The 229,375-nt window shown below is 67.3% G+C and carries 239 protein-coding genes, 3 tRNA genes and 1 pseudogene (2 of these 243 only partly in view); 127 read left to right on the top strand and 116 right to left on the bottom strand.

All coding sequences use genetic code 11. The features are described from left to right. Positions 1–696, top strand: the 3' portion of a protein-coding gene (gene fmdA / locus F5X71_RS29395; protein WP_167464921.1) for a formamidase. 558 nt of this gene lie to the left of the window's left edge; only the last 696 of its 1,254 coding nucleotides appear in the window; its start codon lies off the left edge, out of view; it ends in the stop codon at positions 694–696. A 220-nt stretch (positions 697–916) separates the two neighbouring features. Beyond that, a complete protein-coding gene (cqsA, locus tag F5X71_RS29400) occupies positions 917–2,137 on the top strand; it encodes an alpha-hydroxyketone-type quorum-sensing autoinducer synthase (RefSeq protein WP_167464922.1) in 1,221 nt (406 codons plus the stop codon). A gap of 7 nt (positions 2,138–2,144) precedes the next feature. Here the strand turns inward: cqsA and F5X71_RS37860 are convergent, their stop codons facing one another. The 7 genes and pseudogenes from F5X71_RS37860 to F5X71_RS29435 form a co-directional block, all read right to left on the bottom strand. Continuing rightward, positions 2,145–2,336: a hypothetical protein gene (locus tag F5X71_RS37860; protein WP_428981411.1), complete on the bottom strand. Its 192-nt coding sequence runs from the start codon at positions 2,334–2,336 to the stop codon at positions 2,145–2,147. Continuing rightward, positions 2,257–2,484 (bottom strand): annotated as a pseudogene (locus tag F5X71_RS29410) (GTP-binding protein); the annotation flags it as partial. The pseudogene F5X71_RS29410 and the gene F5X71_RS37860, both read right to left, overlap by 80 nt. Beyond that, entirely contained in the window at positions 2,485–3,408 is a 924-nt protein-coding gene (locus tag F5X71_RS29415) for a hydroxymethylglutaryl-CoA lyase (RefSeq protein ID WP_167464924.1), read from the bottom strand. Then, a complete protein-coding gene (locus tag F5X71_RS29420) occupies positions 3,405–3,563 on the bottom strand; it encodes a hypothetical protein (RefSeq protein ID WP_167464925.1) in 159 nt (52 codons plus the stop codon). The genes F5X71_RS29415 and F5X71_RS29420 overlap by 4 nt, the downstream gene beginning before the upstream one ends. Further along, positions 3,560–4,780, bottom strand: coding sequence for a CaiB/BaiF CoA transferase family protein (locus tag F5X71_RS29425; protein ID WP_167464926.1), 1,221 nt, complete (start codon positions 4,778–4,780; stop codon positions 3,560–3,562). Before F5X71_RS29425 ends, F5X71_RS29420 begins: the two co-directional genes overlap by 4 nt. 81 nt (positions 4,781–4,861) lie before the next feature. Next, the gene (locus F5X71_RS29430; RefSeq protein WP_167464927.1) at positions 4,862–5,791 is read right to left on the bottom strand and encodes a TauD/TfdA dioxygenase family protein; all 930 of its coding nucleotides are present in this window, start codon (positions 5,789–5,791) and stop codon (positions 4,862–4,864) included. Between the two features lie 142 nt (positions 5,792–5,933). Continuing rightward, positions 5,934–6,704, bottom strand: coding sequence for a deoxyribonuclease IV (locus F5X71_RS29435; RefSeq protein WP_167464928.1), 771 nt, complete (start codon positions 6,702–6,704; stop codon positions 5,934–5,936). Between the two features lie 131 nt (positions 6,705–6,835). Here F5X71_RS29435 and F5X71_RS29440 point away from each other — a divergent pair, with 131 nt between their 5' ends. From F5X71_RS29440 to F5X71_RS29450, 3 genes are read left to right on the top strand one after another with little or no spacing between them, the layout of a single operon-like run. Further along, positions 6,836–8,227, top strand: a complete 1,392-nt coding sequence (locus F5X71_RS29440) for a serine/threonine-protein kinase (protein WP_167464929.1) — start codon at positions 6,836–6,838, stop codon at positions 8,225–8,227. Next, entirely contained in the window at positions 8,211–9,992 is a 1,782-nt protein-coding gene (locus F5X71_RS29445) for a serine/threonine-protein kinase (protein ID WP_167464930.1), read from the top strand. Before F5X71_RS29440 ends, F5X71_RS29445 begins: the two co-directional genes overlap by 17 nt. 3 nt (positions 9,993–9,995) lie before the next feature. Beyond that, positions 9,996–11,618: a serine/threonine-protein kinase gene (locus tag F5X71_RS29450; protein WP_167464931.1), complete on the top strand. Its 1,623-nt coding sequence runs from the start codon at positions 9,996–9,998 to the stop codon at positions 11,616–11,618. Here the strand turns inward: F5X71_RS29450 and F5X71_RS29455 are convergent. Continuing rightward, positions 11,584–12,462, bottom strand: coding sequence for a GNAT family N-acetyltransferase (locus tag F5X71_RS29455; protein ID WP_167464932.1), 879 nt, complete (start codon positions 12,460–12,462; stop codon positions 11,584–11,586). The genes F5X71_RS29450 and F5X71_RS29455 overlap by 35 nt on opposite strands. A 118-nt stretch (positions 12,463–12,580) precedes the next feature. After that, a complete protein-coding gene (locus F5X71_RS29460; RefSeq protein WP_238815539.1) occupies positions 12,581–12,817 on the bottom strand; it encodes a hypothetical protein in 237 nt (78 codons plus the stop codon). Positions 12,818–13,190: 373 nt separating this feature from the next. On the opposite strand from F5X71_RS29460, the gene F5X71_RS29465 reads away from it, so the two are divergent. After that, complete coding sequence (locus F5X71_RS29465) at positions 13,191–13,721, top strand: hypothetical protein (RefSeq protein ID WP_167464933.1); 531 nt, start codon at positions 13,191–13,193, stop codon at positions 13,719–13,721. Positions 13,722–13,777: 56 nt separating this feature from the next. Here the strand turns inward: F5X71_RS29465 and F5X71_RS29470 are convergent, their stop codons facing one another. Both F5X71_RS29470 and F5X71_RS29475 read right to left on the bottom strand, forming a co-directional pair. Further along, positions 13,778–14,902 (bottom strand): acyl-CoA dehydrogenase family protein, encoded by a 1,125-nt coding sequence (locus F5X71_RS29470; RefSeq protein WP_167464934.1) that lies wholly within the window; start codon positions 14,900–14,902, stop codon positions 13,778–13,780. A gap of 9 nt (positions 14,903–14,911) precedes the next feature. Next, positions 14,912–16,084 (bottom strand): acyl-CoA dehydrogenase family protein, encoded by a 1,173-nt coding sequence (locus F5X71_RS29475; protein ID WP_167464935.1) that lies wholly within the window; start codon positions 16,082–16,084, stop codon positions 14,912–14,914. A gap of 241 nt (positions 16,085–16,325) precedes the next feature. Between F5X71_RS29475 and F5X71_RS29480 the strand changes: the two genes are divergently transcribed. Beyond that, positions 16,326–17,213 (top strand): hypothetical protein, encoded by an 888-nt coding sequence (locus F5X71_RS29480; RefSeq protein ID WP_167464936.1) that lies wholly within the window; start codon positions 16,326–16,328, stop codon positions 17,211–17,213. Positions 17,214–17,225: 12 nt separating this feature from the next. Here F5X71_RS29480 and F5X71_RS29485 read toward each other — a convergent pair whose 3' ends face one another. After that, positions 17,226–18,368 carry an epoxide hydrolase family protein gene (locus F5X71_RS29485; protein WP_167464937.1) on the bottom strand — a complete coding sequence of 381 codons (1,143 nt, stop codon included), beginning with the start codon at positions 18,366–18,368 and terminating at the stop codon, positions 17,226–17,228. A 90-nt stretch (positions 18,369–18,458) separates the two neighbouring features. Between F5X71_RS29485 and F5X71_RS29490 the strand changes: the two genes are divergently transcribed. Next, the gene (locus tag F5X71_RS29490) at positions 18,459–19,427 is read left to right on the top strand and encodes a helix-turn-helix transcriptional regulator (protein WP_167464938.1); all 969 of its coding nucleotides are present in this window, start codon (positions 18,459–18,461) and stop codon (positions 19,425–19,427) included. Positions 19,428–19,465: 38 nt separating this feature from the next. On the opposite strand, the gene F5X71_RS29495 is transcribed toward F5X71_RS29490, so the two are convergent. Then, positions 19,466–20,365 (bottom strand): SMP-30/gluconolactonase/LRE family protein, encoded by a 900-nt coding sequence (locus F5X71_RS29495; protein WP_238815540.1) that lies wholly within the window; start codon positions 20,363–20,365, stop codon positions 19,466–19,468. 144 nt (positions 20,366–20,509) lie between these two features. Here F5X71_RS29495 and F5X71_RS29500 point away from each other — a divergent pair, with 144 nt between their 5' ends. From F5X71_RS29500 to F5X71_RS29515, 4 genes are read left to right on the top strand one after another with little or no spacing between them, the layout of a single operon-like run. Beyond that, the gene (locus tag F5X71_RS29500) at positions 20,510–21,235 is read left to right on the top strand and encodes an alpha/beta hydrolase (RefSeq protein WP_167464939.1); all 726 of its coding nucleotides are present in this window, start codon (positions 20,510–20,512) and stop codon (positions 21,233–21,235) included. Positions 21,236–21,273: 38 nt separating this feature from the next. Continuing rightward, positions 21,274–21,711: a hypothetical protein gene (locus F5X71_RS29505; RefSeq protein ID WP_167464940.1), complete on the top strand. Its 438-nt coding sequence runs from the start codon at positions 21,274–21,276 to the stop codon at positions 21,709–21,711. Beyond that, positions 21,704–23,029: a WXG100 family type VII secretion target gene (locus F5X71_RS29510; RefSeq protein ID WP_167464941.1), complete on the top strand. Its 1,326-nt coding sequence runs from the start codon at positions 21,704–21,706 to the stop codon at positions 23,027–23,029. The genes F5X71_RS29505 and F5X71_RS29510 overlap by 8 nt, the downstream gene beginning before the upstream one ends. Beyond that, positions 23,026–23,805 carry an ESX secretion-associated protein EspG gene (locus F5X71_RS29515; protein WP_167464942.1) on the top strand — a complete coding sequence of 260 codons (780 nt, stop codon included), beginning with the start codon at positions 23,026–23,028 and terminating at the stop codon, positions 23,803–23,805. The genes F5X71_RS29510 and F5X71_RS29515 overlap by 4 nt, the downstream gene beginning before the upstream one ends. 119 nt (positions 23,806–23,924) lie before the next feature. Here the strand turns inward: F5X71_RS29515 and F5X71_RS29520 are convergent, their stop codons facing one another. From F5X71_RS29520 to F5X71_RS29535, 4 genes are all read right to left on the bottom strand, one after another. After that, positions 23,925–24,560 carry a phosphoribosyltransferase gene (locus F5X71_RS29520; protein ID WP_167464943.1) on the bottom strand — a complete coding sequence of 212 codons (636 nt, stop codon included), beginning with the start codon at positions 24,558–24,560 and terminating at the stop codon, positions 23,925–23,927. A 58-nt stretch (positions 24,561–24,618) separates the two neighbouring features. Further along, complete coding sequence (locus F5X71_RS29525; protein WP_174817159.1) at positions 24,619–25,467, bottom strand: carbon-nitrogen hydrolase family protein; 849 nt, start codon at positions 25,465–25,467, stop codon at positions 24,619–24,621. A gap of 133 nt (positions 25,468–25,600) precedes the next feature. Then, positions 25,601–26,857: a tyrosine-type recombinase/integrase gene (locus F5X71_RS29530; RefSeq protein WP_167464944.1), complete on the bottom strand. Its 1,257-nt coding sequence runs from the start codon at positions 26,855–26,857 to the stop codon at positions 25,601–25,603. Between the two features lie 22 nt (positions 26,858–26,879). Continuing rightward, a complete protein-coding gene (locus tag F5X71_RS29535) occupies positions 26,880–27,101 on the bottom strand; it encodes a helix-turn-helix transcriptional regulator (RefSeq protein WP_238815541.1) in 222 nt (73 codons plus the stop codon). Positions 27,102–27,312: 211 nt separating this feature from the next. Between F5X71_RS29535 and F5X71_RS29540 the strand changes: the two genes are divergently transcribed. Then, positions 27,313–27,744: a DUF2637 domain-containing protein gene (locus F5X71_RS29540; RefSeq protein WP_167464945.1), complete on the top strand. Its 432-nt coding sequence runs from the start codon at positions 27,313–27,315 to the stop codon at positions 27,742–27,744. Between the two features lie 214 nt (positions 27,745–27,958). Here the strand turns inward: F5X71_RS29540 and F5X71_RS29545 are convergent, their stop codons facing one another. The 17 genes from F5X71_RS29545 to F5X71_RS29620 all read right to left on the bottom strand — a co-directional run bounded on the left by F5X71_RS29545 (position 27,959) and on the right by F5X71_RS29620 (position 38,884). Then, on the bottom strand, positions 27,959–29,221 hold the full coding sequence (locus F5X71_RS29545) for an RNA ligase family protein (RefSeq protein ID WP_167464946.1): 1,263 nt from the start codon (positions 29,219–29,221) through the stop codon (positions 27,959–27,961). Between the two features lie 3 nt (positions 29,222–29,224). After that, a complete protein-coding gene (locus F5X71_RS29550) occupies positions 29,225–30,139 on the bottom strand; it encodes an AAA family ATPase (RefSeq protein WP_167464947.1) in 915 nt (304 codons plus the stop codon). Between the two features lie 22 nt (positions 30,140–30,161). Then, entirely contained in the window at positions 30,162–30,893 is a 732-nt protein-coding gene (locus F5X71_RS37545; protein WP_167464948.1) for a cutinase family protein, read from the bottom strand. Between the two features lie 148 nt (positions 30,894–31,041). Next, positions 31,042–31,377: a hypothetical protein gene (locus F5X71_RS29560; protein ID WP_167464949.1), complete on the bottom strand. Its 336-nt coding sequence runs from the start codon at positions 31,375–31,377 to the stop codon at positions 31,042–31,044. 195 nt (positions 31,378–31,572) lie between these two features. After that, on the bottom strand, positions 31,573–33,384 hold the full coding sequence (locus tag F5X71_RS29565) for a DNA polymerase (protein WP_167464950.1): 1,812 nt from the start codon (positions 33,382–33,384) through the stop codon (positions 31,573–31,575). Next, positions 33,381–33,617, bottom strand: a complete 237-nt coding sequence (locus tag F5X71_RS29570; protein WP_167464951.1) for an Lrp/AsnC family transcriptional regulator — start codon at positions 33,615–33,617, stop codon at positions 33,381–33,383. Before F5X71_RS29570 ends, F5X71_RS29565 begins: the two co-directional genes overlap by 4 nt. A 71-nt stretch (positions 33,618–33,688) precedes the next feature. Further along, a complete protein-coding gene (locus F5X71_RS29575) occupies positions 33,689–34,147 on the bottom strand; it encodes a hypothetical protein (protein ID WP_238815542.1) in 459 nt (152 codons plus the stop codon). Further along, positions 34,144–34,305 carry a hypothetical protein gene (locus F5X71_RS29580; protein ID WP_167464952.1) on the bottom strand — a complete coding sequence of 54 codons (162 nt, stop codon included), beginning with the start codon at positions 34,303–34,305 and terminating at the stop codon, positions 34,144–34,146. Before F5X71_RS29580 ends, F5X71_RS29575 begins: the two co-directional genes overlap by 4 nt. Then, positions 34,302–34,790 carry a hypothetical protein gene (locus F5X71_RS29585; RefSeq protein WP_167464953.1) on the bottom strand — a complete coding sequence of 163 codons (489 nt, stop codon included), beginning with the start codon at positions 34,788–34,790 and terminating at the stop codon, positions 34,302–34,304. The genes F5X71_RS29580 and F5X71_RS29585 overlap by 4 nt, the downstream gene beginning before the upstream one ends. Positions 34,791–34,866: 76 nt before the next feature. Then, positions 34,867–35,634, bottom strand: a complete 768-nt coding sequence (locus F5X71_RS29590) for a metallophosphoesterase (RefSeq protein WP_167464954.1) — start codon at positions 35,632–35,634, stop codon at positions 34,867–34,869. After that, the gene (locus F5X71_RS29595; RefSeq protein ID WP_167460077.1) at positions 35,631–36,071 is read right to left on the bottom strand and encodes a hypothetical protein; all 441 of its coding nucleotides are present in this window, start codon (positions 36,069–36,071) and stop codon (positions 35,631–35,633) included. The genes F5X71_RS29590 and F5X71_RS29595 overlap by 4 nt, the downstream gene beginning before the upstream one ends. A gap of 130 nt (positions 36,072–36,201) precedes the next feature. Then, complete coding sequence (locus tag F5X71_RS29600; RefSeq protein WP_167464955.1) at positions 36,202–36,435, bottom strand: glutaredoxin family protein; 234 nt, start codon at positions 36,433–36,435, stop codon at positions 36,202–36,204. Positions 36,436–36,442: 7 nt separating this feature from the next. After that, positions 36,443–37,021, bottom strand: coding sequence for a toprim domain-containing protein (locus tag F5X71_RS29605; RefSeq protein ID WP_428981412.1), 579 nt, complete (start codon positions 37,019–37,021; stop codon positions 36,443–36,445). Next, a complete protein-coding gene (locus tag F5X71_RS37865) occupies positions 36,933–37,328 on the bottom strand; it encodes a CHC2 zinc finger domain-containing protein (protein ID WP_428981413.1) in 396 nt (131 codons plus the stop codon). The genes F5X71_RS29605 and F5X71_RS37865 overlap by 89 nt, the downstream gene beginning before the upstream one ends. 2 nt (positions 37,329–37,330) lie before the next feature. Then, on the bottom strand, positions 37,331–37,702 hold the full coding sequence (locus F5X71_RS29610) for a DUF6197 family protein (RefSeq protein WP_167464957.1): 372 nt from the start codon (positions 37,700–37,702) through the stop codon (positions 37,331–37,333). Continuing rightward, positions 37,678–38,142: an endonuclease domain-containing protein gene (locus F5X71_RS29615; RefSeq protein WP_203218230.1), complete on the bottom strand. Its 465-nt coding sequence runs from the start codon at positions 38,140–38,142 to the stop codon at positions 37,678–37,680. Before F5X71_RS29615 ends, F5X71_RS29610 begins: the two co-directional genes overlap by 25 nt. Further along, positions 38,132–38,884: an AAA family ATPase gene (locus tag F5X71_RS29620; protein WP_238815544.1), complete on the bottom strand. Its 753-nt coding sequence runs from the start codon at positions 38,882–38,884 to the stop codon at positions 38,132–38,134. The genes F5X71_RS29615 and F5X71_RS29620 overlap by 11 nt, the downstream gene beginning before the upstream one ends. A gap of 111 nt (positions 38,885–38,995) precedes the next feature. Between F5X71_RS29620 and F5X71_RS29625 the strand changes: the two genes are divergently transcribed. Further along, positions 38,996–39,775 (top strand): hypothetical protein, encoded by a 780-nt coding sequence (locus tag F5X71_RS29625; protein ID WP_167464958.1) that lies wholly within the window; start codon positions 38,996–38,998, stop codon positions 39,773–39,775. On the opposite strand, the gene F5X71_RS29630 is transcribed toward F5X71_RS29625, so the two are convergent. The 11 genes from F5X71_RS29630 to F5X71_RS29685 all read right to left on the bottom strand — a co-directional run bounded on the left by F5X71_RS29630 (position 39,772) and on the right by F5X71_RS29685 (position 47,434). Beyond that, on the bottom strand, positions 39,772–40,617 hold the full coding sequence (locus tag F5X71_RS29630) for a RecB family exonuclease (RefSeq protein ID WP_167464959.1): 846 nt from the start codon (positions 40,615–40,617) through the stop codon (positions 39,772–39,774). The genes F5X71_RS29625 and F5X71_RS29630 overlap by 4 nt on opposite strands. 310 nt (positions 40,618–40,927) lie before the next feature. Then, on the bottom strand, positions 40,928–41,467 hold the full coding sequence (locus F5X71_RS29640) for a helix-turn-helix domain-containing protein (RefSeq protein WP_203218231.1): 540 nt from the start codon (positions 41,465–41,467) through the stop codon (positions 40,928–40,930). Positions 41,468–42,292: 825 nt separating this feature from the next. Continuing rightward, positions 42,293–42,568: a hypothetical protein gene (locus tag F5X71_RS29645; protein WP_167464961.1), complete on the bottom strand. Its 276-nt coding sequence runs from the start codon at positions 42,566–42,568 to the stop codon at positions 42,293–42,295. A gap of 69 nt (positions 42,569–42,637) precedes the next feature. Next, positions 42,638–42,937, bottom strand: coding sequence for a hypothetical protein (locus tag F5X71_RS29650; protein ID WP_167464962.1), 300 nt, complete (start codon positions 42,935–42,937; stop codon positions 42,638–42,640). Between the two features lie 11 nt (positions 42,938–42,948). Next, on the bottom strand, positions 42,949–44,034 hold the full coding sequence (locus tag F5X71_RS29655) for a DUF932 domain-containing protein (protein ID WP_167464963.1): 1,086 nt from the start codon (positions 44,032–44,034) through the stop codon (positions 42,949–42,951). A gap of 97 nt (positions 44,035–44,131) precedes the next feature. Then, entirely contained in the window at positions 44,132–44,374 is a 243-nt protein-coding gene (locus F5X71_RS29660; RefSeq protein ID WP_167464964.1) for a hypothetical protein, read from the bottom strand. Then, the gene (locus F5X71_RS29665; protein WP_167464965.1) at positions 44,371–44,670 is read right to left on the bottom strand and encodes a hypothetical protein; all 300 of its coding nucleotides are present in this window, start codon (positions 44,668–44,670) and stop codon (positions 44,371–44,373) included. Before F5X71_RS29665 ends, F5X71_RS29660 begins: the two co-directional genes overlap by 4 nt. Before the next feature lie 338 nt (positions 44,671–45,008). Further along, positions 45,009–45,359 carry a hypothetical protein gene (locus F5X71_RS29670; protein WP_167464966.1) on the bottom strand — a complete coding sequence of 117 codons (351 nt, stop codon included), beginning with the start codon at positions 45,357–45,359 and terminating at the stop codon, positions 45,009–45,011. A gap of 1,166 nt (positions 45,360–46,525) precedes the next feature. Further along, positions 46,526–46,921 (bottom strand): hypothetical protein, encoded by a 396-nt coding sequence (locus tag F5X71_RS29675; protein ID WP_167464967.1) that lies wholly within the window; start codon positions 46,919–46,921, stop codon positions 46,526–46,528. A gap of 26 nt (positions 46,922–46,947) precedes the next feature. Beyond that, on the bottom strand, positions 46,948–47,187 hold the full coding sequence (locus tag F5X71_RS29680) for a hypothetical protein (protein ID WP_167464968.1): 240 nt from the start codon (positions 47,185–47,187) through the stop codon (positions 46,948–46,950). Between the two features lie 43 nt (positions 47,188–47,230). Then, complete coding sequence (locus F5X71_RS29685; RefSeq protein WP_167464969.1) at positions 47,231–47,434, bottom strand: hypothetical protein; 204 nt, start codon at positions 47,432–47,434, stop codon at positions 47,231–47,233. Between the two features lie 784 nt (positions 47,435–48,218). Here F5X71_RS29685 and F5X71_RS29690 point away from each other — a divergent pair. The 22 genes from F5X71_RS29690 (at position 48,219) to F5X71_RS29795 (ending at position 61,914) form a co-directional block, all read left to right on the top strand. Further along, positions 48,219–48,461: an HNH endonuclease gene (locus F5X71_RS29690; RefSeq protein ID WP_203218387.1), complete on the top strand. Its 243-nt coding sequence runs from the start codon at positions 48,219–48,221 to the stop codon at positions 48,459–48,461. A gap of 76 nt (positions 48,462–48,537) precedes the next feature. Then, positions 48,538–48,918, top strand: a complete 381-nt coding sequence (locus F5X71_RS29695; protein ID WP_238815545.1) for a hypothetical protein — start codon at positions 48,538–48,540, stop codon at positions 48,916–48,918. 85 nt (positions 48,919–49,003) lie between these two features. Beyond that, a tRNA-Asn gene (locus F5X71_RS29700) sits at positions 49,004–49,076 on the top strand. Between the two features lie 107 nt (positions 49,077–49,183). Continuing rightward, a tRNA-Cys gene (locus F5X71_RS29705) sits at positions 49,184–49,258 on the top strand. Positions 49,259–49,326: 68 nt separating this feature from the next. Continuing rightward, positions 49,327–49,398, top strand: a tRNA-Pro gene (locus F5X71_RS29710). A 52-nt stretch (positions 49,399–49,450) separates the two neighbouring features. Continuing rightward, entirely contained in the window at positions 49,451–50,218 is a 768-nt protein-coding gene (locus F5X71_RS29715) for a peptidoglycan recognition protein family protein (RefSeq protein ID WP_167464972.1), read from the top strand. Then, positions 50,215–50,622: a phage upper tail fiber protein gene (locus tag F5X71_RS29720; RefSeq protein ID WP_167464973.1), complete on the top strand. Its 408-nt coding sequence runs from the start codon at positions 50,215–50,217 to the stop codon at positions 50,620–50,622. The genes F5X71_RS29715 and F5X71_RS29720 overlap by 4 nt, the downstream gene beginning before the upstream one ends. Positions 50,623–50,631: 9 nt before the next feature. Next, the gene (locus F5X71_RS29725) at positions 50,632–51,066 is read left to right on the top strand and encodes a hypothetical protein (RefSeq protein WP_167464974.1); all 435 of its coding nucleotides are present in this window, start codon (positions 50,632–50,634) and stop codon (positions 51,064–51,066) included. Positions 51,067–51,069: 3 nt separating this feature from the next. After that, positions 51,070–51,714 (top strand): hypothetical protein, encoded by a 645-nt coding sequence (locus F5X71_RS29730; RefSeq protein WP_167464975.1) that lies wholly within the window; start codon positions 51,070–51,072, stop codon positions 51,712–51,714. A 69-nt stretch (positions 51,715–51,783) separates the two neighbouring features. Further along, positions 51,784–52,971, top strand: coding sequence for an SGNH/GDSL hydrolase family protein (locus F5X71_RS29735; RefSeq protein ID WP_167464976.1), 1,188 nt, complete (start codon positions 51,784–51,786; stop codon positions 52,969–52,971). A 7-nt stretch (positions 52,972–52,978) separates the two neighbouring features. Continuing rightward, a complete protein-coding gene (locus F5X71_RS29740) occupies positions 52,979–54,655 on the top strand; it encodes a hypothetical protein (RefSeq protein ID WP_167464977.1) in 1,677 nt (558 codons plus the stop codon). A gap of 131 nt (positions 54,656–54,786) precedes the next feature. Then, positions 54,787–56,052 carry a phage portal protein gene (locus tag F5X71_RS29745; protein ID WP_238815546.1) on the top strand — a complete coding sequence of 422 codons (1,266 nt, stop codon included), beginning with the start codon at positions 54,787–54,789 and terminating at the stop codon, positions 56,050–56,052. Then, positions 56,049–56,948, top strand: coding sequence for a hypothetical protein (locus F5X71_RS29750; protein ID WP_167464978.1), 900 nt, complete (start codon positions 56,049–56,051; stop codon positions 56,946–56,948). Before F5X71_RS29745 ends, F5X71_RS29750 begins: the two co-directional genes overlap by 4 nt. 56 nt (positions 56,949–57,004) lie before the next feature. Then, the gene (locus F5X71_RS29755; protein ID WP_167464979.1) at positions 57,005–57,508 is read left to right on the top strand and encodes a hypothetical protein; all 504 of its coding nucleotides are present in this window, start codon (positions 57,005–57,007) and stop codon (positions 57,506–57,508) included. Between the two features lie 15 nt (positions 57,509–57,523). Next, positions 57,524–58,525: a phage major capsid protein gene (locus F5X71_RS29760; protein ID WP_167464980.1), complete on the top strand. Its 1,002-nt coding sequence runs from the start codon at positions 57,524–57,526 to the stop codon at positions 58,523–58,525. A 191-nt stretch (positions 58,526–58,716) separates the two neighbouring features. Then, complete coding sequence (locus F5X71_RS29765; protein ID WP_238815547.1) at positions 58,717–59,079, top strand: Gp19/Gp15/Gp42 family protein; 363 nt, start codon at positions 58,717–58,719, stop codon at positions 59,077–59,079. Next, positions 59,076–59,435 carry a hypothetical protein gene (locus F5X71_RS29770; RefSeq protein WP_167464982.1) on the top strand — a complete coding sequence of 120 codons (360 nt, stop codon included), beginning with the start codon at positions 59,076–59,078 and terminating at the stop codon, positions 59,433–59,435. Before F5X71_RS29765 ends, F5X71_RS29770 begins: the two co-directional genes overlap by 4 nt. Then, complete coding sequence (locus F5X71_RS29775; protein WP_203218232.1) at positions 59,435–59,764, top strand: DUF5403 family protein; 330 nt, start codon at positions 59,435–59,437, stop codon at positions 59,762–59,764. Before F5X71_RS29770 ends, F5X71_RS29775 begins: the two co-directional genes overlap by 1 nt. Then, positions 59,761–60,180 (top strand): hypothetical protein, encoded by a 420-nt coding sequence (locus F5X71_RS29780; RefSeq protein WP_167464983.1) that lies wholly within the window; start codon positions 59,761–59,763, stop codon positions 60,178–60,180. Before F5X71_RS29775 ends, F5X71_RS29780 begins: the two co-directional genes overlap by 4 nt. A gap of 13 nt (positions 60,181–60,193) precedes the next feature. Further along, complete coding sequence (locus F5X71_RS29785; protein ID WP_167464984.1) at positions 60,194–61,081, top strand: phage tail protein; 888 nt, start codon at positions 60,194–60,196, stop codon at positions 61,079–61,081. A 153-nt stretch (positions 61,082–61,234) separates the two neighbouring features. Continuing rightward, positions 61,235–61,534, top strand: coding sequence for a phage tail assembly protein (locus F5X71_RS29790; RefSeq protein WP_238815548.1), 300 nt, complete (start codon positions 61,235–61,237; stop codon positions 61,532–61,534). Then, positions 61,486–61,914 carry a D site-binding protein gene (locus tag F5X71_RS29795; protein ID WP_167464986.1) on the top strand — a complete coding sequence of 143 codons (429 nt, stop codon included), beginning with the start codon at positions 61,486–61,488 and terminating at the stop codon, positions 61,912–61,914. The genes F5X71_RS29790 and F5X71_RS29795 overlap by 49 nt, the downstream gene beginning before the upstream one ends. Positions 61,915–61,931: 17 nt before the next feature. Here the strand turns inward: F5X71_RS29795 and F5X71_RS29800 are convergent, their stop codons facing one another. Next, entirely contained in the window at positions 61,932–63,149 is a 1,218-nt protein-coding gene (locus F5X71_RS29800) for an IS110 family transposase (RefSeq protein WP_167464221.1), read from the bottom strand. A gap of 221 nt (positions 63,150–63,370) precedes the next feature. Between F5X71_RS29800 and F5X71_RS29805 the strand changes: the two genes are divergently transcribed. From F5X71_RS29805 to F5X71_RS29840, 8 genes are read left to right on the top strand one after another with little or no spacing between them, the layout of a single operon-like run. Continuing rightward, the gene (locus F5X71_RS29805; protein WP_167464987.1) at positions 63,371–66,658 is read left to right on the top strand and encodes a hypothetical protein; all 3,288 of its coding nucleotides are present in this window, start codon (positions 63,371–63,373) and stop codon (positions 66,656–66,658) included. Positions 66,659–66,688: 30 nt separating this feature from the next. Then, positions 66,689–67,573, top strand: a complete 885-nt coding sequence (locus F5X71_RS29810; RefSeq protein ID WP_238815549.1) for a phage tail protein — start codon at positions 66,689–66,691, stop codon at positions 67,571–67,573. Beyond that, complete coding sequence (locus F5X71_RS29815; protein WP_167464988.1) at positions 67,558–69,213, top strand: phage tail protein; 1,656 nt, start codon at positions 67,558–67,560, stop codon at positions 69,211–69,213. Before F5X71_RS29810 ends, F5X71_RS29815 begins: the two co-directional genes overlap by 16 nt. Beyond that, positions 69,210–69,611: a phage gene 29 protein family protein gene (locus tag F5X71_RS29820; RefSeq protein ID WP_167464989.1), complete on the top strand. Its 402-nt coding sequence runs from the start codon at positions 69,210–69,212 to the stop codon at positions 69,609–69,611. The genes F5X71_RS29815 and F5X71_RS29820 overlap by 4 nt, the downstream gene beginning before the upstream one ends. A 7-nt stretch (positions 69,612–69,618) precedes the next feature. Beyond that, the gene (locus F5X71_RS29825; RefSeq protein ID WP_167464990.1) at positions 69,619–69,822 is read left to right on the top strand and encodes a hypothetical protein; all 204 of its coding nucleotides are present in this window, start codon (positions 69,619–69,621) and stop codon (positions 69,820–69,822) included. Continuing rightward, entirely contained in the window at positions 69,819–70,187 is a 369-nt protein-coding gene (locus tag F5X71_RS29830) for a hypothetical protein (protein WP_167464991.1), read from the top strand. Before F5X71_RS29825 ends, F5X71_RS29830 begins: the two co-directional genes overlap by 4 nt. 10 nt (positions 70,188–70,197) lie before the next feature. Further along, positions 70,198–70,932 (top strand): hypothetical protein, encoded by a 735-nt coding sequence (locus F5X71_RS29835; protein WP_167464992.1) that lies wholly within the window; start codon positions 70,198–70,200, stop codon positions 70,930–70,932. Next, entirely contained in the window at positions 70,929–71,795 is an 867-nt protein-coding gene (locus F5X71_RS29840; protein ID WP_167464993.1) for a hypothetical protein, read from the top strand. Before F5X71_RS29835 ends, F5X71_RS29840 begins: the two co-directional genes overlap by 4 nt. Before the next feature lie 119 nt (positions 71,796–71,914). Here F5X71_RS29840 and F5X71_RS29845 read toward each other — a convergent pair whose 3' ends face one another. From F5X71_RS29845 to F5X71_RS29875, 7 genes are all read right to left on the bottom strand, one after another. Then, positions 71,915–73,345: a hypothetical protein gene (locus F5X71_RS29845; RefSeq protein WP_167464994.1), complete on the bottom strand. Its 1,431-nt coding sequence runs from the start codon at positions 73,343–73,345 to the stop codon at positions 71,915–71,917. Between the two features lie 45 nt (positions 73,346–73,390). Continuing rightward, positions 73,391–73,906: a hypothetical protein gene (locus tag F5X71_RS29850; protein WP_167464995.1), complete on the bottom strand. Its 516-nt coding sequence runs from the start codon at positions 73,904–73,906 to the stop codon at positions 73,391–73,393. 146 nt (positions 73,907–74,052) lie between these two features. Further along, positions 74,053–74,496 (bottom strand): hypothetical protein, encoded by a 444-nt coding sequence (locus tag F5X71_RS29855; protein WP_167464996.1) that lies wholly within the window; start codon positions 74,494–74,496, stop codon positions 74,053–74,055. A 353-nt stretch (positions 74,497–74,849) separates the two neighbouring features. Next, positions 74,850–75,728, bottom strand: a complete 879-nt coding sequence (locus F5X71_RS29860; protein WP_167464997.1) for an SAM-dependent methyltransferase — start codon at positions 75,726–75,728, stop codon at positions 74,850–74,852. Positions 75,729–75,939: 211 nt separating this feature from the next. After that, positions 75,940–76,176 (bottom strand): hypothetical protein, encoded by a 237-nt coding sequence (locus F5X71_RS29865; protein ID WP_167464998.1) that lies wholly within the window; start codon positions 76,174–76,176, stop codon positions 75,940–75,942. 3 nt (positions 76,177–76,179) lie between these two features. Continuing rightward, entirely contained in the window at positions 76,180–76,332 is a 153-nt protein-coding gene (locus tag F5X71_RS29870; RefSeq protein WP_167464999.1) for a hypothetical protein, read from the bottom strand. 94 nt (positions 76,333–76,426) lie between these two features. Beyond that, positions 76,427–76,912, bottom strand: coding sequence for a DNA-directed RNA polymerase subunit beta (locus F5X71_RS29875; RefSeq protein ID WP_167465000.1), 486 nt, complete (start codon positions 76,910–76,912; stop codon positions 76,427–76,429). Positions 76,913–77,158: 246 nt separating this feature from the next. On the opposite strand from F5X71_RS29875, the gene F5X71_RS29880 reads away from it, so the two are divergent. The 4 genes from F5X71_RS29880 to F5X71_RS29895 all read left to right on the top strand — a co-directional run bounded on the left by F5X71_RS29880 (position 77,159) and on the right by F5X71_RS29895 (position 84,260). Further along, complete coding sequence (locus tag F5X71_RS29880; protein ID WP_167465001.1) at positions 77,159–78,040, top strand: helix-turn-helix domain-containing protein; 882 nt, start codon at positions 77,159–77,161, stop codon at positions 78,038–78,040. After that, positions 78,037–78,243: a DUF397 domain-containing protein gene (locus tag F5X71_RS29885; protein WP_167465002.1), complete on the top strand. Its 207-nt coding sequence runs from the start codon at positions 78,037–78,039 to the stop codon at positions 78,241–78,243. Before F5X71_RS29880 ends, F5X71_RS29885 begins: the two co-directional genes overlap by 4 nt. 552 nt (positions 78,244–78,795) lie before the next feature. After that, positions 78,796–80,577: a DEAD/DEAH box helicase gene (locus F5X71_RS29890; RefSeq protein WP_167465003.1), complete on the top strand. Its 1,782-nt coding sequence runs from the start codon at positions 78,796–78,798 to the stop codon at positions 80,575–80,577. A 311-nt stretch (positions 80,578–80,888) separates the two neighbouring features. Next, positions 80,889–84,260, top strand: coding sequence for an AAA domain-containing protein (locus tag F5X71_RS29895; RefSeq protein WP_238815550.1), 3,372 nt, complete (start codon positions 80,889–80,891; stop codon positions 84,258–84,260). Between the two features lie 13 nt (positions 84,261–84,273). Here F5X71_RS29895 and F5X71_RS29900 read toward each other — a convergent pair whose 3' ends face one another. Together F5X71_RS29900 and F5X71_RS29905 are read right to left on the bottom strand one after the other, a co-directional pair. After that, positions 84,274–85,452: an amino acid deaminase/aldolase gene (locus F5X71_RS29900; protein ID WP_167465005.1), complete on the bottom strand. Its 1,179-nt coding sequence runs from the start codon at positions 85,450–85,452 to the stop codon at positions 84,274–84,276. A 47-nt stretch (positions 85,453–85,499) separates the two neighbouring features. After that, positions 85,500–85,979, bottom strand: a complete 480-nt coding sequence (locus F5X71_RS29905; RefSeq protein WP_167465006.1) for a TetR family transcriptional regulator — start codon at positions 85,977–85,979, stop codon at positions 85,500–85,502. A gap of 415 nt (positions 85,980–86,394) precedes the next feature. Here F5X71_RS29905 and F5X71_RS29910 point away from each other — a divergent pair, with 415 nt between their 5' ends. Next, positions 86,395–87,141 (top strand): tyrosine-protein phosphatase, encoded by a 747-nt coding sequence (locus F5X71_RS29910; RefSeq protein ID WP_167465007.1) that lies wholly within the window; start codon positions 86,395–86,397, stop codon positions 87,139–87,141. Between the two features lie 7 nt (positions 87,142–87,148). Here the strand turns inward: F5X71_RS29910 and F5X71_RS29915 are convergent, their stop codons facing one another. Both F5X71_RS29915 and F5X71_RS29920 read right to left on the bottom strand, forming a co-directional pair. Beyond that, positions 87,149–88,420 (bottom strand): class I adenylate-forming enzyme family protein, encoded by a 1,272-nt coding sequence (locus tag F5X71_RS29915; RefSeq protein ID WP_167465008.1) that lies wholly within the window; start codon positions 88,418–88,420, stop codon positions 87,149–87,151. A 106-nt stretch (positions 88,421–88,526) separates the two neighbouring features. Beyond that, positions 88,527–89,321 carry an enoyl-CoA hydratase/isomerase family protein gene (locus F5X71_RS29920; protein WP_167465009.1) on the bottom strand — a complete coding sequence of 265 codons (795 nt, stop codon included), beginning with the start codon at positions 89,319–89,321 and terminating at the stop codon, positions 88,527–88,529. A gap of 38 nt (positions 89,322–89,359) precedes the next feature. Between F5X71_RS29920 and F5X71_RS29925 the strand changes: the two genes are divergently transcribed. The 16 genes from F5X71_RS29925 (at position 89,360) to F5X71_RS30000 (ending at position 104,991) form a co-directional block, all read left to right on the top strand. Beyond that, complete coding sequence (locus tag F5X71_RS29925; RefSeq protein WP_167465010.1) at positions 89,360–90,382, top strand: glutathione S-transferase family protein; 1,023 nt, start codon at positions 89,360–89,362, stop codon at positions 90,380–90,382. Positions 90,383–90,527: 145 nt separating this feature from the next. Beyond that, positions 90,528–91,259, top strand: a complete 732-nt coding sequence (locus tag F5X71_RS29930) for a hypothetical protein (RefSeq protein WP_167465011.1) — start codon at positions 90,528–90,530, stop codon at positions 91,257–91,259. Continuing rightward, positions 91,256–92,251 (top strand): ATP-binding cassette domain-containing protein, encoded by a 996-nt coding sequence (locus F5X71_RS29935; RefSeq protein WP_167465012.1) that lies wholly within the window; start codon positions 91,256–91,258, stop codon positions 92,249–92,251. The genes F5X71_RS29930 and F5X71_RS29935 overlap by 4 nt, the downstream gene beginning before the upstream one ends. Beyond that, positions 92,248–93,030 (top strand): ABC transporter permease, encoded by a 783-nt coding sequence (locus tag F5X71_RS29940; protein WP_167465013.1) that lies wholly within the window; start codon positions 92,248–92,250, stop codon positions 93,028–93,030. Before F5X71_RS29935 ends, F5X71_RS29940 begins: the two co-directional genes overlap by 4 nt. 60 nt (positions 93,031–93,090) lie before the next feature. Then, positions 93,091–96,768 carry an ABC transporter ATP-binding protein gene (locus tag F5X71_RS29945; RefSeq protein ID WP_167465014.1) on the top strand — a complete coding sequence of 1,226 codons (3,678 nt, stop codon included), beginning with the start codon at positions 93,091–93,093 and terminating at the stop codon, positions 96,766–96,768. 195 nt (positions 96,769–96,963) lie between these two features. Then, positions 96,964–100,656, top strand: a complete 3,693-nt coding sequence (locus tag F5X71_RS29950) for a multifunctional oxoglutarate decarboxylase/oxoglutarate dehydrogenase thiamine pyrophosphate-binding subunit/dihydrolipoyllysine-residue succinyltransferase subunit (protein ID WP_428981414.1) — start codon at positions 96,964–96,966, stop codon at positions 100,654–100,656. Positions 100,657–100,830: 174 nt separating this feature from the next. Beyond that, positions 100,831–101,163 carry a type VII secretion target gene (locus tag F5X71_RS29955; RefSeq protein WP_167465016.1) on the top strand — a complete coding sequence of 111 codons (333 nt, stop codon included), beginning with the start codon at positions 100,831–100,833 and terminating at the stop codon, positions 101,161–101,163. Beyond that, positions 101,160–101,459, top strand: a complete 300-nt coding sequence (locus tag F5X71_RS29960) for a WXG100 family type VII secretion target (protein ID WP_167465017.1) — start codon at positions 101,160–101,162, stop codon at positions 101,457–101,459. Before F5X71_RS29955 ends, F5X71_RS29960 begins: the two co-directional genes overlap by 4 nt. Positions 101,460–101,462: 3 nt before the next feature. Continuing rightward, positions 101,463–102,350, top strand: coding sequence for a hypothetical protein (locus F5X71_RS37270; protein WP_238815551.1), 888 nt, complete (start codon positions 101,463–101,465; stop codon positions 102,348–102,350). 101 nt (positions 102,351–102,451) lie between these two features. Next, positions 102,452–102,829 carry a hypothetical protein gene (locus tag F5X71_RS37275; RefSeq protein ID WP_238815552.1) on the top strand — a complete coding sequence of 126 codons (378 nt, stop codon included), beginning with the start codon at positions 102,452–102,454 and terminating at the stop codon, positions 102,827–102,829. Then, the gene (locus tag F5X71_RS29975; RefSeq protein ID WP_167465019.1) at positions 102,805–103,206 is read left to right on the top strand and encodes an SCO4402 family protein; all 402 of its coding nucleotides are present in this window, start codon (positions 102,805–102,807) and stop codon (positions 103,204–103,206) included. The genes F5X71_RS37275 and F5X71_RS29975 overlap by 25 nt, the downstream gene beginning before the upstream one ends. Positions 103,207–103,212: 6 nt before the next feature. Beyond that, complete coding sequence (locus F5X71_RS29980) at positions 103,213–103,659, top strand: contact-dependent growth inhibition system immunity protein (protein WP_238815553.1); 447 nt, start codon at positions 103,213–103,215, stop codon at positions 103,657–103,659. A 158-nt stretch (positions 103,660–103,817) separates the two neighbouring features. Further along, positions 103,818–104,108, top strand: a complete 291-nt coding sequence (locus F5X71_RS29985) for a hypothetical protein (RefSeq protein WP_167465020.1) — start codon at positions 103,818–103,820, stop codon at positions 104,106–104,108. Positions 104,109–104,245: 137 nt separating this feature from the next. After that, positions 104,246–104,449: a hypothetical protein gene (locus F5X71_RS29990; protein WP_167465021.1), complete on the top strand. Its 204-nt coding sequence runs from the start codon at positions 104,246–104,248 to the stop codon at positions 104,447–104,449. A 22-nt stretch (positions 104,450–104,471) separates the two neighbouring features. Beyond that, the gene (locus tag F5X71_RS29995; protein WP_167465022.1) at positions 104,472–104,801 is read left to right on the top strand and encodes a hypothetical protein; all 330 of its coding nucleotides are present in this window, start codon (positions 104,472–104,474) and stop codon (positions 104,799–104,801) included. 40 nt (positions 104,802–104,841) lie between these two features. After that, the gene (locus F5X71_RS30000) at positions 104,842–104,991 is read left to right on the top strand and encodes a hypothetical protein (protein ID WP_167465023.1); all 150 of its coding nucleotides are present in this window, start codon (positions 104,842–104,844) and stop codon (positions 104,989–104,991) included. 162 nt (positions 104,992–105,153) lie between these two features. On the opposite strand, the gene F5X71_RS30005 is transcribed toward F5X71_RS30000, so the two are convergent. Continuing rightward, positions 105,154–105,795, bottom strand: coding sequence for a TetR/AcrR family transcriptional regulator (locus F5X71_RS30005; protein WP_167465024.1), 642 nt, complete (start codon positions 105,793–105,795; stop codon positions 105,154–105,156). Positions 105,796–105,863: 68 nt separating this feature from the next. On the opposite strand from F5X71_RS30005, the gene F5X71_RS30010 reads away from it, so the two are divergent. The 5 genes from F5X71_RS30010 to F5X71_RS30030 all read left to right on the top strand — a co-directional run bounded on the left by F5X71_RS30010 (position 105,864) and on the right by F5X71_RS30030 (position 112,844). Further along, complete coding sequence (locus F5X71_RS30010; RefSeq protein ID WP_167465025.1) at positions 105,864–107,390, top strand: flavin-containing monooxygenase; 1,527 nt, start codon at positions 105,864–105,866, stop codon at positions 107,388–107,390. Between the two features lie 79 nt (positions 107,391–107,469). After that, positions 107,470–108,300, top strand: coding sequence for an SDR family NAD(P)-dependent oxidoreductase (locus F5X71_RS30015; RefSeq protein WP_167465026.1), 831 nt, complete (start codon positions 107,470–107,472; stop codon positions 108,298–108,300). Positions 108,301–108,314: 14 nt separating this feature from the next. Beyond that, a complete protein-coding gene (locus F5X71_RS30020; protein ID WP_167465027.1) occupies positions 108,315–109,229 on the top strand; it encodes an alpha/beta hydrolase in 915 nt (304 codons plus the stop codon). Between the two features lie 118 nt (positions 109,230–109,347). Then, complete coding sequence (locus F5X71_RS30025; RefSeq protein WP_167465028.1) at positions 109,348–111,141, top strand: AMP-dependent synthetase/ligase; 1,794 nt, start codon at positions 109,348–109,350, stop codon at positions 111,139–111,141. Between the two features lie 113 nt (positions 111,142–111,254). After that, entirely contained in the window at positions 111,255–112,844 is a 1,590-nt protein-coding gene (locus tag F5X71_RS30030) for a molybdopterin-dependent oxidoreductase (protein WP_174817160.1), read from the top strand. A 6-nt stretch (positions 112,845–112,850) separates the two neighbouring features. On the opposite strand, the gene F5X71_RS30035 is transcribed toward F5X71_RS30030, so the two are convergent. The 6 genes from F5X71_RS30035 to F5X71_RS30060 form a co-directional block, all read right to left on the bottom strand. Continuing rightward, entirely contained in the window at positions 112,851–114,329 is a 1,479-nt protein-coding gene (locus tag F5X71_RS30035) for a DHA2 family efflux MFS transporter permease subunit (protein WP_167465029.1), read from the bottom strand. A gap of 81 nt (positions 114,330–114,410) precedes the next feature. Further along, positions 114,411–115,100 carry a PadR family transcriptional regulator gene (locus F5X71_RS30040; protein ID WP_167465030.1) on the bottom strand — a complete coding sequence of 230 codons (690 nt, stop codon included), beginning with the start codon at positions 115,098–115,100 and terminating at the stop codon, positions 114,411–114,413. 222 nt (positions 115,101–115,322) lie between these two features. Next, positions 115,323–116,039 carry an ABC transporter permease gene (locus tag F5X71_RS30045; protein ID WP_167465031.1) on the bottom strand — a complete coding sequence of 239 codons (717 nt, stop codon included), beginning with the start codon at positions 116,037–116,039 and terminating at the stop codon, positions 115,323–115,325. After that, positions 116,036–116,704, bottom strand: a complete 669-nt coding sequence (locus F5X71_RS30050) for an ABC transporter permease (protein WP_167465032.1) — start codon at positions 116,702–116,704, stop codon at positions 116,036–116,038. The genes F5X71_RS30045 and F5X71_RS30050 overlap by 4 nt, the downstream gene beginning before the upstream one ends. A 16-nt stretch (positions 116,705–116,720) precedes the next feature. Next, positions 116,721–117,872, bottom strand: a complete 1,152-nt coding sequence (locus tag F5X71_RS30055; RefSeq protein WP_167465033.1) for an ABC transporter ATP-binding protein — start codon at positions 117,870–117,872, stop codon at positions 116,721–116,723. 13 nt (positions 117,873–117,885) lie between these two features. Then, entirely contained in the window at positions 117,886–118,770 is an 885-nt protein-coding gene (locus tag F5X71_RS30060) for an ABC transporter substrate-binding protein (RefSeq protein WP_174817278.1), read from the bottom strand. 244 nt (positions 118,771–119,014) lie between these two features. Here F5X71_RS30060 and F5X71_RS30065 point away from each other — a divergent pair, with 244 nt between their 5' ends. After that, complete coding sequence (locus F5X71_RS30065) at positions 119,015–119,902, top strand: glycine betaine ABC transporter substrate-binding protein (protein ID WP_167465034.1); 888 nt, start codon at positions 119,015–119,017, stop codon at positions 119,900–119,902. A 41-nt stretch (positions 119,903–119,943) separates the two neighbouring features. After that, positions 119,944–120,165: a hypothetical protein gene (locus tag F5X71_RS30070; RefSeq protein ID WP_167465035.1), complete on the top strand. Its 222-nt coding sequence runs from the start codon at positions 119,944–119,946 to the stop codon at positions 120,163–120,165. An 81-nt stretch (positions 120,166–120,246) separates the two neighbouring features. Here F5X71_RS30070 and F5X71_RS30075 read toward each other — a convergent pair whose 3' ends face one another. The 4 genes from F5X71_RS30075 to F5X71_RS30090 all read right to left on the bottom strand — a co-directional run bounded on the left by F5X71_RS30075 (position 120,247) and on the right by F5X71_RS30090 (position 125,088). Next, positions 120,247–121,467 (bottom strand): NAD(P)-dependent malic enzyme, encoded by a 1,221-nt coding sequence (locus F5X71_RS30075; RefSeq protein WP_428981415.1) that lies wholly within the window; start codon positions 121,465–121,467, stop codon positions 120,247–120,249. A 712-nt stretch (positions 121,468–122,179) separates the two neighbouring features. Continuing rightward, complete coding sequence (locus tag F5X71_RS30080) at positions 122,180–123,919, bottom strand: FAD-dependent oxidoreductase (RefSeq protein WP_167465036.1); 1,740 nt, start codon at positions 123,917–123,919, stop codon at positions 122,180–122,182. Positions 123,920–123,970: 51 nt separating this feature from the next. Next, positions 123,971–124,237, bottom strand: coding sequence for a hypothetical protein (locus tag F5X71_RS30085; protein ID WP_167465037.1), 267 nt, complete (start codon positions 124,235–124,237; stop codon positions 123,971–123,973). Continuing rightward, positions 124,234–125,088 carry a PHP domain-containing protein gene (locus F5X71_RS30090; protein ID WP_167465038.1) on the bottom strand — a complete coding sequence of 285 codons (855 nt, stop codon included), beginning with the start codon at positions 125,086–125,088 and terminating at the stop codon, positions 124,234–124,236. The genes F5X71_RS30085 and F5X71_RS30090 overlap by 4 nt, the downstream gene beginning before the upstream one ends. A 62-nt stretch (positions 125,089–125,150) precedes the next feature. Between F5X71_RS30090 and F5X71_RS30095 the strand changes: the two genes are divergently transcribed. Continuing rightward, positions 125,151–126,227, top strand: coding sequence for a magnesium and cobalt transport protein CorA (locus F5X71_RS30095; protein WP_167465039.1), 1,077 nt, complete (start codon positions 125,151–125,153; stop codon positions 126,225–126,227). Here the strand turns inward: F5X71_RS30095 and F5X71_RS30100 are convergent. The 3 genes from F5X71_RS30100 to F5X71_RS30110 are packed head-to-tail and all read right to left on the bottom strand — an operon-like array spanning position 126,222 to position 128,284. After that, positions 126,222–126,803 (bottom strand): suppressor of fused domain protein, encoded by a 582-nt coding sequence (locus F5X71_RS30100; protein ID WP_174817161.1) that lies wholly within the window; start codon positions 126,801–126,803, stop codon positions 126,222–126,224. The genes F5X71_RS30095 and F5X71_RS30100 overlap by 6 nt on opposite strands. A gap of 3 nt (positions 126,804–126,806) precedes the next feature. Continuing rightward, positions 126,807–127,298, bottom strand: coding sequence for a general stress protein (locus F5X71_RS30105; RefSeq protein WP_167465040.1), 492 nt, complete (start codon positions 127,296–127,298; stop codon positions 126,807–126,809). A gap of 56 nt (positions 127,299–127,354) precedes the next feature. Then, positions 127,355–128,284: an HpcH/HpaI aldolase/citrate lyase family protein gene (locus F5X71_RS30110; protein WP_428981507.1), complete on the bottom strand. Its 930-nt coding sequence runs from the start codon at positions 128,282–128,284 to the stop codon at positions 127,355–127,357. A gap of 63 nt (positions 128,285–128,347) precedes the next feature. On the opposite strand from F5X71_RS30110, the gene F5X71_RS30115 reads away from it, so the two are divergent. From F5X71_RS30115 to F5X71_RS30155, 9 genes are all read left to right on the top strand, one after another. Next, positions 128,348–129,634, top strand: a complete 1,287-nt coding sequence (locus F5X71_RS30115) for a magnesium transporter MgtE N-terminal domain-containing protein (RefSeq protein WP_167465042.1) — start codon at positions 128,348–128,350, stop codon at positions 129,632–129,634. 33 nt (positions 129,635–129,667) lie between these two features. After that, positions 129,668–130,231, top strand: a complete 564-nt coding sequence (locus tag F5X71_RS30120; protein WP_167465043.1) for a DUF1003 domain-containing protein — start codon at positions 129,668–129,670, stop codon at positions 130,229–130,231. Between the two features lie 413 nt (positions 130,232–130,644). Next, positions 130,645–131,871, top strand: coding sequence for a lytic murein transglycosylase (locus F5X71_RS30125; protein ID WP_238815554.1), 1,227 nt, complete (start codon positions 130,645–130,647; stop codon positions 131,869–131,871). A 113-nt stretch (positions 131,872–131,984) separates the two neighbouring features. After that, complete coding sequence (locus F5X71_RS30130) at positions 131,985–132,842, top strand: lytic transglycosylase domain-containing protein (RefSeq protein WP_167465045.1); 858 nt, start codon at positions 131,985–131,987, stop codon at positions 132,840–132,842. A 19-nt stretch (positions 132,843–132,861) separates the two neighbouring features. Continuing rightward, positions 132,862–133,995, top strand: a complete 1,134-nt coding sequence (locus F5X71_RS30135) for an Mrp/NBP35 family ATP-binding protein (protein WP_167465046.1) — start codon at positions 132,862–132,864, stop codon at positions 133,993–133,995. A 77-nt stretch (positions 133,996–134,072) separates the two neighbouring features. Beyond that, positions 134,073–134,399: a DivIVA domain-containing protein gene (locus F5X71_RS30140; protein WP_167465047.1), complete on the top strand. Its 327-nt coding sequence runs from the start codon at positions 134,073–134,075 to the stop codon at positions 134,397–134,399. Next, on the top strand, positions 134,396–135,007 hold the full coding sequence (locus F5X71_RS30145; protein ID WP_167465048.1) for a DNA-3-methyladenine glycosylase I: 612 nt from the start codon (positions 134,396–134,398) through the stop codon (positions 135,005–135,007). The genes F5X71_RS30140 and F5X71_RS30145 overlap by 4 nt, the downstream gene beginning before the upstream one ends. A 141-nt stretch (positions 135,008–135,148) precedes the next feature. Then, the gene (locus F5X71_RS30150; RefSeq protein ID WP_011211259.1) at positions 135,149–135,316 is read left to right on the top strand and encodes a DUF3117 domain-containing protein; all 168 of its coding nucleotides are present in this window, start codon (positions 135,149–135,151) and stop codon (positions 135,314–135,316) included. After that, complete coding sequence (locus F5X71_RS30155; protein WP_167465049.1) at positions 135,303–136,154, top strand: putative RNA methyltransferase; 852 nt, start codon at positions 135,303–135,305, stop codon at positions 136,152–136,154. Before F5X71_RS30150 ends, F5X71_RS30155 begins: the two co-directional genes overlap by 14 nt. 148 nt (positions 136,155–136,302) lie before the next feature. On the opposite strand, the gene glgA is transcribed toward F5X71_RS30155, so the two are convergent. Then, complete coding sequence (gene glgA, locus F5X71_RS30160) at positions 136,303–137,460, bottom strand: glycogen synthase (protein WP_167466856.1); 1,158 nt, start codon at positions 137,458–137,460, stop codon at positions 136,303–136,305. Positions 137,461–137,598: 138 nt separating this feature from the next. Between glgA and glgC the strand changes: the two genes are divergently transcribed. After that, positions 137,599–138,813 (top strand): glucose-1-phosphate adenylyltransferase, encoded by a 1,215-nt coding sequence (glgC, locus tag F5X71_RS30165; RefSeq protein WP_167465050.1) that lies wholly within the window; start codon positions 137,599–137,601, stop codon positions 138,811–138,813. 18 nt (positions 138,814–138,831) lie between these two features. Here glgC and F5X71_RS30170 read toward each other — a convergent pair whose 3' ends face one another. The 3 genes from F5X71_RS30170 to F5X71_RS30180 all read right to left on the bottom strand — a co-directional run bounded on the left by F5X71_RS30170 (position 138,832) and on the right by F5X71_RS30180 (position 140,472). Next, entirely contained in the window at positions 138,832–139,050 is a 219-nt protein-coding gene (locus F5X71_RS30170; RefSeq protein ID WP_238815556.1) for a hypothetical protein, read from the bottom strand. A 438-nt stretch (positions 139,051–139,488) separates the two neighbouring features. Beyond that, positions 139,489–139,722, bottom strand: coding sequence for a hypothetical protein (locus F5X71_RS30175; protein ID WP_167465051.1), 234 nt, complete (start codon positions 139,720–139,722; stop codon positions 139,489–139,491). 117 nt (positions 139,723–139,839) lie between these two features. Beyond that, complete coding sequence (locus F5X71_RS30180; protein WP_428981416.1) at positions 139,840–140,472, bottom strand: O-methyltransferase; 633 nt, start codon at positions 140,470–140,472, stop codon at positions 139,840–139,842. 299 nt (positions 140,473–140,771) lie between these two features. Here F5X71_RS30180 and sigE point away from each other — a divergent pair, with 299 nt between their 5' ends. The 8 genes from sigE to F5X71_RS30220 all read left to right on the top strand — a co-directional run bounded on the left by sigE (position 140,772) and on the right by F5X71_RS30220 (position 147,239). Continuing rightward, complete coding sequence (gene sigE, locus F5X71_RS30185; RefSeq protein WP_174817162.1) at positions 140,772–141,428, top strand: RNA polymerase sigma factor SigE; 657 nt, start codon at positions 140,772–140,774, stop codon at positions 141,426–141,428. 62 nt (positions 141,429–141,490) lie between these two features. Next, positions 141,491–141,892 carry a zf-HC2 domain-containing protein gene (locus F5X71_RS30190; RefSeq protein ID WP_167465052.1) on the top strand — a complete coding sequence of 134 codons (402 nt, stop codon included), beginning with the start codon at positions 141,491–141,493 and terminating at the stop codon, positions 141,890–141,892. Positions 141,893–142,024: 132 nt separating this feature from the next. Further along, the gene (locus tag F5X71_RS30195) at positions 142,025–143,527 is read left to right on the top strand and encodes a S1C family serine protease (protein WP_167466860.1); all 1,503 of its coding nucleotides are present in this window, start codon (positions 142,025–142,027) and stop codon (positions 143,525–143,527) included. 78 nt (positions 143,528–143,605) lie between these two features. Further along, positions 143,606–144,022, top strand: a complete 417-nt coding sequence (gene tatB, locus F5X71_RS30200; RefSeq protein WP_014987955.1) for a Sec-independent protein translocase protein TatB — start codon at positions 143,606–143,608, stop codon at positions 144,020–144,022. A gap of 156 nt (positions 144,023–144,178) precedes the next feature. Then, positions 144,179–145,036, top strand: a complete 858-nt coding sequence (locus tag F5X71_RS30205) for a hypothetical protein (RefSeq protein WP_167465053.1) — start codon at positions 144,179–144,181, stop codon at positions 145,034–145,036. Positions 145,037–145,238: 202 nt separating this feature from the next. Beyond that, a complete protein-coding gene (locus F5X71_RS30210; protein WP_167465054.1) occupies positions 145,239–145,760 on the top strand; it encodes a hypothetical protein in 522 nt (173 codons plus the stop codon). 22 nt (positions 145,761–145,782) lie between these two features. Continuing rightward, positions 145,783–145,998, top strand: a complete 216-nt coding sequence (locus F5X71_RS30215; protein WP_167465055.1) for a hypothetical protein — start codon at positions 145,783–145,785, stop codon at positions 145,996–145,998. Positions 145,999–146,162: 164 nt separating this feature from the next. Further along, a complete protein-coding gene (locus tag F5X71_RS30220; protein WP_167465056.1) occupies positions 146,163–147,239 on the top strand; it encodes an XdhC family protein in 1,077 nt (358 codons plus the stop codon). A gap of 83 nt (positions 147,240–147,322) precedes the next feature. Here F5X71_RS30220 and F5X71_RS30225 read toward each other — a convergent pair whose 3' ends face one another. From F5X71_RS30225 to dapE, 9 genes are all read right to left on the bottom strand, one after another. Then, complete coding sequence (locus F5X71_RS30225; protein ID WP_167465057.1) at positions 147,323–149,566, bottom strand: xanthine dehydrogenase family protein molybdopterin-binding subunit; 2,244 nt, start codon at positions 149,564–149,566, stop codon at positions 147,323–147,325. After that, complete coding sequence (locus F5X71_RS30230; protein ID WP_167465058.1) at positions 149,563–150,561, bottom strand: FAD binding domain-containing protein; 999 nt, start codon at positions 150,559–150,561, stop codon at positions 149,563–149,565. Before F5X71_RS30230 ends, F5X71_RS30225 begins: the two co-directional genes overlap by 4 nt. Continuing rightward, positions 150,558–151,091 (bottom strand): (2Fe-2S)-binding protein, encoded by a 534-nt coding sequence (locus tag F5X71_RS30235; RefSeq protein WP_428981417.1) that lies wholly within the window; start codon positions 151,089–151,091, stop codon positions 150,558–150,560. The genes F5X71_RS30230 and F5X71_RS30235 overlap by 4 nt, the downstream gene beginning before the upstream one ends. Before the next feature lie 236 nt (positions 151,092–151,327). After that, positions 151,328–152,281 carry a glucosyl-3-phosphoglycerate synthase gene (locus F5X71_RS30240; RefSeq protein WP_167465059.1) on the bottom strand — a complete coding sequence of 318 codons (954 nt, stop codon included), beginning with the start codon at positions 152,279–152,281 and terminating at the stop codon, positions 151,328–151,330. Next, on the bottom strand, positions 152,278–153,162 hold the full coding sequence (gene folP, locus F5X71_RS30245) for a dihydropteroate synthase (RefSeq protein ID WP_167465060.1): 885 nt from the start codon (positions 153,160–153,162) through the stop codon (positions 152,278–152,280). Before folP ends, F5X71_RS30240 begins: the two co-directional genes overlap by 4 nt. Positions 153,163–153,224: 62 nt before the next feature. Next, positions 153,225–154,994 carry a long-chain-acyl-CoA synthetase gene (locus F5X71_RS30250; protein ID WP_174817163.1) on the bottom strand — a complete coding sequence of 590 codons (1,770 nt, stop codon included), beginning with the start codon at positions 154,992–154,994 and terminating at the stop codon, positions 153,225–153,227. Positions 154,995–155,024: 30 nt separating this feature from the next. Further along, positions 155,025–155,573, bottom strand: a complete 549-nt coding sequence (locus tag F5X71_RS30255; RefSeq protein WP_167465061.1) for a TIGR00730 family Rossman fold protein — start codon at positions 155,571–155,573, stop codon at positions 155,025–155,027. After that, a complete protein-coding gene (locus tag F5X71_RS30260) occupies positions 155,567–156,376 on the bottom strand; it encodes a TIGR00730 family Rossman fold protein (protein ID WP_167465062.1) in 810 nt (269 codons plus the stop codon). Before F5X71_RS30260 ends, F5X71_RS30255 begins: the two co-directional genes overlap by 7 nt. 90 nt (positions 156,377–156,466) lie before the next feature. After that, positions 156,467–157,579, bottom strand: coding sequence for a succinyl-diaminopimelate desuccinylase (dapE, locus tag F5X71_RS30265; protein WP_167465063.1), 1,113 nt, complete (start codon positions 157,577–157,579; stop codon positions 156,467–156,469). A gap of 125 nt (positions 157,580–157,704) precedes the next feature. Between dapE and dapD the strand changes: the two genes are divergently transcribed. Beyond that, on the top strand, positions 157,705–158,652 hold the full coding sequence (gene dapD, locus F5X71_RS30270; protein ID WP_167465064.1) for a 2,3,4,5-tetrahydropyridine-2,6-dicarboxylate N-succinyltransferase: 948 nt from the start codon (positions 157,705–157,707) through the stop codon (positions 158,650–158,652). A 39-nt stretch (positions 158,653–158,691) separates the two neighbouring features. Here the strand turns inward: dapD and F5X71_RS30275 are convergent, their stop codons facing one another. Beyond that, positions 158,692–160,119, bottom strand: coding sequence for an acyl-CoA synthetase (locus F5X71_RS30275; protein WP_174817164.1), 1,428 nt, complete (start codon positions 160,117–160,119; stop codon positions 158,692–158,694). Positions 160,120–160,326: 207 nt separating this feature from the next. On the opposite strand from F5X71_RS30275, the gene F5X71_RS30280 reads away from it, so the two are divergent. Further along, the gene (locus F5X71_RS30280) at positions 160,327–161,034 is read left to right on the top strand and encodes a hypothetical protein (protein WP_167465065.1); all 708 of its coding nucleotides are present in this window, start codon (positions 160,327–160,329) and stop codon (positions 161,032–161,034) included. A 24-nt stretch (positions 161,035–161,058) separates the two neighbouring features. Here F5X71_RS30280 and F5X71_RS30285 read toward each other — a convergent pair whose 3' ends face one another. After that, entirely contained in the window at positions 161,059–161,691 is a 633-nt protein-coding gene (locus F5X71_RS30285) for a TetR/AcrR family transcriptional regulator (protein WP_167465066.1), read from the bottom strand. Positions 161,692–161,862: 171 nt separating this feature from the next. Here F5X71_RS30285 and F5X71_RS30290 point away from each other — a divergent pair, with 171 nt between their 5' ends. Then, positions 161,863–162,735: an oxygenase MpaB family protein gene (locus F5X71_RS30290; protein WP_167465067.1), complete on the top strand. Its 873-nt coding sequence runs from the start codon at positions 161,863–161,865 to the stop codon at positions 162,733–162,735. Positions 162,736–162,754: 19 nt separating this feature from the next. On the opposite strand, the gene F5X71_RS30295 is transcribed toward F5X71_RS30290, so the two are convergent. The 5 genes from F5X71_RS30295 to F5X71_RS30315 form a co-directional block, all read right to left on the bottom strand. Next, on the bottom strand, positions 162,755–163,711 hold the full coding sequence (locus F5X71_RS30295) for a proline dehydrogenase family protein (protein ID WP_167465068.1): 957 nt from the start codon (positions 163,709–163,711) through the stop codon (positions 162,755–162,757). Then, positions 163,708–165,351, bottom strand: coding sequence for an L-glutamate gamma-semialdehyde dehydrogenase (gene pruA, locus F5X71_RS30300; protein WP_167465069.1), 1,644 nt, complete (start codon positions 165,349–165,351; stop codon positions 163,708–163,710). The genes F5X71_RS30295 and pruA overlap by 4 nt, the downstream gene beginning before the upstream one ends. Before the next feature lie 121 nt (positions 165,352–165,472). Next, positions 165,473–166,579 carry a succinyldiaminopimelate transaminase gene (dapC, locus tag F5X71_RS30305; protein ID WP_167465070.1) on the bottom strand — a complete coding sequence of 369 codons (1,107 nt, stop codon included), beginning with the start codon at positions 166,577–166,579 and terminating at the stop codon, positions 165,473–165,475. 7 nt (positions 166,580–166,586) lie between these two features. Beyond that, complete coding sequence (gene fdxA / locus F5X71_RS30310; protein ID WP_014987978.1) at positions 166,587–166,910, bottom strand: ferredoxin; 324 nt, start codon at positions 166,908–166,910, stop codon at positions 166,587–166,589. Positions 166,911–167,171: 261 nt separating this feature from the next. Further along, the gene (locus tag F5X71_RS30315) at positions 167,172–169,766 is read right to left on the bottom strand and encodes a bifunctional FO biosynthesis protein CofGH (protein ID WP_167465071.1); all 2,595 of its coding nucleotides are present in this window, start codon (positions 169,764–169,766) and stop codon (positions 167,172–167,174) included. A 287-nt stretch (positions 169,767–170,053) separates the two neighbouring features. On the opposite strand from F5X71_RS30315, the gene F5X71_RS30320 reads away from it, so the two are divergent. Both F5X71_RS30320 and F5X71_RS30325 read left to right on the top strand, forming a co-directional pair. Then, a complete protein-coding gene (locus F5X71_RS30320) occupies positions 170,054–170,551 on the top strand; it encodes a PH domain-containing protein (RefSeq protein ID WP_167466864.1) in 498 nt (165 codons plus the stop codon). Beyond that, entirely contained in the window at positions 170,548–172,116 is a 1,569-nt protein-coding gene (locus F5X71_RS30325; protein WP_167465072.1) for a PH domain-containing protein, read from the top strand. The genes F5X71_RS30320 and F5X71_RS30325 overlap by 4 nt, the downstream gene beginning before the upstream one ends. 28 nt (positions 172,117–172,144) lie before the next feature. Here the strand turns inward: F5X71_RS30325 and F5X71_RS30330 are convergent, their stop codons facing one another. The 6 genes from F5X71_RS30330 to typA all read right to left on the bottom strand — a co-directional run bounded on the left by F5X71_RS30330 (position 172,145) and on the right by typA (position 179,598). Continuing rightward, positions 172,145–172,546 carry a hypothetical protein gene (locus F5X71_RS30330; RefSeq protein ID WP_238815557.1) on the bottom strand — a complete coding sequence of 134 codons (402 nt, stop codon included), beginning with the start codon at positions 172,544–172,546 and terminating at the stop codon, positions 172,145–172,147. Positions 172,547–172,572: 26 nt separating this feature from the next. After that, on the bottom strand, positions 172,573–172,731 hold the full coding sequence (locus F5X71_RS30335) for a hypothetical protein (RefSeq protein WP_167465074.1): 159 nt from the start codon (positions 172,729–172,731) through the stop codon (positions 172,573–172,575). Positions 172,732–172,776: 45 nt separating this feature from the next. Next, positions 172,777–174,246 (bottom strand): amino acid permease, encoded by a 1,470-nt coding sequence (locus tag F5X71_RS30340; RefSeq protein WP_167465075.1) that lies wholly within the window; start codon positions 174,244–174,246, stop codon positions 172,777–172,779. Between the two features lie 185 nt (positions 174,247–174,431). Then, on the bottom strand, positions 174,432–175,310 hold the full coding sequence (mshB, locus tag F5X71_RS30345) for an N-acetyl-1-D-myo-inositol-2-amino-2-deoxy-alpha-D-glucopyranoside deacetylase (RefSeq protein ID WP_167465076.1): 879 nt from the start codon (positions 175,308–175,310) through the stop codon (positions 174,432–174,434). Continuing rightward, on the bottom strand, positions 175,307–177,073 hold the full coding sequence (locus F5X71_RS30350) for an ABC transporter family substrate-binding protein (protein WP_238815558.1): 1,767 nt from the start codon (positions 177,071–177,073) through the stop codon (positions 175,307–175,309). Before F5X71_RS30350 ends, mshB begins: the two co-directional genes overlap by 4 nt. A 626-nt stretch (positions 177,074–177,699) precedes the next feature. After that, a complete protein-coding gene (gene typA / locus F5X71_RS30355) occupies positions 177,700–179,598 on the bottom strand; it encodes a translational GTPase TypA (protein WP_167465077.1) in 1,899 nt (632 codons plus the stop codon). 228 nt (positions 179,599–179,826) lie between these two features. Here typA and F5X71_RS30360 point away from each other — a divergent pair, with 228 nt between their 5' ends. Then, positions 179,827–180,003, top strand: a complete 177-nt coding sequence (locus tag F5X71_RS30360) for a hypothetical protein (protein WP_167465078.1) — start codon at positions 179,827–179,829, stop codon at positions 180,001–180,003. 95 nt (positions 180,004–180,098) lie between these two features. Next, on the top strand, positions 180,099–180,395 hold the full coding sequence (locus F5X71_RS30365; protein ID WP_167465079.1) for a 4a-hydroxytetrahydrobiopterin dehydratase: 297 nt from the start codon (positions 180,099–180,101) through the stop codon (positions 180,393–180,395). Between the two features lie 12 nt (positions 180,396–180,407). On the opposite strand, the gene F5X71_RS30370 is transcribed toward F5X71_RS30365, so the two are convergent. Continuing rightward, positions 180,408–181,709: a mannosyltransferase gene (locus F5X71_RS30370; protein WP_428981508.1), complete on the bottom strand. Its 1,302-nt coding sequence runs from the start codon at positions 181,707–181,709 to the stop codon at positions 180,408–180,410. 236 nt (positions 181,710–181,945) lie between these two features. On the opposite strand from F5X71_RS30370, the gene F5X71_RS30375 reads away from it, so the two are divergent. Then, positions 181,946–182,728: an Rv1157c family protein gene (locus F5X71_RS30375; protein ID WP_167465080.1), complete on the top strand. Its 783-nt coding sequence runs from the start codon at positions 181,946–181,948 to the stop codon at positions 182,726–182,728. A gap of 185 nt (positions 182,729–182,913) precedes the next feature. Continuing rightward, the gene (locus tag F5X71_RS30380; RefSeq protein ID WP_167465081.1) at positions 182,914–183,273 is read left to right on the top strand and encodes a hypothetical protein; all 360 of its coding nucleotides are present in this window, start codon (positions 182,914–182,916) and stop codon (positions 183,271–183,273) included. 63 nt (positions 183,274–183,336) lie between these two features. On the opposite strand, the gene F5X71_RS30385 is transcribed toward F5X71_RS30380, so the two are convergent. The 3 genes from F5X71_RS30385 to F5X71_RS30395 form a co-directional block, all read right to left on the bottom strand. Continuing rightward, positions 183,337–184,050 (bottom strand): DUF1906 domain-containing protein, encoded by a 714-nt coding sequence (locus F5X71_RS30385; protein WP_167465082.1) that lies wholly within the window; start codon positions 184,048–184,050, stop codon positions 183,337–183,339. A gap of 389 nt (positions 184,051–184,439) precedes the next feature. Then, complete coding sequence (locus F5X71_RS30390; protein ID WP_167465083.1) at positions 184,440–185,567, bottom strand: hypothetical protein; 1,128 nt, start codon at positions 185,565–185,567, stop codon at positions 184,440–184,442. A gap of 278 nt (positions 185,568–185,845) precedes the next feature. Continuing rightward, positions 185,846–186,463 carry a CHAP domain-containing protein gene (locus F5X71_RS30395; protein ID WP_167465084.1) on the bottom strand — a complete coding sequence of 206 codons (618 nt, stop codon included), beginning with the start codon at positions 186,461–186,463 and terminating at the stop codon, positions 185,846–185,848. A gap of 176 nt (positions 186,464–186,639) precedes the next feature. Here F5X71_RS30395 and F5X71_RS30400 point away from each other — a divergent pair, with 176 nt between their 5' ends. The 4 genes from F5X71_RS30400 to F5X71_RS30415 are packed head-to-tail and all read left to right on the top strand — an operon-like array spanning position 186,640 to position 190,298. After that, positions 186,640–187,326, top strand: coding sequence for an ABC transporter permease (locus tag F5X71_RS30400; protein WP_238815560.1), 687 nt, complete (start codon positions 186,640–186,642; stop codon positions 187,324–187,326). Continuing rightward, positions 187,319–188,548 carry an ABC transporter ATP-binding protein gene (locus F5X71_RS30405; RefSeq protein ID WP_167465085.1) on the top strand — a complete coding sequence of 410 codons (1,230 nt, stop codon included), beginning with the start codon at positions 187,319–187,321 and terminating at the stop codon, positions 188,546–188,548. Before F5X71_RS30400 ends, F5X71_RS30405 begins: the two co-directional genes overlap by 8 nt. After that, positions 188,545–189,327: an ABC transporter permease gene (locus F5X71_RS30410; protein ID WP_167465086.1), complete on the top strand. Its 783-nt coding sequence runs from the start codon at positions 188,545–188,547 to the stop codon at positions 189,325–189,327. The genes F5X71_RS30405 and F5X71_RS30410 overlap by 4 nt, the downstream gene beginning before the upstream one ends. After that, the gene (locus F5X71_RS30415; RefSeq protein WP_167465087.1) at positions 189,324–190,298 is read left to right on the top strand and encodes a glycine betaine ABC transporter substrate-binding protein; all 975 of its coding nucleotides are present in this window, start codon (positions 189,324–189,326) and stop codon (positions 190,296–190,298) included. The genes F5X71_RS30410 and F5X71_RS30415 overlap by 4 nt, the downstream gene beginning before the upstream one ends. Before the next feature lie 97 nt (positions 190,299–190,395). On the opposite strand, the gene F5X71_RS30420 is transcribed toward F5X71_RS30415, so the two are convergent. Next, positions 190,396–191,043, bottom strand: coding sequence for a TIGR03086 family metal-binding protein (locus F5X71_RS30420; RefSeq protein WP_167465088.1), 648 nt, complete (start codon positions 191,041–191,043; stop codon positions 190,396–190,398). Between the two features lie 96 nt (positions 191,044–191,139). Here F5X71_RS30420 and F5X71_RS30425 point away from each other — a divergent pair, with 96 nt between their 5' ends. Further along, a complete protein-coding gene (locus F5X71_RS30425) occupies positions 191,140–192,102 on the top strand; it encodes a helix-turn-helix transcriptional regulator (RefSeq protein WP_174817165.1) in 963 nt (320 codons plus the stop codon). Between the two features lie 53 nt (positions 192,103–192,155). On the opposite strand, the gene F5X71_RS30430 is transcribed toward F5X71_RS30425, so the two are convergent. Continuing rightward, entirely contained in the window at positions 192,156–193,613 is a 1,458-nt protein-coding gene (locus F5X71_RS30430) for an MFS transporter (RefSeq protein WP_203218234.1), read from the bottom strand. Between the two features lie 74 nt (positions 193,614–193,687). Here F5X71_RS30430 and F5X71_RS30435 point away from each other — a divergent pair, with 74 nt between their 5' ends. The 3 genes from F5X71_RS30435 (at position 193,688) to F5X71_RS30445 (ending at position 196,757) form a co-directional block, all read left to right on the top strand. Further along, a complete protein-coding gene (locus F5X71_RS30435; protein WP_167465090.1) occupies positions 193,688–194,170 on the top strand; it encodes a MarR family winged helix-turn-helix transcriptional regulator in 483 nt (160 codons plus the stop codon). A gap of 333 nt (positions 194,171–194,503) precedes the next feature. After that, positions 194,504–194,782 (top strand): hypothetical protein, encoded by a 279-nt coding sequence (locus F5X71_RS30440; protein WP_167465091.1) that lies wholly within the window; start codon positions 194,504–194,506, stop codon positions 194,780–194,782. A 106-nt stretch (positions 194,783–194,888) separates the two neighbouring features. Continuing rightward, positions 194,889–196,757, top strand: coding sequence for a lipase family protein (locus F5X71_RS30445; protein ID WP_167465092.1), 1,869 nt, complete (start codon positions 194,889–194,891; stop codon positions 196,755–196,757). Positions 196,758–196,767: 10 nt separating this feature from the next. Here the strand turns inward: F5X71_RS30445 and F5X71_RS30450 are convergent, their stop codons facing one another. The 3 genes from F5X71_RS30450 to F5X71_RS30460 all read right to left on the bottom strand — a co-directional run bounded on the left by F5X71_RS30450 (position 196,768) and on the right by F5X71_RS30460 (position 199,536). Then, entirely contained in the window at positions 196,768–197,352 is a 585-nt protein-coding gene (locus tag F5X71_RS30450; RefSeq protein ID WP_167465093.1) for an NADPH-dependent FMN reductase, read from the bottom strand. Positions 197,353–197,428: 76 nt separating this feature from the next. Continuing rightward, on the bottom strand, positions 197,429–198,349 hold the full coding sequence (locus F5X71_RS30455) for an endonuclease/exonuclease/phosphatase family protein (protein ID WP_238815561.1): 921 nt from the start codon (positions 198,347–198,349) through the stop codon (positions 197,429–197,431). Positions 198,350–198,417: 68 nt separating this feature from the next. Next, the gene (locus tag F5X71_RS30460; RefSeq protein WP_167465094.1) at positions 198,418–199,536 is read right to left on the bottom strand and encodes a serine hydrolase domain-containing protein; all 1,119 of its coding nucleotides are present in this window, start codon (positions 199,534–199,536) and stop codon (positions 198,418–198,420) included. A gap of 303 nt (positions 199,537–199,839) precedes the next feature. Between F5X71_RS30460 and F5X71_RS37280 the strand changes: the two genes are divergently transcribed. The 3 genes from F5X71_RS37280 to F5X71_RS30475 all read left to right on the top strand — a co-directional run bounded on the left by F5X71_RS37280 (position 199,840) and on the right by F5X71_RS30475 (position 201,890). Next, a complete protein-coding gene (locus F5X71_RS37280; RefSeq protein ID WP_238815562.1) occupies positions 199,840–200,304 on the top strand; it encodes a GyrI-like domain-containing protein in 465 nt (154 codons plus the stop codon). 267 nt (positions 200,305–200,571) lie between these two features. Next, the gene (locus F5X71_RS30470; RefSeq protein ID WP_167465095.1) at positions 200,572–200,889 is read left to right on the top strand and encodes a hypothetical protein; all 318 of its coding nucleotides are present in this window, start codon (positions 200,572–200,574) and stop codon (positions 200,887–200,889) included. Positions 200,890–201,308: 419 nt separating this feature from the next. Next, complete coding sequence (locus F5X71_RS30475) at positions 201,309–201,890, top strand: hypothetical protein (protein WP_167465096.1); 582 nt, start codon at positions 201,309–201,311, stop codon at positions 201,888–201,890. Between the two features lie 29 nt (positions 201,891–201,919). Here the strand turns inward: F5X71_RS30475 and ychF are convergent, their stop codons facing one another. Beyond that, a complete protein-coding gene (ychF, locus tag F5X71_RS30480; protein ID WP_167465097.1) occupies positions 201,920–202,999 on the bottom strand; it encodes a redox-regulated ATPase YchF in 1,080 nt (359 codons plus the stop codon). 103 nt (positions 203,000–203,102) lie between these two features. Then, positions 203,103–204,026, bottom strand: a complete 924-nt coding sequence (locus tag F5X71_RS30485) for a quinone oxidoreductase family protein (protein ID WP_167465098.1) — start codon at positions 204,024–204,026, stop codon at positions 203,103–203,105. Positions 204,027–204,188: 162 nt separating this feature from the next. On the opposite strand from F5X71_RS30485, the gene F5X71_RS30490 reads away from it, so the two are divergent. Both F5X71_RS30490 and F5X71_RS30495 read left to right on the top strand, forming a co-directional pair. Further along, positions 204,189–205,022: an AraC family transcriptional regulator gene (locus F5X71_RS30490; protein WP_167466870.1), complete on the top strand. Its 834-nt coding sequence runs from the start codon at positions 204,189–204,191 to the stop codon at positions 205,020–205,022. A 156-nt stretch (positions 205,023–205,178) separates the two neighbouring features. Next, positions 205,179–205,601, top strand: a complete 423-nt coding sequence (locus F5X71_RS30495) for a VOC family protein (RefSeq protein WP_167465099.1) — start codon at positions 205,179–205,181, stop codon at positions 205,599–205,601. Positions 205,602–205,652: 51 nt separating this feature from the next. Here F5X71_RS30495 and F5X71_RS30500 read toward each other — a convergent pair whose 3' ends face one another. From F5X71_RS30500 to F5X71_RS30510, 3 genes are all read right to left on the bottom strand, one after another. Then, positions 205,653–206,504 (bottom strand): carbohydrate ABC transporter permease, encoded by an 852-nt coding sequence (locus F5X71_RS30500; protein ID WP_167465100.1) that lies wholly within the window; start codon positions 206,502–206,504, stop codon positions 205,653–205,655. Further along, on the bottom strand, positions 206,501–207,376 hold the full coding sequence (locus F5X71_RS30505; RefSeq protein WP_428981509.1) for a carbohydrate ABC transporter permease: 876 nt from the start codon (positions 207,374–207,376) through the stop codon (positions 206,501–206,503). Before F5X71_RS30505 ends, F5X71_RS30500 begins: the two co-directional genes overlap by 4 nt. Positions 207,377–207,438: 62 nt before the next feature. Next, the gene (locus tag F5X71_RS30510; RefSeq protein ID WP_167465102.1) at positions 207,439–208,758 is read right to left on the bottom strand and encodes an ABC transporter substrate-binding protein; all 1,320 of its coding nucleotides are present in this window, start codon (positions 208,756–208,758) and stop codon (positions 207,439–207,441) included. Positions 208,759–209,032: 274 nt separating this feature from the next. Between F5X71_RS30510 and F5X71_RS30515 the strand changes: the two genes are divergently transcribed. From F5X71_RS30515 to F5X71_RS30530, 4 genes are all read left to right on the top strand, one after another. Continuing rightward, a complete protein-coding gene (locus F5X71_RS30515) occupies positions 209,033–211,321 on the top strand; it encodes a carbon starvation CstA family protein (protein ID WP_167465103.1) in 2,289 nt (762 codons plus the stop codon). Between the two features lie 56 nt (positions 211,322–211,377). After that, on the top strand, positions 211,378–211,581 hold the full coding sequence (locus F5X71_RS37285; RefSeq protein ID WP_238816057.1) for a YbdD/YjiX family protein: 204 nt from the start codon (positions 211,378–211,380) through the stop codon (positions 211,579–211,581). A gap of 84 nt (positions 211,582–211,665) precedes the next feature. Further along, positions 211,666–213,285 (top strand): DNA-3-methyladenine glycosylase 2 family protein, encoded by a 1,620-nt coding sequence (locus F5X71_RS30525; RefSeq protein WP_167465105.1) that lies wholly within the window; start codon positions 211,666–211,668, stop codon positions 213,283–213,285. Then, positions 213,282–213,824, top strand: coding sequence for a methylated-DNA--[protein]-cysteine S-methyltransferase (locus F5X71_RS30530; protein ID WP_167465106.1), 543 nt, complete (start codon positions 213,282–213,284; stop codon positions 213,822–213,824). The genes F5X71_RS30525 and F5X71_RS30530 overlap by 4 nt, the downstream gene beginning before the upstream one ends. Before the next feature lie 12 nt (positions 213,825–213,836). Here F5X71_RS30530 and F5X71_RS30535 read toward each other — a convergent pair whose 3' ends face one another. Next, positions 213,837–216,953, bottom strand: a complete 3,117-nt coding sequence (locus F5X71_RS30535) for an AAA family ATPase (protein WP_167465107.1) — start codon at positions 216,951–216,953, stop codon at positions 213,837–213,839. Between the two features lie 25 nt (positions 216,954–216,978). Next, positions 216,979–218,157 carry an exonuclease SbcCD subunit D gene (locus F5X71_RS30540; protein ID WP_167465108.1) on the bottom strand — a complete coding sequence of 393 codons (1,179 nt, stop codon included), beginning with the start codon at positions 218,155–218,157 and terminating at the stop codon, positions 216,979–216,981. 236 nt (positions 218,158–218,393) lie between these two features. Here F5X71_RS30540 and F5X71_RS30545 point away from each other — a divergent pair, with 236 nt between their 5' ends. From F5X71_RS30545 to F5X71_RS30560, 4 genes are all read left to right on the top strand, one after another. Continuing rightward, positions 218,394–219,551, top strand: coding sequence for a DNA recombination protein RmuC (locus F5X71_RS30545; RefSeq protein WP_167465109.1), 1,158 nt, complete (start codon positions 218,394–218,396; stop codon positions 219,549–219,551). 58 nt (positions 219,552–219,609) lie between these two features. Then, positions 219,610–220,476, top strand: coding sequence for a DUF6542 domain-containing protein (locus tag F5X71_RS30550; RefSeq protein WP_194250744.1), 867 nt, complete (start codon positions 219,610–219,612; stop codon positions 220,474–220,476). A gap of 120 nt (positions 220,477–220,596) precedes the next feature. Further along, the gene (locus tag F5X71_RS30555) at positions 220,597–221,505 is read left to right on the top strand and encodes a helix-turn-helix domain-containing protein (RefSeq protein ID WP_167465110.1); all 909 of its coding nucleotides are present in this window, start codon (positions 220,597–220,599) and stop codon (positions 221,503–221,505) included. Beyond that, positions 221,502–221,702: a hypothetical protein gene (locus F5X71_RS30560; protein WP_167465111.1), complete on the top strand. Its 201-nt coding sequence runs from the start codon at positions 221,502–221,504 to the stop codon at positions 221,700–221,702. Before F5X71_RS30555 ends, F5X71_RS30560 begins: the two co-directional genes overlap by 4 nt. A gap of 9 nt (positions 221,703–221,711) precedes the next feature. Here F5X71_RS30560 and F5X71_RS30565 read toward each other — a convergent pair whose 3' ends face one another. Then, positions 221,712–222,725 (bottom strand): 4-hydroxy-3-methylbut-2-enyl diphosphate reductase, encoded by a 1,014-nt coding sequence (locus F5X71_RS30565; protein WP_167465112.1) that lies wholly within the window; start codon positions 222,723–222,725, stop codon positions 221,712–221,714. Positions 222,726–223,027: 302 nt separating this feature from the next. Here F5X71_RS30565 and F5X71_RS30570 point away from each other — a divergent pair, with 302 nt between their 5' ends. Genes F5X71_RS30570 through F5X71_RS30585 form a run of 4 tightly spaced genes read left to right on the top strand, consistent with a single transcriptional unit; the run spans position 223,028 to position 225,661 of the window. Beyond that, on the top strand, positions 223,028–223,687 hold the full coding sequence (locus tag F5X71_RS30570) for a lipid droplet-associated protein (RefSeq protein ID WP_167465113.1): 660 nt from the start codon (positions 223,028–223,030) through the stop codon (positions 223,685–223,687). Further along, a complete protein-coding gene (gene xseA, locus F5X71_RS30575; RefSeq protein WP_238815563.1) occupies positions 223,684–225,081 on the top strand; it encodes an exodeoxyribonuclease VII large subunit in 1,398 nt (465 codons plus the stop codon). Before F5X71_RS30570 ends, xseA begins: the two co-directional genes overlap by 4 nt. Before the next feature lie 2 nt (positions 225,082–225,083). Continuing rightward, a complete protein-coding gene (locus F5X71_RS30580; protein ID WP_167465114.1) occupies positions 225,084–225,320 on the top strand; it encodes an exodeoxyribonuclease VII small subunit in 237 nt (78 codons plus the stop codon). Next, positions 225,317–225,661, top strand: a complete 345-nt coding sequence (locus F5X71_RS30585; protein ID WP_167465115.1) for a VOC family protein — start codon at positions 225,317–225,319, stop codon at positions 225,659–225,661. The genes F5X71_RS30580 and F5X71_RS30585 overlap by 4 nt, the downstream gene beginning before the upstream one ends. Before the next feature lie 9 nt (positions 225,662–225,670). Here the strand turns inward: F5X71_RS30585 and F5X71_RS30590 are convergent, their stop codons facing one another. Beyond that, positions 225,671–226,243, bottom strand: coding sequence for a DUF4245 domain-containing protein (locus F5X71_RS30590; RefSeq protein ID WP_167465116.1), 573 nt, complete (start codon positions 226,241–226,243; stop codon positions 225,671–225,673). A gap of 130 nt (positions 226,244–226,373) precedes the next feature. Between F5X71_RS30590 and glpX the strand changes: the two genes are divergently transcribed. After that, entirely contained in the window at positions 226,374–227,417 is a 1,044-nt protein-coding gene (gene glpX, locus F5X71_RS30595; protein WP_167465117.1) for a class II fructose-bisphosphatase, read from the top strand. Positions 227,418–227,599: 182 nt separating this feature from the next. Further along, entirely contained in the window at positions 227,600–229,003 is a 1,404-nt protein-coding gene (locus F5X71_RS30600) for a class II fumarate hydratase (RefSeq protein WP_167465118.1), read from the top strand. A gap of 338 nt (positions 229,004–229,341) precedes the next feature. On the opposite strand, the gene F5X71_RS30605 is transcribed toward F5X71_RS30600, so the two are convergent. Then, positions 229,342–229,375 carry the 3' end of an acyl-ACP desaturase gene (locus tag F5X71_RS30605; RefSeq protein WP_167465119.1) on the bottom strand. 821 nt of this gene lie beyond the right edge of the window, so the window shows 34 of its 855 coding nt (coding positions 822–855); its start codon lies off the right edge, out of view — the gene reads right to left on this strand; it ends in the stop codon at positions 229,342–229,344.

The raw sequence follows: 229,375 nt of genomic DNA on the forward strand, positions 1-229,375 counted from the left end.
GACCCGCAGCGGGTGCCGCCGCTGGCATTGCCACCCGAACCACGCGACGCCGTCCTCGGCAGCCTGACCGGCGCCGAGTTCGACCGCGCCGCCGCCGAGGCCGCGCGCACCGCGCCGCCCCGGGAGAACGGCGGCAACCAGGACATCAAGAACTTCACCCGCGGCAGCAGGGTGTTCTATCCGGTGTTCGTGGAGGGAGCCAACCTCTCGGTCGGCGACCTGCACTTCTCCCAGGGCGACGGCGAGATCACCTTCTGCGGCGCCATCGAGATGGGCGGCTTCATCGATCTGCGGGTCGATCTCATCAAGAACGGCATGCAGCTCTACGGCGTCGCCGAGAACGCCATCTTCGTTCCGGGCAATTCGGGCCCCACCTATTCGGAGTACCTCGCCTTCTCCGGCACCTCGGTCACCCTCGGCGGCGAGCAGCGCTACCTGGACGCGCAGCTGTCCTTCGAACGAGCCTGCCTGCACGCCATCGACTACCTCACCAAATTCGGTTACACCCCGGAACAGGCATATCTGCTGCTCGGCGCGGCCCCGATCGAGGGTCGATTCTCCGGTGTCGTCGACATTCCCAATTCCTGTGCCACGGTATATATCCCGACCGCGATCTTCGATTTCCCGGTACTGCCGACGGCGGCGGGACCGCACCGGATCGACCCGGGCGCGGGAGCGCCGCACGCCGTGCGCTGAGCAGGCCGGAAGCGTTGAGCCGGTTGCGTTTCACATCGGTACGCAACCGGTTTCGCGCTCGACCCCCACCCTTTTTGCCGAAGCATTGCCGAAAGGCACGCGCATATTCGGCGATAGTGGTCATCCGTCAAGTTATCGATTACGGTCCTGCATCGATACCGTAGTGGTTCAATCAATCTGCGTGTGCTCTGAAGTAGCTAGTGCTAGCGAAAGGAGTTTCATGGATCTGACCATCGCCGAACGGATCCAGCTGCGCGTCGAAAGATTTCATTCGGACAGAATCGGCCAGTGGGGCGGGCGGCACCTGCTGCACAGCCGCACCCCCAGGTACGGCGACATCGTGCTCCGCAGCAACGACTATCTGGCGCTCACCGGTGACCCCCGCATCGCGCACGCGGTACGGACCGCGTTGCGCTCGGCGCCGACCGGTGGCTCAACCCCGAGCGTCTACCTGCACGGCGCACACCCGCAGGTGGTGCTCGAACGCGCGCTCGCCGAGCATCTGCGTGCCCCCGCGGGCGTGCTCTGCCAATCCGGCTGGGCGGCAGGCGTCGGCCTGCTGCAATCGATCTCCGATGCCGAAACACCGGTGTACATCGACCAATTCGCGAACATGTCGCTCTGGCGCGGCGCCCGCGCCGCGGGGTCGCCGACCTATTCGTTCCGGCACAACTTTCCCGGCCACCTCCGTGAGCTGATCCGCGCGCACGGGCCGGGCATCATCGCGGTGGACGCCATCTACGGCAACAACGGCAGCCGCTGCCCGCTCACCCAGTTCTGCGAGATCGCCGACGAAACCGACAGCGTGCTGGTGGTCGACGAATCACACGCGGCAGGCACCGACGGCCCCGCCGGCGCGGGCATGGTCGCCGCGCTCGGCCTCACCGAGCGGGTGCCGTACCGAATCATCAGCCTGTCCAAGGCCTTCGCGGGGCGGGCCGGTTTCGTCGCCGCGAACAGCACCGACTTCGTCGACTATTTCAAGATGGAGTCGCATCCATCGATGTTCTCCTCGACCCTGCTCCCGCACGAGATCGCCGGGCTGGCAGCGACACTCGAGGTGATCCGGCTGGACAACTGGCGCAGGCAGCGGCTACGCGAGCTCGCCACCACCATCCGCCGGTCGCTGACCACCCTCGAATTCGACCTGGAAGGCTCGGCGAGCCACATCGTCGCGCTGCAGGCCGGGCCGGACCTGCGCGGCGCGGCAATCCGCGACTTCCTGGAGGCCCGTGGCATTTTCGCCGCGCTGCTGTGCCCGCCCGCGACCTCCCGCGACCGCGCACTGGTGCGGCTCGGCCTGCACGCGGGGCTCACCGATTCCCAGGTGGAGCGAATCATGGCGGCCTGCACCGAGCTTCGCGCCCACTTCGGCCCGACCCCGCCCATGGCGTCCCGGCCGATCCCGACCGCGGCGGCGGGATCGACCGGTCGCCCATGAGCGCGACCTATCCGACGGTCAGCACGGTGCCCGCGCCGACGGTGCGGCCACCCTCACGGATCGCGAAGCCGAGGCCGGGCTCCAGCGGAACCGGGCGGCCAATGCGGACGGTCAACTCGACCGTGCAGCGCCCGTAGGCCCGACACCCGGACGACCGGCACCCGCGCGCCCGGATACCCCTGGGCCGTGAGCAGCTCACGGACCTCCAGCTCGATCAGGTCGAGCAGTTCGGGGTCACCCGCGTCGGCCTTGTTGAGGGCGACGACCACGTGTTCGACGCCGACCTGGCGGGCCAGCAGCACGTGCTCGGCGGTCTGCGGCAGCACGCCGCATTTTCCGGCCGCGACCTACCCGGCCTGCGGGATGACCCAGGCGAACGCCTCGGCCTTGGAACGCGCTCCTTCCGCGGTCCGCGAGCGATTCGGCTCGCCGAGTTCGGCCAAGACGCCCTCGGCCAGCTCGACCAGCCCCGCGAGCGTGGCAGGGGTGAACCAGTCGGGACGGGTGGCGAAAAGGATGTCCTCGGTGGAGGTATTGCCGCTCGCGCCGGGCGCGAACGGGCAGCCGCCGAGCCCGCCGAGCGAGCCGTCGACCATCGTCGCGCCCGCGCCCACCGCGGCCAACGTGTTCGCGACGCCCATCCCCCAGGTGTCGTGGCCGTGGAAGACGATGCGGCGCCGCGGTGTTCGCGTGCGCACCGCGGTGATCAACGCGGCCACCTCGGCCGGGCCTGCCTGCCCGAGCGTATCGGCGATCACGATGTCGGCCGCGCCCGCCGTGCGCGGATCGGCGGCGATCGCGAGCACCCGCTCCGGATCGACCGGTCCGTCGAACGGGCAGGTGAAGCTGGTCGCCAGGCACAGCTGGATCGAGCCGCCGACCGACTCGGCCAGGCGCACCGCGTCGGGCATGGCCGCGACACTGTCCTCGGTGGTGCGGCCGATATTGGCCTTGTTGTGCGCGTCCGACACCGAGAAGCAGTACTGGAAGTTGCGCACCCCCGCCGCGGCCGCCTGCTCCACGTGCCGAGGCGTGGCCACCCACACCCAACAGCGTTGCAGCTCTTGCGGAGTCAGCGCGGCCACCAGCTCCATGGTGTTGGCCATCGGCGGCACCAGATCGGGTCGCGCCATGGAACCGATCTCCAGTTCCGGCACGCCGAGCGCGAGCAGCCGCCGCACCACCTCCACCTTGCGCCGCACCGGCAGCACTTTGCCGGTGAGCTGTAAGCCGTCGCGCAGCGTCACGTCGCGCAGTACCGCGGCGCTCATCGCTCGTCGCGTTCCTGCCGCGGCGCGCACATCACGCCGCCCCAAGGCTTTTCGTGCACACCCGCGGGATTCGGGTGCACCGTCGGCCGGGTGAATCCCGGCGAACGCAGATCACCGGGACCACGACCCGGCGGACGCCTGCGACCCTTCCTCATGAGGCCTCCAACGCGTCGATCTCGGCCTCGCTCATGCCGAGCAGCCCGGACAGCACCTCGCGGGTGTGCTCGCCCAGGTCGGGACCGACATTGCGGATGGGCAGGGACTGTTCGCCGATCACCGGAACGATACCGGTGAACCCGACCGTCTTCGGTTCCGGCGCACCGACATCCACCGAGAACGGTTGAATCATGTTGCGAGCCTTGTACTGTTCGTCGGCGACGATATCCGCCGCGGTGTAGATCGGGCCGCACGGAATGCCCGCGGCCTCCAGCAATTTCAGTGCGTCGGCGCGGGTGTGCCTGGCGGTCCATTCGGCGATCGCGGTGTCCAGACGTTCGTGGTTGCGCCAGCGCCCGGCGTTGTCCTGCAGTTCCGGGTCGGCGGCCAGGTCGGGCCTGCCGATCACCTGCATGTAGCGCTGGAAGATGGCGTCGCCGTTGCCGCCGATGATGATGCTGACGCCGTCGCCGCACGGGTAGGCGTTGCTCGGCGCGATGCCCTCCACCAGGCCGCCGACCCGCTCCCGCTGGATGCCGTAGGCCAGGTAGTCCGGCACCAGCGACTCCATCATCGACAGGATCGTCTCGTTCAGCGCGACGTCGATGATCCGCTCCCGCAACGGAATCGGGTCCGCGTCCGCGGGCACCCGCTCGCGCTGGAACAGCGCCATCACCGTGCCGAACGCGGCGTACACCCCGGCGATCGAATCACCGATGGACACCCCGGTGCGCACCGGCGGCCGGTCCGGTTCACCCATCAGCTCGCGTAATCCGCCGACCGCCTCGGCCACGGCGGCGAATCCAGGACGGGACGCGTGCGGGCCGGTCTGCCCGTAGCCGGAGATCCGGGTGATCACCAGATTCGCATTGATGCGATCGAGCACCTCCGGCCCGAGTCCCCACTTCTCCAGCATGCCGGGCCGGAAGTTCTCCAGCAGCACATCGGACTCGCGGAGCAGATCCAGCACCACGCCGCGACCGGCCTCGGTGCGCAGATCCAGCGTGATCGACTTCTTGTTCCGGTTCACCGTGCGGTACAGCATCGAGGTGTCGCCGCCGTAGAGCCGCCAGTTGCGCAGCTCGTCCCCGGCCTTGGGCCGCTCCACCTTGATCACCTCGGCGCCGAAGTCACCGAGGATCCGCCCGGCGGTCGGCGCGGCAATGTAATTGCCCAGCTCCAGGACGCGAACCCCATCCAACGGCCGAATACTCATCGCACCAGTATGAAGGTCCCCTACGACACCGCTCAGCCCGCCGTACTCGCGTCCGTTCCCCGGTAGGGGTCCGTCGCGGGCTCAGGAGGCGAGGCGGGTCGGCCGGTCGATGACCGAGTAGTGCTCGGCGTTGCCCGCGATGATCTTGCTCGGCGTGCCGTCGACCGCCACCGGAATGTCACCGGCGAGGGTGATGCGGGTGAGTTTGCGCGGCTGGTCGTCGTAGTCGTCGATCGCGTAGTGCTGGGTGGCGCGGTTGTCCCAGATCGCGACATCGCCGGGAGCCCAGTTCCAGCGGGTGGTGTGCTCGAGGCGGGTGACCCGATCCTGGAACAGCCGCAACAGCGCCTGCGATTCGCCGGTGGACAGCCCCACGAAATGCTTCACGAAATGCCCGAGCAGCAGGGCCCGTTCACCGGTCTCCGGGTGCACCCGGACCACCGGATGCTCGGTCTCGTAGTAGCTGGACTCGAATTCGGCGCGGTAAGCCTGCGTATTCGGCCGCGGCGGTTCGGCGCTGCGGGCCGCGTAGTCGTAGACGTTCGTGTGCACCGCGCGCAGGCTCTCCGCGAGCCGCCGCAGCGGTTCCGGCAGCGACTCGTAGGCCGCCACCGTGGAGGCCCACGTCGTCGATCCGCCGTAGCTCGGCAGGTGCACCGCCCGCAGGATCGAGGCCTTCGGGATGCGGTCGACGAACGTCACATCGGTGTGCCAGCTGTTGGCCCGCCCGTGCTCGGAATCGATCGCCAGACTCTTGACGCCGTGCGAGGTGACCGTGGGGTGCGGCGTGGTCGGGCTGCCGAGCAGTCGCGCGAACTCGTACTGCCCGTCCTCGTCCAGGTGCCGCTGTTCACGAAAGAAGATCACCTTGTGCTCGACCAGCGCGCGCCGGATCACCGCGACGGTCGGCGCGTCCACCTCACCGCCGAGCCGAACATTGTCGACCCGCGCACCGATATGCGCGCCGAGCCGTGTCACCACGGCGGTGGAATGAGCAGCCGCGATCACCATCGAAATCACCTACATCCTCGAGACCGAACCAACGCTCCCGAGCACACCACCCACCCCCGGCCCCAACCACCCTTTCCGTCGCCCTGATCCCAACCGACCCCCCGAAACGCCCCTCCCCCAACCACTCTCCCCGCGGCGGGCGCTACCCCACGTGCTCGCGGAGGTACGCCAGATCCTCGGCGACACCGTCGGCCGGGGTCTCCAGGATTATCGGGGCATCGGCGGTTTTGCAGACCTCGGCGAGCAGTTGCGGGTCGATGGTGCCGTCGGCGAAGTTGGCGTGGCGGTCGGCGCCGGAGTTGAACTCGTCGCGGGAGGAATTCAGGTGCACCAGGTCGATGCGGCCGGTGATCGCCCTGATGCGCTCGACGATGCCGACGAGGTCTTCACCGCCCGCCCAGGCGTGACAGGTGTCGAGGCAGAAGCCCGCGCCGTAATCGCCCACCGCGTCCCACAATCGGGCGATCGAGTCGAAATGCCGTGCCATGGCGTGATTACCGCCCGCGGTGTTCTCGATCAGGATCGGCACGGCGAAGCCGCCCTTGTCCTGCTGCCGCTCGAACAGCTTGCGCCAGTTGTCGATACCGGTGTCCAGCTCGGCGTCGGAGCGCACGTGCCCGCCGTGCACGACCAGACCGATGGCGCCGAGTTCGGCGGCGGCCTTGGCCTGCTGGGCGACGGCGTTGCGCGACGGCATCCGCAGCCGGTTGTTCAGGCTGGCCACATTGATCTGATAGGACGAGTGCACCACCACGTCGATCGGGCTCGCCACGATCTCTTCGGTGCGTGGGTGTGGCGTCGGCTTGTCCCAGCTCTGCGGATCGACGACGAACAACTGGATGACATCGGCGCCGAGCTTCTCGCCGAAGCCGATCGGGTCGCTGCCGAGCCGGACGTGTGCTCCAATGCGCATAGGGGCCAGCTTAACGACCACTACCGACAGCATTCCGTGGATGCGCGGGCCCGCTCTGTTGCATCGTTGAGGTCCTGCGAGATACATCCGTAGTATCCGCGCGCTCGACCCGATCAGGGGGGTGAACACCCGTGTTGCAGACTGGCGACGTCTTCGCCGGCTATGTCATCGGACGCGTCCTCGGCCAGGGCGGTATGGGGACCGTGTACCTGGCGCGGCATCCGCGGCTACCTCGGCTGACCGCGCTCAAGCTCTTGCGGCGTGAGCTGTACACCGAGCTGGAGATCCGGCGGCGGTTCGAGCGCGAGGCCGACCTCGCGGCCGGGCTCGACCATGCGAACATCGTCACGGTCTTCGATCGCGGCGTCGAGGATCGGCAGCTGTGGATCTCGATGCAGTACGTGCCGGGCGCGGACGCCTCGTGCGCGGACGTGAACGTGCTCGCGCCGGAACGCGCCGTGCAGATCATCACCGACACCGCCGACGCCCTGGATTTCGCGCACGCCCATCAGGTACTGCACCGCGACGTGAAACCGGCCAACATCCTGCTGGCCAAGGCGCCGATCGGCAGGCCGGAGCGGGTGCTGCTGACCGACTTCGGGATCGCGGGCATCCGGGGCAGCGACACCACGCTCGGCTCCTCGGGTTCGATCACCGCGACACTGGCGTTCGGTGCGCCGGAACAGCTGATCGGCAGGCCGCTCGACGACCGCGCCGATCAGTATTCGCTCGCGTGCACGCTGTTCTGGATGCTGACCGGCTCGCCGCCCTATCCCGGCGCCAACCCGGCCGCGGTGGTGAACAGTCACCTCTACGCACCGGTGCCGGTGTTGAGCCGGACGTTCCCCGGTCTGCCGCGCGCCCTGGACCAGGTGCTCGGCCGCGCCCTCGCCAAGCACCCCGCCGACCGCTTCCCGAGCTGCGCGGAGTTCGCCGCCGCGGCCAGGCATGCCCTCACCGACGCCGCCTCCCGCCCACACCTGATCCACCCGCGCCGCGCGCACCCGGTGGCTCCGACCCGGACCATGCCACCGCATCCCCAGCCCGGTCCGGCACCGCAGGGTGGCGAGCCGACGCACCCGGCGGCCGACGCGCAGGCACCGCACCGGAACGATCCCGGCGACCCGGCGCGATCCGCGACTCCGGATACGCCGCGCGCCGCGCAACCACATCCGGCACGTCCCGCGAGACCCTTTCCACCGCAGGCGTTTCCACCGCCGCGACGGCCGGTCCGGCGCGGCATGATCGAGCTGCCCGACCTGCCGCGCCGACCCGGATCGGCGAGTCGGGACCAGGCTCCGCCACCGGACCCACAACCCCCGCCGATAGCTGCTCGCTATCGAATGTCGCTGCCGCCGACCGGCTTTCGCCGCGCGGCCGACGGTCCTGCGGCAACTGCTATGGTTTCGATGTTTTCCGTGGTCCGGCCCGTGCCTGATCGCGCGTACTTATGCTGTACGCCTGTTCGCCGGTGGGTCCCGGCGCGCGGCGGGAAGTGGAGCAGACATGCTGGCCAGCGGTGACGTCTTCGCCGGCTATGTCATCGATCGGCAACTGGGTCGCGGTGGCATGGGTTCGGTCTACCTGGCGAAGCACCCTCGGCTACCGCGAATGACCGCGTTGAAGCTGCTGAACCGGGAGATGTTCTTCGACAAGGAGGTGCGGGCGCGGTTCGAACGGGAGGCGGACCTGGTCGCCCAGCTCGATCACCCGAACATCGTCACGGTGTACGACCGCGGCATCGAGGACGAGCAGCTGTGGATCTCGATGCAGTTCATCGACGGCATCGACGCCGCCTCGGTGCAGCCGCAGGCGCTGCCGCCCCAGCGCGCCGTGCAGATCATCAAGGAAACCGCCGACGCGCTGGACTACGCGCACGGCATCGGCGTGCTGCACCGTGACGTGAAGCCGGCGAACATCCTGCTGGCCCGCTCCGGCGGTGGCCGCGGCGAGCGCGTCTACCTCACCGACTTCGGTATCGCCCGGTTCCGCGACGACACCGGCCATCTCACCCAGACCGGCACCTTCACCGCGACGCTGGCCTACGCCTCACCCGAACAGCTCACCGGAGCGTCGCTGGATCACCGCTCCGATCAGTATTCGCTGGCGTGCTCGCTGTTCTGGTTGTTCACCGGTTCCGGTCCGTTCGCGGCGACCAATCCGGCGGCCGTCATCCAGGGTCACCTGCAGGGCACCGCACCCGCCCTGAGCACCCATCGGCAGGGTCTGCCGTTCGCCCTGGACAGCGTGCTGGCCAAGGCGATGGCGAAGCGCCCGGAGGACCGGTTCGCCACCTGCGCTGATTTCGCGGCCGCCGCCAAGCAGGCGCTCAACGCACCGAGTATGCCGTCCATGCCGCTGGCCGGCGGGCCACGCCCGTATACCGGTCCGCCGATCCCGACCACCGGCCCGCGCCCGACCACGGGACCGCGGCCGACCACCGGAGCGCCGATCCAGAGTCCGCCATACCAGCACGCCCGGGTCCCACCGACGAGCGGACCGAATAACCTTGCGGGCCAGGGTTTCCCGACACCACCGCCGACCGCGGTGGCGGCGCAGCCGCACAGCACCGGGCCCGCCGCGCAACCGAGCGCGCCGTACCAGGGACCGCAGTCGGCTTACCACTTCACCCCGCCGTCCGGGCCGCCGCTCGGCATCGCCGGGCACGGGCCCGCAGGCCCGCCGCGCAAGAAGTCCAACGCCGGGTTGATCATCGGGATCAGCGTGGGTGCGGTGGTGCTGCTCCTGGTGGTGCTCGCCATCATCGGCGCGGTCACCGACGACGGCACGTCCGCGGACCCCACACCGACCAGCACACCGAAATCCGCCACCGTCGTCGATGCCAAGGCGGAGTCGATCAGCGCCGAATTCCCGCGCATGGTGCCCGCGTCCAAGACCGAGGAGGTCGGCTACAACGGTGCGAAATGCTGGGAGACCGACACCAGTTACGTCCCCTCGCCCGGCGCGGGCGACCCGGACTTCGGCGCGTGGGCCTGGCAGTGGCGCTGCTACGGCGGCGGCGGCAATTCCGATCCGCTCTATCGCATCTACGTCTACAAGTCCGCGGCCGACGCGCAGGCGGTGATCTCCAAGCTGCCGTCCAACACCAAGTCGACCGACTCCAACGGCGGGCAGTCCTACACCAACTACAAGTTCGAATCCAGCGGTCCCAAGATCGTCACCGCCTTCACCGGCGACCCCGATCGCACCCAGTACCTGATGTTCACCGACGGATCCGGTTCCCTCGACGAGGTCTTGCGCTGGTGGCGCTCGGCGCCGCTGAACTGAGCCATGCTACGTCCCGGAGAAGTATTCGCCGGGTACACCATCGAACGCCTGCTCGGCCGGGGCGGCATGGGATCGGTGTACCTGGCGCGGCACCCCCGCCTACCGCGATCGACGGCGATGAAGCTGTTGCACCCGGAGGTGTTCCACGACAAGGAGATCCGGACCCGCTTCGAGCGGGAGGCGGATCTGGTCGCCCGGCTCGATCATCCGAACATCGTGACCGTCTTCGATCGCGGGGTCGAGGACGAGCAGCTGTGGATCTCGATGCGCTACATCGACGGCACCGACGCCGCCGCGGTGGACGCGGCGACCATGGCGCCGCAGCGCGCGGTGTGGATCGTCGCCGAGACCGCCAAGGCGCTCGACTTCGCGCACAGTCGCGGCGTGCTGCATCGAGATGTGAAGCCCGCCAACATCTTGCTGGAGCACACCGGCGACGCGCAGGACCGCGTGTTCCTCACCGATTTCGGCATCGCGCGGTTGCGTGACGACACCGGGCGGCTCACGCAAACCGGAACCTTCACCGCCACACTGGCTTACGCGGCGCCCGAACAGCTCGCCGGCGCGCCGCTCGATCACCGCGCTGACCAGTATTCGCTGGCCTGCACGCTGTTTCGACTGCTGACCGGCACGGTGCCGTTCGACGCCACCAATCCGGTCGCGGTGATCCAGGGGCATCTGCACGCGCCGCCACCGCCGGTCAGCCGGTTCCGTCCCGACCTGCCACAGGCACTGGACGCGGTGCTCGCTCGCGCACTGGCCAAGCGCGCCGCGGACCGCTTCGGCTCGTGCGCCGAGTTCGCCGCCGCCGCTCGCCGTGCGCTCACCCCACCCGTACCGAACCTGCCTCCGCCACAAGCATTCTCGCCGCCACCGCAGCCACCCGTACCCGCCCCGCCGCGGCAGCCGCTCGGCGAGCACGGCGCCGTCCCTGCGGCACCGCGACGCTCGCGCGCGCTCGGGGCGGGCATCGGCGCACTGCTCGCGCTCGGCCTGCTGGCCACGATCACCGTGGTCGCCCTCCGCGACGACGGCTCCGCCACCACCGCCACCCCCACCTCGACGCACCCGGTAGAGCCCACCGCGCCGACGAAGCCGCCTGCCGTGCCCCCGCCGGGCACCACCACCGCGCCGAGCACGCCCGACCGCGCGCAGATCGGCGCGTACGCCGCCACACTCAGCGACGCGTTCCCCGGCATGCTGCCCAAGACCAGCGCCGATCAACTCGTGCACGCCGGGTCCGGCTACAACAAGGCGGGCTGCTTCGCATCCGACCCCAGCGCCGAGCCCGCGGACGACGAGGATCCCTCGCTGGGCGCCTGGCTGGTGCAGTGGCGTTGCTTCGGCGGCCCGAACAAGGCGATCTTCTCCTTCTTCCTGTACGCCTCGCCCGCCGATGTCCGTGCCGCGCTCGACGGGCTACCCGAGCACGAGCGCGCCACGGCGGTCAACCACGGCCGCGAATACACCAATTACACGCTGCGCCACAGCGGCGGTCAGCGGCAGCGCATGGTCACCGAGTTCGGCGCGGACCCGCGATGGGATTCGATGCTGATGTACTGCACCGGTTTCATCGCCACCGACGCCGAATTCATGGACTGGTGGACCCGTGCGCCGTTGAGCTGAGCTCACCGGACCGATCGAAGCTGTGGTGCACGAACTCATGGGTCGGATGGAAGCCGATCGCCTGATAGATCTTGCCCGCGGTGCGGTTTGCGACATCGGCGAACAGGCAGACATCGAGTCCGTCGGCGTGCAGGTCGTGCGCGAGGCCTGCGGTGACCGCACTCGCGTAGCCGCGGCCGCGGTGCGCGGGCGGGGTGTACACCAGGCCGATGCGCGACCAGTTGTAGACCGGGAGCTGGTGGGCGGCAAAGCTTACCGGTTGCCCGTCGCGCTCCCAGAACCAGAGCTGACCGGCCGTGACGCGGCGCCGGATGGTCTCGGACTCGGCGGGCTGCCAGGGGATCCCGGCGTCGGCGTACATCGCCTCGGACCATTCCATGCACAGCTCGGCATCGGATTCCGTGGCCCGGCGCAAAGCTCCCGGCACGTCGGGCACCCGCAGCGCCCCGAGCCGATAGAGCCGGGTGCGGTAGGTCTGATGGAAGCCGATGTCGAAACGCGCGCACCAGCGTTCGGCGAAATCGGTCGCGTCGGCGACAAGTCCCTCCACGCCCGCGGCTTCCGGCTCGAGCTCGGCCAGCGCGTCGGCCACCTCGCCCGCGCTCCGCTCGGGCAGCTCGCCCAGGTATACGTCGCGATCCTGGACCCGCATGGCCACCCCGGCCACGGTGTCGTCGTCGGCGTGTAAGGAAAGGAATCTCGGCTTGGCCGAGCCGGCCGCGATACCGGCGATGTGGCTCGCGACGCTCGACGTGACCACGGTGTGCCGCAAGGGATCACGGAGCAGGAACGATTCGGTGCGCGCGCGGAACTCGGCCGCGTCCGTGGTGATCTCGATCCGCATAGATCACCACGGTAGGCGCCTAACGCGTTGGGCGCCCGCCTTTTTCGGTGACCAGCAGGTTACCGCCGAGCGTCCGGCCTGCCGGTCGCCCGGCCTGTGCGGCGCCGCGGCTCGGGTTTCAGTCGTTTTCGGCCGCGACCGGCCGCGCGGGCGCGGATTCGGGGTCGCCGCCATCGGCACGGAGTTTGAGCAGGACCAGCCCTGCGGTGCACGCGAGAATCAATCCGGCGACGGTGATTTCGACGTGTAGGCCGGCGATGCCGAGAACCGCCCCGACAAGTCCGCCGACGAAGATGAACCAGGCGACCACCCGCGAAACGATCGTGGACAGCGAGCGCGCTGGCTTGTCCGACACGAGATGCCGCGGAGTTGCCGACACCGCATTCTCGGCGGTTGCGGACGACTCCCGCTGCGACGTTGTCGAGTAAGCTCCCATCATCTACTCCTCGATGACGCCGATCAGAGAACCAATGCCGCGTTCATCACACAACGCTTCTCTCATCTGGGTACAGGCGTCTCACGCGTAACTTTGCTCACACGCTACGACCACAACGGGCCACAACACAGCGACACGTGCCCTCGACACGCCGAAGTGACCATTTCGATATCTGAATGAGGACCGTTTGAACGCGCCGCCCCGGCGCGTCGTCAGCGACCGCTTCGCCTGGCCGGGCCGTGCCCGCTCGAGTAAGGTGAGGCCCACTCGAACCGCATCAGGAGTGTCACCGATGGAGCGCAGCAGGACCAAGATCGCAGGTCCGGCGATTGCCGTAGGAGCGGTTTCTCTCGGACTCGTGCTCATCGGCGCCTGCGGAGTCGGCAAGCAGGACACCTACGTCGCGCCGCCCCCGCTGCGCTCGGACCCCGACGCCGTCGCACCCGCGGCGCGCCACGAGGGCCCGAGCGTGACCGCGCCGAAGATCTCGATCCCACCCTCACCGACCTGGCAGATCGCGCCGTACCAGGCCCCGCACGCGACGCCGTTCACCGGTTTCGCCACCACGACCAGCGGCGAACCGACCCCGGAGGATCCGAGCCACCCCGCACGGGAGGGCGCGTCGAGCACCAGCTCGTCCGAGGAACCGTCAGCCACCGAAACCCCGACCACCCGCCCGACCCGGCCTGCCACCACGACCACCCCGTGGCCGAGCACGACGACCGAGGAGCCGGAGCCGACGACCATCCGGCCGCGCCCGACCCGCAACCCGGCCGCCGACCAGTCACCCGACGAATCCACCGGCCTGACCGACGACGAGTGAGCCGGTGACCAGGCGGGCCGTGCGGTGATGCGTGGATCACGCACCACCGCACGGTTTTACAGCTCTGGCTGGGAGTACTCGCCGACCTTGTCGCTCAGCAGCCGCAGGTGCTCGAGCGCGCCGCCGAGCGTGCGTTCGATCGCGGTCAGCCGCGCCACGTAGTGGCCGACCGGGTATTCCGCGGTGACGCCGATGCCGCCGTGCATCTGGATGGCTTCCTGACCGATGTGCCGCGCCGAGCGGCTGACCTGCAGCCGCGCCCGCGAGGCGACGTGCGGATCGCTCTGTCCGTCGGCCAGCGCCGCGGTGGCGTAAAGGCTGATGCTGCGGGCCAGCTCCAGCGAGACGTACATGTTGGCGGCCCGCTGGGTGAGCGTCTGGAACTTCGACAGCGTGACCCCGAACTGCTTGCGCTGCTTCAGATAATCGGTCGTGAGCCGCAGCGCCTCCTCCATCGCGCCCACCGATTCCGCGCACAGGCTCGCCTGCGCCGCGACGGTGACGGCCGAGATCGCGGCACCCGCGTCACCCCCGCCGAGCAGTTCGGCGGGCGCCTGCGCGAACTCGATCTGCGCGCCGCGTTGGCCGTCGACCGTGCGGTAGGGCTTGCGGGTCACCCCGGCCGCGCCGGCCGCGACCAGGAACAGGGCGGTCTCGCCGCTCGGCAGCAGCGCGCTGACCACCAGCTCGTCCGCGCTGTCCCCGTGCGCGACGGGGTTCTTGACGCCGGTCAGGGTGTACGAATCACCCTGTGCCGCAGCCGAGGTGGTGAGTTCGGCGGATGGCCAGCGCACACCGGGCTCGGCGTGGGCGAAGGCGAGCAGCTTGTTGCCCGCGGCGACCTCGGGCAGCAGCCGTCGGCGCTGTTCGGTGCTGCCCGCGAGGGTGATCAGACCGCCTGGCACCAGCACGGCGTCCAGGATCGGCTCCGGTGCGAGCCTGCGGCCCACCTCCTCCAGCACGACCATGGTCTCCACCGGACCGGCGCCGACGCCGCCGTCCTCCTCGGCGAAACTCAGTCCGAGCACGCCGAGTTCGGCCAGCTGGCGCCAGACCTCGCGGCTCCAGCCGAGTTCGGTATCGGTGACCTTGAGCCTGGTCTCCGGGTCGTAGCTGCGGGCGAGCAGTTCGCGCACGGTGTCGCGCAGCATGCCCTGTTCATCGGTGAGATCGAAATCCATGTCGGCGCCTCACAATCCGAGGATCGTGGAGGCGATGATGGTGCGCTGCACCTCGCTGGAGCCTCCGTAGATGGTGGTCTTGCGGTAGTTCAGGTAGCCGGGGCCGCTGCGTTGCGCCCAAGCGGGCGAGGCGATCTCGTCCGCGTCGACCGGCAGCGCGTCCGGGCCCGCGATGTCGAGCAGCAGTTCGGTAGCCGCCTGCTGCAGCTCCGAGCCGCGCAGCTTCAACACCGACGACGCCGGATTCGGCTTGCCCTCCGACGAATTCGAGACCACGCGCAGCTGAGTGAGCTCCAGCGCGAGCAGCTCGTTCTCCAGCTCGGCGACCCTGGCCGCGAACAGCGGATCCTCCAGCAAGGTCCCACTGCCCGTCTTGGTCTGCGCCGCATACTCTTTCGCCACACCGATCTTCACCTTGGTGCGGCCGACACCGGTGATGCCGGTGCGCTCGTTGCCGAGCAGGAACTTGGCGTAGGTCCAGCCCATGTTCTCCTCGCCGACCAGCTGATCGGCCGGGACACGGACGTTTTCGAAGAACACCTCGTTCACCTCGTAGCCGCCGTCGATCAGCTTGATCGGACGGATGGTGACACCGGGTGATTTCACATCGAAGAGCAGGAACGAGATGCCCGCCTGCTTCTTCGGGGCGTTCGGATCGGTCCGGACCAGGCAGAAGATCCAGTCGGCGTACTGCGCGAGCGTGGTCCAGATCTTCTGGCCGTTGACGATGTAGGAATCGCCGTCCCGCACCGCGGTGGTGCGCAGCGAGGCCAGGTCGGAACCGGCGTCGGGTTCGGAGAAGCCTTGGCACCACCAGATGTCGAGTGCCGCGGTGGCGGGCAGGAACCGCTGCTTGAGTTCCTCGGAGCCGAAGTGCGCGATCACCGGGCCGACCATCTGAGCATTGAAGGTCAGCGGGTCCGGCACCGAGGCGAGCTGCATCTCGTCCTGCCAGAGGTGGCGCTGCATCGGGGTCCAGTCCTTGCCACCCCATTCGACCGGCCAGTTCGGCACCGCGAGACCGTGGTCGTTGAGGATCTTGTGCGAGCGCACGATGTCGCCGCGGGACAGCTCGCGTCCGTACTTGAACCGTTCGCGGATATCGGCGGGAATCTCGGTGCGGTAGAAGTTTCGCAGTTCGTCGCGGAAGGCGACCTCATCTGGGGACAGGCTTATTTTCATACGCAGCTCCGTCTGTGTCTCGTACGTCCGAGTCCAAACTACCCCTCGGTAATACTCGACTGTCAGGTGGATCACAGGCCTCGGACACGCTCGGCCACCTCCGGCTTTGCCGCCAACCCGTTACGCCCGCCGCTACCACGGCCGAGAAACAGTGGCACTACCTGGGCGGTATTTCCGACGAACTGGTACGTTGCTGCACGTGGGTTGGGGAACCCTGAGCCTTGGGGATCGAGGAGAACGAGTGAACGGCAGGACCATCGCACGCGCCGCAGCGGCTGTGACCACGCTCGGCATCGGCGCCGCGCTCACCGTCGGCGGCCCGGCCGCCGCCGAACCCGAACCGACGCCACTCGATGCCGGACTCACCCACCTCACCGAGACCGCGGGCCCCGATCCGACCGTGCAGGCCGGCGTCGGCGCGATCACCCAGTACACCAAGCTCGTGGACGTGGCCGCGCTGCGCCACATCACCAGCGCGTTCACTCCCTTCGCCTATGCCGCACCGACTTTCGGCTGCGGCAGCCTCGGCCCGATCACCACGATCATCGCGGCGGGCAGCACCGACAGCGGCGACGGCCAGGACCTCAACGTCGCGCCGGGCGCCCTGCGCTTCAGCGCCACCCCAGCGCACTCGGGCATTCCGCTGGCCTCCGGCCTCGTCGTGGCCTGGGTGAACATCAACAACGGCGCCAGCGGCATCGATCCGCTCGACGACCTGACCGAGTACGGCCTGCCGTCGCTGTCCAAGACCGTGCACAGCGGTCCCGGCACGGTCATCGCCTCGATGTGGGGCATCATCGACTACCCCGGCGCGCACTGCGTGATGACGCCGACCGTCGGCACCTTCGTGGTGCCGGACCAGCCCGCGAGCCAACCGGCCCGCCCGGCCGACACGGACACCCCCGGCGTGGTCGCGCCGGGCCCGAACGGCACCGTGTTCGGTCCCGCGCCCGAGCCCGAGCCGACCACGGTGCAGCGGCCCGCCCCCGCGCCGCTGCCCGCGGCTCCGGCGCCCGAACCCGCGCCCGCGCCCGCGCCGGCCCCCGCGCCCGCCGCGCCGACCACGCACGCGACGCCGCCCGGCACCGCGGTGCACGGTGAGTTCAGCAAGCCCGAACCGGCCAACTGACCCACCGCGCCCTCAGCGCACCTTCGCGAAGAAGACGCGGATGTCGGCCACGTGCATGTCCGGAAGTTCCATCGCGACAAAGTGATTGCCGGTGTTGCCCGTCGGCCAGTGCACGATGTCGTTGTCCCGCTCGGCAAGTCGCCGCATCAGTGCCGACCCGCCGCCGTAGACGCCGGTCGGCACCGCCCGCTGCCCCTTCGGCCACGCGAATCCGTGCTCGCCGAGGCCGTTGTACATCGGCCAGGACGAGGTGGCCGCGGTGTTGGTGAACCAGTAGAGGCTGACGTTGGTCAGCAGGTGATCGCGCTCGATGACGTCCTCCACCCGGTCGGCCAGCGGGGTGAACTCGGTGAACTTGTGCATCAGCCAGGCCAGCAATCCGACCGGTGAATCGGTCCACGCGTGCGCGAAGGTCTGCGGCGCGGCATGCAGCAGCACGTGGTGATTCACCCCGGTCATCCACTGCTGCATCAGATCCCACTCGGCCCGCTCGTCGGGTGTCATGGTCGGCACGTCCGCCGCGCTCGGCATGCCGATGCCACCGTCGAGGTGCACGCCGATCACCCGCTCCGGTGCCGCGATGGCAAGTTCAGGGGCGACATACGCGCCGAGGTCGCCACCCTGCGCCCCGAATCGCGCATAGCCGAGCCGATCCATCAGCACCAGCCACATCCGCGCCACCCGCCGCGGCGTCATGCCGATGCGCGCGGGCGGGGAAGAGAAGGCGAAGCCGGGCACCGACGGCACGACGACGTGGAACGCCTGCGCCGGATCGAGGCCGTGCCCGCGCGGATCGGCGAGCATACCGATGGTCTTGCTGAATTCGACGAACGAATTGGGCCAGCCGTGGGTCAGGATCAGCGGCACCGCGTGTGGCTCCGGCGAGCGCACATGAACAAAATGCACATCGAGACCGTCGATCTCGGTGACGAACTGCGGGAACTCGTTCAACGCCGCTTCCTGTGCGCGCCAGTCGAATTCGGTACGCCAGTATTCGGCGAGCGCCCGTAGGTAGTCGACGGGCACGCCGCGCGCCCAGTCCGTGCCCGGCAGCTGCGCCGACCAGCGGGCGCGGCCGAGCCGATCGTGCAGGTCGTCGAGGTCGGCCTGCGGGATCTCGATGCGAAACGGGCGGACGGCGATGTCGTCGGTCATGGGGCGCTCCTTGTTGTCGTGTGAACCGAGGACAACCGTAGAAGTCATATAGGACCGATCATGTCCTAGTTATCTGGAATCCTGAAGGCTATGAACGACACTCCGGCCCGACTGCTTCGCCTGCTGTCGCTGCTGCAAACCCCGCGCGAATGGCCGGGCAGCGAACTCGCCGAACGGCTCGGCGTCACCGATCGCACGGTGCGCCGCGATATCGACCGGCTGCGCGAACTCGGCTACCCGGTCGCGGCGACGATGGGCGCGACAGGGGGTTATCGCCTGGTCGCGGGCGCGGCCCTGCCGCCGTTGCTCATCGAGGACGACGAGGCGGTGGCCATCGCGGTGGGGCTGCGGGCCGCGGCCGGTTACGCGGTCGCGGGCATCGAGGAGGCCTCGGTGCGCGCGCTGACCAAGCTGGAGCAGGTGCTGCCCGCGAAGCTGCGCCGTCGCGTGCGGGTGCTCGGCACCGCGCTCGCCGCACCGGCGGACGCGGGCCCTGCGGTCGATCCGGAGGTGCTGACCGCGTTGGCTGCGGCCGTGACCAACCGGGAGCGAGTGCGTTTCACCTATCGCGACGGCGCGGACCGGGAAACCCGCAGGCACGCCGAACCGGTCGGACTGGCACCGTCGCGGCACCGCTGGTACCTCGTCGGATACGACCTCGATCGCGACGATTGGCGCGTCTACCGGGTCGACCGCATCGCGAACCCGCTGGCCACCGCCGTCCGCTACTCCCCGAGGGAGCTACCCGCCGCCGATCCCGCGGCGTACCTGGCGGGCCGCCGCACCGACTGGGGCACACCGACTTTCCGCCTGTCGGTCACGGTGCACGCGCCCGCGCGACAGGTCACGGGCAGGCTCGGCGACGAACCCGGTGAGGTGGTGGCCCTGGACGAGCACCGTTGCCGACTCGACGCGCTGCGCGACGATTCCCCGCAGTGGCTGGCGCACCGCTTGATCACGCTCGGCGTCGACTTCGAGGTGCACGGCCCACCGGAGCTGGCCGAACAGCTGCGCGCCGCCGCGGGGCGCATCAACCGAGCGGTCGGCACACGTTCCTGACCGATGACGAATCCCGCTCTTACACAACGACTTCTGACTCAGTCGGGCAGGTGGATGCGCAGCACCGCGCCGCGCTCGGTGCCCGCGATCAGCTCGCCGGGCGTGCCGGGGATGGCGGTCACCGAGGTCAGGGGCTCACCGCTGAGCACAGCGCAGATGGCGCCGGTGCTCGGCACGACCCGGACCAGTTGGCCGCCGAGGGTGGTCACCAGCAGGCTGCCGTCCCGGTCGATCAGCAGATCGTCCACAAAATCCGGGATGGCGGGCAGCGGCGAGGACAGATCGGCGACGACCGACGAGTCGGCCGGGGCGTCGATCGGCACCCGCTGAATGCGGCCGAGCGGCCCGCCGTTCGAGGTCACGTACAGCGTGCGGTCGTGCACGACGACGCCGTTGGCACTCGTCTTCGGGGCCTGTTCGGTCCATGCGGTGTCGATGCTGCCGTCCGGCCGGATGCGGATCACGCCCGACATCGACGCGCCGACATACAGGTAGCCCTGCGCGTCGAAGGCCGCGCCGTTCGGCATCGTGGTCAGACCCGAGACGAACACCTCCGGCTTCGGCGCCGCGGCCGTGGGATCGAAGCGCACCAGACCGCCGGGCCGGACCACGCTGGTCGGGCTGTCGCCGTAGACGACGTAGAGCAGGCCGTCGGGCCCGCTGCGCACGGCACCGGGGAACTCCACCGGTACGGTCGCGGTCAGCGCGCCGGTGTGGTCGTAGCGCTGCACCACGTTGCGGTACGGCCGCGAGACCCACAGGTTGCCCGCCGCGTCGTACCCGACGTTCTCCGACCAGTCGAGCATCGGCAGCCCGGCGGGCACCGCGGTCACGGCCGCGGCGGACGCGCACGCGGCGATCGGGTTCGCCGCGGCATCGGTGTCGGCGGCGGCGACGGGCATGCCACAGGCCATCGCGACCAGCACGGCGGGCCACAACAGCGCACCTGAACGACGTAGTTTTCGCAACGAGCACCTCGGTTCTGTCCGCACCGACACAGCAATCGGCAGGCAGTCTAGCCCGCTCTCGGCCGATACCCCATGAACTCCGCTGGGCAGCACGATCTTTGGCAAGATCGACATATGCCCTTTTTCGACGGCGATCGTGGCCGGATGCACTATCGGCGGTGGCCGGTCGGCGCGAGTGTCGCCACCGCGTTACTGCTCCCAGGAATGGGCCAGCACAGCGGTCACTACCACCGCTTCGCCCGCTCCCTCACCGCCGCCCGCATCGACCTGTGGGCGCTCGACACCGCCGGGCACGGGCTCAGCGAAGGCGATCCGCACGCGCCGGGCACCCTGACCGAGTTGGTCGCCGACGCGGTGCGACTGTTCGAGCTCGCACGCGCGGCCACCCCGGCCGGGCCGATGCTGCTGATGGGACATTCGCTCGGCGCGGTGACCGCGCTCGGCATGCTCGGCGCCGCGGTGCCGGATGCCGGTGACGCGACACCGAACTGGACCGTGGTCGAGCGCGCGCTGCCGCTGCGCCCCGCCGTGCCGCTGGACGCGCTGAGCGGCCTTGTGCTGTCCGGAACGCCGAAGCGGGCGCTCGGGGGCGGACGTCCCGGCGCGGTGGGAACCCCACTGCCGCGCACACTTCCGATTCTCGCGGTGCACGGCGAGGAGGATCGGCGGGCGCCGATTGATGCCGTAAGGGTATGGACTGCACGCCATGAGTCGGTAGATTTACGGGCGTACGCCGACGCTGGGCACGATCTCCTGCACGAACCGGTGCACGCGCGGGTCGCCGCCGACATCGCGGACTGGATGCGGGGAGTTGTCGCGGGGTTGGTGCGACGCCCGTGAACCGAGCACGCTCATGAGATGAGGAAGGGGGACGCGAGGTGCCATCGAACGAGAACGCCAACGGCGTCGGGAGCCCGGACCGATCGGGATACACCGCGCCGGGCGTCACTGCCGCCGCACTGCATCGCGCGGTCGACGAGGGGGAACTGTGGATCGACGGCGTGCTCGTGGCCGACGGTGTGCATGAACGCTGCGCCCGCCGCTACGAGCAACTCGCCAATCAGATCGAAGAGCAGATGCGGGTGCTCAGCGCGGCGTCGTCGCTGCCCGGGTTCGGCGGCTTCGCCTCCGGCGACGCGCTGCGCGGCGGCTTCGAGAACAAGGCGCACGGGGCGCTCACCCGGATGTGGGAATACGCCGAGGCCGCCAGGGAACTCGCGCTGACCTTCCGCGCGGCCGCGACCAAGTACCAGGGCGCCGACCACGCGCTCGCGGTGGCCGTCGACCGGATCGACGCGGGAGCGGCCCATGCGTAAATTGCCGCTCACCCCCGACCGTCCCGCCGTGCGGCGCACCGATCCCCCGTACGCACCGACCGTCGAGATGTTCGACGCGCTGAGCCATCGCGAGATCCACGACAAGGTGGCGCTGCTCGAACCCGCCGTGCTCACCGGCGGCCAGCAGTCCTGGGGCGAGGCGGCGGCCGGGCTCGCCGACGCGGTCGCGCAGGCGCACACCGAGATTCGCGCGGCCATCGCCGACGGCTGGCGCGGCAGCGGCGCGCAGCGCGCGGCCGACGCGGTGCGCGCGTTCGAGCAGACCGGCCAGGATCTGGCGGACGTGCTCGCGGTGGTGTCGCAGCGACTCGGCCAGGCAGGCGATGCCGCGGAGGCATTACGCAAGGCCGTCGTCGCCCCCGCGGGCACCGCACCCGATCTCGGCGCGGCGCTGCTGGATCCGACCCAGGCCACGACCAACGCCGCCGATCAGAAGGCGGCCGAGCACAGCCGCCAGGACATCGTGCGCGCGATGAACGACATCTACGTCGGCGCGCTGATCCCCACCGGCAATGACGTGCCCGCCTTCCTGGACCAGCAGTCCAGCACGGCGGACCTGCCGGGCAGCTGGCCGTCCAGCAAGCTGACCGGAGCCGAACCCGACGCGCAACCGCCTGCGGCGCAACAGCTTCCGGCGGAGGAATCGGGCACCCCGGCGCGCCTAGGCATCGCGACGCCCGCGGCCGTGACGGCCGCGGCGCCCGATACCGGCGTGACCGCGGGCGCGGCGCCCGAATCGACGACCGCCACGGCGGGCGCCACCACCGCACCGGCCACCACCGGCGCACCGGCGACGACACCGGCCGGGGTCACCACCTCGCCCGCCGCGGCGGCGTCCCCGGTCGCGACGGCGCCGACCGCGGCCCACGTGCCGAGCCCGCCCGCCGCCGCGCCCGGCTCGCCCACCACGGTCGCGGCGTCGGCGCAGCCGGTATCGGTGCCCGCGGTACCGGGCAGCACCGGCTCGGCCGCCGCCGACGACCAGCGCAAGCGCGACGACCGCCGCAAGGACAGCGGCAGCGATACCGTCACCGGTCTCGGCGCGGGCGCGATGGGCGGGCTGATGGGTGGCGCGCTCGCCATGGGCGATACGCCGCGGCAAGGGACCAGCGTGGCCGCGAACGCGGCGACCACCGCCCGTGCCGTGCGCTTCGACGACGAAGACGACTACGAGGACGACTTCCACTTCGACGACCTGCCCACCTATCTCGAACCCGCCGACGAGGGCGGTGAACTGATCGGCTCGATCGATCCGACCACGCCGCCGGTACTCGGGGAGTGGACCGAACTGGAGTGAACTGGACGCTGACCCCGGACCAGTTCGCGCTGGCCTGGGAGCGCACCGACGGTGATCGGATGCCCTACCCACTGGCCGTTCGACTGTCCGCGCGCGACACCGACGAGCGCGCGGCGCAACTACCCGAGCTGAACCGCTGGTGCGATCGCACGCTCGACGCCGACCTGGAGGCCGCGCTGCGCGTGCTCGGCGCGCCGGAGCTGCGGATCGAGGTCTTCGGCGAACGTGGCGGTGCGGCAACGGCCGCCGACCCGGACCCGCCCGCGGCCCGGCCGGTGCGGGTACTGGGCGCGGCGGCGGGCAATGTCGCGGTGGTCGCCGTGCAGCGGGCCGGGCCGCACCCCGATTACGGCGGCGAGATCCGGCTGTTCGCCGGCGCGGTGAAAAGCCTTCCGGCCCGGATCGTTTCGGTGCTGCCGGAAAACACCCCCGGCACTGTGCCCCGACTGACCGCGCCACTGGCCAGGGTCGGCGAAGACAGCCGGGACCTGGTCACCGTGCCGGTCGCCGGGCCGTCGGTGCCCACCCGCATCCGGCGCCTGCTGCGCCAACCCCGCGACGGCATCGGCCAGATCGTGGTCTCCGCCCGCGGCGAAGACGGCGAACTGCGCCCCTTCGGCGTGCTCTGCTGGATCGATGTCCGCGACGACGGCCGCTACTCCGTACGCACCGGCACCGACGTCGACGTGGTACCGGTAACCGCCCCCACCTTGACCGCCCAGCTCCGTCCCATGGTCGAAGCCGCCGCCCGCATCACCCAAACCCAACCCTGGTAATCCCTGCCCACGGTTCACCACCCCGCGCACGGTTCATCAACTCGCGTACAGGTTGTCAGCCCACGCCCGGGTCATCGCCTCGCGCACGTCCTGGTTGACGGGGCACGGGTGACGAGGGGTTATGGGTTGGGGTGGGTGAGTAACTCGGTGACTTCAGCGTCGGCGAGTTGGTGGAAGTCCTTGTAGGCGGTGCCAACGCCGCCGAGGGTTTCCGGGACCAGGGGGCAGATCACCTGGTCGGCTTCGGCGGCGACCCGGCGCAGGGCCTCGGACGAGGAGACCGGCACGGCGACCACGAGCTGGGCGGGGTGATGCGAGCGGGCGACCCGGCAGGCGACCACCACGGTCGCGCCGGTCGCCATGCCGTCGTCCACGATGACGACGGTGCGACCGGTCAGCGGTATCGGGTTCGCGTCACCACGCCACAGGGCGCGCCTGCGGTTCAACTCCGCGCGTTCGAACGCCTCGATCTCGGCGAACTCCTGCGGCGATATCTCTAGGTGGGCCAGCACATCCCCGTTGAGCACCCGCACACCGTCCTCGCCGATCGCACCCATCGCCAACTCCGGCTGCCACGGCACCCCCAGCTTGCGGACCAGCAGGATATCGAGATCACCGCCGATGACATCGCGCACCGCGGCCGCCACCGGGACACCGCCGCGCGGCAGACCGAGCAGCAGCGGGTCGGCCGCGCGCAGCCGCTCCAACCGAGTACCGAGCGCACGACCGGCCGATGTCCGATCCGCGTAGATCATCCATAAAAACGCTACGCCCACCTATTGCCCGACCACCACCCCCGCGGGAGCGCCTCCGTCAGTTGGGTTCGGCGATCGCGAATCGGCGCAGTGCGAGACTCGGGTTGGTTTTGCGCACCTCGGCCAGGTGGGTGCGGTCGATGGTGGCGGTGAGTACGCCGGTCTCCTCGCCGAGTTCGGCGAGCACCGCGCCGGTGGGGTCGACGATCATCGAGGCGCCCGCGCCGCGCGGGGCGGCCTGGTCGGCGGCGGCGACATAGACCGTGTTCTCGATGGCGCGGGCGCGCAGCAGTGTCGTCCATTGATCGACCTTGGCGGGACCGGGAATCCACTGTGCGGGCAGCAGCAGTACCTGCGCGCCCGCCGCGGCTACCCGGCGGATGCCTTCCGGGAAACGAAGATCGAAACAGGTCTGCATGCCGAATGTCACATCCGCCACAGTGAAAGTGGCGGGCGGGGCGATCGCGCCCGCCTCGACCACCTCCGATTCGAGGAAGCCGAAGGCGTCGTAGAGATGTACCTTGCGGTACTGCGTGACGAGCGTTCCGTCGGGTCCGAGGACAACGAGCGTGTTGTAGATCCGGCCGCCCTCCGGCGCCACCTGCTCCACCATTCCGGCGACCAGATGCACCCCGAATTCGGCGGCGATGGCACCTAGTCCGGCGACGAACGGGCCGGTCAGGGGTTCGGCGACGGCGATGACCCGCTCGTCGAGCCGGGTGACGGCAAACATCGAGTATTCCGGCGCGAGCACCACGCGCGCGCCACGGTCGCGGGCGGCGCGCACATGCGCGCGCAGCGCCGTGAGATTGGCCGACGGGTCGGTGCCGGGGGCGAACTGGACGACCGCAACGTCCAGCAGGTTCGGCCGTGTCGCTTGATTCGTATCGGCGCTGTCCAGTTGCATACGTCTCACCGTATTGGGCCGGTGGCCGAGCAGACCAGTGCGAGGCAGTAAACTCCTGGATTAGATCCAGTGTGCCCTCGACCAGCGATGACCTGGTGGATTCCCCCGCGCTCTACGATCCTTCTACGATTCCTCAGACAACCCGCAGGTTGAGGCGTTGTTTACGCAGCTCGCGCCGTCCGCGCTGCAACTCGTCACCGAGGTTGAACCGGCCGCGCGGCTGGTTGAGCAGGTGGGCGTACACGCCGTAGGTCACATCAGCTTTGGAGTGCCGCACGCGTTTGCACAGCTCTACGACGTCCATTCCGCCCGCGATCATCGTGGACACATACCAGTGCCGCAGGCTGTGGAAGTGGAACCCGTCGCGGCCGGTCGGCAAGCCTGCCCGCTTGGCCGCCTCGGTGATCCGGCGGTGGAACGTGGAGTAGGTCATGGGCTTGCCGTTCTCCAGCAGCATCAGGCCCTGCGTGCGCCCTTTCAGGGCCTCGATGAGGCTCTGAGCCACGTATGGGTCGACGGGGAACCTCCGCTTCGAGCCCCGGCTCTTCGGCAGCTCGTAGGGCTTCTCAGGGTCCTTTCGGTCCCGCTTCTGCATCCACTGTTGGGTCAGCTTGTAATCCGGCTCCGGTTTGTCCCAGCGACCGGTTTCGATGAGCGCCCCGCACGCTTCCTTGGCCCTCAGGCCCAGCCCCGCGCCCAGCCAGAAGGCCACGCGCAGGTCCTCGCTCAGTTCGTCGTAGAAGGCCCAGATCTGTTCCGTGTCGGGTACCCACGTGCTGGACTCGTCGTCTTCGTCGTCCAGGTCTTCGATGTCTGCTTCGTCGTCCTTCAACAGCACGGGTCGCGCCCGCTTCGTGCAGGGCTGCCGGACGCGTAGCTCGGCTTCGATAGCCGCATCCATGATCCGTGTGAGCTGTTTGAAGATGTCCAAGCGAGTGGTGTGCCTCATGCCCTCGGCCTTCAGCTGAAGCATGAGCCGCTGCACGTGGTGTTCGAGGATTGCTGAGACATGTTGGTCGGCGATGTCGAACCGGGCAATGATGTTGTTGATCGACCTGTAGGTGTTTCGGCTGGATATCGCGACGTCTTGGAGGCTGAGCCATTCTGGCATCCACTCCCGCAACGTGATTCGTGCCTTGTCACGGGTGACATGGAGTCCTGTGGTGCGGATCGTCGCTACTTGGTTCTGTGCCCATTCGTCAGCGTCGGCTCGGAGGGTGAAGCTCTTCGTGTGGGGCCGGAATTGCAGACCGTCCTGATACGCGCCGCGCCACTGCTGACCTTTGCCGTAGCTCTTGGACCTTAGGAATTTTCCACGGTCATCCTTCTTCTTGAGATGCCATGTGTCATAGGGACGTAGCGCTCTCAGTGGTGGGATCGGCTTGGTCACGTGCGATAACTCCTGCTTGTGGTCAGCCTCCGAACTGGTCCTCCTCCCAAGCGATTACATCCACGAGCCGGTAGCGGCAGCGCCCACCGCCAGGCTTGGCGAATCGTGGACCGCGACCTTCCCAAGCCCAATTGGCAAGCGTCTGTACGGAGATCTTCAGTCGTGCGGAAACTTCGGCTCGAGTGAGCCATTCACTGTTCTCGGACAGTTCGGAACCTTCCGTAAGGATTTCAGGGTTGTCCATACCCGAGCGGGTTGCCGTCGGGTAGCTGAGTTGAGAAGCCGTCTCGCGGCGAAACTTTCGTGCGTTGACGCTGAGGGTGGGGAGTCCATACGGTCGAGTCCGACAGACAAAGAGAGCCCCCCACCGGACTGGTACTCCGATGAGGGGCGGCACACCAAGTGAAAGTTGGTGCAACACGATGCTATCTCGTGCGTTCTCACGCGCCTCTGCGGTGACTCCGGTTCAGGCGGCGACGGCCGGGACCGTCGCGGTCGGCGGATTCTCGTTCCTGGTCTCCTACACCGAGTTGTCTTGGCTTGCAGCGCATTACCAGACCCCTCATCCGTGGTCGTTCCCATTGATCGTTGACGGTCTGGTGATCGTGTCCACGATTGCGGCGACTGTGATGCGTCGGCACTCTTGGTATGCGTGGGCGCTGCTCGGTGTCGGCGCGCTCTTGTCGGTAGTGGGCAATGGTTTGGCCGCGTACCTGTCGACCGGTTCGTGGGTCGCGGTTGGTATCTCGGCTGTGCCGCCGTTCGTGCTGCTCGCTGTCACCCATCTGACGATGGTGCTGCGCGATCAGGCCGACGCACACGCCGCCGCGGTCGAGCAGCCCACACAGGAGTTCGACATCTCTGAACTGGAGCTTGTCCCGGCTTAGCTGCGCCCGGCCGGTACCCCCTGGACTCACCCCCGAGAGCTGGGCGCTCCGGAGGTTACCGGTCGTGCAGTGCTAACTTTGCCGCCGTCGCTGTGCCGTTCCTACGTCGCGGCGATCGATGTCGGCGGTTTCCGCCTCCGGCAATCGTTCGAGACTGATAGTCGTCTCGGATACGTGGTTGCGAGGGTCCGGCACGACGGACCCTCGCATTCCGCTACGCAGCCTCCTGCATCGACTCGAGATCCGCGATCCCTTCATCGAGCATCCGTGACTCGTACTCGAAGAACTCGCTTGCCTTGGCCTTCAGCAAGGTTGGCCGTAGTCCGTCGACGCGGACCACCACGCCTTCGTCGACCGTCGTTCCGGGGTCGAGCGGGACCGCTCGACGGTGGCCTTCGTCGTGTAGTCGGCGGTTCATCCACCAGTCGATGTCGAGGTCTTCGGCGAAGCCTGCCCAGAGCAAGGGGACCGTGTTCAGACCGAGCCCGGCGCAGAACTCTTCGACCTGCGGCCATGAGAGGTCGACGGTGACGCCGTCCGGGTTCACGGTGGTGACGCGGTAGATGTAGAGCTGGGCTGTGCCTGGCGGCACCTGGTAGGTGTAGCCCTGTTGGATGGGCTGCCCGGTCGGTGTCCAGCCGACGAGTTCGCCGTAAACCACGTAACCGGCCGGGATCAGGCCATCGAGGCGTGCGCCTTCAACGGTCCAGATGTCGGTGTCGTAGAAGTGATTCTGGTCCGGGTCGTTGGCGTCTTTGATGACGCGACGCGAGCCATAGACGTTGTCGTACTGGGTCTGTTGGACCTGGATGCCGAGACGGCCGGCGAGCCGTTCGCGCCAGCTGAGCTTGCGCGCAACGAGGGTGTTACCGACCCTGATCGAGGTCCCGTGGAGCTTCTGCGTGCACCACACGTAGGCGTCTTCAGCGATGAGGTGATTGTGGCGCCAGTAGTTCGCGGTGTCGATGTGCTTGGGGAAGTGCCGCTCGGTGACTCGGCGCGGCTTAGGCGCAGCGTTTCCTTGTGTGCTGGTGGTCCGCGGTGGCCGGATCTCGTACTTGGAGCAAATCTCGATGGTGTTTAGGTGGTCGAAGGTGTCGCCTTCGCGGAGCTGACTGGTGTCGATTCCGGTGAACGCCAACGACTTCAACGGCATGAACAACGCATTCGACCGGTGCCCTGCGAATTTGATGGCTTTGACCCGCCGATTGTCCTCCAGGTAGCCGGTCTGGGTGGGGTCCTCGTTGAGATCGGCGTTGCGATAGAGGTTGTTTGCGGTGGCGTACTCATGGCTCAGTGCCGCCTCGGCCGGTATGAAGACACCGAGATCACCCGGTGCCCAGCCTTTCTGGGCGATGGCCTGATGCCCGAACATCGGCAGGCCGACGATTCGGTCACGGCCGGGCAGGGGAACGACCGTCTTCACCGACGTGATGACGGCCGCGTAGTTCGCGTTCTTGGGGGTGTCGAAACGCAAGAGTTAGAAGTTCCCTTCGGCTACGTGGAAGCATTTGAGGCCGAGCCGTCGCCACATGGCGACGACGCTGTTTCGGTCGTCGAAAACGCCGAGCACGTTGTAGTGGTGTCGGATGTATTCGTTGAAGATTTCGAGCTTGACGACGTGGTCGGGCCGGTTGTCGTCGTCGGCCCGCATGTACATCTGGTCCGCATAGATCCAATGGCGGTGCAGCCACGCTTGGGTCAGGTCCATGCACATGGCTTTGCGGCCCGACACAACGATCATCACGGGTGCCCCTGACGGTGTTTCGTCCCTGGACAGCGTCTCGTAGACGTGGCGTACAACGTGATCGACGTCGTCTTCGCCGACCCGGCTGAAGTCGTAGGGGTTCCGCGCGCGCATGTGCGCTAGCGTGCCGTCGAGGTCGAAAATCCACGCTTCAGGCTTGCTGATGTCAGGTACGTAGGGTTCGACTGCGGGCACGGTCCGGGCGGTGACCTCGGCCCATCGATCGAGCGGAAACCGGTTGGCGATGTCGAGGATTCGCCAGTGCGGAACATAGCGTTGCCCGGCGCGTTGCCGCGCGCGATTTCTTTCGATGCAGGTCTGTGCGTCGGTGTGGAAGTCCACGCACTGGAATGCAGCTCCGTGCTCGTGCGCGAGGTCCGCCCAGTTGCAGGCGACTCGTAGACGGAGGTTTGTGTCGTCGACGATGACCGAGGTCCCCTGGTCGAGAAGACTTGCCGCCATGGATTTTTGAGCTGCGGTGACGTCACACTCCTGCGCGTCTGTCAGGATGCCTTCGCCGTTGAACAACATCGCGCGGAGATCGTCACGATTGACCCGCGCCCGGCCCGATTGCGCTGCAACCCAATTGAGCGCATATGTGGTCTTACCGCAGCCCGGATATCCACGGGTGATGACGAGTTCGGTCACGCGTCAACCCCCGGCAGGTCGATCAAACTCGCCACGCGAACTCCTCGTTGAGAGCTTCGGCCAAACGCTGCGCGTGGCCTTCGTAGACGTAGGCGTCGGTGTGGCGTCCGTCGAACAGGTACGCCCGCGCTTGGCGGGCGACGCCGAACCATGTGCGGTGGTTCTGGATCGACCACCACTGCTGAAATTGGTTTCGGGTCGCAACGTCGATCAGGCTCTGACCCCATCGAATGAAGCCGTCCAGGCTCGACATGTTCCAGTACGCGGACAGGTCGGCGATCGAGCGAAGTGCGGAACCTTCGGGCAAGGCGGTGATGGGGTCGCCTTCAGCGGCGACGTGCCACGTCGGAATCCCGGTGATCCGACGTTGCCCAGTGATGCCGTAGCCGCCGGGATCCGGGCCGACCAGGTCGAGATCGGCCGGGCGGGCTGGGTCGGCGATGAGCGCTGCGCCGAGCACTTCCAGCTCGGGGTGCAGCCCGCGGCCGATCTCGTCGGCGACGTCTCCGGCGATGCCAGCGCCTTGGCTATAGCCCGCGAGGACAACGAGATTCGGCGTTGCCCGGATCGAGTTCAGCAGGGCTTCCCGGCCTGCGCGAACGGAATCGGCGTAGGTGACCCGCTGCCCGTAGTCGGCCGGATAGTTGACCCAGCGTGCCCGGAACTTCTCCGGGTCGAGGTGGGATGCGAACGTGTTGGTGACACCGTCCCCGTTCGGGTTCCAGGTGCCGCCCATGATCAGGATATCGATCATTCGCACCCGCCCGAGTAACTGGAGGCCGAGGACGAATCACACGAATAGTTCGACGAATCCGACTGATAGGCCGCAGTTGTGGTGTCGTAACTGGTTGAACTCGCAGTGCTGGTCGTGTAGGTGGTGCGCTTCTTCTTGTTTCGGTAGGTCATCGGCTGTCCTTGATGTTCTGGAGGGCTAGCTCGGTGTCTGCGAGTTGGCCGGTGAGGGTGTCTTTTTCGATGTCGAGCCGTTCGGATTCGTCGAGGGCTTCACGGAACCGGCGGATCAGCGCCGGGAGTCCGGAGTGAACGACGGCGATGAATTCGGCGTCTGCTTGGCGGGAGAAGGACACGATGGGCGATCTGCGGTCTTGCCCTTCGACGGACCAGACCTCCCACACGCCGAGACCTTCGTCTTCAGAGGCCGCCCAGGCCGCTTGGTCGGCATCGGTGGTCTTGGACCAAGCCTGGTAGAGCCGATCCAGGAACTCGTCATCGTCCACTGTCCTGCCAATCGCAATCGAGAGCGGCCGACTTCGCGCTGATGTTGGCGGCGACGACGCACACGACTGTCCTGCCGTCCGGGAGCCGAACGGTGCGTACGTCGGTACCGACCGTTTCTGCCCGTGATGGGTCGCAGGCTGACAGCAGTAGAGCGCCGCAAGCCAGGAGGCTCACAGCCACAATCATTTTCATGTTCAAGCTGCTTTCATGTATCCGTGTCCCCAGCTGTCCCCGTAGACCTCTGGGTCGGTGTCGATGTCGACTCCGCGCAGGTCCATCCGCATGTGCCGGCCGATCTCGCGGGCGCCCCATTCGGCGTGCTCGATCGGTACTGAGGCCACCGCTTCGTCGTGGATGGGCAGGCGTATGTACGGGGTCCAACCGGCCTCGTCGAGTGCGAGCAGCCCCCTGCACGTGACATCGCGCGATGTGCTTTGGATGACGTAGTTCAGCGCGGCGTACCAGCGGCCGGAGTCGACCGGCAGGCGTCGACCAACCGGCGTGGTGACGAATCCGTTTGCTTCGGCTTCCGCGGCGAGCCGCTTAGCGAGCAACGTCACCTTCGGGTAGGTGCGTTCGAACTTCGAGATGACCCTCCTCGCATCAGGGAAGGTGATGCCCGCCTTTTTGGCGAGCGTGCCGGCGCCGCCGCCGTAGACCTGTAGGAAGTTCGCCATCTTTCCGACCGAACGTGCGACGCCAGCGGCGTCAGCAGTGAGTTGATGCAGATCTGCGCCCTCAGCGAAAACGCGCCGCATCGTCGGATCTCCACTCAATGCGGCCAGCACGCGAAGCTCTTGCGCCTTGTAGTCGACGCTGACTACGGCGTGGCCAGGGTCTGCCAGAAAGCATCGCCGGACAACCCAGTCGTTGGCCGGAAGGGTTTGGGCTGGAATGCCCGTGATGCTCATCCGGGCTGTTCGGGCACGCAGCGGATTGATGCTCGGATGCACCCGGTCGTTCGGGTCGGCTCCGTCGAGAAAGCCTTGTACCCAGGTCGTTCGCCACTTCCGGGCTCGTTTGGCTTCGGTGACCGCGGCGACTAGGTGTGCGACGCTGCCGACTGCGGGATCGTTCTCGGCCAGTTGCTCTAGTAGCTCTTTGTCGACCTTGCGTTTCCCGGTCTCGGTGCGGCCTGTGATCCGAACTCCCAAGTCTTCCAACGCATCTGCGACCTGTTCGGTGCTGTTGACTGATTGGATACCGAAGAACGCCTCAGCGTGGAAGGACGCCTCGTGTTCATCCGCCGTCAAGCGCGCAGCGAGTTTTTCGGAGTACTCGACGTCGAGGAGAAACCCGGTCCGTTCCATCTCGGCACACACGCGGGCAAGGTTGTGCTCGTAGGCAATCAGATGTGTGGATTCGCCCGGTACGGCTGGTGCCAGCCTCGCGCGTAGCCGGTATGCCAGGACCGGGTCCATTCCGGCGTAGAACATGAAGTCCGGATCGTCGAGCAATTCCGGGACTTTCCAGACCAGGTCTTTGGTCGTGCGATACCGCCGGGCGAGGTTCGGCATGAGCCCTTTGACCTCGGCGGCGACGATGGGATCTATGTATGCGCGGGTCAGATCCTCGAGACGGTGACCGGTTCCGCCTTCCTCCACACCGCGCGGGTCGACAAGGTGGGCAAGAATCTTGGTGTCAGTGGTCCTGGGCCATAGCTCCGACATCGGTACCTCCAAATGCTTTTCGAGCACTTGAAGGTCGAACGATGCGTTGTGCATGATCAGCTGCCGCAGGCACGCGATAGCCAATCGTGCTGCGTGCCTGAACTTCTGGCCTCTTTCAATCGGGATAACCCATGCCTCGACGCCGTTGCCGAATTGGACCGTTCGAAGCTGGTAGTCCCCGGCGTAGATGTCGAGTCCGGTTGTCTCGGTGTCGAACCCGAGCGGGGTGTGTTTGTTCGCATCAATCCACAGTGCGAACTCGATGAGGTCGGCGTCGGTCTCGGCTACCCGAATCGTCACCGGTTCGCCGTCGACCTTGTACTGAAATGCCCTCACGCCACCTCGGGGTAGTAGATCCGCCGGACGATGCGGCTGATGTTGGGTTCACCGACGCCGTACATCTCGGCTAGCTCGGCGTGGCTGACCCTGGCGTTGGCAGCGAGACGCCGAATCCAGCGAACGTCGTTGTGCGTGAGCTTCTTCCGGTTGTCGGCCTTCTTCTTCAGCTCGGCGTTCTCTGCCTCCAACTCCTGGATTCGGTGGTGCAGTGCTGCTTCGTCTACGGACATGGTTGATCGCTTTCGGTGCGGCTACGAGAGAGGGCGGCCCATGGCCGGACCGCCCTCGGTACTAGTTCAGATCAGCGAAGCCACTGCTTTTCGCACTGGTCGGGCGTGCCGGCCGGAGCAGGGCACATGAACGCAGACCATGGCTTGCCGTCCTTCTTGGACACACCGGACTTGAAGACCATCTCGCCGTGCGGGCACTGACGCCCTTCCCCTCCCGGTGCCTGCTGATACGCAGGCTTGGCCGCAGTGGAGGCATTCCGCGGAGTCGCCGGTGCGGACTTTGCTGGGCCGAGCCCGGCGAAATGCGTGGCCGCGTCTTGGGCCAGCTTCATCAGCTGCCCCGATCCACGAACCATCTGTTCAGCTTCAGCGATGCTCGATGCGTGATGCACGATCCAGGGAGCGTCGAAGCCCGTGCCTCCCTTGAGCGTGACGGTGATCTTGTCCGGGGCGGAGGCAACGTCGGTGGCCACGGGCGCGTCGGCCGTGGTCTCGCCCTTCGGGGCATCGGCAAATGGGTTGGTGGTCAAGCTGAATCCCTCTTTCCGCAGTACATTTCGATGTCGTCGTCAGACCAGTTGTCCAGCAACGCTGGCTTCTGGTCGAAATAGATGTCCGGATGCACCCAGCCCCGGTACATCTCGATGGACCCGTTGCCGTTCAGCTCGGGGTCCAGGATGTCTTTCACTCGTAGCCTTTCGATGCGACCTGCGCGGCTGCGTTGGAAACCACGCGTCGCGCCCCCGGCCCGTTCTGGAACTCGGCGCGCTTCACTCGCGCTTGCCGGTTCATCTCGTCGGTGACCGCGATGACTCCACGTTTCACCGCGTTATAGTCGACGCCTTTTTGCCTGTCCCCGAACCGCTTTCGAATCGCCTCGGCATACTGGGGGTGCTTGGCGCGTACCACCGACATTGCCGCGGTGAGGTCATCGAGTAGCTCGGCCCACAGCGACTCACCTTCGAGTGCCTTCCGAACGTCCTCGGTGGAGTACTGCACGTTTCTCGCGAAGCGCACGTTCTTCTCCGCTTCGGCTGAGGCGATCTTGTGCCCGTGCTTCACCAGCAGCCGATACGACAGGTAATCGTCGGAAGCCGCGATTTTGGCTTGGACTGATTCGCTGGTCAGAATCCACAGCCATAGCTCTTGTCCGAGGTCGCCGACGTCGATCACGCCGGGCCATTCCCTGACTACCGCGCTGGAGGCGCGAGCTATCAGCTTTTGTACCTTTCGGGTATCCAATGCTCCCCTACACCTGCCACACGCGGCCGTCGACTGTGAACTTGTTTCCCTCGATCGGAATGTGTTCGGGCCGAACATGATTGCCGTCGACAGTGAGAATCCCGAACCCGAGCTGCCAGTTCGGCGCTGCACCTTTGAGGTACCCGGCCTGCTTGGTGTCCATCAGGTGCCCGACTTCGAAACCGACGTAGGTCTGATCGACCCTTCCGTCGAAGCCTGTCGAGGCCGGCTGGATGCCCTGGCGGTGTGTGTGCCCCATGACGACGCTGCGGCCGAACTTTCTGGCCGCGTTGGCTGCGGTCTTGCCTGCGTCCTGGCTCAGTCGGATACCGCCCAGATGCCCGTGAGTCGAGATCCAGCCTGGCGCGATGTGATGGAAGGCCGGTAGCAGCTGCACACCAAACCCGTTGAAATCCAACAGCTCTGGCAAATCAAAAGCCCCGGACTCTGCGAGCGCCGGGGCGTATTTGCTCAGATATTCTCTTGGTCTCAGATCATGGTTTCCCTCGTGGACACCGATTGGCCCGGAGTAGACCTGCCGTAATGGTCCGAGGAAGCGACGTTTGGCCTGTTCGCAGTCTTCGAGGACGCTGCCCTCGAACTCGCCGGCCGTGCCCTTGTTCCATCTGCTCGGCTGCGGGAAATCCATCAGATCACCGATGTGCACAACCGAATCCGGCTGCGTCTCCCCGATGTATCGGATCACCGCCTTGACCGCTTTTCGGTGGTCGTAGGGGATCTGAGTATCGGAGATGATGACGATGCGCCGCGTCAAGCAATCACCTCGGTGAACGGCGCGTAGTCGTCGTCGTTGCCATCTGTCTCGAACCGCTCGCTAACCGGGCCGCTGGCTGCGTAGGAGGTCCGGAAGGTGGTTCCATCCACCTTCACGATTCCGTCGCCTTCGATGTCGGCGACTTCCACGCGCTCGGGCACATCTTCCAAGCGGCCCCACACCCGTGGGAGACGGCGGGCCGAAGCCGGATTGTCGCTTCCGATTCGTCCCAATTCACGAGTGATGAACCACAGGGCTTTGTTCAAGTCCTCGGTGACATCGCCCTTGTTGTTGCCGTCCATGCGCGATGAACGCCCGATGTACTGAACAGCTTGTGCCGCATTGGGAGTCAGGTTCTCGGTGATGTCGATCATCTGGGCTCCGTTGCTGAAGCCTTGGTAGTACGACGGGTCGATCTTGTCGTTCAAGTTGGTCAAACGCCCTCCCCTGCTTCACTTTCCGAGTACAGAGGCCCGCATTGATCGCAGTACGGATCTCCACAGCCCCAGTCAGCTTCATACAGATAGCCGTAGTCGTCGTCCTCGTAGTAGTCGTCTTCGTAGTCGACTACGGCGTTATCCGGTCCGCCCATTCGCGGATCTTCTCCTCTCGTGCGCCCGTCCATACGTCGGCGCGCTTCATCACCACGACAACTGGAGCCTCTTGGGCTCCGAGCTGAAACTTCAGATAGTCGAATGCTTTTGGACTTTCGGTGATGTCGACTTGGGTGAAGTCGACTCCGCGTTTGGTCAGAGTTCGTTTGGTGTACGCGCACGGCTGGCAGTTCGGGCGGGTGTACACGGTGACCTCAATCGGTCGCAATCCCCAGTCTCTCTTTGAATGCCTCCGCGCCTTCGCTGGCGATGAGCGAGTTCACGTCTTCGCCGTTCGGGAGGTAGATGATCTTGGCGTTCGGAAGGTGTTTCGCGGTCGCGGCGGCGAACATGCGGCCAGCCTTGTCGCCATCAGCCGGGAAGATCACGGACTCATAGCCCAGGAACGGTTCCCGGAACCAGGGCCGCCATGCGGTCGAGCCAGGAACCCCTACAGCGGGTAGTCCGATTCGGTGGGCGGCGATGGCGTCGAGTTCCCCTTCGGTCAGTAGGACGAACCGAGAAGGGATCAGCAGATCGGCAGTGTTGTACAACCTCGGCCGGTCGCCGGGCAAAGTCAGATACTTGCCATGCCCGCTGTGGTCACAATCGGTTGAGCCGCAACGGAATCGGAGCGATACGACACCGAGCCTGCTGTCTGCACCGGTCCGCAGGTACGGGATTGCGAGGAATCCGCGGTAGTCCTCATGCCCAGGGAGCGGATCGTCGACGTACCCGAGCAGAAACGGGTCCAGGCCCTCTCGATCCAGATCTGTCAGGCCCCGGCCGGCCAAATATTCTTCTACTGGGCTGTTGCGGAACGCTCTCGCGTACTGGGTCGTCGCCTCCTGGAGATAGCTCCGCTGCGAGGCGCTGAGCCGCTGCAAATGTCATGTCCTCCTGGCTTCGGATGATGTCGATTGCATCACCGGAGACCCCGCACGCGAAGCAATGAAATCGGTTGTGCTCAAACGAAATGCTTGCGCTGGGCCGGGTTTCACCGTGAAACGGGCACAGGGTCTTGTTGTAGGTGTTCCAGTCCTCGGGCGGTTCCCAGCCCGGGAAGTAGCGCTGAATCGCGGCGGCAATCGACGCGCCCATCGCTATGCGGCCGTCTGAGCGTGCTCGATTGCCCGTGTGAACGCCGCGTAGATCGAGGTCGGCTCGGCAACGCTGTCGTTGGTCAGGTAGACGTCGATGTGGCTGGAGCCTTCGAACGGCTCAGTGAGCAAACCCGTTTCGGCCATCGCCTGCCGAACTGCGTCGGACTCGGGGGTGTCAACGAACGCCTGCTGTTCGTGCCTGATCTCGTCGTAGGAGGTGACAGCCATTCCGCGCTTCCCGGTTCGGGCGGCGTAGATTGCCCCGACCGAGCAGTAGCAGCCGGTATAGGGGTCATACAGTGCGCTCTGACCGAGCCCGTGTGTTTGTAGCAGGTCAAGCGCGATCTTCAGATTCTCAACGACGGTTCGCATCGGACTCCTTGATGTCCGGGCACCACTCGGTGCCCGATGATTCTGCGTGCGGGCGGGTCGATGAGGTAAGCAACTACCCGCTGAGCGGCCTGGACGTCATCTCTCAAGTGCCCCAGCACATCTCGATTACATTTCTTGCAGAGCAATCCCCGCACGACTCCGCTTATGTGGTCGTGATCGACCGCGAGGTTCTTTCTGGCACCGGTAGCTCGTCGGCAGATGTAGCAGGAACCGCCCTGATGGGCGAGAATCTGCCGGTACTCCTCGGCGGTGATGCCGTAGGTGGCTCCGATGTGCCGGCCGTGGTTGTCTTGGCGTTTCTGTTTACGGCGGTCCCGGTGATGTGTCGCGCACCGCGGCCCCGGATGAGGCGCAGGCCGGCGGGTGACGACCCCCTGCTCTGTGCAGTCCCGGCACACCTTGCGAGGTCTAGGTGGCACGCAGATCGCGGATGGTCATGGTGTCGCCGATCCACTCCAGTTCGACGAAGTCCATGCCGGACGGATCGGCCCTGCCGTTGCGGTTCTTCACCGTCGAGACGCCGAGCACGTCAGGCCCGAACTCGTGCACCGGCTTGTGAAGTGTCAGCACGACTTCGGGAACACGAGTGATCTGTCCCTTCACTCCGCTGAGCGGGATGGGTTTACCTGCGTCGTTGTACGGGCCGGTGACATGGTGCAGGCACACGACGCACGCACCGGTCTGACGTGCCATCCCATGTAGGTAGTCGGCGAGAGATTCCAGTCCGGCGAAGGGGTCATCGGCGCTGCCTGCCGTTGAGACGTTGGTGATGTTGTCGATGACGACGAGGGCTGGGAAATCTCCGTACACCTCGTCGTAGGCGAGCATCGCGCGCTCGATATCGTCAAGGTCCGGGGACGCTTCGTAGACGAACCTGATCGGAGCCTCCGCCAACTGCTCGTCGACGACGTAGAGATCCCCGGAGAGCACCCTCCGGGCCGCATCTTCATGTCGCCAGCCGGTCAGGATCGACACCGCCCTTGCCAGCTGGGTAAAAGCATCGGAGTCGGCGCTGAAGTACAAGCACGGAACCCGTGAACGTAGTGCGAGCGTGAGGGTGAACAAGCTCTTGCCGGTGCCGGGCGCCGCGGCCACCAACACCATCTGGCCAGCGAGCAGGTCAGTCCCCTTCGCCGCCAGGGCGCGGAATACCGTCGGCAACGGCCGACCTGCCGAGCCTCGAATCGCCTGGGATTGAAGTAACGTATATACGGTCGGCCTCCAAATTCGTGTTTCCGGCCCGGCCACAGGCCGAGCAGTTATGATCTTCCCGTGACTGGCTCTTTCATCGGTGGTGGCCGCCGACCGGAGGGCACGCTCGCAATCGAAGCGGCGGGCGCGCTACTGGTCACGGCCGATTTTGGCCCAGATCCTGAGCTATTCTTTGTAAACAGGGCTCAGTACATGGCACGGTACTTCCTGATCAAGCTCGCTACTTACGGATTCACTGCCGGCGCAGACCCTAAGAAGCCCCTTCCAATTCATGACCCCTTGGCGATAAATACATTTCGCGAGCGAATCGCCATGATGATCCAACAGGATCTTGAGCTAGATGTCTTTACAAAGCGTGTCATCGCACAGTCCGAAAATATTGATATCGACATTCGACCGGGCTTGCGGCTAACGAGCAGCGTAACCGTGAACCCGTGGCAAGATGTCATCACTGTCGGGCACACAATGGGTGCAAGCTTAGCCTACGCTGGATGGCAGGCATTAAAGCACGCCAATCAGATATTGGACTTCTTCCTTCGCCTTTATACCATCGGAATAGAGCGCGAGGCCAGAATTTCCAATTTAAGACTAAAGGCAGTTCAAGCCGATGTCGAAATCGTTGTGCAGATCATAGATAGCCTGGAAAGGCGCGAGGGTGACTCCCCCCTTGTAAGTATTGCCGCTGCCGAACTCTTGTCCACCGCTTTGTCTCTCGATAACCGAATCCTGCAAGCGGTCTCCGCTCGTGAGATAACTCTCGAAGAATCAGACCAACGTCGCCGTCAGGTGCGCGCGATCGTGGGAAGTGAGAGTGACCAGGTCGGACGGGACGACGCCTAGGCAGCGAACTCGCACGACGAAGCGACCGCGCAGAAACGGCACTTTGCGGGCTCAGGAGCCGGAGAGAACCGCTCAGCCGCGATGTCGTCGGCAAGCTGATGGAACTCCTCCGTGACTCGCTCGACGGTCCACTCCGTCAGGTCATAGTCGAACGTCGGCTTGCCGGTCCTCGCCATCCAATAGTCCCCGACCCAGGGTTGCTCCATGCCGTACTTGACCGCGAGAGCAACGCTGTAGGTCCCGAGCTGGAAGTCATCGCCGGGCGTGTTGCCACTCTTGTTGTCTCGCACCCGCACACGACCGGTCGTCTCGTCCACAATCACCGCGTCGATGAATCCGCGGACAGTGACGCCGGCCAGATCGACGACGAACCCAAGTTCTATGCCGGGTTCGCCGTTCGGATCTATCCAGATGACTTCGTTCGGGTGTTTCTCGTACCACGCCGGATAGCGCTCGACCTGGTCGAGCCCAAGACCGAATCGGCGCTGGATGTCCTGCGGTCCCGCATACGGCCCCGACCGGAACCAGTACGTGAGGTTCGGTGTCTCCGCGGTCATCTCGTTCGTTGCACGGGCGTAAGACTCGCGGAACACGTCTTGCATCGCGTCGACGGTCATCTTTCGACCCGATCGCTCGTATGCCTCTGCGGCCTCGTGGAACGCCGTACCTTGAGGCAGCCAGGCGGCCGGCCGTTGCCAGGCGCCCTCGATCCTTTCCAAGTAGTAGCCATATGGGCATCGGTTGTAAGTCTTGTGCTGGGAAACAGAGAGGGGCCGCCCTGGTCCGGGCGGCCCCTCGTCTGCGGCAAGTTCACGGTCCCCCGACCGATCCGGTCCTACCACCTATAACTCCTTATTCGTTTATGCGCCTGGCCCCTCCATGTTGAGTCGGTAGCAAGACCGGAATCCCTCGCCGAACATCAGGGCAGGGTCCTCAACGCGTGTCTCGGTTCGCAACACGCCTTTGTGCTTGCGTATGAATTCACTTACCGGCAACCAGAGTTCGTCATCCTCAGGCAGCATCAAGCTGCGACGAACCCACAACAACAGACAGTCCGTCGTTCCCTCAAAAACAGCCCTCACCCACGGTAAATGATCTACTACCACCGAAGCTCCGGGGTGTAGTAGTTCCACCAATCCAGCTGCCCTTCCCCTACGGGTCTCTCGGCGGAAAGACCCAGATCAACTTTCCCCTGGATGTCAGCCGAGTGTGCGAGTTGAGCCTGATCAACAGGTTCCCGTCGCTCTCCTGCCGTTCGCGGTACACGAACCCGCCGTACTTCGAGACTCCGTAGATAGGTGGCTGATGCGGATCGAACTCCAGTACGTAGTTGTACTTTCGTAGCATTTCGTACCAGCTTCGCAGCCCCTTCAGCTTGCGCTCCGACATCCCCACCCCACCAGAGGCGATGTACTCGCCGTGGTCGCGCAGCCTCTGGTATGGCATCGCGGCCTGTTGGTCGGACGGAACCTTCCACGGGAAGTGCTCTGCTACCTCACGACGAGGAGTTTTCAGCGGTTCGATCCCGTGACGTTTGGCAAACTGCTGAACGTTCTGGCGGCTCGTGTCAAAGCGAGTCGCGATCTCTGCCCAACTCTCCCCGGCTTCGACCAGCGCCCTGACGACGTCGGCTGACAATCCATCTGCTGTATTCATTTGTATTTCCTGTTTGGACGTATCTTCCGCTGCCACACCCCACAGGTTGACATCTGGATCGCACGCATGTCAATCGCCGTTACATCCTCTCACCACCTCGCCCCACAACCCCCCTCGAACAGATATTCGAACCACGTCCTTTCAACCTACAGCACTCAAGCTGCTCAAATTCCTACGGCCGCACCATCAGCTACCGTCGGCCCATGACCGTACGATGCCTCGGCATCCGCCCCTATGCCCTACAAGCCTGCTACCCAAACCACTGTCACGTCAACAACTTTGGCAGAGTACTTTTACCTGTCCATGGGTATCTGACGCCGGGCCTCTTTGGAGCTGGACCCACCAAGCCTCCACAGGTCCCGAACGATGGGCTCGTGCTCAAACCTTCACTACCCGAAACACTCTGTAGCCCTTTGGATTCGGATCAAGCCTTCACCACCGCATTGATGATGCACTCAACACCACCAACCCACTGAACGCCACGCGCAGGAATCAGGGCCTGATCCAGGTTCGAGTAACACTCATACAGCTGACCGTACGGCCGAGTTCTACGTAATATATTGCAAGACAACGGTTTATGCCGCTACCTGCGGGAGATTCGGAGGTTGGCAGCCGGAACCGCGGCGATTCATGACCGGCTTTCTGATACGACCGTCTTCGGGATCACGCCCGATCAGGGGTACTCGTGCCGCAGCCTCTACGGCAGGTAGCGAGCCGGTGCAGCGCTGCACCTTGTCGCTGCCGGCGTCAGCCCATGGCTGCTTCGGCGCCTCGGCATGAAGACCAGGCGAAACACCTGCAAGGTGGGAGCTTCAGCTACCGGACCGACACCAAGGCGATCGGTCCGGCCGCCTCTATCGATCACCCCAGCCGCCACGCATCGGGCAGCCGTCCGCCCCCGCTCAGATGCTCGTCTAGCAGTTCCATCGCTTCGGCCGCCTCACGGTGATACTCGGCGATCTCGTCATAGAACTTGGCAGTCTCGGACGCCGAGCGGTTCTCATCGGCGTAGTACTCGGTTGCCGTGTCACTGACGACTGCCACTGCCGCACGAAATCTCTCGAGCAGCGCGTTCGGATCGCACCCGTCCGCCGCCTCGGGGCGGGGATCGGAGACTTCTCTTGCCATCGGATTCATAGCTGTTTCCTTTCATCACTGGACAGCAAGAAGGGCCACGGACCGGCAGTCCGTGACCCAACTTCCGGCTCAGTACGCGTTCACCAGCCCGACGACCCCTGTGCTTTCCCTCAGCGTCTCACCTCGCTCCGCCAGTACTTCGTCCTGCGTTATCGAGCGTTCGACGAGGGCAGCACGAAAGGCGCTCTCTTGTAGGTCAATCGCATCTTGGTACGGCTCGGTCATGTTCAAACCGTCGATGATGAGATGGCGCGCACGGTCGAACGCGGCGAGGATGCGGGAGACATCCTCTGACGCTGTGATTTCATTCAGCTTCTTCGGGCGAGGGATAGCTCCCGGCTGATTCCGACAGCCGGGAGCTATCCGCATGGGCCAAACCTTCAGGCGGACATCAATACTCGGTTCAGCATGCCAAGCGCCTCCGCGTCCGCCTCGCCGGTCTTGCCGGTGATCGCGTTGGACATGTTGCGTTCAGCGCGCGAGGTCTCCCCGCGCACGGTGGAGCCATGGTGGTTGTAGGTGTTGACCGACTGGAGGACTCCGAACGCTGTGCCGCGCCAGGGCGCGGCCCTCATGTCGGTGTTGTACATGGTGGTTAGCGCGTCGCGTCTGTTCTCTGCCATCGTGCGTCCGCGGCCCTTCTCCTCCGGGACCGGTGCCCACAGCGTCAGGAACTCCGAGAACTGGCGATCAGTAACCGTTGTCGCACACAGGTCTGCTACGGTGGCCGCGAAGTCGTCGGCGGACTCTACGACGATTCCCAAGGCTTGACGTGCGTCCCCGATCTTGTCGAGCGAGTTCTTCGTGCGCTTGAACTTGAAACGCTTTCCAGACGCGCGAGCTTCGCCCATGGCCCCGCAGTGTGTGTTGTCACAGACTACGATCGTTTGCACGGCCGAGAACTGAGTAGCGACTGTTCCATCGTGCGAAGAACTTGCGAGCACCGACGAACGGAACTCCACACCTTCCTTGGTCTTCACGTTCTCGGGACGTTCGAGCTGCACCCATGCCTGAGCGCCGCCTTTAAGCAGTCCGGCGGAACCGATTCCGAGCGAATCAGTGGTAACCGCAAGTCCGTCGGGGGTGATCAGGCTCGCCAGGTTGTCTAGCAACCATTCCTGGAACTGGTGAATACGATAGCCCTGCTTGAAGACTCCGAGAAGCGCGCCAGTATCGGACCTGTAGATGACCTTCCGAGAATCGTTTGTAATCGTGCGAAACATTGCACCGTTGTCGTCGATGTTGGTGAAGTTTTCGACCGTGCCGTGGATGTCGTAGCGGATCGGTGCCGATTGCGCCTCCCAGTTGAACAGCCGGGAGACGACATCGGCCACCGGAACGAATCCTTTGTAGTGGTTTGGCTGGTCACCTTGAACAGACTTGCGGTAATGCCAAGCTGTTCCACGTTTCTCAGTCATGCCGATCAACGTATAAGTGTTCAACCACTCGATTGTTTCCTTTGACATTGAATGCACCTTTCTGTTTTGAACGAGCGAACGGTCACCGAACCCGATATTCGGTGACCGCTCTCCAGCTCAAACACAGCGCAATTTAGCCAGACCTTTATCTATCGTCTATCAACACTCCCGTTTCTTCATATAGCACTTCGGCAGCAGAGTCGATGTTTCCTACATCCTCGAATTCGAAGGAGTCCCGCTCACAGTATTGAAACCCATCGTCGTCGAGAGACGCGACGTCGTTAGCAATGTCGTCGGCGTAATCAGAATCGAGATGGAAATCATCGGGAACGGACACCCTTACTTCATGGTCGCTGGTTTCCTGCCAGCGCAGGATTATCGTCTTCATGACTGGCCCCACTCGGCTATCTCGTTGGCGCATTCGGCTTCAAAGTACCCCATGCCTCGCAGAATAATTCCTTCAATACCCCGGCCCCTCAGCCGTGCGAGATGTGCCAGATCTCCCACGAAATCGCTTGCTACTTCGTCGAATACGTCGGCATCGCTCAGAGTGTTCCGGCCGTCGATCTGCCCCGTTCCACGCCCAAATCTATCGAGGGCCGCCGATACCGCCTGCGCGTAGACTTCGAGACCGATATCCGCCCACCTCGCGCGCTTTTGATTCACGCCTGTTTCGGTGTACATGTCTAATCTCAAACCTTTGCGAACAGAAGATCTGCGGTAGGGTCGAATTCGTCCGCCTCCTTGACTTCGAATACATACTCGAGACCGTTGATGTATGTATCCGTGTCGGGGAGCCCTACGACCAAGTTTTGAACTACTCCGTATGGCAAAACATCCGCTTCGAAGCCTTTGGGAACATTCACCGTGGCGCTGTGATCGCTCTGTTGTCGCCACACTAGGTGTATTGTTTTCATTTCATACCTTTCTGCTGTTTGGACTTCAAGAACGCCCCGACGGTTTGCGGCCGGGGCGAACTTCAGGCTCAAACGTTGCAGGTGCCTTGGTTTCAGCTCAAGCCTTTACAGCCGTGTCGTCTCGGCCCACCAAATTTCAGAGGTCAGCCGAGCTGCGAGCTTTCCAGCGGTTTTGGAGAACTCGGGATCTTTCCCGCACTTCTCCTTGTACAAGAGCGCTTCGCGTATGGCTCGGGCCATGTGAATGGACATTCGTGTCATGGTGCTTGGTTTGATGAAGACCGCAGCCTCCTGAACGTCGTTCCAGTCCAGACTGATTCCGACTCCCTCGGGATACGGCCCGTAATGCGTCGGGTCTACACCTCGTTCTGAAAGTATGTGCCGGTAGAGGTTCACAGAATTTCCGATCACCTGTGATTCGTGCTCGGATTCGCATGTAAACATGACGGTCTGCACGGGTTTCTTCCTTTCTCTTTGTCAGCCCCCGCGCCGGTATGAACCGGCCTTTCCGGGCGTGAGCCCGGCATATGAGCCCTAGCGTCCGTGCGTGCCGCATAGCGGCTGCACTAGACCGTTTGGCTACGGGGTGACTTGCGACAGCGGCACGACTAAATCAGTGCTTATTGTTGCTGTTGCAAAGTCCTTATTACGCCCGACCGTCGATACCCGAGGACAGGTCGACTCAGGTATTCGTTTCGGGCGCTGGCCCCACACTATGAAATTCTCAATGAACATTCAGCCACGGGCACCGAGCGCATGTTTTCGGGTTGCGAGCCAGTATTTTCGCTGTCACCGAATGGCGATCTAGCCCTAAAGGTGTGTAAGGGCTCCAGGCTCGCGCAGATAGCGTGCGCTTCGGCCGCGAATGCAGCCTTAGACGTTTGCTGCCCGGCCTTCCGGCCTGACATGAAGAACTTTACGTGTGGACCGTCCATATGTCAACACATGAGTCGGATTGAATTTCCGGCTCGCATTTCCATCCTGCCGCCCGGAAATGGGCGAGGGTATACCGATTGGTGCCGAGACCGGTTCGCGGCACTCAGAATTGACGCTAGGGCGTCGCAATGCCTATTCACCCGCCCCGCGGCCGTGATACGTTGCTGGGCAACAGGTTTCTTTCGTCCAGATACAGCAAAGCACCCCCCGACCGTTCGGCCGAGGGGTGCGGAGGTGCTACGGGCTATGTGGTTGTGGGACTTGCTATCTCAGGTGCAATGCGTTGGTACGGAGTCGCGCGTGGTCCCACGCTCGGACCACCGACGCGCGGGGCAACCGTTGCACCATGTCAGCGATGCTCGCGCGGTTCTCCGGGCCGGGGAATCGTCCGCAGGCTTGCGCGACCATGAACAGCTCGAATTGCCGCGCCAGGTAGCTCTCTGCGGGCGTTTTCACCATAGGCGTTGCTGCCAGCACTCGGCCGATACGCACGGCGCGTACAGCGCACGGCCGTGTTCGTCGGTGCATTGGCACGGGCGGTGCTCGCACGCCAGGCAGTCATATAGGTAGCCGGGCGCGTGGGGGTAGTCCACGTGCAACAGGGGGAGGGTATCCAGCATCGGGAGTCCTTCTATGCTTGCCGAGCGGACCGGGGCTGATTCCGACAGCCCCGGCCCGCCTGGGGCCTAGTTGAGGTTCAGTTCAGGCAGGCCGAGCGCTGCGCGCGCGTCCGGATTGCCGATGTCACCCAGGTAGTGAAATCCGTAGTAGCCAGCCGGTACGTGCATCGGCTCGCCGTTCGGGCCGACCACGAACGCGTCGTAGCCACAGATCTGATTGCCGTCGACGCGGCAGTCGAAGAGCGGACTATCCTCCGGGACGGCGGGTACCGTTTCGGACCCCGGTAGTTCCATCATCAGATCCGGCACAACGTCGCCATTGGGCAACGCAATGACGTGGTCGGAAACGGTTGCTAGAGAGACACATTCAGACTCTACGCTGGAGGCGAACGCCAGGATGGCGACCAGCACGACTGTCGCTATGCAGGTGACCAGAATGATCAGACGGACTGATTTGTACATGGATTGATTCCCTTCGGTGGAGCGAGCTAGCCCAGCAGGGCACGGCCCGTGCGGGCGAGGTGGGCAACGAACTCGTCGAAACTGATATCCAGCGCGAGCCGCCCGTATCGGGCGTTGAACTGGTCGGCCTGCGCGTAATGGCCCGCCGCCTCGGCCTGCGCCATCGCATGGCGCAACGCGTCCAGCTGGTAGCCCGGCGGTTTGGCCAGCGAGACACCGCCCCCACGGGCAGCAGTGACATCTGAGTGGCTATCTGAGTTGTTCATTCGAGTCTCCAGAGTGTGACTGGGCCGACGGCCCGGTGAATGGCTACTTGCCTACGACCTCAAGGCCGCGCTGATGCCCTTCGCAATAGGCGTGAAACTCGTTCTCGAACACGTCGATTCGTGCGCCGCGCATACGGCCTACCGCGTGCTCGTAACCGAGCCAGCGGGCAGCGTGCTCGCGCTCAGTGCGGCAGTCCCGCACCGGTAAGGGCATCGGGAAGGGGTTCGGGTTGTCTGTGTTGCTCACACCGATACGTTGACATCTCGACCAACCAGATGTCAACACGAACGACAGTGGGCAGGGTCACACGACTTCGCCTCGCCCTTCGCACGTCGACCAGGTATGGTCGCGCGTCGCGATCGCGCGCGTTCCCTCACGCGGTCCGGCCGCGCCCTACCCCCAGGGGGTAGGCCCCCACGCCCTCGGCCGGCACCGGCTCGTGACTGCGGCCGCCCGGTTCCGTACGGGTATAGAGGTTCGCTATCGGCTAGCTATGCCAAGAAAGCTCAGGTGGGAAAGAAAGGTGGTGTGAACTTCGCCACTAGACACCGTACGAACGCCGGTTTTCGGAAAATTGGTCACCTACTTACTAGTGAGGGTAGGAGAGAGGGACGAAGTCCCGAACGACGACCCCGAACGACCGGCCGATCGGCCATCCGGACCGGTTGAATCCGGTTCGACCCGGTCCGGTTGACCGCCCTTTCGAGGGGCGGTCCCGAAACCGATCGGACCGGCCCTGACCGGCCGTTCCCGGTCCGCGTCGGCCGATTCGGAAGCTTGCCGCTTCCTCATACCGCCAAGGGAATGCCGAGCCTTTCGCTCGGCCCGTTCGGTCAGCGGCCGGAGATAGGCCGCTGCCGGTAGAGAGGGACATCAAGTTGTTTGGTTTGACCGTTGAGCAGTGGCTGGATATTGCGAAGGTGGCTCTCACCATCGTGGCGGTGGTTCTGCCGCTGTTGGTGTGAGTTGGTCTACCTCTTCGCGTTGGAGTGAACTGCCGGCCGATTGGCCTGCGCGCCGGGCCGCGGTGATGCGTCGAGACCGCCGGCGATGCCAGATCGCGCGGGTGGGCTGCCTGGGGATCGCATCTCAGGTGGACCACATCGCGCCGGGCAGTAATCACTGCCTGGAGAATCTGCGAGCCGTGTGCACGTCTTGCCACGGTCGAAAATCTGCCGTTGAGGGCGCGGCGGCGAGCGCTGCGCGTCGGCGTGAGTTGAGTGCCCGGAGGTTTCGTCCATCAGTTCGTCACCCTGGGTCGTTAAGTCGTTGACGGGACAGGAGCCCGTCAGACCCAGGAGGTCATGGTGGGCGTTCGTGGCCCTGTTCCGAAAAGATCCGATCAGCGAGTGCGGCGCAACAAGCCCGACGGTCCGGTCGACACGATTCCCGCAGCGGGTGTGGTGGCGATTCCGGATCTGGATCTGACCGGCCCGCACGGGCTGGTGATGGATCTGTACGAGTCGCTGCGGCACTCGGCACAGGCCGAGTACTACGAGCCCTCGGATTGGGAAATGGCCCGTCTCACCATGCATTTCCTGGACGGGCTGCTGAAGTCTCCGCGCGTGAACGGGCAGGTGCTCAGCGTGGTTCAGACGATGCTCAATGACTTGCTGGTCACCGAGGGCGCCAGGCGCAGGGTGCGGCTGGAGGTCGAACGCGGTGGCCAGGCCGCCGAGGTCGTCGATATCGCCGAGATGTTCCGTCAGCGAATGCAGGCGGGGAGTTAGGACCGGTTGGCCGTCTGGCCCGGTTCAGAGCGCGGCTCCGCGTTCCGGCTCCGGAGGAGGGTGTCCTCCGGAGCTGTTGTGTCTTTGATGTCTAGCTCAACTGGCAGAGCTGCGGATTGTTACTCCGCGAGATCCTGGTTCGAATCCAGGGATATCAGCAATGGGGAAACCGGCCGCGCCGCAAGGAAGCCAAGTACCCGACCCCGCGATAGCCACGCGGCATACAAGATGAGGCGCTGGGAACGTTAGGTGCTCCCGGCAACAGAGGTCGATAGCTCAATTCGGCAAGAGCAGCGGTCTACAAAGCCGCGGGTTCCAGGTTCGAGTCCTGGTCGATCTGCTCAGAGGTACCCGCTTCGAGGGGGACGAATTTCGGAGTGTCGTCGGCTCGGACAGATACGGGCATCTCCGGGTGTAGCTCAGCAGTAGAGCGCCCGTCTTGGGTGCGGGAGGTCGCAGGTTCAAATCCTGTCGCCCAGACAACTTTTCGGCCGCTCGGCCATTCATCGAATCATTTGGGGTTGGTTTCTCTATGTCTTGGACCGGTGATCCGGTGTGGCTCGCGGATCTCCTTCGACAGGAGGGCTTGCGGGTCATCGAACATGAGGGCTGGCGCGGCCGAGGTCACGACGACTTCCGCGACATTCGCGGGGTTCTGTGCCATCACACCGCCGGGGGTGGCAGCCAGGATTGGCGCATCGTCCAGTTCGGCCGGCCGGACCTGGAAGGCCCACTGGCACAGTTGGTTCTGGAGCGCGACGGCACGTTCCGAGTGATCGCGGCTGGCGTCTGCTGGCATGCAGGGCGGGGTAGCTGGGACGGCTGGCCGACCAACAACGCGAACTACCACACGATCGGCATCGAGGCCGTGAGCCGCGGTGACGGTAGCGATTGGACCCCCGAGCAGCTGGACGCCTACAAGCGCGGTTGCGCGGCGATTCTTCGCCGAATCGGCAGGGGCGCAAGCGATTGCGTCGCTCATCGTGAGTACAGCTCCGAAGGAAAGATCGACCCGGCCGGCATCGACATGAGCGCTTTTCGCCGTGATGTCCAGGCATTCATTGATAGGGAGGATGCGCCGTTGAGCGCAGCAGAGGTCAAGCACATCGAAGACTTCGTCGCCGGATTCGTCGGCCCGATCGGCAGTGATGTCAAGGACATTCGCGAGCAGCTGGCCGGTGAGGGTTCCCGCGACGCGGGCCAGTACACCGGATGGAAGCAGCTCGGCGGCAAGACCGTGGTCGATGCCCTCGCCGAGGCTCTGCGGCGACTTGACGCGCTGGAGAAGCGCGCCGCGTGACGATCATCGCTGACCGCATTATCGACATCGGGCATTCCCGAGCGGTTCGGCAGATCGGGTTCAGCGCCGACCACATCCGGCAAGGACGTTCCGGCTCGGGGATCGTGATCCGATACAACCATCTGGTCGAGATTCTGCCGGACGGCAGTTTCACCTCACCGGATCTCGACCCCGGACCGGCGCTGGTCACGATCGGAAACGACTCGTACCCGATCCGAGTGCCGGATACCGGCGGCACGGTGGGCCTTTGGGGGTTGATCGACGCGAATCTGCCTGCCCCTCCCCCGATCTTGAGCGAGTTCGTCCGCAACGGCGGCGGCGTGGATCGAGTCGTCTGGATGACCGAAGCCCAGTTCACGGCGCTGCCGGTCCGCGATCCGAACACCACTTATCTCACGTTCTAGGAGTTCTCTTTGGCTGGCGAAGCCACCAAGATCTACGGTCGCCTGACTCGGTCGCTGTTCGCGGGCGAGATCAACCTCATCTCCCATCCGGTCAAGGTCGCTCTCTGCGCTGCGGCGTATACCCCTGATCAGGACGCACATCAGTACTTCTCTCACGTCACCTCGGAAGTGACCGGACCGGGCTATACCGCTGGCGGACAAACGGTTTCGAATCTGACGTGGACCTATGACCCGGCTACGAATGTCATCGCGATTGATTTCGATGACCCCTCGTGGTCTAACTCCACTTTGACGGCGCGGTGGGTTGTCGCCTACATCGACAACGGCACACCGAACAAGCCATTGCTGAGCTACAGCGACCTGGGTAGCAACATCTCGTCGACGAATTCGACCTTCACTGCCAAGCTCAACGCCGCCGGCCTGCTGACTTTCACGGTGGCATAGCCGGTGCCGATCCGTCGTCGCGGCGTCGAGCCGTATCGGATCGTGCGAGGCCGAGACAACCAGCACGCTTCCCGCGTATGGCTCGGGGATCGGCTGCTGTGGGATGGAACCCGTTCGGTAGTCGTCGAACTCGACTCCGCGCGCGTTTCTGGCGCGGCGCTGCCGATCGTGGCAGCGGCCGGGCCGAGCGTGCAGCTCGAGGCGGCCACCGGCTCAGCCGTCGCTCACGCGATGGTGCCAAGCGTGGCGCCGGTCGTGCTCATCAGTACCGCGAACGTCATGGCAGCCGGTCGCCCGTTGGAAGGCGCGGCCGGCGCGGTCTGCACGGTTGCTTCTGGTCGAGCCAGCGCCGGAGGATTTCCGGTCCTCGCACATGTCTCGGTCGATGTGGCGGCGAATCTCGGGGTGGGCCGCGGTGTCGCTCTGGCGGCTGCGGTGGTGCCCGAGGCCGGCGTATTGGCGGAGGTTGGCGTCGCTGCTGGCGGCGTGCAGGCGTACCCGCTGACCGGTGCTGTGTCCGTCGTGGCCGAGACGCCGAGCGGGCGCGGCAGCGCACAAGGTCTTCCGATCGTCGCGACGGTCAGCCCGAGCGTCCCGTACCCGTCCGAAACGTTGTTTCCATCTGAAACCCTTTATCCCGGAGCGTAATTGCCATACGTGAAGCAGACGTGGGAGCCCAATCCCCCGTCGCAAACGACGCCGCTGTCCGCGGCTCGCATGAACTACATCGAAGACGGCATCGCGGGTGCGTACGCCTCGGAGAAGACGCGGATCATCAGCTATTGCAACGGCGGCATGGACCAAACGGTTGCGCCCAACATCACCGTCAGCACGCAGGCCGGGTTCCGGACCTCGATCAAACTGCCGGTCTCCACGCGTCGTTGGCGAGTCAAACTCCGCAACTTCGGCATGACGGGCGCGAGCAAGACCGCGCTGACCGGTAAAGGCGTTCGGTTCGGTGAAGCCGCTCGCGTCACCACCGGAAATGGGACGACCTCCCGCACTGGGGGTTTCGTCGCAAATTCAGCGACCACGATTGTCTCCGGTGACTTCCCGATACCGGGCGACGGGTCGTGGTACTACACCCCGTGGGTGACCACGCCGTTGGAGGCCGGTAGGGAGTACCTACTCGCCATCGGCTACACGGTCAGTTCGTCTACTTCGGTTCAGACCACGATCGGGGAGTGCTTTTACTGGACGTCGGCGGCGTCAGCGTTGGACCCGACCGTCACCAGCGGTTCCAGTATCCCCGCCGGAATCCCGATCGACTTCGTCGTGGAGTTCGAATGCGTCAGCGCGCGTAGCGCGTGGCTGTTCATCGGCGATTCGATCGCCGAAGGCGTGATGGGCAGCCCTGGGACGAGTGCGTCTTCCATTGTTCCCCAGCCGATCTGGCGGTCCTACCCGCAGCTGTGGGCGACGCGTAATGACGCGCTGGTGTTGAACATGTCGATGGCGGGCATCATGACGCCACAGTTCAACTCGTATCCTGAGTTCTTTTCTCGGCTCGACTTGGCCGGCGCTCAGCTCGATGGCGCTGTGATCGCGACGGGCTCAAATGATTTCAACCAAGGCCGCACGTTGGCACAGTTCCAGGGTGATGTTTCCGCGTTGATGGCAAAGGTCCGGACCACGATCGGCGACAAGCCCATCTACCTGTGCACCACCATCCCCCGTAGTAGCACCGGCTACGCCGAGCGCTCCGCGGCCAATCGGTGGATGGCGACGCTGCCTTACGGCGCGGCCGGCGTGGTGGACATGGACGGCACCCTGCGGACGTGGAACGGGTCGTCCTACGTGCTCGAAGACGACTATACCTGCGACACCATCCACCCGTCTTTCCTGGGCTCTGAACGGATGGCCGCCGCTTTGGCCTCTGTGGTCGCTCCCATCCGAGATAGATAGGAGGCGGGTGGAGTACCCGACAGAACTACTTCCCGCTCCACCCCACATTTACGGCCCGACCTGGCGCAGATACCCGGCAGGGCAATGGTTCCTGCCGGAGAAGACGTTGGGCTGGCGGATTCTCGCCTGGCTGTTCGAATACGTGCTGACTCCGGGCGGACCGAACGCCGGAACACCGTTCATGCCCACCGACGAACAAATCCGTTTCGTCGTGTGGTGGTACGCCGTCGATCACAACGGCCGATTCGTGTACCGGTCCGGCGTCCTACGACGTCTCAAGGGGTGGGGCAAAGACCCCGTATCCGCTGCACTCGCGCTTGTCGAACTCTGTGGGCCAGTGGCCTTTTCGCACTTCGACGCCAACGGCGAACCGATCGGCAAGAAACGTCACGCGGCCTGGATTCAATGCGCGGCAGTCAGTTTGGACCAGACCCGCAACACCTTCAGCCTGTTTCCGGCCATGGCGTCGAAGCGGCTGAAGGAAGAATTCAAGCTAGATATCAACAAGACGGTTATCTACTCCGCCGACGGCGGAATCATCGAAGGTGTCACGAGTTCGCCTCTGGCACTTGAAGGTAAGCGTCCGACCTTCGTCATCTTGAACGAAGTTCAGTGGTGGGTCGAAGCGAACTCCGGCCACCGGATGGCCGAGGTCATTGCAGGCAACGTCGACAAGGCCGCCTACGGCGGGTGTCGAGCGTTGAGCATCTGCAATGCCCACGTTCCCGGCGAAGACTCGGTGGGCGAACGTGACCATGACGCCTACATGGACGTGCTGGCGGGCAAGGCCATCGATACCGGCCTGCTCTACGACGCCGTGGAAGCCCCAGCCGACACTCCCCTGTCCGAGATTCCCTCACCGGTCGAAGATCCGGAGGGATACGCGGCAGGCGTAGCCAAGCTGCGCGACGGCCTGGAGATAGCCCGCGGTGACGCGGTCTGGCTGGACCTCGACGTCATCATCGCGTCGATGCTGGACCGACGACGACCGGTCAGCGAGAGCCGACGCAAATTCCTGAATCAAGTTAACGCCAGCGAAGACAGCTGGATCGCCCCACACGAGTGGGACCGGCTCCACGGTGCCGTGCAGCTCCAGGCGAACGACCGCGTCACGCTGGGGTTCGACGGCTCCAAGAGCAACGATCACACCGCCCTGGTGGCGTGCCGCGTCGACGACGGCGCGATATTCCTGCTCAAGACCTGGAATCCGGGAGATCACCCCAACGAGGAGATCCCCCGAGACGACGTCGACGCCGCGGTCCGCTCAGCGTTCGAAACCTACGACGTCGTGGCGATGCGTGCCGACGTCCGCGAGTTCGAAGCCTACGTCGACATGTGGTCTCGCGACTACCGCCGCAAGATCAAGGTCAACGCCAGCCCAGGCCACCCGATCGCTTACGACATGCGCGGCAAGCAAAAGCATTTCGCACTCGACTGCGAGCGATTCCTTGACGCAGTGCTGGAAGCCGAGCTGATTCACGACGGCAATCGAGTTCTGCGGCAACAGATTTTGAACGCACGTCGGCATCCGACGACGTATGACTCCATCAGCATCCGCAAAGCCAGTAAGGACAGCTCCCGCAAGATCGACGCAGCGGTGTGCGCCGTACTCGCGTTCGGTGCACGACAGGACTTTTTGATGAGCAAGAAGAACCGAGGCCGAGGGGCGGTGATCCTGGCCTGACCACGATAGACGAGCACGTCAATCAACTCACCAACGTTCTCGCCGCCTCGACGCCTTCTCTCAAAGAGTCGTTGGCCTACGCCGAATCCCGATATCGACTCGAAACCCTCGGGATGGCGACACCGCCGGAGATGGCGAAGCTGCGGATGGACATCGGTTGGCCCGCACTGTATTTGCGCGCGGTTGAACAACGGCTGGACCTCGAGGACTTCCGCCTCAGCGGCAAGTCCCAAGGTCTCGACGATATCCGGCAATGGTGGCAGAACAACGACCTGGATGAAGAATCCTCGCTCGGTCACATGGACGCGCTGATCTTCGGACGCAGCTACATCACGGTTGCCGCCCCTGGCGAGGACGACGACGCGGATTCACCGATCATCCGGTTGGAGTCGCCATTGAGCATGTACGCCGAGGTCGACCCGCGAACACGCAAAGTCACCCGAGCGTTGCGGATCTACCAGGCGCGCGAAGAGTTCGGGGTGCCCGAGCGGGCAACGCTGTTGCTGCCGGATGAAACGCTGCTGCTGATCCGCGCGCACGGCGCAGCCTCGCAGTGGGCGGTAGAGAAGCGAATCGGTCACAACCTGGGGGAGGTCCCAGTAATTCCGATCGTGCACGGCGCGAAGCTGTCCAACCGGTACGGCGCTAGCTTGCTGACCCCGGAGATCCGCGCGACTACTGACGCCGCGGCACGGCTTATGATGAATCTTCAGGCGGCCGAGGAACTGATGGCGGTTCCGCTGCGGCTGGTGTTCGGCGTCGAGAAATCCGAGATCGCCCCGAACGGTTCGAAGGCCGAGCTGGAGGAGATGTACTACGGCAGGTTAGCCGCGTTCGCCAACGAGGCCGGAAGTGCCTTCCAGTTCAGCGCTGCGGATCTGCGGAACTTCACCGAGGTAATGGGCGAGCTGTCACGCCAATTCGCGTCCTACACAGGGCTTCCCCCGCAGTACCTCGCGTTCAACAGCGACAACCCAGCGAGCGCGGAAGCGATCCAAGCATCTGAGATCCGATTGGTGAAGGCCGTCGAGCGGATTGCCCGCCAGTTCGGTGGCGCGTGGGAGGCGGCGATGCGCTTGGCCATGCGGGTGATGAAAAAGGATGTGCCTGAGGACTTCCGGCGGCTAGAGGCCGTCTGGCGCGATCCGAGCACGCCCACCCTGGCCTCGAAAGCAGATGCCTACACCAAACTCGCGACCGCGAAGGCAGCGGACGGCCGGCCGATCGTGCCGGTCGAGATGGTTCGAATCGAACTCGGCTACACCGATGAGCAGCGCGCCCAGATGAACAAGTGGGACGAGAAGTCCTCATCGAGCCAGCTGGCGAAGATGCTGGCGGCCCCGCCGGTGCCGGCTGGCCGGCCGGGCGAGACAGCGCCGAGGTCGGCCGCCGCGTGAACTTCGACGAATACGCCGAAGCACAGCGTCAGATCGACATACAGACTGCGGCCACGGTCTATCTGGCAGCGAGTCAGTACCAAGGCACCGATATGTCGGTGCTCGACTGGGAGCTACTGCTCCGGCTGCTGTACCCGACCATCGAACGAGCACGGCGGCGCTCTGCCGAGCTGGCCCGCCAGTTCTACGACTCTGAGCGGCAACGCCATCTGCCCACGGCCCCACCTCATGACATCCCGTTGGCTGGATATCGCCTCGATTGGTTTCGCCGCGATATGGAACCCGAGCGCCGGGCGCTGTCCCAGGAGGACGCCCCACGCGAAGCGGTCGACGCGGTAGTACTACGAGCACTGAAGGTGACTGAAGGCGCAGGGCGCCAGACGCTCATCCACGCAGCCGAGACCGACCGGCCACAACTCGAACAAGAGCCCGAAGCTGAAAGCGGCTCACCAGTTCCCGCGCCGGAGGTCGAACTCCGGCCTGGTGAGCGCAGCCGCGGACGAGTTATCGGGTGGGCTCGGGTGACCACAGGACCGGAGCCTTGCGGGTTCTGCCAAATGATGGTCAGCAGAGGCCCGCTGTACGGCTCGGCGCCCAAGGCCGGGTTCCACGGCCGCGACAGGACGGCGATTCAGTTGTTCGACGACGGCGATGACAAGCGTATGCGGCTGGCAATGCGGAAGTGGCACACCGGCTGTCGATGCAAGGTCGTGCCCGTCTTCGATGCCCAGACCTGGCCCGGCCGGGACGAGTACCTGGCGGCCAAGAAGCTGTGGCGAACCTCGACCAAGGGCAAGAGCGGGCAAGACGCCGTGAACGCCTTCCGACGTGCGGTCGAAGACGGCTACCGACGTCTCGAAAGAGATCGGCCGGCTGAGCTGACCGCCGCCGCGTAATTCTTTTTGACTTCCACACTCCGGGCGAGTGTGTCTATTTATGCCCAGGAGGCATTGTGTCCACCGAAAACCCTGCACAGGATCAGTCTGTCCAAAATCAGGGCGCAACTCCTCAGAACGTCGCTCAGGCGGATATTCCGGACTGGGTTCGGAAAGAGCTGGCCGATGTTCGTAGTGAGGCTGCACGGTATCGCGTCGAAAAGAACGAGGCGCTGACTGCCGCGATGACCGCGGCCCAGGCCGCAGTAGCCGAACAACTCAATTCCGCCAACGCGGAAAAGCAGGCATTCGCCGAGCAGGCGAACACCGCGAACACAGAGCTTCTGCGGCTCCGCACCGCCCTGGAGGCGGGTGTGCCGGCCGAGAAGGTCGTGCAGTTCGCATCGCTGCTCCAGGGCTCGACTGCCGAGGAATTGCAGGCCCACGCCGACACCGTGAAGACGTTGCTCGGTACTCCGGTTTCCCCTTCCGCCACCGACCCGACCCAGGCACTGGGCGGCGCGTCGGTCGCAGATCCCGCCACCGCGTTCGGTGATCTGCTGCGGAACAACATTCGATAAGGATTTCCGCCACTTATGGCACAGATCAACGAACTTGCTCCGAATACTGCCACGAACCACCAGGGCCGGTTGGCGTATGTTCCGGATAATCTTCTGCCGAAGACTATTACCGGCCCCATTTTTCAGAAGGCACAGGAAAGCTCGCTCGCTCTGCGGCTCGGTACCCCTATTCCGGTGACGTTCGGCGAGACCGTTATTCCGGTCACCACCAAGCGGCCCGAAGTCGGCCAGGTCGGCACAGGCACCACCAACGCCCAACGAGAGGGCGGTGTGAAGCCGCTCTCGGGTACCGCCTGGTCGAGCAAGAGCTTCCAGCCGATCAAGATCGCGACCATCGTCACCTTCTCCGAAGAGTTCGCCAAGACCAACCCGCAGGGCTTCTACGACCAGATCCGCACCGATCTGGCGTTCGCGATCGGCCGCGGTATCGACCTGGCCGTGTTCTGGGGCAAGCAGCCGTTGACCGGTGGTGCTCTGCTGGGGATCGACGCGTCCAACGTGATCGGCAACACCACGAACGCGGTGAACTTCCCTGACACCACAACCACTTCGGTTTTCGATGACCTGCTCGCGGGCTACGACCTGGTCAGCGCGAACCCTGATTTCGAGTTCAACGGCTGGGCGGTCGATCCGCGGTTCAAGAGCACTCTGATTCGCGAAGCCGCGGCCCGCGACATCACCGGCAAGACCTTGAATGTTTCCGATGTCAACCTTGCCGCTGGCGTCGGTGACATCCTGGGCTACTCGGCGCACTACGGGCGCGCGGTATCCGGTCAGTTGGGCGCGGCCCCGGATACCGGTATCCGGGTGATCGGCGGTGATTTCTCCCAGCTGCGAATCGGTTTCGCTGACTCGATCCGCTACAAGTTCACCGACACCGCCACTTTGAGCGATGGCACCAACACGGTGTCGCTGTGGCAGACCAACCAGGCCGCCTTGCTCGTCGAGGTGACCTTCGGCTGGGTCCTCGGTGATCAGAAGGCATTCGTCAAGTTCAACAACGTCAAGACGCCGTAATCAGCTGGGAGAGGCGAGATTTTCGCCTCTCCCTCCGGACCGAAAGCGAGACATGAAGCTCATTCACCCTTTCGGCACCGTGGTCGACGTCGATGACGAGTACGGCGCGGTGCTGCTCAAATCTGGCTACAAGGCGGTAGACGATGGCGCGAGCCGTTCCGGCGGACGTAGCAAAACGCCTCGGAAGACCGTTGACCGAGGACGAGACGACCCAAGCGGCGACGCTGCTAGCTGATGCCGAACTACTGATACGGGCACGGATCAAGAACCTCGACGACCTGATCGGCGCGGCCAAACTCGACGCCGATCTCGTGGTGATGGTCGAAGCCAACGCCGTGATGCGGGTCATCCGCAATCCCGAGGGCCTGACCGGCGAGGTCGACGGTTCGTACTCGTATCAATTGAACTGGAAAGAAGCCACCGGCCGGCTCGAGATCATGGACTACGAATGGTCACTGCTCGGGGTGACCGAGCGTGTCTTCCTCATACATCCACGGTTGCCGTGGCCGCCGATCGGAGCACGGCCAGAGCCTGAGTTCTGGTGGGACGCATGAGCCTGCTGGACAAGGCAAATGAGTCGGTGGTGGTGTACCCGGAAGAGGTCGTGACCGACGCGGACGGCAACGTACGGACCCGGCCGGCCAAACTCGGATTTCCGGCGAAGGCAACGATTCGCGCCGTCGCGCAGTCCGGGACCAGCGCGCGACGCACCGAGCAGGACAACGAGGGATACGAGTCCGAGCAGTTGTATCGGATTCGCTTCGTGCGGGGGTTCAACCACGGTGCGCCGCTGGGCGCACAGTCCCAGATCGAATGGAACGGCACACGCTGGGCACTGTTCGGCGACGCGGTTCGGTTCAACGGATCAAGGCGCACAGCGCATTTCGACTATTTGATCAGGAGGTTCTGATGGGCATCGCCATGTCCGACGAGCAACTGAACAAGCTCGTCGCGAACCTCCCCGGCGTCGTTAAAGCTGTTGCTGATCAAGCGAAGTCGGTCGCCGAGATCGCCAGGGCAAAGCTCGCGGCGCATCGCCATGACGGTCACGCCGAGGTGACCGTCACTCACGGCGATGTCGACAGTTTCGTCAACCTGATCGACCGCAAGGGTAAGCAAAATGCCGCTGCGGCAATCGAATTCGGTCATGTGTCGAAGAACGGTAAGCACACCCCCGGCCTGTACATCATCACCGGCGCGGCCGGTCTGCCGCGGAGACTTCCAAAGAAGGCACGATGACGCGCCGGATGCCTCGTGTCCAGGCCGTTGCTCTGCCGATCCTGCGAGCTGCGCTGCCGGACACGGTCAAGGTGGGCAGTTGGGTCGAAGACCTCGACCACAGGGCTTTTCCTATGGTCAACGTTCGATCTCTGGGCGGTTTCCGCAACCTCCAACGCCCCGAAGACCTGTCGCTGCCGGTGATCGAGATGACCGCTTACACCGTCGACGGCTTGGTCGAAACCGAAAACCTCTATCAGGACGCGCTTTCCGCCCTCTACGACGCGGCGAAGCGGCAAGTACTCACCGAGCACGGCTATCTGAATTCCGTGTTCGAAACCATGGGCGCAACCCAGTTCAGCAGTTTGTACATGGACAGCTGGCGTGTCCAGGGGTTGATCCGGCTCGGCCTTCGGCCGCCGCGCACATCTGCTTAGGAGTTCTATTTCTATGGCGTTGAACGACAATGCCGTCATCACACCCGGCGCGGGCTACATCTACGTCGCCGCACCCGGCACCCTTCCGCCCACCCCAGCCGCGCTCAAGACACTGGACCCACTGACCTTCGGCGCACAGGCTCAGACGCTCACGATGACCGGCGGCGCGACCAGCGGCAAGTTCACGGCGAAGGCTGCGCCCACCGATACCGCGGTCGATATCCCCTGGGATGCCAGCGGCCCGAAGATCGCCGAGTTGCTGGGCACTCTGCCCAGTATCGGCGCGGGCAATGTGATCTACGTTTCCGGTGGCCCGATCAACACGACCCCCGTCGTGTTCGTCCTGGCCGGCCGTCTCCAGGGCAAGGCGCTCACACTCACTCTGTCCTCTACCGGCCTGGTCGGTGGCACCAACCCGGCGGTGGCTGCGGCGGTGACGACCGCCCCCAACGGCTGGAACATCATCGGCCACACCAGCTTGGAGAACCTGCCCGAGATGGCCTACGAGGGCGGCGACACCGAGACCAAGGGCACCTGGCAGAAGAAGGCGCTGCGCGAAGTCGAGAAGGAAGCGATCTCCGACCACATGGTGATGCAGCTCCAGCAGTTCGACACCTCGGGCCTGAAGCTGTACTACGGCAAGAACAACTCCACCGTGGCCGGTGTGTTCGGCGTCAAGGGCGGCAGTGCCCCCGTCAACGAAAAGGCCATTCTCACAGTCATTGTCGACGGTGACGTACGGCTCGGACACTACGTGCCACGAGCGAACGTGAGACGAGACGAAGCCATCAAGCTCTCCGGTGAGGACTTCGCGACCCTTCCGGTGCGTGCGACCTTCCTTCAACTCGGCAACCAGGATCTCTACTCCTGGATCAACGAGGACTTGTTTCCCGCCGAATAAGGCTCGGGGGGTGCGGTTTTCCTGGCGGGCCTCCGCACCCTTCGCCTGCTCTGCCCGCCACCTCTTCTTTCGATTCACGCTGAAAGGCTCGCCATGGGTAATGTTTTCACGCTCGATTCGCTCCGCGAGGAGATCGAAAAAGAGTTCGCGCCGGTGTCCATCCCGCTCTCGGACGGCTCGGCGGTAGTTCTGCGGAACTTGCTGCGCCTGGACAAGAAAGTGCGCGACAAGGCCATGGTCCACATGAAGGCAATGAAGGTCGATCCCGACGACGAGGACGCCGACCTGGAGCCGGTCATGGACCACATGCGCGAAGTGATCAAGCTCGCCGCCGAATCCGGCGGTGTGAAGCTGATCCGAGAGATCGGCGACGACGAGCTGCTGTTGCAGCGGGTGTTTCAGCGGTGGATGGAGTCCACCCAGCCGGGGGAAGCGCAGAACTCGCCGGCCTGATCGACAGGTACGGCGAGGAACTTCTAGCCGACTTCCAGCACCACTACCACCTCGATCTCGCCGATGTATTGCGTCCGGGCTCGGGGCTCACTCCCCGGCGGGCTCTGGTTCTGATCGCTCATCTGCCCCACGATGCCGCCTTCGTCGCGGCGTGGCGCGGCGGCCCGCACTACCGCGGATGGGACGAAGACCGCTATCTGGCGGTCGCTCAGGTCAACGCGGTCCGCGAACTGTCCTACCTCTATCTCTCCGCTCACGCGAAGCGCCGTCCTGCGCCGCCTGAGCCCATTCCGACGCCGGATTCCGAGACCCGGCGCCATTCGAAACCCAATGAGTTCGCCGAGCTGATGCGCCGCGCCAAGGCTGCCAGCTCCGGTTAGGAGTTTCAATGACCGTGTCAAGCCGCAGCAGTGATCGGGGTCGGCGCCTCGGCGGTGAAGGTGCGGTTGTCGCGGATCAAGGCCCATACGAGGTCGACCAAGCGTCGAGCCAGTGCGATCAAGGCTTGGGTGTGGATTTTGCCTTCGGATCGTTTGCGCTGATAGAAGATGCGCGATGGGCCGTCGGGACGTCTGATGCTGGAAAGAGCGGCCAGGTAGAACACCCGGCGCAGGCCGCGGTGGTAGCGGATGGGTCGGTGCAGGTTGCCGCGTACGCGGCCGGAATCGCGGGGCACCGGCGCCAACCCGGCGTAAGCGGCGAGCCGGGCCGAGGTGCCGAACGCGGTGATCATGTCGCCGCCGGTATCGGCGATGAGCTGGGCGCCCAGGATCGGACCGAACCCGTCGATGCTGGTGATCGACTCGGCGGCGGGGTGGTCGGCGAATCGGCCGGTGAGCTGCTTGTCGAGGTCTTTGATCTCGCGGTCCAGGTCCAGCAGTTGACGGGCCAGCCGCGTGATCAGCGGCGCGGTGACGGCCTCGGCGGGCACCGCGAGGGTCTGCGTGCGGGCCGCACCCAGCGCCGTATCCGCCATCCCCGCAATGCCTTTGGTCCATGCGCCGTGGGCATGGAGGTACTCGGCCACTCCTGTGGCGCCGGCGGTGCGTATCGCTTCGGGGGTACAGAAACCGGTGAGCAGGATCAGCGGCGAGCGAGCGGTGTAGTCGAAGGCGGCTTCCAGTGCAGGAAAGATCGATGTCAGCAACTCACGCAGCCGGTTGACCCCGCGCACCCAGTCGGCCATCAGGTCCTCGCGCCGCGCGGTCAGGACTTGCAGATCGGTCACGACGACATCCGGATTGGTGATCGGGGTGAGATCGCTACGCAGACGCGCTGTTTCAGCGATCGTGCGCGCATCACGCGCATCGGTCTTGGCCTCGCCGGGAAACGCATCGGCCATCCGGTTGACCACCCGACCGGGCACATACAGCACCGGCTGACCGGTCCCGGTCAACAACATCAGCAACAGCCCGGCCACCCCGGAGGTCATGTCCACGGCCCACACCACATCGGCGGAGACCTTCGCGACCCGGGCGATCAACTGCTCGATCTTGATCTGGGTGTTGGGAACCTTCTGCGAGAACACCACCTTGCCCGCAGGGTCGACCACACACGCGTGATGGGCGGCCTTGCCGACATCGATTCCCACCCAAACTTTTTCACGCACCGCCACGCGGTTCGTCCTCTCCCACGCCTACAACCCCGAAGACGACCCGCCAGCAGCTCCATAAACAGCGACAACCCGCAGATTTCAATCAGCAGCCAGGGCGTCCAGAACGGCGAGGCGGCTACTCCTTCGGAACCACCAAACGGCAAGAACCCATCAGCCACACCCCGTCGTCCCGGGCATCCAGAACCTCGTGTCCTGAACACCTACAACCTTATGGAGTACCCATGGCCGGGCCGGGAGGCACAGAAGTCGACCGGATCGCGGTCCGCGTCGTACCCAACACCGAGGGCTTCCGCAAGAGTCTGGACCGGTTCATCGAACGGATGGAGCGGGCCCTTCGTATCCGTGTCCGCGTCGTACCTGATACCCGCGACTTCGAGGACGCGGTACGCCGCACTCGGCAACGGCCGGCCAGGGTTCCGGTCGAGCCGGACTTCGATCGCGAGTTCATGACGCGAATGCGGCGTGAGCTGGCCCAAGCCGCTCGCGCTGCCGGTGCTCGCATACCCCTGACCCCCGATGGCGATGTGCTGCGCCGCGAGCTGCATCGGCTTATCAGTGATGCCGAAGGTTCCACGCGGGTTCGCTTCGGAGCCGACATGGACCCCGAGGCGATGGCTCGGCTGCGCCGCGACATCGAAGACCAGATCGAAAGCGTCCGGCGATACGGACGGGAGTGGGACGACGCTGCACGCCGGGTCGACCGGCACCGTGACACCGTCGAGCGCGCGGGCCGCGGCATCGACAATTCGATCTCGAACAGCTTCAACACCACGATCACCAAGATTCGGCGCGGATTCTTCACCCTGGGCCGAATCCTGTTGCTGGTAGCGGCGATTGCTTCGCCCGGTCTGGGCTTGATCGTCGGATTGCTCGCCTCGATTCCGGCACTCGTGTCGGCCGCTGGCATCGCGTTCGCCGCGGTCGCGCTCGGCATGGACGGCATCAAGCGCTCCGCCGAGCAGCTACGCCCGGAAGTCGATGCGCTGAAAGCGTCGTTGTCGCGCGAGTGGGAGAACCGGCTAACCCCAATCTTCCAGCAGTTGAAGGACTCTCGGATCTTCGCCACCCTTGATGAAGGCTTGCGGAAGACCGTCAACGGCCTTTCCGACATCGTGCAGGGCTTCACCGATGTCGTGACCTCCGCGCGCGGAATATCGCAGCTGCAAACGGTTTTGGGTAAGACGGGTGAGTTCTTCAGTCAGCTGAAGGGCTTCACCGTCGATATGACGTCGGCGTTTCTGACGATGACCGAGTCAGGCGCGAACAATTTCGGGAAACTTTCGGCGTCGCTCAATAGATTTGGTCAGGATTTCAATGCGCTGATTCAGCGGCTGACCACTGACGGCACGTTCGATCGAATGTTCACCGGACTGTCGCAGACATTCGACGGCCTGGTCGTTCTGTTCGATAAATTGTTCGATGCCGGCGCGCGGGCCATGGGATCACTTGGAGAGCCGATCGGCCGATTTCTGGCCTCCTTCGGTGACTTTTTCCTGCGGACCGAGCCGCTGTTTTCGTCTTTCGCGGCGAATCTGTTGAATATCGGCTCTCAGATATTTGCCTCCTTGGGGCCGATACTTGAGAAGCTGGCTCCGTCCTTGACCAAGCTGATGGATTTGATCGGAAATGGCCTGGTCGAAGCGATCCGGATTTTCGGTCAGTTTCTCGACCCGATCGCCGTCAGTTTGAATTCCGCGTTGCTGCCCGCTTTCAAGGCGCTCGAACCGAGCTTGCCGAAACTCACGCAGTCGTTTAGCGATATAGCCGTATCGCTGGGAAATGGTTTCGCTCAAGCGATAGATGCTATAGCGCCGTCCTTACCCGTATTGGTCTCCGAGCTCGCGCAATTGGCCGTTATTTTCGCCGACGGGCTGGCGCAGGCGCTTCCGCAGCTCACACCGCTTTTTGTTCAGCTGGTGAAGGTTTTTGCTGATTTTCTGGTCAAGCTCGAACCGCTGATACCTAAATTGGTCGAGTTCGCCGAAGTATGGGTGAGCGAGATGGTCGAGTTGCTTCCGCAGCTGACGCCTCTTTTTGAGCGTTTGATTACCGAAGTCCTGCCCAAATTGCTGGATATCGTGATTGCGATCCTTCCGTACGCGATTCAGTTCCTCGACTGGTTCATCCGAGCGCTTCCACATATCGAGGCGTTCGCGAGCCGGATTCTCGACGTCGCGGTACCCGCTATCCAATTTTTGCTCGGTGTCGTATCTACCGTTTTCGATCTGATCAAGGCGATTGTAGGGACCGCGCTCGATGCGATCGTGACCACGATCCGCACGTGGAAGGCGATAGTCACCGGCGATTGGGAATCGGCATGGAATCAGATGACCGGTTTCCTTGAGCGGACGCTTTCACGATGGCTGACGTTCTTGATGGATGCCGCAGACACTTTCACGAATTGGTTCCGCGACCTTCCACAGAAGGCGAAGGATTCCCTAGGAGACCTGGGAAGCTATCTGATCGACTCCGGTAAGGCATTGCTGCGCGGATTCGTGACGGGTATAACCCTCGTGATTCCCGAGATGCTGGCGACCGTCCGCAATGCGCTCGGCGCGCTACGAGATCTGTTCCCGTTCAGTCCGGCAAAGGAAGGCCCTTTCTCCGGTCAGGGCTGGGTGCTCTATTCCGGTGAATCTGTCGGTGAGGCATTCGCCGAAGGCATGACATCGCAACAGCAGAAGATCGTCGACGCTGCGAAGCGGATGATGCAGGCCGCGAGGGAAATCTTCGGCGATACCGGCCAGCTCGGGTTGATCATCATGGTCGGTGCGGTTGATGACGCAGGCAAGAAGATCTCCGAGACTGCCAAGCAGACCCGGCAGAACACCAACAATGCTCTCACCGCGTCGTCTCCGAAACTGGACGACAAGTCCAAGCGTGAGATCAAGGATCTCGAATTGGAAGCCGACCGGCTCCGAATTCGCATCAAGGAACTTCGCCAGCAAGCCGATCAGGAGCCGGACAAGCAGCGCGCGAAGCAATTGAAGGACGAGGCCAAAGCGCTTCAGCTTCAAGTCGATCAGCTTCGGCTGAAGGCCAAGGAATTGAAGAACAGTCCCGCTGACTTCGGCCTGAACGTTCCGGCAGTCGAGAAGAAGACCGAAGAAGCGATGTCGGCCGTCGACGCGGCATCGGCGCAGATGAAGCCCAAGGGCAAGCAACTCGCGCTCGACCTCAACGCGGGAGTCGAAGACGGTCTCACCGTGCTTCAGAAGACCTTGCGTGCTGCCGCCAACCAAATCGGTGAGGCATTCGGTTTCGAAGATATCGGCGGCAAGTGGGACAAGGCTGCCGAGAAGGCGAAGTTTAACGACATTCCCAAGAACTTCATGGAAGCCACCGGGAAGCAATTCATGTCCGACCTCGGAATCTCCGGGTCTGGTTTCCTGCCGCAACTATTAGAGCGGGGAGCAAAGATCGTGTACAACGTCTCCTCCGTTCAGGAGGTGAACGCGATGGAACGCAATCGGCAGACCCGAGAGAAGGCCCAGTATCTCGGGAGATAAACGATCGAAACAGTAGTCGAGCTGGAGGGCGTGAACGGGCAACTGTTCACCCTCGCCGGCCCCGACGCCGGGGATAAAGGCGTTTACCTCGGAACATCATTGGACGGCATTTACGACCCACCCGTGAAGACGGTGTGGGAAGAACCCGCGAACCTCCCCGGTGCCCGGTATTTGGCGCACAAGATCATGCGCCGAGACATTGTCTTCGGCGTCGAAATCTTCAACGATCCCGAACCAGGCCGAACCTGGCTGGATCGCGATTCGGAATGGCGCAAAGCCTGGTCGTTCGAACGGGATTGCAAATTGTGGGTCACCACCGACTCGGGCCGGCGGTACCTCCTGGTCCGGCTCGGGGAGTCCCCGTTGGTCGATATGTCGACCGATCCGACGCTGAATTCTCTGAACCTCACGCTGATGACGGTCATCGCGGGTGACCCGTTCTGGTACGGCGAAGAGGTCGTTCACGAATGGACCCTCGACCGGGATCTGAAGAACGTCCCGCTGGTCAAGGACGGCGATATCAACCCGGCTGCGGTGACTCATGAATTCGACATCGCGGAGCTGAATCCCACCGATCAACCGCTGTGGCCGATGTGGGTTGTGTCGGCCCCGAGCCGTGTTGTCCTGCCTGACTTCTCGTGGCTCGACGACGATTTCGCGCAGCGCCGCGTCGTGATGCCGTCCCTGGTAGAGGGCGAAGACATCGTCGTCGACGTCGACCCTCGTTCTCCGCAGATCGTGTCGTGGTCGGGCTCTCAGGTGTGGGCGCGGATGGCCGGGGTGCGGTTCCGCCATCCCATCTCGCCCTACACCCGCGCAGCGAAACTGCCGGTCACCGTCGCCCAGGCCCCGGCCGGCGCGAAGGTCCAGCTGCGCCTCAAACGGCCCTGGAGCCGTCCGTGGGGGCTGTGGTGAGATCCACCGTCGTCGACCTCGACGAGGTCTACCGCAAGATCCAGGAACGCAAAGCCCAGTGGGTGAAGGATCGGCTTCGCAAGGCGCTGATCCGCATCTGGGACGGCGATATGCGCCTGTTCGGAGAAGTTGTCGGCGAGCTGGCGCACGGCTTCACCTTCGTCGAGAACAGCACCGGCACCGCATACCTTCGGCTGTCACTGTCGCATTACATCGCGAAATGGATCATCAACCACCGCGGCCGGGACAAAAAGAACGTCATAGTGACGTTCGATAAGCAGGGCGCGAGATGGTCCGGCGCCATGGATAACTACAAAGTTGTCAAAGAAAAGAACGGCCGGGCATATCTGGAAATTTCATTCCTGCATGACCTGGAGCATTTGCGCCACCTGATCGTATTCAGTAACCCTTGGCTCCCGCCCGAACTGCAATTTCCGAAGATTTGGGCAATTTTTGGCCCCTCCCGCTGGAGCCTTTCCGTCACCCTACTGTTCGCAATTATGCGGAAAGAGCAATCATGGTGGCAGCTGCCCGACGATCCGCTCGATCCGTCCAAATGGGGAAGCTTCGATCAGTCGAACTGGTCGATGGTCGTCAAACCGTTCTCCATCCTCAACGACCGATCTGTATTCGCACTAGTGTTCTCGCGGTTCAAACCGTTCTATGACGTCGCGAAGCGAATTCTGGAAGACGGGCAGCTTCACATCGAGGCGCGTCGTTACCTGCCCGGAGACCCACCTCCATGGCCCGGTGCACGACTGAAGCCTGGATGTCTCGTCTTTTCCATTGAGGACAAGTCGGCCTGGACGAACGGCACAAGCTTCGACGGCAATCTCATCACTGGCCTGGCCCGCATGGTGACCAACATCGGGTCAAATGGCCTCACCGAAAGCCGGGACCTGATCGCGAACCCTAACTTCCCGGATGAATACTACGATCCAGCATTCCGTGGGACTATGGCCCAAGCACCATGGGTCGTATTCGAAGAATCGCCGTATACCGGCATCGAGTCCTCAGAGTTCATATATTACGAGGCGACCGATACCAAGGTGGTCATCGGCGGCCATTCCGCACCAGGCGTGAATGAGGCGCTGGGAGCCACAATTATTGCGGTAGCCGGGTTCCTGGGCTCCCTAATCCTGCAAGCCGAGATCGGCCCGGCGGTCGAGATGATATTGCGGCCCCTATATACCGATGTGGTCGGCGCGTTTCAATCGTGGCAAGACGTTCCCCGTGCCCAAGAGTTGGGGTGGACCCATTATTACGAGCGGTGGGGCTCGGGGAATGGCGACCGCGCATATACCTTGGCCGCCCTGCTGGCGCTCCGAGCCGGGCTCTGGTCGTCCAGGCGTCGGACGGCCCATACCGTTCGGATCGCCGATTCGGTGCCGTATCGGCTTGGCGACCAAGGCCAGGGTGACTTCTGGCTAGGAGATCGCGTCGGGACGACGGTTCTCGGCATGCCGGAGAACCTGGTGTTCGTCGAACGGGTCACCAAGATCTCCTACGAGTACACCTCAGACGGCCCATCCGGCTGGCAAATCGACATCGGGCACCGCGAACCCGAGGACCCGATGATGGCCGCTTTCGAACAGATGCGTGAAATCTTGTCCGCCCTACAGCAATTGGGGGTTGTGTGACCGTCGGTATCCCGACACAGGAGAACTCTGACCCGGACAATCCGGAAGAACATCTGCTCTGGGGGCTGATCCATCTCCCCAACGTCGGCGGAGCACCGATGGTGACCCACCCCGATATCCTCCGCGCTTGGTCGAAACACCTGTACGACTTGGGTTTTCGGCATCATCCCGAACTACAGACGCGCAAGTTCCAGCGGCCGGCCGCCGGGCCGCAGTCGCACTGGAACCCAGCGTCCGCGTGGGTGCCACTCGACACCCCCGAGCCGCAGAAGCGGACGCTTCCCAGCATCGAGTCACTGACTGCCGCGGAGAACGCGGCGATGATCGCCCAATACCGGGCGGCCGGAATGATTCCCGATCCGACTCCGGAGCGGGACAAGGCATTTGAATTGAATTGAGGTTGGAATGACTGAAACTGCTACTCGCGTCCCCGAACCCGCACTGATCCGCGGCTTCCTGGTGGCGCTGTCGGCGATCGTCGCCGTCGTTGTCGGCAAGAACGTCGACGTGGCCTGGATCGACCTGGCGACCCAGGCGTACACGCTGGTGTCGCCTCTGATCGCGGGCTTGTGGATTCGGCCGGCGGTCGCTCCTTTCAAGAAGGCGTGACACCGGGGGAAATCCTCGAAACGGTCGCAACCGTCATCGGCTCCGGCACAGCCGGAGCCGGTGTCACGGCCTGGTTCAACCGCAGACACACAAGGGCCGTTGCGGACAGAGCAGAAGCCGAAGGCGCAATGGTGGACGCGGAAGCGGCGCGGATCATCGCCGACACGGCCGTGGTTCTCGTCGCGCCTCTGCGGACTCAGGTAGAAGCGCTCACCTCGCGCGTGGCGGTCCTCGAATCGGAGAACCAAGCCACCAAATCGCTGCTGAAGATCGCGCTCGACCACATCGAGGAACTGCACGAATGGATCAGGGACAACGTCCCCGGCCGACGCCCGCCGCGTCGCCCTTCCTCGCTCCCCCGATAGGAACTGTCACGTGACAACACCTGGCGCTACTCCGCCGGATGGTGCCTACGTCGTCGGTGCGAAGTACTCCCGAGACATCACCACAGAATCCGCCATGCAGATGATCACCGGCGGCGCGCGGATCAAATACAACGCCGCCGCAGGCGAGTTCGGCGGAATCAAAGACAACCTGGCGCAACTCTCCGACGCCGTCCGTGACGGCCAAGCCGACATGGGCAACCGCCTGGGCCTACTCGAATCGGTCTCCGGGTATCAATCGCTGTTCATGGGGAACACCTGGGATGTCCTGGGCGGCAAGTGGGTAACGCTTCCCTTCGACGAACAGCTCGGCCCGAACAAGGGGGCCGAGAAGTTCTTGAACGGAATCCGCTTCACGTCGAAAGGATTGTGGCGCAGCGACGCTCACGTGACGTTCGCGCCCGCGCCGGCCGAGTGGGGCGGTGGCGCGACTCCGGCCGCGGTACTCGTCGAGGTTAAGTCGGTCGGCGACAACAAGACGTTCACCGCACACGAGTACGACATCGTGATTACTCAACTCGGCGCGGAGACAGCCGCTTTCAGCCATACGTTCGTCATCCCGACCGACAACGCCTACTACGTCACGGTCTCGGTCTACCACCCCAAGAACTCGGCCACCCTCTACGGCGGGACGCTGCGCTCCGCGTTGAGCGTCAACCGCTGGGACCTCGGCACCGACAACGCCGTCGTGAAGCCGACCGTGCCCAACGGAGGCACCCTCGGATGACAACCCCGAATCTCCCCGCCCCCGACAGCGCCTACGTCGTCGGCGAGAAGTTCGCCCGCGAACACACGGCCGCGACCGTCAAGGACACGATCGCCAACCCCGCCCGTGCTGGGCTCGATAAGGCGGTCGACGGATGGGGACAGTTCCGGCGCAAGCAGGCCGTCACGTGGGCCGATCACTTCGACGGCCAGACCTCCCTACGCAACCGTGCCGATCTGATCAAGGCAGCATCCGGTCACTGCTCGGCGTTCATGGGTTACAACTGGGACGTGCCACCGTCGAAATGGGTTGTGGCGCCATTCGATACCGCGCTCGGCCCGACGAAACGCGCCGTGGTCGACCCGGCCACCAACGGAATCGTCCTGAAAGCCGGTGGGCTGTGGCGGGTGGATGTCCACGCCACCATGTCTGGCTACACGATGAACCAGACGATCATTCCCATCATCTCGCCGCCGTACTTCACCGTCGTCACTACCTATAACCCGATTCTGCCGCAGTACAACATCGAGATCGTCAACGCGGACGGCACCCTGTACACGGCCCGGCGGTTCCACGCGGTGGCCAACATGTCGTTCGAGCAATCCGGGCTCGGCGGCGTGAACTATCCCCAGTCGTCCGCGTTCTCGCACACGTTCGTACTCGACAACATGCCGACCGAAGACGACCCTGCGGCACCGAACCACTGGAAGACGGTCCGGCTGGGGATCGCCTACACCCCGGTCAACAACGGCACCTTCAACTCCGCCTACTGCTCGATCCGCGGCGGCACCCGACTGTCGTCGATGATCGCTTCCCGCTGGGCACGCAACGTGGAGAACATCAACTACCGCCCGGAGGTTCCGGCCGGCGGAACCCTCGGATAGACGATTGCCCCTGGCAGCCCTTCGCGCTGTCAGGGGTTCGCCATCTGCGGACTCCGCCAACTCCGACGTCAGTAACAGAAAGACCCGCAGACCCTCGGGCGGGCTGACACCCGAAGCCCTCACCGGTCGCGAGAAATCCCGCGCGACTGTCCATGTCCGTCTCGACCAAGCCCCTGCACCTGCGGAGCCGTGCCGGGCCGCTCCCGCACCGCCGCGTGAGGGTCTGTCGCCTGACCCAGCCACAGGGCGCGCTCCGCGTCCGTGAGTCGTCCCTGTTCCTGGAGTCGTTCGCAGGCTGCCTGCCTAGCCGCGTCTTGCGCCCGTGCAGCCTCCCGCTGGGCGGCCCGTTCCTGATCGCGTTGGCGCTCCGCTGCTGCCTCACGGTCGGCGTGGTCGCGGGTCTGGTCGCCTCGCTCCACGATCGCACCGAGGGTATTGATCCCTTGAACGATCTCGTGGCGGTTGTCCTCTCGGATCTGCTCTAGGCGTGGCTCAATCGCTTGTACTTCTTCCTGGGTATGGCCAGAGACCAGAAAATCGTTCCGTGCCTGTACTAGCTCGGCTTCTCGGATCGCTTCGAGGTTGCGGCTCAGGTCGGTGTGGGCTTCACGCACGTTTTCGACTGCGACGGCTTCTCCCTTGTCCCATGCCGAATTGATCTCACGCGCCTGTTCTTCTATACCCTGGGCAAGTTCGGCGTTCATGACTTTTATCTGCTCGCGAGTTTCGGCCGTCTTCGCCAACTCCCGATCGCGGTCTTGTTCGTGCTGTCGCGTCTCGCGTTCCTCGCGTGCAATCCGCTCGGCGTTCTCTCGCACTCCACGAGCTATGGACTGGTCGTCCGAAATTGTCCTCGTGAAGAATCCGGGAACGGGGGCCTCTCTGGAGATTGATCTTGCGGCTTGCTCGGCCGCAATTGCCATGCGTTCTCTTTCGGCCCGAGCCTGTTCGATCTTCCGGATGTTCTCTAGACGTTGTCGAGCGCGTTCTTTTCGCTCCCGAGCCTTGGCTATCTCTGCGATCTGCTCGCGGCGATTCTCTAACGCCTTGGCCTTACCCTCACGTGCCTTTTCCCTAACGCCGGATAGTTCGAGCTGTTGTGCGTTTTTCTCGCGATCAAGCCCTTTCGCGAACACGTCACGCGCCTGCGCCCGTGATATCTCGACGTGAATCACTCTGGCACCGAATTCATTGCGTAACTCGTTTAGACGCCTCTCGTAAGCCGCTGACATTTTCTCACCGGCGACAGTCCGAATGGTAAGCGTCTCAATCTCACGTGTCGCGAGAAGTTCGCGGTCTTTCTTCAACTCACGAATATCGTTCTTACTGCCAGTCTGGCCTGACTTGTCATCGATGGCATGGACCTTGCCCAGAGCGTCAGTCCTGGCCTTGTCGTAGTATCTCTGGCCGTGCAGCGTCGAATATGGGTCCGGATGGCTGACATACCCTTTTTCTCGGTCATGAAAGACCGCTTCGGTGCCGTTCTCGAAGATTCTTCCACGTTCGGGCGGATTGAAGTTCTCTCGAATCTTGTCGTATTCATCAGGCATGCCAGCTTCACCCCCGAATCTGAACTTTCGAACTAGAACGACCGATTATGAGCCGTCACGCGACGACGCGTACTCCTCCGCGAATTCGCGCATCATCCCGGCCATGCCGGAGAACATTCCGCCGTCGGCCGGATCATAGTCTTCGATCATGAGTTCCATCAACCCGTACGCAGTGTCGCCGCCGGTATGGAATCCGTATTTCAATATCGGATTCACATGATCGTAAAATGAATTCTCACGGCCGAACCATTCGTAGTCTTCCCAGTGTGCACCGGCGTACCTATGGAAGCATTCGCCCATGAAACAGATAAACGCATCCGTCATATCAGCTGCCTCTGGAGCCATTGCCGTAGTCATGTCGGGAAACAATTCACTCACAACCGCGTCGAGCTTCTCCAATTCCGGATCGCCTTCGGACCACGGAACGTCCGGAATATCGCGTAATCCCGCATAATCCATGAATTTCTGCACCTGGCGCCTGTGCCGGTCCGGGTCGACCCATTTACCCCACGCGGTTTGTGCAACGCCGAGGTCCATACTCAGCTGGTCGTCGGTACCCACGCTTACCCCTTCTCGTCATGGCCGGAACAGGTCATTGTCCCGCACTTCCGGGTCAAGATACAACCAACGGCCGACACATGCGCTGGGCGTGGCATGCTTGGCGAACTGGACGGCAAAGCTCACCGCTCAGGGTCTGATCGCTCAACCTAGGTCGATGTAGCAGTTGAGGGTTTGTTCAGATGCTCGGTCTTCGCCTTCCAAGCTGTGATGCCCTGGCGGAGTTCGTTGACCCTGATCGGTCCGATGTCCGCGATCTCCAGTAACTGGGCGTCAGTCTTTTCTGAGAGATCCGCCATGGTGTGAATTCCTTTGCGGCACAGAATGTGTTTGGTGAATGTGGCCATCCAGTCGAACTCGTGGGCTGGTTCTGCACCGTCCATGGACACCATCATGTCGCGTTGATGGAGGGTGTTGTACACCAGTCGTTGGATGCTGGGCTGGAGATCCCACTGGGCCAAGCCGCCGGAGGACGTGATGCGAACTTCGGTCAGTTCCCATTCGCCGGAGAATGTTTCGGTGATCGTTGTTTCGTACTCGACGCCGGGGCGTCCGTCGAGTGTGAAGGTGGCGCTCTTGGTCTGGATGCTCATACCGGTTGCCTCCATGTGGGTTGTCGCGTGTGGTTGCGGTTCGCGGGTGGTTTCTATTCGGTTACAGGTTGTCTCTGGTGATGCGGTCGTTGATCACCCGCGAGCCGGCCACCGCGCACGGCGTCCCGTCTCGGTTGGGATGCTCGGGAACCACCGCGTCCACGAGGTCGACGCTGGCTCCGCAGCCTGGGCAGGCTACGAGCACCAGGGACAATGAAATTGCTCGGATGACTGCTGCGCGGCAGGCAGACAGGTTCACGACGCGTTCGGTGCCAGTACTCGACACGGTTCCTTCCCTTGAGAGTCGCTGAAGCCGATCGGGATTCGCTCCGCAGCTGTCTGACACGTAGGTGTCAATCGGAGGACGCGGTTTTACGCGCTAGTCCCGCCCAGCCCGGCAGGCTCTTGCGGCGGGCAACTGTTCGCGGCCAGTGTTCTTCGCGTTCGATGGCAGGTCGCCATTTGCTGACAGCGACGACGCCCGGCTCTTCGAGTTCGAACCCGCCGAACAGTTCGGTGAACTCAGTGCGATCCCGGCTGCGGAAGGTGATCCCGTTGGCCTCGAAAAGAGCGCCGAGCCCGCGGTCCTGTGTGTCCCCGCTGGTACTGGCGTGGTCGCTGAGACTGGCCAGCATCAGGTAGGAACCCTGTGCCAGGTTTGCACGCAGTGCCGACATCAGGGCGTCCACCTCGCCAGGGACGTACTCCAGCACTGACACCAGCGAGACCGCGACCGGTTCCGAGAAGTCCAGCGACTCCTTGCAGCTTGCGAGAAGGGGCACCGGGTCGGTGAAGTCACCGTGCACGTAGGTCACCCGCCGCTGAGAAGCGAGCAGCGCGCGGGCATAGGTGGCGACCTGGGGGTCGAAGTCGGCATACACGACATGCACGGCGCTATTGAACAGCGCGGCGTGTTCGTGGAGGTACGGGGTTGCGGGCAGGCCGACCCCGAGGTCGATGAACTGTTTGATCTCACGCTCAATGATCAGGTACTTGGTCGCGTCGAACTGGAACGTGCGCGAAGCCAAAGCGGCGTCGGCGAGCCCTGGGCACTGACCGAGTTCTTCGGCAGCCCTAGTGTCGATGGGATAGTGATCTTTTCCCCGATGCCAAAAGTTGTGTATCCGTGCCGGATTCGGCTTGTCGAGCCGAAACGCTACGTTGGTTTGACCGTCGCGCAGCACACCATTCTCGTCGTAGTATATGGGCCGTCCGCTCATGAGCTGCTGCATGTGCGTACCACTTGGTTGGCGTTGTTCAGGTCGCGGGTGATCCGTTCACGCAATGACGCGGACAACTCCGGGCACTGTGCCAACGTGGGCTGGTGAGGCAGTGTCTTGATCGCGCCGCCACGACGGACGCTGAGCAGATGCACGACCCCCGTGACTGGGCGGACGAACCACCGAGCCGACTCGTTCTCAACAGTTGATTGTCGTATTCCTGTCATGGCGAATTCCTTTGCTGCATAGCGGTTCTGAGGGATTCGACGGTGGGGTCGTATAGCTGCTCACACGGCAGGCGGACCAGACCAGTTGCAGCGCCAGGGATTACAGCGATCTCGTCCAGGTAGTGGTGCATCTGTTCATCGGCAATCAGGGCCTCGGCGGCGTCCGCGCTTGCGGCGTAGTGAAGGACCACGCCGCCCAAGGCGATCTGTAGATGCACGGTCCTGGCGCTCATCGCTCACCGCTGCCCCTGATCCGTGGCCTCGATGGTCACGGTTGGTTGTTCAGCGAACGCCGCGCGGACTTCGAGCAGGCCAACGCGCTCGGCGGCGGCCGGCTCAGATTCCGTGTCGAAGTTTCGGAGCGCTTCGTAGAACACCTCGTACACCACAGCCGAAGGCAAAGGCCACGGGGTCAGCCCGGATAGCTTCGAAACCCGCTGCGGTAGAGCAGGTCTCGTATCAGATTGACCCGCCTCTGTTAGCTCAGACATGGCTGATCTTCCGGATTGGCTTGCGTAGGGGGCTGGTGCACGCTTCGATGGCATCGACTACGACGCGCCCCGAAGGGCGAAACGGCCCGGACGGTAGTTCGATCCATTCGCGAAATACCGAGCAACTGTCGCTAGGAGACGGCAATGCGATCGTCCCGCCGTCGCGGACCACCGACACCTCCCGACTGAACAGCGAGGCGAACAACGACGCGTCGAACGGAAGGTCCGGGACGATCAGGAACGACCAGTGATTCGACCGCGGATGCGACAAAATCGGACCGATCTGCGATCCCTGGCGATCCATTCGAATCCGCACAGCCGCGCCGAGCGGTGAGGGCATCATCAGCGCCCAGATCCGTCCGGCGCGCATCGAAATCCGCTGCAACTGCGGTGGGTCGACGACCGCTGGCAGGTCGCACACGCGCCGATAGAACTCGCACCGTGTGTGCAATGTGTTCCCGATGTCAGTGTGATCCATGGGTCCTCCCGTCGGGTGGCCCGGCCTCGGGGTCCGTAGCACCACGGGACCCCGAGGGCGAGAGAACCGGATTCCAGGGGAGTTCTCTCCGATCCGGGCCAGAATCAGCACACCATCAGTGATGTTGACGCACAATCACCTTTATGAATCTTCAGGAAAATTCTCCAGAACCCCCAGAGGGCCGTGCACCTGGGGTTTTATGTTCCTTCACTGTGAATGACAGCAACATTCATAGTGGAGTATCTAATGGCTGAAACAGGCTCCACGCTCCCTAAACGCCAGCTGGGCCGGCACCTCCGGGACTGGCGGCAACGCAACAACATGACGATCGCCCAGGCAGCCGAACTGATGGAGTGGAGCGAGTCGACACTTCAGAGACTGGAGACAGGCAACGCCGAGAAGATCCGATGGCGTGACGTCAAAGAGCTGTGTGGCCTCTACAACGTCCCCGGTGAACTGGCCCAAGCGTTCATCGGGCTAGCCCAGCAGGCGAACGTCAAATCGTGGTGGCACGAGTACGGCGACCTCATTCCGGAGAACTTCGACGTGTACGTGGACCTCGAATCGTCGGCAAGTCAGCTGACCGTCTACCAGCCTGACCTGATTCCTGGACTGCTACAAACGGCCGACTATGCCCGCCATCTCGCCCGCGACGCATACCCAGAGGACACCCCGTCCGAGTTGGCTGGTCGGGTACAGATCAAGATCCACCGACAATCCCTGATCACTCGCAGCCGCAAACCAGCCAAGCTGAACGTCGTGATCCACGAAGCCGCGTTACGGCGCGTTGTCGGTGGACCGCAGGTCATGGCCGCCCAACTGCGCCATCTCGCAGACCTCAGCACCGAAGCGAACATCACCATTCGACTGCTGCCGTTCACCGCAGGCGTGCCGATGGGCGATCCAATCGGACCTTTCGTCATTCTGTCGTTCGGGTTAGACCCGAAGGGTAAGCCCGTGGCACCGACGATCGTCTACCTGGAGAACTATCTTGGAGACCTATACCTGGAGAAACCAGTTGCGGTGGATCGCTACCATCGGGCGTATGAAGTGCTCGAAGACAGAGCGCTGACCGAGGTGGAGAGCCGAGATCGGTTTCGGCAGGTAGCAAGGGAGTACGCACCGTGAACGTTGACCTGTCCGGCGCTCAGTGGTTCAAGAGCAGTCGGTCCACCGGCGGAAAGGAATGCGTCGAAGTCGCGTTCCTTGAGGAAGGGCACGTTGGCGTCCGTGACTCCAAGGACCCGACCGGCCCGGCGCTTGTCTTCACTCCGGGCGAATGGGACGCGTTCGTGGCTGGCGCACGAGACGGCGAGTTTCAACGTCCGTAGACGCCCGCAGACCCGAGAACGCAGGCCCGATCCGATTCCACGGATCGGGCCTGTTGCATTGAGGCGTCGTTTCGACCCATACCGAGCCCGACCGATTGGAACGGCCCCCGAAGCGAGCCGGGCTGATGCCCAGAGTGACCGTTTGCGTGTGATGTCCGACACTCAATCCTGATAACGAATCGATAGCTGCGACTGAAAGATCACCGGCGTGTCGCAACATCGACACGCCGGTGACCGCGCCCAGGATGTCCCCGGTGGTTCTAAGGATCTGTACACATTCTCGCGGTTGTAACTGCCGCAGCGGGGGTGCGCCGGAGCAACCAGTGGTTGGGGTGTCCCTTAGCCGGGCCTGTTCGAGCCCAAGTACTGCCCTCTAGTCCGGGAGTCCTGGGAGTGCTCCGACCTCTACGAAATCCCTACGAAATCCAGCGGGAACCCTCCAGATCGCACCGGAGCTTCCCAGAGTTGCTAAATCGCTCCAGCCAGGTGTGATCAGTATGACCAGGACGGCGAGGGAAACATCTGGAAGCCAACCCAGTAAACTCCTGGTCAATGAGTACCAATCAGGTCGACAGCGTTCCTGGCGACAACGACAGGGACAACGACGGCCCGACTTTCGCCCATCTCGGCATCGATGACCGCATCCTCGCGGCCATCGCCGATGTGGGCTACGAGTCGCCGTCGCCGATTCAGGCTGCGACGATTCCGCCACTGCTGTCCGGCGCCGATGTGGTCGGCCTCGCACAGACCGGCACCGGCAAGACCGCGGCGTTCGCGATCCCGATCCTGATGGGTCTCGAAACTTCCGGCAAACTCCCGCAGTCGCTGGTCCTCGCGCCGACCAGGGAGCTCGCGATCCAGGTGGCCGAGGCGTTCGGCCGCTACGCCACCCATATCCCCGGGCTGCACGTGCTGCCGATCTACGGCGGCCAGGCCTACGGTGTCCAGCTGTCGGGCCTGCGCCGCGGCGCGCACGTGGTGGTCGGCACGCCGGGCCGGGTGATCGATCACCTGGAGAAGGGCACGCTCGACCTGTCGCAGCTGAAGTACCTCGTCCTCGACGAGGCCGACGAGATGCTGAAAATGGGCTTCCAGGAGGACGTCGAACGCATCCTCAAGGACACCCCGGCGGGCAAGCAGGTCGCCCTGTTCTCGGCGACCATGCCCGCGGCGATCCGCAAGATCTCCAAGCAGTACCTCAACGATCCGGTCGAGATCACCGTCAAGTCGAAGACCTCGACCGCCACCAACATCACCCAGCGCTGGGTGCAGGTCTCGCATCAGCGCAAGCTGGACGCGCTCACCCGGATCCTCGAGGTCGAGTCGTTCGAGGCGATGATCATCTTCGTGCGCACCAAGCAGGCCACCGAGGAGCTCGCCGAAAAGCTGCGCGCCAGGGGCTTTTCCGCGGCCGCGATCAACGGCGACATCGCGCAGAACCAGCGCGAGCGCACCATCGGTCACCTGAAGTCGGGCACGCTGGACATCCTCGTCGCCACCGACGTCGCCGCACGCGGCCTGGACGTGGACCGCATCTCGCACGTGGTCAACTACGACATCCCGCACGACACCGAGTCCTACGTGCACCGCATCGGCCGCACCGGCCGGGCCGGGCGCAGCGGTGAGGCACTGCTGTTCGTCGCCCCGCGCGAGCGGCACCTGCTCAAGGCGATCGAGCGCGCCACCCGGCATCCGCTGGAAGAGATGCAGCTACCCAGCGTGGACGACGTGAACGCCCAGCGCGTCGCCAAGTTCGGCGACGACATCACCGAGAGCCTGACCTCGGCCAACCTCGCGTTGTTCCGCAGGCTCATCGAGGATTACGAACGCGAGCACGACATTCCGCTGGTCGACATCGCGGCCGCGCTGGCCGTGCTCTCCCGCGACGGCGACAACTTCCTGATGCAGCCCGAGCCGCCGGAGCCGGTGCGCGAGCGCAGGGAACGGCCGCGCCGGTTCGAAGGCGAAGACGACCGTTCCGGTTTCGGCGGGCATCAGCGCCACACCGGCGCCGAGCTCGCGACCTATCGGATCAGCGTCGGCAAGCGGCACCGCGTGGTGCCCGGCGCGATCGTCGGCGCCATCGCGAACGAGGGCGGCCTGCGCCGCAGCGACTTCGGGCACATCAGCATCCGGCCCGACCACAGCCTGGTCGAGCTACCCGCGAACCTACCGCCGGAAACGCTGGAAGCATTGCGGCGCACCAGGATCAGCGGTGTGCTCATTCAACTCACGCCCGATCAGGGCCCGCCGGGACAGCGCTCGTTCGCCCGTGGCCCGCGCCGCGAGGGCGGCAACGGCAAGCGCACGGAACGGCGTAAGCCACGCTCCTGAACCGGGGAGGGTAAGCCGAGGTCAGACCGGCTAGCTACAGTGTTGCCGTCGGGTGCGTAATGAAGCAACTGAGCCCTGTGTCGAACTCCGGCCGGATGCATCCGTGGTTCAGCTCGTCGCCCGGCAACGACAACGCGGCCATGCGACGAGCCGAACCGCGGAGACGCCGGGTGTGACTTCGACACAGGACCCAGCGGCAGCGGGTGTCCCGCGCAAACTCGAGGCGTGATGAGCGACAATGGCGCGAGCCGCTCATCGATGTCGACCGGGTGGGGGTGTCCCGCAGAGACACAGGAGGGCCGCGTTTGTTCGTGTTCGGTGATCGTGTCGTCTGCTCCGCCGTCGATCTCGTGCGCGCGGCGCACTGTGAATTCGCGCTGCTGCGTGCCCTCGACACCGAACTCGGTACGGTCGCGGCCGATTCCGTGGCGACCGGCGCGACGCCCGCCGCGGCGCGGCAACGACCCGACCCGGCCAGGGACCGCAGGCTCAGCGACTTTCGCGCCCGCTTCGGCAGCGCGATGGTGCAGATCCCGGTGCCGCGACCCGAATCCGACGATCCCGAAGCCACCATCGCCGCCCTGCGCGCCGCCGCCGCCGAAACCACCGCGGCACTGCGTGCGGGCGCGCCGGTGATCTCCGGCGCCACCTTCTTCGACGGCGGCTTCGACTGCTCCTGCGATTTCCTGGTCCGCGCCGACCATCGGGTGCGCTACACCGTGCACGGCAGCGCGTCCGAGCGGCCCGAACGTGTCGGCGCCGCACTCGAACTCGCCGCCTGCGCCGACGCCGTCGACCACAGCGGCTCGCTGACCGGCCCGCTGGTGCGGCTGCACCTCGGCGCAGACAACACCGCGTACGCGGTGCACGACCTGGTCCCGGTGTATCGGGCGCGCCGCAGGCGCGTGGCGCACATCATGGAGGAGAAGCTCAGCGAACTGCTACCCGTGCAGTGGGGCGATCCGCGCTATCTCGCGTGCGGTCGCTGCCCGGTCTGCACCTCGGCCTCGGTGGCCGCGCGCGATCTGTTGCTGGTCGCAGGCATGGCGACCACCACGCGGGCCCGGCTGCGCGAGGCGGGCGTGCACACCATCGATCGGCTGGCCGGTACCGAGGGCACCGTGCGCGGAGTGCCGCCGCGCACCTTCGCCGCGCTGCGCAAGCAGGCCGAAATCCAGCTGCGCCGGGAGGATTCCGGCCTGCCGACGCACAGCCTGCTCGACCCGATCGCGCTCGGCGCGCTACCGCCGCCCTCCCCCGGCGACCTGTCGCTCACCGTCGAGGGTGGGGTGCGCAGCGCGCTGTCGGTGGAGGTCGGCGGGCCGGGCACGGTGCACCTGAGTTTCCGCGGACCGTTCGGCACCGAGGGGGTACCGGGCAGCGAAGCCGCCGGGCAGCGCCAGGCATTGGCGGAGGTGCTCGACTACCTCACGCAGCGCAGGCGGATGTATCCGGACATGCACGTCTATCACTACACCTCGGCGGTGCGCACCGCGCTGTTGCGGTGCAGCGGCAGTTCCGGTGTCGGGGAAGAGATCGTGGACGAACTGCTCTGCGACGGCGTGCTGGTCGATCTGTACCCGATCGTGCGCAACGCGTTGATCGTCGGGGAACGCTCCTATCGCCTGAGCAAGCTGGCGCAACTGCTGCCAGGGGCCGCGCATTCGCCCGCCGCGCAACGGGATTGCCTGACGGTGCTGCGGTTGCGGGACTGGCTGCTCGACCGCGCGGCCGAGCAGCGGATAGATCCGCAGGCGGTGACGCTGGAGCGGGCGGTGCCCTGGTGCCAGGTGCCGGGCCCGCAGGAGACCGAGCCCATGCCGCCGTCGCGCCCCTCCTCGTTCGAGGCGGCGCTCGCCGAATACGCGGCGGCGCAGGACCAACCGGGGCACGTGGCCGCGATGATGGCGGCGGCGCTCGGCTACCACCGCCGCGAACGCCAGCCGCTGTGGTGGGCGCACGTCGACCGGTTGAGCCATCCCGTCGACGAATGGGCCGACGCCCCGGGGGTGCTGATCGCCGAATGGGGCACCGTCGACACCAAGTGGCATCGCAGCCCGGACCGGCCGACCATGCGCCGCTATCTGACGCTGACCGGGCGGATCGGCTCGAGCTGGCTCGGCGGCGGTCCGGGACCCGCCACCGTGCTGACGCCGGGGACCACCGTCTACACCTTCTACGACCGGCCCGCGGCGGCAGGCATGGTCACCGCGGTCGGCCGCCGGGCCACCGCCGTCGCCACCGTGCTCGGCTGCTCGGTGGACGCCGAATTCGACGACACCGTGCGGCTGGAGGAACTGCTACCGGACAGCTGCGAACCCTACGACGAGCTACCGACCGCGATCGCGCCCGGCCTACCGGCCTGGGACGAACACGCCGAGATCGCAGTGGAATTCGCGGCACAGCAGTTGCTCGTCGCGCTGCCGGAGATCCCGGAGGGCGCCGTGTTCGATCTGCTCGCCCGCCGCGCGCCCCGGCTGCGCTCGGGCGCCGCGCTGCCCGAGGTGCACGGCGACCACGCCGCCGCGATCACCACCGCGGTACGCGCGCTCGACCATTCCTACGTGGCGGTGCAGGGCCCGTCCGGCACCGGTAAGACCGCCACCGCGGCCCGGGTGCTGGAACGCCTTGTCACCAAGGACAAGTGGCGCATCGGCATAGTCGGCCAGGCGCATTCGACGGTGGAGAACCTGCTCGACGCGGTGGTGCGGATCGGCGTGCTCCCGGAGCTGGTCGCCAAGAAGGACGCCGAATCGGTGGGCCCGGAGTGGGCCGTCATCGCGGCGAGCCGCTACCCGCGGTTCCTGGACAACGCCATCAGCGGCTGTGTGCTCGGCGGCACCACAACGGATTTCGCCAACGAGGACATGGTGCCGCGCGAAAGCCTCGACCTGCTGGTGATCGCCGACGCGGGCCGGTTCCCGCTGGCCGACGCGGTCGCGGCCGGGGTCAGCGCGCGAAACCTGTTGCTGCTCGGCGATCCGGTACCGCCCGTCCCGCACAGCGCGCACCCGGAGCCGGTCGGCGAATCGGTGCTCGGCTGGCTCGCCGAAGGGCGGCACACGCTGCCCGCGGCCCGCGGCTACTTCCTCGATCGCACCTGGCGGATGCATCCGAGCGTCTGCGACCCGATCTCCCGGCTCTACTACGACGGGCGACTGCGGTCCAACGAAACCATCACCCGGGCAAGGGAACTCGATGCCGAACCGGCCGGGGTGAGCACCGTCCTGGTGCCGCACCACGGCAACGCGACGGAGTCGGCGGAGGAGGCGCGCGAGGTGGTGCGGCGGGTGCGCGCGCTGCTCACCATGAACTGGAGCACCGGCACGACGACCCGGCGACTGCACCCGCACGACATCTTCGTCGTCACGCCCTACGCCGCCCAGGTGGGACGCATCCGAACACTGCTCGCGCGGGCCAAGATCGAGGACGTGCTCGTCGGCACGCCGGATCGTTTCCGCGGCCGGGAGGCCGCGGTGGTCCTGCTGTCGATGACCACGTCCAGCCCCGCCGACGCGCCCTACGGTATGCCGTTCCTGTTGTCGCGTGCCCTGATTCACGCCGCGCTGTGCCGCGCGATGTGGAAGGCGATCATCATCCGCTCACCACTGCTCACCGAGTACCTGCCCGCGAGCCCCGACGAGCTGCCCGATCTGGCCGGGTTCCTGCGCCTTTCGCGGTGAACACCGCGCCGCGTCAGCCGAAGCAGGTGCCCTCGCCGCGATAGGTGGGCACGGTGGTGCGAGTGCCGTCGGCGTCGACGAGGTGGATCCGCTCGAAACGTTCGCAGAGCTCGCCGGCTTTGGCGTGCCGGAACCAGACCCGGTCGCCGATCCGCAGTTGCGCGGCGCCCGCCAGCGGCGTCTGCACCTCGCCGGTGCCTTCGCTGCCGAGCAGCCGCAATCCGTTGGGCCACACCGGCTTCGGCGCACGAGATGGCCCGGTCGGGCCGGAGGCGATATACCCGCCCGCGAACACCGTCGCGATCGATGGCGTCGGACGGCGCAGCACCGACGTGGCGAAGAACAGCGCGGGGTGCGGGGCGAACGAGCGGTAGTGATCGAACAGCGTCGGCACGTACAGACCCGAACCCGCCGTCACCTCGGTGACCTCCGCGTCGGCGATGCTGACCTCGATGGAGCCGGTGCCGCCGCTGTTCACGATCTCGAGCTTGCCGGTCACCGATCGCACCGCGTCGAGCACGCGCGCGCGGCGCTTGGTGATCTCCGCCGCCGACGCCCGTTTCATCAGGCGCACAGCGACATTGGTGTCGGGCAGGCCCGCGATCTGCGCCTCGTAGGTCATCACGCCGACCACGTCGAAGCCGCGCCGCATCGCCTCGACCGCCAGCGCGGCGGCCTGCTCCGGGGTACGGATCGGCGAGCGCCGCACACCCAGGTGCAGCGGGCCGACGCGCAGCGAGGCGTCGACATCGACACAGACACGCGGGCGCACCCGGTCGGTGCCCAGCGCTGCACGGATGAGTTCGAGCTGCTCGACGTCGTCGACCATCAGGGTGATCGAGTCGCGGAGGATGTCGTCGGCGGCGAGTTCGGCCAGCGCGGCCCGGTCCACGGTCGGGTAGCCGAGCAGTACGTCACGGGCGCCGTGCCCGACCAACCAGATGGCCTCGGGCAGCGAGTAGGACATGATGCCGGCGAATCCGCCCGCGGCGGTGAGATCCTCGCCGAGCACCTCGGCGAGCACGGCCCGGCAGCGCACGGATTTACTGGCGACCCGAATGGGGACACCACGCGCCCGTTGCACCAGCCCGGCGGCATTCGCGCGCAGGGTGGCCAGATCGAGGGCGGCCAGCGGAGGATCGAGTTCGGCGGTGGCCGCGTGCAGACGCGCGAAGGGTGTCGGGGCGCTCACAAACCCACTCAACCACCAAACTGGTCAAACGTCCAGTATGCGCAGCGTCAGACTTCGGCGGCCCGCGTGGCCAGGCTGCTCACCAGATCGTCGAGCACCACCAGCATTGTTTCGTCATTGCAGTCGGCAAGCCAGCGCAACACGGTACCCTGCAGCACCGAAACCGCGTAGGTGGCGATGGCCTCCACCGGCTCGAGCCACTGCGCGCCCGAACGGTCGGCACACAGCCGCAGAAAAGCGGCGACCTCGCTGTCCATTTCCCGGTACACCGCCGTCGCGGCGGGGTCGGCGAGGCAATCGGTCTGCGCATCCCAGCGCTCCCGCAGCGTCTGCACCGTCGCTTCGTAGGCGCGGACCTGCTTGCACGGCGTGGCCTTGACCAGCGGCCAGTAGGCGCTGACACCGGCATGCAACAGCACGCGCAACGCGCGCACACCACCATGGTCCAGTGAGGCGGCCGCCTTTTCGACGGCCTCGCAGATGGTCGGCCGAAGCCGTACCTCCGCTATGTCTCCACGTACGCTCAACGACGACTCCCTCGGCGAAAAGAACTCGCGCACCCTCGTCGGCGCGACTCGCTGAACTTGGCGGGCACTCCGCTGGAAATACCAGGCTGCCCGGTCCAACGTTCATCAATGGTAGAGGGTTTTCGGGGTTTAAGAACAGGTTCAGTGGGGAATTCCGGACTGAAAGAATGTTTTGTTACCCAAACGGAACCATAGGGGTACCCCCCTGCCCTGCGCCGAAAACCTTCTCTCGGGGTCACTCTCGGCCCTGCCCGACCGGAAGTAGACCGTTGTCTACTGTACGTGCGGGTACACGAGACTCCCCGCCGCTGTGGCCGATCACACAGCCGAACGGCCCGAATCGGACATCCGTCCGTGCGAAACCCGATCCGGGAACGACACCCATCCGACGCCGACGGGCCGATAGCCTGGATCGGTGACTCTCTCGCCGCCTGCCGATCAGTACTTCATCTCCGGCACCTTCAACTTCCGCGACCTCGGCGGACTGCGCACCGTCGACGGCGCCAAGGTGCGCCCCGGCGTGCTGCTGCGCTCGGCCCAGCTCAGCGGCCTCGACGAGGCGGGCCTGACCGCCCTGCGTGAACTGCGCGTCAGCGACGTGCACGACCTGCGCGGCGAGCGCGAGATCGACCACATCGGCCACGACCGGGTGCCCGCGGAGGTCCGGGTGACGGTCACGCCGTTCGACTCGCGAATGGCCGAGGCGCCACCGCACCACGCCACCCCCGATTCGGCCTTCCGGCACATGCTCGAGGTCTACCGAATGTTCCCGGCCCTGCCCGAGGCGCACGCCGCGATCACCGCCATCGCCGAGTCGATCGTGCGCGGTGACGGCGCGGTGCTCGTGCACTGCGCCGCGGGCAAGGACCGGACCGGCTGGGCGGTGGCCACGCTGCTGCGCGCGGTCGGGGTGAGCGAGACCGACGTGCAGGCCGACTACCGGCAGAGCAACGGCGCCATCCCCGCGCTGCGCGCCATGATGACCACGAAACTGCTTGCCGGGGAAGAACTCTCGGTGGATCTGCTGGGCGTGCGCGACGAATACCTGACGATCGCGACCGACTCGATGCACGAACTGCACGGTGATGTGGACACCTATCTGACAACCGCGGGGATCACGCCGGAACTGCGCGCCCGGCTGCGTGAGCGAATGCTGGAGTGAGGCCGGTTCATTCGGCGCGGGCCGCGCCGCGGCGCACCAGCCCATCGGCGTCGATGGAGACCTGGTCGCCGGTGTGGAACCAGGTTCCGGTGAAACGGGCCGCGGTGGTCGTCGGATCGTTCCAGTAGCGCGGCGTGACATTCGGGCCGCGGCAGAGCAATTCGCCGTGACCGGCCGCCGCGCGCGGGCCGTACAGCGCCAATTCCGTACCGCCGAACGGGAATCCGAGCACCGCGCGGGCGTCGGCCGCGTCCGGGGCCAGCGACTCGTCCATGGCCAGGCCGATACCGCTGGTCTCGGTGGCACCCCAGACCGACCACTGCCGCGCGGCCGGGAACAGCGCGCGTAGTTCGGCGGCCAGATCCGCTGGAGTGGCAGGCGTCGCCGCCCGCTCGGCGCGATGGTCCGCCTTGCTGATCCTGGCGATGCCGCCGGTGTCCAGGCCGTCGGCCCGCCGCACGGCCAGCTCGGGCAACAGCCCGGCGAAGATCCGCGGTGTCGCCGACACCATGTCGATCCGTTCGGCCACAATGGCTTCCGCGAGCCCGCGGCAGTCCTTGGCGAGCACGACGGTGCCGCCGACCGCGAAGGTCGGCAGGAGCTGATCGACGCATCCGCTGGCGTGCGCCAGCGGCAGCAGCACCAGGTTGCGCAGGCCGTCGGTGGGCAGATCCAGGGCCGAAACCACCGAACGGATTGCCGAGAGCAGGTTTTCGTTGGTCAGCTCCACGCCCTTCGGGGCGGCAGCGGGGCACAGCGGGTTGCCGCTGGTGTAGCTGAGCAGGGCCAGATCCCCCAGTGCCGCACCGTCATCGATGAACGCGGCCCCGTCCGGCAGGTCCGCGCCGCGCGCGATATCGCGGCCGAGCACGAAATCGGCACTGCTGTCGGCGATCACCCGCTCGGCCACCGCATCGGGCAGGCCGTCGTGCACCAGCACCGGCACCGCGCCACTGAGCAACGCGCCGAGGAACGCCTGCACCCAGCGCACGCCAGCGGGCATGTGCACCGCGACCCGGTCGCCGTAGCCGATGCCGTGTTCCTGCAACCCGCCCGCGATCCGCGAGGCGGAGTGCCACAGCTCCCGATAGGTCAGCCGCGGGCCGCCGATCTCGACCACGGCCTCCCGGGTGGAGAACGCATGTACCTGTAGGTCGAGCAGTTCGGTGAGCGCGGGCGTCAGGTTGCCGTAGCGCAGCACGCCGTCGGCGCCGCGCGCCAACGGCGTATCACGCGCATGGGGACGAGACAGGGGGTATTCGACGAGCAACTGCGACATCCGTCCTCCGCACGCCTCGAGTCAGCAGGCACTGCGACTATATGATGCGCGTCACAATTTCGCGGTGATAGGCGATGAACGTGTCCTGCTTGTCACCCCCTCCCCGTCATTGCCCGGTATAGGTCGCCTTGCCCGGCCCGACCTCGAGGAAGCTGCGCACCGCGCCCTTCAGATCGGCGGTGTCGAACAGCGCGCCGGACACCTCGGGGGTCACCGAATCCGCGTGCGCCACACCGCCGGAACGCCACGCCTCGATGATCTTCTTGGTCGCGGCGTGCGCGACGGTCGGGCCCTGCGCGAGCCGGTGCGTCAATTCCCTTGCCGCCGTGTCGACGTCGTCGTGCACCGCGTTCACCACGCCCCACTCGGCCATGGTCGCCGCGTCGTACAGGTCGCCGGTCATCACGAACTCACGCGCGCGACCCGAGCCCGCCCGCTCGGCCAGCCGCTGCGGGCCGCCCATCGACGGGGTCAGTCCGACAACGGTTTCCACCAGCCCGAACTTCGCCTTCGGCGCGGCCAGGATGATGTCGCAGGCCAGCGCGATCTCGAAGGCGGCGGTCAGGGTCAGCCCGTGCGCGGCGAACACCACCGGGCACGGCAGCGCCTCGAGCGGGTGGATTATCCCCGCGAACAGGGTGCGCCACAGCTCTGCCCCCTGCTGGGGGGACAACCCATCGAAGACGTGTACATCGACGCCACCCGAGACCACCTTGCCCTCGGCGCGCAGCAGGACCGCGCGCGGCGGGTCGGCGGCGAGGTCGGCGATGTCCGAGGTCAGGGCGTCGAGCATGGCCTGATCGAAGAGGTTCAGCGGTGGATGGGCCAGCGTCAGGGTCGCCACCTGCGCGCCGCCATCGGTGCTCTGCCGTTCCAGGCGCGTGGCCTTGGTGTCTGTCATGCCCTGAGCCTAGGACCACTTTCTGCCAGACTGTTCGGGTGACCAAGTCGGTGGAAAACGGTTCCTACGTCGAGCCTGGCGAGTTCAAGCGGGATACGAACTACATCACCACCCGGATCACGGCCGACGGCCGCGACGGCTATCCGGTCGAACCCGGCCGCTACCGGCTGGTGGCGGCGCGAGCCTGCCCATGGGCCAACCGGACATTGATCGTGCGCAGGCTGCTCGGCCTCGAGGACGTGCTCTCGCTCGGCCTGTGCGGGCCGACCCACGACAAACTCAGCTGGACCTTCGACCTCGATCCCGGCGGGGTGGACCCGGTGCTCGGCATCCCCAGGCTGCGCGACGCCTACCTGGCCAGATTCCCCGACTACCCGCGCGGCATCACCGTGCCCGCGGTGGTCGACGTGCCGACCGGGCAGGTGGTCACCAACGACTACGCGCAGATCACCCTGGATTTCTCCACCGAGTGGACCGCCTTCCATCGCGACGGCGCGCCGCAGCTGTATCCGGAGGCGCTGCGCGCGGAGATCGACGAGGTCAACCTCGCCGTCTTCCGTGACGTGAACAACGGCGTGTACCGCTGCGGGTTCGCCGGCACGCAGGACGCGTACGAGGCCGCCTATGATCGGCTTTTCGCCCGCCTGGACTGGCTCTCCGAACGCCTTGCGACGCAACGCTATCTGGTCGGTGACACGATCACCGAGGCCGATGTGCGGCTGTTCACCACGCTGGTCCGGTTCGATCCGGTCTATCACGGCCATTTCAAGTGCAACCGGTCCAAGCTCACCGAGCTGCCGGTGCTGTGGGCGTACGCGCGTGACCTCTACCAGACCCCCGGATTCGGCGACACCGTCGATTTCGCGCAGATCAAGCAGCACTACTACGTGGTGCACCGCGACATCAATCCGACCGGCGTCGTGCCGAAGGGACCGGAGCTGACGAACTGGCTGACCCCGCACGGCCGGGAAGGCTTGGGCGGGCGCCCCTTCGGCGACGGCACCCCGCCGCCACCGCCCGCGCGGGCCGAGCAGGTGCCCGCGGCGCATCGCCCGAACTGATCCGGCGAATCGGATCGGCTGGAACCGATCCGGCTGGGTACATCGTTGTCATGACGAGCTGTGGACGGTGACCGCGGCGTCCGGCGAGCCGACGCGCCGGTGCCCTACAGTTCAACCAGCAGACCGGAAGAGGAGGGTGCCGCCGATGTTCAAAGGCGCGTTCGAGAAGACGGTGGTTCAGCTGCTCGATACGGGGTCTCGCCTACAGGCCCCCGCGGTCGCGAAATATGTCGATCGAATCCGGCGTGCCCATCCCGACGAAACCCCGGCGCAGGTGATCACGCGCCTGGAGAACCAGTACCTGCTCGCGGTGACCGGCAGCGGCGGCGCCGTCGGCGCGACGGCCGCGGTACCCGGCGTCGGCACCGTCGCGGCGGTCGCCGCGGTCAGCGCCGAGACCACGTTCTTCATGGAGGTCTCGGCGCTGTTCACGTTGGCGGTGGCGGCGGTGCACGGCATCTCCCCCGACGACAAGGAACAGCGCAGAGCCCTGGTGCTCGCCGTGGTGCTCGGCGAGGGCGGCATGGAGATCGTGCAGAAGACCGTCGGCACCTCGGCCAAGAACTGGGGCACGGTGTTCGCGAACCGGATCCCCGGTCTCTCCTCCATGAACGATTCGCTGCTCAAGCGTTTCATCATCCGCTTCATCACCCGGCGCGCCGCGCTGATGGCGGGCAAGGTGGTGCCAGCGGGCATCGGCGCGGTGATCGGCGGCGTCGGCAACCGGGCGATGGGCAAGTCCACGATCGAGAACGCGCGCAAGGCTTTCGGGCCCGCGCCGGTGGTCTGGCCCGCCGACCGGCATCTGATCATCGACGCCGACCCGCTCACCGCGATCGATCCGGTCCAGCCGCAACCGCCGACGACGCCGCGGTGAGCGCCGTGCGCCCACTCGCCTTCGCCGTGCGCGGGCTGACCAAGCGGTACGGGCTGGTCTCGGCCGTCGAGAACGTGAGCTTCGCCGTGCCGTCGGGCAGCACCGCCGCGCTGGTCGGACCGCGCGGGGCGGGCAAGTCGACGATCGTCGGCATCTTGCTCGGGCTGCTGGAACCGACCTCGGGCACCGCCTCGATCGGCGGGCCCGGCACGGATCGATCCCGTGCCGGCGCGACGAGCTCCGCGCATGTGGTCGGTGGTGTCCTGGCACCGCGCGGCATCCATCCCGGCCGCAGTGCCCGCGATCACCTCTGGGTGTACGCGGCGGCGGTCGGCGTGCCGGACGCGCGGGTGCGGGAGGTGCTCGACGCCGTCGGGCTCGCCGCGGCGGCCGACACCAGGTGCGCGGCGCTCTCGGCGGGACAGCAGACCCGGCTTGCCCTGGCCACCGCCCTGCTCGCCGACCCGCCGCTGCTGGTCCTCGACGAGCCGATGGCGGGCCTCGACGCCGCGGAACGTGGCTGGCTGCAAGAGTTTCTGCGCAGGCACGCACAACGCGGCGGCAGCGCCGTACTGACCAGCGAGAGCCTGGCCGCCGTGCTGCCGGGCACGGACGAGGTGATCGTGCTGAACGCGGGCGCGGTGGTGTACGCGGGCAGCCCGGCCAAGCTGCGGCGCGGGCACCCGGACCGGCTCGTCGTCGCCGCGTCCACGCCCATCGCGCTGGCGACCACGCTGGCCGCGCGCGGCTTCACCGACGCCGTCATCCGGCCCGACGGCAGGCTCGCGGTCGCCGAGGCCACCGAGGCCGAGATCCGCGATGCCGCCGCGGCGGCCCAGGTGCGGCTGGACAGCGTCATACCCGACCTGATCCACCCCGACCGGGTGCTCGCCGCGCTGACCAAACCGCCGACTCCGGCGCCCGCGCACTACCCGGGCCTGTCCGGAACCGCGGCCCCGACGCCGCCGATGAGCTACGGGATTCCACGATGAGCATCACCCTGCCGCCCGACCTCGTCCCGTCCCTGTACACCGAGGTGCGCAAGGTCGTCACGCTGCGGCCGAGCCGGCTCCTCGCGAGCCTGCCGCTGACCATCACGCTGATCGCGAGTGTGGCCGCGGCGCTGCTGGCGGGCAAACCGGACCCCAGGGGCGAACCCGTCACGGGCGCCGCGACCAACGGCCTCTACCTCGGCCTCGCCGCGGTCGCCGTCGCGGCCGTGGTGTTCGGGGCGCTCGGCAGCGGCGCGGAATTCCGGTACCGCTCGATGCCGGTCACCGCGCTGTTCAGCGCCGATCGGGACCGGCTCGCCCTCGCGAAACTGGTCGTCACCGGGGTGTTCGCGGCGGTGGCCGCGCTCGCGGTGGAACTGGTCGCGCTCGCGGCGCTGTTCGGCCTCGGGCGCGGCAAATTCCAGGTCGGCCTCGAACTGTTCGCCGTGCTCGGCGGCGGTCTGCTCGCCGCGATCTGCTGGTCGCTGCTCGGTGCCGGGCTCGGCCTGCTGCTGCGGTCCCCCAGCACGGCGCTGCTCGCGGTGTTCGGCTGGCTGATCGTCGTCGAACCGCTGATCTGGGTGGTCGCGCACAGCCTCGGCATCGACGGATTCGTCACGCTGCTGCCGGGCTCGGCCACCATCAGCACCATCGCCATCGGCTCCTTCACCGACAACGCCTTCCTCGCCCCCGGGCCGGTCGGGGTGGTGGTCCTGTTGCTGTGGACCGCGGGCATCGCCGGCGCGGGCTGGTGGCTGCTGCGTACCCGCGATCTCTGACCGTGCGGGCCGCCGCGGGAACAAATGACGTGTCGGTAGGCGTCGTTACCGTGGATGGTTATGGGCGGGGTTGTCGAAGCGAGAGAACGCACCGGGTCGGCTGAGCGCACGTCCGGCGGTCCCGGCTGGATTCGCAGGCTGTGGACCGAGAGCCGCACCCATCCCGGCACCCTTGCCGGCCTCACCGTCACGATCCTGGCCGGTGCCGCCGTGGAGATCACCGCCCCGCTGCTGACCAAGCGCGCGGTCGATGCCGCGGGGCACGGCGCCACGTCGGTCATCGGGGTCGTCGCCGGGCTGCTGCTCCTGCTCGCCGCCGCGCGCTTCGCTGCCGGATTCGGGCGCAGGCTGCTCGCCGGGAAACTGTCGCTGGACGTGCAACATTCGTTGCGCGTCGACCTGCTCGCGTCCCTGCAACGCCTGGACGGCACCGGACAGGACGCGATTCGAACCGGGCAGGTGGTGTCGCGCTCGATCACCGACTTGCAGCTGGTGCAGGGCCTGCTCGCGATGGCGCCGCTGTCCGGCATGGCGGTGCTGCAATTCGGGCTGGCCGCGGTGGTCATGGTGTGGCTCTCGCCGCCGCTCGCCGCGGTGGCGCTGCTGGTGGTGCCCGCGATCGCCGTGGTCGTGGCCCGGGTGCGGCCGCGGCTCTACGCGGCGACGTGGTCGGCGCAGCAGCGGGCCGCCGAGGTCGCCCAGCACGTCGAGGAGACCGTCACCGGTGTGCGGGTGGTGAAGGGCTTCGGACAGGAGGCCCGCATGGTCGACGTGCTCGAACGGCACAGTCGCACTTTGTATTCCGAGCGCATGCGGGCGGCCAGGGTCGATTCCCGCTTCGCCCCGACCGTGGCGGCGATCCCGCAGCTCGGCATGGTCGGGGTGATCGTGCTGGGCGGCTATCTGGCGCTGCACGGCTCGATCGGGATCGGCACCTTCGTCGCGTTCGCCGCCTACGTCGCCACGCTGACCGGGACGGCCAGGATCATGTCCGGCGCACTGGTGCTCGCGCAGCTGACCCGCGCGGCGGCCGAACGCGTCTACCAGGTGATCGACACCGCGCCGGTGGTCACCGACCCGCCCACGCCCGCGCCACTGCCCGACGGCCCCCTCGGCATCGAGATCGATTCGCTCACTTTCGGTTTCGACCCCGAACGCCCGGTGCTGCGCGAACTCGACCTGACGGTGCGGCCCGGGGAGACCGTGGCGATCATCGGACCCGCGGGCTCGGGCAAGACCACGCTGTCGCTGCTGCTGCCACGCTTCTACGCCCCGGACGCGGGCCGCATCCGGCTCTTCGGCGAATCCGCGACGGACGCTTCGACTCCCGCCGATCCGGTCGATATCGCCGAGGTCAGCGCGTCCGAACTGCGCGGCGCGATCGGGGTCGTGTTCGACGACCCGTTCCTGTTCTCCGACACCATCGCCGCGAACATCGCGCTCGGCCGCCCGGACGCCACCGACACCGAGATCAGGGCGGCCGCGCAAGCCGCGGCGGCCGACGAGTTCATCACCGAACTCCCCGACGGCTACGACACCGTCGTCGGCGAACGCGGCCTCACCCTGTCCGGCGGGCAACGCCAGCGCATCGCGCTGGCCAGGGCGCTGCTGGCGCGCCCGCGCGTGCTGGTGCTCGACGACGCGACCTCCGCGGTGGACGCGATCACCGAGGCCGCGATCTTCGATACTTTGCCCGATCAGCGGGGACGGACCACCCTGATCCTGGCGCATCGGGAATCCACACTGACCCATGCCGATCGGGTCATCCGCCTGCCCGGTCCCGCCGGGCACCACCCGGTCACGCACGAGGCGGGCCCGCGGGCGGGCACCGGCTCGGCGACGACCTTCGCCGCGGCCGCCGCCGACCTCAGCGAGACCCCGGAATTGCGGCGCACCATCGAGCTCCTGCCGCCCGCCACCGAACAGCCCGAACTCGACGAACAGCAACAGCGGCAACCGGATCCGCGGTTCCGGCTCGGCCGGCTGCTGCGACCGGTCCGCTGGTTGATCCTGACCACCCTCGCGCTGCTCGCCCTCGACGCCCTGATCGGCGTCGGCTTCCCACCGATCGTGCGGCACGCCATCGACGCGGGCGTCGGCAAAACCGACACGAGCGCGCTCGGCCTGGCCGCGGTGCTCGGCGTGCTGCTCGTCGCGGCGGGCTGGCTGGTCGGCGCGGCCTCGACCCTGATCACCGCGCGCACCGGCGAGCGGATGCTCTACGGGCTGCGCATCCGCAGCTACGCGCACCTTCAGCGGCTCGGGCTCGACTTCTACGAACGCGAACTGTCCGGCCGGATCATGACGCGGATGACGACCGACCTCGACTCGCTGTCGACGTTCCTGCAGACCGGATTGGCGACCAGCCTGGTCGGTGCGCTGACCTTCGCCGGGATCGCGGTCGCGCTGCTGGTGATCGACGTCTCGCTGGGCGCGGTGGTACTGCTCGTCACGCTGCCGCCGCTGGTGCTCGCGACCGTGCTGTTCCGCCGGTTCGCCTCGACGGCCTACACCGTGTCGCGGGAGAACGTGTCGACCGTCAACGCCGACTTCCAGGAGAACGTCGCGGGACTGCGTGCCGTGCAGGCCAATCGGCACGAGCCGGCCGCGGCGCGCCGCTACGCCGAGTACTCCGATCGCTACCGGCGCAGTCGCATGCGGGCCCAGCGCTTGATCGCGCTGTACTTCCCGTACGTCACGGCGTGGTCGGATGTCGCGCTGGCCGTGGTGATCTTCGTCGGGGCGCGCGAGGTGGCCGCGGGCACCACGACGCCGGGCACGCTGATCGCCTTCGTGCTGTACCTGGAATTGCTCTTCGCGCCGGTGCTGGCGCTCTCGCAGGTGTTCGACGGCTATCAGCAGGCCCGGGTCGGCCTGCGCCGGATCGGTGAGCTGCTGCGCACGCCGTCGTCGCTGGTCGCCGATCGCCCGGACGCGGTGCCGATCGAGCGGCTGCGCGGGGAGGTCGCCGTCACCGATGTCGGATTCCACTACCCGGGCAGCGAGATCCGCGCGCTCGACGGGGTGTCGCTCGAGATCCCGGCCGGTTCGACGCTCGCGCTCGTCGGCCCCACCGGCGCGGGCAAGTCGACCATCGTCAAACTGCTCGCCCGCCTCTACGACATTCCCGCGGACGGCACCGGCGCGGTCACCGTCGACGCGGTGGACATCCGCGACTACCGGCTCGCCGACTTCCGCGCTCGGCTCGGCATCGTGCCGCAGGAGGCGCACCTGTTCAGTGGCGACATCGCGAGCAACATCGCGTTCGGCAGGCCCGACGCGACCGAGGCCGAGATCGCCGAGGCCGCGGCGGCGGTCGGCGCCGCGGACATGATCGCCGCGCTGCCGCTCGGCATGCGCCAGCCGGTCGGCGAACGCGGGCGCGGTCTGTCCGCGGGCCAGCGGCAATTGATCGCGCTGGCCCGAGCCGAACTGGTGCGACCGGACCTGCTGCTGCTCGACGAGGCGACCGCGACGCTGGACCCCGACACCGAGGCGGCGGTGCTGGCCGCCAGCCGATCGCTGGCCCGCGGCCGGACCACCGTGCTCGTCGCGCACCGGCTCGGCACCGCCGCGCGCGCCGATCGGATCGCTGTAGTCGAGCACGGGCGGATCGCCGAAATCGGCACCCACGCCGAGCTCCTGAGCGCGGGTGGACCATATTCTCGACTGTGGTCGGCGGCACGTCCGAGCGAGGGAATATTCTCGGTGCAGGACAAGTCGTCCTCTATGAGGTGAGGTTTGTCGGGTGGTCAGTCGCTCCGTCGGTTTGCTGCTGGGCCTATCCTCAGATAGGGCGCATCGGCGCGCATCCGCTGATCCCCGTGCCGGGCACGTCACAAACGTCGCAGCGCGAAGAACGAAATGAGGCGAACACCTGCTGTGAGCAGCTCAACTTCCCAGTTCGGACAGAACCAGTGGCTAGTCGATGAGATGTATCAAAAGTTCAAGCAAGATCCATCTTCGGTCGATGAGAGTTGGCACGAGTTCCTCGCCGATTACACGCCCGAAGCTACTGGTGATTCCGGTAACAGCCAGGCCGCTCCGGCCGCACCCGCGCAGGCGCCGACCCCGGCTCCGGCTCCCGCGTCGGTGAACTCGGCCCCCAAGGCGCCCGCGCCCGCGCCCGCACCGGCCAAGCCGGCCGCTGCGGCACCGGCGAAGGCGACCGCTCGCGCGCCGCAGACCACCCCGGCACCGACCTCCAACGCGGCCCCCACCTCCGGCGGCCCGAAGACCGACACCGCGGCCGACGAGGCCAAGGTGCTGCGCGGCGCCGCGGCGGCCGTGGCCAAGAACATGGCCGCCTCGCTCAGCATCCCCACCGCGACCAGCGTGCGCGCCATCCCGGCGAAGCTGATGATCGACAACCGGTTGGTCATCAACAACCACCTGGCCCGCACCCGCGGCGGCAAGATCTCGTTCACGCACCTGCTTGGCTACGCGATCGTCCAGGCGGTCAAGTCGTTCCCGAACATGAACCGGCACTTCGCCGAGATCGACGGCAAGCCGAACGCGGTCACCCCCGCGCACACCAACCTCGGCCTCGCCATCGACCTGCCCGGCAAGGACGGCAGCCGTTCGCTGGTCGTTGCGGCAATCAAGGGCACCGAGGCGATGAGCTTCGGCCAGTTCCACACCGCCTACGAGGACATCGTGCGCCGCGCCCGCGACGCCAAGCTCACCGCCGACGACTTCAGCGGTGTCACCATCTCGCTGACCAACCCCGGCACCATCGGCACCGTGCACTCGGTGCCCCGCCTCATGCCGGGCCAGGGTGCCATCATCGGCGCGGGCGCGATGGAGTACCCGGCCGAATTCCAGGGCATGAGCGACGAGCGGATCGCCGATATCGGCGTCGGCAAGCTGATGACGCTCACCTCCACCTACGACCACCGCATCATCCAGGGTGCGGAGTCCGGTGACTTCCTGCGCACCATCCACCAGCTGCTGATCTCCGACGAGTTCTACGACGAGATCTTCCACGGCCTCGGCGTGCCGTACGAGCCGGTCCGCTGGCGCAAGGACATCCGCGAACGCGGCGTGGACAAGAGCACCCGCGTGCTCGAGATGATCGCCGCCTACCGCAACCGCGGCCACCTGATGGCCGACACCGACCCGCTGCGCCTGGTCAAGGACAAGTTCCGCAGCCACCCCGACCTCGACGTCACCCAGCACGGGCTGACCCTCTGGGACCTGGACCGCACCTTCAACGTCGGCGGCTTCCACGGCCAGGAGCAGATGAAGCTGCGCGAGGTCCTCTCGGTGCTGCGCGACGCCTACTGCAGGCACGTCGGCGTGGAGTACACCCACATCCTGGAAACCGAGCAGCTGCAGTGGATCCAGGAGCGGGTCGAGCAGAAGCACGTCAAACCGACTGTCGCGCAACAGAAGTACATCCTGAACCGGCTGAACGCGGCCGAGGCGTTCGAGACCTTCCTGCAGACCAAGTACGTCGGGCAGAAGCGGTTCTCGCTCGAGGGCGCCGAGGCCGTCATCCCGATGATGGACGCCACCATCGACCAGTGCGCCGAGCACGGCCTCGACGAGGTCGTCATCGGCATGCCGCACCGCGGCCGCCTGAACGTGCTCGCCAACATCGTCGGCAAGCCGTACTCGAAGATCTTCACCGAGTTCGAGGGCAACATGAACCCGGCGGGCGCGCACGGCTCCGGCGACGTGAAGTATCACCTCGGCGCGCACGGCACCTACCTGCAGATGTTCGGCGACAACGAGATCGAGGTCTCGCTCACCGCCAACCCGTCGCACCTGGAAGCGGTCGACCCGGTGCTCGAGGGCCTGGTCCGCGCCAAGCAGGACCTGCTGGACAAGGGTGACGGTGCGGAGGGCTACTCCGTGATGCCGCTGATGCTGCACGGTGACGCCGCGTTCGCGGGTCAGGGTGTGGTCGCGGAGACGCTGAACCTGTCCGGGCTGCGCGGCTACCGCGTCGGCGGCACCATCCACATCGTGGTGAACAACCAGATCGGCTTCACCACCGCGCCGGAGAACAGCCGCTCCACCGAATACTCCACCGACATCGCGAAGTTCATCGGCGCGCCGATCTTCCACGTGAACGGTGACGACCCGGAGGCCTGTGACTGGGTCGCCCGCCTCGCGGTCGACTTCCGGCAGAAGTTCCGCAAGGACGTCGTCATCGACATGGTCTGCTACCGCCGTCGCGGCCACAACGAGGGCGACGATCCGTCGATGACCCAGCCGTCGATGTACGACGTCATCGACACCAAGCGCTCGGTGCGCAAGGCCTACACCGAGAGCCTGATCGGCCGTGGCGACATCTCGCTGAAAGAGGCCGAGGACGCGCTGCGCGACTACCAGGGTCAGCTGGAGCGGGTGTTCAACGAGGTCCGCGAGCTGGAGAAGTACACCCCGGAGCCGAGTGAGTCGGTCGAGGACGACCAGAAGGTCCCGACCACCGTGCAGACGGCCGTGGACAAGACGGTGCTGCAGCGCATCGGCGACGCGTTCCTGAACGTGCCCGACGGCTTCAACGTGCACCCGCGCGTCAAGCCGGTGCTGGAGAAGCGTCGCGAGATGGCCTACGAGGGCAAGGTCGACTGGGCCTTCGCCGAGCTGATGGCGTTCGGCACGCTCATCGACGAGGGTCGCGCGGTGCGCCTCACCGGTCAGGACTCCCGGCGCGGCACCTTCACCCAGCGGCACGCGGTGATCATCGACCGCAAGACCGGCGGCGAGTACACCCCGCTGCACAACATCGGCAGCAAGGACCCGGGCTGGTTCGCGGTGCACGACTCGGCGCTGAGCGAATACGCCGCGGTCGGCTTCGAATACGGCTACTCGCTGGGCAACCCGAACGCACTCGTGCTGTGGGAGGCGCAGTTCGGTGACTTCGTCAACGGCGCGCAGTCGATCATCGACGAGTTCATCTCCTCCGGTGAGGCCAAGTGGGGCCAGCTCTCCGACGTCGTGCTGCTGCTGCCGCACGGCCACGAGGGTCAGGGCCCGGACCACACCTCCGGTCGCATCGAGCGGTTCCTGCAGCTGTGCGCCGAAGGGTCGATGACGGTCGCCGTGCCGTCCACCCCGGCGAACTACTTCCACCTGCTGCGCCGCCACGCGTTGGACGGCATCCGCCGCCCGATGATCGTCTTCACCCCGAAGTCGATGCTGCGCAACAAGGCGGTCGTGTCGGATCTGAAGGACTTCACCGAGAGCAAGTTCCGCTCGGTGTTCGACGAGCCCGCCTACGAGCAGGGCGTCGGCGACCGCAGCAAGGTGAAGCGGATCCTGATGACCAGCGGCAAGCTGTACTACGAGCTGGCCGCCGAGAAGGCGAAGCAGAAGCGCGAAGACGTCGCGATCGTGCGGATCGAGCAGCTCTACCCGCTGCCCACCTACCGCCTGAACGAGTCGCTGGAGCGCTACACCAACGCCACCGACATCGTGTGGGTCCAGGAGGAACCGGCCAACCAGGGCGCCTGGCCCTTCTTCGGCCTCAACCTCCCGGAGGTCCTGCCCGAACGCCTCGGCAAGCTCCGCCGCATCTCCCGCCGTGCCATGTCGGCCCCCTCCTCGGGTTCCAGCAAGGTCCACGCCGTCGAGCAAGCGGAAATCATCGCCGAAGCCTTCGAACCCACTGCCTGACCCTCTCCCCTCCGACGCCGGGCCGAATCCCCTTCGGCCCGGCGTCGCTGTCTCTACCTCGTCGACACTGCCCACGACCACCCGTAGACTCGCCGCAGTGAGCGAGCGAAGCGAGAGAAGCGTGTCACAGCGCCCCTCGCGCATGTCTGTGGTGAGCGCCAGCGAAGCACAGACATGAGCGACGGGGGTGCGCCAGGACAGCACGTATATGTGCTACCCGACCGTGTCCGTGAGGTCGGCACCTACGTCTACGAGTTGGCCGAGGCGTTGCGGTCCGCGTTGAATGCCGCGGCCAAGGACGTCGACGCGCTGACCGCGGGCAGCTGGACAGGCGATTCGGCCACCGAGTTCGCCAACGGCTGGACCGCTGTGCGCGACGGCGGCATCCAGATCATGTCCGCGCTGACCGGCATGGCCGAGAAGCTCGGCGTCACCGCAGACACCTATCAGCACCGCGACGACAGCAACGCGGCCGCGCTGCACACCTCCAGCCTGGATCTGCCATGAGCTCCGAGTTCTCGGTGGACCTCGAGCACCTGGACCAGATCGTGTCGCGACTGTCCGGGCTGGCCGGATTCGTCGCCGACCATCTCGACGAAATCGACGATCGCGTCGCCGGTTTGCACGGTACCGGCTGGGAAAGTGTTGCGGCCCAGGCCTACGCCGACGCCCACCGCCAATGGGCCACGGGTGCACGCGAGTTCGTCGAAGGGGTCCGCGAGATGAGCGATGCGGCCAAGCAGGCCCACGCACGCTACACCCGCGCCATCGAACTCAACAGCAAGATGCTGGGCGGGGCCTGAGCCATGCGCATCGACTGGCAGGTCTACTACGACGCCGCCAAGCGATGCCACGATCTCGCCGCCGATCTACGCCGCGCCGACAGGCCGGTGCACGACGCGGTCAAAGGCGAATGCGCCGGTATGGCCGGTGACGCGCCCGGTTGCAAGGAATGGGGCGAGAAGTACGACGCCACCGCCCGCGACACGATGCAGGCGTGCACGAACCTCGCCGACGCACTCACCAACTTCGGCTACGTGCTCTACGCCGCCGGTTACAACTACGGCATCAGCAACAAGAGCAATCCGGCGCCGGAACGGCCCGACGTGCGCGAGATGACCGAACACCGGGTGAGCATCCCGACTTCGGTGCGCGACAACGGAATCGGCATCGAGCACCACGGCGGCGTTCAAGAACTCTTCGATGCGCTGATCGCGAAGATCCTGACCACCTTCGGAAAGCTTCCCAACGGTGACATCGAGAAACTGAAGAAGGCCTCGACCACTTGGACGACATTCGCCAACCACGAGACCGTCACCGGCGCGGCAGCCCGCATCACCACCATCATCGGCCTGTTCGACAGGATCGAGGACAAGACCAACCTGCCGCCGCTGCTCGCCCACCTCGAAACCTTGCGCGGCGGAGCCGATCAGGTCGCGGCCGCAGCCCAGAATCTCGCGACCCCGTCGCCGACTATCACGCCGGAACCGTCGAGGTGCGCGGCAACATCGAATCATCGATCACCCAGGCCGAGTGGGCCATCGGCCTCACCGTGGTCGCCGCGGCGGCCGCAGCCTGGTTCACCTTCGGCGGTAGCGCCGCAGCGGGCGCAGGCGGTGTCGGCGTCATCGTCACCAACACCGTCAACACCATCCGCACCGTCTACCAGGGCAGCAACCTCCTCAAAGCCGTAGGCCTGGCAACAGCCGCCGCCGGCGCCGTAGGCCTGATCAAATCCTTCGACAAAGTCCCCGACCTCGGCACCACCCTCACCTCCCTCGCCACCATCATCGCCATGCGGGTGTTGATCGAGGATGATGGAGAGTCGACCTCGGACACGACGCCACCGGCAACGGCGGCTGCTTTCCCACCGCAGCAAGCGGTCGACAAGATCCCGACCGAGTGGGGCGAAGGTCAGCCGAATAGGAAGAAGGACGGCGAACGCTGGCACGATCCGGAAAATCCGAACGGCGCCGGCGTTCGGATCGATAAGGGAGATCCGAACAGCCCGAATCAGTCTCAGCGAGTAGACCATGTAGTCGTTCGGTCGGACGGTAAGGTTCTGGGGCCTGATGGTCAACCGATACCGCCCGGCTCCTCGATCAAAGAACACCCAGAAGCGCACATACCTCTCGAAGAGTGGCTCAAATGGAAGAGTTGGGATCACCCGTGACAAGAGTCCGCTACCCAGAAGCCCGGAGAGCTGTAATCAACGCGGTAGCAGCACTGTCGGATCTCGAGTACCAGAAGAGGGTTTGGCTGGAAAGGGTATATCCGCATGAGAATTTCTATGACGATCTCGACACGAACGTCCATATTCTCTACGACGACTATCGAATATTGCCGGATGCGGAATCAGCACTGGGCGACGTCCTGGTACCCGGGGACGAAATAGAACGTCTTCGCACCCTCGGCCGAGTGCTGGATCCCGTGATCGAAGAACTCGGCGATTGCCCGGACTCGCGGTACGTAGCCCATAAGCAGTGGCCGGTAGTCACTCGTGCCGCAAGCGCTGCTCTGTCAGCGATGGTGCTTTCCGGCGGGCTGTGAGCAAGCATGACCGTTGGGGACCAGCCAATCAGCGATAGCGACAACTTTTCGCTTGAGCAACTCGAAGGTGTCGCCTGGCCGCAACCACCCGAGAACGCCACGCGTGTGATGCGGTTGGTGTACGAGCTTCGCCGGAGACCGATCCGCAAATTGACCCCGGAGGACCTGAGAGTCCTACTGAGGCAGCGTGAAGGCATCGCCGCACTGCTGCCCCGCACACTACGCCTCCTCGGGGAAAACCCACTGGCCGAGGGCGACTACTTCCCCGGCGACTTACTCGTAGCCGCGCTCGGCCTGGCCACGTCATTTTGGCGCAATAACCCCGAATATGTCCCTCAGCTGTGCCAGATAATCAGAAAGGTCGAAGCAATGGGCAATCTCGATGACCTCGGCGCCCCGCACGACGGGATCTGGGAAGTAATCGAAAGTTTTCGCACCAATACAGCGCGATAGTACGTTGAACCTCTGCAGTGGCCAGCTGCCGCCAGACCGCAGAGGCCGCGCAGTCCCCCGATGACGCTGGCCGGTACGCGCGAACGAGATGTTGGAGACTTCGATGGGAACTAGGTGACGACGATCAGCTTTCGCTCAAGGAAGGGGATGCCTTCAGTGTGCGCAAGGCGATCTACCGGATGATCCTCACGCGCGCCAAGCGCAGTCTGGAAGATCCAGGCGACCTGCACGAACTCGAACTCAGCGAGTACTGCGAGGGGATCTCGCTGTTTTCGATGCCGCCCGCTCAGCGAGCGCGCGTCGGGCGCGCTCTACTGGCCGGGGTGGTCGTGCTTCGAGCAGACATCGCTGCAGGGTGCACGACGGAAGAGCCGACCCGCATCGGGATCGAGGAAAGACTCAGCGAACTGGTCGAATTCATGAAATTGCACCTCGAAGCGGCCGGATAGGCAGCGTCGAGACGCTACCGGGGCGGTGGGTGGTTCAGCCCCGTGTGCGGATTCGGCGGTTTCGGGAGTAGTCGCCTTGGTGGAATTCGGTGATGTCGCCGGAGGTGGCTTGGAAGCGGGCACAGGAGAGGGCTGCCGTGGGTGACGAGTCACTCTTCCGCTTGCCTGAAGACCAGCGTTCGCGCATCGGCGGTGCGCTGCTGCACGGTGCGCAGAAACTACGCGCCGACATCGCAGCGGGCAACGCGACCGAGGAGCCCGTTCGCGAGGGTATCGAGAGCGTCCTCGACGACCTCGTCGAGTTCATGACGACGCGCCTCGACGCCCCGGCCCCGGGTTAAGCGTAGGGGCAAGGTACTGCACGTGGAGCGGGTCGTCGAATACACCGGCAGGTTGTTCATCAACTTTCGCGAATTCGAATTCGAGGACGGGCACAGCCACTGCTACCGGTGGATAGACGCGAAGCAGTACGCATTGACGACATCGGGGTCCGACGACCGGACCATTTTGGCTGATCTGATAGCAAGCGCCGCGTATCGCGACGACTATGTCGGCAGTGGGTGGATACGGATGGGATCCGCCATGGGCCGTATTGGCTGGATCGGATCTCGAGCGAATCTATTCCGCCGTCGACGTAACCACCGCCAGCGACGTGCTGGAGCGGTGGTTGCGCGGCTGCGGGGTCGTCCCTGAACAGTTGCGTGAAGTGGTTCAGCGGCGCATTGTCGAGCCCTTGTGTTCCGCCACGAGCCGGTACCTACTGCGCGATCTCGGCTCGTCCGCTGTCAACGACTACGGCGACCTGCACCGCGAGTTCCACGAGATCGTGCTCATCGACAAGAAGGAGCGGTCGGTGCTACTCACCGTCCTCTCCGACGACTGACGGCGACCGAGTTCCACCAAAAAGTTTGTCCCGCCGGGGGACACGACGTTGTGGCACCTGGGCGGGTGTTCCATGGGACGTTTGTGTTCGGATGCCCAGGGCGGCAATGAGGTTGGGTTGCGCCGTAGGGGTTGAGGTTTCGGGGGTGGGGAGGGCGCAAGGTTAGGGGGTGGGTTGGCTGGGGCGTAGGGCGGCGGTCAGTTCGGGGCTGAGGGCCAGGGCGGGGAGGGATTCGACTATCAGCTCGATGAGTTGTTCGCGAGAGACGGGCTTGTCGCTGATCCAGGTGAGGATTGTTTCCTCGACGAAGGCGATCCAGCCGCGGACGGCGAGGGCGAGGCGGGGGCGGTCGGGGTCGTCGAGCGGGATGGGCGTCTCGGCGAGCACGATTTCGGCTATCGCGGAACGGGATTCGTTGACCAGGGTGAGCGTGCCCGGTTTGTAACTGAACGGACCGCGCAGGACGGCGTGGTAGGCGGCCTGGTTTTCTTCGACGTAGGCGACGTAGCGTTCGACGGCGTCGCGCAGCATGTCGAACAGGCCGAGGCTGCGGTCGGGCGCGATGGCGGTCAGGAATTCACTGTTGACGTGCAGGGCGATGGCCTCGTGGAACTCGTTTTTCGAGGCGAAGTAGTGGAACAGCAGGCCGCGGGAGATCCCGGCCTGCTTGGCGATGTCGTCGACGGAGATGTCTTCGAGCGCCCGTTCGGCGAGCATTTCGGCGCCCAGGGTGATCAGTTGCACTCGGCGCTCGTCCGGGCTGAGCCGGACGCGCTTGGTCTCTGCTGAACTACTGGAACTCACATCGTCATCCTACTGAACGTGATTCAATACTGTTGACTGCCGCTCAATAAGCATCTACCCTTCGGTATATGAGTCGCAAGGTTACAGACAAAGCTGTCGGCGACCGGTCCGCCCGCCGCGTCAAGACAATCATCATCGGTGGTGGGTTCTCAGGGCTCGGGCTGGCGATCCGGTTGAGCCAGCAGGGCAGAGACGACTACCTGGTGCTGGAGCGTGGCCACGATGTCGGCGGCACCTGGCGGGACAACACCTACCCCGGTGCGGCCTGCGACGTCCCCTCGCACCTGTACTCGTATTCCTTCGCGTTGAACCCGGACTGGTCGCGCTCGTTCTCCCGGCAGGGCGAGATCCAGAAGTACATCCGCGGCGTCGCGGAGAAGTACAACGTGCTGGGCAACCACGTCTTCGACTGCGACGTGACCAGCGTGCGCTGGAACAACGAGGACGCCCAGTGGGAGATCGAGTCGTCCAAGGGCAGCTTCGTCGCCGACACCGTGGTCTCCGCGATCGGCGCGCTGTGCGAGCCCGCGCTGCCGGATATCAAGGGCATCAACGACTTCCAGGGCGAGATCTGCCACTCAGCGCGGTGGAACCATGAGCTCGACCTCACCGGCAAGCGGGTCGCGATCATCGGCACCGGCGCCTCGTCGATCCAGATCGTGCCCGAGATCGCGCCCAAGGTGGCGCATTTGGATGTCTACCAGCGCACCGCCCCGTGGCTGCTGCCCCGGATGGACCGCCCGTACACCAAGGCCGAGCGACTCGCCTTCAAATACGTCCCCGGCGTCCAGCGCCTGTCCCGGGCCGCGATCTACGCCGCCCGCGAGACCCAGGTCGTCGGCCTGGCCAAGTTCCCCGCGCTGATGCAGGCGTTCGAACTGGTCGCGAAGGCCAAGCTGCGGCACGAGGTGCGCGATCCGCAACTGCGCGCCAAGGTGACTCCGGACTTCCGGATCGGCTGCAAGCGCATGCTGATCTCGAACAACTACTACCCCGCGCTCAGCAGGGACAACGTGGACGTCGTCACCGACGGCATCGCCGAGATCCGCCCGCACTCGATCGTCACCAAGGACGGCACCGAGCGTGCGATCGACGTGCTCATCGTGGCGACCGGCTTCCACGTCACCGACTCACCGGCGTTCAACACCATCGTCGGCCGCGACGGCCGCACGCTCAGCGAGGTGTACGACGAGGCGGGCCAGCAGGGCTACAAGGGCTGCGCCACCGCGAACTTCCCGAACATGTTCACCCTGCTCGGCCCGAATGTCGGCCTCGGCCACACCTCTATGGTGTTCATGATCGAGTCGCAGCTCAACTACATCGCCGACGCGCTGGCCACGATCGACCGGCTGCGGTTGCGCACGGTCGAGGTGCGCCGCGACGCGCAGCAGAAATACAATCTCGACCTGCAGCGCAAGCTCAGCAAGAGTGTCTGGCTCACCGGCGGCTGCGCCAGCTGGTATCTGGACAAGCACGGCAACAACACCACGCTGTGGCCGGACTTCACCTTCGAATTCCGTAGGCTGACGCGCAATTTCGACCTGTCCGCGTATGAAACGACCTCGGCACGAGCCGAACTGAAAGTGGGAGCGTAGCAGTGAGTGAGCGAAGCGAACGAACCATGTGCCAGCGCGCTTTGCGCACTGCGGAGCCGAGCGCTAGCGAGGTGCAGCAGTGAGTGATGATGTTTACTTCAAGGGCAAAGTCTGTGTGATCACCGGCGCCGGGTCCGGCATCGGCCGCGCACTCGCCGAGAATCTGGCCAAGCGCGGCGCCAAGCTCGCGCTCTCCGATATCGACACCGACGGTCTCGCCGAGACCGTGGCGCGCTGCGAAAAGCTGGGCGCCGAGGTGAAATCCGATCGGATCAACGTCGCCGAGCGCGAGGCCGTGCTGCTCTACGCCGACGCGGTGAAGGCGCATTTCGGTGTGGTGCACCAGATTTACAACAACGCGGGCATCGCCTACCACGGTGACGTCGTCAAGACCGAGTTCAAGGACTTCGATCGGGTCATGGACGTCGATTTCTGGGGCGTCGTGAACGGCACCAAAGCGTTCCTGCCGTTCCTGATCGAGTCCGGCGCGGGCCATGTGGTGAACGTGTCCAGCCTGTTCGGTCTGATCGCGGTACCCGGCCAAAGTGCCTACAACTCGGCGAAATTCGCGGTGCGCGGCTTCACCGAGGCGCTGCGCCAGGAGATGCTGGTCGGCAGGCACCCGGTCAAGGTCACCTGCGTGCATCCCGGCGGAATCAAGACCGCGGTCGCCCGCAACGCCGGCTACGCCGAAGGTATCGACGGCAAGCAGGCGGCCTCGCTGTTCGATTCGAAGCTGGCCATACACAGCCCGGAGATGGCCGCGCAGACCATCACCGAGGGGGTGCGCAAAGGCCACGGCCGGGTGCTGATCGGATTCGAAGCAAAGCTGATCGACCTGTTCGTGCGGGTCACCGCGTCCGGCTATCAGCGCCTCGCCACCGTCGTGAACCGCCAGATCCTACCCTGATTCGAGAATTACCCATGCGGGATGTCAATCTTCCGCTGCCTGTCGCACGGACGCTGCTGTGGCCTGTTTTTCGTGTCTCGATGAATGTCCGGACACCGTGGCCACTGCAGCGTCTGCTGCTGGACACCGGCGCGAGAGCCCAGTTCGTGCCCGCGGGCACCACCGTGCACCGGCTGCGGCTCGGCGGCAGGCCCGCCGAAAAGCTCACGGCCACCGCCGATCCCACGGGCGCGGTGCTCTATCTACACGGGGGCGGCTACACCGTCGGCTCGCCGACCACGCATCGTTCCCTCGCCGCCCGGCTCGCTCACGAAACCGGTTGTGCCGTCTATGTTCTCGACTACCGGCTGGCACCGGAGCACCCCTTCCCGGCCGCGCTCGACGATGCCGAGGCGGCCTTCCTCGAACTTGTGCGGAGCGCGGGCTACCGCCCGGACCAGATCGCGCTCTCGGGTGATTCCGCGGGCGGCGGCCTCTCGATGGCGACCGCGCAACGGTTGATCGCGCGGCACGGGCACACCCCGGCCGCGCTCGGGTTGATCGCACCGTGGACCGACCCCAACCAGGTTTCGCCGCGCAACGCGGACCTGGTGATCAATCGCGACTGGTCGCGCGCCTGCGCGGCCGCCTACCTCGGCGATGGCGATTCGAGTGATCCCGGTTACGCCCCGCTCACCGGCGTATTGACCGGACTGCCGCCGACCTATGTCCAGGTCGATGTCAGCGAGCTGCTGCACGCGCAATGCCTGGAACTGGTGGCCGCGTTGCGCGACGCCGGTGTGTCGGTCCGCTACAGCGAGACCCGAGAGCTGTGGCACGTCGCCCAATTGCAAGCGGCGCTGGTCGCACCGGCGGCCGCGGTGCTCAGCGAGCTGGCCGAATTCCTGCGCGAAGCGATTCAACCTGCCGCACTGCGGGATTTAGGATAACCGGGAAGCGGATCCGAGCCGGACAGTCGCGCCCGGGTCCGTTTCTGGTGGTCGACCTCACGGCCCTGACCCAGGTGTCGTAGATTACTCACGAGTAAACCCACGTGGAAGGGCACTGATGCGAGAGTTCGAAGTCCCGGCTTCCTACACTATCCCGGAAGACGCGAACAATTCCGACAACGTCTTCCGTCATGCCGAGCAGTCGCCCGACGCGGTGCTGTTCAACAAGCCGGACGGCAACGGCGGCTGGCAGGATGTGCGGGCCGCGGAGTTCGCGAAGGCGGTCACCGGTGTCGCGAAGGGCCTGATCGCCTCGGGTATCGAACTCGGCGATCGCGTCGCCATCATGGCGCCCACCCGCTACGAGTGGGCACTGCTCGACTTCGCCATCTGGTCTGTCGGCGGCTGCACCGTCGCGATCTACGACAGCTCCGCGGCCGAGCAGGCCAAGTGGATCCTGCAGGACTCGGCCACCAAGTTGCTGATCGTAGACAGCGACAAGCATCGGGCCACCATCGAGGAGATCGAGGCGGGCGCGCTGCCCGAGCTGAAGGAGACCCTGCAGATCGACAAGGGCGCGGTCGAGGAACTCACCAGCCGCGGTACCGACCTCGACGACCAAGCCGTGCACGACCGGCGCAAGCAGGTCAACGCGAACTCCCCCGCCACCCTGATCTACACCTCCGGCACCACCGGGCGACCCAAGGGCGTCATGCTCTCGCACGCCAACCTGTACGCCGAGTCGCGCTCCGACCGGATCGCGCTGGCCAAGTTCATCCAGCCGGGCAAGAAGACCCTGATGTTCCTGCCGCTGGCGCACGTCTTCGCGCGCGCGGTGGCGCTGGTGGCCTTCGACGCGAAGGTGATCGTCGCGCACACCTCCGACTGGTCGACCCTGGTCGAGCAGTTCGCCACCTACCGCCCGCACTTCATCCTCTCGGTGCCGCGGGTGTTCGAGAAGGTGTTCAACGGCGCCAAGCAGAAGGCGCACGACGGCGGCAAGGGCAAGATCTTCGACGCGGCCGCCGAGACCGCCGTCGCCTACAGCGAGGCGCTCGACAACGGCGGCGCCGGGCTGGTCCTCAAGCTCAAGCACGCGCTGTTCGACAAGCTGGTCTACAGCAAGCTGCGGGTCGCGCTCGGCGGCCAGTGCGACGCGGCCGTCTCCGGCGGCGGCCCGCTCGGCGCGCGCCTCGGCCACTTCTTCCGCGGCGTCGGCGTCACCATCTTCGAGGGCTACGGACTCACCGAGACCACCGCGGCCGTCACCGTGAACACCCCGGAGCAGATCCGGGTCGGCACGGTGGGCAGGCCGATCGAGGGCCACAGTGCCAAGATCGCCGATGACGGCGAGCTGCTGCTGCGCGGCTCGGTCGTGTTCGACGGGTACTGGGGCAACGCCGAGGCCACCGAGGACGCCTTCGTGGACGGCTGGTTCAAGACCGGCGACCTCGGAGCCATCGACGCCGACGGCTTCGTCACGATCACCGGCCGCAAGAAGGAACTCATCGTCACCGCGGGCGGCAAGAACGTCTCGCCCGCGCTGCTCGAGGACTCGCTGCGGGCGCACCCGCTGATCAGCCAGGTGATGGTGGTCGGGGACGGGCAGCCGTTCATCGGCGCACTGATCACCCTCGACCCCGAGGCGCTGCCGGGCTGGCAGAAGAACCACAACGTGCCCGCGGACAACCCGATCGAGCAGCTGATCGAGAACCAGGAACTGGTCGCCGAGATCGAGGCCGCGGTGGCCGAGACCAACAAGAAGGTCTCCCACGCCGAGCAGATCAAGAAGATCCGCATCCTGCCGGTGGACTGGACCCAGGAGACCGGCGAGCTGACCCCGAAGATGTCGCTGAAGCGGGCCGTCGTGATGAAGCAGCACGCCGACGACGTCGCCAAGATCTACAGCTAGCGGCTTTGCCGAAGAGCGGGCTCGGCGTGCCGAGCCCGCTCTTCTGCGTCCGCAGCCGGGGCGTCAGTGAATGGTCATATTCTGCGGCCGTGCCCGGCAGTAGGCTCGAATTCATGGCCGATCTGCGACTGCGAGCGCTGGCTGGGATCGTTTCGGCGGGCGCGGCGCTGGGTGTCGCTGAGCTGTTCGCGTCCTTCTTCGAGGCGCAGAGCGCGCCGCTGGCCGCGCTCGGCGCGACCGTGGTCGATCACACTCCCGACGGCGTGCGCGAGTGGGCGATAAACACCTTCGGCACCGATGACAAGACGGTGCTCTACCTCTGCATGGGCGTGGTCGCGGCGCTGGTGGCCTGCCTCGCCGGCGCGCTCGAACGGACCACGCGCCCAGTGGGGTCGGCGCTGCTGGCCGTGATCGGCCTGCTGACCGCGAGCGCCGCGGTGGCGCGCACCGGTGCCGCGGGCGCGGTACCGACGATCGCCGGAGTCGCGGTGGGCTGCTACGCGCTACGCCTGCTGACCGAGCGCATCGAGACCGCCGCATCGACCGCGCGAGCGATCGAAACACCCACTGCCGCAAACAGACCCATCACCGCGCCGCCGAGCGCGCCCGCCGGGCCGACGCACGCGGAGGTGGCGGCGGGGCGGCGGCGCGTATTGCGGGGGATGGTGCTCGTCGGCGGGGTGGCCATGGTCACCGGCGTCGGCGGCAGGCTGCTCGGCACGGGCCGCCGCGACGTGTCCGGCGAGCGGGCCGCGGTCGAACTGCCGCAGCCCAGCGCGCCGCAGGCGCCGCTCGCGCCGGGCGCGGATCTGCGGGTTCCCGGGCTCACGCCGTACCTCACCTCGAACAGCGACTTCTACCGCATCGACACCGCGTTGATCGTGCCGCAGGTGTCCAAGGACAACTGGTCGCTGCGCATCCACGGCATGGTGGATCGCGAAATCCGGCTCACCTGGGCCGATTTGGCGAATCGGCCAGCGGTGGAACGGCTGGTGACGCTGGCGTGCGTGTCGAACCCGGTCGGGGGCGACCTGATCGGCAACGCGCGCTGGCTCGGCTACCGGCTCGACGAACTGCTGGCCGAGGCGGGCCCGCATCCCGACGCGGACATGGTGCTCTCGCACAGCACCGACGGCTGGACCGCGGGCACCCCGCTGTCGGTGCTCACCGATGGCCGCGACGCGCTGCTCGCGGTCGGCATGAACGGCGAGCCGCTGCCCGTCGCGCACGGCTATCCCGCGCGCCTGGTGGTGCCCGGCCTCTACGGTTACGTCTCGGCCACCAAGTGGGTGACCGAACTCGAGGTCACCCGTTTCGACCGGGCCACCGCCTACTGGACCCGCCGCGGCTGGTCGGCCCTCGGCCCGATCAAGACGGGGACCCGGATCGACACTCCGCGTCCGCGCGGCCGAATCAGCCAGGGCCGCATCACCGTTGCCGGCGTCGCCTGGGCCCAGCACCGCGGCGTCCGCGGCGTCGAGGTCCAAATAGACAGCGGCCCTTGGCAACCCGCGCGCCTGGCCGACGAGCAATCCGTCGACACCTGGCGCCAGTGGGTCTACGAGTGGGACGCGACGCCGGGCACCCACACCGTGCGCGCCCGCGCCACCGACGCCACCGGCGAAACCCAGACCGCCGAGCGCCGCGACGTCGTCCCCGACGGCGCCACCGGCCACCCCGCCGTCACCGTTCAGGTGAGCTGATCCGCGTCAGGCGAGCGAATCGGCCTTGCGCGGTTCGGCTTTCGGCTCGGGGTCGGCGCTACGGCCGTGCCGGACGAACAGGGCCGAGGCCACCACGCCGATCAGCAGGATCCCTGCGGGAAGCAGGATGGCCTGGCTCAGCGCGGTGCTGAAACCATCCTTGACGAACTCCGGGATATCCCCTTGGCCCGCACCGCCTTCGCCGACTTGCCCGCCGGCGAGGCCGTGCGCGGACATGCGGGCGGCGATCAGCGCGCTGATCGCGGCACTGCCGAGCACCGAACCGATCTGGCGGGTGGTGTTGTAGACGCCCGCACCCGCACCGGCCAGCTGGACCGGCAGGTTGTGCGTTGCGGTCGCGGCCAGCGGCGCCCAGATGCAGGCGTTGCCGACACCGGCGAACACCGCCGACACCATGATCCAGACGATCGAGGAATCCGGCGTCATCAGCGCGGCGAACCAGAACACCGACGCCGAGTAGAGCGCGAAGCCGAAAGCAGGCACGATCCGCGGATGCAACCGGTCGGCGAACTTGCCGACGAACGGCGCGCAGACGCCGGTGACGATCGCCATCGGCGCGAACACCAGCGCCGACTCGGTCGGCGACATCTCGCGCACCGCCTGCAGGTAGAAGTATCCCGGCACGACGAACGCGGTGACCGTCGCGCCCATGGCCGCGATGGCGATGTTGGCCAGCGAGAAGTTGCGATCACGGAACAGGCTCAGCGGCAACAGCGGTTCACCGCGACTGCGCGACTGGTTCACCAGGAACACCGCGAGCACCACCAGGCCCGCGGCGATCAGCAGCCAGACGCGCGGCGACCAGTCGTAGGTGTTGCCCTCCTGGATGCCGAAGACCAGCAGGAACAATCCGATGCCGCTGAGCAGCACGCCGAGCAGGTCGAACTTGTGCTCATGCGTCGGCAGCGCGGGCACCAGCCACACCGCCAGCGCGAAGGCGAGCACGCCGACCGGGATGTTGACGAAGAAGATCCACTCCCAGCCGAGCCCGTCGACGAGCACACCGCCGAGAATCGGCCCGACCAGCGTCGCGAGTCCGGCCACCCCGCCCCACAGCCCCATGGCGGCGCCGCGCTGGTCCGGCGGGAACGTTCGGGTGATCACCGCCATGGTCTGCGGCGTCATCAGCGCGGCGCCGAGGCCCTGCACCGCCCGCGCGGCGATCAGCATCTCGATGCTGCCGGACAGGCCGCACCAGGCCGAGGCGACGGTGAAGATCGCCAGGCCGAGCAGGTAGATGTTCTTGGGGCCGAAGCGATCACCGAGGCGGCCGGTGACCAGCAGCGGCACCGCGTAGGCGAGCAGGTAGGCGCTGGTCACCCAGATCACCTTCGAGATGTCGGCGTGCAGCTCGGTCATGATGTCCGGGTTGGCGACCGCGACGATCGTCATGTCCAGCAGGATCATGAAGAAGCCGACGACGAGCGCGATCAGCGCCAGCCACGGATTACGTTGAGTGGTCATGGGATTCGAGGTTCCTGTCGTGCGATGGCGCCCAGTGGGCGGGAATCGGAGCTTCGGTGCGGCGCTCGCGCCGGGCCGGGATCAAGGCGGGGGTGCAGTGCCGATCGCGCCGCGCCGGGCCACAGGCGCAGCGGCCTCGGTACCGGACGACCAGACGTGATGGTGGTCGGTCTCGCGCGTACCGGTGTGCGCGTCGAAGGTCTCCCACGGCATCGCGCCGCCGGCCAACTCGTCGAGAAAGCCGTTCACCCAGGCGATCTCGGCATCGAGCATGGCGTGTAGGTACGGCAGGGTGACGACGTAGCGGCGCGGCACCCGGCGTTCGTCGGCCCAGGTGATCATGGTCGCGACATCGGCGCGATCGGCTTCCAGATGGCCGACCCGCTCGCGCAGCAATGCGATCACCTCCGCCAGGGGCAGGTTGTGCAGCTCGGCGAGGGCGACCGGGAACATCGGATACTCCGGCGCCGGATAGCGCACGATCTCGGCGATCCTGGCGCGCAACGCCGTTCGGCCGCCCTCGGTGATCCGGTAGGTGGTGCGCTCGGGCCGGTTGCCGTCCCGATCGACGCCGTCGGCCTGTACCATCTGCTGCTCGGCCAGCCGGGCCACGGTGTGATACAGCGAGCCCGGCCGCACCTTGACCAGCACGTCTTCCCGCCGCGCGATCAGCAGCTGAAACATCTCGTACGGATGCATGGGCCGCTCCTCGAGCAGCGCCAGCACGGCGATCCCCAGCGGGGTCACCGCTGGACGCGCCTGCTGTCCCATGTCGTCGCCTTCCCGTCGAACGCTCGCGCGGCGTGCGCGCCCGAGCCTGGGAACTGTCGGCAGACCCGTCCGCCGATATGTCCCATTCCGTATATTCCACGTGGAATATACGGCGTGGAACAACCGGACCGCAAGGGGCCCGGTGCGGCGAAACGGATGACCACGGCCACACCCGGCCGAGCCGCGGGCCTGGATCAGCGGCTCAGCGCGACGTGTGCCGGATCAGTTCGTGGCGGGAACGCTCAGATCGGGAGCGATGGGCAGGGAACCGGTCCGGCGCAACCGCCCGGTCCCCGGCGTACTCACCCAGACGACGAAGGCGAGCAGCCCGTCAAGGGCCATGGCCAGCACCGCGACGAGCAGCGCGCCCACCAGCACGCGGTCGTACCGGTACAGGCTGATGCCGTCGAAGATGTAGCGGCCGAGCCCGCCGAGGTTGACGTAGGCCGCGATGGTCGCGGTGGCGACCACCTGCAGCGTCGCGCCGCGCAGGCCGGTGAGCAGGATGGGCAGCGCGTTGGGCACCTCGACCCGGAACAGGATCTGCCGCTCGGTCATGCCCATCGCCCGCGACGCGTCCACCACGTCGGCGGGCACGTTGGCGATGCCAGCGTAGGCGCCGGCCAGCAGCGGCGGAATGCCGACGGTGATCAGCGCGAGCAGCGGCGGAATCAGGCCGAGGCCGAGCAGTAGCACCAGAAACGTGAGCAGGCCGAGGGTCGGCAGTGCGCGCATGGCATTGGCGAACCCGACGAGCAGCGCGGAGCCGCGCCGGGTGTGCCCGATCACCAGACCGAGCGGCAGCGCCACCACAGCGGACAGCGCCACGGTCAGGAAGCTGTACCAAAGATGTTGCGCGATACGGGTTCCGATGCCCGCGGGCCCGCTCCAGTTGGCACCGTCGGTGAAGTAGTGCCACGCGTCGAGGAAGAGGTTCACGAGGCTGTTCCTTTCGCCCGCGCGGTCCGGACATCGGCGCGGACCCACGGCGTCGACCAGCGGCCGAGCGCGTAGACCAGGCGGTCGAAGATCAAGGCCAGCGCCAGGATCACCAGGATGCCCGCGACGATCTCGTCGGGATAGTCACGCTGGTAGCCCTGGGTGAACAGCTTGCCGACGCCGCCGACGCCGATCAGCGCGCCCACCGACACCATCGCGATGTTGGTCACCACGACGACCCGCAGGCTGGAGACGAAAACCGGGATGGCCAACGGCATCTCGACGGTCAGCGTGCGCCGCAGCGCGCTGAAGCCGACCGCGTCGGCGGCGTCGACCACCTCGGCGGGCACCGAATCCAGCGCCGCGGGCACGGCGATCACGAGCAGCGCGGTCGAGTACATGGTCAGCGCGATGATCACGTTGAGCGGATCGATCGCGGAGATCCCGACCAACGGCGGGATGATCACGAACAGCGCCAGCGACGGAATCGTGTACGCCAGGCTGGCCACGGTCACCGTCACCCGGCGCAGCCAGGCCACCCGGCGGACCAACGCGCCCAACGGGATCGCGATCACCAGGCCGAGCAACAGCGGCACCAGAGCCAAGTACAGGTGGGTCTTGCTGAACCCCATGATCTCGGCGAAGTTGTCGATCAGGTACCGCACGCGGGCCTCCCCCGGCTCACCGCGCGTCTTCCTGCTCGAAGAAGTGCCGGTTGCGTTCGGCGTCCTCGGTGGCACGCTGGCCCGCCAACTGTCGCAGCACCTCGGTGGCGAGCACGCCGCCGCGTACCGCGCCCGAATCATCCACCGCCACACCGATGCCGGAGGGCGAGGAGATCGCGGCGTCGAGTGCCTGGCGCAGATCGCCGCTCGGGGTGAACAGCGAACCACCCGCGGAAGTGCTGTCCACCAGCGCGTGCCCGGCGCGAACCGACTCCACACCGGTGACATCGATCCAGCCGACGGGCTTGCGGTCGGCGTCGACGATCAGCACCCACTCCCCGCGATCCAACCGCAGCGTGGGTATCTGCACGGCCGTCGCGGTCCGAAGCTCCTGCAGCGGCACGTCTTTCGCGGTGCGGAAGGACAGGCCACGGTAGCCGCGGTCGCGGCCGACGAAGTCGGCGACGAAATCGGTGGCGGGCTGGGCGAGTACGTGATCGGGCGGGTCGTACTGCTGCAGCACGCCGCCTCTGCCGAAGACCGCGACCCGGTCACCGAGGGTGATGGCCTCATCGATGTCGTGCGTGACGAACACGATGGTCTTGCGCAATTCGGCTTGCAGCCTTTGCATTTCGACCTGCAACTCGGCCCGCACCACCGGGTCGACGGCACTGAACGGCTCGTCCATCAACAGCACCGGCGGGTCGGCGGCCAGTGCCCGCGCCACCCCGACCCGCTGCTGTTGCCCACCGGAGAGCTGGGCCGGGTACCGCCCGGCCAGCGACCGATCGAGACCGACCCGGTCCAGGACGTCCATGGCGGCGGCGCGCGCCGCCTTGCGCGAATCACCGCGCAGCACCGGCACGGTCGCGACGTTGTCCACGACCGTGCGGTGCGGCAGCAGTCCGCCACTCTGGATGACGTAGCCGATACCGAGCCGCAGCTCGACCGGGTCCACCCGGGAAATGTCCTGTCCGGCAATGGTGATCGTGCCCGAGCTGGGCGTGATCATGCGATTGATCATCCGCATCGAGGTGGTCTTGCCGCAGCCGGACGGGCCGACGAAGACGGTGAACGAACCGGACTCGATGCGCAGATCGAGGTCGGTGACGGCGTGCGTGCCGTCCGGATAGGTCTTGCTGATACCGCGGAACTCGATATCGGACAACGCTGTTACCTCTTTATCCGGTCGGCGTGTTCAGCCCCTGGGCGGCGACCCAGGCCACGGCCGCGGCCTTCGGTTCGGTCTTGGCCGCGCCGGAGACGGCCTCGTTCAGCTCGATCAGCTCCGCGGTAGTCAGCTTCGCCGAGACGGCGTTCAGCGCGGCGAGCGCCTTGTCTGTCTTCTTCGCCGCGTTGAACAGCGGCACCACGTTCTGCGCCGGGAAGTTGTGCTTCGGGTCCGCCAGCACCACCAGGTCGTTCTGCGTGATGGCGGGCGAGGTGGTGAAGATGTCGGCCGCGGTCACCTGGCCCTCGAGCAGGGCGCGCACGGTCGCGGGGCCACCGCCGTCGGCGATCGGCACGAAATTGTTCGCGGCGATGTCGAGGTTGTAGTTCTTCTTCAAGCCGGGCAGGCCGCCGGCACGCTCCTGGAATTCGGCGGGCGCACCGAATTTCACCTCGGCCGAGTGCGCGGCCAGATCCGCGATGGTGCGCAGGTTCCAGCGCTCGGCGGTGGCCTTGGTGACGACCACCGCGTCGGAATCCTCGCCGGGCGCCGGGGTGCCGATCGCGAGTTCGCTGCCGAGCGCCGCGGTGAGCGCGCTGTTCACCTCGGCGGCGGCGGTCGCGGTCGCGTTCTTGTCCAGGTACTGCAGCAGGTTGCCGTTGTACTCCGGGATCACCGAGATCGCGCACTGGCGCACCGCGGGGACGTAGGCCTCCCTGCTGCCGATGTTCAGCTTGGTGTCGACCTGGAAACCGTTGACCCGCAGCACCTCCGCGTAGATCTCCGCGACGGTCTCGGACTCAGGGAAGTTCGCCGACCCGACGATGAGACCGTCGCCGTCGCAGTCACCCTTGCTCGCCAGTGGGTCGGAGTTGCCACAGGCGGACAGGATCATGGCGACGGCCAACGCGGCGGCGGCGAAGAGGAACCGGGCGGCGCGCAGCGCCAGCCGCAGCGCCGACCGCCCGTGCCGCGCGGCATCGGGGGTGATCGAGGTGTTCACGGGAGTCCTTCCGGCCTAACGAGCAATGCGAGGTCCCGGCGCAGCACAGCCACCGGTACATTCTGGGAGTCCATACTGCCCGCTCCAGGGTGTTCCTGTTAGCTCTGTCGATCTCTCGGAGAGTTGGTGTCGCCGGATGATGGTGGCCGCGTCGCTGCGGATGCTGGCTCGAATAGTGCTGGTCGCGACCGCCGTTACGGCCGTGTCCTGCGGCAACGGTGAGCAGGCCGCACCGATCGCGGTCGGCGCGGGCGACTCGGCCGAGTCGGTGGTGCTCGCCGAAATCTATGCGGGCGCGCTGGCCCGCACCGGCGCGCGCACCGCCGTCACCACCGGACTGGGCGGGCGCGCCGACACGCTGGCCGCGCTCGACGCGGGCCGGATCACGCTGCTGGCCGAGCACAGCGGCGCGCTGCTGACCCACCTCGACGCGCATGCCGCCGACCGCACTCCCAAAGACGTTGCTGCCGCACTGAGCAAGTCGCTGCCCGAGGGGCTGGTGATCTCCGACGTCGCCGACGGCACGGACCTGCGCGCGCGGGTGCTGCTCACCACCGAGACGGCCACACACGACGGTCTGAAGTCCGTGCGCGATCTCGGCCCGAGCTGCGCCGCGCGCACCGCGGGCGTGGCTCCCGCGCCCGGCCTGATCACCGCGCCACCGGCGGCGAACACGGTGACCGACTGCGCGTTCGCCGCGACTATCCCGTACGCCGACCTGGCCGCACTGCGAAAGGCCCTGCTGGACGGGCAGATCCAGGCGGGTGTGCTGATCGGCCCGCCCGCCGCCGACGCCACCGACGGGCTGACCGTCCTGTCCGACGACGACTACGCCGTGCGCGCGGAGAACGTGCTGCCGCTGTTCCGCAAGGGCACCCTCGACCAGATCCAGATCAAGAAGCTGAATTACGTTGCGGGCGAGCTCACCACCGCCGACCTCGCCGAGCTGATCCGCCGCGTCCGCGACGAACGGCGCGATCCCGGCGAGGTGGCGCGCGCCTGGCTCGACGACCACGCGCTGTAAATTTCCTCCGCCGCCGCCCTGACCCGGTTAACGTCTGGTCGGTGAGTATCAGGTTCATCGGCGGCTATGTGGCGATCGTGGCGTTGTTGCTGTACGTCTGGACCACCCTGCCCGAGAAGAATCCGCTGTTCGCGGTGTCCCTGCTGGGTGCGCTCGCCGCGATGGTCGCGCTGAACCTCTGGATCAGGGTGTCGGCGCGGCGCGCGGAGAACGCGCGCAAGGCGGCGCGCGCCGACCGGAAACCGGTGCCCTCCGGCGACTAGCGCGGGCAACCCTTCGGACACATACGAAAGGGCGCCCCGTTCGCCGTTGAACGGGACGCACTTTATCTGTGACAGCTATTGCTAGGCAACACCTTCGGCCCGCGCGGCGGCCGCGACGGCCTCGGCGACGGCCGGTGCGACCCGCGGGTCGAGCGGGCTCGGCACGATCTTGTCCGGACCGAGCTCGTCGGCGACGACGCTGAGGATCGCCTCGGCGGCGGCGATCTTCATGCCCTCGGTGATCCGGCGGGCGCCCGCGTCCAGCGCGCCCTTGAAGACGCCGGGGAAGGCGAGCACGTTGTTGATCTGGTTCGGGAAGTCGCTGCGTCCGGTGGCGACGATCGCGGCGTACTTGCGCGCGACCTCGGGGTGGATCTCCGGGTCCGGGTTGGACATGGCGAACACGATCGAATCCGGTGCCATCGAGGCGATGAGCTCCTCGGCGATCAGACCGGCGGACAGGCCGAGGAACACGTCGGCGCCGTTGAGCGCTTCCGCGGCACCGCCGTTGAGGCCGCGCGGGTTGGTGCGGGTGGCCAGTTCGGCCTTCACCGCGTTGAGGTCGGTGCGCTCGCGGCTGACGATGCCCTTCGAGTCGAGCACGGTCACGTCCCGCACGCCGGCGGCGAGCAGGATGTTCGTGCACGCGACACCGGCCGCGCCCGCGCCGGACACGACGACCTTCAGATCGGCGATGCCGCGGCCCTGCACCTTGGCCGCGCCGTTGAGGGCGGCGAGCACCACGATGGCGGTGCCGTGCTGGTCGTCGTGCATGACCGGGCAGTCCAGCGCCTCGATGACGCGCTTCTCGATCTCGAAGCAGCGCGGGGCCGAAATGTCTTCCAGGTTCACCGCGCCGAAGCTCGGGCGCAGCTTCACCAGCAGGTCGACGATCTCGTCGACGTCCTTGGTATCCACCACGATCGGGATCGAGTTCAGGCCGGCGAACTTCTTGAACAGCGCCGCCTTGCCCTCCATCACCGGCAGCGAGGCGCGCGGGCCGATGTCACCGAGGCCGAGCACCGCGGTGCCGTCGCTGACCACGACGACGAGCCGGTCGGTCCAGGTGTAGCGCTTGGACAGTTCGTCGTCCTGCGCGATGGCCCGGCTCACCTGGGCGACACCCGGGGTGTAGGCGATGGAGAGGTCGCGCTGGGTTTCCAACGGCGAGCTGAGTTCCACCGAGAGCTTGCCGCCAAGGTGTCCCGCGAAAATCTCGTCGTGCGTAATAGCGGAAAGGCTCGCTGCGTCGTCTGCGCGGGGGGCCGTGGTGGCATTCGGTGCGTCAGTCACAGGTGACACGATTTCACTCCTGCTCGGATCGGACAAACCGGTGGACGGTTACCGCCGGGTATTTAGGTATTAGGGTCTTTGGTCGCTCCGCAGGCTCTGCACCTGTGGATTCATTTCGCTCATCGAGTGCGCTGAACGGTACGTTTCGCGGCGATCGGCGAGTCACGAAAACTCGTTGCCGATTTCGCTGACGTGGCGCGGCACTGATCCGCGGAGCGAGAGGCCGGACGGGTGGGCCCGGACAGAACATGCGGCGTGATCCTCGGGTCACGACGGTGCGTCGCGAGGCGGAGATCTCCGTAATCCCAGTACCCGGCGGTGGCTTGGGTAAGGAATCCGACACATTCTGCCAGCATGATCCGCGACTTGCCAAACCGGTCTGGTCTGCGTCGTGTCGCGCGCCTGTCTCCAGGCTAGCGGGCCGGAATTACCGAGCCGTAAGCGAAAACTCGCACCTCGTCGCGACCGCGCGGTGAGTTGTCCGAACGTCGTCGCGTCCGGCGGTGTGAGCGCGGCACGCGTCGCCGGGTCCCGGCGCGCCGCAGTGCCGCAGTGCCCCTGTGCCGGAGTGCCGCCGCGCCGCAGTGCCGCAGTGCCGCAGTGCCGCAGTGCCGCAGTGCCGCAGTACCGCAGTACCGCAGTACCGCAGTACCGCAGTACCGCAGTACCGCAGTACCGCAGTGCCGCAGTACCGCCGGTCGGCCGCGACGCGGTGGCGCGTTCAGTGCGACGGTGTCGTCAACCGCGCGGCGACCGGGGCGGGCGCGGGTTCGGGCACGATCTCCGGTGCGTCCGGAATCGCCGCGGATCGCGCGCTGAGCACACCCGGCACGCGCGGATAGGCCGGGACCACCTGCTCCTCGTGGGCGCCGAGCACGATGGCCTCCGGCCTGCGCCGGGCGAGCGGGTCGCGCGCGAGCGGCACCGGCACCGGCGCGCGCGCGGCGAGCCCGTGCGCGTCGGGGCGCACCCACACCGCGTCGAGGCCGCCCGACATCAACCGCACCCGCCAGTCCGCTTCGGCCCCAGGATGATCCGTGCGCCGGTGCATGCCGCGGGTCTCGGTGCGGGCCAGCGCGCTGTACTTGGTCCAGCGCGCGACCGCGAGCAAGGCCGCCGCCTGCCTGGCCCGCAGCCGGTCCAGTCCGCTACCGCCGAGCTCGAATTCGGCGCCCGGCCACATCGCGTCGAGTTCGCCGATGCTGTCGCGCAGGCTGCCCGCGCTGCGCCAATAGCTGCGTCGCAGCGGCAGCGTGTGCTCCTGGACGAGACCGACCACCGCGCGCGGGTCGATCCGCGCCACGGCGTTGAGCCCGGCGCCGGGCACCTCGCGTGCCGTGGCCGCGAGCTCGGCCGTACGCGCGTACGCGGCCGCGCCCGCGCCGGCCCACACCCCCGAGGCAATGGCCCAGGCGCCGCCCTGCCCACCGAACCCGCTGACCGCGCCGGTGATCGGCTCCCGCGTGGTGACATCGCCCGCACCGAACAGCCCCTCGACGGTGGTCGCGCAGTCGCGACCGGTGATCCGCAGGCCGCCGGTGCCGCGCACGGTGCCCTCCAGCACGGCGCGCAGCGCCACCCGACCGGCGTGATCGACCAGGCCGAGTTTCGCGAGCCCGCCGCGCAGCAGCGCCGGGATGTCGTCCAGGGACGCGAACACCCGCCTGCCGTCGGCGATCGCGGCGAAGGCCGCCGCGCGGCCCGCCAGGACCGTGCCCGACTCGTCGGTGAAGGTGGCGAAATGCAATGCCAGACCGCCCGGATTCGCCCAGCCGCTGGGCACGGGCGCGTTCGGCGCCGGGACCAGGCTGTACGCGCTGGAGAACTCCATGCCGGACAGTTCGGCGCCCGCCTCGGCCGCGAACAGCAGACCGTCGCCGGTGTCGACATCGGTGCCCGCGCCACCGGACAGGAACGCACAGCCACCGGTCGCTACCACCACCGCGCCCGCGCGGACGGACCAGGGCAGGCAGTTGTCGAGCCTGCGCACCCCGGCCGCACCCGCGACCCGGCCGTCCCGATCGACGAGCAGTTGCAGGGCGGGATGATGATCGAGCACCCGCACGCCCGCGGCGAGCACGCTGCGGCGCATCCGGCGCAGATAGCTCGCGCCGTCCAGGTAGACCCGCAACGAGGAGCCGGGATCCGAACCGGGGAAGCGATACCCCCACCCGGCCAACTGCTCGACCCGATGATGGGTCTCGTCCAAGACGCGGTGCATCCACTCCGGGTCGCCGAGCCCGCCGCCGTGCAGGTATCCCCGATCGACGGCCTCGTCCCTGGCCGGTCCGGGTGGAATGTTCCACAGCGAGGTGGTGCCGTGCGCGGTCGGTCCGCTGGTGCCGCATCGGGCCTTGTCGGCGAGCACGACGCGCGCGCCGTTCGCGGCGGCGGAGACGGCGGCCCAGGTTCCGGCGGGGCCTCCGCCCAGAACCAGTACGTCCGTCTCGAGTTGCGTCACAAAGAGAAATATTCGGCCACAATTCACGAAGCCGCAACCATTACCGCTATTTCAACTCCACCATTGTGTCCAAAGCAGCAATCCAGCCGCAACGAAAACAACCGCAGATCCACAAAATGCGACAAAACCCCGACTCTTATCCGAATAAATCTGCGCCGCAATGGCAATCACCGACGCCGCCACGTGCCAGGCGACCGATTCGGGACCGGGTCCGGGAAAATCGCGCCGCGCCGCGATGACCGCGGTGCCGACGACGACGAGCATCAGGGCGAAGGTGCCCGCGGCGAAGATGCCGCTGAGTCCGCGCAGCACCTTCACGAGGCGACCACCGGCACACCGGTCGCCTTGCCCACGATCACCTCGAATTGCTCGGGATCGGTGGTGAACTCGCCGAGCCGGATGGTCTTGTTGGCGCCGTGATAGTCCGACGAGCCCGTGGTGAGCAGGCCTAGTTCGGCGGCCAGGTCGCCGAGGATCGCACGGTCGGCGGCGGAATGATCGATGTGGTCGACCTCGAGCCCGCCGAGTCCGAGCGGGGCGAGTTCCCGGATGGCGTCGAGCGCGAGCATCCGGCCGCGCTTGCGCGCCCGCGCGTGCGCGAGCACGCTCACCCCGCCCGCGGCGGCGATCATCTCGACCGCCCTGGCCAGCGGCGTGTCGGCCTTCTCGACGTAATAGGGGCCGTGCGGCGCGAGCAGTTCCTCGAACGCCGCGTCGACGCTCGCCACCACACCCGCGGCGACCAGTGCCCTGGCCAGATGCGGCCGCCCCGCCGAGGGGCCCGCCGCCGCCAGCACCGCGTCGGGATCAATCGGCAAGCCGTCGGCAACCATGCGATCGGCCATCGCGCGCACCCGCTCGGCCCGCTCGCCACGCAACCGTTCCCGCTCCTCGGCGAAGCTGCGATCGGCCGGATCGAACAGGTAGGCCAGCAGGTGCACCGGCACCGGCCAGCCGTCCTCGCCCAACCCCAGGCACGACATCTCCATGCCCCGAACCAGCGTGAGCCCCTTCGGTAACGCCTCGACCGCCTCCGCCCAGCCCGCGGTGGTGTCGTGGTCGGTGATCGCGATGACGTCGAGACCGGCGGTGGCCGCGTTCCGGACCAGTTCGGCCGGAGAGTCGGTACCGTCGGACGCGGTCGAATGGGTATGCAGGTCGATGCGCACGCCTCCAGTCTTACAGTGCCGCCGACCGGTCCCGCAGCGGCAGGCGACGTAGCATCGCCGAGGTGCCGTCCATTCCGCCGCTACCGTCGTTCCGCGGCCCCAACCGGGAACCGCGCAAACTCCCGCGCATCCCGATTCCGACGGCGCGGGCCATCGTCGACTGCGGTGTCTATGTCGAAGGCCGTCGACTGCCCGGCAGATTCACCCATCGCGACGCGCTGGCCGAGGTGCGCACCCGGGGCGCCGGCTTCGTCTGGGTCGGCCTGCGCGATCCGGACGAGGCCCAGATGGCCGATATCGCCGAGGTTTTCGGCCTGCACGCGCTGGCCGCCGAGGACGCGGTCGCCGCCCACCAGCGCCCGAAGCTCGAGCGCTACGACGACACCCTGATCCTCGTGATGCGCACCGTCGCCTACGTCGAGCACGAATTGCACAGTGTCAGTGAGATCGTCGAGACCGGCGAGATCATGATCTTCGTCGCGCCCGAGTTCGTGGTGACGGTGCGGCACGGCGAACACGCCGAACTCGCCTCGCTGCGCAGGGAACTCGAGGCCGACCCGGCCAGGCTGATGCTCGGCACCGGCACGGTGCTGCACGCGATCGCCGACCACGTGGTGGACTCCTACATCGACGTCACGCAATCGATCGAACTCGACATCGACGCGATGGAGGAGGCGGTCTTCTCGCCGGGCAACCGGGTCTCGATCGAATCGATCTACCAGCTCAAGCGCGAGGTGGTCGAGCTACGCCGGGCGGTGAACCCGCTGGCGGTCCCCCTGCAACTGCTCGGCCACAAGCCGGAGATCCCGCTGCCCAAGGAGATTCGGCGCTACATGCGCGACGTGGCCGATCACCACGCGGGCGTGGCCGAGCGGGTCACCGATTTCGACGAGGCGCTCAGCGCGTTGATCAGTGCCGCGCTGGCGAAGATCGGCGTGCAGCAGAACACCGACATGCGCAAGATCTCGGCCTGGGTCGCGATCGCCGCGGTGCCGACGATGATCGCGGGCATCTACGGCATGAACTTCACCCATATCCCGGGATTGGAAGCGAGCTGGGGTTTCTGGCTCGTCATCGTGGTCACCCTCGGCATCTGCGGCGGGCTGTACTTCACCTTCCACCGCAACAACTGGCTATAGGCTCGCCGCCCCGCGGGCGGGGTCGCGGACGTCGATGCCCGCCTCGGCCCATGCCTCACGCAGCGCCTGTGCGCCGCGCACGCGCACCCAGGCCGCCTCGGTGGCGGTCACGGGTGTCACCGCGAAGTAGCGAACCGGCTCCGCGGGCTCGGGCAAGGCCACCTCGGGAATTCCGCTGTCGCCGAGTAGGACCGCGGTGAACGGCGCGTTGTGCCACATCGGCTCACCCAGGTCCATCAGCGCATCGGCTTGCAGCACAACCCCTTCCACCGCGGGCGCGGCGACGAGCACGCCGAGCGTCTTGGCCAGGCCCGACGCCGCGCCGGTGCCCGCGCGCAGCGTCAGCACCAACTCCGCGCGCGGACCGCGCACCGGATCGGCAAGCAGCGCAGCGGGATCGGTCATCGGATGGCGGGATCCGCCCACCGTGGCGTAGTGCACCACATCGCCGTCGACGATCCGCAGGATCTCGATCGGCTCCAACCCGAGAAAGGTCACCGACGCCGAGTCGACACCGGTCGCCGCCACCCCGAAATGGTCCAGCACTCCGGTGCGGACCGTCTCCAACACACCCATGCGTCAGATGGCCAGCCGCGCAAGCATGTCCCGCGCCTGTTCGGCCGACTTCGGGTCGCACAGCACGTCGTAGCGCCCGGCCACCAGTTGCATGGTGGAGGCGAAGTCGCGCTGCCCCTTGGTCGCCGCGTACGGGATCGAGGTGGAGATGACACCGAAGATGATGCCGCCGACCAGGCCGACCAGCAGCGGACCGAGCGCGCCGTTGGTGGTGAACAGGCTCAGCAGCAGACCGAGGAACAGGCCGAGCCAGGCGCCGCTGACCACACCGCCGCCGATCACCTTGCCCCAGGTCAACCGGTAGAGCACGCGCTCGACCTGCATCAGATCGACGCCCACGATGGTCACGTCCTGCACCGGGAACTGGCTGTCGGCGAGAAAATCGACCGCCTTCTGCGCCTCGGCATAGGTGGGATAGGAGCCGACCGGCCAGCCGGACGGCGGCGTCGGCAAGCCCTGCCGTGCGCGATTCGAGTTCCCTAAGGGATTCGTCATGTCTCTATTCTGCTATTCCGCCCGGTTCCGGGGTGCACCGAAACGCGTGGCCCACCTCATTCGGCCGAGCGCCGCATTCCGGCGGCCCGGCCTTTTTCGGCGATTACCCGGGCCATTTTCGCACTCGCCTCATCGATCATCTCGTCACCGAGCATGACCGCGCCGCGGGCGCCGCCCTCGACCGAGGTGTGAAAAGCGTAGGCGTCCAGGATCTGCTCGGCGCGGTCGTAATCGGCCTGGCGCGGGCTGAAGACCTCGTTGGCCGCCTCGATCTGCCCTGGATGCAGCACCCACTTGCCGTCGAAGCCGAGCGCCGCGGTGCGCGCGGCGGCCCTTCGGAACCCGTCCACGTCCCGGATCTGCAGATAGGGGCCGTCGATGGCCTGCAATCCGTGCGCGCGGGCGGTGATCAGGATGCTCATCAGGATGTGGTGGTACGCGTCGCCGGTGTCGTAGCCCTCCGGCTGTTCACCGACCACCAGGGTGCGCATATTGAGGCTCGCCATGAAGTCGGCCGGGCCGAAAACCAGCGCCTGCACCCGCGGGCTCGCGGTGGCGATCTCGTCGATATTGCGCAGCCCGAGCGCGTTCTCCAGCTGCGGCTCGATACCGATCCGGCCCTGCTCGAGCCCGCATACCTGCTCCAGCTGGGTGAGCAGCAGATCCAGCGCGCGGACCTGGCCCGCGTCGGTCACCTTGGGCAGCAGGATCGCGTCCAGATGCGCGCCCGCCCCCTCGACCACGGTGATCACGTCCGCGTAGGTCCACGCCGTGGTCCAGTCGTTGACCCGGACCACGCGCAGTTGCGACCCCCAGTCGGTGTCGTTGAGCGCCGCCACGATGTTCGCGCGCGCCTCGGCCTTGGCGGCGGGCGCGACGGCGTCCTCCAGATCGAGGAACACCTCGTCGACGGGCAGCCCCTTGGCCTTGTCGATCATCTTCTTGTTGCTGCCGGGACAGGCGAGTACCGAACGGCGCGGCTTCAAGATCACTCCCATCGATCGTGGCGCGGGTACGAGACCCGGCCGCGAACCTCTAGCCTGGCAAGCATGGCAGCTACCAGGGTGTACGTCGCCAGGCTGGCTGGCCTGGTGGTGTTGGGGCCGGACGGCGAGTCTATCGGCCGGGTCCGTGACGTCGTCGTGGCCATCCGCTACGACCGCCAGCAACCCAGGGTGCACGGTCTGGTCGTCGAATTGCCGACGCGGCGCCGCATTTTCGTGCCGATGCTGCGGGTCACCGCGATCGAGCCGGGGGTGGTCACGCTCAATACCGGCACGGTGAGCCTGCGCCGGTTCCATCAGCGCCCCGGTGAGCTGCTCGCGCTCGCGCAGATCGTGGATTCGTCGGTGCGGGTGGAAGATCCCGACCTGCCCGACCTGCACGGGGTGGACGTCTTCGTGGTCGATCTCGGCATCGAACTGACCCGCACCAGGGACTGGCGGGTGAACCGGGTCGCGGTGCGCGGGCATCGCAGGCTCGGCCGCCGCCGCACCGTGCACGTGGTGGATTGGACCCATGTCGCCGGGCTCACCCCGTACGAGATCGGCAGGCCCGGCCAGGACGTCACCCAGCTGCTGGAGCAGTTCGAGGGCATGCGACCCGCCGACGTCGCCCACCTGCTGCGCGAGCTGCCGGACAAGCGCAGGCTCGAGGTGGCCATCGCGCTGGACGACGAACGCCTCGCCGACGTCGTGCAGGAGCTCCCCGACGACGAGCAGGTCGAGCTGCTCGGTCGGCTGGAGGTGCGCCGCGCCGCCGACGTACTCGAGGCGATGGACCCCGACGACGCGGCCGACCTGCTCGGCGAGTTGCCCGTCGGCGAGGCCGAATCGCTGCTGGCGCTGATGGACCCGCAGGAGTCGGAACCGGTCCGCAGGCTGCTCGAGCATTCGCCGTACAGCGCGGGCGGTCTGATGACACCCAAGCCGGTGATCCTCACACCGTCCACCACGGTCGCCGAGGCGCTGGCCCGGGTGCGCAACCCGGACCTGACGCCCGCGCTGGCCTCGATGGTGTTCGTGGTCCGGCCGCCCACCGCCACACCGACCGGGCGCTACCTCGGTTCGGTCCATATCCAGCAGCTGTTGCGGGAACCACCGGCGCATCTGGTCGGCGGCATCCTCGACGCCGACCTGGCCCCGCTGCGTCCTGAGGTGCCGCTGGCCGCGGTGACCCGCTACTTCGCGACCTACAACCTGGTCTGCGGGCCGGTGGTGGACGACGAGAACCATCTGCTCGGCGCCGTCAGCGTGGACGACGTGCTGGACCATCTGCTACCCGACGACTGGCGCGACCAGGAAGAGCTGCACGAGGGGGTATCGGGACATGAGTGATACGGCGCGATCGACCGCCGGCGAGGTGCGGTCATGACCGAAAAGCTCGGCGGCGCCCGGCAGCGGCTGGAGACGCCGGTCGAAGGCCGGTTCCGGATCGACTGGGATGCCGAGGCGCTCGCGCGCAGCAGCGAACGCGTCGCCCGCTTCCTCGGTACCGGCCGCTACCTGGCCATACAGACGATCGTCGTGGTTGTTTGGATCGCGTTAAATGTTTCGGTCGTGGCGTTGCGCTGGGATCCGTATCCCTTCATTCTGTTGAATCTGGCGTTCTCGACCCAGGCGGCCTACGCCGCGCCGCTGATCCTGCTGGCGCAGAACCGGCAGGACAACCGGGACCGGGTCTCGCTGGAGGAAGACCGGATGCGGGCCGCGCAGACCAAGGCGGACACCGAATTTCTGGCCAGGGAACTCGCCGCGCTGCGGATCGCGGTCGGTGAAGTGGCGACGCGCGACTATCTGCGCCGGGAATTGGAGGAGCTGAAGGAGGTACTCGACCGGATCGAGGGCGCGGGCGCCGAGAAGACCCGGCGCAAGAAAAACTCCGCCCGAAAGCAGGCTCAGATCCAGGTTTCGCCACCTGTAGCTGATGATTGACCGGGATTACGTAACAACTACCTGCTGGAAATGCGAACAACTACCTGACTGGTGGGTAACCTGGACAGCGTTGTCCTGAGCGGCGGCAGGCCAGGGACCGGGTGAGGACGCGAATCCGACCCCGACGAGCACCCCACCGAAGCCGCTTCCACGACGTAGAGGATTGGTGTGGCCGAATGCGAATTTCTACCCCGATAACCGTCTCGGCCCTGGTCGTAGCTGGTCTTGTGGCCAGCGGCTCGGCTTCCAACCTCTCCGCCTCGAGCACAACGCCCAAAGCCCCCGAGGCGTTGTTGGCCGCGTCCACAAACCCAGCAAATTCCGGTAACTCGAGCAACACCGGCTCGACCGGTCTGTCTCGGACAGTTGGCCTACTTCCGGTAACTCAGGACGTTCCCCGCAAACTTCGAGCTATGACTCCGGGCGCCAACGGCACCGCCCCGTTCGCCGGGACCATCCCACTCCAGGAGATCTCGCTCCCACTGGTCGGCGGGGCACTCGGCATTCCGGAGATCGTGCTCGCCGCCTACCGCAACGCCGAGCTCGCGATGGAGTCCTCCACACCTGGTTGCGGGCTTTCCTGGAGCCTGCTCGCCGGGATCGGCCGGATCGAATCGGGACACGCGGGCGGCGGTCGCACCGACGCGGCGGGCACCACGGTCACCCCGATCTACGGCCCCGCGCTGGACGGCACGCTGCCCGGCAACGAGATCATCAAGTCGGCCAGCGGCGGTTACGTGCGCGCGGTCGGGCCCATGCAGTTCCTTCCCGGCACCTGGGCCCAGTACGCGGCCGACGGCAACGGCGACGGCGTCTCCGATCCCAACAACGTCTTCGACGCCGCGCTCGGCGCGGCCAAGTACCTCTGCTCCGGCGGGCTCGACCTGCGCGACCCGGCCCAGGAACTGCGCTCGGTGCTGCGCTACAACAACTCGACCGCGTACGCGGCGAACGTGCTGAGCTGGGCCGCGGCCTACCGCACCGGCGGCTCGCCGACCCAGGTGACCATCGCCCCCGACATCATCCCGCCGGGCAGTGCCCCGATCCAGGTGGCGGACATGCAGGCGGTCGACACCACGAAGGTGACCTACACGTCGCCGCCCGCGACACCGGAGACCGGCACCACCACGCAGGCCGCCCCGGCACCGACCGAGGTGATGATCACCATCCCCGGCCTGCCCCCGATCCCCTGCGGCATCTTCTGTCCGCCGCCGAAGCCGCTGAATCCCTGTGAGCAGGTGACGGTTCCGGCGCCGATGCCGCGACCGGGCGACCCGGCCCCGACCGTCGCGGTGCCCGGCGCGGCCGAGCAGAGCTTCGGCGTGGGTGTCGCGGCGCCCAAGGACCCGGCGCATCCGGACCAGGCCGTGGATCCGGCACACCCGGACCAGGCCGTCGCGCCGGTCTGCACGACGCCGCAGGCGGGGCCCGAGGTCCAGGCGCAGGCGCCGCAGCAGCAGGCGCCCGAGCAGGCCCAGCAGCCGGGGCCGGACTCGGCGCCCACGGTCGCGGCCGAGTCCGCACCGACCGTCACGGGCGAACCGCCTGTCGCGCCCGCCCCCGCGGCCGCGCCGCCCCCGCCGCCCGCCATCACGCTGCCGTTCGGTGTCGTGATCCCGTTGCCTGCCCCCCAGGGCTGAAAAGACACCTCGATTCAGGTCACGAAGGAGTAACAAACAGGTCTCGAATGCGGTAGCCTTCTCTTCGTCAGATCACGAAGGGCTCACGAGAGCCATTGGAGGGTCACCGCACAGTGGGGCGTCACCGAAAACCACCGACTGTCACCATCCGACGCAGCTCGGTTCTCGCGCTAACCGGTTTGGTTCCCGCTGGCCTCACGGCCGTCGGCGCCGCGTCCGAGATGGGCGATGGGACTCATGCCGCCGCGGCGGTCCAGCAGCTCCCCGGCGAGGAGTCCGCGCTGGGGGCGCGGACCCAGAACGACGATGAGCCGATCGAATTCGTCATGCACGCCATGGCGCAGCAGCGGGTCGCGCCGCCACCGATCGTGAAAACCGTTGCGCTGCCGGAGGGTAGGCAGAAGGCGGAGCTGCCCGCAGGCCCGATGGGCGTGCCCGGCATCGCCGTCGCGGCCTACCAGAACGCCGAGCGCGTGCTCGGCGCCGAGAACCCCACGTGCAACATGCCGTGGACCATGCTTGCCGGTATCGGCCGGGTCGAATCCACCCACGACTACGGCGGCAAGGCCGACAGCGACGGCAACTCCCTCGCCCCGGTCTACGGCCCCGTGCTCGACGGATCGCTCTACGGCAACAACGTCATTCACGATTCCGACGGCGGCGAGCTGGACGGCCTGGCCGGCTACGACCGCGCGATCGGGCCGATGCAGTTCCTGCCGCAGACGTGGAAGCACTACGCGGCCGACGGCAACGGTGACGGCATCGCCGATCCGCAGAACCTGTTCGACGCGGCGCTGACCGCCGGAAAGTATCTGTGCGACGGCGGGTTGAACATGCGCGATCTGTCCCAGCAGTCCAAGGCGATCCTGCGCTACAACAACTCGATGGCCTACGTCGCGAACGTGATGGCCTGGGAGACCTCCTACGCCAGCGGCGTCGCACCCCGGCCCGGAGATCTGCCCAAAATTTGACACGCCTAAAATTCCTGCCATGTCTGTAGTTACGGAATCGGATGTGCGGGGCGCCCTCGCGAAGGTCGACGATCCGGAGATCCGCAAGCCGATCACCGAACTAGGCATGGTGAAAAGCATCGAGATCGGCAGCGACAGCAATGTCCATGTCGAGATCTACCTGACGACGGCGGGCTGCCCGCTGCGCACCGAGATCACGCAGCGGGTCACCAAGGCCGTCGCCGACGTCGCCGGGGTCGGCGCGGTCACCGTCGAGCTCGACGTGATGAACGACGAGCAGCGCACCAACCTGCGCAAGCAGTTGCGCGGCGACTCGGCCGACCCGGTCATCCCCTTCGCCCAGCCCGGCTCGCTGACCAGGGTGTACGCGGTCGCTTCCGGTAAGGGCGGGGTCGGAAAGTCCAGCGTCACAGTCAATCTCGCGGCCGCCATGGCCGCGCGCGGTCTCTCGGTCGGCGTGCTCGACGCCGACATCTACGGGCACTCGATCCCGCGCATGCTCGGCACCGACGCGCGCCCGACCCAGGTCGAGAAGATGATCATGCCGCCGCAGGCGCACGGCGTGAAGATGATCTCGATCGCGCAATTCACCAAGGGCAATACGCCCGTGGTATGGCGCGGCCCGATGCTGCACCGCGCGCTGCAGCAGTTCCTCGCCGACGTGTTCTGGGGCGATCTGGACGTACTGCTGCTCGATCTGCCGCCCGGCACCGGCGATATCGCCATCTCGATCGCCCAGCTGATTCCCGGCGCGGAGATCCTCGTGGTCACCACCCCGCAGATCGCGGCCGCCGAGGTGGCCGAGCGCGCGGGCGCCATCGCGTTGCAGACCAGGCAGCGGATCGCGGGCGTGGTGGAGAACATGTCCTGGCTCGATCTGCCCGACGGCAGCCGGATGGAGCTCTACGGCGCGGGCGGCGGACAGGTGGTCGCCGACCGGCTGACCCGCGCGGTCGGCGCCGAGGTGCCGCTGCTCGGCCAGGTCCCGATCGAGCAGGCCGTGCGGGAGGCGGGCGACGAGGGCAACCCGATCGTGCTGCGCGATCCGGAGACCCCCGCGGCCAAGGCGCTGCTCGCGGTCGCCGACAAACTCGCCGTGCGTCGCCGCGGGCTCGCGGGCATGTCGCTCAGCATCGACACCACTCGGCGTTAACGGGTAGTCGAGAGCGAGGTCCGTTTTCCGCCGGGCGGTCTGCGCCGGGTGTCGGCCCCTGCCAATAAGCTTGGCGCATGCTCACGTTACTGCTGTACGTGTTGATCGTCGGTCTGGTGGCCGCGGTGCTGTTCCTGCTCGCCAGCGCGGTGTTCGGCCGCGCCGAGGAACTGGGCCCGCTGCCGGAGGGCGCCACCGCAACCGTGCTGCCCGCCGAGGGCATCAGCGGGGCCGACGTCCGGTCCCTGCGCTTCCAGCAGGTGGTGCGCGGCTACAAGGCGGGCGAGGTGGACTGGGCGCTGGCCCGGCTCGCCGCCCGCATCGACGAACTGCAACACCAACTGGCCGAGGCGCAGGCCAACACCGGCCGGTGGCAGACCCCGGTCGCGCCCGAACCGAAATGACCCGCCCCGCCGATCTGGCCCCGGCCGAGGACGACGGCCGCGTCCGGTGCGCCTGGCCGCTGCAGACCCGGCTCTACCGCGACTATCACGATTTCGAGTGGGGCAAGCCGCTGCACGGTGACGACGCGATGTTCGAGCGGATGTGCCTGGAGGCCTTCCAATCGGGGCTGTCCTGGATCACGATCCTGCGCAAGCGGCCCGCCTTCCGGGCGGCGTTCGCCGATTTCTCCATCGCCCGCGTCGCCGAGTTCGACGACGCGGATGTGGCCCGGCTGCTCGCCGACCCCGGCATCGTCCGCAACCGATCGAAGATCGACGCGGCGATCAGCAACGCCCGGGTTGCCAGGGAACTCGATAACGGACTGGACAAGCTGCTGTGGTCGTTCGCGCCACCGCCGCGACCGCGCCCGGCGACGGCGGCCGACGTACCCGCCAGCACACCCGAATCCATAGCTCTGGCAAAAGAATTGAAGCGGAGAGGGTTCCGTTTCGTCGGCCCGACCACGGCCTACGCACTCATGCAGGCGACCGGGATGGTAGACGATCACCTGGCCGATTGCTGGGTCGATAGCGAGGTGTCCGGCACAGGCCGACCGGTCACTTTTTGAACTCAGGTATCCGTCCACATCCGCGATAGGGAAGAATGGGACGGGTGTAGCTCGCCAAATGCCGGCGAGCTCGCTGGTTGGTGACAACTGGAGTTCCAAGAAAGTGCGCAGCATATCGCGCAGATCTGGAGGGAGCAGAGGATGGCGGCCATGAAGCCCCGTACCGGGGACGGTCCCCTCGAGGCAACCAAGGAAGGGCGTGGAATCGTCATGCGGGTTCCACTCGAGGGTGGCGGGCGTCTGGTCGTCGAACTCACGCCGGACGAGGCCGCGGCACTCGGCGACGAACTGAAGAGTGTCACCAGCTAACCAGCAGGCACTCGATGAGGTGGCCGATCTGCTGGCCTGCCCGGAATGCGCGCTCGGCCTCGAGCCGCACGACCGGGCGCTGCGCTGCGGACACGGGCACAGTTTCGACATTGCCAAGCAGGGCTATGTCAGTCTGCTGACGGGCGCCTCGACCAAAATGACCGGCGACACCGCGACCATGCTGGACGCGCGTGCCGCCTTTCAGGGCGGGGGACATTTCGCTCCGATTGCTGCCGCGACCGCAGCGGCGATCGGGCCGCACGACCCTGCGTCCGGCACGGTGCTGGAGGTGGGCGCGGGCACCGGCTACTACCTGGCCGGAGCGCTCGACGCCATGCCTGCGGCCCGAGGTATCGCGCTGGACGTGGCCAAGCCCGCCGCGCGCCGCTGTGCGCGCGCCCACCCGCGGGCCGCGTCGGTGCTGGCCGATGCCTGGCGTGGACTACCGGTCCGCGACGGCACCCTGCGCGCGGTGCTGTCGGTCTTCGCGCCGCGCAACCCCGCCGAGGTCGCGCGGGTGCTCGCCGACCACGGTGTGTTCGTCGTCGTCACGCCCACCGAGCGGCACCTCGGCGAGTTGATCGGACCGCTCGACATGATCCGCGTGGACCCGGACAAGGATCGCAAGCTCGATGCCGCGATGTCGGGTCATTTCACCGTCGCCGATCGGGTGCCGATCGAGTACCCGATGAAGCTCGGCCACTCCGATATCGCGAATGTGGTCGGCATGGGCCCGTCCGCCCATCACGCGGCCGCGGAGCACGCCCGCATCGCCGCCCTCCCCGCCGCCATGGAGGTCACCGCCTCGGTCGTAGTCTCCGCGTACCACCGCGCATAAGCGCCGACCGGTTCAGCACCCCGACTCCCCCACACACCTGCCAGGTCCGGATACGCCCGGCACAGCCCGCGGATGGGCACACGAGGGCCGTTGGCACTGCCTTCGGTGGTGAGGGGCTTCGCCGAGCCAGTGGCCTGCCGTATCGGGTTCAGAGTTTGCGGACCTGGTCGTAGACCTGGACGGTGCGGGCCGCGATATGGGACCAGTCGAATTCGGCGATCGCGCGGGCGCGACCCGCGGCGCCGAATTCCGCGGCCAGCACCGGGTCGCCCGCGACCTCGTTGATCGCGGTCGCCAAGGCCTGCTCGTAGGCCTCGGGCGCGGCCGGGTCGTAGTGCACCAGGCGTCCGGTCGTCCCGTCGGCGACCACCTCGGGGATGCCGCCGACATCGGAGGCGACCACCGCGGTCGCGCAGGCCATAGCCTCCAGGTTGACGATGCCGAGCGGCTCGTACACCGACGGGCAGACGAATACCGTGGCGGCGGCGAGGATCTGCCGGATCTGTTCGGTGGGCAGCATCTCGCGCACCCAGAACACGTTGCCGCGCCGCCGCTGCAACTCCTCGACCGCCGCGGCCGTCTCCTGCTCGAGTTCCTTGGTGTCCGGCGCGCCCGCGCACAAGACCAGCTGGATGTCCGGATCGAAATCGCGGGCCGCGGCGAGCAGGTGCCCGACGCCCTTCTGCCGGGTGATCCGCCCGACGAACGCGACGATCGGCCGATCGGGTCGCACCCCGAGTACGGCGAGCACCGGCCGCGCGCCCGCCGCCACCGGGCCGGGATACCAGATGCCCGCGTCGATCCCGTTGTGCACCACGTGCACCCGATCGGGGTCGACGGACGGGTAGGCGTCGAGCACGTCGTGGCGCATGCCCGCGCTCACCGCGATGATCGCGTCCGCGTGCTCGACCGCGTTGCGTTCCGACCACGACGAGAGCCGGTAGCCGCCGCCGAGTTGTTCGGCCTTCCACGGCCTGCGCGGTTCGAGCGAGTGCGCGGTCAGCACGTGCGGGATGCCGTAGAGGGTGGCGGCCAGATGCCCGGCCAAGCCGCTGTACCAGGTGTGTGAGTGCACGACGTCCACCTGCCCGGCGGCGTCGGCCATCCGCAACTGCGCGGACATCATCTGCAACGCGGCGTTGGCGGCGTAGAGCTGCGGATCGGGCTGGTGCACCACGGCGTCGGTGCGCGCGACACCCATGCAGTGCACGGTGACATCGCACAGTTGGCGCAACTGCGCGGTCAACTGCGTCACATGTACCCCGGCGCCGCCATACACCTCCGGCGGGTACTCACGAGTCAGCATTGCGACCCGAAGCCGGTCCGGTGCGCCGGATTCCACGCTCGCCCGCCCGGTGTCCGTGCCGAAACTCACCCGCTTCAAAGTAGACGTTCAACTCCGCAGGGGCCACTCACCCGCCGGTAACCCGGTAGTTTGGCAGGTGTGAGGAGCCAGCCGCACGTACTCGGGATCGTGCTCGCCGGTGGCGAGGGCAAGCGACTCTTTCCACTCACCGCGGACCGCGCGAAACCTGCGGTGCCCTTCGGTGGCGCGTATCGACTGATCGACTTCGTGCTCAGCAACCTGGTCAACGCCGGTTTCCTGCGACTATGCGTGCTGACCCAGTACAAGTCGCATTCGCTGGACCGCCATATCTCCCAGACCTGGCGGTTGTCCGGGTTCGGCGGGGAGTACATCACCCCGGTGCCCGCCCAGCAGCGGCTCGGGCCGCGCTGGTACACCGGCAGCGCCGACGCGATCATGCAGTCGCTCAACCTGATCTTCGACGAGGACCCGGACTACATCGTGGTTTTCGGCGCCGACCACGTGTATCGGATGGACCCGGAACAGATGGTGGCCCACCACATCGAGTCCGGCGCCGGCGTCACCGTCGCGGGCATCCGGGTGCCGCGCAGCGAGGCGAGCGCGTTCGGCTGCATCGACTCCGACGAGTCCGGCCGGATCACCCAGTTCCTGGAGAAGCCCGCGCATCCGCCCGGCACGCCCGATGATCCCAATGTCACTTTCGCGTCGATGGGCAACTACGTCTTCACCACCAAGGTGCTGGTGGATTCGATCAAGGCCGATGCCGACAACTCCGATTCCGATCACGACATGGGCGGCGACATCATTCCCTCGCTGGTCGCCGCGGGTCAGGCCGGGGTCTACGACTTCGCCGACAACGAGGTGCCCGGCGCGACCGAGCGCGACCGCGGCTACTGGCGCGACGTCGGCACCATCGACGCGTTCTACGACGCGCACATGGACCTGGTTTCGGTGCACCCGGTGTTCAACCTCTACAACCGGCACTGGCCGATTCGCGGCGCCGCCGAGAACCTGCCGCCCGCCAAGTTCGCCCAGGGTGGGCTGGCCCAGGAGTGCATCGTCGGCGCGGGCAGCATCCTCTCGGCGGCCACCGTCCGCAATTCGGTGCTCAGCTCCAACGTGGTGGTCGACGACGGCGCCACGGTCGAGGGCAGCGTGCTGATGCCGGGCGTGCGCATCGGCCGTGGCGCGGTGGTCCGCCGAGCCATCCTGGACAAGAACGTCGTCGTCGGCGAGGGCGAGATCATCGGCGTGGATCTCGACCGCGATCGCGACCGCTTCGCGGTCAGCAACGGCGGCGTGGTGACCGTGGGCAAAGGCGTCTGGGTCTGATCCCGCGCGGCCCGGCGTTCACCGCGGGACGGGGGTGGCCGGGCAGAACGGCGCGCAGGGCCCAGGGGTTCGGGGGACAGTGCTCTCGGCCGGGTCGCCGAAGTCGGCGGTGCTGACGAGATAGACCATCAGGATCGCACCGAGCAGGACCAGGGCGAAGGCGATCGTCGCACCGCCCCAGTGGATCGGACGGCGGCCGTTCTCGTCGTTGTTGTAGTTCAGGATGTAGTAGATCACTCGGGTGACACCTCTTCCGCAGGCCCGGAACAGGCAGTACCGGCGCGGGTACCGGTTCGTGCTGTGAGCAGCATGCGCCTCGGATCGCCGCGGCGCGGCCGTTTCGCGCACCTGGGCGCGACGACGCGGCCGGTGACCGGCCCACCCCTCCCGGGTCGGTCACCGACGGTGCCGAACGCCGACGGGCGCGTGCGTGCCCGACCTCCCTGCTCGAACACGAACACCCGAAGGCGAACCGGACATCGTACATCGGCAAGAAGCTTTCAGGACTGGTGATCCACGCCACAAATGGTCAGGCAATCCCCAGTGCGACAAGCGAATTCAAGACCGGACGGCGAGCGCCAGCGACGGGGCCTAGCTTGTGCCTCGTCTAGGGGTCGGCGCGTTTCGCGACTTCTCAGGCCGGCGAGAGGCGTGCCGAGGTTCGTGAACGCGGTGCTACTGCCCGGGTGGCGCGGCCGGAGCCGTGCAGAAGGGCGCACAGGGCCCGGGCGGTGGCGTCACCTTCGTCGGCCCGGTGTCGAAATCGGCGTTGCTGACCACCACCATCACCAGGATCGCGGCAACGATCACGAAGCCGAAAATCAGCAGCGTCGGCCGCAGCCAACTGGACCGACGCTCGGTCACCACATGGCCGACATGGCCACCTTCGAAATATTCGTACCCACGCATTGTCTACCTCCGCCGCCGGGCTGCGCTGGGTATACCCCGCGCGGGGCGGCGGAATCAGCGACCGCGAATCACGCGGTCACACAGCAACTGTCACGCTGTGCGTGCGATAGGGCGGCGCTAACCACGTGAGGCGCAGAGCAATCCGTCACCGACCGGAATCAGCACGCTGGTGAGTTCCGGGTCCTCGGCGATCGCGCGGGTCGCCGCGCGCACCGCCTGGGTGGCCGGATCACGTTGCGCCGCATCGGGTACCCGGCCGCCGAGCAGCGCGTTGTGCAGCAGGATGGCGCCGCCGGCCCGCAGCAGCCGCACCGCCTGACCTACGTACTGCGGATGCTCGAGCGGTGCCGCGTCGATGAACACCAGATCGTAGGCGCCGTCGGCGAGGCGGGGCAGCACGTCGAGCGCACGGCCGTTGATCAGCCGGGTGCGCGCCGGCGGGATATCCGCGGCACGGAAGGCCTCCTTGGCCGCGCGCTGATGCTCCGGCTCGGAATCGATCGTGGTCAGCGTGCCGTCCTCGCGCATGCCGTCGAGCAGCCACAGGCCGCTGATGCCCGCGCCGGTGCCGACCTCGACCACCGCTTTGGCCCCGAGCAACTGGGCGTACATGCTGAGCAGTGCGCCGACCGAGGGCGGCACCGGTACCGCACCGAGCTCGGTGGCCCGTTCACGCGCGCTGACGAGGATCTCGTCTTCCACGACGGATTCCTCCACGTAGGCGAGATTTCGCTCCAAATTCGATGCCACGCCTATGAGGTTAGTGCTGGCCGCCGGTTATCGGCGTTCCGAACAACACGCCCCGCCGAGCAATCTGCGAGTCTGTTTTTTCTCAGGTAGCCCTCAGCATCTCCATACACAGGCCATATCAGGACAGGAAAGAGTAGGGGCAACGCAAGACCACCGACCGTATCGACGCGGGACGCGGGAACAACGACAGACAGCTTGTCGGTTGTATCCGTACGTAACGGCTCCGGGTCCGAAAGAGATTTCGGAGCGGAGCGAAGTTTCCGAGTTTACGGTCCCTAGTAGGAGGTAGCCCCATCCACATGGTCGATGCGGCGCGTGAGCACGCCACCCTGCCCGAGCAGATCCTGCCGATCGAGTCCGAGGCCGCCGAGGCCGCCGACCTGACCGGTACCGCTGCCTTCGACGCCACCGGTGACCGGTCGGCGATGCCGTCCTGGGACGAACTGGTCCGCGAGCACGCCGACCGCGTGTACCGCCTGGCTTACCGTCTCTCCGGCGACGCGCAGGACGCCGAGGATCTCACCCAGGAAACATTCATCCGGGTATTCCGTTCGCTGTCCAATTACCAGCCGGGCACGTTCGAGGGCTGGCTGCATCGCATCACCACGAACCTGTTCCTGGACATGGTCCGCAGGCGCAATCGCATCCGGATGGAAGCGCTGCCCGAGGATTACGATCGGGTGCCGTCCGAGGGCCCCGACCCGGAACAGGCCTACCACGACGCCCGACTCGATCCGGATCTGCAATCCGCCCTGGATTCGCTGGCCCCGGAATTCCGCGCCGCGGTGGTGCTCTGTGACATCGAGGGCCTGTCCTACGAGGAGATCGGCGCTACGCTCGGGGTGAAACTCGGCACCGTGCGCAGCCGGATTCACCGTGGGCGGCAGGCACTGCGCGACCACCTTGCGCATAATGGAAGTGAGCAGCGGCTCGCCGCTGAAGCGAATATCGGGTGAGCCGGACAACGCCGGCATCGCCCTACGGATCGGATGATGTCGGTTGGAAGGGTGAACACCGAATGAGTGGCGACTCCAGCACGCCCGGTCGTCGTCCGCCTCGTTTCCGTCCCACCGAGCATCTGGCCAGCGAAGCGATCGCGGCCTATGTGGACGGCGAGCTGCGGATGAACGCCTATCTGCGTGCCGCCCAACATCTTTCCCAGTGCCCGGAATGCGCGGCCGAGGTGGACGCGCAGCAGCAGGCACGGATCGCCCTGCGCCAGTCCGGCCCGATCCAGTTGCCTACCGGCCTGCACGACAGCCTGAACCGTATTCCGCTGGCGGAATTGCCGGGCAGCGCGACGAATCAGCCGAATCAATCGCCCGGCGGTTCGCACGCGACGCCCCGCAACGAGGCAGTTTTCGGATTTCTCACCGATTCGTTCACCGCGACCCGGTGGACCACGTGGTGGCGCAAGTAGAGTTCCCCCCGTGACTGAGCGGAGCGAGGGAACCATTGGCACAGCACGCCTCGGCACGACGCAGCCGAGCGTCAGCGAGGCGGGGTCGTGACTGAATCGACGAATAGCGGATCGCCTGAAGCTGCGGATCACATCCAGGACAGGCCTTCGGATTCGGCGCCCAGGGGAACGCTGCGGCCGCCGGACGCGCCCGTGCTCGGCCCGCGCCCGGTGTATCGCCCGCATGTCGACACCCATACCGCCCGCGCGTTCCGCAGGCCGTCCGGGCAGTCGGGTTCGTTCGCCGAACCACTGCCCCGCGGTACGGCTCCGATCGCGGACGCGGATCTGCAGAACCGCCCGCCGGACGCGGTGCTGGCCGAGGCGTTCGGCCGCCCGGCCGGTTCCAGCGAACTGCTGCAACGTGACCCCGACGCGACCGAGGACACCCCGACCGTCGCGGGCCCGGTCGATCCGTGGCGCGATCCGGCGGCGGCCGCGCGGCTCGGCGCCCCCGCCGTGCCCACCCCCGTGACCGCGGCGCTGCCCGAGGCACCGCGGTTGAGCGCCCGCGAGGTGCTCTTCGGTTCCCGGGTCGCGCCCAAGTCGCTCGCGCTGCTCGCCGTCGTAGCCCTCGCGATCGGCGTGCTCGGCGGCCTGGTCGGCAGGCTGACCGCCGAACAGGCCTCGGTGCTCACCTCGCGCGGCGTCGAACTGAAGCAGACCGGCGGCATCGAGCAGCCGCACAGCCAGATCGCCAAAGTGGCCAACGCCGTGCTGCCCGCGGTGGTGTCCATCCGGGTCACCGTCGGCGACAACGGCGCGACCGGTTCCGGCGTGGTGATCGACGGCGCGGGTTTCATCACCACCAACAACCACGTGGTGTCGATGGCCGCCCAGGACAAGACCAACCGGGCGACCATCCAGGTCACCTTCTCCGACGGCACCAAGGTGCCTGCCAACATCGTGGGCCGCGACCCGAAGTCCGACCTCGCGGTGCTCAAGGTGGACGTCAAGAACCTCACCGTGGCCAAACTCGGCAAGTCCGACGACGTCCAAGTCGGTGACGAGGTGCTGGCCATCGGTTCGCCGCTCGGGTTGAGCAAGACGGTGACCTCCGGCATCGTCAGTGCGCTGCACCGTCCGGTGGCGCTCGAGGGCGAGGGCAGCGACACCAAGGCGGTGATCGACGCGGTGCAGACCGATGCCTCGATCAACCCCGGCAACTCCGGCGGCGCGCTGGTGGACATGGAAGGCCGGTTGATCGGCATCAACACCGCGATCCGCAGCGAGTCCGGCGGCTCGGTCGGTCTCGGCTTCGCCATTCCGATCGATCAGGTGACCACGGTCGCACAGACCCTGATCCGCGACGGCGTCGTGCATCACCCGCAGCTCGGTGTCAGCGCGCAGACCAAGAACGTCGCCAACGAGGTGATGTCGGGAGCGCGCGTCGCCGATGTCGTGCCGGGCAGCCCCGCGGCCCGAGCAGGCATCGTCGAGGGCGATGTCATCGTCAAGGTCGGCGACCGCGACGTGACCTCGCGCGACGAGCTGGTGCTCGCGGTACAGCTGAACAAGATCGGCGACACGGTCACCGTGCAGCTGATCCGCGACGGCAGGCGGGTGGACGTGCAGGCCACGCTGGAGTCCGACTGAGCCGGCTGCGACCGTGCTGTTACCCACACGTCCCCACTCGATGCGAGGACACCGTGGTCAGCCGGTAGCCTGGGACAGGTGTTCAGCAACATCGGCTGGAGCGAGATGATGATCTTGCTCGTCGCCGCCCTCGTGATCCTCGGACCGGAGCGACTGCCCGGCGCGGTTCGCTGGACCACGCGCAGCCTGCGTCAGGTGCGCGACTACGCCAGCGGCGCCACCGCGCAGCTGAAGGACGAGCTCGGTCCGGAGTTCGAGGATCTGCGCAAGCCGCTGGCCGACCTGAACGAACTGCGCGGTATGACTCCGCGCTCGATGGTGACCAAACACCTTCTGAACGGCGACGATTCGATCCTGAAGAATCTGGAGAGCGCACTGCCGGACAAGAAGGACATCTACGGCACCGGCGGCGCGATGCCGGACTATCCGATGCCGAAGCTGGAAAAACCGTTGGAGCGCAACGAACGTCCGCCGATCGACACCGACGCCACTTAGGTTCTGCCTCGAAGCCCCATCCGGCGTATCCGGCCGGGCTTCCAGGCAGAACCTCACCGCGACAAGATCATCGCGTCGGCCCGAACGAGTTACGAGTAGGGCTCAGTGTCAAGAAAGCTGGACACCTTGGCGTGTCCACCTGTCTAGACTTCGCACATGTCGGCCGATGACGTGGCGCGGGTTTTCGCGATCGAAGACAAGGTCGAGCGACTGAAGGCGGCCACCGATGGAGTGGCGGCGGCCCAGCAGACGATCAACGAACTCACCAGGATTCGCCGAGCCGTGATCCGGGAACTCCACGCCGAGGGCTGGACGTTCGCGAGAATCGGTGCGGCAGCCGGGCTTTCCCGTGCGCGAATCCATCAGGTCAGCACCCAGGGGCCCGCACCGGAGGGATTGTTCTTCGGGCACGGCACGCTGACCGTGCTGGTGCCGGAGGTACGGGCGGGCCGGGTGATCGGCGCGCCCGATCCGGCGGCGCCGCACCGATTGGTCGAGCTGCTGCGCGAACTCGGCTTCAGCGCTTCGATAGAACACTTCCTGCCGGGCAGACCGGTCGACCTGGCCAGGGACGGGCTGATCGTGCTCGGCGGCCCCGAGCTCTCGCCGAGCCTGCGCCAGCTCATCGCCGCGGACCCGCGGTTGCGGCGCGCGGTGGCCCGAGCAGGTGACGCGCGACGCGGCATCGAGGATCGCGCGGCCCGGCGGGTCTACCGGCCCGGCGGACCCGATCCGCACGACATCGCCTACCTGGCCCGGCTGCCGCGGCCGGACGGGCGCGGCACGGTGCTGATGATCGACGGCATGCACCCGCCCGGCTCACTCGGTGCCATTCGTTTGCTCGCCACCCGGTTGGCCACGCTGCACGAACGCGCCGCGACCCACCTGTTCTCGGTGCTCGTCGCGTGCCGGTTCGATCGGGCGACCGGCGAGCCGCTGGAGGCCGAACTGCTCACGCCGGTCTACCGGCACGACCCTGAAACCCGTTTGCCCGCACCGGGTCTGCGCCGCTGACCAGCGACGTTTCCCGGCCTGGCGCCGCCGCGGTCTCATGCACGCGAACCGTCGAATGTGGCGCAGGTCACGCCGCTCTTCCATTCGGGAATTCTCGATGCGATGCTTGAATAGCTAGAAGATAACTAAGCATTGATAGGTGACAGTTCGCATGAGTGTTCCAGGTTCGTTTGCAGCCAGTTCCGCACCCACGATCCGCACGGTGCGGCGCACACCGCCGGAACCGACGGACGGATCCATCGTCGACGCGACGGAGCCAACCATCACCACCCATCGGGTCACCTACAGCGATCGGCTGAAACTGTTCGTCGGCGCGGGCGAAACGATCGAAAGCTACCTGCGCCCGCTCCGCAGGCTCGACGGTCACCACCGCTACTCGGTGCAGCTGACCCGACTGCCAGTAGCTATGCGCTCCACCGAGATCAGCCCGGCGATCAGCTCCGCGCCCGGCACCAACTACCTGCTCTGCACCGGCTCCGCGGACGCGGTGGTCATCGAGCTCTGCCACACGGTCGACGCCGTCACCCGGCGGTTCACCGTCGGACGCGCGGGCAACCGCGACGGCGAGCCCGGCATCTGCGTCCAGGTGCCCGACGCTGTGCCCGCACCATGGATCTACCAGGACGAAGTGTGGACCGCCGAGGCGGCGGCCGACATCTTCGCCGGTTATTTCCGCACCGGTACGGTCCCCACCGGACTGGTGCTCCGCGAATCGACCGACTGACGCGTCAATCGAGGAGGCAGTGATGAATCCGCTCATCATCGTCGGCGGCACCGTTCTGGCGTTCGGCCTGCTCGTTCTTGTCGTGACCGTCCTGCGCCGACCCACCGCCCCGTACGGCCAGCTGACCGTGGCCGCCCTGCAGGCGCGACTCGCCGAGGAGAACTCGCCGAGCGCGCGCGAATCCGAAGAACGTCTCATCGAGCTACCGATCCGCGAGGCGCTCGAAAAATCCTCCTGACTACCGCTTTTCCGTCGGCTTCCGCGCGCACGGACCGCAGCGTGGCGGGCGCCAGCGAACCGCGGGGCACACCCGCGTGCACGGCCACTCAGCTTCCGGATAGCTACCCTGAGTAGTACGGCGGCAATATTTGTCGACGTTGAGCTCGAGGGAGGAGTGTGCCCATGCGAGCAATGCTCGAGCAACTCATCGCCTCGCTGGCGCAGGGCCCGGTGGCGCTGGCCAGGGTGGTCGACACCACCGGCCCCGGCCCGCGCGAGCTGGGCGCCGCGATGCTCGTCACCGCGTCCGGCGCGGTCATCGGCTCCCTGTCCGGCGGCTGTGTGGAGGCCGCCGTTGTCGAGTCCGCGCGCCAGGTGCTCGATTCCGGCCAGCCGGTGCTCGACCGGTTCGGCTACGCCGACGGTGACGGGATCGCGGTCGGCTTGACCTGCGGCGGCGAGATCGAGGTGTGCGTCGAGCCGGTCGGGCGCGCGTTGCTCCCGATACTCACCCGGCTGCAACAGGACATCGCGGCGGGCACGCCGGTCGCGCTGGCCACCAGGATGGACACGGCGGGCGAGTGGCGGCTGGTGTACTCCGCCGCGGGCGAACCGTGGTACGGCGTCGACCATGATGCCCGCGCGCTGCTCGACGCGGGCCGCAGCGGTTTGGTCGGGGCGGACGAGTGCGAGCTGGAGAGTTCACCGCGCCCGCGCGTGTTCGTCCAGGTCTTCGCCGCGCCCGCCCGCATGATCCTGGCCGGTGCCAACGACTTCGTCCGGGCGCTCAGCCGCACCGGCAGGCAGCTCGGCTATCGCGTCACGGTCGTGGACGCGCGCGAAACCTTCGCCACCGCGGCCCGATTCCCGGCCGCGCACGAGGTGGTCGTGGACTGGCCGCACCGGTACCTGCGCACCGAGCACGAGGCCGGGCGGATCGACGGCCGCACCGTGGTCTGTGTGCTCACCCACGACACCAAGTTCGACGTGCCGACCATCGTGGCCGCGCTCGACCTCGACGAGATCGGCTTCGTCGGCGCCCTCGGCTCCCGGCGCACCCACGCCGAGCGCACCGAGCGACTGCGCGCCGCCGGTGTCACCGAGAGCCGCCTGGCCCGGTTGAAGAGCCCGCTGGGCCTCGACCTCAACGCGCGTACGCCGGACGAGACCGCGATCTCCATCGCCGCCCAGATCCTCGCCGAGCGCGGCGGCGCGTCGGGCCGCCCGCTACACCGCCTCGACGGCCCCATCCACCACTGAACGCGGCGCACCCCGGATCGATCGGTGGCCGCCGCGCCGGTCCCGACGAATCCAGCGGTGCCCGTATCGGATCCGCGCGTCGTTCAGAGCAGGTGTTCGATGCGCAGCGGAATATCGCGTAGGCGTTTGCCGGTGGCGTGGTGGACGGCGTTGACGATGGCCGCGGCGGCGCCGATCATGCCGAGTTCGCCGATGCCCTTGACGCCCAAGGGGTTCACCACCGCGTCGGCGACCTCGACGAACGAGATGTCGACGGCGGGGGCGTCGGCGTTCACCGGGAGCAGGTATTCCAGCAGCGAGGCGTTGGCCCACCGACCGTCCCGGATGTCGGGCACGCTGCCCTCCATCAACGCTTGGGACAGGCCCCAGTTCATGCCGCCGAGCACCTGGCTGCGGGCCAGCTTCACATTGAGCACCCGCCCCGGCGCGAACGCGCCGACCATGCGCCGGACCCGGATCAGCCCGAGCTCCGGATCGACCGCGACCTCGGCGAACTGCGCGCCGAAGCTCATCTTTCCGTAGGGCGCCGGGGTGGTCGCCGGCCGCCAGCTGCCCGTCGTCTCGATATCCGAAAGGTGGTTACGGGCAAGGACATCGGCGTACGAGTCGGACACCGACGGATCCTCGGCCAATCGCAGCACACCCCCGACGCCCTCGATCTCGTCGGGTGTGCGACCCCGTAACGGGGAATCGATGTCGGCGACCGCGAGGTCGACGAGCTGGCGGAGCAGGTCGGTGCAGGCGTTGTGCACCGCGGCGCTCACCGCGCTCGCACCGATCGACCCGACCGTCGCGGCCACGTTCGGATAGTCGGTGTTGCCGATCTCGAATCGGATGCGGTCGAACGGCATTCCCATCGCGTCGCCGGCGACCTGGGTCATCGCCGTCGCGACACCGGTGCCGAACTCCTGGGTGCCCGCCTGCACCACCAGTGACCCGTCCGAGCGCAGCCGCGCGTGCGCGCGCTGCGGCTGGCCCGGCTCGTACACCGGGTAGCCCGCGGTGCCGACGCCCCAGCCGATAAGCCAGTTGCCCTCGACGTGCGAGCCCGGCTGCCGCTTGCGCCCGTCCCAGCCGAACCGCTGCGCGGCCAGCCGCAGGCAATCGAGGTAACCGTCGGAGCTCCACGGGTTCCCGCTCTCCGGGTCGACCGCGGCGTGGTTACGCATCCGCAGTTCCACCGGGTCGGCGCCGAGTTGCGCGGCGAGCTCGTCGATCGCGCATTCCAGCGCGACCATGCCCGAGGCCTCACCGGGACCGCGCATGAAGGTCGGCGTCATGGTGTTGCCCTTGATCAGCCGATACTGCCCCTCCCAGTGCGGGATTCCGTAGGCCTTGCTCGCCACCTCGAGCGAGGGCTCGGCCCAGTCGTCGAAATGCGAAGTGACGGAGAGCTTGTGGTGGCGCAGGCCGGTAAACCGGCCGTCGGCGTCGCTCACCAGGGTGACGCGCTGCTCCTGCTCCTCCCGTAAACCGGTGCCGTAGAACATCTGCTCGCGGTTCAGGATCACCCGGATCGGCCTGCCCAGCTCCCGCGCGATCAGCGGCGCGAGCGTCACGTGCGGCCACATCATGGCTTTGGCGCCGAAGCCGCCGCCGACGTAATCGGCCACCACCCGCACCTTGCTCGGCGAGATGCCGAGATGGGCGGCGATGGTCAGCTGGCTGGCCACGATGCCCTGGGTGGCGTCGTAGACGGTGACCGAATCCCCGTTCCACATCGCGGCGGTGACCGAGCATTCGATGGGATTGTGATGGTTGGCGGCGAACCGGAAGGTGGCGTCGACGGTGTGCGCCGCCGCGGCGGCCGCACCGGCGAAGTCCCCGCGCGACTGGGTGGCCGGGACGAAACCGGCGAAGATCGTCTCCGGCACATACTGTTCGTCGCGGCCGTCGTCGAGTCGCACCAGCGCGGGCCGCTCGTCGTAGGTCGCCTCGACCAGTCGGGCGGCGTGCTGGGCGACCTCGAAGGTATCCGCCACCACGACCGCGATCGGCTGGCCGAAGTAGTGGATCGTGGTGTCCTGCATCGGAAAGTAGGTCTGTCCCGGCGCGGGCTGGCCGAACAGCGACGGCACCAGTGGCACGGTGGTGACCCTGGGCAGATTCTCGTGGGTGTACACGGCGACCGCGCCGGCCCGCAGCGCGCCGGTGACATCGAGCGAAGTCAGTGTGCCGTTGCCGATCTCGGCACCGACGAGCACGCCGTAGGCGGCATTCGGCATCGGGATCTCGGCGGTGTAGCGCGCCGCGCCGGTGACCTTCGCGTGCCCGTCGATGCGATCGCGTCCCTGGCCGATCAGCTTGTCGGCGGACGGCGCGCTCATTCGCCTGCTCCCCGCGCGGCGACGGTTTCCAGCGTGCGCACCAGGGTGCGTTGCGCCAGTTCGATTTTGAAGCGGTTCATCGGGTGACTGCCGTCGGCGGCCGCGAGTTCGGTGGCGGCCGCGGCGGCGAAGTTCTGCTTCGTCGCCGGTTTGCCGGTCAGCAGGTCCTCGGCCATTCTGGCCCGCCACGGTTTGGTCGCCACGCCGCCCAGGCCGATGCGGACATCGCGCACGACGCCGTCGGCCAGGTCGAGCGCCACGGCCGCGGAAGCGGCGGCGAACTCATAGGATTCGCGGTCGCGCACCTTCAGGTAGTGCGAGTTCTGCGCGAACGGCAAGGGCGGCACGTCGATCCGGACGATGAGCTCGTCGCTGGTGATCGGATGCTCCAGATGCGGTGTGTCACCGGGCAACAGGAAGAAGTCGTCGAAGGGGATGCTGCGGATGCCGCGTGGTCCCTGGACCTGGATCACGGCGTCGAGCGCGGTGAGCGGGTTGGCCATATCGGAGGGGTGCATCGCGAAACAGTGCTCGCTGGTACCCAATACGGCGTTGCCGCGATGCAGGCCCTCGTGCGCGCCGCAGCCGCTGCCAGGGTTGCGCTTGTTGCAGGCGTAGGCGATGTCGCGGAACTGGGGACAGCGCACCTTCTGCATCAGGTTGCCGCCCATCGACGCCATATTGCGGATCTGCGCGGACGCGCCCTTCCACAGCGCGATGGACAGGAACGGAAACTTCTGCCGCACAACGGGGTCGGCGGCGACCTCGCTCATCCGGACCATCGCGCCGATGCGCAGCCCGCCCTCCGGGGTGTGCTCCAGCTCGGTCAGCGGCAGCCGGTTGATGTCGACGACGTTGTCCGGTTCCATCGCGCCGATGCGCAGCATGTCCACCAAAGTGGTGCCGCCGGCGAGGAATACGGTGTTGGGGCGGGCGGCGATCGCGACCAGCGCCTCGTCCACCGTCTCGGCGCGCGCGAAGGCGATGGGCTTCATCGGGTCTCCCCCATTTCACCCTCCGCGGTCTTTATCGCGTCCCGGATGTTCTGGTAGGCGGCGCAGCGGCAGATATTGCCGCTCATCCATTCGGCGATCTCCTCGTCGCTGCCGGTATGGCCCTCTTCGATGCATTTGATCGCCGACATGATCTGACCCGGCGTGCAATAACCGCATTGGAAACCGTCGCAGCTGATGAACGCGCGCTGCACCGGATGCAGCTCCTCCCCCTGCGCGACCCCCTCGATCGTCGTTATCTCCCTACCCTGCGCGCTCAATGCCAAGGTGAGGCAGGACAATTCGCGCCGCCCGTCGACCCAGACCGTACACGCGCCGCAGGCGCCCTGGTCGCACCCCTTTTTCGTGCCGGTGAGGCGCAAATATTCGCGCAGGGCGTCGAGCAGGCTGACCCTGGGTTCGAGCGCGACGGGAAAATCGTGACCGTTCACCCGCAAGGTGGCCAGCGTGTAATCGGGACCGGCAAACTCGGGTTGACGCGTGTCCTGCTTGGGTAGCTCACCAATAGTCATAGACGTATCTCCTGCTCATGAGCGCGCGGTGGACGCGTATCTCGTATACAGCATGCGAACGTAAGACCTGGCAAATATCGTAGCGTCTGCTCAGCAAACCTGCTTGCGAATAAAATCGCCGATCAGATCGCCTTGGCGGACCGGCGAATTCGAATAACGCGCCTGCCCGCACAGCAGCGAACCCGGGGCCGAGTCGGCACCCGGGTTCGCTGCGAGAACTCGGCGGGAATAGTGGTTCAGGCGGCAGCCCAGGCGGGGCGCAGCGTGTTCATCGGCGGACGATCGGCCAGCGACACCTCGGTGTGCTGCGCGGTGAAGGCGTCCCCGATCAGCGGGAACTGGGTGAGCGCGGCGCCGGAGTCCTGCACGCCGCTTCGGCCGAGCACGGTGCCGAGGATCTGCCTGCTCATCACGCCCAGGTCGGCCAGCGGCCGGTTGCGGTGCGTGCGCACGCCGAGGTTCACCTGGCCGATCGCGGATAGCCCGACCTGGTCGTAGGTGTCGAGCAGCAGCCCGATCTCCACGCCGTAGCCGGGGGCGAACGGGACCGCGGTGAGCAGTTCCCTGGTGCCCGCGTACTCGCCGCCCAGCGGTTGCAGCACCTGGGAGAGCTCGGGCCGCAGCGCGGCGAGCAACGGGCGGGCGACGAGTTCGGTGACCCGGCCGCCGCCGTGCGCGTCCACCGCGCCGCCCTGGCGCAACGGCCTGCGGTAGTAGGCCTTGACCAGGTGCATGTCCTCGACGGTGAGCAGCGGCCCGAGCAGCTTGGGCACGAACGCCGGGTCGGGGTCGATCAGGTCGGAGTCGACGAAGGCGATGAGGTCGCCGCTGGTCACGGCCAGCGACCGCCACAGCACCTCGCCCTTGCCCGGCACCGGGTCGAGTTCGGGCACCGCCTGCTCCCGCGTGATCACCTGCGCGCCCGCGGCGCGGGCCCGCTCGGCGGTGGCGTCGGTCGAGCCGGAGTCGAGCACGATCAGCTCGTCGACCAGGGTGCCGAGCAGCGGCCGGATGCTGGCCACCACGTCGGCGACGGTGTTCTCCTCGTTGAGCGCGGGCAGCACCACCGATACGGTGCGGTCCGCCTTGGCGGCGACGAGCTCGTCCACCGTCCAGTTCGGGGTGTCCCAGGTGTTCGTCGTGGCCCATGGCGGGCCGTATTCGCGGCTGTGGGGGTGGTGAAAGTTCATACCAAACCTCGCAGGGTGCGTGCTGGGGGCCGGATGCCCTGGATGGCGGCGATCATGTCCACTACCCGCCGGGTCGCGGCGACTTCGTGAACGCGGAAGACGCGGGCACCGGCGGCGGCCGACCATGCCGTTGCCGCCAATGTGCCCTCCAACCGCTCGGATAGATCGACACCTAGAGTCTCCCCGATGAAGTCCTTGTTGCTGAGGGCCATCAGGACCGGCCACCCGGTATTTACAAGAACGTCCACTCCGCGCAACAACTCGAGCCCGTGATAGGTGTTCTTGCCGAAATCGTGAGTCGGATCGATCAGAATCGAATCTTCGCGCACCCCCGCCGCGGCCGCGTGTTCGGCCGCACGCACCAGGGTGGCGGTCACTTCGGCCAGGATATCGGCGTAGCGGACCCGGTGCGGCCTGGTGCGCGGCACCGCGCCGCCGGTGTGGCTGCACACGATGCCGACGCCCTGTTCGGCGGCCACCGGCACCAGATCCGGGTCGGCGCCTGCCCAGGTGTCGTTGATCAGGTCCGCGCCCTCGCCCACCGCGGCCAGCGCCACCTCGGCGCGCCAGGTGTCGATGCTGATCAATAACTCCGGGAACTTCGCGCGGATGGCGGCGACGAACGGGACCACCCGCCGGGCTTCCTCCGCGGCGTCGACCAGCGACCCCGGCCCCGCCTTGACCCCGCCGATGTCGACGAGATCGGCGCCCTCGTCCACCGCGCGCAACACCGCGTCCATCGCGGCGGCATCGGTGAACGTGGCGCCCCGGTCGTAGAAGGAATCGGGGGTGCGGTTCACGATCGCCATGACCAGCGCCCGATCCGTCGCCACCGGCTTGCCGCACAAGGTCGGAAGAGGTGAAACGGCGGCGCTGAACATCCCCCGACTGTAGCCAGCGATCCCGTCCTCGGGTATTCAGGCCCGTGCCCGCGGCGGTCGGCTCAGCCCTTCGGGGCCTGGCCGGCGGCTACCTCCTCCGGGTATTCCGGATAGAAGGGGACGTAGCCCTTCGCACGGCCCGCGAGGACATAGAGGGCGTGATCGTCGTCGGGGGTGTAGCCCTGCTTGCGCAGTTCCACCTTGCGGCTCTTGAAGGTGGAGGTCTGTTCGAGTTCCTCGACCACCCGCACGAACAGCGGGACCGCGTAGCCGGGCAGCTGCCGGTAGGCGAGCTCGCCGAGCGCCGCCCCGTCGAACTCCGCGCCGGGACTCAGCGTCACCGCCGCCATGCCCGCCTTGCCGTCGGTACCCGGGATATCCACACCGTAGACAACCGCCTGCGAGATCGCGTCTGACCTGGTCAGCGCGGCCTCGACCTCGGTGGTCGCGACATTCTCGCCCTTCCAGCGGAAGGTGTCGCCGAGCCGGTCCACGAACGCGATGTGATGCCAGCCCTGATCGCGCACCAGGTCACCGGTGTCGAACCAGAGATCGCCCCGCTTGAAGCCGTCGCGCACCAGCTTCGCGTCGGAGGCCGCCTTGTCGGTGTAGCCGTCGAACGGCGACCGGTCGGTGATCTTCGACAGCAGCAGGCCGACCCCGCCGGTACCGACCCTGCGCAGTCGACCGTTGCTGTCCCGCTTGGCTTTTCCGGTCTCGTCGTCGTAGTCGACCACGGCGTAGGGCAGCGGCCCGAAGCCCGCGGTGCGATCAACGCCGAACGCGTTGATGAAGGCGATATTGACCTCGCTCGCCCCGTAGAACTCGACGATCCTCTTGATCCCGAACCGCGTCTTGAACTCGTCCCACAGCTCCGGGCGCAGCCCGTTGCCGACGGCGAGCCGGACCTTGTGCCTGCGATCGGTCGCCTTCGGCGATTGGTTGAGCAGATACCGGCACAGCTCGCCGATATAGATGAACGCCGTCGCCTCTTCCCGGATGACCTCGTCCCAGAACCGCGACACCGAGAACTGCCTGCCGAGCGCGAACGTGGCGCCCGCGCTCAGCACCGCCGACAACGCGACGGTCAGCGCGTTGTTGTGATAGAGCGGCAGGCAGCAGTACAGCGTGTCGTTGCCGCGCAGGCGAATACCGAGCCCGCCGAGGCCGACCATGCTCTTGGTCCAGCGCAGATGCGTCATCACGCTGGCCTTCGGCAGGCCCGTGGTGCCGGAGGTGAAGATCAGGAAGGCCCGCTCCTTGGCGGTGATCCGCGCGCACACCGGCGGATCGCCGTCCGGCGCGTCCTGGGCCTCTGCCTGTAAATCCTTGCTGTACAGCACGTTGGACGGCGGCTCAGGCAGCGAGTCGAGCGCCTGCGCGCATTCCTCGCCGACCACGTTCAGCACGCTGTTCAGCAGACCGAAGCTGTGCGCGAGCACTTGGTCGCGCTGGTGATGGTTGAGCAGGCCGACGGTGGCGCCCAGCTTCGCCGCGGCCAGCACCACGAACAGGGTCTGCGGCCGGTTGGTCATCAACACACCCACCACGTCACCGCGCCGCACCCCGCGCGCGGCGAGCACCGCGGCATACCGGTTCACCTCGTCGTTGGCCTGACGATAGGTGCAGCCCGCCCCCTCGAAGCGCAGGAAGATCCGGTTCGGATGCCGGTGCGCGGCGCGCTGGAAGTACAGCCCCACCGAGGATTTGGCGTCCGGCCCGACCAGCATGCCCGGCGCGTTGCGCAGCATGCCCGGCGCGTCGAGCGCCATCGCGGGAAGATTTTTGGCCAGGTCTAGCAAACTCACCGTCGAACGACCGTCGGAACTCACAATCCCGCTCTCCTCATGAAAAACCGGTGCTCACGCCTCCAGCGCCGCGAAGGCGGAGGGTATGTCGGTGACCACGGTGACGCGGTCCATCGCGGGCTGAGGCACGAACTTACGGTCGTAGAGTTCGTCGAGCCACTGGAACAGGCCTCGGTAGAAGCCGTCCGGGTCCAGCACCACCACGGGCTTATTGTGCTGTCCCAGATAGCCTCCGGTCCAGGTTTCGAAGAACTCTTCCAGCGTGCCGATGCCGCCGGGCAGGGTCAGGAAGGCGTCCGCGCGATCCTCCATGATCTGCTTGCGCTGGCGCATGGTGTCGGTGACGACCAGTTCGTCGGCGTCGACATCGGCGACCTCGCGGTGCACCAGATGCTTCGGGATCACCCCGATGGTGTTCGCGCCGCCGGTCCGCGCCGCCGTCGCGATCGCGCCCATCATCGACACGTTGCCGCCACCGGAGACCAATTGCCAACCGCGCCGGGCGATCTCGGACCCGACCGCGGTGGCCAGATCCAGGTAGACGGGATTGACGGTGCTCGCGGAGCAGTAGACGCAGACGGCGAAGGGCTGTCCGCTCACCACTGGTCCTCCGTGCCGATCGCATCCGCCGCGCCGCCGGACTCGGCGTTGGACAGGATGATCTGCACGACCTCCTCCACGCTGTCGGTCACGTGGATCAGGCCGAGGTCACCGGGTGAGATCTTGCCGGAACCGCCGAGCGAGTCCCGGATCCAGTCGACCAGCCCGGCCCAGTACCTGCTGCCGAACAGGATGATCGGGAAACGGGTGATCTTACGGGTCTGCACCAGGGTGAGCGCCTCGAACAGCTCGTCCAGGGTGCCGAACCCGCCGGGCAGGCAGATGAAGGCCTCCGAGTACTTCACGAACATCGTCTTGCGGACGAAGAAGTAGCGGAAGTTGATGCCCAGATCGACCCAGTCGTTGAGGCTCTGCTCGAACGGCAGCTCGATGCCGAGGCCGATCGAATAGCCGCCCGCCTCGCACGCGCCCCGGTTGACCGCCTCCATCGCGCCGGGACCGCCGCCGGTGATCACCGCGAAACCGGCCCGCGCCAGCGCGGCGCCGATGGCGAGGCCCGCCTGGTACTCGGGATGGTCCGGCTGGGTCCGCGCCGAACCGAACACCGTGACCGCGCGCGGCACCTCGGCTAGCGCGCCGAACCCCTCGACGAACTCGGCTTGGATGCGCAGCACCCGCCACGGATCGGTATGCACCCAGTCGGTGTCGCCGCGGCGGTCGAGCAGGTTGCGGTCGGCATTGCCGACCTCGCTCGCGCGCTCGCGCCGGAACATGACCGGTCCGCGGAACTTGGCTGTCGACTTCGGCTTGTTGGCAACCTCGCGGTCAGCGGCGTCGGTGGACATGCGATCCAAACTACCGGCAGGTTGTCGAGGCAACCGACCCGAGCCGGGAAGCTCACCCGCTTTTCGCCGGGAATTCCGGTGCCGGTCGATTCAGTCCGCGTCCTGCCGGTTTCCAGTGAGGTAGGCGCGCAGCATGGCGGTGACCGCGGTGATCTGGTCGACCGGGACGTGCTCGTCGCGCTTGTGCGCGAGATTGGGATCGCCGGGACCGAAGTTCACCGCGGGGATGCCGCGGGCCGCGAACCGGGCGACATCGGTCCAGCCGTACTTGGCGCGCACCCCGCCGCCGCCATGGTTGTGCACCGAGGCGATCAGGTCCTTCGCGGCCGGCGCGGTCAGGCCGGGCAGCGCGCCAGGAGCCGAGTCCGTCACCTCGAAGCTCACGTCCAGGCCGGCGAAGACCTCGTGCACGTGCTCGATCGCCTGCTCGACCGTGCGGTCCGGCGCGAAACGGAAGTTCACGTCCACCTCGGCGGCGTCGGGCACCACATTGCCCGCCACCCCGCCCGCGACGCGCACCGCGGACAACCCCTCGCGGTAGACACAGCCGTCGATGTCGACCTCGCGGGCCCGATACTCGGCGAGCCGGTGCAGGACCGGCGCGAGACGGTGAATCGCGTTGTCGCCGAGCCACGCCCGCGCCGAATGCGCGCGCACGCCCGCCGTCGACAGCCGAACCCGCAGCGTCCCTTGGCAACCCGCCTCGATCCAACCGCCGGAGGGTTCGCCGAGCACGGCCAGATCGCCGTCCAGCCACTGCGGCAGCTCCCGTTCGATATGCCCGAGTCCGTTGAACTCCGAGGCGATCTCCTCGCAGTCGTAGAAGATCAGGGTCAGCTCGTGCACCGGCTCGGCGACCGTCGCGGCCAGGTGCAGGAACACCGCGTCCCCGGACTTCATGTCCACCGCCCCGCAGCCGAACAGCACCCGCTCGCCCGCATCGTTCACCGCGAAATGGCTCGGGACATTGTCGGCGATCGGCACCGTGTCCAGGTGCCCGGCCAGCACCACCCGCGTGGGCAGGCCCCGATTCGTGCGCGCCAGCACCACATTGCCGTGCCTGCGCACCTCGAACCCCGTCGTCTGCTCGCGCAACGCCCGCTCGACGAGATCGGTGATCACCGCCTCGTCCCGCGACACACTCGGAATATCCACCAGAGCTTGGGTCAGCGCGATCGGGTCCGCCCGCAGATCAAGGGTCACACCCCCACCCTACGACCGCACCCCACCCCCCACTCCCGCACCGGGCGGGTGTCCGGTTTCGGGATGTGGGGCGGGGCGGGAGGAGGGTCACCGTTGGCGGCAAAGGGTCGGTAACCTCTGTGGACGTGAGTACTCAGGGAGCAGCAGCAGTCGGTATCGCCAACGTGACCGCGGACGGGACCGTCCTGGACACCTGGTACCCGAATCCGGAGCTCGGCGCGTTCGCCGAGACCGGCACCAAACGGCTGGACGAGGCGCCGGCCGAATACGCGGCGCTGCTCGGTTTCGACGAGGCGCGCGGGGTCGACGTGGTCGCGGTGCGTACCACGATCGCCGACCTGTCCGCCGCGCCGGTCGACGCGCACGACGTCTACCTGCGCCTGCACCTGCTCTCCCATCGCCTGGTCCGCCCGCACGAGGTGAGCCTGGACGGACAGTTCGGCCTGCTCAGCAACGTGGTGTGGACCAACCACGGCCCCGCCGCGGTGGAGGGCTTCGAGGCCACCCGCGCCAAGCTGCGCGCCCGCGGCCCGGTCACCGTGTACAGCGTCGACAAGTTCCCGCGCATGGTCGACTACGTGGTGCCCTCCGGTGTGCGCATCGGCGACGCGGACCGGGTCCGCCTCGGCGCGCACCTGGCCGCGGGCACCACCGTCATGCACGAGGGCTTCGTCAACTTCAACGCGGGCACCCTGGGCAACTCCATGGTCGAGGGCCGCATCTCGGCAGGCGTTGTGGTCGGCGACGGCTCCGATATCGGGGGCGGCGCGTCCATCATGGGCACCCTGTCCGGCGGCGGCACCACCGTCATCTCGATCGGCGAGCGTTCGCTGCTCGGCGCGAACGCCGGCGTCGGCATCCCGCTCGGCGACGACTGCGTCGTCGAGGCGGGCCTCTACGTCACCGCGGGCACCAAGGTCACCGGCCCGGACGGCACCGTCGTCAAGGCCAGCACGCTCAGCGGACAGAACAACCTGCTGTTCCGCCGCAACTCCGTCACCGGCGCGGTGGAAGTGGTGCCGCACAAGGGCACCGGCGTCGAACTCAACGCCGCCCTGCACGCCAACGACTGACCCCACCCGCCTGCGGTCGCACCGGCCACCGCAGGTGGTTCAGGTGAGGCGCTTTTTCTGGACCTTGCCCATCGCGTTGCGGGGGAGGCTTTCGACGAGGCGGACCTCGCGGGGGCGTTTGTGGACCGAAAGTTGTTCGGCTACATAGGCGATCAAGTCCGCAGGCAGCGTTTCCGGAGTGGGGACGCGAGGGACGACGAAGGCGACAATGCGCTGGCCGAGGTCCGGATCGGGTAGGCCTGCCACCGCTACCTCGGCGACGCCGGGATGGCCGAGCAGCACGGTCTCCACCTCGCCCGCGCCGATGCGGTAGCCGCCGGACTTGATGAGATCCACCGACTCGCGGCCGACGATGCGGTGGAAGCCGTCGGCGTCGATGGCGGCGACGTCGCCGGTCTTGAACCAGCCGTCCTCGGTCCAGCTCTCGGCGGTCGCTTCGGCACGGTTCAGGTAGCCGTCGAACAGCATCGGGCCGCGCACCTGCAGCGCGCCGATGCTTTCCCCGTCGTGGGCGACCTCGCCGCCCGCCTCGTCGCGCAGCCGCGTCCGCACGCCGCGCACCGCGGTGCCGACCCAGCCGGGGCGGCGCTCGCCGTCGGCCCTGGTGGACAGGGTGATCATGGTTTCGCTCATCCCGTAACGCTCGATGGGCGCGTGACCGGTCAGTTCGCGCAGCTTCTCGAACACCGGGACGGGCAGCGGCGCGCTGCCCGAGACGAGCAGCCGGGCGGCAGCCAGTTCCTTTGCCGCCGCGGGGTCTTCGACGACTCGCGACCACACGGTCGGCACGCCGAAGTACAGGGTGCCGTGCGCGGCGGCGTAGGCCTGCGGGGTCGGCTTGCCGGTGTGCACCAGCGGGCTGCCCACCCGCAACGGACCGAGCAGCCCGAGGATCAGTCCGTGCACGTGGAACAGCGGAAGTCCGTGCACCAGAGTGTCGTTCGCGGTCCACGCCCACGCATCGGCGAGCGCGTCGAGCCCGGCGGCGATGGCGCCGCGACTCAACAGCACCCCCTTCGGCAGACCGGTGGTGCCGGAGGTGTAGAGCACGAAAGCCGTTGCCGCCGGGTCGGGTTCGGGATAGGTGTGCCACGACCTGGCGTGCACCCGGACCGGAACCACCGGAAGTTCGCTGCCCTCGGGCGCCTTGCCGAGCCACGCCTGCGCGCCGGAGTCGGCCAGGATGTGCGCGAGTTCGGCGGTACCCGAGTCCGGCGGCACCGGCACCACGGTCACCCCCGCGATCAGACAGCCCACCACGGCGAGCACGGTGTCGACGGTCGGTTCGGCCAGCACGGCGACCCGGTCGGCCCTGGCGACCCGTTCCGCCACCGAGGTCGCGGCGCCGAGCAGATCACTGCGCGACAGCGTCACCCCGTCGATGGTGACGGCATTCGGGATGTCCGCGCCGCCTGCGACGGCGAGCGGGTGCAGGGAGCGGAGCAACAGCGGCGGACCGAACGACATTCGCCCAAACTACTGCGCCGCACCCCGCCGCAGCGGCACCGGGCGCGAACCCCGATGTGACGGATGACACACAATCATGGCGGGCCTGCTCGCCTGCGACGGACACGAGTTCGCCACGACGGCATGTCACGCCCGTCCGCACGGTCCGCACGGTGTTATCTCGACGGAGACGGGCATACCGCGCGAAGGGCACGGCAAGGAGAACTCGTGAACCGTGGCACCCTGGCGGTGCTCGCCATCGCACTCTGCTGTGCCGTACCGACGCCCACGACGGACGCGACACCGTTCGGCTCCGAGATAGTGCCGCCACGTACGGCCGTCACGCTGCGCACCGCGGCGGGCGGCGGCTGGAGCACCGCGAACGAGCACGAGTCCCGCGCGGCCCTGTCGCTGGTCAAGCTGTATCTCGCGGATTACGCCCTGCGCCACGGTGACGGCGCGGCGAGTGATCGGGAATGGGCCGAGCGGATGATCCGCTACTCCGACGACGGCGCCGCGACCGCGACGGAGGCCAAGTATCCGCAGGCGATCGCGGCCGTTGTCGCCGAATACCATCTGGTCGATACCCATCCCCACGGCGAGTGGGGCATGGCCGCGACGAGCACCGCGGATGTCGCCGAGTTCCTGATCACCAAACTGCGCGCGGATCGCGGCTCGCCGATCTTCGAATGGATGGCCGCCGCGGGCGCGACGGCCGCCGATGGCACCGAACAGGATTGGGGCACCGCCCGCTGGCCGCTGGTGCTCGGCACCAAGTGGGGTTGGTCCGATCTGGGGCCGCTCGATGTCGCATCCGCTTCGTACGGAACAGGTTTCGTGGTGGTCGCGCATACGCACGGCAGTCCGGCCGAGCAGACCCTCGACCTCATGGCCGCGTCGCCACTGGCCGCCGTCGGCACGCTCGTGCCGAGATAGCCGCCCTCACCGGCGATTACACGACTACGGCACGCGGAACGAGACGACAATGTGATCGCGGGCGAACTGCCGGATCGCCGCGTCGTCGTGCAGCGGGATGACGGTCTGTGGCGTGAGCGCCAGCGACAGCGCGGTGCGCGCGATCATCTCCGCCAGCGGTTCCGGGTCGTACTCGGGCAGTTTTCCCTCGCGCTGGAGCCGAGTGATGAACTCGGAGAGATAGTCGCGGCCCAGTTCGATGATCGGGGCGCCCTTGATGGTCAGGAAGGGCAGCAGCAGTTCGGGTTCGGTGGCCAGCAGCCGATGCACGAGCCGGTTGTCGCGCAGGCCCGTGATGAACGCGGCGAAGAGCTCGACGATCTGCTCGTGCGCGCTCGCCTCCCGATCGACCTGCTGTTGCAGCGCCGCGTCGACCTGCTCGACGAACTCTCTGGTCTGGCGAAGTCCGACCGCTTCGATCAGTTCGGACTTGCTCGCGAAGCGCCGGTACAGCGTGGCGAGCGAGAGCCCGCAGCGCCGCGCGACCTCGACCATGCTGGTGCGCTTGATGCCGAAGTCGAGGAACGCCAGCAGTGCGGCATCGAGCACCCGTGCCTGATTGCGATCCTCCGGACCCGCGCTCCGGATCCGCGGCAGGAGTCTGGTCAACTTCGCCATTCCTCTACCCTAGCCCCGCTAGTGAAACGATGATGCACTAAGTATCGCAGCGACCCAATCGTGGCCGCGTCGCCATTGACAGCCCATCTACTCGATGAGAAGGTGATATATAAACCTTCTCATCGTACGCAGGCGTCCCGCGCCGGCGGACACAGAAAGCCGAGGTCGACGATGACCGCACTGCTGCGCGCCGACGAGCACGGGCCGGGCGAGGTTCAGCCCTTCGAGCCCCTCACACCCGAAACCATCCAGCCGTACCTGGACGGCCTCGCGGCATTTCTCGGCGGCACCGCCAACGTGATCATGCAGCTGAGCCTGCGGCCGGTCGGGCGCGGCGTGCTGGAAAGCACGGTGGACAGCGGCAAGGTCACCCTGCATCCGGTGAAGCGGCTGCGCACCACGCTCACCTATATCGCCGTCGCGATGATGGGCTCCGACGAGGAGCGCGCGGCCTACCGCGAGGCGGTCAATCGTTCGCATCGCCCGGTGCGCTCCGGCGCGCAGAGCCCGGTGAAATACAACGCCTTCGACCCGAAACTGCAACTGTGGGTGGCGGGCACGATCTACTGGGGCCTCGACGACCTGTACACCCGGATGCACGGCTCGCTCGATCCGGCCGACTCCGAGGCGCTCTACCAGTACAGCGCCCGGCTCGGCACCACCCTCCAGATGCGCCAGGAGATGTGGCCCGCCGACCGCGCGAGCTTCCTCGCGTGGTGGGAGGAAAACCTGGTGCAGTACCGGATCGAGCCCGCGCTGCGCGACTACTTCGATGACCTCATCGACCTGCGGATGATGCCGCGACCGGTCCAGCTCGCCTTCGCCGGGCTGCAGCGCTTCATGGTGGCCGGGCTGCTGCCGCAGCATGTGCGCGACGAGATGCGGATGAGCTGGACCGAGCGTGATCAACGCCGATTCGACCAACTGCTGCGGGGTATCTCCCTGGTGCACAACCGGCTGCCCAAGCAGGCGCGGCTGTTTCCGTTGAACGCCTACATGTTCGACCTGCGCAGGCGGATGCGGCTCGGCAAGCCACTGGTATAGGCCTGTCCGCCGGTCGTTTTCACGACTTGCTGACCAACGCGCGCAGGAAGAACGTGAGATTGGCCGGTCGTTCCGCCAGCCGCCGGGTCAGATAGCCGTACCACTGGCTGCCGTATGGGACGTACACGCGCACGGCCGTGCCCGCCGCGGCCAATCGGCGCTGCTTGTCCTCCCGCACCCCGTAGAGCATCTGGTGCTCGAATCCGCCTGGACCACGGCCGGTCTCGCGGGCGAGCTGCTCGGCGGCGACGATCGGCACCGGATCGTGGGTGGCCACCATCGGATAGCCCGCGCCCCGCATCAGCACTTCGAGGCAGCGCAGGTAGGAGTCGGTCACCTCGGCAGCACGCTGGAAGGCGACCTCGGCCGGTTCCCGATAGGCGCCCTTGCACAGTCGCACCCGCGAATCGGGTCCGGACAGCGACCGGCAGTCCGCCTCGGCGCGATGCAGGTACGCCTGCACCACCGCACCGAGCCAAGGGAATTCGGCGCGCGCGGCGAGCACCGTCGCCACCGTGGCCGCGGTGGTGGTGTGGTCCTCGGCATCGACGCTCACCCAGACATCGGCCCGCGCGGCCGCCGCGCAGAGGGTGCGCAGGTTCGCGGCAGCGACCGCGGGACCGTCGCCAGGCAGTGCCTGACCGAGCGCGGACAGTTTCACCGAGACCTCGACCGGTGTCGCCGTGATCCCCGGTAGCGCAGGGCGTTTCAACGCCGACAGTTCCGCGATCAACGAAAGATACTCCGACACCGTGGCATCGGCCTGCGCGCGATCGGTGGTGTTCTCCCCGAGGAAGTCCACGCTGACCATCCGGCCGCTGCCGAGCAGCGTCCGCGCCACTTCGATGAGCTCGGCCCTGGTCTCCCCCGCGACGAACCGCTCGACGATGCCCGCCGTCAGCGGCAGCCCGGTGACCGCGCGCCGCAGCCGCGGTGACGCCGCCGCCGCGAGGATCACCGGGCGCAGCGGGTTCACGGCGCGTCCGAGTCCATGTGCGGGTAGCGGTATCCGGTGGGCGGGACGAAGGTTTCCTTGATCGCGCGCGGTGCCACCCAGCGCAGCAGATTCAGCGGCGAGCCCGCCTTGTCGTCGGTGCCGGAGGCCCGAGCGCCGCCGAAGGGCTGCTGGCCGACCACCGCGCCCGTCGGCTTGTCGTTGATGTAGAAATTGCCCGCCGCGAAACGCAGTGCGGCACCGGCCTGTTCGATCGCCCGGCGGTCCTGCGCGAACACCGCGCCGGTCAGCGCGTAGGGCGCCGCCGATTCGGCCTCGGCCAGGATCGCCGCGAACGCGCCGGGTTTGGCGTCGTCGTAGACGTGCACCGACAGGATCGGCCCGAAATACTCGGTCGCGAACGATTCGTCGCGCGGGTCCTCGGCCAGCAGCACCGTCGGACGCACGAACCAGCCCTCGCTGTCGTCCCAGGTGCCGCCGACCGGAATGGTCAGCCCCGCCGCCCTGGCCCGCTCGATCGCCGCGACGTTCTTGTCGAACGCGCGCCGATCGATCAGCGCGCCACCGAAATTCGACAGATCGGCGACATCGCCATAGGTCAGCTCCGCGGTCTGCCGCAGGAACTCATCGCCCATCGCGCGCCACACCGACCGCGCGATGTAGGCGCGCGAGGCCGCGGAACACTTCTGCCCCTGATATTCGTAGGCGCCACGAATCAGCGCCGCCCGCAACGCGTCCGGGTCCGCCGAGGGATGCGCGACGACGAAATCCTTGCCGCCGGTCTCCCCGACCAACCGCGGATACCCGTGATACCGGCCGAGATTCGCCCCGACCTGCTGCCAGAGCTGCTGAAAGGTCTTGGTGGAGCCGGTGAAATGGATACCGGCCAGGCGCGGGTCGGCCAGCGCCACCGCCGACAGGTCCCGGCCGTCGCCGGTCACCATGTTGATCACCCCCCGCGGCAGGCCCGCCGCCTCCAGCAGCCGCATCGTGTAGAACGCCGACAACGTCTGGGTCGGCGACGGTTTCCACACCACGGTGTTGCCCATCAGCGCGGGCGCGGTCGGCAGGTTGCCCGCGATGGCGGTGAAGTTGAACGGGGTGATCGCGTAGACGAACCCCTCCAGCGGCCGGTAGTCCAGCCGATTCCACACCCCGGGACTCGATTCCGGCTGCTGGGTCATGATCTGGCGCGCGAAGGCCACATTGAACCGCCAGAAGTCGACCAGCTCGCACGGCGCGTCGATCTCGGCCTGCTGGGCCGACTTCGATTGACCGAGCATGGTCGCGGCGGCCACGGTCTCGCGCCACGGCCCGGCGAGCAGATCGGCGGCGCGCAGGAAGATCGCCGCGCGCTCGTCGAACGGCAGCGCCCGCCAGCCCGGCGCGGCCGCGCTCGCCGCGTCGATCGCGCCCTGCGCTTCGGAGGTGGTGGTATCGGTGTAGGTCCCCAGCACGTGGCGGTGCCGATGCGGCGCGACGATCTCGTGGCGCGCGCCGCTGCCCGGCCGGTGCTTGCCACCGATCACCAGCGGCACCTCCGCGGTGTCCGCCGCGATCTCGGCCAGCTTCGCGACCAGCAGTTCACGCTCACGACTACCGGGTGCGTAGGAGTGCACCGGCTCGTTGGCAGGAGTAGGGACAACCGTGACAGCGTCCATAGTTCAGGCTAGCGCCGTCCCCGCCGGACGGAGCGGCGTCGCACGGGAACGGCCCGCGTGTCGTCCTACGTGACCCGCAGGCTCGCGGGACGGGGGCCGGTCGACCGGCCCGCGGTGCAGGTCAGGCGGTCAGGCGCGCGGCGGCCGCGCCGATGCGCTCATCGGTCGCGGTCAGCGCGACGCGGACGTGTTCGGCACCGGCCGGTCCGTAGAAGTCACCGGGCGCGGCCAGGATGCCCCGCTCGGCCAGCCAGGCCAGCGTCGTGCGGCACGGCTCACCGCGGGTGGACCACAGGTACAGCCCGGCTTCGGAGTTGTCGATCCGGAAACCGGCCCCCTCCAACGCCTTTCGCAATACGTCGCGACGGGCACGGTACCGTTCCCGCTGCTGCGCCTCGTGCGTGTCGTCGCCGAGCGCCGCGGTCATCGCGCCCTGGATCGGGTACGGCACCATCAGGCCGGCGTGCTTGCGCACCTCGAGCAGTTCGGCGACCAGCACGGGATCGCCCGCGACGAATCCGGCCCGATAGCTGGCCAGGTTCGAGGTCTTCGACAGCGAATGCACGGCAAGCAGATTCGTGTGGTCGCCGTCGCACACCGCGGGGTCGAGGATGGAGACCGCGCAGCCTTCCCAGGTGAGGCCGAGATAGCACTCGTCCGAGGCGACGATCACGTCGCGTTCGCGGGCGAACTCGACGACCTTGCGCAGGTGGTCGACGCCGAGCACCCGGCCCGTCGGGTTGGACGGGGAGTTCACGAAGAGCAGGGCGGGCTTGCGCGGGCCGAGCTGGGTGAGTCCGTCGGCCCGCACGATCTGCGCGCCGGCCAGCAGCGCGCCGACCTCGTAGGTCGGGTAGGCGACCTCGGGGATGACAACCAGATCCGCCGCGCCGAGGCCGAGCAGCCGGGGCAGCCCGGCGATCAGTTCCTTGGTGCCGATCACCGGCAGCACGGCCGCCGGGTCCAGCCCGGTGATCCCGTACCGCCGCTGCAATGCGTCCACCACGGCCGCACGCAGCTCGGGTGTGCCGTGCGTGGTCGGATAGCCGGACACCGCCGACGCCGAGGCCAACGCGGTGCGGATCAGCGGATCGACCGGATCGACCGGCGTGCCGACCGACAGGTCGACGATGCCGCCGGGATGGGCCGCCGCCGTCGCCTTCGCCGAAGCGATGGTGTCCCAGGGAAAATCGGGAAGCAGGCTGCTGACCCGGGTACGCGTGCGCACGGCCTGGTTACTCGCTCGCCATCGGCGGGAGTTCCTTGATGAACGGCGGGTCGTAATCGACCTTGCCGACCTTGGTGGCGCCGCCCGGCGAGCCGAGCTCGTCGAAGAAGTCGACGTTGGCGTTCACGTAGCCACTCCACTGGTCCGGGGTGTCGTCTTCGTAGAAGATCGCCTCCACCGGGCACACCGGTTCACATGCACCACAGTCCACGCATTCGTCGGGATGGATGTAGAGCATGCGGCCACCCTCGTAGATGCAGTCCACGGGGCATTCCTCGATGCATGCCTTGTCCTTCACGTCAACGCACGGTTCAGCGATGATGTACGGCACTGCCGTTCTCCTAGTCTGTCCTCACCTTGCGGGGATAGTCCGCCCAGCGAAACCCTATCCGGACACCCCACGCTACTCCGGGTCAGCCTTGCCTAACTTCGGATGTTCCGCACGCCACTGCGGGCAAGCGAATCCAGCGGGTGGGTCCGTTCCCTCGCATCGGCCCGGCGCGCCGCGTTCGCGGCGGGCCGGGCCCGATCCGACTTCGATCAGCGCGCCGGAGCCGAACTCGCGCCGACGTGGGCCGTCGTCATGGTCAGCCTACGCCGAGCCGACGGTCAGCGGCAGGGCCGAAACCTGGTGCCGCGGAACGCCGTACGTCGTGGTCCGCTCGCGGGCCGGACGACCGATCCCCGAGGCGATGTCGACCAGTTCCGCGACGGTCTTCGCCGAGCCGTGCTGCGAGCCCGCCATCCGGGAGATGGTCTCCTCCATCAGCGTGCCGCCCAGGTCGTTGGCACCGCTGTTGAGCATGACCCTGGTGCCGGTGGTGCCGAGCTTCACCCAGCTGGTCTGGATGTTGTCGATCCGGCCGTGCAGCATGATCCTGGCCAAAGCGTGCGCGGCACGGTTGTCCCGGTTGGTCGGGCCAGGCCGTGCCGCGCCCGCCAGGTACAGCGGGGCGCTCTGATGCACGAACGGCAGCAGCACGAATTCGGTGAATCCGCCTGTCTCGTCCTGGATTCCGCGCAGCACCCGCAGGTGCCCGACCCAGTGCTTCGGGTTGTCCACGTGCCCGTACATCATCGTCGAGCTGGAGCGCAGCCCGATCCGATGCGCGGTGGTGATCACGTCGATCCACGCCGAGGTGGGCAGCTTGCCCTTGGTGAGCACCCAGCGCACCTCGTCGTCGAGGATCTCGGCGGCCGTGCCGGGAATCGTGTCCAGGCCCGCCTCCTTCAGCGCGACCAGCCAGTCCCGGACGCTCTGCCCACCGCGGGAGGCGCCGTTCACGATCTCCATCGGGCTGAAGGCGTGCACGTGCATCGATGGCACCCGCTGCTTCACCGCGCGCACGATGTCGGCGTAGCCGGTGACCGGCAGGTCGGGGTCGATGCCGCCCTGCATGCAGACCTCGGTGGCACCGTCGACGTGCGCCTCCCAGGCCCGGTCGGCGACCTCGTCCATGCTCAGCGTGAACGCGTCCGCGTCGCCCTTGCGCTGGGCGAACGCGCAGAACCGGCAGCCGGTGTAGCAGATGTTGGTGAAGTTGATGTTCCGGTTCACCACGTAGGTGACGTCGTCGCCGACCGCGTCCCGGCGCAGCTGGTCGGCCAGCGCGGCGACCGCCTCCAGGTTCGCGCCGTCGGCCGTGGCCAGCGCCAGGTAGTCGGCATCGCTGAGCCCGGCCGGGTCGGTCTCGGCGGCGCGCAGCGCGGCGAGCACGTCCGAGTCGAGCCGCTCCGGCGCCGTGACGGCGAGGTCGCGGGCCTGTTCGCGAATGGTGTCCCAGTCGCCGAACGCGCCGACCACGTCCTGCCCGAGCGCGGAATCGCTGCGGCTCTCGGTGTTGCGGCCCTCGGTGTCGATCGAGGTGTTGAGATCGACCCGGCCCGCGGACTCCCAGGACTGATCGGGCTCCTGCCAGGGCAGGCCGACCGGCATCGCGTCCGGGTCGGCCAGGCCGGTCTCCGGGTCGCTCAGCGCCGCGACGTGCACGCCGATCCGCGGGTCGATCCACGGGCTGCCCGCGCGCACGTACTTCGGGTGCGCGGAGGTCCGCTCGACCAGCTGGTATCCGGCCGCCTCGGTGATCTCGCGCAGCGCGTCCAGGTTCGGCCACGGCCGCTCCGGGTTCACGTGGTCGACCGTGACCGGCGAGACGCCGCCCCAGTCATCGATGCCCGCGTCGATCAGCGCGAGGCAGTCCTCGAGCGACACCAGGTTCGGCGGCGCCTGCACCGGCACATCCGGACCGAGCAGCAGCCTGGTCACCGCGATGGTGGCCAGGAACTCGTCGATGCCGGCGTCGGGCACATCGCGCATCGCGGTGTCGTCCTTGGCGCGGAAGTTCTGGATGATGACTTCCTGGATGTGCCCGAAAGCCTTGTGCTGCTTGCGGATCGCCATGATCGACTCGGCCCGCTCCTGCAGCGACTCGCCGATGCCGACCAGGATGCCGGTGGTGTAGGGCACCGAGAGCCTGCCCGCGTCGGTGATCGCGCGCAGCCGGACCGCCGGGTCCTTGTCCGGGCTGCCGTAGTGGCAGTTGCCCTTCTCGCTGAACAGCCGGGTCGCGGTGGTCTCGAGCATCATGCCCATGGACTGCGCGACCGGCTTGAGCCGCGAGATCTCCTCCCACGACATCACGCCCGGGTTCAGATGCGGCAGCAGGCCGGTCTCCTCGAGCACCATGATCGAGACGGCGCGCAGGTAGTCCAGCGTGGAATCGTAACCGCGTTCGTCGAGCCACTGCGCGGCCTCCGGCCAGCGGTCCTCGGGGCGGTCACCGAGGGTGAACAGCGCCTCCTTGCAGCCGAGCGCGGCGCCGCGGCGCGCGATGTCGAGCACCTCGTCGGGCTCGAGGAACATGCCCTTGCCCTCGGCACGCAGTTTGCCGGGCACGGTCACGAACGTGCAGTAGTGACATTTGTCCCGACACAGTTTCGTCAGCGGGATGAAGACATTGCGCGAGTAGCTGATCGTCTTGGGCCGACCGGCCGATTCCAGCCCGGCGTCCCGGACCCGGGCGGCACTGTTGCTCAGATCTTTCAGGTCATCGCCGGTGGCGTGCAGCAGGACGGCGGCCTCGTCCACGTTCAAGGTGACACCGTCGCGCGCCCGACGCAGCGCGCGGCGCATGGCCGACGGCGAGGGCGGCAGGGTGGGGATACTCGGGTTCGGCAGTTCCGTCACGACTCGGCCTCGCTGACGCTCGGCTCGGCCGCGGCGGGCCGTGCGGTGCCTGTGGTTCCTTCGCTACGCTCACTCACGGTTTCGATCATGCGCTAACCATCCGGACCTGTCTCCTTCCGAAGCCGTTGAGCGAAGACAACCCCGCCCCGCACCACAGTATTCCGGCGTCGCGGCCCGGTGCCGGTCACCGACAGGTTCCTGTCACGGGAACGGCAACGGCTGTGCCACGCGGCAATTCCGCCGCGGGTAGCACGCCGATCCGGCGTTCCCATGCAACCATGACAACCATGTCGTTGCCGCGCACGATCATGGCCGATCCGGCCTGGCGCCCCAGTCCCAAAGCCAAACTGCTGTGGACCGTTCAGGCCGTGCTCGCCTGGGTGGTGCCGTTCGCGGCGCAGATCGTGTGGGCGGTGCTCGACTCCACCCATCGCGGCTGGCAGCTCCTGGTGTTCCTGGTGACGCTGGCCCTCGCCGTACTGAACATCGTGGTGATGCCATGGTGGCGCTACGCGGTGCACCGCTGGGAGATCACCGACGAGGCGGTGTACACCAGGGTCGGCTGGCTCAGCCAGGAGAGCCGGGTCGCGCCGATCTCCCGGGTACAAACCGTCGACACCGAACGCGGTCCGCTCGAGCGCCTGCTCGGGCTGGCGACCGTCACGGTGACCACCGCGTCCTCGGCGGGCGCGGTACAGATCTCCGCGCTCGACCTCGCGGTCGCGGAGGAGACCGTGACCCGGCTGACCCGGATCGCGGCGCAGCATCGAGGAGACGCGACATGACCGAAATCGCGCAAGCGCCCACCCCCGAGACCGATCAGCCGTGGTCGCGGCTGGACAAGCGAATGTTGCTGGTACATCCGGTCACCGAGGTGGTGAAGTTCATCCCGGTGCTGATCGGCTCGGTGATCCTCGGCACCAGCAGCGGAAACCACATCTGGAGCGTGATCCCGCTGGTCGCGATCGTCGGGTTCGCGCTCACCCGCTGGTTCACCACCGCCTATCGGGTCGGCCCGACCCACGTCGAGCTGCGCACCGGCCTGATCCAGCGCAAGAAACTGTCGGTGCCGCGCTCGCGGATCCGCTCGGTGGACATCGAGGCCGACCTGCTGCACCGGGTGCTCGGGCTCGCCGTGCTCGCGATCGGCACCGGGCAGCAGGCGGATTCGGGCGAGAAGTTCGAACTCGACGCGCTCGATGCCCGCCTGGTACCCGAACTGCGCGCCGCGCTGCTCGCGCACACGGCGCAGGCAACGCCTACGGACGCGACGCATGACGAAGGTGGACAACAGCTTCCGTCCGACGCGGCGGCCACCGCGCCGCCGGACGCGCGGGAGATCGCGCACTGGCAGCCGCAGTGGGTGCGGTACGCGCCGCTGTCGCTGACCGGTTTCGCGATCATCGCCCCGATCGTGGGTGTGGCGTTCCAGTACGGCGTCGGGCAACTGTTGTTCCGCTCGGATACGGTGCGGCGGTTCGAGAACGGCGGCGCGCTCGTGCTGGCCGTCGGCGTCTTCGCGCTCGTCGTGCTGGTCGTGGCCGTGGTCAGCCTCGCCGCCTGCGCCCGCTATCTGACCACGTATTTCGGCCTGCGGGTGCTCGACGACGGCCGCACGCTGCACCTGCGGCACGGGCTGTTCACCACCCGCCAGATCACCCTCGATCTGGCCCGTTTTCGCGGCGCGACGGTGAACGAGCCGCTGCTGCTGCGTTCGGCGGGCGCCGCCGAACTCGAGGCCATCATGGTCGGGGAGAACCCGAGGCAGAAAATCCTGCCGCAGGCGCCGCGCGCCGCCATCGAACACACCCTCGGGCACCTCCTCGCCCGGAACAACTTCGCGGACAAGGCGATCGGCACCCCGGAGACCGGCGCGGCCGATCCAGGCAACGCGCCACTGCGCCCGCACGGACCGATCGCGCGGCGGCGCCGCTACACCCGCGCGCTCGCGCCCGTCGCCGTGCTCGCGCTCGGCATGGCTGTCGCCGCGTCGGCGGGCGTGCGGATTTCACCGTGGTGGTGGCTGGTGCCGGTATCGCTCGCGCTGCTCGCGATCCCGCTCGCGCGGGACCGCTATCGCGGCCTCGGCCACACCGTCCTCCCCCAAACCGCGTCCAGCCCAACCTGGTTGATCACCCGGTCCGGTTCGCTGGACCGGGATCGGGACTGCCTGGAGGCGCCGGGCGTGATCGGCTGGACGGTCCGTCAGAGCTTCTTCCAGCGCCGCGCCGGTGTCGCCACCGTCGTCGCCGCCACCGCGGCGGGCAAGAAGCGCTACCACGTCATCGACATCCCGATCGAGCAGGCCTGGTCGTTGATCGAGGCGGTGACGCCGGGCCGGCTCGGCTGACTCGGCGGCGGCACTCGACGAATCACGGTCAGTGCTTGGCGAACAACCCGGCGTTGACGCGGAAATAGATCAAGATCAGCGGCGGCACCAGCCCGCAGAACAGCAGCAGCACGGTGCGCCAATCGCTGGACAACATGATGTCGCCGCCGGGGCCCGCGCTCGCGCAGACCAGGAACCCGAAAGTCCATGCGGCCAAGGGCAAGAACATCGCCGAGGTCCGGCTGGAGACCGAGCGCGCGCCGAGCACGAGCAGCACGTTCACCAGCCCGGCCAGCACGCCGGTCACCGGGAACGCCGTGGCGCCCAGGTAGGTGGGCAGATACAGCACCTCCAGCACGAGCGTGATGAAGGCGTCGAGCACCAGGGCGACGAGGATGATCGGGGGCAGCAGCGCGGCGACGGTGTCGCTCGACCTGACCGGTGGCGCCACGGCGGCATGGTCGTCGATGGCCGGCCTCACGGCACCGGCGGAAAGCCGAGCAGGGTCAGCAGAGTGCTTTGCATGTGCACGAACCCGTGCAGCACGGACAGATACAGCTCGTGCTGCGCGGGCCAATTCGGCCGCATGCTCTCGACGAACGCGACGATCGCGTCCTGGACCGACCAGTTGTACATGGCAGCGAGTCTATTCCGGCGACCCGGCGGGCGGGACCGGCATGATCACTTCTCGCCGTCCAGCGGAAGGTTGGCGACCACCGGGAACTCACCGGTGTAGCCCATCCGCTCCTGCGCGATGGACAGCACCCGCTTGCGCGCGACCAGCCAGCCGACGATCAGCATCGGGATGATGATCGCCAGCGAGGCCACGGTCCAGGTGCCCACCGGGTAGTCGAATCCGGTCAGCACCACCACGAAGAACAGGAACACCAGCGTGAGCAGCCCGGTATAGGGCGCGCCGAACATACGGAACGCGGGCCGCTGCACCTTGCCCTGCTTGGACCAGCGCCACAGCTGCAGCTGACACAGCACGATGGTGGCCCAGGAGGCGACGATGCCGAGCGAGGCCATGTTCAGCACGATCTCGAACGCCCGGTCCGGCACCACGCCGTTGAGCGCGATACCGACGAGCGCGATCAGGCTGGTCAGCAGGATGCCGCCGTAAGGAACGCCATTGCGACCCATCACGCCGGTGAACTTGGGCGCGCTGCCGTTCATCGACATCGACCGCAGGATGCGCCCGGTCGAGTACAGACCGGCGTTGAGGCTGGAGAACGCGGCGGTGAGCACCACGAGGTTCATCACGCTGCCGATGCCCGGCACGCCGAGCATGGTGAAGAAGGTGACGAACGGGCTCTCCTTGGCGGTGTAGGCCGTGTACGGGAGCAGCAGACCGAGCAGTACCAGCGAACCGACGTAGAAGATCGCGATGCGCGCGATCACCGAATTGATCGCCCGGGGCATGATCTTGGCCGGGTTCTCCGTCTCCCCCGCCGCCGTGCCGACCAGTTCGACCGCGGCGTAGGCGAACACGACGCCGGAGACCACGACCACCAGCGGCAGGATGCCGGTGGGGAACAGTCCGCCGCTGTCGGCGATCACGCTCGGCCCGGTCGGATGGCCCTGCACGGTGAAGCGGCCGATCAGGAAGATCGTGCCGACGATCAGGAACGCGCTCAGCGCGAACACCTTCACCAGCGCGGCCCAGAACTCCATCTCGCCGAACCACTTCACCGAGACCAGGTTGATGCTGAGCACCAAGATCAAGGCGATGAGCGCGAGCAGCCACTGCGGGATGCTGCTGAAGCCGGACCAGTAGTGGAAGTACTGCGCGATCGCGGTGGTGTCGGCGATACCGGTCATCGACCAGTTGAGGAAGTACATCCAGCCGGCCACGAACGCGGCCTTCTCCCCGAAGAACTCACGCGCGTAGGAGACGAACGAGCCGGAGGACGGGCGGTGCAGCACGAGTTCGCCGAGCGCGCGCAGGATGAGGAACGCGAAGAATCCGCAGACGCCGTAGACGAGGAAGAGTCCGGGACCGGCGTTGGCCAGCCGACCGCCCGCGCCGAGGAACAGACCGGTACCGATCGCGCCGCCGATCGCGATCATCTGCAACTGCCGCGGCTTGAGACTCTTGTGATAGCCGTCGTCTTCGATGCTGAGGTGCGCCCTGTCACCGACCGCTGTCATGAACCGCTTCGCCCTCCACATCGATGATTGAGATCACGGGAACGGTACCCGGCGTGCGGTATCGCGGCGACAGCAACCCTCAGGCTACAGAAAATCGCAGCTCAGACACCGCGCCGGAACGATTCGGAGATTCGCGTCAAATCCGACATGGAATGCGGCAGCAGTTCGTCGCCATCGACGGAAGTTCAGTGATCGAGTCCAGCGAAGAGGTCATGTTCACGGCCGTCGGCACCGACCGGACCCCGTCGCCCGCGCACGAGGACGAAGCACTCCTCCGGCAGTACCGGCTGAGCAACATTGTTGGACAGCGCGAACTCGCGTCCCGACGGCGCCACCGTGACCTGCGTGGCATGCGCCCGCAGCGCGGCGCGCTTGGCGGCGAGCGCGTCCGAGACGTCGATCGTGGTCGTCACGGTGTGGCTCGGCACCGCGGCGAGCTCGCCCTCGGCGGGCAGTCGCCAGCCCGCGGGCAGCCGGCCGGGCAGCCCGTCCACGGTCCGCTTGGCCAGCGCGGCGGTGTGCTGGCGCAGCATGTCGGCGTCGGTGACGGTCCAATAGAACTTCGGGGTGTCCCAGCCGCGATCGGCGGCGGCGTGCACCGCGGCGGTGGTGATCTGGTGCGCGCGAATGTGATCGGGGTGGCCGTAGCCGCCGTTCGGGTCGTAACCGACCACCACCCGGGGACGCAGTTCGAGCAGCACCTCGGTCAGCGCGTCCACCGCCTCGGCGCCCGACTGCACGAACACCCGCGGCTTCCGCGCCGCGGGGGTGCCCGCCATGCCCGAGTCACGCCAGTGTCCCGCCCCGCCGAGGAAGCGCGGCGGCGCGGCATCGAGGGCGGCCAGCGCCCTGGTCAGCTCGAGCACCCGGTAACCGCCGAGCTGATCGGCGTGCTCGGCGGTGAGCTGGGCCCACTCGTCCCCGATCACCTCGCCCTCTTCGCCGAGCGTGCAGGTCACCACGGTGACCGGGACGCCGCGGCGGCGGTAGTGCGCGATCGTGCCGCCGGTGGTGATGGACTCGTCGTCGGGGTGCGCGTGCACCAGCAGCAGGCCGCCGGTCATTGGATCTTCCGCCACTGCCCGGCATCGCCGAAGATGCCGACCTGGATGCTGCCGTTGAGCGAGGCGCCGTCCACCCGCGGACCCGCCGCGGCCACCACGTTGTCCTGGACGATGGGCAGCACGGTGGCCAGCTCCCACAGCTTCGGCTCGGCCTCGGCGAGCACCCGGCCCGGATCCATCCCGCGCAGCGCCTCATCGATCGGCACCTGCAGGCTCGGATCGCACACCCCCGAGAGATTCGCGGGCGCGCGTCGCTCCGGCGCGGTGGCGGGCGCGGTGGTGCCGCCCTCGGTGATTTCCGGTGGCGGACAACCGTATCGGGACGCGAGCACGGTGGCGGGATCGCCGCCCGCGCTCTCCCAGCCGACGATCGCGTCGGTGGTGCCCTCGACCAGTTCGCGGCCGTAGAGCTCGTCGGCGGAGATGCCGCGCACCGTGGCATCGATTCCGGCGCTACGCAATTGGTCGGCGGCGGTGTTGGCGACCGCGATCGCGGTGAGGTCGCCCTCCACCGCGCCGATCCGGATCGTCAGCGACTTACCATTCTTCGCGATCGGCCGCGGTGTCGGCGCGGGTGAGGTCGGCGAGTTGACCGGCGGTGGTTCCGGCGCACGGCCGTAACCCGCCTCGGCCAGCAGCGCGAACGCCTCGTCGGCGGGCAGCCGGGGCGGCTCGGTCGGCGCGTAACCGAGGTCGGAGGGCGAAAGTATCTGGGCGCGAATCGGATCCACCCAGCCGCCGGTCTGCGCGCCGACCGTGGCCAGCAGCGCGGGATCGAGCAGGGCGAGCACGGCCCGGCGGACCCGGATATCGCTCACCGGTCCGGTCCGTCCGTTGAGCACCAGCTGCAGCACCCGCGACTGCGGCATGATCGCGGTGCGCACCGAGGGAATGGCGGCCAGTTGCGCCCTGGTCGCGACCCCGCCGTGCACCAGGCTCATCTGAGCGTCGTTGGTGCGCAACGATTCCGCCAGCTGCGCTGGAGTTCCACCGCGGCGCAACAGGATCTCGTCCGGCGCGGCCGGGGTGCCCCAGAACCTGGCGTTGCGTTCGAGCAGGATCTCTTCGCGCTGCGGGTCGATGTTCTTGATCAGGAACTGCGCACCGGACACCCGGATGCGCTTGACCCAGCCGTCCTGGAAACCACCGGGCGAGTCCTTCATCAGATGCGAGGGCACCAGATTGGTGAACAGTTGCCGCCACGCCGGATACGGCTCGCGCATCCGCACGGTCACCGATTTGCCGCCGTCGGCCGAGTCGATGTCCGAGATCAGCCGGTAGCCGGCGGAGTCCACCACGCCGGGCTGGGAAATCATCTGCTGCCACAGGAATTGGAAGTCCTCGGCGGCGATCGGCGCGCCGTCGGACCAGTTCGCCTCGTTGCGCAGCGTGTAGCTGATCGTGAACGGTTCCTGCGCGGTGACATCGGCGGTGGCGATGAGCGAGGTGTCGGGCACCCAGTCGGTGACGCCGGGCGCGACCGGGCTCGGCACCGGACGGAACGGACTCGGCAGCACCATCGAGGCCAGCGCGGCGGTGGCGGGCGACTGATCCGAACGCAGGTGCGGGTTGAAACCGATGCCGATGGTGTCGATCGCGACCACCACGGTGCTCTTGCCCGGCTTGGCCTGCGTGGTCTTCGGGCTGTCGGTGCTCTCGATCGGCGGCGGCGGGTTCGCGGTGCACCCGGCGAACACCGTCAGCGACGCCGTGACGACCAGCAGCAGCACGCGCCACGCCGCGCGATCGCGCCGCGGGCTCACGCGGCGCACGCTACCGCGTCGAGCCGCCTCGCACCTTTTTCTACGCCCGCTTTCACGCCTGCGGACTCTACCGCACCGGTCTGGCGGAATCCCGGCAACGCCGAACGGTCCGGATAGCGACAATGTGCGCGAAACAGCGCGGACCGGCGGAGGTTATTGCCCGAACCGCCGCATGGGGGCAAACATTCGGCATTCGCATTACCCGCGACGACTTCTGTTCAGACGTCCGATATTCGCTACCGAAACCGTCCGGCACGTCCCGTCCATGCCCTCGACCCGACGCAAGCGCAGGCCGTTGCCGCCCGTGTCAGGGCCGGGAAACCACCGGCGGCACACCGCGCCGAGACAGTACTCCCCCAGCTGTCCGACACGAAAACCATCACGGTCGAGCAATTCTCGGAATACGCACCGGCGATAACGTTGCCCACAAATAGAACTCGGCGGGGGCATTCATACCGGACGGACGGTCGCCGACGAATGCCCACGGCGCGATAAAACGCGGGGCAATTGCCCCGACCGGCTGCCGAGAATTTCCGGAGAATTCAACTCGGACCCGGAACCACCCGGAATCCGAGCCTTCGGGCAACGGGCTCGCGGCGGCCGCGATCCCGTTGCCCTGGAGACGGTTACAGCGCGGCGCGGTCGCGCGCCTTGCGGCGCGACAGGTCGCGGGCGCGCTCGGTCGCGTTGAGCACCACCTTGCGCACCCGGACCACCTCGGGGGTGACCTCGACGCACTCGTCACCGGCGCAGAACTCCATCGCGCCTTCCAGATCGAGCTGCAGCGGCTTGGCCAGGGTCTCCATCACGTCGGCGGTGGAGCTGCGCATGTTGGTCAGCTTCTTCTCGCGGGTGACGTTGATGTCCAGGTCCTCCGCGCGCGGGTTGATGCCGACGACCATGCCCTCGTAGGTGTCCGCGCCCGGCTCCACGAAGAACTGCCCGCGGTCGGCGAGCTGGATCATCGCGAACGGGGTGACCGTGCCCGCGCGGTCGGAGACCAGCGAGCCGGTGTGCCGCGCCCGGATCTCGCCCGCCCACGGCGCGTAGCCGTGCGAGACGGCGTTGGCGATGCCGGTGCCGCGGGTCTCGGTGAGGAAGTCGGTGCGGAAACCGATCAGACCACGCGAGGGGACGATGAATTCCATCCGTACCCAGCCCGCGCTGTGGTTGGTCATCTGCACCATCTTGCCCTTGCGGGCGGCGAGCAACTGGGTGATCGCGCCGAGGTACTCGTCGGGGCAGTCGATGGTCAGCTCCTCGTACGGCTCGTGCACCTTGCCGTCGACCTGCTTGGTGACCACCTGCGGCTTGCCGACGGTCAACTCGAAGCCCTCGCGGCGCATCTGCTCGACCAGGATGGCCAGCGCCAGCTCACCGCGGCCCTGCACCTCCCAGGCGTCCGGGCGGCCGATGTCGAGCACGCGCAGCGAGACGTTGCCGACCAGCTCCTGGTCCAGGCGCGACTTCACCATGCGCGCGGTGAGCTTGTGCCCCTGTACCCGGCCGACCAGCGGCGAGGTGTTGGTGCCGATGGTCACCGAGATGGCGGGCTCGTCGACCGTGATGCGCGGCAGCGCGACGGGATTGTCCAGGTCAGCGAGGGTATCGCCGATCATGATCTCCGGGATGCCCGCGATGGCGACGATATCGCCCGCCACGGCGACCTCGCCGGGCTGACGCTCGACACCGACCGTCTGCAGCAGTTCGGTGATCTTCACCTGCTTGACGCCGTCGGCGTGCATCCACGCGACGTTCTGGCCCTTGCGCAGTTCGCCGCTGTAGATGCGGACCAGCGCGAGGCGACCGAGGAACGCGGAGGCGTCGAGGTTGGTGACGTGCGCCTGCAGCGGCGCGGCCGGATCGCCCTTGGGCGCGGGGATGTTCTCCATCAGCACGTCGAACAGCGCGTCGAGGTTTTCCGCGTCGGGCGCGTTGCCGTTCTCCGGACGCTCCTTCGACGCCTTGCCCTCCCGACCGGACGCGTAGAGCACCGGCAGGTCCAGGGCGAGTTCGGCGGCCTCTGCGGCCGCGTCGTCCAGATCGGAGGCCAGGTCGAGCAGCAGGTCGTGGCTCTCCTCGACGACCTCTTCGATCCGCGCGTCCGGACGGTCGGTCTTGTTGACGACCAGGATCACCGGCAGCGACGCGGCGAGCGCCTTGCGCAGCACGAACCGGGTCTGCGGCAGCGGGCCCTCGGACGCGTCGACCAGCAGCACGACACCGTCGACCATGGACAGGCCGCGCTCGACCTCGCCACCGAAGTCGGCGTGGCCCGGCGTGTCGATCACGTTGATGACCGTGACCGAGCCGTCCGGGTGATGCCGGTGCACCGCGGTGTTCTTCGCGAGAATGGTGATGCCCTTCTCGCGCTCCAGGTCACCGGAGTCCATCACGCGGTCGACGAGTTCGGCTCGCTCGGCGAACGCGCCGGATTGCCGGAGCATGGCGTCGACCAGCGTCGTCTTACCGTGGTCGACGTGGGCCACGATGGCGACGTTGCGAAAATCGCGCGCAGACGACACGCTGAATCCTCCTGCTGTTAGGTGTAGGTACCGGCTGCAACTGATGTCGGCGCGATCGGGGCCCTGCGTGGTTACGCAGGCTTCCTCCTCCGGGGCCTGACGCTCGCGCCGGGCTCCCTGCAAACAGGTGGAGAATGAAACTCACCGGGCATTGCGGCCGTCTATACAGTACCTGTGTCCGGGTGACCGTAGCGTTTCAGGCACTCGACTTAGGGTATGCTAACCGGCGTGGGCAAGGTCAAAGCAAAGCAGGTTTCGCGCCTGAAACCCAAGAAGAAGTGCTGTCGCAAGAAGACGCGCTGCCTGAAATGCCCTGTCGTCATTATGCGGATGAAGAAGTGCGAAGCCGCAGGCATCCGAGGTAAAGACCTGAAAAAGGCGCTCAAGGTGGCACGCGCCGCCTGACCCGGCCCCCGGCTCGACCGCCCCGCCCACCGCGTCGCGCCCGCCCTGTCCCGCAATGACGGACATCACTGCGCGCACAGGAGTAGAACCGGGTTATGAGCAAGCCATTGCTGACCGAGACCGAACTCACCGAGGCCCTGTCCGCACTCCCCGAATGGACCCGCGACGGCGCGGTCATCGCCCGCACCGTGCAAGCGCCCAGCTTCCTCGCGGGCATCGAGCTCGTCGGGCAGGTCGCCGCGGCGGCCGAGGCCGCCAACCATCACCCCGATATCGACATCCGCTGGCGCAAGGTGAGCTTCGCACTGTCCACCCACGATTCCGGCGGCCTCACCGTGCTGGACATCGATCTCGCGCGCGAGATCGATCGGCTGGCAAGCGAACTCGGCTGACCCGAGCCGTAATCAGGCGGCGCGTGCCCGGCCTTCGACGGTCGGCACCGCCGCTTCGCCCCGTTCCCGCCGGGTGCGCCCCGCCTGGATCACCCAGACGAAGAGGACCAGCGCGCCGAACACGTTCACCGTGCCGAGCCAGGCGAGCACGGCCGGGCGCGGAATGGTCCAGATCGAATCCTGGAAGAACGAGAGCACCCACGGGACGCCGATGAGCGTGGTCAGCAACCAGTAGCCCGCGATGATCTTCGCCCCGCGCACCTCGCACAGCGGCCCGTACCACAGCCACAGCACCGTCGGCACCAGCCAAACCCAGTGGTGCGACCAGGAAATCGGCGAGACGAGCAGCCCGAAGAACTGCACCAGCACCAGCGTGCCCATGCGGTCGTCCGGCTCCAGCGCGCGCCACGCCAGCACGGCGAGCACCGCGACGACCACCACCCCGGCCAGCCACCATGGCCCGGATTCCACGTCGTAGCCCAGGATTCGGCTCATCGCACCGCGCAGCGACTGATTCCACACCGAGCCGACCGGCCCGATCCGGTCGGCGTCGCCGAGCAGGGTGCCGAAGTACTGCCGGGCCGCGTGCGGCGCGATCAGATAGCTGAGCCCGACCGTCGCCCCGAACACCAGCGCCGAGCAGACCACCGTGGCCCAGCGCCTGCGCGCGGCGAAATAGAGGCCGCTGATCGCCGGGGTCAGTTTGATGCCCGCGACGATGCCGACCAGACCACCGGAGACCCACCACCGCGAGCTGCGCACCGCGAGCATCGCCCCGAGCACCAGGAACACATTGACCTGGCCGTAGTCGATGGTGGTCCGCACCGGCTCCATCCACACCCCGAGCGCGGTCCAGCCGATGATCCCGCTCTGCCATTGCCTGGCCCGCTGCGCGCCGAGGATCAACTCGATCGCGATGCGTACCACGCCGTAGAGCGCGGCGACGGTGGCGAGCAGCCAGCCGACCGAGACGAGACCGAAGGGCAGATAGTGCAGCGGGAAGAAGACCAGCGCGGCGAAGGGCGGATAGGTGAACGGCAGCGGGAAGTCCGGCGTCTTCTCCGCATAGGTGAATTCATAGAGCCGATCGGTCAGCAGCGCCGCCGATCCGTCCACGTAGACGTGCAGGTCGACGACGTTGCTTCCGTTCTCGGTGAACAACATCCAGCTCAACCTGGCCAGCACGGACAGGCCGAGCGCGAGCACGGCCCATCGAAGGTGACGGTTCAAATCCAGGCTTTCGGCTCGGGCGGGCTGCGTCGTCCGACACTCGCGCGATGCGGGTGTTCGGCGACAAGAACGGATGGCTCCGATTAGATTAACCGCAGCGCCGATCCGTGCCGTTCCGACCTCGAATCACTGATAACATTTACATCACCTTTCACACCAGTAACATCCTTCACGCGCTACCGTCTGATAACACTGATCGTCCGCACGACCTGTAGGGAACTGCCGCTGTACACATAGCCGTGAGATCCCTAGAGTGACCCCCGAAACGATGGCTTTTCAGCATCGACCCAGATGTACCCGAGGTAAGGACGGCTAGACCAGTGCTTCGCACCCGAGGATCGCGGATCGCATTGTCCGCGCTCGCCATCGCGGCGAGTGCCACGCTTGCCGCGCCGACGACAGCAGTCGCCGCGCCCGCGCCCGCGCCTGCGGCGACTCCGAACACCGTGCCCATGGTCCCCGAGGGCGTCCCGGTCGACGCGCTCGCCGCCCTGGCCCCCGCCATCGTCGGCTCCATCGCGGGGCCGGCCGATATCGCGGCAGGCCCGCAGTCGGCCATTCTCGATCAGGCCCGCGCGCTGCTGGCCACGCTGGGCCTGCCCCCGCAGATCAAGTCCACGCTGGAGCGGATCATCACCTTCCTGGACGGCAGCGGTGGCGGCGGCCCCGAACTGCCGCAGGAGGGCCCGGTCATCGCCCAGTTCCTGTACCCGACGATCGGCAAGGGCTGCATCGGCCCGAGCGCCGACTCCGTCGGCACCGCACTCGCCGTCGCGGGCCCGGCCCAGCTGCCGCCGCCCGGACCGAAGGCGGGCCAGGCCGGCTTCGTTTTCACCGCGCTCGGCACCAAATCGCCTACGGCGGAACAGAACCCGCCGATGACGGTGCAGTGGATGAACCTGGACACCCGCCAGTCCGGCACCCTGCCGCTGACCGACGAGGCCAAGATCAACCCCGGCGGTCCGGCCACCCTGTCCGCGATCGCCGACACCGGCGCGGGCCGGGTCATCGCGGTGATCTCCGGTTCGCTGACCACCCAGGCCGCCGACGCGGAACCGCGCACCTGCTCGTTCCTGCCGACCCTCGGCTTCTTCACGGTCTAGTCCGTCCGATCCGCCGGCCGCCGCGCCCATGACGCATGTCGTGGGCCGGCGGCCGCGGTAATTCCGGGGCACGGCCGGCGAGTTACCCGCGTGCTACCGAAATCCGCTGTCGCGGAACGTTCGACACGGTGCCCGGTCGTCGCGCAACGCTGCCTATTCAGGGCAGATCGTGGTAGACCCTAACTATGGCGACGACCGAACACTCGATACGTCCCGGCCACTCGATTCGGAGCAGGCGCTCCCATCGGTCGATCCTGTCGTTCCGCTCCGAGGGCTCCATTCTGTCCATCGGCTCGGCCTATTCGATCCTGTCGATCGGCAGTGTCGGCTCGGTGCTGTCGATCGGTTCGGTCGGCTCGTTCGGGTCGGCGCTGTCCTCGTTCTCCTTCACCAGCCTCGGCTCGGCGTTCTCCGGGCTCTCCCGCTGGTCACTGTTCTCCTGGCTCGGCGACCACGAAGCGCCCGACAGCAGGCCAACCCTGCGGGTCGTGCCCGACGACGAACCGGACCTGCGCGTCGCGCCGGTCACCCACAGCCAGACCTAGTTCTTGGACGGGGCACTAGCCCCCGCCACGCGATTTCGGTCGCACCGGCCGCCTAGCGGTGGGTCACCACTGGCCGAAGTCGTCGTGCAGGATGTTGTTGACGTCGATGCCGACACCGTCCACCGCGCGCTTGTCGATCTCGAACTGGTGCAGATCGGCGGCGGGGTGCACGTACCCCTTGGGCGTGCCCCAATTGTGCTGCCAGTAGTAGGTGGCCAGACCGGCGGCGACGGCCAGATCGATGGTCGGCGAATTGCCGTACACGCCGGTGTTCTCCGGGCCGAGCACCTGCTGCCAGCCGCGCAGATAGGGCGCGACCTGCGTGGTGAGCTCGACCGGATCCGGGTTGTCGTCGATCGATGCGTAGATCGGCACGTTGTCGGGACCGCCTGCGGCCCGGTGCAGTTCGAGCCCACGCTGCGCGTGTTCGACACCGGCGTCGAAGCCACCGCGCCAGTCCGCGGTCGGCCCCTTACCGAACTGGTAGCAGGACACGATGTGCAGTCCGGCGGCGTGCAATTGGTCGACCTCGCCGGCGAGCAGCGGCTTGCCTGCCATCCATTCCGCGCCGGGCCGCCGATCCGAGACGTAGCGGATCACCCCGAGATGCCCGGCGTCCTTGATCGCCTGGGCCGAGGGGACGCCACCGGAGTAGTCGATCAGTGTGCCGAGCGGTTGCCGCGCGGCCGCGGGTGCCGCAGCCGCGGTCATCCCCAGTGCGGCCGTGGCCGCCGCGTAACCGAACAGTCGACGACGGGATAGAGCGGTAGAACGCATCGCAGGACTCCTTCGCGCAACCCCGACCGTGGATGGCAGTGCCTCATCGGCCCTGCCCAGGCAGCACAGCTGGCCCGGCGCACCTTCCCCAAACCGTTCACACGCGCGCCGGGAGCCTCGAACGTGCACTCATTTCACCACAATCACATGGGAACCGCCAGGCCCACGGGACACAGCTGTTCACATTGGTCACACACTGAGTGCGCTGAGCAGGGGTTCGGCACTGTGCCGGGTGCGATCCGGCCTGGGGCCCCTCGAGCTCGGGCCGGATGTCTCCGCGGGTCAGCTCGTCACCCGGCAAGAAGGAGGCATCACGACGTCGCATCGTGCCGACGACGGCCAAGCGGCGAGCTGGACCGCGGCGGCGCCGGACGGGACCGAGACAGAACCTAGGTCGTGCCGTCGATGCGGGCCGCGACGTCGATGGTCCGGCCGGAACTGTCCGCCAGTTCCTTGCCGACGACACCCGCGACCTGTGCGATGACCTGCTTCTTGATGCCTGCCAGGGCGCCGAGCGTCGCCGCGCGCACCCCGTGCGCCTTGAACTCCAGCCGGATGTCGTCGCGGTCCGGCGGCGGCACGTCGATGACCACCAGCAGCGGATCGGCGGCGCGCGCGGTCAGCACCAGCGGCACCTCGACGTCGGCGCGATAGCGGTTGGCCTTCAGCACGTCGACGGTGATGTCCAGGCTGACCGGCAGCGTCAGGTCGAAAGCCCGTGGCATATCGGCCTTGTCGGCCAGCTGCGGCACCCGGATGTTGCCGCGCACGGTGACCGTCGCCGCGTTGCGCGGACCGGTCTTGAGCGGCCCGACCTCGATCGGCCGTCCCGCCATCTGCTCCACCACGTGCAGCACCCGGTCGCGGGTGACGATCCTGGCGAAGAACCGGTGCCCGAACTCGTCGTAGCCGATCCAGTCGAACTCGGCCTGCTCGCGGTGCTCGGACGGGGTTCCGCCCACCAGCGCTTCCACGTCGAACACGCGGGCCCGGCGCGCCTGCGGGTCGGCGAGCATGCCGTTGACCCGGGACGCGACCTCCCGCTGCACCAGGCCCGCGATCGGATCGAGCAGCATCTCCAGTGCCGAGTCCTCGGCCTGGGCACGCAGCACGAAGCTGATGTCGCGCTGGGTGATCGGCGGGATATCGATGACGATCAGCAGCGGATCGGCGGTGCGCGCGTGCAGCGTCAGGTCCACCTCGACCCGCGCCTCCAACCGCAGCTTCTTGCCGCCGAGCATCACCTTCAGCGCCAGTGACACCGGCACGGTGACCTCGAAGGTGACATCCGGGCCGCTGTGCAGCACCACCGGCGTGCCGACCTTGCCCTCGGCGACGAACCCCGCGAGCCCGGCGGGGCCGATGGAGAACGGCCCGATCGTCATGCCGCGCCCGGTCACGCTCGACACCGCGGCCTCGACCCGATCCTTCGTCACCGCGTGCGTGACGAAGCGCTCGCCGAAGGCGGCGTAGTCGATCCAATCGGGATCGCTGCTCGTTTCGTCGGTCGGCTGCATGTGTTCCGGAACCTCACCACTCGATGGGACATCCGACACGGTACGCGACCGACGTTGCCCGGAACTTGCGTGCGGCTCAGGCCCTGTCTCATGAGTCCGGCCGGATGCGCCGGATGGGACTCATGAGACAGGGCCAGACCCGAGATCCCCGTCCTGTCGATGAGGGGGAGACAGGGCGGGGATCGGCGACGGCGCTGCCGGGCGCCGCCGGTTCTATCGTAGAACTAATTGCCCACCTGCCGGAATGCCTGTTTGCCGCACAGTGGCCGCCGGCCCGTTCACAGCCTGCCGAATCCGACGATCCCCGGCACCTGCGCGAGCCGGAACCGATGCAGCCCGATTTCACCGAGCTCGTTGCCGCCCAACGTCGTCACGGTGTCCGCGTCGGCGGTGAGCACGAGATTGGTGTGCTGGCCGAACGGACTGTCCGCTCGATAGAGAAGCACGTCTCCGGTGCGCGGCCGATAGTCACCGAATGGGACAAATCGGTCAGTCGCGGCATAGAACTCCTGCAGGGTGTAGACGCCGGGTATTCGCCACGAGCCCGAATTCGGGTTGGCCAGGGGCACACCGGACTCCCGCATCACCCAGCTGACGAAGTCGGCGCACCACGGTTCCCGCACGCCCTCGGCGTACTTCTCCCCCGCGCCCGGCGCCGTGAACTCCCGCTCGGCCACCGCGAGCACCCTGGCCTGCGTCGGATCGAGCGCCGACCGGTCGATCGCGGGGAACTCGGTGAGCCGCTCCCCAGCGAGCGCGGGCGGATGCGCGCGGTCCTGCCACCAGCGCACCCCGACCACCCCCGCCCCCACCAGCGCGGCGACGACCACTATCGCCACCAGCCAGACCGCGGCACGACCGCGTCCAGCGGCGGTGCGGACCTGTTGCTCGGACATCTCTTCCCCCGGTTCGTCATGGTCGCGTCGCTCGCTACCTCCTATCGAATTGGACGAACGGGCGACCCGAACGGTTCCCTGGCGCTCGGGCCATGACCGGTGGCGGCGGTCCGCATCCGATGCACCCCACCCGCCACACCACCCGCATTTCCCTCCCCGCAACGGGAATCCGCGATATGGTCCGAAAAACCGGGCGACGGGGAGGTGCGACCCTGGACACGCTGTGGACTTTCGTAGTACACCGGCGACATCAGCTGCTCATCGACTCCTACCTGCATGTATCGGCGGTGCTGCAGTCGGTGCTGCTCGCGACGATCGTCGCGGTGCTCGTCGGGATCCTGGTGCACCGCAGTCCGCTCGCCTCCGCGCTGTCCACGGCCGCCGCTAGCGCCATCCTCACCGTGCCGTCGTTCGCCCTGCTCGGCCTGCTGATTCCGATCCTCGGCCTCGGCGTCGGCCCGACCATCACCGCGCTGGTGCTCTACGCGCTGCTGCCGATCCTGCGCAACACCATCATCGGGCTGTGCTCGGTGGATACCGCGGTCACCGACGCGGCCCGCGGCGTGGGGATGAACCGGCTGCGCGTGCTGGCCGCGATCGAACTCCCGCTGGCCTGGCCCGCGATCCTGACCGGCATGCGGGTCAGCACGCAGCTGTCCATGGGCATCCTCGCCATCGCGGCATACGCGAAGGGTCCGGGCCTCGGCAACCTGATCTTCTCCGGACTCGGCAGGCTCGGCAGCCCGAACGCGGTGCCGCAGGCGCTGGTCGGCACCGTCTTGATCGTCGTGCTCGCGTTGGTACTGGACGCCGGCTACGTCCTACTCGGACGTCTCACCACCTCGAGGGGAATCCGTGACTGACACCGAAACCCGTTCCGGCGCCGCACCGACGGCGGTCTCGGGCGCGCGGATCGTGCTCGACGCGGTCACCAAACATTATCCGGGGCAACGTGATCCGGCTGTCGAGCAGGTGTCGATGACGATTCCCGCCGGTGAGATCGTGGTCCTGGTCGGCCCTTCCGGCTGCGGCAAGACCACCACCATGCGCATGATCAACCGGTTGATCGAGCCGACCTCGGGCACCATCACGATCGACGGCCGCGACGCCGCCTCGATCGATGCCGACCAGCTGCGTCGTGGCATCGGCTACTCGATCCAGCAGGCCGGGCTGTTCCCGCACATGACGGTCGCCAAGAACGTCGCGACGGTGCCCGGACTGATCGGCTGGGACCGCAAGCGCATCGCGGCACGCACCGACGAGATGCTGAACCTGGTCGGCCTCGACCCGGACACCTATCGCGACCGCTATCCGCGTCAGCTCTCCGGCGGTCAGCAGCAGCGGGTCGGGGTGGCCCGCGCGCTCGCCGCCGACCCACCGGTGCTGTTGATGGACGAACCGTTCGGCGCGGTCGATCCGATCACCCGCGGCCTGCTACAGGACGAATTGCTGCGCCTGCAAGGCGAATTGGGCAAGACCATTGTCTTCGTCACGCACGATTTCACCGAGGCGGTCAAGCTCGGCGATCGAATCGCGGTGCTGGGCAGCCGATCCCGCATCCTGCAATACGACACACCCGCCGCGATCCTGGCCGATCCCGCCGACGAGACGGTCGCCGGTTTCGTCGGCGCGGACGCGTCGCTCAAACAGTTGACGCTGACCCGGGTGCAGGACGCCGAGCTGGGCCAGTGCCCGACCGCCGTCGAGGACGAACCGATCGACGTCCTGCGCACCGCGCTCGCCGAACAGGATTGGCCGTGGGCCCTGATCCTGGACCGGCAACGGCGGCCGCTGCGCTGGGTCTCGACCGACCATCTGGCGCACGCGGATTCGTTGCGCGGGGTCGGACTGGCGATCGGCGAGCCGCTCTCACTGCGGTCCACCCTGCAGGACGCGCTGGAAGCGCTGCTCGCCGACCAGACCGCGAACGCGGTGGTCACCGGGAAGCGCGGCGAGTACGTCGGGCTGATCACCATCGACACCCTGGTCACCCACCTGTCGGAGCTGCGGGCCGCGCACGGCTCAGGCAGCACCTCTGCCCGTGCGCCCGAATCCGGCCCGCCCGCAGCGGGTGACGCGCCATGACCGCGACCACCGGCACCACACCCACCGGCACCGAGCCCGCAGCCCAGCGCCGGGCCGAGCGGATCCGGTTGATCGCCCAACCGGTGCTCGTCGTCCTGCTCGCCGCGGGCGTGCTGGTGTGGGCCTTCGCCAGAGACCTGACCGCCACCCAGCAGGCGAGCCTGAACACCCGCAACATCGTGACTGCCACCTGGCAGCACATCCTGATCACCGCGACCGTCGTACTGATCGTCGTTGTGGTGGCGGTACCGCTGGGCACCGTGCTCAGCCGCCCTGGATATCGCCGTCTCGCACCGGTTTTCGTCGGCATCGCGAATATCGGCGCGGCCGCGCCCGCGATCGGCCTTATCGTGCTGTGCTACCTCGCGACCCGCACCACCGGGTTCTGGATCGGGGTCGCGCCGATCGCGTTCTACTCGCTGCTTCCGGTGCTGCGCAATACGATCCTCGGCTACCAGCAGGTGGATCGCACCCTGATCGACGCCGGGCGCGGGCAGGGCATGTCGGCGGCGACAGTGTTGCGCCGCATCGAGTTTCCGCTCGCGGTGCCCTATGTCCTGGCTGGCCTGCGCACCTCACTCGTCCTGGCCGTCGGCACCGCGACACTGTCGTTCCTGGTCAGCGCAGGCGGTCTCGGCATCCTGATCGATACCGGCTACAAGCTGCGCGACAACGTCACGCTGGTGGTCGGCGCGGTGCTCGCGGTGGCGCTCGCCCTGCTGGTCGACTGGCTCGGCGCGCTCGCCGAACGGTTCCTCGGACCGAGGGGGCTGAAATGAACCGGTGCCTGCGAGGTTTGACGCTCGCGGCGGGACTGGTGCTGCTCGCGGCGTGCGGACTGGAGTCCGGTGCCGCGGTGCCGCTGCGGGTCGGTCCTGGCAGCATCCGTCCGGTGCCCGAACTCGACGGCGTGCGCATCGTCGTCGGTTCCAAGGACTTCACCGAGCAGAACATCCTCGGTTATCTCATCGAGTTCGCGCTGTCCGCGGCGGGCGCCCAGGTGCGCGACCTGACGAACATCCAGGGCTCCAACAGCCTTCGCGACGCGCAACTGCACGGCCAGATCGACGTGGCCTACGACTACACCGGCACCGGCTGGGTCAACTATCTCGGCATGGAGCAGCCGATCCCCGACGAGGTCGGTCAGTTCGAGGCCGTGCGCGCCGCCGACCTCGACGCGCACGCCATGGTGTGGACGGCGATGGCGCCGATGAACAACACCTATGCGCTGGTGACGAGTTCGGCCACCGCGCGCCGGACCGGGGTGCGCACCCTCTCGGACTACGCGAGACTGGTCGAAACCGACCCCGACACCGCAGCCACCTGCGTCGGCACCGAATTCAATGTGCGCCAGGACGGTTACCCCGGCATGGCGCGCAAATACAACATCGATGTCGGCAAGGTGCGCAAGCAGATCGTCCAGGATCCGATCGTCTATCAGGCGGTCGCCGACGCAAAGCAGTGCCGGTTCGGTTCCGTCGCCGCCACCGACGGCCGCATTCCGGCGCTGGATCTGGTACTGCTGCAAGATGATCAGGGCTTCTTCCCGAAATACAACGCGGCCGTGGTGATGCGCGAGTCCTTCGCCGCGGCCCACCCGCAGGTGGCCACCATCCTGGAACCGATCTCGCATCGCCTGACCAACGAGACCATCACCGAACTGAACCGGCAGGTCGATGTCGACGGCCGGGAACCCGCCGACGTGGCGCGCGATTGGCTGGTCGCCGCGGGCTTCGTCACCGCCCGCTGAGCCGAACCGGCTGTGCCACACGCACTTTGCTGTCCCGCCCGCGGAATCGTCCTCGGTTCCACGTGCGGGACAGCAAAGGGCGGCCTGCGCGGCGGCATCAGATCCGCGGGTCGCGTCCGAGGTAGCGCAGCAGGGCGGCGACCTCGGTGTCGTCCGGCTTGCCGTCGACGATGGCGGCGTAGGCGCCCCACTGCCGCAGCGGCTCCACGATCTCGGCCTCCTGGCCGCTGCCCGGCGCGGGGTGCAGCGCGCGGGCCGCGGTGAGCAGGCGGCCTGCCAGTTCGTCGGTGAGCGGCGAGGGCTGACCGGTGGCGACCGCGATATCCCAGGCGTGCACGGCGGCGTCCAGCGCGCACATCACCGCGGCCACCGGGGTGGCGAGCGCGCCGTGCGGCAGCGGGGTCGGCACGGTGTCGGTGCCGTCGGCGACGGTCGCCCAGGCGGTGGCGGTCTGCTCGATCGCGGTGTCCACCAGCTCCTGCGCGGGGCCATCGATGCTGCCGGACGGCTCGAAGGGGTTGTAGGACGGGCCGGTGCCGATGCCGAGGAACTGCGCGAAGGCCAGCTGATCGCCCGCGGCGTGCTGCACCACCTGGGTCACGTTCCATTCCGAGCACGGGGTCGGCAGCTGCCACTGGTCGTCGCGGACGCCGGCGACCACGGTTGCCAGGGCGCGGTAGGAGTCGGTGAGCACGGCGCGCCAGACGGGGCTGAGGGTCGCGGCGGCGGTGTTGGTGGCGTTCATGTCGGAGCCTTTCGAGTGGGTGTTTCTTGCTGCTGACATGAGCCTATGCCGCAATTAGGCTAATATCGTTCCTAATATGTCGACGAGGAAAATGTGATGCCGACCACAGTGCGGGTGCTGCGTTTGCTGGCCCTTCTCCAAGATCGCGCGCACACCGGGCGGGAGCTGGCCGAGCGGCTCGGCATCACCGACCGCACGCTGCGCCACGACATCCAGCGGCTGCGCGAACTGGGCTATCCGGTGCAGGCGCAGCGCGGATCGGTCGGCGGCTACCGGCTCGGGCGCGGCACCACGATGCCGCCGCTGCTGCTCGACGACGACGAGGCGGTGGCCGTCGCGGTGGCGGTCGGTCTCGCCGAGGACGGCGCCACCGGCATCGCCGACATCGGCGACCACGTCACGCGGGCACTCGCCAAGCTGGACCAGATTCTGCCGAAACGCTTGCAGCGCAAGGTGACCGCACTGCGCGAGGCCACCGCGATCGGCCCGGCCACCACCGGCTCACGCGAGCCGGACGCGCCGGTCCCCGCCGCGGTGCTGACCACCCTGGCCGGCGCGATCCGCGACGGCGCCACCGTCTACGTCGAACAGGACGAGCGGTCCACCGAGATCGAGCCCTATCGGCTGATCAACTGGCAGCGCCGCTGGTATCTGGTCGCCTACCTGCTCGAAACCCATTCCTGGAGCGCGATTCCCGTCGCCGGGGTGCGGCGCGCGAGCGCGGGCAGCCGCCGCTTCGCGGCCCGCACGCTGCCCGAGGACGACCTGGTCGCGTTCGTCATGCGGCATATCGCGACCACCGGATGGAAGGTGCAGGCCCGCGTCACGGTGCTCGCCTCCGCCGAAACCGTGATCGCCAGAATCAATCCCGCGGTCGGCGTGGTCGAGGCCGTCGACGCCGACACCTGCGTGCTGCGCACCGGCGCCGACGCACTGGAGACCATCGCCATCTATCTCAGTATGCTGATGATGGACTTTCGCGTCGAGGACCCGCCGGAGCTGGTCGCCCACATCCGCACCCTGGCCCGGCGCTACACCGCGGCCGTGCCGCCGGACTGAGACGCGAAGGGCCGATCCGGACGAATCCGGATCGGCCCCAGCGCGATTCGAGGTCAGGCGTGGCCGACCGTGCTGGCCGCGTCGGCCGCGCGGCGCATCGGGATCAGCGCGGTGAGCACGATGGCCACGATGGCCGCCGCGGTCGCGATGAGGAAGGTGGTGTGGAAGCCGTCGCGCGAGGGCAGCACGTGCGGGCCGAGCTGCATGGTCATGTGCGCCAGCACCACGCTCATCACGGCGGAGGAGGTGGACGTGCCGACCGAGCGCATCAGCGAGTTGAGGCCGTTGGCCGCCGCGGTCTCGGTGATCGGCACCGCGCCCATGATCAGCGCGGGCATCGCGGCGTAGGCCAGGCCGACACCCGCCGCGACGATCATCGAGGCGACCATGATCTCCCAGACGCTGTTCATCAGCACCACCGCGCACAGGTAGCCCGCCGCGATCACGGCCGCGCCCAGCGCGAGGGTGACCTTCGGACCGCGCGCGGCCGACAGCCGCGCCGACACCGGCGAGAGCAGCATCATCACGAATCCGGTCGGCGCCAACGCCAATCCGGCGTTGACCATGGACAGACCGAAGCCGTAGCCGGTCTGCTCCGGCGCCATCAGCAGCTGCGGGAAGGTCAGCGACATGCCGTAGAGCGCGAAGCCGACCGCGATCGAGGCCATGTTGGTGAACAGCACGCGGGGCCGGGCCGAGACCCGCAGATCGACCAGCGGCGAACCCTGCCGCAGCTCGTACGCGCCCCAGCCGAGGAACACCACCACCGACACCGCGAACAGGATCAGCGTCGGCGCGCTCGCCCAGCCCCAGTCCGCACCCTTGGTGATCGGAATGAGCAAGGCCAGCAACGCGATCGACAGACCGAGCGCGCCGCCGAAATCGAACTTGGCCGGTGTGCGCACCGGGGACTCCGGCACGAAGACGAAAACCAGCGCGGCACAGAGGACACCGAGTCCCGCCGCGGTCCAGAACAGCATGTGCCAGTCGGCGTTCTGCGCGATGGCCGCGGCAAGCGGCAGACCGAGCGCGCCGCCGACACCGAGGGTCGCGCTCATGATCGCCATGGCCGAACCGACCTTCTCGGCGGGCAGTTCGTCACGCATGATGCTGATGCCGAGCGGGATCGCGCCGACCGCGGCGCCCTGCAGCGAGCGTCCGACGATCTCGGGGATCAGCGAGGAGAACGTCGCGCACACGACCGAACCCGCGACCAGCAACAGCAGGTTGGCGAACAGCACGCGACGCTTGCCGAACATGTCGCCGAGCCTGCCGCTGATCGGCGTCGCCACCGCACCGGCGAGCAGCGTCGCGGTGACCACCCAGGAGGCGTTCGCGGCCGAGGTGTCCAGCAACGTGGGCAACGACGGGATGATCGGAATGACCAGCGTCTGCATGAGCGAGACGACGACACCGACCATGCCGAGGGTTGCGATCAGCACGGCCGGCGCCGGACGCCGTCGGTCGTCGGTATCGGAGACGGTCGAGGACGCGTCGGCAGCAACACTCACGAATGTGCACGCTACACACGATGTGTATCGTGCACAATTTGATATCGGCGTGACGCACACGACATAGTGTGGCCATGTCCGATTCCGGTCCGGCCGCCGACGCCGCGCTCCCCCGCCTGGTCTACGAGCTGACTCTGCTCGCCCGGCACTTTCCCGCGTCGCTGCTGCGCAGACCGGGCTTCCAGCTCGACCGCTCCGCCTTCCTGATCCTGACCAGGCTCGAACACGACACCCCGCTGAGCCTGCGCGAGCTGTCCGAGGCCTTCCAGCTCGACATCTCCACGATCAACCGCCAGGTCGCCGCGATGCTCAAGCAGGGTCTCGTCGACCGCGTGCCCGATCCGGCAGGCGGTATCGCCCGCAAGATCCAAGCCAGCGCCAAGGGACTGGAGGCGCTGGCCTCCGACCGCATGCAGAGCCACGACGGCATCGGCGCCGTGGTCGCCGACTGGCCCGGCGCCGACATCGAACAGCTGGGCACGCTGATCGCCCGCTTCAACCACTCGGTCGAACACCTCGAGGACAACCCGTGGCCCCGTCCGCCCGAGGTCCGCTGATCCACCGCCGGCGGCTGACCATGAGCGTCGCCGGCGGACGAGCGCGCCGCGCGGCGGGGTGTCGACCCACTCGCCGAGCCTGCGGGATGCGCCGCGGACCCGGCGCGGACGAGCGGTCCGGCCCGGTGCGGTCGACCGGCCGAGTCCTGCCGCGACCGGCCGTGCGAGCCGGTGCGCGGATGCGTCGAGGCGAGACGCGCACCTGTGCAACGTGATCCGTGGAACCGTGGGTCGGGCGTCCGGTACGCCGCTAGGCTCGGCGGCTGGGTCGGGCTCGACAACGGAGGCGATTCGATTCCTACAAAACAACCCGCATGGTGGGACCACTATCTGGTGGCCTTACTCGGGCTCGTGCTCGCGGCCGGACTCACCTTCGCCGCGATCGCCGCGGCCGCGGGCGGCGCCTATCCGCTGGCGATTGCCCTGGCGGTGCTGGCGGTCCCCTTCGCGATTCCCACCGTGGTGCAGGTGCTCGGCGAGCTGCTGATCTACCTGATGATTCCCGCCGCAGCGGTCGGCTTCGTCCTGTTCCTTCCGGTGCTGGCCGTAAGCCCCGGCGCCAGAGCCTGGGTACGGCTGCGGTGGCGCAGATACCGCGCACACCAGCTCTGACCTGCCCGGACACGCTCGGACGAAGATCACATAGACCGATTCCGCACCGTCCGTAGAGTTGGCGGATACGAGCTTTTGCCACGTAACCGAGGGACGGAGGCCGCAGGTGAGCGGTGGCAGCTGGGATCCGCGCGGAATCGCCTGGTGGCTCCCCGGGCTCGCCGTATTGCTCGCCGGGGTGTTGCTGTATTCACCGTTCGGGGTCTCCTTGGTGGCGGGACGCGTGGTCGTCGCCGGTGCCATGGTGGCCGTGAGCGCGTCGGCGGCGGCACGGTGGTGGTGGACGCGGCGCGGCACGGTGGAACCGGAAACCAGCACGCTGACACCGGTGCGCAAGCACGACCCGCAGGCGCGGGCGCAGGCCCGCCGCCTCGCGCGCCGCGGCCATGCGCTGGCGGCCGAAGCCCTACTGGCCGCGGGTTTCGCCGCGCTCGGCGCCGCAGCGCTGACCATGCCGGTAACACTGGCTTTCGTATGGACCGGTGCCTTCTTCCTCGTAATCGGCGGTTGCGGCCTGGCCGCGCGGGCAGAACGCGACGAGGTGCTCGTCGCCTCCACCGCGCTGGCCGGCTGGCAGCTGTTCGCCGGGCTGGTTCTCACGACGCTGCCCTATCGCACCGGCCTCGATTTCACCGCGTGGACGATCGGTGCGCTGCTGGTCACCGGTGCCGCGATGGTGCTGCGCGGAGCCCGGCTCAGCGCCCCGCTGCCACGGGCGAGCGCCATGCGCTGGTGGCGTCCGGTGGCGCTCGGCGTGCACATCATCGTGCTCGCGGGTGCACTCGGCTGGTACGGCACGATCGTCACCCAGGCCGTGCGACAGCGCGACGAGCAGGGCCGCCTGGCCGCGTTCTACGAAGTGCCACAAGGACTTTCCCCCGCCGCCCCCGGCACGGTGATCCGTTCGGCACCGCTGTCGCTGCCCGGCGTGCACGGCCATGGCCGGCGCATTCTGTACTGGTCGCAGGACGGTCAGGGCCGACCGACGGTCTCCTCCGGCGTGGTCATCGCGCCGCTCGGCGACGCCACGAATCGGCCCATCCTCAACTACACCCACGGCACCGTCAGCCTCGGCGCCGACTGCGCGCCGAGCAGACAGTCCGACTTCGCCGCGACCATGCGGCCGTGGCTCGACGGTGCGCTCGACCGCGGCTGGGTGGTCGCGGCCAGCGACTACGCGGGCGCGGCTGGCACCGGCGACGGCGAGCACTACCTGGTCACCGCCGACCAGGGGCGCGACGCGGTGAACGCCGCCCGCGCCGCGCGCAACCTGCCGGGTACCGGCGCGGGCACCGACATGGTCATCTACGGCGTCTCGCAGGGCGGTCTCATCTCGCTGGCCGCCGCCGCGCTGACTCCCGGCTACGCGCCCGAGTTGCACCTGGTCGCCGACGCCGCGAACGCCGCGGCCTCCGATATCGCGGGCATTCTGCGGGCGCGCCCGCCGCAGCTGGTCAACGGCTGGGCCGTCGTTCCCTTCCTCACCACGCAGTTCCCGAAGGTGTACCCGAACCTCGACCCCACCGCGCTGCTGACGCCGCAGGCCGCACTGCGCAATCGCGAGATCGCCGCAGCCGGTTGCGCCGCAACACCTTTCAGCGCTCTACTGCCCCGGCTCACCGCACTCCCCGGCATGGGCGAATATTTCAAGGGCGACCCGCTGGCCGACCCGGCCTGGCGACGAGCCTTCGAGGAGAACCGCGCGCCGGACATGCCGCCCGGCATTCCGGTCTATCTGGCGCACGGCCTCGACGACGAGCTGGTCCCGCCGAAATTCACCGCGGCCCTAGCCCAGCGCTATTGCGCCGCGGGCACCGACGTCACCACGCAGTGGAACCCGGGCGTCGGCCACGACAACGAGAACGAGCAGGCCGTCGCGCCGAAGGTGCTCGAGTGGTTCACCGCGCGCCTCGCGGGCCAATCCCCACCCGGCACCTGCGGCCTGCCACTGCCTGCGAGCCTGACCGAGCACTGACCGCCCCGAGTCAAGCGACGTAGGGCCGTTCGGCCCGCGCCTCCCGCAAAGCCGTTCCCCACCAAACGATTTGGTCGAGTAGCTGGTCGGCGGCCCGGCGCGGCGCTTGCGGGTCCACCAATTCCCCGCTCGCATCGAAGAGCTGGGCGGCGCCGTGGAAGCTCACCGTGTCCCGCACCGTGACCGCGTGCAGCTCGGCGAAGACGTGCCGCAGGTGTTCCACCGCGCGCAGGCCGCCGGAAACGCCACCGTAGGACACGAATCCGACCGGCTTGGCCCGCCACTCGGTGAAGTGCCAGTCGATCGCGTTCTTCAGCGCCGCCGGATAGCTGTGGTTGTACTCCGGCGTGACGATGACGAACGCGTCCGCCGCGGCCAGCCGGTCGCCGACGGACCGAAGTGCCCGCGCGTCATCGAGTTCGGGCTCGTTCGTCAGGTGCGCGGGCAGCCGGTCCTGCGCCAGATCGATGACCTCGACCGCGATGTCGGCGCGCTGTTCGGCGCACCGCGCGAACCAGGTGGCCACCGTCGGGCCGAACCGCCCCGCCCGCGTGCTGCCCACGATCACTGCCAGTCGAACCGGATTCTTCGCCATCACAATTCCTTTCGAGATACTTGATGCCGACGGATAGCCTCAAACATCAACAAAGGTTGAAGTCAAGCTCGGCCGGTCACGGCAGCACCAGGACTGCGAGCACCGGGCGATGATCCGAGCCGGGAAGGTCGAGAACGCGCAGGTCGCGGACCCCGAAACGGCGGTCGGCGAGCACCCGATCCAACGTGACCGCCGGAATGAGGTCACCGTCGTAAGGTCCCCAGGTGCCGACCAGACCCTTGCCCCGCACAAGGGCCGCGTCCCGATAGCCGGAGTTCAGTAGGTCGCGCATCACCGAATGGTCGAGGGTGGCGTTGAAATCGCCGGCCAGAATGCGCAGCGGACCGTCGGGGGTGGCCCGCTGCTGGCGGCGAAAGCTCTCCCGCCACGGCTCGATCGCCGCACTACTCGACGGCGCCGCAGGATGCGCCGATTCGACGAATACGCCGTAGTCGGTAAGTTCCGCTATGGCCTGGGTGAATCCCCACGGATTCTTTCGGACGCCCGCGTCCCGCAAGGGGATTCGCGCGAACACACCCGATCCGCCGACACCCGCCGCGGGATAGCTCACGCGGTGCGGAAAGTACGGCGCGAACGCGGCGGCGAACTCCGGGGTCAGCTCTTGCACCGCGACAACGTCCGCGTCCCTGGCCAATTCCGCCAGCCGAGCCGGATCCACGCGCCCCATCAGCACATTCACCGACATGACGCGCAGTTCCGGACCGCGCGCGCCCCGCATCGCGTCGCCGTCCTCGAGCCACCGCGGCACCACGCAGGCGGCCAACGCGATGACGACCACGGCCGCGACCAATGCCGGATACCGTTGCCGCAGCAGCACGGTCCACAGCAGCGGCAGCACCGACAACGCCGCCACATAGGGCGTGAAAGCGATAAGCTGCGCCATCGGATACCACGAGTCGAACCCGCCGATCCGCACCACCACCCAGGCCGCACCAGGGAGAGCCGCACCCCACGCCGCAAACGCTTTCCATCGCACCGCCCACACAGTAGACGGGGGTATGTGCGCAGTTGTGTTCGATTTGTGGGGATTTCGTGTCGATTCCGTCAGTTCGCGGCGCAGAGGGCCGCGTCGACTACCTTCATGACGTCCGCAGTGGGTTGCGCGGTCTCGGGCACCTGGTTGACACTCACCGTCACCGCCCGTCCGTCGGCGGTGACGCCGCCGCGGGTTTCGAAACCGTCGATGTCACCGCCGTGGCCCCAACTGTCCTTGCCACATGGCAAGCGGCGGTACATCAAGCCGAGCCCATAGCCCGCCGGGGGTCCGGAAACCGGCAGCGGCACAGTCTGTTTCATCTCAGACAACTGGTCAGGTGACAACAGCTCGCCGCGCATCAGCGCGGTGAAGAACCGGTTGAGATCCGCGCCGGTCGACACCATCGCCCCCGCCGCACCGGCGGCCGTCACGTTCTGGCGCGTGTAATCGACCCGCGCATCACCGAGCACGGCGTAGCCCACCGGATGCGGACCGCGGATATCGGTCTCCTCGGCGTCCGGATAGTAGGTATCACGTAGTCCGAGCGGTTCGATGATGCGGCGGGCGATCTCCCCGCCGAGCGACCCACCGGTGACCTGCTCGACCAGCAGGCCCGCGATGGCGTAATTGGTGTTGGAGTACGCCCATTGCGCGCCCGGTTCGAAATCCGCAGGCAGGGTCAACACGTCACGGACCACCGCATGGATGTCCGTGATCCCCCAGCGCACCCGATCGGCATGCATATCGACCTGCCTGGGCTTCGCCTCGGACCCGAACTCGGCGGCATACTCCGGCAGCCCGCTGGTGTGCTGCAACAGATTTCGCACGGTGATCCGGTTGCCGTCGATCCCAGGCCCGTGCACCAGCCCGGGAAGATACCGCTCAACCGGCGCGTCCAACTCGACCTTGCCCTCGGCCACCAGCTGCAGCACGACCGTGGCCACGAACGGCTTGGTATTGCTGCCGATCCGCACCCGCGCGTCATCGGCGATCGGGGTCCCGCGCTCGATATCCCCCAGTCCGGCATGCGCGGTCCATACCTGGCCCCGCTCGGTGACCACCACTTGCGCCCCGGGCAGGTGATCCTCAGCGATCAACCGGTCCAACCCCGCCACGACCTCGGCCTGCCCCGCCGCACCGAATACCGTTGCGTCCCCGAAACTCTCCGTCGAGGCACACCCCGTCACCAATACCCCCGTAAGCACCACTACTGCCGATAGCCGACGACAAACCCTGTTACGCAACCGATTCCCTTCCCACACCGCAGCCACGCTACGGACCGCACCAACCCCTTCCCATCCAGTGAGCCCCCGTCTTTCCGGTAGTGCTGGCCCCACCACCCGGCAGTTGTCGCCCGACCTCCGACCCACCCGGCACGATCACGGCTTGGAGTCCAGTCAGCGCACCGAGGCACCCCTCGCGGCCGGCGAGTACGACACGTTCGATGTCTCCGGCTTTCGCGATATCTTCGATAAATCCCCGAGCTGTAATTGCCGAGCGGCTATCGAATTCGCCTCCCCACTCCGGCCGGCTACGCCGCTCTGAAGTTGCAGGCTTGGTGCAACCGCTCCGCAAACAGCGAATACCAGGATGCCGCCGACCTCACGTCCGCGTGCGGCGGTACCAGCTATTCGGTCACGACTCTACGAACCCGCGACAGGACGAGCCGACCCGCTGATCCGCGCCGACATGGATGCGGACTTGACCTCTTCCCTGTCAACACGGTCGACGCCTACGACTTCGCGATCGTCGACCTACCGGCGATCGACAAGGCGGCCACCGTGGTGCACCGCGGCAGCATGCAACAGGCGCTGGAACCGTGGCAGGCGCTCGGCCGCTGGATCGACGAAAACGGTTATCGCACTGTAGGCCCCAGCCGCGAGGTCGCGCTCGTCTACACCGAGGACGAAAGCGGCTGGGTGACCGAACTCCAGGAGCCGATCGTCGCGAAGTAGCGCGACCAAGATCAGGGGGAACTGGTGGCGGGCGGCTCTCGGGCGATGCCGCCACCAGTTCCCCCTGATCTTGGTCAGATCCGCCCCGCGACTCCTTCGCTCGCAGATAGCCACTGACCTTGGGCTAGTCCATAGCCTGCCGCAGATAGGTGCGCATGTCGGGTGGGCCTCCGCGCCTCGGTTTTGTCCGCCCATGTCACCGCCACGAGTAACGAACCCGATTCGGCTGCGATGTGATCCAGACAACACCGATTCAGGAGGTTCGGAATGTTAACTGTGAAGCGACTCGCGGCGGGGGCCGCCGTTGCCACCGCCACAGCGGCCACTGTCCTCGCCGGTGGCGGCGTGGCCCAGGCCGACGTGCCGGTGTGGGAGGCCAACTGCCACGTCTACAACATCTTCAACACCGGCGGCATGGCCAACTGTGAGCTGCCGACCTGGCACCAGGTGAAGCTCACCTGCGTAGCCTGGCCCGTCCCCTTCACTTACTGGAAGTACGGCCCCATCCAATACGGCCAAAACCAGTCCTGGGCCAGCTGCGACTCCTTCAACGCCCTGGTAAAAGTCGAGGTGATCCAGGCCTAGAGGTGCTCGACTCGAACTTCGGAGCCGAATACCTCTGCGCTTTCCCCGGCAACCCGACTGCGGCAGGTCCCGCCCCGTTGCCCCGCACCCGGCCGGATCTCCCGAGCCCGAGCGCGTGCTCGCGACGAGTCGAGTTCGCACAGCGGGGCGCGGCAGGTTGGCTGCCCGAACCCTGGCCGGGCCCTTGGAGATCGACCGTCAGTCGGCGGTGAGGTCCCCTTACCTCACCGCGTCAAACATAATGACAACCACTTGTCCTCAGTCACGCCAAAACCCCTCTCGGAAAACAGATTCCGTCAGCTCGGGAAGGGTTCGTCAGCAACAATCGGACAGTCCGCAGCAGCTCCGCGAGTGGATCACACCGTGTCACCATTGTCGGTGATGCCCGGTTCCGGGCACGAAACCGACCGAGGAGCAGCATGGGCACCTACCGCTTCGATCGCGGCTATGCCAGCCCGTACTTCATCAACGACCAGGAGTCCAACTCCGCGATCCTGGAGGAACCGCTCATCCTGTTGGCCGAGGACACCCTCGCAACCCATGCGGATGTCCTCTCGATCCTGGACTCCGTGGCGAAGACTGGCCGTTCGCTGCTGATCATCGCCCATGACACGGAAGGACCGGCCATGGAAATGGTGGTCATCAACAACTCCAGGCGTACTGTCAAGGCGGCGGTCGTCAAGGCGCCCGGCCTCGGCGACCACCAGGCTCACTACCTCGCAGACCTCGCGGCCGTCACCGGCGCACATCTCATCAGCAAGTACTACGACCTGCCCGCGGCGAAGGCAACCCTCGACCACCTCGGCTCAGCCCAGCGAGTGACTGTCACCAAGAACCAAACCACGATCCTGGACGGCGCAGGCAACCCTGACCGCATCAATCAGCGGATCAAAGAGACAACAGCGATCATGGACGTAGTCACCGACGACGTCGACAAGCAGCTCCTGCAAGAACGCCTGGACCAGCTGATCTCCGCAGCCCAAACCCCCACCACGACCTGAGCCCCGCCGAAAGCGGAAGCGGCGAAAAGCTATACGTTGAACCTGAATTCGACGACGTCGCCATCGTTCATGACGTAGTCCTTGCCTTCCATGCGGACCTTGCCCGCGGATTTGGCGGCGGACATGGAGCCGGCTTCGACCAGGTCGGTGAAGGCTACTACTTCGGCTTTGATGAAGCCGCGTTCGAAGTCGGTGTGGATGACGCCTGCGGCCTTGGGGGCGGTGTCGCCCTGGTGGATTGTCCAGGCGCGGGCCTCTTTCGGGCCTGCGGTGAGGTAGGTCTGCAGGCCGAGGGTGTGGAAGCCGGCGCGGGCGAGGGCGTGCAGGCCGGGCTCGGTCTGGCCGATGGATTCGAGGAGTTCGAGGGCGGACTCGTCGTCGAGCTCGAGCAGTTCGGCTTCCACCTTGGCGTCGAGGAAGACCGCATCCGCCGGTGCGACAGCGGCTTTCAGCTCGGCGACCTTCGCCTCGTCGGTCAGCACCGCCTCGTCGGCGTTGAAGACGTAGAGGAACGGCTTGGTGGTGAGCAGCGAAAGCTCTTTGAGCAGTTCGGTATCCACCTTGTTGCCCGCGGCGAACAGGGTGGTGCCCTCGTTCAGGATCTCCTGCGCGGCCTTGGCGGCGTCGGCGATCGGCTTGCGATCCTTCTTGATCTTGGCTTCTTTTTCGAAGCGCGGGACCGCCTTCTCCAGGGTCTGCAGATCGGCGAGGATCAGCTCGGTCTCGATCACCTCGATGTCGGCGGTGGGATCGACGCGGCCGTCGACGTGCACCACGTCGTCGTCGGCGAACACCCGCACGACCTGGCAGATGGCGTCGGCTTCGCGGATGTTGGCGAGGAATTTGTTGCCGAGCCCGGCACCCTCGGAGGCGCCCTTCACGATGCCCGCGATGTCGACGAACGACACGACGGCGGGCACGATGCGCTCGGAACCGAAGATCTCGGCGAGCTTGTTCAGCCGCGGATCGGGCAGCGGCACCACGCCGACGTTCGGCTCGATGGTCGCGAACGGATAGTTCGCGGCGAGCACGTCGTTCTTGGTCAGCGCGTTGAAGAGCGTCGACTTTCCGACGTTGGGCAGGCCGACGATTCCGAGGGTGAGACTCACGAGATCAAGAGTCTACGCGCCAGACCCGCTCCTACCTGCACCGGCCGTCTTCCCCGACTTCCCGCACCCGAACAGCACCGGGTGCGGGAAATCAGGGACCCGGTCAGGGCACGAGCACGACCTTGCCGAGGTTGGCGCGCCCCTCGATCACCCGGTGCGCCGCGACGGCGTCCTCGAGCGCGAACTCGGCGTGCACGACGGGCCGCAGCAGGCCGGAGGCGAGGAACTGCCACAGTTCCTGCCGCCAGTGGTCGTACAGGTCGGGCTGATCCTGCGCGATCCGCGCCATCTGGAACCCGATCACCGATTTGGCCCCCACGAGCAGGTCGTAGGCCTCGATGGTGCCGCCGCCGGAGCTGTAGGCGACCAGTCGGCCGCCGGGCGCGACGGCCGCGATGGCGGGCCCGAGCAGATCGCCGCCGACCGCGTCGAGCGCGTAGTCGACGGGCGCACCCCACGATTCCCGGCCGTAGTCGACAACCTCGTCGGCACCGAGATCGCGCACGAACTCGGCCTTGGCGAGATCGGAGACCGCGCCGACCACCCGCGACGCCCCACGCAGGCGGGCCAGCTGCACGGCGAGGTGGCCGACGCCGCTGGCCGCCGCGGTGATCAACGCCGACTCGCCGTCCTTGGGTTGCGCGGCGTCGAGTGCGCCGAGCGCGACCAATCCGCTGCGCACCAGCGCGACCGCGTCGACCGCGGACCCGCCGTCGGGGATGGGCGACGCCATGGCCGCCGAGAGCAGCGCATAGTCGGCGTATCCGTGCCCGAACACCAGGCCGGTCACGCGATAGCCGGGCTGATAGCCGGTGACGCCGTCACCGACGGCGACCACCTCACCGGCGATCTCGCCGCCGAGCGCGATCGGCTCGCGCTGCTCGCGCACCTTCCGCACCACCGGCAGCGTCACGCCGATCGCCTCGACCCGCACCAGCAATTCGCCAGGACCCGGCGTCGGCACCTCGACCGCCACGACCTCGAGCACTTCCGGACCACCGCTGCGCTCGTACTGGACCCGACGCATCACACCTCCACAACTCATCAGAAGTGGCCACGGTAACCGCACATCACCCTCGATCCACACCCCCGAGTGCGACATCTCACCGGCGGACCGCGGCGGCGGTGATGCGCCGTACCCGCTGCACAGCACCTTGCGCCAGGGCCGTCGCGGAGTAGCGTGACCAGCATGGAGCCGAGCGCCGAGCGGGTGACGGCCCGGCCGGCGCCGGTGCTCGCGCCGTTCATCGACCACTATGTCGGCTACCGAATCGTGGGGTATCCGGCGGGCCTGCATCGCGGCCTGCCGTCGGCGCACATGACGTTCATCGTCAGCATCGGTCCGACCATCGACGTTGTCGCACAGACCGATCCGCGCCAGTCACCGCAGGACTATCGATGCACCCTCGGCGGCTTGCAGGCCAGTTCGGCGCTCATCTCCCACACCGGTGATCAGGAGGGGGTCATGGTCGCGTTGACCCCGCTGGGCAGCCGGGCACTGTTCGGGACGCCCGCGGCGGAGCTGTGGGATGTCTCGGTGGAGTTGGCCGATGTGGTGGGGCCGGTCGGCATGGAGCTCTGGGAGCGGTTACAAGGCCCGGCCACCTGGGCGGAACGCTTCGCGATCTGCGACCGGATCCTCAGCCGCATCGCGGCCCCGGATCGACTGGTCGGACCGGAGCTGACCTGGGCGTGGCGCAGTGTGGTCGGGTCGGGCGGCGCGGTGACCGTCGGCGCGCTGGCGGACGAGATCGGCTGGAGCAGACAGCATTTGGCGCGTCGCTTCGGCGCCGAGTTCGGCCTGAGTCCCAAGCTGGCGGCCCGGATCGCCCGATTCGAGCGGGCCCGCCGGATGCTGCAGCACACCCCCTCGCACATCTCCATCGCCCAGGTGGCGGCCGCCTGCGGCTACTACGACCAGGCCCATCTGAACCGCGACTTCGCCGAACTCGCGGGCGCCAGCCCGACGACCTGGCTGGCGGACGAGGCCACCTCCGGCCAAACCAGGACGAGATCCAAATAGGGCGAAACTACCGCTCCCACACCAACATATCGCCGCGGGTGACCGGCCGTGCGCCCAGCGAGACGATGGGTGATCCGCGATGTCGGCCACAGCCCGGGCGGCGGAGGGGTTACATCTGTCCAAGACGGGGCGGGGGTTGGGGGTGAGGGTGTGGGTATGACGAATCCAGCGAAAATCGATGCGAACACACGGACCGCTGTTTGGCCGACGTTGACCTTCACGGACTGCCGGGCTATGGCTGCTTTTCTTGCCGAGGCGTTCGGCTTCGAGGAGACCGCTATGTATGCCCGTGCGGACGATCCCTCGGTGATCGAGCACGGGGAGATGCGGTGGCCGCTCGGCGGCGGGATCATGTTCGGCAGCTCGTGTAAGGACGCGGGCGTGTTCGGGCAGCGTCCGCCGGGCAACGACTCGACCTATGTGGTGTGTGAAGACCCTGACGCGTTGTTCGAGCGTGCCTCGGCGGCCGGGGCCGAGGTGATCCGCGGCCTCCAGGACGAGAGTTACGGCTCGCGCGGCTTCGTGGTCCGTGACCCCGAAGGCAACCTGTGGAGCTTCGGCACCTACTGGGGCGAATAGTCTCAGCGGTCTCGAACGGCCCGGCGACCGGTGCGGGCCCGGGCCGTTCGCTCAGCGTCCGCCCAATCCGGTCATGGCGATACCGTCGACGAAGGCGCGCTGCGCGATCGCGTAGACGACGAGCAGCGGAAGCAGGAGCACCATCGCCGTGGCCATCAGCAGCGGCCACTGGGTGTGGTATTGGCCCTGCAAGCGCACCAAACCCAAGGTGGCGGTGGCGATCTCGGTGCGCTGGATCATCACCAGCGGCCACAGGAAGTCGTTCCAGACGGTAATCCAGGTGAGCACCGCGAGCACCATCAGCGCAGGACGGGTGTGCGGCAACAACACCCGCCAATAGACCTGCCACGGGGTGCAGCCGTCGAGGATCGCCGCCTCCTCCAATTCCGCGGGCAGGGTCGCGAAGAACTGCCGCATCAGATAGGTGCCGAAGGCACTGCCGAACAGTCCGGGCACGATCATCGCCCACGGCGTATCGACCCAGCCGAGTGCCCGCATGAGCAGGAACTGGGGCAGCACCGTGACGGTCAACGGCACCATGAGGGTGCCGAGATAGGCGACGAACAACACTTCGCGGCCACGAAACCGCAAGCGCGCGAACGCGTATCCGGCCAGGGAGCAGAAGAACACCTGCCCCGCGGTGACGCAGCCCGCGTACACCGCGGTGTTGACCAGCATCCGGCCCAGCGGCAGCAGCTCGAAAACCGCTGTGTAGTTGGACCAGCGGGGATGCTCGGGCAACAGCGCCTGTTCGGCGACCTCGCCTTCGCCCTTCAACGACCCGGACAACGCCCAGAGGATCGGTGCGAGCGCAACCCACCCGATACCGACGAGCACCGCGTATATCCCCACACCGCGCACCGTCCGGCGCAGGATCACCCGCTGCGCACGGCCGCGCGTCACAGCGGTACCGCAGCGCGCCTGGCGAAGCGCAGTTGAATCAGCGTGAGCACCAACAGGATCGCGAACATCACCCAGGCCAGCGCCGAGGCGTAGCCCACCTCGTAGAACCCGAAAGCGTGCTGGAACAACATGATGCCGAGCAGATAGGTCCCGGTGTCCGGTCCTCCGTTGCTCCCGGTGAGCGCGTACACCTGATCGAAGGCCTGCACCGAATTGATGATGGTGATCACGAAGACGAACGAGAGCGGCCCGCGGATCAACGGCAGCGTGATCGCCGAGAACCGCCGCAGCGCACCGGCTCCGTCGATCCGCGCCGCCTCGTAGAGCGGCTCGGGCACGCCCTGCATCGCGGCGAGCAGAATGACCGTGGCGAAAGGCAGGCTTCGCCAGACGGTCACGATGCTCAACGACACCAACGCCAGGTGCGGGTCGGTCAGCCAGGGCAGCGGACCGAGGCCCAGCCACCCCAGTCCGAGATTCAGTATCCCGTCGTCGGTGAGGATGAACCGCCAGACCACGGCCATCGCCACGGTGGAGGCGACCAACGGCAGAAAGGCCAGCGTCCGGAACAGCCCGACACCGAACACCTTCCGGTTCAGCGCCGCCGCGATCCCCAGCCCGAGCACCACCGTCGGCACCAGGGTGAGCACGGTGAACAGCGCCGAATTGCGCAGTGCGATGGGGAACAACGGATCCGCCCCGAGCAGACGCCGATAGTTCTCCAGTCCCACGAACCGCATCGGCCGGAACAGGTCCCAGGCGTGCAGGCTGAGATAGAAGGAGAAGCCCAGCGGAAACAGCAGGAACACCGCCACCGCGGCCACGTTCGGCGCGACGAAACACCAGCCCGCCCGCTCGTGTCGCCGCGCCAGCCCGCCGCGCGGGGCCGCGCGGCGCCGCGGCCGTGTTCGCCGGCGCGACAACTCGTCAGAGTTCATGAGGCGTCCAGCAGCGCATCGACGGCGGCCGGGTCGAGGGCGGTGGCGGGCACAGCGCCGCGCAGTACCCGGTTCGCGTCGCGTTCCAGCAGCGCGGAGATCTTGCCCCAGGCCGGAGTCACCGGGAACGGTCTCGAGTTCTCCGGGCCCTCGGTGAGCACGGTGAGGTTGCGCAGGTCCCGGTGCGCCGCAAGGAAACCCGGTGTGCGCATGGCGGACTTCAGCACCGGCGTGAACAGGCCGGAGGCGGCGATGACGGCCTGCCCCGCCGGCCCGGTCGCGAATTTGACGAACTCCCAGGCTTGTTCGATCCAAGGGCTGTCCGCGGCGATGGCCAGCCCGGTGCTGCCGACAGCGGTGACCGCGCCCGGTCCACCGTGCGGGCCGACCGGAAGCACCGTGACATCCATGCGAAGCCCGTCGCGACCGGCGAACTCCGAATACAACCAGTGCCCGCCCAGGACCATCGCCGCCCGACCGGCCCGGAACAGGTCCGGCGCCGAGATGGACAGCCGGTCGGCGACTTTCGGCGCGACACCGTGCCGCAACGCGAGATCGGCATAGAACTGAAAGCCCGCCGCGAAGCGGGGATCGCCGAGATTGGTCCTGGTCGGCGCCACCGAGGGCGTGAACCACGGCGACCCGTTGTTCATCCCGAAGCAGGCCGCGGAATAGTAGGGCACCCAGGCGTCGGCGAAGCCCCAGCGCCGAGCGCGGGTGAGAGTTCGTGCCGCGTCAAGGAATTCGTCGAACGACCAGGCTTCGCGCCAGCGGGCCGGCGCGGTCAGTCCCGCCTCGTCGAACAGATCACGGTTGCAATAGAGGAACACACCCGACCACTGTTCGGGCAGCGCGTACTGACCGCCCGCGTAGGTGAACGTGTCATACAGCGCCGGATAGCTGTCCGCGCGCAGCATCTCGGCGTATCCGGTCTCGCGGTCGAGCAGCGTGCGCAGATCCAGCAGCACGCCCCGCTCGGCCAGCCCGGCGTAGAGCAACTCCCAAGCCATCACCACGTCAGGGCAGTTGCCGCCCGCGCAATAGGTGAGCAGCTGCTGCTGAGGATCGGGCCCGGACATGATCGTGCGAATCCTGATGTCCGGGTGGCGCTTCCGGAATTCGTCGATGATCAGCGCGCGCACCCGCGCCTCTTCGGGCCTGGCCTGGAAAAAGAACGTCAGCGCGTCGTCGTCGGCCGCGCATCCGGGCGTCGCGAGCACCGGCGCGGCCAGTGCCGCGCCGAGCAGCGTGCGACGGCGAACCGGTGCCACGATGCCTCCACAGTGGGTCCGACCAACGAATGCCCGAGCCAGCATGGCAGCATACGGATGGCAACATCGTGGAGCGAGGGAACACGCCAAGCCCGCGCCGGCGACCTCGACCGAGACCCCGCCGAAGCACAGCTACGTGGGCCACCCGTACCCACGCGCACGCCGCTACTCGTAGGAAGACACAGCACGAGTCGCCGCGCCGAGAACGAAATGCAGCGAATGTTCAGACTTGGCTAAGTCCGGCTCGAGCGCGCTTCAGTTCAGCTACGTTGTCAACGTTTCAGCAAGTCAAGCTCGATCTCACGGGAGAGTAGTTCGCATGGCGACCATCGAATACCTCCGGACTGATCCCGACCTACCTCCCGTTGGTGTCGTGGACCGTTCGCCTATCACCCCCACCAAGAAGGCCATTTTCGCGGTGATCGCCGTCATCGGCGCGATCGCCTGGGCCGTGCTCGCCATCTCCAGAGGCGAGTCGGTCAACGCGGTGTGGATCGTGGTCGCGGCGGTCTGTACCTATGTGCTGGCCTACCAGCTGTACGCCAGGCTGATCGAACACAAGATCACCAAGCCGCGCGACGATCAGGCCACACCCGCCGAGATCCTGGAAAACGGCAAGGACTACATGCCGATGGACCGGCGGGTGCTCTTCGGGCACCACTTCGCCGCCATCGCGGGTGCGGGTCCGCTGGTCGGTCCGGTCCTGGCGGCGCAGATGGGCTACTTGCCCGGCACACTGTGGATCGTGTTCGGCGTCGTGCTCGCCGGCGCGGTGCAGGACTACCTGGTGCTGTGGGCCTCGACCCGCCGCCGCGGTCGCAGCCTCGGGCAGATGGCACGCGACGAACTCGGCGTGGTCGGCGGCATCGCCGCCATCATCGCCGTGCTGGTGATCATGATGATCCTGCTCGCGGTGCTCGGCATCGTCGTGGTGAACGCGCTGGCCGCGACCCCCGACAAGGACGGCGTGCTGCACGGCGGCAGCCCGTGGGGCGTGTTCTCCATCGCGATGACCATCCCGATCGCCCTGTTCATGGGCGTCTACCTGCGGTACCTGCGCCCCGGCAAGGTCGGCGAGATCTCCCTGATCGGTTTCGCGCTGCTGCTGCTCGCGATCATCTCGGGCAACTGGGTCGCCGAATCCGGCTGGGGCCAGGACTGGTTCACCCTCTCGGGCACCACCATCGCGTGGTTCCTCATCGCCTACGGCTTCATCGCCTCGGTGCTGCCGGTGTGGCTGCTGCTCGCGCCGCGCGACTACCTGTCCACCTTCATGAAGGTCGGCACCATCGTCCTGCTCGCGGTCGGCGTGCTGATCACCATGCCGGTGCTCAAGGCACCCGCGGTCTCGCAGTTCGCAAGCTCCAGCAGCGGTCCGGCCTTCGCGGGCAGCCTGTTCCCGTTCCTGTTCATCACCATCGCCTGCGGCGCGCTGTCGGGCTTCCACGCCCTGGTGTCCTCGGGCACCACGCCGAAACTGCTGGAGAAGCAGTCGCACGCCAGGATGATCGGCTACGGCGGCATGCTGATGGAGTCGTTCGTCGCGGTCATGGCGATGATCACCGCCAGCATCATCGACCAGCACCTGTACTTCGCGATGAACGCGGGCGCCGGTGTCACCGGCGGCACCGCGGAAAAGGCCGCCGCCTACACCAACAGCCTCGGCCTCAGCGGCCCGCCGGTCACCCCGGGCCAGCTGGAGCAGGCGGCCAAGGACGTCGGCGAGACCAGCATCGTCTCGCGCACCGGTGGCGCGCCGACGCTCGCGGTCGGCATGTCCGAGGTGCTGCACCGCTTCCTCGGCGGCACCGGGCTCAAAGCGTTCTGGTATCACTTCGCGATCATGTTCGAGGCGCTGTTCATCCTCACCACGATCGACGCGGGCACCCGCGTCGCGCGCTTCATGCTTTCGGACTCCCTGGGCAACCTGGGCGGGGCGGCCAAGAAGTTCAAGGATCCGTCGTGGCGGCCCGGCGCGTGGCTGTGCTCGGCGATCGTGGTCGCCGCGTGGGGCTCGGTGCTGCTGATGGGTGTCACCGATCCGCTCGGCGGCATCTACACCCTGTATCCGCTGTTCGGTATCTCGAACCAGTTGCTCGCCGCGATCGCGCTCACCGTCGTGCTCACCATCGTGATCAAGAAGGGGCTGATCAAGTGGGCATGGATTCCGGCCATCCCGCTGGTCTGGGACCTGATCGTGACGATGACGGCGTCCTGGCAGAAGATCTTCTCCGCCGATCCGAAGATCGGTTACTGGAAGCAGCACAGCATCTACAGCGCCGCGCTCGACGCCGGAAAGGTAGTGGCGCCGGCCAAGACGGCCGAGGATATGGAGAAGGTGGTGCGCAACAGCTTCATCCAGGGCAGCCTGTCGATCGTCTTCGCGGTGCTGGTATTGATCGTGGCGATCGTCGGTGTGCTGGTCTGCGTGCGAGCCTGGCGCGCGGGCGGCGGCGAGAGCAGCGAGACACCCGACGAACCGTCGAAGATCTTCGCGCCCAGGGGCTTCTTCCCGACGTCGACCGAGAAAGAGGTGCAACAGGAATGGGACGCCCTGATCGCCTCGGGGCAAATCCGGCCATCGGGCGCGGCGAAAGCCGTGCATTGACACTCGGTGCTACCCCGCAGCACGGCCGGTCGGCTCGACCGGCCGTGCTGCGGCGCCTGCGGGCGGCCCGAAAGGCCTGTGGCACAGCGGTTCGCAACGTCGTGTGGTGGTTCGACTCGATCCTCGGCGGCCAGGATTATCAGCGCTATGTCGCGCACCTGACGCGTAACCATCCCGGCTGTGAAATCCCCACCGAGCGCGAGTACTGGCGCGGCAGGCACGCGGACGCCGACACCAATCCGCAGAACCGCTGCTGCTGAGCGGCACCGAGTTCCAGCATTTATCCGCGTTCTCCGCAGCTCAGCGGCACGTCGGCGATCGTGGCGAATTTCCGCTAGCGGAGAATGCTTCCAAATGACATTGTGGTGGGCGTGACGATCACGGTGTTGGATTTCGAGCGGTGCTACCGGGCGGTGTCGACCAGAGACTCCCGATTCGACGGACAATTCTTCACCGCGGTGCGGACCACCGGAATCTATTGCCGCCCTTCGTGTCCGGCGATCACCCCGAAACGGACGAACGTCTCGTTCCTGCCGACCGCCGCCGCGGCGCAGCAGGCGGGGTATCGGGCCTGCCGCCGCTGCCTGCCCGACGCGGCGCCCGGCTCGCCGCTGTGGAACACCAGGGCCGACCTGGCCGCGCGCGCGATGCGGCTGATCGGCGACGGTGTGATCGAGCGCGGTGGCGTGCCCGCACTGGCGGCCACCCTGGGCTATTCGCAGCGGCAGCTCACCCGTGTGCTCACCACCGAACTCGGCGCCGGGCCACTGGCTCTGGCGCGTGCGCATCGGGCGCATACGGCGCGACTGCTGATCCAGACGACGGCAATGCCCATGTCCGACATCGCTTTCGCAGCGGGCTTCGCCAGCATCCGTCAGTTCAACGACACCGTGCGCGAGGTATTCGCGGTCAGTCCCACCACCATGCGCACCGAGGCGCAACGGGCCAAATCCAGCTCGAACAGCCGCCAGGCGCCACCGGTCAACGGCTCGCTCAGCCTGCGGCTGCCCTACCGCGAGCCGCTGGACCGCGCCTGGCTCGAATGGTTCCTCTCCGCGCACGTGGCGCCCGGAATGGAGTTGTGGGAGAACCGTTCCTACACCAGAAACCTGCGCACTCCGCACGGGTACGCGACCACGCGGCTGAGCTTCCAGCGCGATCACGTCCGCGCCGAGCTCGCGCTGCACGACATGCGCGACCTGGCGCCGACCGTCGCCCGCCTGCGCCACCTGCTCGACCTCGACGCCGATCCGGTCGGCATCGACGAGGTGCTTGGAGTCAGCGCGGGACAAGACATTCCGACGCCGGAAGCCGCCGATCCGCACACCACCCGGCTGCCCGACGCCGGCGCGGGCGCACCGCCGGACGCCGAGGACGTGCCCGGCGCGACCGCCACCCGCCAGCCCGTGTTCAGCCCCGGCATCCGGGTGCCCGGCTGCCTCGACGGCCCGGAGCTGTTGCTGCGCACCATGATCGGTCAGCAGATCTCGGTCTCGGCCGCCGCCACGCACACCGCGCGCCTGGTCGAGGCGCTGGGCGACCGTGTCGAAGGGCCCATTCCGCTGCTGTTCCCGACCCCGGCCACCATCGCCGAACGGGGCGCCGAGGTGCTCACCGGCCCGGCCCGGCGGGTCCGCTCGATCATCGGTGTCGCCGAGGCGCTGGCCGGCGGCGAACTCGCGCTGCACCAGGGCCGCACCGCCGCCGACCTACGCCGCGACCTGCTCGCGCTGGACGGCGTCGGCCCCTGGACCGCCGACTACGTGACCATGCGGCTGCTCGCCGATCCCGACGTGCTGCTCAACACCGATCTGGTGGTGCGCCAGGGCGCCGCGCTGCTCGGCGTCGACCTGGCCGACACCGGACGCTGGGCGCCGTGGCGCTCCTATCTGTCCATGCACCTGTGGAAGGCCGCGCTGACCGACCGCGCCAAGACCACCGCCGGAAAGGCGAGCCGAACATGACCGCAGCCACCACCCGTCGCACTACCGCGCGCCACCGCGGCACCGGCACAGCCGATTTCGCGACGACGGACACGCCGATCGGCCCGTTCACCGCGCTCACCGACGCCACGGGATACGTGCTCGCCGCGGGCTGGACCACCGACGCGGAGAACCTGCGCACGCTGATCCATCCGGCGCTGCGCCCGACCGAACTGCGCCACCGGGATTCGCTCGGCCCGGTCACCCAGGCCGTGATCGACTACCACCGCGGCGATCTCACCGCGATCGACACCGTGCCGGTCCGCCAGCATTCCGGGGAGTTCCTCCTGCACGCGTGGGAGGTGTTGCGCCAGATCCCGGCGGGCAGCCCGATCACCTACACCGAATTCGCCGCGGGCGCGGGCCGTCCCGATGCCACCCGCGCCGCCGCGAACGCGTGCGCCCGCAATGCCGCGGCCCTGTTCGTCCCCTGCCACCGCGTCTTCCGGATCGGCGGTGCGCTCGGCGGCTTCCGCTGGGGCCTGCCGATCAAGCGCTGGCTGCTCGACCACGAGGCCTGAGCAACCGGCCGCTCAGGCGACGGTGGCCTCCAGGCGGGAGCCCGCGCGGCCGCGACGCACGTGCAGCCGACTCGGAATGCGCTGACGCATCTCGTCGACGTGACTGACGACGCCGACGACGCGACCACCGGCACGCAGCTCGTCGAGGACCCCCATCACCGCGTCGAGGGTGTCGGCGTCCAGGCCGCCGAAACCCTCGTCGATGAACAGGGTGTCCAGCACCAGACCGCCGGACTCGGCGGCCACCGTATCGGCCAGCCCCAGCGCCAAAGACAGTGCGGCCATGAAGGTTTCCCCGCCGGACAGGGTTTTCGCCGGACGTATCGCGCCGGTGTAGTCGTCGCGAATGTCCAGGCCGAGCCCGCCCCGGCGCCCGCGCGGGCCCGCCTTGTCCGAGTGCACGAATTCGTAACGGCCCCCTGACATTCGGCGCAGCCGCACCGAACCCGCCTGCGCCACCTCCTCCAGCCGGGCGGCGAGCACGTACGAGCGCAGCGACATCCGGCGATTGTTCGCACCGCGCCCCGCCACCACTTCGGCGAGCCCGGCGAGTTCGTCGTGGGTGCGCTGCAGCGGTGCGATCCGATCGACGGCGGCCCACAGCTGGCCGCCGAGGTCCTCCAGCTGACTCACCCGCCGGTTGGCCTCGGCGTGCGCGGCGACCGCGGCGTTGAGTCGCGTTCGCGCGGCATCGACGAGCGCCTCGACCTCGGCCAGATCGCCCGGCTCCCGCGCCGCGGCGTCCTGGATCTCCGGCTCGGCGAGCACGGCCTGCGCGTGCGCGCGGGCGTTGTCGGCGGCGGCCAGCTCGGCATCGATCTCCTGCTGCCGCTGCGGGGTTCGGCTCGCCGCGTTGACGACTCGCGCGTACGCGGTCAATCGCGCCACGTGCTCGTCCGGCGCGGGGATCTCGCCGTCCGGCACGAAACCCGCCGCACGGGCGAGGCTTTCCACCCGGTCGGCGATGACCGCGACCTTCTCGCGCGCGGCGACGGCCGCGGCGCGGGCCTCGCGCAAGGCGGTGGCATCGGCGACCAGGGCGGTGAGCCGGGCGCGGCGACGGTCGATGGTCTCGTCCGCGCCCGCCGCGACGCGCAGCCGCTCGGTGAGTTCCGCGAGCCGGGTGTCGGCCGCGACGATGTGCGCGGCGACGGTGCTGCGGCGCGACTCGGCCGCGCGGAGCTCGTCGTGCAGCCGAGTCTCGTCGGTGCGCAGGCGCGTGAGGTCGGCCGACAACGCCTCGGCCGTGGCCGCGAGCTCGGCGGTGTCCTCGTAGCGATCGGTGGCCGCGCGCAGGGCGGCGGCCAGCTCGACCCGGTCGGCGTCGCCGCCGCGGGCGATGAGCGCCTCGATCTCGCGCTCCAGACCGGTGATGCGGGCCTGCACCCGATCACGCGCGTCCTCGGCGGCGCGTTCGGCGGACACCGCCGCGTCTTCGGCGTCCTTGGAGACGGCGTCGGCGGTGGGGCGCGCCGGCGCCGGGTGTGCCGCGGAACCGCATACCGCACACGGCAACCCGTCGACGAGCCCACCGGCCAGTTCGGCGGCCATGCCCGCCAACCTGCGCTCACGCAGGTCGAGCACCCGCTCCTTGGCATCGTTGTGTGCGGCGCGCGCCGTCTCGAACTCGATCCTGGCGTGATCCAGATCCGTTTTGCGCGAGGCGAGTTCGACCGCGGCCCCGGCGGCGGCCTGCAGACGTTCGCACTCGGCGGTCAGGGTCGGCAGCGTAGCGGCCGCGCTCGTCGCCTCGCGGAGCCGGACATCGAGCGCGGCGAGGGTGCCGGGCAGCTGGTCGCGGCGCTTGGTCAGCTCGGCCAGCCGGGCGGTGAGCGTGCTGCTTTCGGCGCGTAGTGCCGTCAGTTCCGTGCCGAGCCGGGTCGCGGCCGTCGCGTCGGCGCGCACCTCGTCCAGCCCTCCGATCTGCGCACTCCACCGGCGGATCGCGGCGTCGATATCGGCGTCGTCGCGCACCGAGGGTGCGCGATCACCCTCCACACCCCTGCTGTCCGGGTCGGACGACGCCGCGGCCTGCTGGTCCCCGACGTCGATCAGCTCCGCGCCGCCGAGGTCCGAGGCGCCGGGCTCCAGCAGTCGGGTGGCCAATCGGCTTGCCGCATTGCCGGTTTCGTTTTCCGTGGCGCGCATCAGCATGACCGCGTCCCTGGCCTCGTCGATCGCGGCAACCACCGGTTCGGCGCGCCGGGCCGCGTCGAGTTCGGCCCGCAGCGCGCCGCGCCGGTCGGCAGCGGCGGTGTACTGCTCGAGCTGGGCGTGCGCGGCGGCCATCCGGCGACGCAGCCCGTGCAGCCGGCGCTGCTCCTCGGCCATGCCCTGCACCCGCGCCGACTCCTGTTGGCAGCGTTCGGTTTCCGCGGCCGTGCCGGTCAGGTCGGTGCGGGCGGCGGCGAGTAGATCCTGCGACCAGCCGACGGCCTCGAGCGGACCCACGGTCTCGGTGGCGCTCACCCCCGCCGCGACACCGACCTTGGCGATCAGCCGGTCGATCCCCTGCTTGCGCGCCTCCAGATCGGCGGCGGAAGCCCGGCGCTTGTCCGCGAGCCACTGCTCGGCGCTGCCGAATCGTTCGGTGTCGAAGAGCTTTTCGAGCAGCTTCTCCCGATCCTCGTTCTCCGCGCGCAGGAAGCGCGCGAAGTCACCCTGCGGCAGCAGCACCACCTGGAAGAACTGGTCGGCGCTCATCCCGAGCAGCCGGATGATCTCGTCCCCGATGTCGGGTATCCGGGACAGGTTTTCCCCACGGCCGTCCAGCCAGGTCAGCGTCGCCTTCGCCGGATCGGTGCGCATCCCGGTGCCGCGCCGCTTGGGCCGCTCGAATTCGGGGATGCGGGTCAGGCGCAGGCGGCGGCCGCCCAGCGTCACCTCCAGCACCACCTGGGGCGGCGTCTCGTCGGGTGCGTGATCGGAGTGCAGGCGCTTGCTCTCACCCCGCGCTCCGGGGACCTTGCCGTAGAGCGCGAACGCGATCGCGTCCAGCACCGTGGTCTTGCCCGCGCCGGTCTGCCCGTGCAGCAGGAAGAGCCCGTCGGCGCCGAGCGCGTCGAAATCGATGACCGTGGTCTCGGCGAACGGGCCGAACGCGGTCATCTCGAGCCGGTGCAGCCTCATGCGCTCGCCACCGCGGGTGTACCACTCACGCCGACAGTTCCGTCGCCGATTCCGTCGCGGTCAGCACGCGGTCGGGCTCGGCCACCGCGGCCGCGAGTGCCCGTTCCAGCCAAGCCATTTCGCCCGTACTGGGCGCCCCTCGCACATCGGTCAGAAAGGTCTGCGCTACTTCGGTGTCGCGGCGGCCGTGCACCCGTTCACGGTAGCGCAGCTCCGGATTGCCCTCCGGGCGTACCCACTCCACGTGCACCGCGTACGGGAACCGTTCGCGCAGCTTGCGCATGGCGTCCACGGGCCGGGCCGAGTCGGTGAGGACCGCGGCGACGTAGTCGTCGGTGGCGGCCTCGTGGCTCGCGTCGGTGAGCAGCTCGTCCAGGGTGCCGGTGAGCTTGCTCAGCCCGCGGACCACCGGCAGGTCGTGGCGGCGCACCTGGCGCAGGCCCGCGGCATCGAGGTCGACGAGCCACACCGCCTTGCGGTGGGAGCTCTCGGCGAACGAGTACGGCAGCGGCGAGCCGCAGTAGCGCACCGACTCCGACAGCGTCTGCGGCGAATGCAGGTGCCCGAGCGCGACGTAGTCGATGCCGTCGAAGGCCGACATCGGCACCGTCTCCACGCCGCCGACCGAGATGGACCGTTCCGAACCCGTCGCCTCCCCGCCGACGACGAAGGCGTGCGCCAGCACCACCGCGCGGACCCCGGGACGCCCGGCGCGATCGGCCCGAATCCGCGCCATCGCGGCGGCCAGGATGTCGGCGTGCGAACGGGCCTGCGGTACACCGAGTTCCGCGCGCGTGATCTCCGGTTCCAGGTAGGGAATGCCGTAGAACGCCACCGGGCCGTGCGCGTCGTCCAGCAGGACCGGCCGGTCCGCGTCGGCGACCGTGGTGCGCAGGTGCAGGCCGCCCGCCGCCGCGAAGCTCGCGCCCGCCCCCAACCGCGCGGGCGAATCGTGATTGCCCGACGTGGCGACGATCACCGCCCCGGCGGCGCGAATCGCCTCGAATCCCCGATTGCACACCGCGATCGCGTCCGCGCTCGGAATGGAGCGGTCGTACACGTCGCCGGGCAGCACCACCACATCGACCGACTCGGCGGCCACCAGCTCCGCGATCGCGGTCAGTGCCCGAGCCTGATCGGCCAGCAGATCGACCCCGTGGAACGTGCGCCCGATGTGCCAGTCCGAGGTGTGCAGCATCCGCATGCCGCGAAACCGTAGGCGAGTGCACCGACAGATATCAATTGCCGAGCCCGCCGTGTCGGATAGCCGCGCACCTCGCGCGGCGTGTCCACGGTGTTTCCCGGTCCGGGTCACGCAAGCCCCGTTATGGATTCGCGGACAGGTCCGAGCGTGCCTGCGCCAGGCGGTATTTGCCGACACGGTGCGGGCGGATAGCCGACCTGGCGTTCTTGTCGGTGTCGTGCGGCACTATCGGCGCTATGACCGCACCGATGCTCGTCGCACTGATGCTGGTGTTCGCCGCAGGGGTTGGGCTCGGCTGGCTCGGCCACGCCGCGCGCGCCGGACAACGCGCGGTGGCAGCGGAGGCGAGACTGGCCGCGGCCACCGACAACGAGCGGCTGCTCCGGCAATCGCTCAACGCGGCGAACGAGGATGCGGCACGCAGGCATTCACATGCCATCGGCGCGCTGATCGATCCGCTGCGGGACGCGGTCGGCGCGTTGCATCAGCACATCCAGCAGGTCGAGCACCATCGCATCAACGCGTACTCGGGCCTGCGCGAGCAGGTCGCCGGGATGCAGCGCACCTCGCTGCAGCTGACCAGCCAGACCAGTCAGCTGGTCGCCGCGCTGCGCGCGCCGCAGGTGCGCGGCCGATGGGGCGAGATCCAATTGGAGCGGGTGGTCGAGCTCGCGGGCATGACGCGGCACTGCGATTTCGACACGCAGGTGTCCCGGGCGGCCCGCGGCGACGGTGCGAACGACCGGACCGGAACCGTCCGTCCGGACCTGGTGGTGCACCTGGCCGGGGGCAGGCACATCGTGGTCGACGCCAAGGTGCCGTTCAGCGCGTACCTCGACGCCAGCACCGTCGACGATCCCGATGCCCGTGCCGAGCATCTGATCCGACACGCGAAGCACCTGCGCGGCCATGTCGACCAACTGGCCGACAAGGCGTACTGGGCGGCCTTCGATCCGGCGCCGGAATTCGTCGTGCTGTTCGTGCCCGGCGATCCGTTCCTGGACGCCGCGCTGACCACGGATTCCGGATTGCTCGAGTACGCCTTCGGCCGCAACGTGATCCTGGCGACGCCGACCACGTTGATCGCGTTGCTGCGTACGGTGGCTTTCGGCTGGCGACAGGAGGCGCTGTCGCGGGATATGGCAACCGTTCAGCAATTGGGCAAGGAACTCTACGCGCGGCTCGGTATGACGGGCAGGCATCTGGATCGGCTCGGCGCGCAACTCGGTAAGGCCGTCGACGCTTTCAACTACACCGTGGCCTCGGTGGAATCGCGGGTGATGGTCACCGCGCGCAAATTGCACGACCTGGAAGTCTCGGAACAGGAGGTCCCGGCAATGCAACGGGTCGACGCGGTGCCGCGCTCGGTGGGCTTCGCCGACGCCGACGATTAGGCCAGGGAACCGCCGTGCCATAACGCCCCGGGGCGCGGCGGCAGTTAGTGTTCATCATGTGGCTGCTTCCCAACGTGTGCGAACCCGGGTGCCCGCGCCGCATCGTTCGATCCTGCCGACGGTCCCGGGCATCCCGGTGGGCGCGGCGGTCCTGATCGCGGTTGCCTGTACGTTTCTCGGGTTCTTGATCGACGCCCACGGCGACGCTACCGATCTCACCGGTACCTTCGCCGCGCTGTACATCGTCGGTTGTGTGGCAGCCGTGCTCGCGGTCCGCTACCGCGCCCTGTTCACCGCCATGGTGCTGCCGCCGCTGCTGCTGTCGATCGCCGTGCCACTGGCCTATCAGCAGCTGACCGGCCGCCCGGCCAGTTCGATCAAGGATGTACTGCTGAACCTGGCGGTGCCGCTGGTGCAGCGCTTTCCGACGATGATGCTCGCGACCGTGCTCGTGCTGCTCATCGGTGGCGCTCGCATCCTGCTGCAGCGCCGCATCGAGCAGGCCGAGGGCGGCACCGAGTCGCGGCGCGGCGAAAGCTGGGGCCGCCCCTCGGCCAGGCGCCCGCGCGGTGGCCGCGAGCGCGGCTCCGCACTCGCCGACTCGGCCCGGCGGCGTTCCCGCCGGCCCAAGGCCGATCCGGACGAGGCAGGTCTCGACGAGGCGCCCGCCCGCCCGAGCCGTCGCGCCGCGGCGGCCCCGGTCGCCGATGCCCCGCCGCGCGTGGCCCGCTCCCGCGAAGGCAGGCCCGCCGCGCGCGGTGCCGCCCGGCCCACCGCGGCCATGCCGCGCACCGACACCGACCCGCCCCGCGGCACCACCGCCCGCCGCCGCGGCGACCTACCCCCGCCGCACCCGCAACCCAACGTCCGCTACCGCGAACGCGATTCGAGCCGCACCGAGCGCCGCCGCCCCGAAAACCTCTGAGCCGTCCCCCGACTCGGACCGGCCCACGTCAAGGCCACCCGCCGTCTTTCACCCGCGCGCCGCCATATGCACGCACATTTGCAAGTACATTTTGCTACTTCCAGTGCCAGACTCGATGGCGTGAACGCAGAGCATCGCTTCGACCACACCGCGCCGACCGGTACCCGCGGGATCACCGACATCGGTGATGTGCCCACGGTGCTCCGCCGGATGTTGGGGTTGCGCCTCCAGCAGCTGCGTAAGGAACGGGGGGTGACCCAGCACGAGGTCGCCACGCAGCTCTACTGGAACGCATCCAAGGTCAGCCGGATCGAATCCGGCATGGTCGGCCTCAATCGGCCCGACCTGGTCGAGTTGCTGACCTGCTATGGCGTGATCGATCCCGAAGAGCACGACCGGTATCTGTCGCTCGTGCAGCTGGGCAACCGCCCCGGCTGGTGGCACAGTGACAGCGACTCGCTGCCCAAGGGATTCGAGCTGCTCAGCCTCGAGGGGGCCGCGCGCACGATCCGCTGCTACGAACCCGGGGTCGTCCCCGACCTGCTGCAGACACCCGAATACGCAAGGGCAGCACTGCGTCTGCGGCATCCACATCGCACCGGCGCGGAGATCGACGAGCTGCTGGCCGTGCGCCTGCGGCGCCAGCAGATCCTGAACCGCGATCCTCCGCCCTACCTGTGGGTCCTGGTCGAGGAGAGCGCCTTACGCAGGCAGATCGGTGGCGTCACGGTCTGGCGGGCTCAGCTCGAGTACCTGGCGCGGCGCATCCAACAGGACAACATCGTGGTCCAGATCGTGGACGAGGCCGCGTTCGGGCCCGCGATCGTGGACAGCGCGTTCGTCTATCTGCGCTTCGTCGAGACGTTGCTGCCGGACGTCGTGTGCATCTCGCAGCCGAGGAGCACGCTGTATATGGAGGACCAGAACAACATCGCCCGCTATCTCCAGATCGCGGACCTCCTCGCCGCACAGTCCGCGCGACCGCGGGAGACGGAGCGGCTGCTGCGAACGCTGCTGGAGTCCGTGTGACCGCGCATCCACCGCAGGAGGAGCGCGATTCGCAGCCGAGTCCGCAGCCCGCGGCGCCGCCGTGGCGGGAGCTCGCGGCCGCCGTGATCACCGCCGCGCCGGTGGGTTTTCTGGTCGACTGGCCGACAGCGGCGCAGGTGCTGCTCACCGTCTTCGCGGGGCTGGCCGGCATGCGCCGGGTCGCCGACCGCGAATGACGGCCGGGGTCAGCTGCGGGTGCCGGTGCGCAGCTCGCGCGGGAGGGCGAAGACGAGGGTCTCGTTGGCGGTGGTGACCGGCTGTACGTCGCCGAAACCGTGCTCGGCGAGCATGTCGAGCACGCCGCGCACCAGGATGTCGGGCACCGAGGCGCCGGAGGTGATGCCGACCGTCTGCACACCGTCGAGCCAGGCGGTATCCACCTCGCGGGCGAAGTCGACCAGGTGGGCGGCCTTCGCGCCGGCGTTCAGCGCGACCTCGACCAGCCGGACCGAGTTGGAGGAGTTCTTGGAGCCGACCACGATCACCAGATCGCATTCCGGCGCCATCGCCTTGACCGCGGTCTGCCGGTTCGAGGTGGCGTAGCAGATGTCGTCGCTCGGCGGATCCTGCAGCGTCGGGAACCGCTCGCGCAGCCGCCGCACCGTCTCCATGGTTTCGTCGACGCTGAGCGTGGTCTGGGAAAGCCAGATCACCTTCGACTCGTCGCGCACGGTGACGTTGTCCACCGAGTCGGGTCCGTCGACGAGCTGGATGTGTTCGGGCGCCTCGCCCGCGGTGCCTTCCACCTCTTCGTGGCCCTCGTGGCCGATCAGCAGAATGTCGTAGTCGTCGCGAGCGAAGCGCTTCGCCTCCTGATGCACCTTGGTCACCAGCGGGCAAGTCGCGTCGATGGTGTGCAGGTTGCGGGCGGCGGCCGATTCGTGCACCGCGGGCGAGACACCGTGCGCGGAGAACACGACCAGCGCGCCCTCGGGCACCTCGTCGGTTTCGTCGACGAAGATGACACCGCGCTCGCGCAGCGTCTCCACGACGTGGCGGTTGTGCACGATCTCCTTGCGCACGTAGATCGGCGCGCCGTGCTTGTCCAGCGCCTTCTCGACGGTCTCCACCGCGCGGTCCACGCCCGCGCAGTATCCGCGCGGTTCCGCTAGCAGCACCCGCTTACCACCGGCGCGCTCGGCGGTTCCGGCTCCCGTCGAGCGGGCGATTCCGAGGTTCAAGGGTATGGCCGTGGACATGCCGACAGCTTACGTGCGGACACGGGCCACGCGCTGGCCGGGCGCTGGCTGCCAGGGCGCCCCGACCGGCCCCGCACACGGCCCCGACGTGGCGGGGACCGGCATGAGCCGACCTGACACACGCCACCGCGACGGTGCGTCGACTCACCTTGTGACCGGACCACATCGAGCCCGGACCCGGCGCGCGAACCCCGCCGCGGCCGACGGCGAGGCGTGCGGCCCGCACGCGTATTCATCCGCCAGAATCACACCCCGTGATTCCCGACCTTTGCTTAGCACACCATTTCGGGCAGGCTAGGACCATGTTTCGACCACCCTTCCTGGCCCGGGTAGCCGCCGGGGCGGCCGTGTACGCCATCGAGGAGACTCGTCGGCTACCCACGGCCGCAATGAATTTGCCGATCACCGCCATCAGCCAGATGCTGCAGACGACGATGCACGTCCAGCAGTTCGTGACCAGCCTCGCACTCAAGGGCGACGCGGTCTTCGACCGGTTGGCCAATACTCCGCAGGAGCAGCCGGAGTGGGCCACCTTCGACGAGGATCTGCCCGCCGAGCCCGCCACCGGTCAGATCCGCGCGAGCCGCTTCGACCTGTACGCCGACGACCCAGAGCCCGCCTCCTTCACCGCCCCCGCCGACGCCGCGAGCGAGCGCAACGGCCATGGCGTCACCCTGCACGCCGTCGAGCCGGAACCCCTTGCCGCCGTGGCAGAACCCGTCGCCGCCGCGACGGAACCCGAGATCGAGCGCGCGGCCGACCCCGCGCCGCGGATCAGTGTGCCGGAAGTAGCCACCCGCTACGACTACGCGAACATGACCCTGGCCCAGTTGCGCGCCCGCCTGCGCATGCTGAGCCTCGAAGACCTTTCCGCGCTGCTGGACTACGAGCAGCAGACCCTCGCCAGGGCGCCGTTCGTGACCATGCTGACGAATCGGATCGCCACCGTGCGGGCGCAGTGACCGAACCCCGGACCTCACCGTCGCAGGCGGGCCGGGAAACCCCCGGTCCGCCGCGCGAATCCGGCCCCGCCACCCCGGCAGGCCGGGAGAACTCGGCCGAACAACCGTGGCCGGTCCGCTCGGTCGCGCTCAAGGTCGCGCAGTGGATCGACCGGCTCGGCAGCATCTGGGTCGAGGGGCAGATCACCCAGATCAACCTGCGCCCCGGCACCCGCACCGCGTTCCTGGTGCTGCGCGATCCGTCGGCCGACATGTCGCTGTCGGTCACCTGCGACCCGGATCTCATTCGCCGCTCACCCGTTCCGCTGCAAGAGGGCAGTCGCGTGGTGGTCTACGGCAAGCTCGCGTTCTTCACCGGTCGCGGCACGCTGTCGCTGCGGGTCAGCGAGATCCGCCCGGTCGGCGTCGGCGAACTGCTCGCCAGGATCGAACGACTGAAGGCACTGCTGGCCGCCGAGGGACTGTTCGATCCGCGCCTGAAGCGGCCGCTGCCGTTCCTGCCCAAAACCATCGGCCTGATCACCGGGCGGGCCAGCGCGGCCGAGCGCGACGTGCTGACCGTCGCCCGTAATCGTTGGCCCGCAGTACGTTTCGAGATCCGCAATACCGCCGTGCAGGGACCGACCGCGGTGCCGCAGATGCTGGAGGCGCTGGCACAGCTCGACCGCGACCCCGAGGTCGAGGTGATCGTGCTCGCCCGCGGCGGCGGCAGCGTCGAGGACCTGCTGCCGTTCTCCGACGAGGCGCTCTGCCGTGCGATCGTCGCCGCGACCACCCCCATCGTCAGCGCGATCGGGCACGAGCCCGACAACCCGCTCAGCGATCTCGTCGCCGACCTGCGCGCCGCGACACCCACCGACGCCGCCAAGCGCGTCGTGCCCGACGCCGCGGCGGAACTGGCGGGAGTGCGCGACATGCGCGCCCGCTCGGCCGCCGCGTTGCGCGGCTGGGTCGAGCGCGAAACGCGGGCACTGAGCCAGCTGCGCTCGCGGCCGGTGCTCGCCGACCCGCTGCGCGAGATCGAGCGCCGCACCGAGGAGGTCGAGCGGCTGCGGTCCTCGGCTCGGCGCTGCGCCGAGCAGTTCATCCGCACCGAGGCGACCGCGACCCGGCATCTGCGCGAAAAGCTCACCGCCGTGGGACCGGCCGCGACTCTGGCCCGCGGTTACGCTGTCGTGCAGCGCGTTACCGGCACCGAACGACACGTCGTGCGCACCATCGAGGACGCGCAGGCGGGCAGCCAGTTGCGCATCCGGGTGGCCGACGGCGCGATCACCGCGGCGGCGCTGGGCACCCAGGCATTGGGCTCGCAAGCGACGGGCTCGCAAGCGACGGGCTCGCAGGCGGCGGGCACCCGAGCCGACACCGACGACACCGAGACGAACAGGAGCTGACCTTGGCCGAGGCCGAGTCCGAACTGGCCGAGATCGCCACCTTCGGTTACGAACGCGCCCGCGACGAACTGGTCAATGTCGTGAAGATGCTCGAGCAGGGCGGCCTCGATCTGGACGAGTCGCTGACGCTCTGGGAGCGGGGCGAGGCCCTGGCCAATCGCTGCGAAGAGCACCTGGCCGGCGCCAGAAAGCGCGTCGAGGACGCCCTCTCGCGCACCGACCTCGAGGACGAGAAGTGACGATCCGGCGCGCCACCCCCGACATCCGCACCGACGACATCGCGCGCAGCCGCGAGTTCTACCGGCTGCTCGGCTTCGAGGAGGCGATGGATCTCGGCTGGGTCGTCACCATGGTGTCGCCGTCCAACCCGACCGCCCAGGTCCTGCTCGTCGGGCCGGACGCGGAGCAACTCCAGCCGGACATGAGCGTCGAGGTCGAGGACGTCGACGCGGTGCACGCGGCGATGACCGCCGCGGGCGCCGACATCGTCTACCCCCTACGCGACGAACAATGGGGCGTACGAAGGTTTTTCGTGCGCGACCCGAGCGGCACCATCGTCAACGTGGTCAGCCACCGCTGAGACCCGCGCTCAGGCGCCGGATTTCAGGGGCGGCGCGGCGACGATGGCCTGGGCCAGGGTGGTGAACGCGGCGCGGTCGCCCGCACCGGTGATGAGCACACGAGATTTACCGAGATCGGCGACCCACGCCGGTTCCGAGCCCGGTTCGGAGTAGACGACCCACTTCTGGTCGCCGATCTGTTCGGTACCGGTGGCGTAGCGCGAACCGAGGACGTAGCGCGAGAGCGCCTCCTCGGTCGCGTTGCTCTGCGTGAACCGCATGTAGGTGCCCTGCGTGGTGATATAGCCGACAGTGCTGACCGGTCCGCCGCCGGTGCCGCTGATGGATTGGCGGCTGCCCGAGTTCGGGGTCCAATCGGCGGGCACGGCCGGATTGCGGATCGGGAACGGCAGCGAACGCGCGTCGGCGTCGAGCGCGGCCCGCACGTCGAAATGCGGGATCTGGCCCTGCGTCGGGCCGTTTCCGGCGAAACTGCACTGGCTGGCGAGCCCGGCGAACACCACCGCGATCAGCACCAGCGGGATCAGCGACCAGAACAGATCCCGGTAGTCGTTCAGGATGCGCGGCTTTTGGTTGGGCACGGGTTCCAGTATCCACTCGCCCCCACGGTGTTCCTTCTCGCACCCCGATCCACCGAGCAGGGTGTACGGCCGTCTCAAACCGAGTGAGACAATCGTCCGGTACGTACCGACGCACAGGAGGCACCCCGCAATGACGGCATCTTCCCCGACACCGAGCCGCCGCGAGGCGCCGGACCGCAACCTCGCGCTCGAGTTGGTCCGCGTCACCGAGGCCGGGGCGATGGCCGCCGGCCGGTGGGTCGGCCGTGGCGACAAAGAAGGTGGCGACGGCGCGGCCGTCGACGCGATGCGGCAGTTGGTCAACTCGGTGTCCATGCGCGGCGTCGTTGTGATCGGTGAGGGCGAGAAGGACGAGGCCCCGATGCTGTTCAACGGCGAACTCGTCGGCGACGGCACCGGCCCCGAGGTCGACTTCGCGGTGGACCCGGTGGACGGCACCACCCTGATGTCGAAGGGTTCGCCGGGCGCGATCGCCGTGCTCGCCGTCGCCCAGCGCGGCGCGATGTTCGACCCGTCCGCGGTGTTCTACATGAGCAAGATCGCGGTCGGCCCCGACGCCGCCGACGTGGTGGATATCTCGGTGCCGATCAGCGAGAACATCCGCCGGGTCGCCAAGGCCAAGGGCCTGTCGAAGTCGGACCTGACCGTCTGCATCCTGGATCGTCCCCGCCACGCCGACCTGATCCAGCAGGTGCGCGACGCGGGCGCGCGCATCCGCCTGATCTCCGACGGCGACGTCGCGGGCGCGATCGCCGCGGCCCGCCCCGACTCCGGCACCGACATCCTGGTCGGCGTCGGCGGCACCCCGGAGGGCATCATCGCGGCCGCCGCCATGCGCTGTATGGGCGGCGAACTGCAGGGCATGCTCGCCCCCACCGACGACGAGGAGAAGCAGAAGGCGATCGACGCAGGCCACGACCTGGACCGCGTGCTCACCACCGAGGATCTGGTCGCGGGCGACAACGTCTTCTTCTGCGCCACCGGTGTCACCGACGGTGACCTGCTGCGCGGCGTGCGCTACTACGGCGGCGGCGCGTCCACCCAGTCGATCGTCATGCGCTCCAAGTCCGGCACCGTCCGGATGATCGACGCCTACCACCGCCTGACCAAGCTGCGCGAGTACTCCTCGGTCGACTTCATCGGCGACGAGCACGCGGTCCCGCCGCTGCCCTGATCGAGGTTTCACCGACGACAGCTGTCTCCGGCCTGTCTCGGGTCCGAGCGGGCCGAGCGCTTGCGCCGCGGGCGCGATCTCATCCGCTCGGGCCCGGGACATCCGGGCCGCGCCGAGGGCGTGGCCGAGCCAACACCGCGTGGCAGCCCCGCACGGATCATCCCGGGCATATGGTCGGAAACATGGCAGACGAGACGCAGTACCGCATCGAGCACGACACCATGGGCGAGGTCCGGGTCCCGGTGGATGCGTTGTGGCGGGCGCAGACCCAGCGGGCCGTGGAGAACTTCCCGATCAGTGGACGCGGCCTGGAGCGCGCGCAGATTCGCGCGCTCGGCCTGCTGAAGGGCGCGTGCGCCAAGGTGAACAAGGACCTCGGCCTGCTCGATCCGGCCAAGGCCGACGCCATCATCGCCGCCGCGAACGAGATCGCCGCGGGCAAGCACGACGACCAGTTCCCGATCGATGTGTTCCAGACCGGCTCGGGCACCAGCTCGAACATGAACGCCAACGAGGTGATCGCCTCGATCGCGAAGGCCAACGGCGTCACCGTGCATCCCAACGACGACGTGAACATGTCCCAGTCGTCCAACGACACCTTCCCGACCGCCGTGCACCTGGCCGCCACCGAGGCCGTGATCACCGACCTGGTGCCCGCGCTCGAGCATCTGCGGCTCGCGCTGCTGGACAAGGCGACCGAGTGGCGCACGGTGGTCAAGTCCGGCCGCACCCACCTGATGGACGCGGTCCCGGTGACGCTCGGCCAGGAGTTCGGCGGCTACACCCGCCAGGTCGCCGCGGGCATCGACCGGCTGATGGCGACCCTGCCCAGGCTCGGCGAACTGCCGATCGGCGGCACCGCGGTAGGCAGCGGCCTGAACGCGCCGGACGGCTTCGGCGGCAAGGTCGTCGCGGAGCTGGTCCGGGCCACCGGCATCGACGCGCTGCGCGAGGCGCAGGACCACTTCGAGGCGCAGGCGGCAAGGGACGGACTGGTTGAGGCCTCGGGTGCGGTGCGCACGGTCGCGGTGAGCCTGACCAAGATCGCCAACGACATCCGCTGGATGGGTTCGGGCCCGCTCACCGGCCTCGGCGAGCTGCAGCTGCCCGACCTGCAGCCCGGCAGCTCGATCATGCCGGGCAAGGTGAATCCCGTTCTCCCCGAGGCGGTCACGCAGGTCGGTGCGCAGGTGATCGGCAACGACGCCGCGGTCGCCTTCGGCGGCGCGAACGGCGCGTTCGAGTTGAACGTCTACATCCCGGTGATGGCGCGCAATCTGCTCGAGTCGATTCGCCTGCTCGCCAATGTCTCTCGGCTCTTCGCCGACAAGTGTGTGCGCGGTCTGGTCGCGAATGTGGATCACCTTCGCACACTTGCCGAATCGTCGCCGTCCATTGTGACCCCGCTGAATTCGGCGATCGGTTACGAGGAGGCCGCCGCGGTAGCCAAGGAAGCGTTGAAGAACAAGAAGACAATTCGACAGACGGTAATCGACCGGGGCCTGCTCGATGAAAAACTCACCGAAGCAGAACTCGACCGCCGATTGGATGTGCTGTCGATGGCGAAGGTGAAAGACGAGAAATAGAAATACTATTCGAGCGTCACGCCGGGCTCCCTCCGGCAGCCCCGGCGTGACGGTCGAAGAACGTGCGCGCGGGTACGTCCGCCGAAGTAGACGTACCCGCGCCGGGCATCACAGGAAGATGCCGAGTGCTGCCAGGAATGCACCTGCGCCGAGCGCGACCAGCGAGACAAGACCGCCGACGATTGCTGTGATCATGTTTCTTTCCTTTCTTGCTCCCGCCGAAGCGGGCTTACACACAGCTAATCGCGGGCTATGCGATGTGCGTTTCACCACATTTTGGCGAAGCAAGAAAAGAAAACCGGTCGACGCCAGAAATCCTGGCGCCGACCGGGAGAAATTCAGCGCAGGTACGCGAGTTCTTCGCGCGCCTTT

This window comes from Nocardia brasiliensis, from assembly GCF_011801125.1.
Taxonomy (GTDB): domain Bacteria; phylum Actinomycetota; class Actinomycetes; order Mycobacteriales; family Mycobacteriaceae; genus Nocardia; species Nocardia brasiliensis_C.

Bases quoted from the DNA above. Each gene is read 5' to 3' on its own strand.
- F5X71_RS29485 (WP_167464937.1), bottom strand. From the start codon at position 18,368: ATGACCGACGACATCGCCGTCCGCCCGTTTCGCATCGAGATCCCGCAG.
- F5X71_RS30190 (WP_167465052.1), top strand. From the start codon at position 141,491: ATGAGTGGCGACTCCAGCACGCCCGGTCGTCGTCCGCCTCGTTTCCGT.
- F5X71_RS29975 (WP_167465019.1), top strand. From the start codon at position 102,805: ATGGAAGAGTTGGGATCACCCGTGACAAGAGTCCGCTACCCAGAAGCC.
- F5X71_RS30390 (WP_167465083.1), bottom strand. From the start codon at position 185,567: ATGCAGCCGACCGACGAAACGAGCAGCGATCCCGATTGGATCGACTAC.
- F5X71_RS30475 (WP_167465096.1), top strand. From the start codon at position 201,309: ATGGGCACCTACCGCTTCGATCGCGGCTATGCCAGCCCGTACTTCATC.
- F5X71_RS30510 (WP_167465102.1), bottom strand. From the start codon at position 208,758: ATGCTGGCTCGGGCATTCGTTGGTCGGACCCACTGTGGAGGCATCGTG.
- F5X71_RS30035 (WP_167465029.1), bottom strand. From the start codon at position 114,329: ATGACCACTCAACGTAATCCGTGGCTGGCGCTGATCGCGCTCGTCGTC.
- F5X71_RS30100 (WP_174817161.1), bottom strand. From the start codon at position 126,803: ATGGGTGTGTTGGAGACGGTCCGCACCGGAGTGCTGGACCATTTCGGG.
- F5X71_RS29465 (WP_167464933.1), top strand. From the start codon at position 13,191: ATGGAGCGCAGCAGGACCAAGATCGCAGGTCCGGCGATTGCCGTAGGA.
- F5X71_RS29535 (WP_238815541.1), bottom strand. From the start codon at position 27,101: ATGGACAACCCTGAAATCCTTACGGAAGGTTCCGAACTGTCCGAGAAC.
- glpX (WP_167465117.1), top strand. From the start codon at position 226,374: ATGACGGCATCTTCCCCGACACCGAGCCGCCGCGAGGCGCCGGACCGC.
- F5X71_RS30470 (WP_167465095.1), top strand. From the start codon at position 200,572: ATGTTAACTGTGAAGCGACTCGCGGCGGGGGCCGCCGTTGCCACCGCC.
- F5X71_RS29520 (WP_167464943.1), bottom strand. From the start codon at position 24,560: ATGATCTACGCGGATCGGACATCGGCCGGTCGTGCGCTCGGTACTCGG.
- F5X71_RS29760 (WP_167464980.1), top strand. From the start codon at position 57,524: ATGGCACAGATCAACGAACTTGCTCCGAATACTGCCACGAACCACCAG.
- pruA (WP_167465069.1), bottom strand. From the start codon at position 165,351: ATGGACGCTGTCACGGTTGTCCCTACTCCTGCCAACGAGCCGGTGCAC.
- F5X71_RS29490 (WP_167464938.1), top strand. From the start codon at position 18,459: ATGAACGACACTCCGGCCCGACTGCTTCGCCTGCTGTCGCTGCTGCAA.
- F5X71_RS30065 (WP_167465034.1), top strand. From the start codon at position 119,015: ATGATGGTGGCCGCGTCGCTGCGGATGCTGGCTCGAATAGTGCTGGTC.
- F5X71_RS29865 (WP_167464998.1), bottom strand. From the start codon at position 76,176: ATGAGCGCCAGGACCGTGCATCTACAGATCGCCTTGGGCGGCGTGGTC.
- F5X71_RS29745 (WP_238815546.1), top strand. From the start codon at position 54,787: ATGGCGAAGCTGCGGATGGACATCGGTTGGCCCGCACTGTATTTGCGC.
- F5X71_RS30150 (WP_011211259.1), top strand. From the start codon at position 135,149: ATGGCGGCCATGAAGCCCCGTACCGGGGACGGTCCCCTCGAGGCAACC.
- F5X71_RS30545 (WP_167465109.1), top strand. From the start codon at position 218,394: ATGACCGCACCGATGCTCGTCGCACTGATGCTGGTGTTCGCCGCAGGG.
- F5X71_RS29645 (WP_167464961.1), bottom strand. From the start codon at position 42,568: ATGAATCCGATGGCAAGAGAAGTCTCCGATCCCCGCCCCGAGGCGGCG.
- F5X71_RS30230 (WP_167465058.1), bottom strand. From the start codon at position 150,561: ATGAAGCCCATCGCCTTCGCGCGCGCCGAGACGGTGGACGAGGCGCTG.
- F5X71_RS30340 (WP_167465075.1), bottom strand. From the start codon at position 174,246: ATGACAGCGGTCGGTGACAGGGCGCACCTCAGCATCGAAGACGACGGC.
- F5X71_RS29805 (WP_167464987.1), top strand. From the start codon at position 63,371: ATGGCCGGGCCGGGAGGCACAGAAGTCGACCGGATCGCGGTCCGCGTC.
- F5X71_RS30145 (WP_167465048.1), top strand. From the start codon at position 134,396: ATGACCCGCCCCGCCGATCTGGCCCCGGCCGAGGACGACGGCCGCGTC.
- F5X71_RS29780 (WP_167464983.1), top strand. From the start codon at position 59,761: ATGACGCGCCGGATGCCTCGTGTCCAGGCCGTTGCTCTGCCGATCCTG.
- F5X71_RS30215 (WP_167465055.1), top strand. From the start codon at position 145,783: ATGAATCCGCTCATCATCGTCGGCGGCACCGTTCTGGCGTTCGGCCTG.
- F5X71_RS30240 (WP_167465059.1), bottom strand. From the start codon at position 152,281: ATGAACTTTCACCACCCCCACAGCCGCGAATACGGCCCGCCATGGGCC.
- F5X71_RS29415 (WP_167464924.1), bottom strand. From the start codon at position 3,408: ATGAGCGCCGCGGTACTGCGCGACGTGACGCTGCGCGACGGCTTACAG.
- F5X71_RS29715 (WP_167464972.1), top strand. From the start codon at position 49,451: ATGTCTTGGACCGGTGATCCGGTGTGGCTCGCGGATCTCCTTCGACAG.
- F5X71_RS29650 (WP_167464962.1), bottom strand. From the start codon at position 42,937: ATGCGGATAGCTCCCGGCTGTCGGAATCAGCCGGGAGCTATCCCTCGC.
- F5X71_RS30530 (WP_167465106.1), top strand. From the start codon at position 213,282: ATGACCGCAGCCACCACCCGTCGCACTACCGCGCGCCACCGCGGCACC.
- F5X71_RS30335 (WP_167465074.1), bottom strand. From the start codon at position 172,731: ATGTACAACTGGTCGGTCCAGGACGCGATCGTCGCGTTCGTCGAGAGC.
- F5X71_RS30220 (WP_167465056.1), top strand. From the start codon at position 146,163: ATGCGAGCAATGCTCGAGCAACTCATCGCCTCGCTGGCGCAGGGCCCG.
- F5X71_RS30325 (WP_167465072.1), top strand. From the start codon at position 170,548: ATGACCGAAATCGCGCAAGCGCCCACCCCCGAGACCGATCAGCCGTGG.
- cqsA (WP_167464922.1), top strand. From the start codon at position 917: ATGGATCTGACCATCGCCGAACGGATCCAGCTGCGCGTCGAAAGATTT.
- F5X71_RS30025 (WP_167465028.1), top strand. From the start codon at position 109,348: ATGCGAGAGTTCGAAGTCCCGGCTTCCTACACTATCCCGGAAGACGCG.
- mshB (WP_167465076.1), bottom strand. From the start codon at position 175,310: ATGACCGGCGGCCTGCTGCTGGTGCACGCGCACCCCGACGACGAGTCC.
- F5X71_RS29470 (WP_167464934.1), bottom strand. From the start codon at position 14,902: ATGGATTTCGATCTCACCGATGAACAGGGCATGCTGCGCGACACCGTG.
- F5X71_RS30030 (WP_174817160.1), top strand. From the start codon at position 111,255: ATGGCCGATCTGCGACTGCGAGCGCTGGCTGGGATCGTTTCGGCGGGC.
- F5X71_RS30415 (WP_167465087.1), top strand. From the start codon at position 189,324: ATGAACCGGTGCCTGCGAGGTTTGACGCTCGCGGCGGGACTGGTGCTG.
- F5X71_RS29660 (WP_167464964.1), bottom strand. From the start codon at position 44,374: ATGAAGACGATAATCCTGCGCTGGCAGGAAACCAGCGACCATGAAGTA.
- F5X71_RS29775 (WP_203218232.1), top strand. From the start codon at position 59,435: ATGGGCATCGCCATGTCCGACGAGCAACTGAACAAGCTCGTCGCGAAC.
- F5X71_RS30115 (WP_167465042.1), top strand. From the start codon at position 128,348: ATGGCAGCTACCAGGGTGTACGTCGCCAGGCTGGCTGGCCTGGTGGTG.
- F5X71_RS30225 (WP_167465057.1), bottom strand. From the start codon at position 149,566: ATGAGCGCGCCGTCCGCCGACAAGCTGATCGGCCAGGGACGCGATCGC.
- F5X71_RS30365 (WP_167465079.1), top strand. From the start codon at position 180,099: ATGAGCAAGCCATTGCTGACCGAGACCGAACTCACCGAGGCCCTGTCC.
- F5X71_RS30040 (WP_167465030.1), bottom strand. From the start codon at position 115,100: ATGGGACAGCAGGCGCGTCCAGCGGTGACCCCGCTGGGGATCGCCGTG.
- F5X71_RS30120 (WP_167465043.1), top strand. From the start codon at position 129,668: ATGACCGAAAAGCTCGGCGGCGCCCGGCAGCGGCTGGAGACGCCGGTC.
- F5X71_RS29855 (WP_167464996.1), bottom strand. From the start codon at position 74,496: ATGAGCATCCAGACCAAGAGCGCCACCTTCACACTCGACGGACGCCCC.
- F5X71_RS29510 (WP_167464941.1), top strand. From the start codon at position 21,704: ATGCGTAAATTGCCGCTCACCCCCGACCGTCCCGCCGTGCGGCGCACC.
- F5X71_RS29610 (WP_167464957.1), bottom strand. From the start codon at position 37,702: ATGCGAACCGTCGTTGAGAATCTGAAGATCGCGCTTGACCTGCTACAA.
- F5X71_RS30275 (WP_174817164.1), bottom strand. From the start codon at position 160,119: ATGTCGTTCGGTCCGCCGCTGTTGCTCCGCTCCCTGCACCCGCTCGCC.
- F5X71_RS30235 (WP_428981417.1), bottom strand. From the start codon at position 151,091: ATGACTATTGGTGAGCTACCCAAGCAGGACACGCGTCAACCCGAGTTT.
- F5X71_RS29960 (WP_167465017.1), top strand. From the start codon at position 101,160: ATGAGCTCCGAGTTCTCGGTGGACCTCGAGCACCTGGACCAGATCGTG.
- F5X71_RS30260 (WP_167465062.1), bottom strand. From the start codon at position 156,376: ATGTCCACCGACGCCGCTGACCGCGAGGTTGCCAACAAGCCGAAGTCG.
- F5X71_RS29980 (WP_238815553.1), top strand. From the start codon at position 103,213: ATGACCGTTGGGGACCAGCCAATCAGCGATAGCGACAACTTTTCGCTT.
- F5X71_RS37545 (WP_167464948.1), bottom strand. From the start codon at position 30,893: ATGATCGATATCCTGATCATGGGCGGCACCTGGAACCCGAACGGGGAC.
- F5X71_RS30320 (WP_167466864.1), top strand. From the start codon at position 170,054: ATGTCGTTGCCGCGCACGATCATGGCCGATCCGGCCTGGCGCCCCAGT.
- F5X71_RS30105 (WP_167465040.1), bottom strand. From the start codon at position 127,298: ATGACGAATCCCTTAGGGAACTCGAATCGCGCACGGCAGGGCTTGCCG.
- F5X71_RS29945 (WP_167465014.1), top strand. From the start codon at position 93,091: ATGGGCGGGGTTGTCGAAGCGAGAGAACGCACCGGGTCGGCTGAGCGC.
- F5X71_RS30140 (WP_167465047.1), top strand. From the start codon at position 134,073: ATGCTCACGTTACTGCTGTACGTGTTGATCGTCGGTCTGGTGGCCGCG.
- F5X71_RS30490 (WP_167466870.1), top strand. From the start codon at position 204,189: ATGGAGCCGAGCGCCGAGCGGGTGACGGCCCGGCCGGCGCCGGTGCTC.
- F5X71_RS30385 (WP_167465082.1), bottom strand. From the start codon at position 184,050: ATGCGTTCTACCGCTCTATCCCGTCGTCGACTGTTCGGTTACGCGGCG.
- F5X71_RS30420 (WP_167465088.1), bottom strand. From the start codon at position 191,043: ATGAACGCCACCAACACCGCCGCCGCGACCCTCAGCCCCGTCTGGCGC.
- F5X71_RS29735 (WP_167464976.1), top strand. From the start codon at position 51,784: ATGAACTACATCGAAGACGGCATCGCGGGTGCGTACGCCTCGGAGAAG.
- F5X71_RS29875 (WP_167465000.1), bottom strand. From the start codon at position 76,912: ATGGATCACACTGACATCGGGAACACATTGCACACACGGTGCGAGTTC.
- F5X71_RS30450 (WP_167465093.1), bottom strand. From the start codon at position 197,352: ATGGCGAAGAATCCGGTTCGACTGGCAGTGATCGTGGGCAGCACGCGG.
- F5X71_RS30205 (WP_167465053.1), top strand. From the start codon at position 144,179: ATGTCGGCCGATGACGTGGCGCGGGTTTTCGCGATCGAAGACAAGGTC.
- F5X71_RS30380 (WP_167465081.1), top strand. From the start codon at position 182,914: ATGGCGACGACCGAACACTCGATACGTCCCGGCCACTCGATTCGGAGC.
- F5X71_RS30565 (WP_167465112.1), bottom strand. From the start codon at position 222,725: ATGTCCACGGCCATACCCTTGAACCTCGGAATCGCCCGCTCGACGGGA.
- F5X71_RS29880 (WP_167465001.1), top strand. From the start codon at position 77,159: ATGGCTGAAACAGGCTCCACGCTCCCTAAACGCCAGCTGGGCCGGCAC.
- sigE (WP_174817162.1), top strand. From the start codon at position 140,772: ATGGTCGATGCGGCGCGTGAGCACGCCACCCTGCCCGAGCAGATCCTG.
- F5X71_RS29665 (WP_167464965.1), bottom strand. From the start codon at position 44,670: ATGTACACCGAAACAGGCGTGAATCAAAAGCGCGCGAGGTGGGCGGAT.
- F5X71_RS30010 (WP_167465025.1), top strand. From the start codon at position 105,864: ATGAGTCGCAAGGTTACAGACAAAGCTGTCGGCGACCGGTCCGCCCGC.
- F5X71_RS29430 (WP_167464927.1), bottom strand. From the start codon at position 5,791: ATGGTGATCGCGGCTGCTCATTCCACCGCCGTGGTGACACGGCTCGGC.
- F5X71_RS29955 (WP_167465016.1), top strand. From the start codon at position 100,831: ATGAGCGACGGGGGTGCGCCAGGACAGCACGTATATGTGCTACCCGAC.
- F5X71_RS37865 (WP_428981413.1), bottom strand. From the start codon at position 37,328: ATGGGCGCGTCGATTGCCGCCGCGATTCAGCGCTACTTCCCGGGCTGG.
- F5X71_RS29930 (WP_167465011.1), top strand. From the start codon at position 90,528: ATGTTCAAAGGCGCGTTCGAGAAGACGGTGGTTCAGCTGCTCGATACG.
- F5X71_RS29890 (WP_167465003.1), top strand. From the start codon at position 78,796: ATGAGTACCAATCAGGTCGACAGCGTTCCTGGCGACAACGACAGGGAC.
- F5X71_RS37270 (WP_238815551.1), top strand. From the start codon at position 101,463: ATGCGCATCGACTGGCAGGTCTACTACGACGCCGCCAAGCGATGCCAC.
- F5X71_RS29845 (WP_167464994.1), bottom strand. From the start codon at position 73,345: ATGCCTGATGAATACGACAAGATTCGAGAGAACTTCAATCCGCCCGAA.
- F5X71_RS29950 (WP_428981414.1), top strand. From the start codon at position 96,964: ATGTATCAAAAGTTCAAGCAAGATCCATCTTCGGTCGATGAGAGTTGG.
- F5X71_RS30400 (WP_238815560.1), top strand. From the start codon at position 186,640: ATGGTCCGAAAAACCGGGCGACGGGGAGGTGCGACCCTGGACACGCTG.
- F5X71_RS30515 (WP_167465103.1), top strand. From the start codon at position 209,033: ATGGCGACCATCGAATACCTCCGGACTGATCCCGACCTACCTCCCGTT.
- F5X71_RS30535 (WP_167465107.1), bottom strand. From the start codon at position 216,953: ATGAGGCTGCACCGGCTCGAGATGACCGCGTTCGGCCCGTTCGCCGAG.
- F5X71_RS29840 (WP_167464993.1), top strand. From the start codon at position 70,929: ATGACAACCCCGAATCTCCCCGCCCCCGACAGCGCCTACGTCGTCGGC.
- F5X71_RS29450 (WP_167464931.1), top strand. From the start codon at position 9,996: ATGCTACGTCCCGGAGAAGTATTCGCCGGGTACACCATCGAACGCCTG.
- F5X71_RS30290 (WP_167465067.1), top strand. From the start codon at position 161,863: ATGACCGCACTGCTGCGCGCCGACGAGCACGGGCCGGGCGAGGTTCAG.
- F5X71_RS29475 (WP_167464935.1), bottom strand. From the start codon at position 16,084: ATGAAAATAAGCCTGTCCCCAGATGAGGTCGCCTTCCGCGACGAACTG.
- F5X71_RS29570 (WP_167464951.1), bottom strand. From the start codon at position 33,617: ATGTCCGTAGACGAAGCAGCACTGCACCACCGAATCCAGGAGTTGGAG.
- F5X71_RS30495 (WP_167465099.1), top strand. From the start codon at position 205,179: ATGACGAATCCAGCGAAAATCGATGCGAACACACGGACCGCTGTTTGG.
- F5X71_RS29435 (WP_167464928.1), bottom strand. From the start codon at position 6,704: ATGCGCATTGGAGCACACGTCCGGCTCGGCAGCGACCCGATCGGCTTC.
- F5X71_RS30125 (WP_238815554.1), top strand. From the start codon at position 130,645: ATGACTCCGGGCGCCAACGGCACCGCCCCGTTCGCCGGGACCATCCCA.
- F5X71_RS29860 (WP_167464997.1), bottom strand. From the start codon at position 75,728: ATGCAGCAGCTCATGAGCGGACGGCCCATATACTACGACGAGAATGGT.
- F5X71_RS29420 (WP_167464925.1), bottom strand. From the start codon at position 3,563: ATGAGGAAGGGTCGCAGGCGTCCGCCGGGTCGTGGTCCCGGTGATCTG.
- F5X71_RS29770 (WP_167464982.1), top strand. From the start codon at position 59,076: ATGAGCCTGCTGGACAAGGCAAATGAGTCGGTGGTGGTGTACCCGGAA.
- F5X71_RS29655 (WP_167464963.1), bottom strand. From the start codon at position 44,034: ATGTCAAAGGAAACAATCGAGTGGTTGAACACTTATACGTTGATCGGC.
- folP (WP_167465060.1), bottom strand. From the start codon at position 153,162: ATGTTCAGCGCCGCCGTTTCACCTCTTCCGACCTTGTGCGGCAAGCCG.
- F5X71_RS30060 (WP_174817278.1), bottom strand. From the start codon at position 118,770: ATGATCCTGTCCGCCTGTGGCAACTCCGACCCACTGGCGAGCAAGGGT.
- F5X71_RS30020 (WP_167465027.1), top strand. From the start codon at position 108,315: ATGCGGGATGTCAATCTTCCGCTGCCTGTCGCACGGACGCTGCTGTGG.
- F5X71_RS30435 (WP_167465090.1), top strand. From the start codon at position 193,688: ATGTCCGATTCCGGTCCGGCCGCCGACGCCGCGCTCCCCCGCCTGGTC.
- F5X71_RS29455 (WP_167464932.1), bottom strand. From the start codon at position 12,462: ATGCGGATCGAGATCACCACGGACGCGGCCGAGTTCCGCGCGCGCACC.
- F5X71_RS29445 (WP_167464930.1), top strand. From the start codon at position 8,211: ATGCTGGCCAGCGGTGACGTCTTCGCCGGCTATGTCATCGATCGGCAA.
- F5X71_RS30175 (WP_167465051.1), bottom strand. From the start codon at position 139,722: ATGCGTGGGTACGAATATTTCGAAGGTGGCCATGTCGGCCATGTGGTG.
- F5X71_RS29690 (WP_203218387.1), top strand. From the start codon at position 48,219: ATGCGTCGAGACCGCCGGCGATGCCAGATCGCGCGGGTGGGCTGCCTG.
- F5X71_RS29940 (WP_167465013.1), top strand. From the start codon at position 92,248: ATGAGCATCACCCTGCCGCCCGACCTCGTCCCGTCCCTGTACACCGAG.
- F5X71_RS30135 (WP_167465046.1), top strand. From the start codon at position 132,862: ATGTCTGTAGTTACGGAATCGGATGTGCGGGGCGCCCTCGCGAAGGTC.
- F5X71_RS30570 (WP_167465113.1), top strand. From the start codon at position 223,028: ATGTTTCGACCACCCTTCCTGGCCCGGGTAGCCGCCGGGGCGGCCGTG.
- glgA (WP_167466856.1), bottom strand. From the start codon at position 137,460: ATGCTGACTCGTGAGTACCCGCCGGAGGTGTATGGCGGCGCCGGGGTA.
- F5X71_RS30525 (WP_167465105.1), top strand. From the start codon at position 211,666: ATGCTTCCAAATGACATTGTGGTGGGCGTGACGATCACGGTGTTGGAT.
- F5X71_RS29825 (WP_167464990.1), top strand. From the start codon at position 69,619: ATGACTGAAACTGCTACTCGCGTCCCCGAACCCGCACTGATCCGCGGC.
- F5X71_RS29425 (WP_167464926.1), bottom strand. From the start codon at position 4,780: ATGAGTATTCGGCCGTTGGATGGGGTTCGCGTCCTGGAGCTGGGCAAT.
- F5X71_RS29680 (WP_167464968.1), bottom strand. From the start codon at position 47,187: ATGAACAACTCAGATAGCCACTCAGATGTCACTGCTGCCCGTGGGGGC.
- F5X71_RS30485 (WP_167465098.1), bottom strand. From the start codon at position 204,026: ATGCGTCGGGTCCAGTACGAGCGCAGCGGTGGTCCGGAAGTGCTCGAG.
- F5X71_RS30540 (WP_167465108.1), bottom strand. From the start codon at position 218,157: ATGCGGATGCTGCACACCTCGGACTGGCACATCGGGCGCACGTTCCAC.
- F5X71_RS29785 (WP_167464984.1), top strand. From the start codon at position 60,194: ATGGCGTTGAACGACAATGCCGTCATCACACCCGGCGCGGGCTACATC.
- F5X71_RS29920 (WP_167465009.1), bottom strand. From the start codon at position 89,321: ATGACAGACACCAAGGCCACGCGCCTGGAACGGCAGAGCACCGATGGC.
- F5X71_RS29675 (WP_167464967.1), bottom strand. From the start codon at position 46,921: ATGTACAAATCAGTCCGTCTGATCATTCTGGTCACCTGCATAGCGACA.
- F5X71_RS30285 (WP_167465066.1), bottom strand. From the start codon at position 161,691: ATGGCGAAGTTGACCAGACTCCTGCCGCGGATCCGGAGCGCGGGTCCG.
- F5X71_RS29500 (WP_167464939.1), top strand. From the start codon at position 20,510: ATGCCCTTTTTCGACGGCGATCGTGGCCGGATGCACTATCGGCGGTGG.
- F5X71_RS37275 (WP_238815552.1), top strand. From the start codon at position 102,452: ATGCGGGTGTTGATCGAGGATGATGGAGAGTCGACCTCGGACACGACG.
- F5X71_RS29915 (WP_167465008.1), bottom strand. From the start codon at position 88,420: ATGTCGCAGTTGCTCGTCGAATACCCCCTGTCTCGTCCCCATGCGCGT.
- F5X71_RS29525 (WP_174817159.1), bottom strand. From the start codon at position 25,467: ATGCAACTGGACAGCGCCGATACGAATCAAGCGACACGGCCGAACCTG.
- F5X71_RS30425 (WP_174817165.1), top strand. From the start codon at position 191,140: ATGCCGACCACAGTGCGGGTGCTGCGTTTGCTGGCCCTTCTCCAAGAT.
- F5X71_RS30600 (WP_167465118.1), top strand. From the start codon at position 227,600: ATGGCAGACGAGACGCAGTACCGCATCGAGCACGACACCATGGGCGAG.
- F5X71_RS30395 (WP_167465084.1), bottom strand. From the start codon at position 186,463: ATGTCCGAGCAACAGGTCCGCACCGCCGCTGGACGCGGTCGTGCCGCG.
- F5X71_RS30410 (WP_167465086.1), top strand. From the start codon at position 188,545: ATGACCGCGACCACCGGCACCACACCCACCGGCACCGAGCCCGCAGCC.